The organism is Photorhabdus khanii NC19 (assembly GCF_000517265.1).
Lineage (GTDB): Bacteria > Pseudomonadota > Gammaproteobacteria > Enterobacterales > Enterobacteriaceae > Photorhabdus > Photorhabdus khanii.
Genome location: NZ_AYSJ01000002.1, coordinates 679,497 through 910,182 on the forward strand (window position 1 = coordinate 679,497; position 230,686 = coordinate 910,182).

Below are 230,686 nucleotides of genomic sequence, written 5' to 3' on the forward strand. Positions count from 1 at the left end.
AGTGTGAAGAAACGGGGACTAAAAAAGAGTGCAAGGCTTGTCTGGCTATTCCGGTGACAAATGAAAAGTATCGTAAGGTTAGCCGCTGGAGCGCCATCACGATTAACTATCAGCGATTTATTGCTAAAACTAAATATGACCCGGCCACACAAATGATCCAGGAATTTCAGTGCCTGAAAGTGACCTTTGATGGCTGGCGACCAGCGTATTGCCTGTTTCTGGAAGCCAAGGCGCGGTATGACCAGTTTTTTGATAGTGAGGGTAAACCTAAAAGTTGGTGGAAAGGGATGAAAGCAGGAAGAAAACAAGGCGCTCGACAACAAGCTGTATGTGACGTATTAGATAATACGCCCCATGTGGAATGGCATTTTTTACAGCCGATAAGTTGTGCTTATTTTAAGACACTATTTATTGAACATAAAAACATCAGTGTTCACTATACCCACTGCTCCGATTTGATGGCAACAGTTTAGTCCGAGGTAAATATGGCGATAATTCGTATAGAAATCAATGTACGTTATGAACAACAGGAAACCATTACCGTAAATACAGCGTTAATGGATTTATTTCGTATCACACGACAAGCTGATATTTTTTTCGGGCGAAAAAAAACGTGGTATTTAACTGGCTACTCACGAAAAGAAGCACTAAAACACATTGTATTTGATGAACAAGGGCCAACAGAAAAGATGGTGAGTTATTTTGAAAAATCTTATAAAAAAGATTTTCCATTGCTTATTGAAGATATGTGGGATGGCGAAGAAGATAACCTATCTAGTGGTATTAGCTATAGTAAACAGTCAATAAAACGCCCTAATTGGGTTAGGTTAGAACTAAACTTAAAAATTGACAGCAGTCAGCTTGATGTTTCCCAGTTAATTGAACTTGTCAAATATTTGGTGACCAGCCGTGATCTTCCTTATATTCAGGTCGAAACCAACGAATATACATTACGGAATAAACAGGTTTTCCCTGATCGTCTCAGTGTTGGCTGGATGCTTTACCAGCCCCGTATTATTGATAAATCCTATCTGCCTATGGCGGAAGGTGTGCTTCCTGTGTATCAAAATAATGAACAAACCGGCACCTTGATTATCACCAAAAAAGGCATTTTTGATGGAAGAAATCAGGACGATATTGATAAATCCAATGATGTCGAAATACAGTTGGTTAACCTAGGATTATTGCCGTTAATTACCGAAGTTTAATGGGGAATGATGTTATTTACCAATCGAAAAACGATGGAGAACGTTAATGTCAAAAGCGGTTATTCTGCTGGGTGATACGACAGATCATGGCGGTAAGATGGTTACTGCCATAGTCCAATATCTTTATCAGGGTATTCCTGCCGCGGGAAAAGGTGACTTAGCGAAAATGGCTTGCTTCGTAAAATGACAGTGAGAAAGCATTTGAATATCAGTCGGTTTGGATAATATTCTTTTGTGTGCTGATTTGTTTTCAATTTCCTGCTAATGTTTAATGGACTTCGATTAAACGCGATTCATTTTCCTTCTGAAAAGCACGTTTATTGAGTTAAATCTGCCTTTTATATAAAAGGTTTAATCTTTCTATTCGCGTTTTTAAATGGTTATGGCAGGTGAGATAAATTTAAAATCAGCGTAGGATAGTATTGCCGATAAACGAATTAAATATGGTTGTGAATAGGCTGTTTTTAGTCACTCTGTATCTTTTCAAATTTCGGGTATTAATGCCTGTTTTTTTTAACCTTTAATTGATGGATAGCTGAGTTAATCTGTAGTGGTCAATGGTATTAAAATCAAAGCCTATTTTTTTAATGGTTTTTAACCCTGTTAAATGCGTTGGTTCTTTTTTCGTTATACGGTTAACCTTGTCACTTTGTTAATCAATTTAAAACCCGTTTTCCCTGATGTTTTCTCTTCTAATATCAGTATAACATTGAATCTTTTGCCCGCTTTAAAAAATCCTTAATCACGATTTTTTTGCCTTTGATGGTAGATTCACATAATAAGTGCAACATCGTTAATCTGGATAAGGCATTTCAGCACTTTTTTAATCCGATTTACCCATGATTTTTGAAATCAATGGAGCTGACGTCCAATGGGACGGGCTCCATGATAAACAAACACCGTTAAACTGAAAATTTAAATCACTTTATGCGGACCGAAGCATTCATAGTGAATATATTGCTTATTAATTGCCATATTTAATAGTTGTTTTGCTACATATTGCATAAAGGGCACCGGGCCGCAGAAATAGTAATGCATTCCTTCTGTTTTCAGTGCGTTATTCAGTACCGCCAGATCCATAAAACCTTTATGTTGATAATGAATGCCTTGCTGATCTTCATCTCTTGGTTCGCGGTACCAGATTGTGCTGCTAAGATTCGGCATTGCCTGAGCAATAGCGGTCACTTCATTGGTAAACGCATGATGGCCACCGTGTTCTGCCGCATGTAACCAATTAATCTGGCTGTTGTGATGTTGCTGGTGGAGTTGATGCAGCATACTCATCATAGGTGTCAAGCCGACACCGGCAGAAATCAGAGTAACTGGCGTTTCTGGCTGAATATCAAGGAAGAAATCCCCGCGTGGAGCGGCCAGCCAGACGGTATCGCCTTCTTGCATCTTATCATGCATATGGTTGGAAACCGTTCCTTGTGGCTCACGTTTGATAGCAATCCGGTAGCTGGAACCGTTTGGGGCCGCTGTCAGTGAATACTGGCGAATTTCTCGGTTATCAAAGCTGTCATCTTCCAGATAAATGCTTAGATACTGGCCGGGTTTGTAATCCATCACCTTCCCGCCATCTTGTGGCACAAATTCAAAGCTACAAATCACATCACTTTTTATCTGTTTCCGGTTGATACGGAATGGGCGTAAACCACGCCAACCGCCATCGACTGATTCGTCATGATGATAAATCTGCTCTTCACGGTTGATAAAAACATCAGCCAGAACACCATACGCTTTTCCCCAGGCGTCCAGCACTTCATTTCCCGGCTGGAACATTTCATTTAACGTTGCCAGCAAGTGAGTTCCGACAATTTGATAATGCTTTGGTTGAATGTTCAGACTGGCGTGTTTATGCGCGATTTTTTCAACTGCCGGCAACAATACTGTCAAATTATCAATATTGGCCGCATAGGCGCAGATAGCATTGAACAGGGCTTCACGCTGATCGCCATTGAGTTGATTACTCATATTAAAAATATCTTTCAGCTCAGGATTATGTTTGAACATCCGCTCGTAGAAATGGGCGGTTAGTTTTGGGCCAGTGGCAGAAAGCAGTGGAATAGTTGATTTGACAGTTGCAATGATTTGACTATCCAGCATGGTGAAGCTCCTGAATTTCTTTCAAGTGATTATGAAAGTTATAACATGTAATTTAAATACAACTTATAATTTTTTGAGGATCTTGTAAATATAAAATGTGGTCTTTATGGTGAAAAAATATTCTTGATAGATATTTACACTAAGGCAGGAGCCGACTGAGGTTACAAATTCTGACAATGAGGTAAAATACAGGAAGTTTTCGTTATGCCTGTAAAGAACCCGTGCCTTGCTTTAATTGGTGTGCAATCGTTTGCGTAAAATATTTTGTCAAGACTATCTCAATCCGTGAAAAGGGTTTACACTGTGTGCCATTCTGCCCTTTGGGGTGTTGTTTGAAGAGAAGTTAGCTGAGTCTGGAGAACCCAATGTTAAAGCGTGAAATGAATATTGCTAATTATGATCCCGAACTATGGCAGGCGATGGAGCAAGAAGTTGTTCGTCAGGAAGAACACATCGAGTTAATTGCCTCTGAAAACTATACCAGCCCAAGAGTTATGCAGGCACAAGGCTCTCAACTCACTAACAAATATGCCGAAGGTTATCCGGGTAAACGCTACTACGGCGGTTGTGAATATGTCGATGTTGTTGAGCAGCTGGCGATTGATCGTGCTAAAGCGTTATTCGGTGCTGATTATGCCAACGTTCAGCCACACTCGGGTTCTCAGGCGAATGCGGCGGTTTATATGGCTTTGCTGCAACCGGGTGATACCGTGCTGGGGATGAATCTGGCACATGGCGGTCATTTGACTCATGGCTCTCCGGTAAACTTCTCTGGTAAGTTATATAACATCGTACCTTACGGTATTGATGAAAGCGGTAAAATTGATTACGACGATATCGCGGCACAAGCTCAAAAACACCAGCCAAAAATGATTATTGGCGGTTTTTCAGCTTACTCCGGCGTTGTTGATTGGGCAAAAATGCGTGAAATTGCAGACAGCATTGGTGCTTATTTGTTCGTTGATATGGCACACGTTGCTGGCCTGATTGCTGCAGGCGTTTATCCTAACCCAGTGCCTCATGCTCACATCGTGACGACTACCACGCATAAAACACTGGCGGGCCCACGTGGTGGTTTGATCTTGGCGAAAGGTGGTGACGAGGAGCTGTATAAAAAACTGAACTCTTCCGTATTCCCTGGTTGCCAGGGTGGACCTCTGATGCATGTTATTGCCGGTAAAGCGGTTGCGCTGAAAGAAGCAATGGAACCGGAATTCAAAGCATATCAACATCAGGTTGCTGATAATGCTAAAGCCATGGTTGAAGTCTTCCTGAAACGTGGCTACAAAGTGGTTTCTGGTGGCACTGAGAACCACTTGTTCCTGCTGGATCTGGTTGATAAAAACATCACTGGTAAAGAGGCTGATGCTGCGCTGGGCCGTGCCAACATCACGGTAAATAAAAACAGCGTGCCAAATGATCCGAAGAGCCCATTTGTGACTTCCGGTGTGCGTGTTGGTACACCGGCGATTACCCGCCGTGGTTTCAAACAAGCTGAAGCTTGTGAATTGGCTGGCTGGATGTGCGATGTATTAGACAACATCAATGATGAAGCGATCATTGAAGCGATTAAACAAAAAGTTCTGGCTATTTGCGCAAAATATCCGGTTTACGCATAAATTATAATTTTAATAAGTCATTACAAAAACCTGCTCCGGCTGACATTGTTTGCTTAAGCGAGATATTAAAGGAATGACGGATGGATTTTCCGCAGGAATGTCCATCTCAGAATAGTCCTTGATATCTTAATTTCTTAAGCTAATCAGGTTAGTTTTGAGCGGGTTTTTTGCACTTTTAACCAGGGAGGATTAATGGTTATTCAGTCGACACGTTGGCTGGCGTTAGATTATTTCACGTATTTCTTTTCTTACGGGATATTTTTGCCTTTCTGGGCAGTCTGGCTCCAGGGTGAGGGAATAAAACCCGATATGATGGGGATTTTATTGGGTGCGGGCTTGGTTTCCCGTTTCCTGGGGAGTTTATTAATCACGCCTACCGTTAAAAATCCCGCAAAACTTATTTTCGCGCTGCGTGTATTAGCATTGCTGACCTTGATTTCTGTTATCGGGTTTACATTGGGAAATCATTGGGCATGGCTGCTATTCATTATGATTGGTTTCAACCTGTTTTTTTCGCCGATGATGCCATTAAGTGATGCATTGGCGGGAACATGGCAGAAACAATTTCCCTTTGATTACGGCAAAATACGCGTCTGGGGTTCAATTGCCTTTATTATCAGCTCGGCGCTGACCGGGGAATTGATCTCTGTCTGGGGACATCAGGTCATTCTAGTCACTATACTGTTCAGTGTTTTGTCAACGCTGTTGGCGACATTGCTTAAACCCGCCATCATGCCTGTTGGTGAAGTCAAGTCAGCTAAAGTTGATGTTGTGTCATTTAAACAGTTATTGTCTGAAAAATCGGTATGCCGGTTCCTGCTATGCGTGGCTTTATTGCAGGGTGCTCACGCGGGATATTACAGCTTCAGTGCGATTTACTGGGAAAAGGCAGGCTATTCTGCTGCGGTAGTCGGTTATCTCTGGTCGTTGGGAGTGGTGGCTGAGGTTATTATTTTTACGCTGAGCAATAAATTATTCCGGCGCTGGAATGCCCGTAATCTTCTGTTGCTTTCCGCTATATGTGGGGTTGTCCGTTGGGGATTAATGGGCTCATTCACGACATTACCGGTGTTGATTATCATTCAAATCTTGCATTGTGGGACGTTCACTGTCTGCCATTTGGCAGCAATGCGTTTTATCAGCGCGAGAAAGGAAGGGGAAATTGTTCGTTTGCAGGCGGCTTATTCTGCATTGGCGATGGGGGGCGGTATCGCTGTTATGACGGTAGTTGCAGGATTTATGTATGATTATCTGCACAGCGGCATTTTCTGGATAATGGTCTTAGTTGCTTTTCCTGCTATTTTCCTGCGACCACAGGTTAAAGCTCATCATTATTAACAATATGAATTCAGTTTCTTATGATATTTTTGTAAGAAACTGGATGCTTCTAATAATAATATTTTCATGAGATATCATGTCGAATAAATTAACAATAAAAGATATTGCACGTCTGGCTAATGTCAGTAAATCAACCGTCTCGCGGGTATTAAATAACGAAAATAGCGTCAGTCCACAAGTACGTGAAAGAGTTGAAGCGATTATTGATCAAAATAACTTTATTCCCTCTAAATCAGCGAGAGCGATGCGAGTGAAAAGTGACAAAATTATTGCTTTAATTGTGTCACGGTTGGGATCTTTTTCGGAAAATTTATCAATAAGTACGATGTTGCCGCTGTTTTATCAGCATGGTTATGACCCCATTATCATGGAAAGTGATTTTGATCCCCAGCTTTTACAGGAACATCTGCGTCAGTTGGCATTACGTCATGCAGATGGTGTTATTTTGTTTGGTTTCACCGGATTGCCAGAAGAATCCCTTTTGCCCTGGCGTGACAAAATAGTGGTATTTGCGCGCGAATATACTGATTTTGCTTCTGTATGCTATGACGATGTTGGTGCTGTTCGTCTATTGATGAATGAACTCTATCAGCGAGGTCACAGAGAGATCAGTTTTCTTGGTGTACGCGATTGTGATACCACGACAGGTTTTCGTCGCCATCAATCCTATCTGAGTTGTTGTGAACAGAAGGCGTTACACCCGCTTTCCGTTCAATGTGATTTAAACTATCAGAGTGGGTTTCAGCATGTCGACAAGGTATTAAGAAAGGAGACGACGGCCTTAATCTGTGCAACTGATAGCCTGGCATTAGGTGCATATAAGTATTTACAACAAAATAATCGGGAAGATATACAAATAGGCAGTATTGGTAATACGCCTTTGCTGAACTTTTTGTACCCTGACACGCTTTCTGTGGATTTAGGTTATGGTGAAGCGGGTAAATATGCAGCTGGTCAATTAATAGCTCAAATAAATCAGCGATACCCCAAACAGCAAGTAATCATTTCGAGTAAGTTGGCTTAAAAATAAGAATATTGTTGTTTCAATGTGATCGTTAACGCATTTTTGGGAACGTTCCCATGACAAGCATAACTAAATGATATTAGGATGAAATTATCTTACTAAGCATGGCATAGTAACTGATACTAACTTATGATGACTGGCTATTATGAAAAATAAAATAAATTATAAAGACATAGAAAAACTAATTACATTAATCGGTGGTTGTAAAAATATAGCCAGTGTAACGCATTGTATTACCCGGTTGAGATTTTCTTTGGTTGAACCGACGGAAGCCCGGCCGGATGAAATAAAAAATCTGCCGATGGTTAAAGGCTGTTTTACCAATGCAGGGCAGTTCCAGGTAGTGATAGGCACGAATGTGGGTGATTATTATCAGGTTTTAAATAGCTATCTTGATAAAACTGAATTAAATAAAGAAGATATAAAACAGGCTGAGAAAAAAAATATGAAATGGCAAGAGCGTGTCATTTCTCAATTTGCAGAAATCTTTTTTCCTCTCCTGCCGGCATTAATTAGTGGCGGTCTTATTCTGGGCTTCCGTAATATTATTGGTGATATTCCTTTTAGTGACGGTAAAACTTTAGCTCAAATATATCCTGTCTGGAAAACAATATATGATTTTTTATGGCTGTTAGGAGAGGCAATATTCTTCTATCTGCCGGTGGGTATTTGCTGGTCTGCGGTCAGAACAATGGGTGGAACCCCGATATTAGGTATTATATTGGGAATAACCTTGGTATCTCCGCAACTTATGAATGCTTATCAATTAGGGCAACAGATCCCTGATATATGGAATTTTGGCCTGTTCACGATTGGAAAAGTGGGTTATCAGGCGCAGGTTATTCCGTCACTTTTGGCGGGTATTACGTTGGGGTGGATTGAAATTCAATTAAAGAAGGTGGTTCCTAGTTATCTTTATTTGGTGGTTGTTCCGGTAGTTTCGTTAATATTGGCAACCTTTTTAGCACATAGTCTTATTGGGCCGTTTGGCCGGTTAATTGGAGATGGAGTCGCCTGGGTTGTTAAGGCGTTGATGACGGGAAGTTTTGCGCCTGTCGGTGCGGCTTTATTTGGATTCTTTTATGCGCCTTTGGTTATCACGGGTATACATCAAACTACATTAGCTATCGATATGCAGATGGTTCAAAGTATCGGTGGGACACCGATATGGCCGATTATTGCTCTATCCAATATTGCTCAGGGGTCAGCGGTTGTGGGCATTATTTTGGTCAGCAAAAAGCATAATGAGCGTGAGTTATCTGTACCCGCCGCCATCTCCGCCTATTTAGGCGTCACTGAACCGGCAATGTATGGGATTAACATCAAATATCGATTCCCTATGCTCTGTGCCATGATTGGTTCAGGTTTGGCCGGGTTGATTTGTGGGTTAAGTGGTGTGTTGGCAAACGGTATTGGTGTTGGTGGCTTACCCGGTATCCTTTCGATCAAACCGCAATTTTGGGCAATCTACGTATTAGCCATGCTCGTAGCTGTCATTGTTCCGTTGATACTGACTACGGTTGTTTATCGAAAGAAGAGTATGAGCGGTATGTTAGCTGTTGAATAATTCTGTTAAATCTTCATCTGAGTAACAGATATAAAAGTAACCATTTGGTTATTCAATTCAGAAATATATTGATAAGGCGTTTTCGATGGACAAAATCATTCCGTGGTGGTTACAAGGTGTTATCTATCAGATATATCCTAAGAGTTTCCAGGATACTACCGGTAGCGGAACAGGTGATCTCAACGGTATTACTTACCGGCTTGATTATCTGAAAAAACTGGGTGTGGACGCTATCTGGGTGACGCCTTTTTACTGCTCACCGCAGGTAGATAACGGTTATGATGTTGCTGATTATTGTGCGATTGATCCGGCTTACGGCTCAATGGATGATTTTAAGCGTTTGGTTGATGAAGCACATCAACGTGATATCCGTGTGATTGTGGATATCGTTTTCAACCACACCTCTACTCAACACTCATGGTTCAGGCAGGCACAGGATATTAATAGCCCTTACCGGCAATATTACATCTGGCGGGATGGAGTGCCTGGAACACCCCCTAATAATTGGTTGTCAAAATTTGGTGGGGGTGCCTGGGAGTGGCATGAAGCGAGTCAACAATATTATTTACATTTGTTTGCTGTTGAGCAGGCAGATCTCAACTGGGAGCATGAACCCGTACGGGCCGAGCTGAAAAAGATTTGTGAATTCTGGGCTGATCTTGGTGTTGATGGTTTCCGTTTGGATGTTATCAATCTGGTTTCTAAGCAGCAGGATTTTCCAGAAGCAACGCAGGGTGATGGGCGTCAATTCTATACCGATGGTCCCCGTATTCATGAATTTCTGCAAGAAATAAACAGAGAAGTCTTCCAGCCGGCGGGAGTGATGACGGTAGGGGAAATGTCTTCTACTTCACTGGAAAATTGTCAGCGCTATTCTTCATTAGAGGGTGAAGAGCTGTCGATGGTTTTTGCTTTTCACCACTTGAAAGTCGATTACCCCAATGGCGAAAAATGGGTTACAGCACCGCCTGATTTTATTGAATTGAAAAAAATCTTTGCTAAGTGGCAACAAGGCATGCATCAACGGGCGTGGAATGCGCTGTTCTGGTGTAATCACGATCAACCGCGTATTGTTTCACGTTTTGGTGGTGAAGGTGTCTGGCGGGTTCCATCCGCTAAAATGCTGGCAATGGTGCTGCACGGTATGCAGGGAACCCCTTATATCTATCAAGGGGAAGAATTGGGGATGACTAACCCTGATTTTTCCCAAATTGAAGATTACCGGGACATAGAAAGTTTAAATATTTACCGGGAGAAGATTGAGCAAGGCAATGATAAGGAAAAAATCTTATCGGTTTTAGCGAAAAAATCCCGCGACAATGGGAGAACGCCGATGCAATGGGATACGACTTCCAATGCCGGATTTACTCAGGGAGAACCTTGGATAGCACTGAATAGTGATTATCAGGAAGTGAACGCGCAAAATGCTATCAAGGATGAGGATTCCGTTTTCCATTGTTATGCGCGCTTAATAAAACTGCGTAAGGAATATCCGGTATTGACCTATGGCAGCTATGAAGATTTGTTGCCATCTCACTCTTCGCTTTGGTGTTATGTGCGCCGTTGGGAAAACCAAACGTTGCTGGTTATCGCCAATCTCAGTGCGGAAGTGCAGGAATGGTCGCTGGACGCTTCTTTATCCGATTGTTCATGGGTTAAGTTAATGGGGAACTATCCTGAACATCAATCGCCTGCAAAAAATAGACAATTACAACCTTATGAAGCCGTTTATTGGTTAGCAAAATAATTCAGGTCTAAAATGGCAACAAAAAAGTTCATCAGTGACTTTTTTGTTGCCAGGTAGAATTGCCGGGCGGAGGATATATTGCATTATTACGGTTTGCCTATTATCACCCAGTAATTCCAGTTTAAGGGTTAATTTGAGTTAACGCTTCAATGACTCTGATAATTCATCACGCATTTCGGCCAGAATATCTTTAACAACGCGTGGGTTACCCGCAACAAGATTACCGGAATGAATGTAATTATGACCGCCAATGAAATCAGTGATGATACCGCCAGATTCACGGACTAACAGTTCTCCACCCATGAAATCCCATGGCTTCAGGCCAATTTCAAAATAACCATCAACACGGCCAGCTGCAACATAAGCCAGATCCAGCGCGGCTGAACCTGTACGACGGAAATCAGCGCAACGAACAAATAATTTGCCTAATGTGTTGATAAAAACAGTGGAATGCTGTTTTGCTTTGAATGGGAAACCTGTCGCCAGAACAGTGCCATCCAGATCGCGGGCATTGGTGCCACGCAGACGGTAGCCATTCAACTGAGCACCCTGACCACGGGCTGTGGAGAAAAGTTCGTTACGCATTGGATCATAAACAACAGCAACTTCAGTACGGCCTTTGATGCGTACTGCAATAGAAACGGCGAAGTGGGGGAGGCGTTTGATAAAGTTAGTGGTGCCATCCAGTGGATCGATTACCCATTGAATATCATCATCTTCACCTGGCAATTCGCCACTCTCTTCAGTAATGATTGAGTGTTTAGGATAAGATTTGCGGATAACGTCGATAATGAGCGCTTCTGCGGCTTTGTCAACGTTGGTAACAAAGTCGTTACTGCCTTTTTGGCTAGCTTCAACCGCATCGGGAGTTTCATAATTTTTGGCAATCAGGTTGCCGGCTTTACGCGCCGCACGTATGGCGATGGTCAGCATCGGATGCATGGGATATCTTCCACCAGGATGTTAAAGAACGGATAATTAATCGGCGCGCAGTATAGCAGTAGTTCGGAAAAATGACTAACGCTGTGTTAAGATATTTGGCTCTTATAACTAATCCAGAAGTTATCATGTTAGAAAATATCCGCATTATCCTGGTTGAAACTTCCCATACCGGGAATATGGGGTCAACCGCCCGGGCAATGAAAACCATGGGATTAACAAACCTTTATCTGGTTAATCCACTGGTTCAGCCAGATTCCCATGCGATTGCGCTTTCTGCTGGTGCCAGCGATGTTATTGGTAATGCGACTATTGTTGATAGTTTGGATAAAGCTCTGGCTGGCTGTGAACTGGTGATTGGCACCAGCGCCCGTTCAAGAACCCTCTCATGGCCGATGGTCGAACCCCGTGAATGTGGCGAGCGCAGTGTTCAGGAAGCTCAACATGCGCCGGTGGCAATTATTTTCGGGCGTGAGCGTGTAGGGCTGACGAATGAAGAATTGCAGAAGTGTCATTATCATCTGAATATCCCGACTAACCCAGAATATAGTTCGTTAAATCTGGCTATGGCTGTCCAGCTTGTCAGTTATGAAATTCGTATGGCATATCTGGCATGTCAGGATAAACCTGAGCAGAAAACAGATGAGACTGAATATCCATTAGTTGATGATATGGAACGTTTTTATCATCATCTTGAACGTGTATTATATGATTCTGGTTTCATCAGGAAAGCCCACCCTGGTCAAATAATGAATAAGTTAAGACGGCTTTTCACCCGTGCCCGACCTGAAACGCAGGAGCTGAATATTCTGCGTGGTATCCTGACCTCCATTGAGAAATGGGCGAAAAAATAGTTGAGTAAATTACTTGGTTAAATAGTTGACTAAAATACTCAGGAATGACACAATTTCGTCATATTTCACCACGGGGTAATCATTTATGAGATTGACATCTAAAGGGCGTTATGCAGTAACTGCCATGCTTGATGTGGCGTTACACTCACAAGAAGGTCCGGTACCACTGGCCGACATTTCTGAACGTCAGGGTATTTCCCTCTCTTATCTTGAGCAGTTATTCTCTCGCTTGCGCAAAAATGGTCTGGTTTCAAGTGTCCGTGGTCCGGGTGGCGGTTATTTACTGGGCAGAGATGCCGGGGAAATTGTTGTCTCCGAAGTTATTTTCGCTGTTGATGAATCGGTAGACGCGACGCGTTGCCAGGGCAGAGAAGGGTGTCAGGGCGGTGATCGCTGTCTGACTCATACTTTATGGCGCGATTTAAGTGATCGTATTACCGGTTTCCTGAGTAGCATCAGTTTAGAAGAATTAGTTAATAACCAGGAAGTATTAGACGTTGCTGACCGCCAGGATAACGATAAGCGCCGCGCACCTCACGGCAGAGCACAAGAAACAATTAATGTTAATCTGCGCGCATAAGCAGAACTTGTGATGAATTGAAGTATTAGAAGGGAGCATGTGAGCAATGAAATTACCAATTTATTTAGACTACTCAGCAACAACACCGGTTGATCCGCGTGTTGCTGAAAAGATGATGCATTATCTGACCATGGACGGGGTATTTGGTAACCCAGCGTCCCGTTCTCACCGTTTTGGCTGGCAGGCTGAAGAAGCGGTTGATATTGCCCGTAATCAGATTGCTGATTTAGTGGGTGCCGATCCACGTGAGATTGTTTTCACTTCCGGCGCAACGGAATCTGACAATCTTGCTATTAAAGGTGCTGCTAATTTTTATCAGAAAAAGGGCAAGCATATCATCACCAGCAAAACCGAACATAAAGCGGTTCTGGATACTTGCCGTCAGTTAGAGCGTGAAGGGTTTGAAGTCACTTATCTGGCACCTCAGAGCAATGGACTGATTGATTTAAACGATCTGGAAGCCGCAGTGCGTGATGACACTATGCTGATTTCTATCATGCATGTTAACAATGAAATTGGTGTGGTGCAGGATATCGCTGCAATCGGTGAAATGTGTCGTAGCCGCGGTATCATTTTCCATGTTGATGCGACTCAGAGCGTAGGTAAATTACCTATCGACCTAGCCAAACTGAAAGTCGATCTGATGTCTTTCTCTGCGCATAAAATTTATGGGCCGATGGGGATTGGCGCGTTGTATGTTCGCCGCAAACCACGCATTCGTATTGAAGCTCAACAGCATGGTGGCGGTCATGAACGTGGTATGCGTTCCGGTACTTTGCCGGTTCACCAGATTGTCGGTATGGGTGAAGCTTACCGCATTGCCAAACAGGAAATGGACAATGAATCTCAGCGTCTGCGTGGCCTGCGTTTACGCCTGTGGCAGGGTATCAAAGATATCGAAGAAGTCTTCCTTAATGGCGACTTGGAACATGGCGCACCACACATTCTGAATGTCAGCTTCAATTATGTTGAAGGCGAATCACTGATAATGTCATTAAAAGATCTGGCGGTTTCCTCTGGTTCTGCCTGTACTTCTGCCAGCCTGGAACCCTCCTACGTATTGCGTGCGCTAGGTATGAATGACGAACTGGCTCACAGTTCTATCCGTTTCTCTTTAGGGCGCTTTACCACGGAAGAAGAGATCGACTACGCCATTGAACTGATTCACAAATCTATTGGCCGCCTGCGTGAACTCTCTCCACTGTGGGAAATGTTCAAACAAGGTGTGGATCTCAACAGTATCGAATGGTCTCATCACTAATCAGACGGTTTCAGGAGTAATAACATCATGGCTTACAGCGAAAAAGTAATTGATCACTATGAAAATCCACGTAACGTCGGTTCTTTCGATAATGAAGATCCAACAGTTGGCAGCGGCATGGTCGGTGCCCCTGCCTGTGGTGACGTCATGAAACTGCAAATCAAAGTCAATAATGAAGGCATTATTGAAGATGCGCGTTTCAAAACTTACGGTTGTGGTTCTGCAATCGCGTCCAGCTCTTTAGTCACTGAGTGGATGAAAGGCAAATCTTTGGAGCAGGCAGAATCGATTAAAAATACTGAAATTGCAGATGAGTTAGAACTGCCACCGGTGAAGATTCACTGTTCTATTCTGGCAGAAGATGCCATTAAAGCGGCCATTGCGGATTACAAAAGTAAGCGCCAGGGCAAGTAATTGCCCTTGATAATAAGAAAATAGAAAATAAATTTGGTGGATGCTGGCTGTTATATACCAACCAGTATCCGCCTTTGCTGGTTTTAAAAAGTGAGGTTGTTGTATGTCAATTTCCCTTACAGAAAGTGCTGCACAACGCGTTTCGTCATTCCTGGGCCACCGTGGAAAAGGCGTTGGCTTACGTCTTGGTGTCAGAACATCAGGCTGCTCAGGTATGGCATATTTGCTTGAATTTGCCGATGTGATTAACGAAGACGATACCGTGTTTGAAGAGAAGGGCGTCAAAGTTATTATAGACGGCAAGAGCATGGTCTATCTCGACGGTACAGAACTGGATTTTGTTAAAGAGGGCCTTAACGAAGGCTTTAAATTCAACAACCCGAATGTTTCCAGCGAATGTGGTTGTGGAGAAAGTTTTAACGTTTAATTCCGTTTTTCGGCCAAATCCAGAGTAAATTTAGATTATGGACTATTTCACTTTATTCGGGCTGCCGGCTCGTTATGTTATTGACCGTGAACAGCTGACACACTGCTATCAGGAATTGCAGCGTCAGTTTCACCCTGATCGCTTTGCTAATCAGCCAGAGCGTGAAAAAACGCTGGCATTGCAGCAGGCAGCGACTATCAATGACGGCTATCAGATGCTCAAACATCCACTGAAACGCGCTGAATATATGCTTTCTCTGCATGGTTTTGATTTAGCCAATGAGCAGCACACCATGAATGACCACACTTTCCTGATGGAACAGCTCATGTTGCGGGAAGAGTTGGAATTTATTGAAAGTAAAGCGAATGCAGAAGCGGCACTGGCTGATTTCGCTGAACGTCTGAACGGGATGATTAAAACCCGCAGTCAGCAAATGGAACAACAATTGAATGACCAGCAGTGGGAGCAGGCAGCCGATACCGTTCGTAAATTGCGTTTTCTGGATAAATTGCAGCAGCAGGTTGAACAACTGGAAGAACGTTTACTGGACGACTTTTAAGGAAAGCGTATATGGCTTTATTACAAATCAGCGAGCCGGGTTTATCCGCTGTACCACATCAACGTCGTTTAGCGGCCGGCATTGATTTAGGCACGACGCATTCATTAGTTGCCACTGTTCGCAGTGGGCAAGCGGAAACACTGATGGATAGCGAAAACCGTTACCTGCTTCCTTCCGTTGTCCACTACCATGAAAATGGTATTGAAATTGGCTGGCTAGCCCGTCAACAGGCGGCGCATGATCCGGCTAATACCATCAGTTCTGTGAAGCGCATGATGGGGCGTTCTCTGGCGGATATTCAGCAACGTTACCCAAATCTGCCTTATCAATTTCAGGCGAGTGAAAACGGTTTGCCGTTAATCAATACGGCGACGGGGTTGGTCGATCCTATTCAGGTTTCTTCTGAAATTCTTAAATTGCTGGCACAGCGTGCAGAAGAAACACTGGATGGTAAGCTTGATGGGGTTGTGATCACCGTTCCAGCCTACTTTGATGATGCCCAGCGTCAGGGAACCAAAGACGCGGCGCGTTTAGCCGGATTACATGTTCTGCGCCTGCTTAATGAACCCACTGCCGCTGCGATTGCCTACGGGTTGGATTCTGGTCAGGAAGGGGTTATCGCGGTTTATGATTTAGGGGGCGGTACCTTTGACGTTTCCATTCTCCGGTTAAGCCGAGGTGTCTTTGAAGTACTGGCAACCGGCGGTGACACCGCGCTTGGTGGGGATGATTTCGATGCGATACTGGCTGACTGGATCCGTGAACAGGCGGGTATTGGCAATCGTGATAACCATAGTCTGCAACGCCAGCTATTGGACGTGTCCGCCGAGGTGAAAATCACCTTGAGTGATGTTGATGTTGCAGAGATAAACATAGCCGGCTGGCAGGGAAAAATCACCCGTTCCGAATTTGAAGCATTGATTACCCCGTTGGTAAAACGGACTTTGCTGGCAAGCCGTCGGGCGTTGAAAGATGCCGAAGTCTCTGCGGACGAGGTTTTACAGGTGGTTATGGTGGGTGGCTCAACCCGTGTACCGTTGGTTCGTCACATGGTTGGCGAATTTTTCGCCCGTAAGCCACTGACATCCATTGATCCTGATAAAGTTGTTGCTGTCGGTGCATCAATTCAGGCAGATATTTTGGTGGGTAACAAACCAGATAGCGACATGCTGCTGTTGGATGTTATTCCGCTGTCACTTGGGCTGGAAACGATGGGGGGACTGGTTGAAAAAGTCATCCCACGCAATACAACCATTCCGGCTGCGAGAGCGCAGGAGTTCACGACCTTCAAAGACGGCCAGAGTGCGATGAGTATGCATGTGGTACAAGGGGAAAGGGAATTGGTGAGTGATTGCCGTTCACTGGCCCGTTTTACCCTGCGTGGCATTCCTCCGTTACCGGCAGGTGGCGCTCATATCCGGGTCACATTCCAAGTGGATGCTGATGGCTTGTTGAGCGTGAGCGCGTTGGAAAAATCCACTGGTGTAGAAGCGTCTATTCAGGTGAAACCGTCCTATGGTTTGTCTGATGAAGAAATCGCCCGCATGATAAAAGATTCTATGGCGAATGCTCAGGAAGATATCACTGTGCGCAAACTGGCAGAACAAAAAGTAGAAGCGGCGCGGGTACTGGAAAGTGTCACCAGTGCGTTAGAAAAAGATGCCGATCTGCTGAATGAACAAGAACACGCGGCGATTGATACTGCCGTAGAAACACTGATAAAAAGCGTTCAGGGGAGTGATCCTGAAGTGATTGAGAACGCAATTAAACAACTGGATAAGCAAACGCAGGAATTCGCTGCACGCCGGATGGATTCATCTGTTCGTCGGGCGTTGGCGGGCCATTCTGTGGACGAGATTTAATTATGCCGAAAATTATATTTTTACCTCATAACGATCTTTGCCCTGATGGTGCAGTTCTGGAAGCCAAAGAAGGGGAATCCATTCTGAACGTTGCATTGCGCAATGGGATTGAGATTGAGCATGCCTGTGAAAAATCCTGTGCTTGCACCACTTGCCACTGTATCGTTCGTGAAGGTTTCGATTCACTGGAAGAGAGCTCAGAACTGGAAGACGACATGCTGGATAAAGCCTGGGGACTTGAACCGGAAAGTCGTCTGAGTTGTCAGGCCAGAGTCTCGGACGAAGACTTGGTCATCGAAATTCCAAAATACACCATTAACCATGCCCGTGAGCACTGATTGGCAGGAGAAATATCAATGAGCCTGAAATGGTCTGATAGCCGTGAAATCGGTGAAGCGCTGTTTGACAAATTTCCTGATTTGGATCCAAAAACAGTTCGCTTTACTGATATGCATCAATGGATTTGTGACCTGGATGATTTTGAGGATGCGCCTGAAAAATCCAATGAAAAAGTTCTGGAAGCGATTCTTTTGGTCTGGCTGGATGAGTTTGAGTAACAAATAGCATTAATTTGTTATTTATCTGTCACAGTTTTAAGGTAGTCTGAGCGTTAATGAAAAACTGGCTTTAGCCAGTTTTTTTATAGGTTTGATATCTGGCAGACGAATAATTATATGGGTGGAAGTCTGAATAAAATCCTGGCTGCCATCAAGCGGTGAATAATAAGAGGTGAGAAAAGAATGACTAAACAAATCATGCCAATAACACTGTCTTATGAGCCAGCAGCAGCTTGCTGGGGTGAAAAAGCGCTGATTAGTTCGAGTGAGCAAGGGATGACGATTCATCTGACGGGTAAAGGCAAATTGGGTGCGGTTCAACGAGCCGGACGTAAAATTGATGGTCAGGGAATTCGTCATGTAGCTCTGGTTGGTGAAGGCTGGGATTTAGAAAAAAGTTGGGCATTTTGGCAAGGTTTCCGTGCACCAAAAGGCAGCCGTTCTATTGAATGGCCTCAATTGCCTGCGGCTGAAAAACAAGAACTGGAAAGCAGAATTAAAATTATTGATTGGGTGCGTGACACCATCAATATGTCAGCGGAAGAGCTTGGGCCGGAACAATTGGCAAAGCGTGCTATTGACTTGATGTGTGGTGTTGCTGGTGAAGCGGTAAATTATCGCATTACTAAAGGAGAAGATTTACGTGAACAGGGTTATGCGGGTATTCATACTGTTGGTCGCGGTTCTTCCCGTGATCCGATATTGTTGGCGCTGGATTACAACCCGACTGACAACCCACACGCGCCGATATTCGCCTGTTTGGTGGGTAAAGGCATCACATTTGACACCGGCGGCTACAGCCTGAAACAATCTTCTTTTATGGACTCCATGAAATCAGATATGGGTGGAGCGGCAACGCTGGCGGGTGCGCTGGCGTTGGCCATCAGCCGAGGCCTGAAACAGCGCGTTAAACTGTTCCTCTGCATTGCGGATAACATGGTCAGTGGTAACGCTTTTAAACTGGGTGATATTATCCGTTACCGTAATGGTAAATCTGTTGAAGTTATGAACACCGATGCGGAAGGTCGTTTAGTGCTGGCTGATGGTTTAATTGATGCCAGCAGAGAGAAGGCGAAGTTAATCATTGATGCAGCGACCCTGACAGGCGCAGCGAAAACGGCTGTGGGTAATGATTATCACTGTGTATTCAGCTTTGATGATAAATTGGCGGCGGATCTGTTGGCCGCATCAGAATCTGAAAATGAATTGTTCTGGCGTCTGCCATTGGCTGAATTTCATCGTAGCCAACTGCCATCGAATTTTGCTGAGTTGAACAATGTCGCGGCACCATCACATACTGCCGGTGCCAGTACTGCGGCGGCTTTCCTGTCTCACTTTGTGGAAGAATACCAAAAGGGCTGGGTTCATATTGACTGCTCTGCGACTTACCGTAAATCTGCGGTAGAACATTGGTCGGCTGGCGCAACGGGTTATGGCGTTCGTTCGATTGCTAATTTATTGTTGGCAAAAACGAAATAAATCCATTTTATATAAAAAAACTGATTGGAGATTTTTATGAGTTCATTAAGTGAGTTAGTTTCGGTTGAAGTTGATGTGCCAAGTGGCAGTGCGATAACACTCAGCCAGCCGGAAGAATATCCTTCGCAGCTCATTGAAGCTCTGGTTAGTTTATTCAGTCAGCGTAAACCTGTTCGCCGTGCTTTTATCATTCAAGCTCATGATAAAAATGTGGATGAGAAGCCCAATTTATTAATTGGGCTGGAAATGAATGGCACGGAGAATGAGATTGAACAGCTAATTCAAGAAGCTGGCGGCATTGCCTGCGAATACACATCTGAAGAAGAACCTATTGACTTCTGCCTGGTTGATGAAAAGGAGCGTGGGATCAGCCATTATTTGATTCAGCATACGCAACCATTTTATCAGCGTAAATTAGGCAGTTGGTTACGGGGGAATATTCCGGTAATGAATAAGTGATTGTTTTAATAATGGTGCAGTTTTTTATATATTGAATTAAGAGATAGATTATTACTTTAATGTGAATCTACCAGCCAGAAATAATAACTAACCCTGCTGGGCAGGGTTGGTTAAATCAAAAGATTGTCTGAGCTGGTTTTTCATTGATTCATGATATCGTTTTCAAATTTGTTACAGGGGGTAAATAGAATTTTCCATCTATAATGTAGTGCCGATATATATCTACTATATTTATATGATTTTCTCCATAAATCCACTGAAAATGTAGAACCCAATCAGAAGTCTTATAGTTAGAAGGCGTATTTATGTATTCTGGTATACCAATATGGTAGTGCCACAAGTTGTTTTCGTAAGCATATCTAGAGTTCTTATCTGTTTTTTCTAACCCACTCCATGAATGGCTGATTTTACCTTCATATTTATTGAAAGTATCCGGTGTAACTAATCCATTTTCTTCATAACGATCAATAAAATCCAAAATTTTATCTTGTTGGTCTTTTGGAAACTGTTTAAATTCTTTTGCAAATACAATAGAAAAAGACCATGTATATATACAATCCATTTCGACAAACCTTTCCAATTGTCTATCCTATTAGGGCTATTTTATTTGCCGTTCTTTGTAGTAAAGAGCGAACATTAGGCAGTATTCTGACAAAAGCGATAACTTTTGAACGCATTTTAGTGCGGCCTGAAAGGCGAGCGAAGCGAATCTACTCCTCACGTACTGTGTGTACGTTCCAGGTTCTGTGTACTATCTGTGTTCACTATTCATTCGCAAGAACGGTCTACAATAATTACGACTACTGGGATAGGCATCTAAGATGCATGTTGCAAAATAAATTTACGTTTTTCTTCGCGGGACATACTTCTTGGAGCTTGTATTCGTTCTGAAGCTAAAACCATTTCAACACGATTTTTGTCGATGACAACGATTGCCATCATTTCACGATCTTTAATTTTTTCTTGGATATGCACTATATTACTCATAGTCTTAATAACCTCCTGCAAACCTGAGATAGTGTCATGTTTAAGCCTTTTGATCGTTGCCTGAGAACGTGATGGGATGTTACATAAAATATCCTCGAACAGCTCATCGGCAAATTGAATGCTTTCTTTAATTGTAGATATCGTAGAGTTCGAGTTTGAAATAAGCGAATGAGAAAGAACAACATCTTCACCACAGTTAATCTTGTTAAGAGTTTCAGCTATGGCTTTGTCAAGTTCTTCGCACTGGTGAGTTAAGGCATAAAGATGCTCACGAATGCTGGCATCCAGCGCTGCCACGGATTTTTTGGGAAACGTCCGTGCGCCACCTGTTGAACCCCATTCCTCTATCATTCGAGCTAATGGCGCTGATGTTTGAAATGCCTGAGCTTGCGTTGATATAAGCATTGGAACTAATGCAAGCCCAACTACTGTTGTGGTTGTATTTTTCATGCATCTTCTCCACGGTCATGTGTAGCCTAAAAATACTATCAGTAAAAGGTTCACTATGTACGTATTTCTTATCACAAATCTTGCTTCAAATATAATGATATTTAAATGTAACTATTTATAAGTGTTAGTCATATTTATATAGCCAGTTGAGGGAGCTTTTAGCTCTTATGTATGATATTACTTTCTTGATTGAAGTTTATCTACAAGATAGATATAAATATTTTCATAATTTACCTTTGGTTTAAATAGAATCTCTTACTTGTCCGCAGAAAGATAATGTATTGTTATTGTAACAAATATATTAATATTAATTCAATAATGGATGAATGGAAATTGGCGTGTTTAATTAATGGTTTCGTGTAACGATAATCAATATAATTATATTTTAAAATTATTTTTAATAATAATTCTCAATGTTATATCTGATAAATGCCTTATATTTTTACTCTATAGTACAGATAAGAATGAGTTGTTCAATTGGTGATCGAATTTAAAACGATATTTAAATCTAATGAGTTTATAGAAGGTTTAGATATTGTATTTTTATATTCTTAATTAATGTGGGAAGGTTTGTTTCCATTGATGAATAGTAGATTTATTTCTTTCACTAAAATATATTGAATAATTTTCTGCTGGATTTTATTTGCTAAATAGTATACTTGTTTTTTATCTGTAACTATATGTTGTACAGCAAGATATAATAATTGTATGTTAATATTGCAAGACAATAAATATGAAGGGGAGATAATCATTTCATGTTGAAAAATTAACTTGTGGCGGAGCGGAGATAATTTGTGATCTGCTTATAAGAATGTGACGATATAATGGCTTTTCATTATTTTATTGATGTGCATCAATGCTATTGTTACCCGTATCGTTTAATAGATACATTACTTCAACAAAACTAATGGATATGCCATGTCATTAAAAATAACTGTGCTCCTTGAAAATAAAACATCTGACTCATATTTGATAGCTAAACCTGGTTTGAGTCTTTTACTTGAGGATGGTGAAGAGAAGATAATTTTTGATACTGGTCCAGATGGCAGCTATCTTGAGAATGCGAACAGGATGGGAATATCTGTTGATGATATATCCAGGATTGTTATCTCTCATGGCCATTCAGACCATATAGGTGGTGTTAATTATTTCCCCCATAACGCTAAATTAATATGTCACCCCGATGCATTAAATGAGAAGTATTATGGTGTTATGTTTAAAAATATTGCCTTAAAATTTAAAAAAACATCGGGTAAAATTAATAAAAGAATTAAAAAGAAAGTCTTTTTTCGTTTAACAAAATCGCATATGAAAATAAGTGAACGATTTGTTTTTTCAGGTGAAATAGCAAGTGAACATCGGAAATCCTGTGGCTTAGTCAGAAGAAGTTCCTGGGCTAATGATTATATACTTGATGACAGTGCACTAATTTGGAAGAGTGATAATGGGCTTGTAATTATCATTGGCTGTGGTCATTCGGGTATTTGTGAAATAATTAATCACGCTAAAATGATTACAGGCGTGGATAAAGTATGCGCAGTAATAGGTGGGTTGCATTTGAAGAGAGCATTACCGACAGAGTTATTGAAGATAAGAGAATTTTTTTTAAAAGAAAATATAAAAGAAGTCTATGGATGTCATTGTACTGGTAGCTGGGGAAGGCTTTGGTTGCCAAATGTTAAGCAACTGAAAACAGGACAGGTGTTATTAGTAGAGTAATGTGGTGAAAGGTATGCAGAAAATGGATTTTCATTAGGTTTATAGTAACGATTGGTTAATATTTTTATTACAGAGTTTATTTGTATTTTCTATTGCATTTTTTTATTATAGAGGATCTTATTTATATTTTATAAAAATAATTTAAATAATGGGAGTTTAACGTGAGTAATTATTGCCACTTTTAGTAAGAAAGTGGCATCATATGTCAATGTATTTTACGTTTTATGTTGTAAACGTATTTTTATATATTTTATGTTGTCTGGAGTTATGTTTGGATTATTTTCTGATGATTTTTCTAAATGTTTTTATATTGTTGCTAGCAATGGCGCTTGCATTTAATTTCTTATTTTTTATTTAATGTTATGAATAACTTATTGATTGGAATGAGTTATTTCTTGGTATTATTGTGAATGTAATGATTAATATGGAAAAATAGTTTGTTATATGTTGGGTGAAATTGTATTATCATAATGATTTTAATGTTTCTTGCTGTTTTAATTCTTGAGGTTATTAATCCGTAAATTATATAAATAATAGTAATGGATTATGAGTAAGTTATCGATATTATTTTGTTTAAATTTCCATTTGTGTACTTTGTTAGAAAACTAATATAATATTTAAGCTGGATGTGTTTAATCTAATAATGATATTTATATCCGGTACGATAACTCCCATTTTTTCTTTATTCAACTTATCTTAATCGTCTGTTTTAGGTTGTTATATTTTTCGTAAATTATCGGAGAGGATAATTTAATAATGGATTATATCTAATAACTTGGCAAAACAGTATGCAAGTTTTAATAAGATATATAGAGTTCTTAATCAGAGATTGAATCAATGAATTTAGATTTATTTATCATTTTTATGATATTTAATTCGTCAAAATAAGGCGTTATTATATAAACTTAATGTCTGTACGTTGTCTTACTAGTATTAGAGTAGAGGTGGTACTCAGTTGCTCATATTTTCTTGATTTAAATTTAATATATTGATTTATAAAACTATTTATTAAATCCTATCACCGATTGGTTGGGATAAGGCAGGGGTTATAGTCATGGATCAAAGTCAATTCTGGCGGTGGCCGGAAAGAAAAAAGCGTTATTTTGCAGTGATGTTAGCGTTTTTGCTGATGCTTGCTGGTTGTGACCAGTCTGACAGCACTGATAATAATAAAGCAGCTCAATCGCAGTCCACAGAAATTCAAAGCGAAAAAGCACCTCAACAGTCAAATATTCCAACAAAATCAGTAAAACAGAAAGATGCGGCATCACTGGCCGAACTGGCAAAACGTTATGCCGGTAAAGAGGTGACAATTTTGGATGCCTCGGAAGTGCAGCTTGATGGTGCCAGCGCGATGGTGGTGACATTTTCTGTTCCCTTAGATCCGAATCAGAATTTTGCTCAAAATGTCCGTTTGGTGGATGTAAAACAGGGCAAGCTTGATGGTGCGTGGGAACTGTCAGATAACATGATGGCGCTTCGCCTGCGCCATCTGCCGCCATCCCGTAAACTGCAACTGACCGTAGATAAAGGCGTTAAAGGCATCAATGAGCGTCAGCTTGAAACGGCGTATGAGAAAACCCTGACAACCGAGACGATTTCTCCGTCTGTTGGTTTTGCCAGCAAGGGCTCTTTGTTGCCAAGTAAAGTAGCTGAAGGTTTGCCAGTGTTAGCACTTAATGTGAATAGTATTGATGTTAACTTTTTCCGGATAAAAGAGACGGCATTACCCTCTTTTATCGCACAGTGGCAATATCGCAATAATCTGAACTCCTGGGAGTCTGAAGATATTCTTAAAGATGCGGAATTGGTTTATACCGGTCGTTTTGATCTTAATCCAACGTTAAATACTCGCGAAAAATTATTGTTGCCATTAAATAACATTAAAGTATTGCAGCAAGACGGTGTTTATATGGCGGTGATGCAACAGGCGGGTAAATACGTCTCTACTAATCCGGCGACAATGTTCACGTTAAGCGACATTGGGGTTTCTATGCACAGCTATTTGGATAAAATGGATGTGTTTACCCAATCGCTGGAACAAGGCAACAGCCTGAAAGGGGTGGAAGTTCGTCTGTTGGATGAGAAGGGGCAGTTATTGTCAAAAACAACGACAGACGCTGATGGACACGCGAGCCTGGAGAAAAATGCGAAAGCTAAATTATTGCTCGCTACCCGTCATAACCAAACCAGTATGATTGATTTGGTATCACCGGCGCTGGATCTGTCTGAGTTTGATATCGCGGGTCCACAAGGATACAGCAAACTGTTTTTTGTTTTCGGGCCTCGTGATCTCTATCGCCCCGGTGAGACGCTGATTGTGAATGGGCTATTGCGTGATGGTGACGGTCGGGCAATTAAAAGCCAGCCGGTTAAAGTTGATGTATTAAAAACAGATGGTCAGGTTGTCCGTAGTTTTGTCTGGCAACCTGAAAATGGGTTGTATCAGTATCGCTACACTATTCCTCAGTCAGCGGCTACCGGACTCTGGTCGCTACGTTTTGATCTGGGCGATAACAAACCCCGTTATTACAAGTTCAATGTAGAAGATTTTATGCCGGAGCGGATGGCGCTGGAAATTAGCAGTGAAACGCAACCGGTGATGAAAAACCACAGTGTCGATTTCGACATCAAAGGCCGTTACCTGTATGGTGCTCCCGCTGCGGATAATCGTCTGCAGGGGCAGTTATTCCTGCGTCCAAACCGTGATGCGGTAGCAAAATTGCCGGGTTATGAGTTTGGTGCTGCCACTGAAGAAAATCTCAGTCGTACATTGGACGAATTTGATTTGACTTTGAACAGTAGCGGTGAAGCCGCATTGAATGTCAGCGCAGACAACTGGAATTCAGTTTCTTCGCCGGTAAAAGTGATTGTTCAGGCCAGTCTGCTTGAATCTGGCGGCCGCCCGGTGACACGTCGGGTTGAACAGGCGGTTTGGCCGGCAGAAAAACTGGTTGGTATTCGTCCGCTGTTTAATCAGAAAACGGTTTATGACTATCGTACTGGTCGTGACCAAAGCCGCTACAATGTGGATGAAAATTCATTGGCTGAATTTGAGCTGGTTTATGCAGATGCCAATGGCAAAAAATATGCCGCTAAAGATCTAACCGTCCGTTTGGTTTATGAACGCCATGATTACTATTGGCGTTGGTCGGATGGTGAAGGCTGGCAGTCAGGCTATGACCAGAAAGATTTGGTGATGGCGGATGAACATATCCAGATTGCGCAGGATGGTACCGCAAAAGTCAGTTTCCCGGTTGATTGGGGATCGTATCGTATTGAGGTTATCAATCCAGAGAATCAATTGGTTAGCAGTGTTAATTTCTGGGCAGGTTATTCATGGCAGGATAATACCGGTGGTACCGGTGCCGTTCGTCCTGATCAGGTAAAATTGTCTCTGGATAAACCGGCTTATCGGGTGGGTGAGAAAGTAAAACTGCATATGGCCGCACCACAGGCAGGTAAGGGTTATCTGTTGGTGGAGTCCAGTGAAGGGCCGCTTTGGTGGCAGGAGATTGATGTACCAGAACAAGGTCTGGATGTGGAGGTTCCGGTTAATAAAGAGTGGTGCCGTCATGACCTTTATCTGACGGCGGTGGTTATTCGTCCCGGTGATAAATCCCGCCAGGCAACACCCAAACGTGCAATTGGTGTGTTACATCTGCCGTTGGCGGATGAAAACCGTAAACTGGATCTGACGTTATCCGCGCCGGAAAAAATGCGTCCGAATCAAAACCTGACAGTTAACGTCAAGGTTACACCACAGCAAGGGCAGAAATTGCCTAGACAGGTTAATGTGCTGCTTTCTGCGGTAGATACTGGAGTACTCAATGTCACTAACTTCAAAACCCCGGATCCCTATGAGGCTTTCTTTGGCCGTAAACGCTATAGCGTCGATCAATATGATGTGTATGGTCAGTTGATTGAAGGTGAAGGTCGTCTGGCAAATCTGCGTTTTGGTGGTTCTGGTGATGAAGATGCCCCTGCCCGTGGTGGTAGAAAACCATTAACTGAAGTGCAGATTATTGCTGAACAGGCACAGCCGGTGACATTAAATGAAAATGGGGAAGGGGAGATTGTTCTGCCGATTCCTGATTTCAATGGTGAACTGAGGCTGATGGCTCAGGCGTGGAGTGAAGATGAGTTTGGTCATGGTGAAAGTAAAATTGTCATTGCCGCACCGGTGATTACACAGATGGCGTTACCTCGCTTTATGGCGGGGGGTGATCATTCATTGTTATCGTTGGATCTGACCAATTTAACCGAACAGACGCAAAACTTGACCTTAAACTTTACGGCTAATGGGCTAATTAAATTAGAGGATGCGGCCAGCAAGGCAATAACCTTGGAAAAAGGTAAACGTACAACAGTGGAAATTCCTGTCATGGCTGACCATGGCTTTGGTCAGGGAGAAGTTTCCCTGACGATTAATGGCCTGAATTTGCCGGGTGAAGTTCTGAAACAGTATCAAAATAGCTGGAAGATTGGTGTGCGTCCGGCACAGCCAGCGGAAACCAGGCTGTTTGCTGAGGTTATCCGTCAAGGAGAAAATTGGCAGTTGCCGTTAGATGCCATATCGGGTTTAGCGCCAGCAACGCTCGAAGGCCAGTTGTTACTGACCAGTCGTCCGCCGTTACAGATTTCACGCTATATCCGTGAACTGTACGCCTATCCGTATGGCTGCCTTGAGCAGACTATCAGCGGACTTTATCCGTCGCTTTATTCAAATGAAGCGGAGCTGAAAAAACTGGGTATCAAAACCGACAGTGATAGCAAACGCCGGGCCAGTATTGATGAGGGTATTATTCACTTGCTCAGTATGCAGCGTCATGACGGGAGTTTTGCCTTGTGGGACCGAACCGGTGATGAAGAATATTGGCTGACGGCTTATGCTACAGATTTTTTGTTCCGTGCGAGCCAGCGAGGTTATAGCGTACCCAAGGAAGTGCTGAATTCTGCCAATACCCGTTTGCTGCGTTATTTACAGGATAAGAATGTTATTAACTATCGCTACAGCCAGAATCAGGAAGCCATGCGGTTCTCGACTCAGGCTTATGCCGGTCTGGTGCTTGCCATCCAGCAGAAAGCGTCGTTGGGGGCTTTAAGACAAATTTATGAGCGTCGTACTCAGGCTGGAAATGGTTTGTCGCTGGTACAACTAGGGGTTGCACTGAAGCTGATGGGTGATAACACCAGAGCGGATGAAGCTGTCCGCTTGGGGATCAATAAAAACCGTAATAATGATGTCGGATTGGGGGATTATGGCAGTTCCATTCGAGACAATGCATTGATTGTCGCGCTATTGACTGAAAACAATATGTTGCCAAAAGATCGTGATGAGAAATTACTGGCTTTGTCTGATGAGTTGACATCCCGTAACTATTTCTCAACTCAGGAGAGTAATTCACTCTATTTGGCCGGGCGTTTCTTTATAGATACCTCAGAACAGCCGTGGGAAGCGGGGGTTAATCAGCAGGTTCCACCGTTGAGTCGTGACAAGTCATTGAATCAATTGATGAATGCGGAACAGATTCTGCAAGGTGTTGATATCAGCAACCGTGGCGATAGCACTCTCTATTCTCGCCTGAATGTGGTGGGTTACCCGCTGCATTCACCAAAATCCTACTCAAATGTGCTGAACATTCAGCGTAGCTATCTGGATATGCAGGGTCATCCCGTTTCTATTGACCGTCTAAAAAGTGGCGAAATGGTGGTCGTGAAGCTGGTGGTCAGCTCAGATAAATCAGTACCGGATGCGCTGATTGTTGATTTACTGCCTGCCGGTCTGGAAGTGGAAAATCAGAATCTGGCTAACAGCAGTGCCAGTTTGAGTGACAGTGCCGCGAATCTCCAAGAGCTGATTGGTGATATGCAACAGGCGACTATTCGTCATACTGAATATCGTGATGACCGGTATGTGGCCGCAGTCGCGGTTGATTCCAATCAGCCAGTGACATTGCTCTATCTGGCCCGTGCAGTGACGCCGGGTGTCTACGCTATTCCCGCACCTCAGGTTGAATCTATGTATGTGCCTTACTGGCGTGCGGTAGGCTCTGCACCTGAAAAACTGGAAGTTGTCCGCTAAACCTAGTCAGCCCTTATGCTCAGGCGTAAGGGATGATTGCTCGTCAGGTATTCTTGCATGAAAAAAACGCATCACCTTATTTGGCTGATTGTGCTGTTTCTGATCCCGGCTGGTTTATGGCTGGCAGATAAAATTTGGCCTCTGCCACTGCGTGAAGTCAAAATGGCGCGTATTGTCGTAGGTGAAGATGGGACTCCGCTTTGGCGTTTTGCCGATGATGAGGGAATTTGGCGCTACCCGGTGAGGTTGGATCAAGTGTCACCGGAATATATTCAGGCATTGCTGACGTATGAAGATCGCTGGTTCTATAAGCATCCGGGGGTTAACCCGCTTTCTCTTGTCAGGGCTGCATGGCAGGACATTCGGGCCGGTAAAATTTTATCTGGTGGCAGTACGCTTTCAATGCAGGTGGCCCGGTTGATTGATCCGCATTCACGTACTTTGGGCGGTAAGTTGAAACAGATTTGGCGCACTTTACAGCTTGAATGGCACTATTCCAAAGATGAAATTCTCGAAATGTATCTCAACCGTGCACCGTTTGGTGGCACATTACAAGGCGTCGGAGCGGCGAGTTGGGCTTATCTGGGCAAACCGCCATCAGAACTCTCTGCGGGCGAAGCGGCTTTGCTGGCTATTTTGCCACAGGCCCCTAGCCGTTTAAGGCCGGACCGTTACCCTGAACGGGCACAAGCTGCCCGTGACAAGGTTATGCAACGGTTGGCGAAGTATAAAATCTGGCCGGAAGACAAAGTGGCTGATATTCGGCAAGAGATGTTATGGCTGGCTCCCCGGCAAGTGCCACAACTTGCCCCGCTTCTTGCCAGACGAATGGCTAAAGGTCACCGTCAGGAAATCATCAAAACAACCATTGATGCAGGATTACAGCGCCAGCTTGAGGATATGGCGGTGAATTGGAAGTATCAGTTACCGGAAAAAACCTCTGTTGGGGTGTTGGTGGTTGATCATACTGATATGGCGGTGAAAGCCTATATCGGCTCGCTGGATTTTCGGGATGACAGCCGTTTTGGTCATGTGGACATGATAAATTCGTGGCGTTCGCCAGGATCAACGTTGAAGCCTTTTTTGTACGCAATGGCATTAGATGATGGGTTGATTCATGGGGAATCACTGTTACAGGATGTGCCTCGCCGTTTTGATTATTACCGTCCGGGAAATTTTGACAGTGGCTTTAATGGGCCGGTCAGTGTCAGTGAAGCATTGGTTCGTTCCTTGAATTTACCTGCGGTGCAACTACTCGAAGTCTATGGTGCCAAGCGGTTTACCGCCAATCTGCGTAATGTGGGAACAGTATTGCGTTTTCCTCCCGGCAGTGAGCCTAATTTATCATTGATTCTTGGTGGAACGGCAACCCGGATGGATCAGTTGGTGGCGGCTTACTCCGCGTTTGCCCGTCAGGGGAAGGTTTCCCCCCTGAGATTTACACCGCAGCAGAAATTGCGTGACAGGCAACTGTTTTCCCCGGGCGCTGCGTGGATAGTCAGACGGATTATGGCTGGAGAAGGTCTCCCGCAACCTGATGATATATTGCCGGCACAAGTACCACTGGCCTGGAAAACGGGTACCAGCTATGGCTACCGCGATGCCTGGGCTATTGGCTTAAATGCCCGCTATACCATCGGTGTCTGGGTTGGCAGGCCGGACGGAACGCCGGTTACCGGGCAGTTCGGTTATGCCACGGCGGTTCCGATAATGAATCAGGTTAATAACCTGTTGCTGGCAAATATGCGAAATGGCGCTCAACGGATCCCCTCTGATCCACGTCCGGCAAATGTGAGTCAGGCAATCATTTGTTGGCCGGGAGGTCAGAGTCTGCCAAAGGGAGACAGTAATTGTCGCCAGCGTCGTCTGAGTTGGATTCTGGATAACACCATTCCGCCTACGTTGCCTTCTGTGGGGCAAGAAGGTATTTCTGGCATCAATGAACAGGTATGGCTGGATAAACAGGGTTTGCGTGTTGCGCCTGATTGCCCTGATGCTCAACCAAAAAATATCGCTTTATGGCCGATTAGCCTGGAATCATGGTTACCGGCGGAAGAACGGCGGGTGCAGCGTTTGCCATCGGTTAACCCTCAGTGTCCACCGCTGAAATCAGATGAAGCTCCGCTGTTGATCGTCGGCATTCATAACGGAGATGTATTGAAACGGCTTCCCGGTCTTGGCAGCCTTGATTTGCGTATTACAACGCAAGGCGGTAGTGGTGGGCAACAATGGTGGTTTCTCAATGGAGAACAGATGATGACCACAGAAAATAATCAAGGGCTTGTACAGACATTGACTCAACCGGGGAAATATCAGCTTAGTGTTTTGGATTTGGGGGGACAGGTTGATTCTGTTAATTTTACCTTGAAGTAAACGATTCAGGTAAAAGTGTGATTTGTACGAAAAAATGGTGATTTTCGCTAAGAAAAATTTAATAGAATGTTATTTTTTCTGTAGGCAACTGCCATTCGGGTCCCTATAATCAACGCCTCTTTTATCCCCGCTAGGGTTGCGGGATAAGTATTAGCCGGTTAACTTATCGGGATAAAAAATTAAAATTATCAGTTGCTTAAAAAAGAACCAAGAGGTTATCCATGACGGTTGAACGTACTTTTTCGATTATTAAACCTAATGCAGTGAAGAAGAATGCTATCGGGTCTATTTATGCCCGTTTTGAAAGCGCTGGGTTTAACATTATTGCCGCCAAAATGCTTCACCTGACCCGTGAACAGGCTGAAGGTTTCTATGCAGAGCACAAAGGCCGTCCTTTCTTTGATGGTCTGGTGGAATTTATGACTTCTGGTCCAATCGTAGTTCAGGTATTGGAAGGCGAGAATGCAGTACAACGTCACCGAGACTTGATGGGTGCAACCAATCCTGATAACGCATTAGCAGGTACTCTGCGTGCTGATTACGCAGACAGTTTTACTGAAAACGCGGTTCACGGTTCTGATGCTGTTGAATCTGCAAACCGTGAAATTGCGTATTTCTTCACAGAAGATGAAATTTGCCCACGTAATTGATTTGTCGTTACCCGTAGCATCATTGCATTAAAGTTTGTACAATGCCGCGCCCCGTTGTTAACTCAGCGGGGCGCTTATTATTTGTCACTAGGCTAAACTGATAGTGATACCCGAATTGAAACTTCGTGCGTTGAATTCATCAACGCAGAGCCGAAAGTGTAACAACGAGGCGATATAAAAAAATGTCCCAATCAAATACTGCGGCACAATTTGCTGCTTCTGTCGTGTCTGAAACTCCAGAAAAAAAAGGCGGGAAAATTAACCTGCTTGATCTGAATCGCAAACAAATGCGCCAGTTCTTCACCGATATGGGGGAAAAACCCTTCCGTGCCGATCAGGTGATGAAATGGATGTATCATTACTGCTATGACAATTTTGAGCAGATGACGGATATTAACAAAACCCTGCGGGCGAAATTGCAGCAAGTTGCTGAGATCTGTGCGCCCGAGGTAGCAGAGGAACAACGTTCAGCCGATGGCACGATTAAATGGGCTATCACTGTTGGCGATCAGCAAGTTGAAACGGTTTATATTCCGGAAGATGATCGGGCTACGTTGTGTGTCTCTTCTCAGGTAGGTTGTGCACTGGAATGTAAATTCTGTTCTACCGCTCAACAAGGGTTTAATCGTAATTTGCGGGTTTCTGAAATTATTGGTCAGGTTTGGCGTGCGGCGAAAATAATTGGCTCACTGAAATCCAGTGGTCGCCGCCCGATTACCAACGTGGTTATGATGGGAATGGGTGAACCTCTGCTCAACCTGAATAACGTGGTTCCTGCGATGGAAATCATGATGGATGATTTTGGTTTCGGCTTGTCTAAGCGCCGTGTGACGCTATCCACATCCGGTGTGGTGCCTGCGCTGGATAAACTTGGCGATATGATTGATGTCGCTTTGGCTATTTCCCTGCATGCACCGACAGATGATGTGCGTGATGATATCGTTCCTATCAACCGCAAATATAATATTGAGCAGTTTCTTGCGGGAGTGCGCCGTTATTTGACGAAATCGAATGCGAACCAGGGGCGTGTGACAGTGGAATATGTCATGCTTGATCATATTAACGATAGTGTAGAACAGGCGCATCAATTGGCTGAATGTCTGAAAGACACACCCAGTAAGATTAATCTGATCCCGTGGAATCCGTTTCCGGGCGCGCCATATGGCCGCAGTTCCAACAGCCGGATCGACCGTTTTTCTAAGGTGCTGATGGGATATGGTTTCACAACTATTGTCCGCAAGACTCGTGGTGATGATATTGATGCCGCATGTGGTCAGCTTGCGGGCGATGTGATTGATCGTACAAAACGGACACTGAAAAAACGTCAGGCAGGTGAACCTATCCAGGTAAGAACAGTCTGAATGTTGCTATGTTTTGTCATGCAGTAACTGAAATTATTGCGACAATTGCGTATCCTTAATTAAGTGGGGATGGAATGATAAGGAAATCGTTATCGGGAATGATTGTTGCTGCCGTATTATTGGCAGGATGTTCCAATCAACCGGCAAACGGAAATAAACAGCGAACAGTTGCGGCAGAAACCCGGATTCAACTGGGAATGGCCTATCTGGCTGAAGGTCATTTACCTGCCGCCAGATACCACTTTGATAAGGTATTATTGGCACAGCCAAACCATTATCAGGCTCAATTAGGTATGGCGTTGTATGAGCAATATTCCGGCCAGCCGGAAGCTGCCCGTCAGCGTTACAAAATGGCGATGCAGTATGCGCCAGGAAATGATACGGTATTGTATTATTACAGCGTTTTTCTCTGTGAGCAGGGGCAGTATGAAGAAGCCAAAATTCTGTTAACCGGGAATAATGCTGACAGGCGTATTTGTTATCAGTGATTTGCCGCTAGTAAAATAGCAAATCTATTTCGCCGCGCAGGCCATTGTATAATGTAAGGATTATCGCAAGGAGCCAGCGCGAAGTTTTTCACAACTTGGACAGTACCGCGTCTTCTTGCTAATGAATACTGAAACGACTCCAGAACAAGCTCATTTGACAGCAGGTCAGCTCCTGCGTCAGGCTCGTGAACAGCACGGGCTAACTCAACAGACGGTGGCTGATCGTCTGTGTCTGAAACTTTCCACTATCCGTGATATTGAAGAGGACAATATACCGGCCAATATGGTACCCACTTTCCTGCGTGGTTATGTTCGTTCTTATGCTAAATTGGTACAAATTCCAGAGGCGGAAATTCTGACGATTCTGGATAAGCATACCCCGGCAAAAACCGCGAAGGTTTCACCAATGCAGAGTTTTTCATTGGGTAAGAAACGTAAAAAACGTGAAAGTTGGTTGATGTGGATTACGTGGCTAATTATTCTGGTAGTGATTAGTCTGACGGGAGCATGGTGGTGGCAAAATCACATAGCTCAACAGAAAGAATTGATTTCGATGGCTGATCAGTCTGCGGTACAGATTGCCCAGAAGAAAGCCAAGGCAGCGGGTTTATCCACGGAAAGTAACGATCAGGCGACACAGTTGCAGGCTAGTGAGCAGCCATTATCTGCCGCTTCAACCGAAAATTCGGTGAAAGCGAATAATGCTGATAACAATCGCGGGGAAACGTCTCCGCCTGTAGCATCAGCTCAACATCAGGCGGTGGAACCACCTGAAACTCAGCCACAAACTGTTCCATTACCCGTTAACCGGGGTACAGCTCAAACACCGAATGTGTCTGAAAATAGTTCAACGGCAGTGGCTGACAGTAATAAACTGGTGATGAATTTCAAAGCATCTTGTTGGTTACAGGTTGCTGATGCGAATGGAAAGATGCTGTTTAGCGGAACTAAAAAGAAAGGTGACAGTCTGAGTCTCTCCGGTTCATTACCTTATAAATTAACTATCGGTGCCCCTGCTGTAGTGGATGTACAGTTCCGGGGGCAAGTTGTCGATTTAAGCCGCTTTATTAAAGAGCATCGTATTGCGCGTCTTAAAGTACCGGGAACACAATAAATGCCTTTGGCAGTTACGGCATCGTTGTCATGTTATAAGTAAGCACATGGAAGTATGGGAGAAACACCAGTATGCATAATGAATCGCCGATAAAAAGACGCAAATCTACGCGTATTTATGTAGGGAATGTGCCAGTCGGGGATGGCGCGCCCATTGCGGTGCAGTCAATGACAAACACACGCACTACAGATGTGGAAGCTACTGTTCAACAGATTAAATCGCTTGAGCGTGTTGGGGTTGATATTGTCCGTGTATCAATACCAACGATGGACGCGGCAGAAGCGTTTAAATTGATTAAGCAGCAGGCTAATGTTCCTTTGGTTGCCGATATCCATTTTGATTACCGTATCGCGCTTAAAGTTGCAGAGTATGGGGTCGATTGTCTGCGCATTAACCCTGGTAATATCGGTAATGAAGCGCGTATCCGTGAGGTTGTGGCGGCTGCCCGCGACAAAAATATTCCAATCCGTATTGGTGTGAATGGCGGATCACTGGAAAAGGACATTCAGGAAAAATATGGCGAGCCAACCCCGGAAGCACTGTTGGAATCTGCTATGCGCCATGTGAATATTCTTGAAAGACTTAATTTCGACCAGTTTAAAATCAGCGTAAAAGCGTCAGATGTATTTCTGGCGGTTGGCGCTTACCGTTTATTGGCCCGGGAGATTGATCAGCCATTACATCTTGGTATCACAGAAGCCGGTGGCGCTCGTGCCGGTTCTGTAAAATCAGCGATTGGCTTGGGTATTCTTCTGTCAGAAGGTATTGGTGATACCCTGCGTATTTCTTTGGCTGCCGATCCTGTCGAAGAAGTTAAAGTGGGTTTTGATATTCTGAAATCACTGCGTATTCGTTCCCGTGGTATTAACTTTATCGCCTGTCCAACCTGTTCTCGTCAGGAATTTGATGTTATTGGCACCGTTAATGCTTTGGAACAACGCCTGGAAGATTTACTCACCCCGATGGATATTTCAATCATTGGTTGTGTGGTTAACGGGCCGGGTGAGGCGGAGGTTTCTACTCTGGGTGTTACTGGTGCCAGAACAAAAAGTGGTTTTTATGAAGACGGAGTGCGGCAGAAAGAGCGCCTCGACAATACTGATATGATCGATCAACTTGAGGCTAAGATCCGCGCTAAGGCATCAATGCTGGATGAAAATAAGCGTATCGACATAAGTCAACTGGATAAATAATATACCTGACACTGGTTCATCGTTGTGATGAGCCAGTGTTGTTTTAGTTTGCTAATTGAAGCTCGTCCGTATTCGCTTCTATAATCAACATCATTTTTGAATTATTAACAGAGATAAGACGTGGCAAAAAATATCCAAGCTATTCGTGGCATGAACGACTACTTGCCCGCAGACACTGCCATTTGGCAGCGTATTGAAAGCACTTTGAAACGCGTGTTGGCGGGTTATGGTTATAGCGAGATCCGCACACCGATTGTAGAGCAGACCCCGTTATTCAAACGGGCTATCGGGGAAGTGACTGATGTGGTCGAAAAGGAAATGTACACCTTTGATGATCGCAATGGTGAAAGTTTGACCCTGCGTCCTGAAAATACCGCAGGTTGTGTGCGTGCAGGTATTGAACATGGTCTGCTGTACAATCAGGAACAGCGCGTATGGTATTTCGGGCCCATGTTCCGTTATGAGCGTCCACAAAAAGGCCGTTACCGCCAATTCTACCAGTTAGGGGCTGAAGTCTTTGGTCTTCAGGGGCCTGATATTGATGCTGAACTTATTTTATTGACTGCCCGCTGGTGGCGTGAGCTTGGTATTTCTGAACATGTGACGCTTGAACTGAACTCGATTGGTTCATTGGCCGCGCGGGCCAGTTACCGCGAAGCGCTGGTTGCTTTCCTTGAGCAGCATAAAGATAAGCTGGACGAAGATTGCAAACGTCGTATGTACAGCAATCCATTGCGTGTTTTGGATTCAAAAAATCCTGAGGTTCAGCAACTTCTTAATGATGCGCCGGAACTGTTTGATTATCTTGATGCCGAATCAAAGGAACATTTTGACGGCCTGCGTGCGCTTCTTGATGCGGCTGGTATCAAATACCGGATTAACCAGCGTCTGGTTCGTGGTCTGGATTACTATAACCGCACGGTATTTGAATGGGTGACAACGGCTCTGGGGGCTCAGGGGACTGTCTGTGCCGGTGGCCGGTACGATGGACTGGTTGAGCAACTGGGGGGGCGTTCTACTCCTGCTGTGGGTTTTGCTATGGGAGTGGAACGTCTGGTTCTGTTGGTGCAGGAAATGAACCCGGCATTTGTGGCGGAGCTATCAGTGGCGGAGGTTTATCTTGCTTCCTTCGGTGAAGGCAGTCAGCAGGCAGCGTTGATTCTGGCCGAACAGATACGTGACGTTTTGCCACAATTGCGCTTGGTGACTAACCACGGGGGAGGGAACTTTAAGAAGCAATTGGGGCGTGCAGATAAACAAGGCGCTAAAATTGCGCTGATCTTGGGTGAAGATGAAGTCCGTTCTGGTCAGGCTGCGATTAAAGATTTACGTACAGGCGAACAACAAACGTTGCCGCAAAGCGAAATTGCAGCTCGTTTGGCTGAATTGTTAGGTTAAGGAGAGACTCCGTGGAAGTCTATACCAATGAAAACGAACAAGTTGACGCGATCCGACGCTTTTTTGTCGATAATGGCAAAGCGTTGGTTTTCGGGCTGGTACTGGGTGCTGGCGCGCTGATTGGCTGGCGTTATTGGCAATCTCATCAGACAAATCAATTGCAGGGCAGTGCGGAAGCTTTTGAACAGGTAAATCATGGATTAATTTCCGGTGCAAAAGAGAATCATGCCGCCGCTGAGAAGTTTGCTGCTGAAACTAACAATAGTTATGGCGTGATGGCTCATATGCATTTGGCTCAACTGGCTGTTGAAAAGAATGAGCTAGCCAGAGCGGATCAATTTTTATCTGCGGCTGTTAGTCAGACAAAAAATGAAGATTTGCAGGCTCTGGCTAATATTCGTTTAGCCAGGGTTCAATTGGCGGAAGATAAGGCGGATGCTGCATTGAAAACACTGGAACAGGTGAAAGGTTCCGGTTGGGTTGCTGTGGCAGAGGATATCCGCGGCGATGCGCTGTTGAAAAAAGGTGATATTGCGGGTGCCCGTGCAGCTTATACCAAAGGTCTGGGATCAGATTCACCGCAGGCGATCAAATCGATGTTAAATCTTAAATTGAATAATTTATCCAGCTAAGGGGATCCTTTCAATGCAGTTGCGTAAAACACTCTTGGTTGGTCTGGTGGCTTCTGTTCTGTTAGCGGGTTGTTCAAGTGAGCAGGACACAGTAACGATGTCACCGTTGCCACAGGTTGAGAATCAATTTAGCCCAAGTGTTATCTGGGATAAATCTGTAGGTGATGGTGTTGGTCATTATTACTCTCACTTGACACCAACCTGGCAGGGTTCTGTCGTCTATGTCGCTGATCGTCATGGCATCGTTAAGGCGCTGGACATTGATAGCGGCAAAGAGATATGGTCGGTAAATCTAGCTGAAAAAGCCGGTCTTCTCTCTTCCCGTATCCCTGCGTTGCTTTCTGGCGGCCTGACCGTTGCTGGGAATCATTTATATGTTGGCACTGAACGTGCCAAAGTCATCGCGCTAAATACCGAAGACGGCCAGATTACCTGGGAATCTGAAGTTGCTGGAGAAGCGTTGTCGCGTCCGGTAGTGAGTGATGGCCTGGTATTGATTCATACCAGCAACGGCATGTTGCAGGCATTGAATGAGTCAGATGGAAAAGCACAGTGGTCCGTTAATATGGATACCCCATCATTATCGTTGCGTGGTGAATCAGCTCCGGCTGTGGCTTACGGTGCCGCGATCGTGGGGGGCGATAATGGTCGTGTCAACGCAGTGCTGATTTCTCAGGGGCAACTGATTTGGCAGCAACGTATTTCTCAGGTAACCAGTTCGACAGAAATCGGTCGTCTTAATGATGTTGATACAACACCGGTTATTTCTGAAGGCGTAATCTATGCGATAGCCTATAACGGTAATCTGGTGGCGCTTGACATGCGTTCAGGCCAGATCCTCTGGAAACGCGATTTGGGTTCAGTGAACGAGATGGTTGTTTCCGGTGATCGTATTTACATTGTTGATCAAAACGATCGAGTTATGAGTCTGCGTCAAAGTGATGGTGTAACGCTGTGGACTCAGACAAAATTACAACACCGCAATTTGACGGCACCTGAAATGTATAATGGCTATCTGGTTGTTGGTGATAGTGAAGGCTATTTGCATTGGCTGAATATGGATGATGGTAAGTTTGTTGCTCAACATAAAGTTGATAGCTCCGGCTTAATGAGCCGTCCGGTTGTTGCCGGTGATAAGCTGATGGTACAGGCGAAAGACGGTACAGTTTACCTGTTTACCCGTTGAGTATTTCTTACTGTCTGTTTACCGGAAATAGAGAGTAAAGAGTTGTTATAATCCTACGGCTCCTGAAAAGAACAGGGGCCGTTTCGTCTTTTTAGTGTTTTGTTGCAGCTAACGATGAGTAGCAAAATACTGATTTCAAATTTAGTCATGAGGCATTAACAAATGACACCTGTCGTCGCTCTGGTAGGGCGCCCAAATGTGGGTAAGTCCACGTTATTTAACCGTTTAACCCGTACAAGAGATGCGCTGGTAGCGGATTTTCCAGGTCTGACCCGCGATCGCAAATATGGTCGGGCCGAAGTCGAAGGACAGGAATTTATCATCATTGATACCGGTGGTATTGATGGTACAGAAGATGGTGTTGAAACTCATATGGCGGCACAATCTTTGATGGCAATTGAAGAAGCCGATATTGTTCTGTTTATGGTAGATGCCCGTGCCGGGCTGATGCCGGCAGACCACGCTATAGCAAAACACCTGCGCAGTCGCGAAAAAGCCACTTTTTTGGTGGCGAATAAAATCGATGGTATTGATATTGATACATCCGTAGCTGAATTTTATTCGCTCGGATTGGGTGATATATATTCCATCGCTGCTTCTCATGGTCGTGGTGTCACCCAACTTATTGAACGGGCATTGCTGCCTTTCTCCGGTAAAGGCGAAGAAGAAGAGGTTGAGCTGACTGAGGAAGAAGCCAACGCAGCTTATTGGGCTGCGCAGGAACAGAATGAAGTTGAAATGGCGGAAGAAGAGGAAGATGATTTTGATCCACTAACTCTGCCATTAAAATTAGCCATTGTCGGCAGGCCGAACGTCGGTAAATCTACCTTGACGAACCGTATCTTAGGTGAAAAAAGAGTTGTGGTTTATGACATGCCGGGTACTACCCGTGACAGTATTTATATTCCTATGGAGCGTGATGGCCGCGAATATATCCTGATTGATACTGCGGGTGTGCGTAAGCGGGGTAAGGTTACTGAGACGGTTGAAAAATTCTCAGTCATCAAAACCCTTCAGGCAATTGAAGATGCTAACGTTGTATTACTGGTGATCGATGCTCGTGAAGGCATTTCCGATCAGGATTTGTCGCTATTGGGCTTTATTCTTAATAGTGGGCGCTCATTGGTTATTGCGGTCAATAAATGGGATGGCATGTCACAGGAAGATAAAGAGCAAGTGAAAGAAATGCTTGATTATCGTCTTGGTTTTGTTGACTTTGCCAGAGTGCATTTTATCTCTGCTTTACATGGCAGTGGCGTGGGTAACCTGTTTGACTCGATTCTTGAGGCTTATGACTGCGCGACTCGTCGGGTAAATACTGCACTGTTAACTCGTATCATGCGTATGGCTGAAGAAGATCATCAACCGCCGATGATCCGCGGGCGCAGGGTAAAAATGAAATATGCACATGCTGGTGGCTATAACCCACCTATTGTTGTGATCCACGGTAATCAGGTCGCTGATTTGCCTGATGCTTATAAGCGTTATCTGATGAACTATTTCCGTCGGTCCTTGAAAGTGATGGGGACACCCATCCGGATTCAGTTTAAAGAAGGGACCAACCCCTTTGCTGATAAACGTAATACTTTGACGCCAAATCAGATGCGTAAACGTAAGCGTCTGATGTCTCATTTGAAAAAGCGTTAATTCTAATAAAGAAAGGGGGTGGTGATTAACCACCCTTTTTGCTGGCATCCCATATTTGAGTAATTATTTCTGGCGCGTCTAATTCTGGAAATGTGAAGTGATATTCTTCATTTCCCGTGATGATGCAGAGCAGATAATAATGTTGGTCAGGGTATGGTGATGGTGACATAGAATCAGAAAAATTCCGCTCTATAGCCTGAACAAATAGTTGTTTCTGGTGGGAAGACAGTGATTTTAAATTCACTGTTTTATCTTGGCTAAGACCAGGTGTAGCAGCAAATCCTCCTTGCAGGGAAATTGTGATCTTACTATCAGTTATGGATTCGGTGATTTTATTGTTCATGATATACCAGGTTTACACGGTTATTTTTCAGGTTTCTACAGTATAGCGTGAAATTCGGCGTTAACAATTTCAGCATCTTTCATTAGCTATCTTTTTTTATTAATAGGGGTTGCCAGGTTAAGTATTACAAATAATAGAATATCGCTGGTATTAAACCAGCGATATGTTTATAGATTACACTTTAGTTTCTTCCTTATCTTTTCCTTCATCTTTTCCCTTGTCTTTTCCTTTATCTTCGTCCTTCACTTCCACTTTAATGCCCACTTCTTGCCAACTGTCTATAGTGGCTTTTTCAACATCCTCATCAAATAAATCACGAGCATGTTTAACTGTTAACTTGGCGAAGGATAAGAAGGTAGTATCGCGTGCAAGATCTTTATCCAGCAATGTGTTGTACCATATCTTTCCTGCTTTTTCCCAGGCATATCCGCCTAATTTTATCGCGAGATTATAAAACGCTTTATTAGGAATACCTGAGTTAACATGAACACCACCATTATCTCTATAAATCGGATAGTCTTTAAAATCATCCATATGACCAGGTTGAGGATCTTTACCAAGAAGAGGATCATCATATGCCTTTCCGGGTTCTTTCATTGAACGAATCCCTACACCTTTAATACCTTTAGCCAGTAATTCTTCCCCTACAACCCAGCTTGCTTCATCAGCTTTCTGTTTTAGATAATGTTGCCTTACCAGCGAGCCAAAGACATCGGCAATTGATTCATTCAATGCGCCGGACTGGAAGAAATAGATCAAATCTGCTGTTTTTTCGATAACACCATGAGATAATTCATGGCCAATTACATCGATAGATGTGGTGAAATTATTGAAAACCTTACCGTCACCATCACCAAACACCATTTGTCCTCTACCCCAATACGCATTCATGTATTCTTTGCCGTAATGCACGGTGGCAATCAATTTCATTCCTTTATCATCTAATGAATTGCGATTAAAAACTTCTTTGTAGAAATTGTAAGTTGCTTCCAGATATTTATATGCGTTATCAACGGCTACGTCGCCATTATCTGGGTCACCTTCATCTCGTACTAAAGTTCCAGGTAATTTGGTTCCATTTTTTGCATCGTAAATACTACGATGTAGAGTATCGCTAACAACTTTATCATCAGTATTATCAATAGAGTCTGATGTTTTAATAACACTATCCAACATTAAACTCTGGGTATGATTTAATGTCATTAATACGTTATCTCTTTCACTTTCACTGTTATTCTTATAAATATTTTGAAGAATGTACGGTGGTATTAAACCTTTGTAGTTATTGTTTTGTATTTGCATAAAATATCTCCTGGAATAAATTATTAGTTATTAATTAGATGTACTCTTTAGGTACATTTTCATATTAAACACGTTTCCATCGGATAGTCATCAGGGCCAACATGCTTCTTTTATGTTAAAGGATTGTTAATAAATTGTTGTGTCATTTGTGCGAGGGATTTCTGTATTGGTCGTATTAAAAATATAAATAGTTAGGAATAATTGTTTATAATATTCCTAACATGATAAAAAATCATATCCAATTTTTTACTGGCAAAAAGTCAGTATATAAAGCAGCTTCCGCAGATCCTGGTTCAGGGTGATAGTCATATTCCCAGCGTGCTAATGGTGGCATGGACATTAAGATAGACTCTGTTCGCCCGCCACTTTGTAATCCAAATAGGGTTCCCCTGTCCCAAACCAGGTTAAATTCAACATAACGACCACGGCGATATAATTGAAATTGCCGTTCACGTTCACTCCATAATATGTTTTTCCTTTTTTCAACAATAGGCAGATAAGCAGAAATAAAACCTTTACCTATATCCTGAGTAAAGTGAAAACAATGTTCAAAATCAGGAGTATTTAAATCATCATAAAATAAGCCGCCAATTCCACGAGCTTCATTACGATGTTTAATATAGAAATACTCATCACACCATTTTTTATATTTTTGGTAGAGATTTTCTCCATATGGTTGACATATATTTTTGGCGGTAGTGTGCCAGTGAATAGCGTCTTCCTCAAAACCATAATAAGGTGTTAAATCAAAACCTCCACCGAACCACCATACTGGCGCTTCACCTTCTTTTTCCGCAATAAAAAACCGGACATTAGCATGGCTGGTTGGGATATAGGGATTTAAAGGATGAATAACCAGAGAGACCCCCATGGCTTGATAATTACGGCCGGCCAATTCAGGGCGATGGGCTGTTGCTGATGAGGGAAGCATGGTGCCTGATACATGGGAAAAATTAGCGCCGGCTTGTTCGAATATCGCACCTTCTTTCATAATTCGGCTGCGGCCACCACCGCCATCTTTCCGTTGCCAGCATTGTTCAATAAATTTCCCTTTGCCATCTGTCTGTTCCAGTTGTTGGCAAATTTCATTCTGTAATGAAAGGAAAAAAGATTTAATTTTATTGATGTTTGGTGTATTCATGATTCTTTTCTCAATAATGCAGTGATTGCTATATTATACCTATTGGTGATAGAGAACACATTTTCGTATTGATTCCGCTGCTAAAGCGAAGATAATGTGAAATGGTTATTTCAATAAAAACAGGTTGGTTAGGAATGGAAATTCGGGTATTTCGACAAGATGATTTTGAAGCAGTGATCACCTTATGGGAGCGCTGCGATTTACTTAATCCTGGTGTTGATCCTGAAATGGATATTGAGCGTAAGCTGACCCATGATCCTGACCTGTTTTTAGTCGCGGAAGTGGCGGGTGAAGTGGTTGGGACTGTTATGGGTGGTTATGATGGTCACCGTGGTTCGGCTTATTATTTGGGGGTTCATCCTGAATTCCGGGGACGGGGAATTGCGAATGCATTAATTTCACGGTTGGAAAAGAAGCTGATTGCCCGTGGTTGTCCGAAAATAATTTTTATTGTGCCTGAGGATAATGATGCCACTCTTTATATGTGCGAAAAGTTGGAATACGAAGATTGCCATCAGGAGAGTGTTATTTTCAGCAAGCGTCTGATTATTGATCAGGAATATTAAGTAGAAATGTGGCTGAATGAATCTCATTCAGCCAAAAATCATTAATTCAATTTAGTTACTTTTTTCACATCAACTGTCACGGAACTCCACTCTTTATCGACTTCACCTTCAAGGCGGACTTTATCCTGAGGTGTTATTGTTTGGCCATTCCAGTATTTATGATCAATTTCGACTTCAATAACGCCTGTGTTATCACGGAGTATGAAGTGATCACCACGAATACGGGATTCGATATTTCCCTCTAGCACGACCCAACTGTCATCCCACATATTTTTAACTTGTTCAGTGGTCGAAATTCTTACATTGTTATCGATAAAACCACCTTGTGGTGCTGTCTGGGTTTGGTGCTGGGTAGCATTTGGACCAGAAAAACCGCCAGATTGCATATGTGTGGTTTGAGCTGTTAATGGTGCACTGAATAAAGTAATCAGGGCAACGGTTGCAAGTGTTTTTTTCATCATATTGATCTCATTATGGTGACTTATTTTTAGAAAAACAGTATACAGCCAAGGGATATTTAATCAATGTGATATTCACTCATGGTTAATAATTTAAACTGTTCTCTGAAACTAACAATCGTGGTGTGATGTCTCAGTAGCCATCTCTGTATTTAATCAAAAGGAGCCAGTTATGCAGGAGTTTTCTTTAGCTAACATTTTGTCAGGATTACGTTTTGCCACAATAGGTTGTTCATTGTTACTGACCGGTTGTGCGGGCTCATCGGGTTTTTCATGGTCGAGTTTGTCGCCTTTTAGCTGGTTTGGTAGTTCGTTAAAAATCTCAGCTCAAGGGGTTGGGGAAATAAATAGTCTGACAGCAATGAATAAGGACGCGATAGATAAAGGGTTAGATGGGAAGTACCACTTACGCAGCGGTATGGAAACGAAAAATGGTCAGTTAATGACGGTATTTCAAGCGATGGAGGGTGATCAACTGAAAATAGAACTTTTTGGTCAGGCAGATGGAAAAGTCAGCCGTATCGATGTGTTGGATAAAGATATTGAAACCGTCTGGGGGACAAAGATTGGTACACCATTCTCGGCGCTGTATAACCGGGCATTTGATGCTTGCCGAAATGCGGTAAGTGAAACAGAGAAGAGGGCAGTTATCTGCGTATCTCCGCAGAGCAAGAATGTCAGTTATCTGTTTACAGGCAACTGGAATGGCCCGGAAGGTTTGATTCCTTCTGATGATGCTTTGAAAAACTGGAAAGTGGAACGTATCGTTTGGAAACGGTGAAAAGCCGTTTCTGAGTGAAAGCACAAACTGAGTCAGTTTGGTGAATTTGATGTGTTTATTGCGGAGCCATAGCCGGTCCGCATTTTTCAATTAAAAATCTTATTACTCCTGCCAGCTTATTGCGTTTCATACTTTCTAATTGCAATTCGGTATATTAAACAGCGATAGTTATCTACCCTGTTATAAATAAACTGGATACATTAGTCACCGGAGCGTTATTTGATGAAATAACGGATAAGGTGAGAAATGAAAAAGTATTCAGTAAACAATAAAATACTAAACGGACTGGTAGCAGTAACTTTATTGGGCAGCAGTAATGCCTTTGCTGTAGAGTTGTTAAACAGCTCTTATGACGTTGCGCGTGAGCTATTTTCTGCCCTTAATCCTGAATTTGAAAAACAGTGGAATGAGCAGCATCCACAGGACAAATTGATAATCAAACAATCTCATTCAGGCTCCTCCAAACAAGCGCTGGCAATTCTTCAGGGATTGCGGGCTGATGTGGTGACTTACAATCAGGTGACGGATGTGCAAATTTTGCATGATCGTGGCGATCTGATACCTGCTGATTGGCAGAGTCGTCTGCCAAATAGCAGCTCACCTTACTATTCCACCATGGCATTTCTGGTGCGTAAAGGTAATCCCAAAAATATTCGTAACTGGCATGACTTAGTACGTAAAGATGTCAAATTAGTCTTCCCAAACCCTAAAACTTCCGGTAATGGCCGTTACACCTATCTGGCTGCCTGGGGAGCGATTCAACAGGAAAATGACGGGGATCAGGGTAAAACCCGTGAATGGATGAAACGTTTCCTGAAAAATGTCACCGTGTTTGATACCGGAGGTCGCGGTGCAACGACTTCATTTATTGAACGTGGTTTGGGTGATGTGCTAATAAGTTTTGAATCTGAAGTAAGCAACATCCGTAAACAATATGGTGACGACAAATATGAAGTGATTGTCCCGTCAATAGGTATTCTGGCGGAATTCCCTGTTGCCTGGGTTGATAAGAATATTGTGAGAAACGGCACTGAGGAAGCGGCGAAAGCTTATCTGAATTATCTCTATAGTCCACAGGCACAGCAGATCATCACTGGCTTTAATTATCGTGTCAGCGATAAAAAAGTGATGGATCAGCAAAAAGCGCGTTTTCCAGAAACGAAATTATTCCGGCTGGAAGATCAGTTTGGTGGTTGGCCACAAGTGATGAAAACTCACTTCAATACTGGCGGCACACTGGATCAATTGCTGGCGGAAGGGCATAAGTAATGTTTGCGGTATCCAGTAAGCGAGTCTTGCCTGGCTTTGGGCTGAGTTTAGGTAGCAGTTTGTTCTATACCTGCTTGATTTTATTATTGCCCCTGAGTGCATTGGTTGTGCAGCTTTCCAGTATGACCTGGGAACAGTATTGGCAGGTTATTGCTAATCCCCAGGTCGTGGCGGCTTACAAAGTGACATTGCTGGCGGCAGCGGTTGCCAGTTTGTTCAATGCGGTGTTTGGTATGCTGATGGCATGGGTCTTAACCCGTTATCGTTTCCCAGGCCGTAGCTTACTGGATGGCTTGATGGATCTCCCTTTTGCGTTGCCTACTGCGGTAGCTGGGTTGACACTAGCAACGCTGTTCTCTGCTACAGGTTGGTATGGTTCGCTTCTTGGGTACTTTGATGTGAAAGTGGTGAATACCTGGCTCGGTATTGCGGTGGCGATGGCGTTTACCAGTCTGCCATTTGTGGTGCGAACTATTCAGCCGGTACTTGAAGAGTTGGGGCCGGAGTATGAGGAAGCGGCTCAGACATTAGGTGCCAGCCGCTGGCAAACTTTCTGGCGTGTAATCATGCCGGAATTATCTCCGGCTTTAATTGCCGGCGCCGCACTCTCTTTTACCCGCAGCCTAGGGGAGTTTGGTGCAGTGATCTTTATTGCAGGTAACATCGCATGGCAGACAGAAGTGGTATCGCTGATGATTTTCATCCGCTTGCAGGAGTTTGATTATCCGGCTGCCAGTGCCATTGCATCGGTTATATTGGCGGTATCCCTGATATTACTGTTTAGCATTAATACTCTGCAAAGCCGTTTTGGTAAGCGGATTGGAGGGCATTAATGGCTGAACTGTCTCAATTTTCTATTGCACAACGACCGCCTGTAAATTGGGGAAAATGGGGGCTTATCACGATAGGAGTCCTGTTTTCAGTCTTGCTGTTAGTGATCCCCATTGTGTGGATATTTATGACCGCCTTTTCTAAAGGGGTTGGGGTAGTCACGCAGAATCTGTTAGATCCTGACATGCTGCATGCTATTTGGTTAACGCTACTGATTGCATTGATCACCGTTCCGGTAAACCTGATCTTTGGCGTGATGATTGCCTGGTTGGTGACGCGTTTTCAGTTTCCTGGACGGCAATGTTTGCTGACGTTGATCGATATCCCGTTTGCTGTGTCGCCGGTCGTGGCGGGTTTGCTCTATCTGCTGTTTTATGGTTCGAATGGTTGGGCAGGAAGTTTGCTGGAACCCTATGATATTCAACTGATGTTTTCCTGGCCGGGCATGGTATTGGTCACAGTGTTTGTGACTTGCCCGTTTGTTGTTCGGGAACTGGTGCCGATGATGCTTAGTCAGGGAAGCCAGGAAGATGAAGCGGCAATATTGTTGGGGGCATCTGGTTGGAAAATGTTTTGGCGGGTGACATTACCCAATATCCGCTGGGCGTTATTATATGGTGTGGTTTTGACCAATGCCCGGGCAATTGGTGAATTTGGTGCTGTGTCAGTGGTATCCGGTGCGATTCGTGGTGAAACTTATACATTGCCGTTGCAGGTTGAATTATTGCATCAAGATTACAACACCGTAGGGGCATTTACTGCGGCGGCATTGCTGGCATTGATGGCAATTATCACATTGGTTGTTAAAAGTGCTTTGCAGTGGCGGTTAAGTCGCCAGCATAGTTAAGGTGGGAGCACAATATGAGTATTGAAATTAACAATATCAGTAAATATTTTGGTCGGACTCAGGTTCTGAGCGATATCACTCTGAATATTTTTTCCGGAGAAATGGTCGCTTTGCTTGGCCCGTCAGGCTCCGGTAAAACAACCTTGTTAAGGATTATTGCTGGTCTGGAACAACAGACTGCGGGGAAGCTGAGTTTCCACGGGCAGGATGTGAGTCGTATGCATGCTAAAGATCGTCAGGTTGGATTTGTCTTTCAGCATTATGCGTTATTCCGGCATATGACCGTATTCGATAACGTTGCTTTCGGATTGACCGTGTTGCCACGGCGTAGGCGTCCTGATACAGCGGCTATTCGCCGTAAAGTTATGGAATTGTTGGAAATGGTGCAATTGACACATCTTGCTGAACGCTATCCATCACAGCTTTCGGGTGGACAAAAACAGCGGGTAGCGCTGGCGAGGGCGTTGGCTGTTGAACCACAAATTCTGTTACTGGATGAGCCATTTGGTGCACTGGATGCTCAGGTAAGGATGGAACTACGCCGCTGGTTACGCAGGCTGCATGAAGAACTGAAATTTACCAGTGTCTTTGTGACTCATGATCAGGAAGAAGCTATGGAAGTGGCTGATCGGGTTGTTGTTATGAGCCAGGGGAATATTGAACAGGTAGGTACGCCACAAGAGGTATGGCGTTATCCGGCCAGCCGTTTTGTGATGGAATTTCTTGGTGAGGTTAACCATCTTCGTGGTGAGATTAAGGGATCCCAGCTTTTGATTGGCGGGCAGCATCTGCCTCTTAAGGTGACACCAATTCATCAGGGGAAGGTTGATGTATTCCTGCGCCCATGGGAAGTCATGATAAATTCGCAACCTACACCATCTAGTCCACTGCCTGTACAGGTGACTGAGGTCAGTCCTCGCGGGCATTTCTGGCAGCTTTCCGTCCAGCCTCTGGGCTGGCATCAGGAGCCGGTTGCTATTGTTTGGTTCGATGAAACGTCAGTACCGATAAGAGGCAGCCGTTATTTTATTGGTGGTACTGAAGCCCGTTTATATGCGGGTGATAAGCAATTGCAAACCCTTAGTTTAGCCCAGACAGCCTGACAATGATTTAAATTTTGGTTGGTACCAATTTGCTCATCTCCTTACCGTCTGGAGATGGGCATTTTTTATTTAAAGTCTTGCGATATATTTCTGAATATGGTTATTTCGCTGTTCTATTAAATAAAAATAGGTAATAGCTGTGACAAGCTTGGAACATTTTATAGGCAACACTCCGCTGGTAAAACTACAACGAATGACCGATAAGCTGGGTGTGGAAATATGGGTAAAACTTGAAGGTAATAATCCGGCAGGCTCAATAAAAGACAGGACAGCGCTGTCAATGATTCAGCAGTCTGAATTGCGGGGTGAAATTTTTCCAGGTGACGTATTGATTGAAGCCACCAGCGGAAATACAGGTATTGCGTTGGCAATGATTGCGGCAGTAAAAGGTTATCACCTTAAATTACTGATGCCTGATAATATGAGCCTTGAACGTCAGGCTTCTATGCGCGCTTATGGTGCGGAGCTTATTTTGGTGAGTAAAAACGTGGGCATGGAAGGCGCACGTGATTTAGCTCAACAAATGGAGCGTAATGGTGAAGGTAAAGTTCTTGATCAATTCAATAACCCAGATAACCCCTTAGCTCACTTTACTACTACAGGGCCGGAAATTTGGCAGCAAACACAAGGACGTATTACGCATTTCGTTTCCAGTATGGGAACCACGGGGACAATTACGGGTGTCAGCCGCTATTTAAAAAGCCAGGATAACCGTGTTCAGGTGATTGGTTTACAACCAGCAGAGAACAGCCATATTCCCGGTATTCGCCGTTGGTCGCCGGCTTATTTGCCCGGCATTTTTCGACAAGAGCTGGTGGATCAAGTGTTGGATATAACGCAGGAAGAAGCTGAAGAGACTATGCGTTTGTTAGCTCACAAAGAAGGAATTTTTTGTGGAGTCAGTTCTGGCGGCGCTGTTGCCGGTGCATTAAAGGTTGCGGCACAGAGTCCGGGTTCTGTCATTGTTGCGATTATTTGTGACCGGGGTGACAGATATCTTTCTACTGGCGTATTTAACAAAACTGCGGAATTCTCCTACCTAAATTCTCATTGAGAGTGAAGCGAATTTTTAGGATTAGGGGAGATGGATAGCTAACAGCCCATAGGGCTGTTAGCGGTCTGTAATAAAGGGGGATTTGGCTTGTAGACACCATGAAAATTATGGCTACTTTTTAATACGCATAATGGGTGTTTCACCAACAGTGACAGAACCACTCAGTTTGGACAATTCTTTAATTTCATCCATGTTGGAAATAACAACAGGTGTCAGGGTTGATTTCGCTCTTTCTTCAAGGAGTTTAAGATCAAACTCCAAAACTAAATCACCTTTCTGTACACGCTGACCTTCTTCAGCGATGCGCTTAAAACCTTCTCCTTTAAGCTCAACCGTATCAATACCAAAGTGGACAAATAGCTCAATGCCGTTGTCCGATTCGATAGAAAACGCATGGTTGGTTTCAAATATTTTACCGATCGTCCCATCAACTGGTGCAACTATCTTACTGCCGGCAGGTTTTATAGCGATACCATCGCCGACAATTTTCTCGGCGAAAACAACATCTGGAACATCTTCAATATTGACAATCTCACCAGATAACGGTGCGACTATTTCAATAGTGCCGCTGTTTTTTTTATCATCTGAAACTAGAGATTTCAGTTTATCAAACAGACCCATGAATCTTCTCCTAATTGTTTATACTGGACCGCGTTTTAACCGATATTGTTAGCAAAGTGTTTTTTCTTTGATAAATGTATCAACCAATTCTATCAACCCCTGAGCGGTAGACTGAGTAAGGGCTTGCTCAGCCAGCGCTTTTGCATCTTCGTAACGCGTATTACGAATGATTTTCTTGATGCGGGGAATAGAAATCGCACTCATACTAAACTCATCCAGCCCCATACCTAATAACAACAGTGTAGCACGTTCATCACCTGCAAGCTCGCCACACATCCCCGTCCATTTACCTTCAGCGTGTGAAGCGTCAATGGTTTGCTTAATCAGGCTCAATACTGCTGGTAGCATCGGGTTATAAAGATGAGAAATCAATTCGTTACCGCGGTCTACAGCAAGAGTATACTGAGTTAGATCGTTTGTCCCAATACTGAAAAAATCAACTTCTTTTGCCAGGTGACGGGCAATGACTGCTGAAGCGGGTGTTTCCACCATCACACCCACTTCAATTGCTTCATCGAATTTTTTACTTTCTTCACGAAGTTGACCTTTCAGCAATTCAAGTTCTGCTTTCAGCTGTAGTACTTCTTCTACAGAAATAATCATTGGAAACATAATACGTAATTTACCGAAAGCAGACGCACGTAAAATAGCACGTAACTGAGAATGTAAGATCTCTTTTCGATCAAGGCAAATACGAATTGCACGCCAACCAAGGAATGGATTCTCTTCTTTCGGTAGATTCATATAGGGCAGATTTTTATCACCGCCGATATCCATCGTACGTATAATAACCGCTTGGCTGCCCATTGCTTCGGCAACGGCTTTATAAGCTTGGAATTGTTCTTCCTCTGTTGGCAGCGCGTCACGATCCATAAATAGAAATTCTGTACGGTATAAACCGACACCTTCGGCACCATTGCGCTCAGCACCAGTAACATCACGGACGGTACCGATATTGGCACAGACTTCAACCTGATGACCATCAAGAGTTATTGCAGGCAGATCTTTCAGTTTCGCAAGTTCAGCTTTTTCTGCCAGATATTCGTTTTTGGCTTTTTTTAGCTGTTCAATTTTTGTATCAGATGGATTGATATAAATATGGTTATTTACCGCGTCCAGGATCAGGTAATCACCATTTTGGATTGCTGCTGTCGAATTGATGGTACCGACGATCGCTGGAAGTTCAAGAGAACGGGCCATGATTGAGGTATGGGAGGTACGGCCACCTAAATCAGTAATGAAACCAAGAACTTTTTCCAGATTGAGTTGCGCAGTTTCAGATGGGGTTAAATCATTGGCGACCAAAATAACTTCTTCTGAAATCGAGCCAAGATCGACAATCGGCATACCCAGAATGTTTTTCAACAAGCGTTTACCGATATCACGTACGTCTGTGGCACGTTCTTTCAGGTATTCGTCATCCAGCTCTTCAAGGGCTTGGGCCTGAGTTTCAATCACGGAATAAACCGCAGCATCTGCGGCTTTGAAATCGTTTTTGATTAACGAAATAATTTCTTGCTCAAGTTCTTCATCTTCCAACAGCATGATATGCCCTTCGAAGATTTCCGCTTTTTCTTCGCCGAGGTTTTTTGCCGCTATATTTTTGATGATTTCTAACTGAGATGAGGCTTTTTCACGACCTTGTTTGAAATGGGAAATTTCCTGTTCGACTTGTTCTTGACTGATTTTTTTCTGATTGATAATAATTGGGTCTTCTTTCAGTAATAATGCTTTACCGAAAGCGATGCCTGGTGATACTAATATGCCTGAAATCATGATGTTACCTAACTACTAATAATTATTCTTTAAAGAGCCAGCCCGCAGATGGTTTGCTGTTTTAGGAAATGCATTTAAACTGACATCCCCGGATAAAACTTTATCCGGGGATGAGGAACGGCTAAGTGAATATCAGTTTATTCACAATCTCTGAATCTTGACTGGCGTTGTGGTCAATGGAAGATTATTCCAGTTCTGCCATCAATTTAACCAGATGTTCAATCGCTTTTTGCTCATCTTCGCCTTCAGCAGAGATGGTCACAACAGTGCCTTGAGTGAGTCCTAACGTTTGTAGCTTAAACAAGCTTTTCGCACTGGCCGTTTTGCCACCGGAAGTCAGTGTAATGTCGGAGGAGAAACTTTTTGCTTCTTTAACAAACTGTGCAGCGGGACGGGTGTGTAGGCCATTTGGCGCAGTAATAGTGACTTCTTGCTGGAACATGACGTTTCCTCAATAACTTAGATTTTTGCTATGTAAGTTAAAAAATTGTAGTAAACAAATCTTAACTTGAGTATTCATTAACTGCCTATCCCAATAGGGCGATTTTATTTGCCTAAAGTGCGAGCCCGGCAATGTTTTGACAAAAGCGATAAATAGCTTTTGAACGCCCTTTAGTTTTGTCCGAAGGAGGAGAGAAACGAATCACTCCTTACGTACTATACGTTACTATGCGTACGCTCCGGACTATGCGCGCTGTTCGTGTTCACTATTCTTTCACAAGAACGGCCTGCATCAATTGCGTCTACTGGGATAGACTATAAGATTGATAATGTAATAAAAGATTTTATCGATTATCAAAAAAATTATTCTTTTCGATGCTTCTGATTGATAGTTTGAAGTAAAGATAGATCACAGGACTACTTAACTGAAACTACTACTTCTGTTAATTAATTTCGAGCATCGAAATAATTATTATTGGTTAAATACTAAACCCATTGTAAGAAATCATCTAGTAAAGTGTAAAAGTTTGATCTACTACACAGAAAAAGCACCATTTAGGTGCTTTTTTATCAATAAAACTAAGTAAGTTACTTAAATACTTTTATTCATCAGATAAGTCAGTAAACAATGCGCTGCTCAGATAGCGTTCACCTGATGAAGCCAGAATGACGACGATATTTTTATCTTTATACTCCGGTTCCTGAGAGAGTTTTACTGCGGCTGCAACGGTAGCACCGGAGGAGATACCCGCCAGAATGCCTTCTTTTATCATGATTTCACGAGCGGTTCTAATTGCCTCGTCATTACTGATTTTGAATACGCGATCAACCAGTTTCAGATCAAGGTTATCTGGAATAAAACCGGCACCAATGCCTTGAATCTTATGTGGGCCGGGCTTCACTTCTTCACCGGCCAGAGTCTGGCTGATTACCGGCGAGTCTTCGGGTTCTACTGCAACCGCAGTGATGTTTTTACCTTTGGTGTTTTTCAGGTAGCGGGTAACGCCTGTTAGTGTGCCGCCAGTACCTACGCCGGTAACAAATGCGTCTACTTCACCATCGGTATCTTCCCAGATTTCCGGACCAGTGGTTTTTTCGTGGATTTCCGGGTTTGCCGGATTGCTGAACTGTTGCAGGATAATATAGCGATCGGGGTCACTGGCCTGAATCTCATTGGCTTTCTCAATGGCTCCTTTCATCCCTTTAGCGCCTTCAGTTAGCACTAGATTTGCTCCCAGTACCTTCAGCAGCTTGCGACGCTCAATACTCATCGTTTCTGGCATAGTCAGCGTTAATTTATAGCCACGGGATGCTGCAACGTAAGCAAGCGCAATCCCGGTATTACCACTGGTTGGTTCTACCAACTCTTTTCCTGGCTGTAGGATACCGCGTTTTTCAGCATCCCAAATCATGTTAGAACCAATACGGCATTTTACACTAAAGCTTGGGTTACGGGACTCTACTTTCGCCAGAATACGTCCATTGCCAAAGTGTTTTAAGCGAATTAACGGGGTACGACCAATCGTTAAAGAATTGTCTTCATAAATTTTACTCATACTCGTCTTTCAACTCCCTTTAGTGATATCTGGTCAACGATACGCCAACAATCAGGTTATGGAAATATAGTTTGAATATATTCTTATCGTCTTAAAGAATAACATTTGACTGCATTTATTTTATAATACGCAACCCGTGTTGATCCCGATAGCGATCTACCCACATTGCAGTAGCCGCGCATACTGCGATAGGCATAATCACCAAATTGACAATAGGTATCATTGTCAAAATACTCACTAATGCACCAAATTGCAGATTATTCATTTTGTTTTGACGAAGGGCACTACGCATTGTTGGAAAACTGACTTTATGGTTATCAAATGGATAATCACAGTATTGAATCGACAGCATCCAGGCACTGAAAATAAACCAGAGCACAGGTGCGACAGTTTGCCCGATAACAGGAATAAAATAGAGAAGCAGTAAAACCAGGGCGCGTGGAATATAGTAGAGCAGTTTTACCAATTCTCGTTTCAGAATGCGTGGAACATCTTTTACCAGTTCCATAACTCCGGTATCCGGCGCAGAGGTTCCCGTTAAATCAGCTTCCAGTTTTTCCGCCAGTAATCCATTGAACGGAGCTGCTATGAAGTTCGCTATCGTGCTGAATAAATAAGTAAAAATCAGCAAAACAGACATCACTGCCAGTGGCCATAGAATGTAACTGAGCCATTGCATCCAATCCGGTACTTTGTTCAGTATCGAGGGGATCCAGTTTTCCAGTTGTTGGTAGAGCCACCAAAATGAACCACCAAGTAACAAAATATTTGCCAATAAAGGCAATAGAACAAATCTTTTAATACCTGGTCGAGTAATTAATCTGCAACCTTGCACCAAATACTGAAAGCCGCTCAAATTTTTTGGTGATTTTGTCAAATTAAGCATACTTCCTATTCTCTCCTGTATGATTGAAACGCTATCATATAGGTAGGATTTTCGACTGACTAGTCTTGTTCTGTATAAAAAAAAAGCAAAAAATGCTTATCAGGCATATTTATGATAAGAAAAGTGTGTATAAGCTTGCACTTGTGTTATTTGACAAATACAGTTAATACAGAAAATGTTCCGCCGTGGTGGCATATTAATTAAACAACAGAGATAGCAATGATGCAGGATTTGCGTCTGATATTAATCATTGTTGGTGCGATAGCAATAATAGCTTTGCTGTTACATGGGTTGTGGACCAGCCGTAAAGAGCGTTCTTCGCTTTTTCGTGATCGCCCAGTTAAACGTCATAAACATGATCGTCAAGAGAGTTTCGTCGATGACAGTGATGATGAAGCGTTTGACAATCAACAAAAGCCTTACACCCATGAGCAGGTAAAACCTCATCAGGAATATAAAGCTGAGCCGGTTATTGAGCGCCGTCAGCCAAAGTTGACTGAAATGGATGTTGCTACGTCTGAAGAAAGCAATGATCCGTTGCTGACTGGGCATCAGCCTGAGACTACAACCCGAAAAGCAGTAACAGAAATAGAAGAGCAGGAGCCTCAGCTTGGCCTGTTTGAATCTGAAGGACGGGATGAGCCTGAGAAAAATAGACCTCAGACGGAAGAAAAGTCTCAGGATATGGCAAAAGAGGGGGATGGTGAGCAGGAAGTGCAGGCCAAAGCAGCAAAAGAAATCGTTTTGGTTCTTCATGTGGCAGCACATCACGGTCAGGCATTGAATGGTGAGCTCTTGCTGCAAAGTATCCTGCAATCTGGCTTCCAATTTGGAGAAATGCAGATTTTCCACCGTCATCTGAATCCATCAGGCAGCGGTCCGGTGTTATTCAGCCTTGCCAATATGGTGAAACCGGGTTCATTTAACCCTGAAACAATGGCTGATTTTACCACTCCAGGGGTTTCCATGTTTATGATGGTACCTTCTTACGGAGAAGCTAATCAGAATTTTAAGCTGATGTTGCAGGCGGCTCAGCGCATTGCTTCTGATGTTGGGGGAGTGGTGCTTGATGATGAGCGTAAGATGCTGACACCGCAAAAAATCGAATTGTATAAAGCACGCATTCGCAGCACACTTGATGTTCAGGTATAATCAACTTATCGAATGTTCAAGCCTCCGCCAGCCGGGGGCTTTTTATCGCTGGTTATAAGTCATGAAATCAACTGCTCAACAAATAGAAAATCTCAGAATAACACTGCGTCATCATGAATATCTGTATCACGTCATGGATGCACCAGAGATCTCTGATGCAGAATATGATCGGTTAATGCAGGAATTAAAGGCTCTTGAGGAACAATACCCGGAGCTGATTACATCTGATTCACCGACACAGCGGGTTGGCGCTGCTCCTCTGGCTGCTTTTGAACAAGTCCGCCATGAAATTCCAATGCTATCACTGGATAACGTATTTGATGAAGAGAGTTATTTGGCGTTTGATAAGCGAGTGCGTGACCGCCTGAAAGATAATCAGGATTTAGTGGTGTGTTGTGAGCTGAAACTGGATGGTCTGGCTGTTAGTCTGTTGTATGAAAATGGTGAACTGGTACAGGCGGCGACCCGTGGTGATGGTACAACAGGGGAAAACATTACATCAAATGTACGGACTATCTACGCAATTCCACTGCGCCTGACCGGAGATAATATTCCAACCCGTGTTGAAATTCGTGGTGAAGTTTTTATACCCCAAAAAGGATTTGAGAAGCTGAATGAGGAAGCACGCCGCACCGGCGCAAAAGTATTTGCTAATCCTCGTAATGCAGCGGCTGGCTCTCTGCGTCAGCTCGATCCTCGTATTACGGCTAAACGGCCATTGGCGTTCTTCTGTTATGGTGTTGGTGTATTGGAAGGAGGGGAATTACCGATCAGTCACTACGAGCGATTGATACAGTTTAAGCAATGGGGATTGCCGGTCAGCGATAAAATTAAAGTTTGTACTGATAGTCAACAGGTTATTGATTTTTACCACGATATTGAAAACCAGCGTTCAATATTGGGGTTTGATATTGATGGTGTTGTTATCAAAGTGAATTCGCTGGAATTACAGAAAACGTTAGGTTTTGTCGCCCGTGCGCCACGCTGGGCAACAGCATTCAAATTTCCTGCTCAGGAGCAAATGACGATTGTCCGTGATGTCGAATTTCAGGTCGGCCGTACTGGTGCTATCACACCGGTAGCACGTTTGGAGCCGGTGCAGGTCTCGGGTGTGACTGTGAGTAATGCGACATTGCACAATGCGGATGAGATTGAACGTTTAGGTTTGCGTATTGGCGATACTGTTATTATCCGCCGTGCTGGTGATGTTATTCCAAAGGTCGTGGGTGTTGTGGAGGACAGAAGGCCACAGGACAGTGATGAAGTTGTTTTTCCTGAACATTGTCCGGTATGTGGGGCGGATGTCGAGCGGATTGAAGGGGAGGCTGTAGCCCGTTGTACTGGTGGTTTGGTCTGTGGCGCTCAACGTAAAGAAGCACTGAGACACTTTGTTTCCCGGCGGGCGATGGATGTTGACGGTATGGGAGAAAAGATTATCGATCAACTGGTGGATAAAGAGTATGTCGAAACCCCGGCGGATCTTTTCAGGCTTACTGCGGGTAAATTGACCGGGCTTGATCGTATGGGGCCGAAATCTGCGCAAAATGTGGTAGATGCGTTGGAAAAAGCGAAAAAAACCACATTTGCTCGTTTCCTCTATGCGTTGGGTATCCGTGAAGTTGGGGAAGCGACCGCCGCTAATTTGGCCGCTCACTTTGGCTGCCTGGATAAATTACGTGCCGCTGATGAAGAAGCTCTGAAAGAGGTCCAGGATGTTGGTGAAGTAGTGGCAAAACACGTGGTTAACTTCTTCAATGAACCTCATAATCAAAAAGTTATCGATGACCTGATTGATAATACCGGTATCAACTGGGAACTAATTGTCGTAACAAAGGCTGAGAAGGTTGACAGCCCATTCGCAGGTAAAACAATTGTGCTTACTGGCTCATTGCATCAGTTATCCCGAGATGAAGCCAAAGATAAACTTGTTGCACTTGGGGCAAAAGTGACTGGCAGCGTTTCTAAGAAAACAGATTTGGTGATTGCTGGTGAAGCAGCCGGTTCGAAATTGGCTAAAGCTAATGAGTTAAATATTCCAGTGATTGATGAAGAAGAAATGATCCGTTTATTGGGTGAATAACTTTTTGTTTGTATTCTGTCTACTGATTATTGAGAGGTTTTCTCAATAATCGGTGATATTTGATAATGTATTTTCGCATCTGACATTATACGATTCAGCTGAAAATGTGATTAATCTCACTAAATAAAAATTTAGAGTAAGAATTATTTCAATCTAATGTAATATCTATCCTATTAATCGCCTTTTATTACATAGAATGCATTTTATAAACTAGCTTTCTGTTGTGTTTGGAGTGTGATATGTCTCAAATCCTGCATTTCCTTTTAGCTCTGATTGTTATTGGCGGCCTTGCTATTTTGGCGAGCAGTAACCGTAAAGGTATTCGTCCTCGTTATATTATTCAGTTGCTTGTTATTGAACTTGTCCTTGCGTGGTTTTTCTTGAATTCAGGTATTGGTCAGGAATTTGTCATGGGATTTGCGGGTTTGTTTGAGCATTTACTGAAATTTGCGGGTGAAGGGACGGAATTCATTTTTGGCGGCATGATGGGTGCAAAACTGGCATTCTTCTTTCTGAATGTATTGTGTCCGATTATCTTTATTTCCGCACTGATTGGTATTTTGCAGCATATCAAAGTATTGCCAATCGTCATCCGTGTGATTGGTACTCTGTTGTCTAAGGTCAACGGCATGGGGAAATTGGAATCATTCAATGCAGTAAGTTCTCTGATACTGGGTCAGTCTGAAAACTTTATCGCTTATAAAGATGTGCTGGGAAAAATGTCTGAGCGTCGAATGTACACGATGGCTGCAACTGCAATGTCAACGGTTTCCATGTCAATCGTTGGTGCTTACATGACCATTTTGGTGCCTAAATATGTTGTGGCGGCATTGGTGCTCAATATGTTCAGTACCTTTATCATCCTGTCATTGATTAATCCGTATTCTGTTGACAGCGAAGAAGATATTCAGATGAGCAATCTTCACGAAGGTCAAAGTTTCTTCGAAATGTTGGGTGAATATATTCTGGCTGGTTTTAAAGTCGCACTGATTGTTGCCGCCATGTTGATTGGTTTCATTGCCCTGATTGCCGCTATTAACGCGCTGTTTAGCATGATTTTTGATATGAGCTTCCAAGAGATGCTAGGGTATGTGTTCTATCCATTTGCTTGGATAATTGGAATTCCTGCTGATGAAGCGTTGCGGGTTGGTAGCATCATGGCAACCAAATTGGTTTCTAACGAATTTGTTGCGATGCATAGCTTGCAATCAATTGCGACAGAATTTTCTCCGCGTTCACAGGGTATTTTGTCGGTATTCCTGGTTTCTTTTGCTAATTTCTCTTCAATTGGAATTGTTGCCGGAGCAATTAAGGGCTTGAATGAAAACCAGGGTAACGTCGTTTCCCGCTTTGGCTTGAAGCTACTGTTTGGTTCAACCCTTGTCAGCTTCTTGTCTGCGGCTATTGCAGGTTTGGTGCTGTAAAAAGATAAAGTGTTATAGTGGAATATTGCATCATGGATGATGCAGATTTCTTCTTTCCTTTCGCATATATTTCCCTTACCCCGTAAACTGGAGTTATCTTTTTTAATCAATGTAAATTATGGAAAAAGAAAATCTGATAGAAATTGCTAATACTGTTATGCCATTCGGTAAATACAAGGGGCGTATGCTGATTGACTTACCAGAAGAGTATTTATTGTGGTTCGCTCGTAAAGGCGAATTTCCACAAGGTAAATTAGGCGTCCTGATGGAGATGACTTTAGCAATAAAAATAGAAGGATTGGATTCATTGGTAAAACCATTGAAGAAGAATTAGCAAGGATAGTTTTTTTATGCAAAAAGGTGGTTATTAAGATGGATAAATAAAAGGGCCTGAAAGCGTGGCTTTCAGGCCCTGATAATTTTGGTGGAGCTAAGCGGGATCGAACCGCTGACCTCTTGCATGCCATGCAAGCGCTCTCCCAGCTGAGCTATAGCCCCACGAGTGTGGTCTTTCTAATTTTAGTGCCAAATACTTTATTCTGGTAATAAGTATTTGGTGGAGCTAAGCGGGATCGAACCGCTGACCTCTTGCATGCCATGCAAGCGCTCTCCCAGCTGAGCTATAGCCCCAATCAAAATTAATGGAACGGGGCGCATAATATGAAACCCTGCAAATACTGTCAACGGCTAACTTATCATTCTCAGAGCAAGCGTTGAAAAAGTCATCACTTTTGTGGTGGGACGACAAAATAAAGGCTGAACAACGGGTTGAAATGAGATAGAACGCGTTTAAGGAAGTGACAAGGTTGTATTAATTAAATGAGATTTTTTTGAAAATAGAAGGCACCACACTGAATCGGTGATGCCTTTGTTGCATTAATTACTGCTGAGTTTCACGTTGAACAATAAATTCCAGAGCCTGATTAATACGGGCCAGAGTACGGGTTTGCCCGATAGCATGAATAGTCACATCCACACCTGGAGATTGGCCTGCTCCAGTAGCAGCCACACGCAGTGGCATACCGACTTTACCCATACCAACTTCCAGCTCATCAGCTGTAGATTGAATAGCATGATGAACATTTTCAGGTGTCCAGTCAGTAACTGCCGCCAGTTTTGTACCAACAACTTCAAGAGGTTGACGGGCAACTGGACGCAAATGTTTCTTCGCCGCATCTGCATCAAACTCAGCAAAATCTTCATAGAAGTAGCGGCAGGACTCGGCCATTTCTTTCAGGGTCTTGCAGCGTTCACCCAGCAATTTAATCAGATCAACTAATTGTGGCCCATTACGGGTATCAATGCCTTGCTGCTCAATGTGCCATGCCAAATGAACGGCAACTTTCTCTGGGGGCAGGGTATTAATATAGTGATGGTTCAGCCATTGTAGTTTTTCCGTATTGAATGCACTGGCAGATTTATTGATAGCATCCAGGCTGAAGAATTCAGTCATCTCTTCAATACTGAAAATTTCCTGATCACCGTGTGACCAACCCAGACGAACCAGATAATTCAGCAAAGCTTCCGGCAGATAGCCATCATCGCGGTATTGCATAACACTCACTGCCCCGTGACGTTTAGACAGTTTTTTACCATCATCACCCAGGATCATCGAAACGTGTGCATATTCTGGAACTGGAGCACCCAGTGCTTTCAGAATATTAATTTGACGTGGTGTATTATTGATATGGTCTTCACCGCGAATGACATGGGTGATTTCCATATCCCAGTCATCAATGACAACACAGAAGTTATAGGTTGGAGAACCATCGGTACGGCGGATAATCAGATCATCAAGTTCCTGATTACTGAATTCAATTGGGCCACGGATACTATCATTAAAAATAACAGAACCTTCTTGTGGATTGCGGAAACGGACGACATGGGGTTGATCTGGATTATGCTGACATTGATTATCACGGCAATGGCCGTTATAACGAGGCTTCTCGCCATTCGCCATCTGAGTTTCACGCAATTCTTCCAGACGTGCTTTAGAACAATAGCAATGATAAGCAGTCCCTTGTTCCAGCATTTGATCAATAGCCTGGTTATAGCGATCAAAACGTTTAGTCTGATAATAAGGACCTTCATCCCAATTCAGATTTAACCAGTTCATACCGTCCATAATGGCATCAATGGCTTCCTGAGTTGAGCGTTCAAGGTCAGTATCTTCGATACGCAATACAAATTCGCCTTTGTTATGGCGGCTATATAACCAGGAATAAAGTGCGGTACGTGCACCGCCAACATGGAGATAGCCAGTTGGACTTGGTGCAAAACGGGTTTTAATTTTACTCATTGGGGATTGCCTTAATTACGTTTCACTTTTCAATGAACGTTATTGGTGATTTAAAGTAATAAAAGTGGGGGTTATTTTATCACTGGACTTTAATTCCTCAATGCTGTTAGCGGGATGTTGTTGAGAAAAGTCAGCCTATCTGCTTAAACTGAACCCTGAGTGATGATAATTATCTCACCTTTGTTTAATTTTGAGACGAACGATATTTTTCCCTAGAAAAAGCGTTGACTCATCCTGAACTATCCCTATAATGCGACTCCATCACGACGGGGCGATTAGCTCAGTTGGTAGAGCATCTCCCTTACAAGGAGGGGGTCATCAGTTCGAATCTGGTATCGCCCACCACTCGTTGTGATAAAAATGAATTTATGATTGGGCGATTAGCTCAGTTGGTAGAGCATCTCCCTTACAAGGAGGGGGTCATCAGTTCGAATCTGGTATCGCCCACCAATCATAAATTCAGTGGTTTAAGGCAGTAATAGTCATTATGAAGTGGGCGATTAGCTCAGTTGGTAGAGCATCTCCCTTACAAGGAGGGGGTCATCAGTTCGAATCTGGTATCGCCCACCACTTCATTAGATTGTTTCAGCAGTATCACACCTTTTTGGTATGGGTCGTTAGCTCAGTCGGTAGAGCAGTTGACTTTTAATCAATTGGTCGCAGGTTCGAATCCTGCACGACCCACCATTCCAAAAGACGTAGTTAGAGTAGTTCTCCTATAGATGGGTCGTTAGCTCAGTCGGTAGAGCAGTTGACTTTTAATCAATTGGTCGCAGGTTCGAATCCTGCACGACCCACCATCTTGAAAGACATAATTCGTATAATTCCCCATAGAGAGATCATCATTAGATCAGTCGGTAGAGCAGTTAGCTTTTAATTCATTAGTTGCAGGTTCTGGCCTGGCAAATCATCTTGAATATGTGATATCCCGGTTGTGCAAGTCATATTCGTGTCCAAACTACCTATACCAATAATGTCAGATGGGATAAGCTTTACGTAATTGTTGTATTAGCTAATTATTAGGATATAAAAATGAATCTCTACGGACTCGTGGCTGATATTGGTGGTACGAATGCCAGATTAGCACTTTGTAATTTGAAAGATGGGGCTATTGACCAGATTAAAACATATAGTGCAAAACAATACGCTGGGTTGGAGTCTATTATCAGCCACTATTTGGCGGAGCAAAAAGTAATAATAACTTATGCTTGTATCGCTATTGCCTGTCCGATAAATGGTGATTGGGTGGAAATGACCAACCACCAATGGGCATTTTCTATTAGTGAGCTGAAACAGGCGCTTGGGCTAGAAAAGTTAGATGTTATTAATGACTTCACTGCCGTATCTATGGCTATCCCTATGCTGACAGAGGAACATAAAGTTCAATTGGGAGGGGGAGCAGCGGTTGAAGATAAACCCATTGTTGTTTATGGGGCTGGAACCGGCCTTGGTGTGGCTCATTTGATAAAAGCAGGCAAGCAATGGATAAGTTTACCTGGTGAAGGAGGTCATGTAGATTTTGCGGCAAATAGTGAAGAACAAGATGCAATATTAGCTGTTTTACGTCGTAAACTGGGGCATGTTTCGGTAGAAAGAATCTTGTCCGGTAGTGGATTAGTGAATCTCTATCAAGCCATTGCAATTTTGGATCATAGCCAGCCGGAAGAGTTAGAACCCGAAATAGTGACACAACGAGCATTGGATGAAAGTTGTCAATATTGCCATCGTGCCCTGATACTATTTTGTGAAATTATGGGGCGATTTGGCGGGAATTTAGCTTTAAATATGGGAGCTTTTGGTGGTGTGTATATCGCTGGTGGTATAGTGCCGCGGTTTTTTGATTTCTTTAAGCAATCGAATTTCATTTATGGATTTGAGGATAAAGGGCGTTTTAAAACATTAGTACAACAGATTCCTGTTTATTTGATTACTCATCCGCAACCTGGATTATTAGGTTCAGGGACATATTTACGGCAACAACTCTCATTGATTGATTAAGCTATAAAGACAGATATATACATATTGAAACTAGTGATTGTATATATCTGACTAAAATCTCTGAAAATATAAATATATTTGAATTACATATGCGAAGTTATATTTAAGATATTGTTTTTATTAATATTTTTTCATAAGTATTGTTTGGTGGTGGTAAATGTATTGATTTATTGCAATGCTATTAGGAATCTGGAGATGTATTTAAAATGAATAATTGTATGTGACCAACTGGAAACAATATTTCATATTGAAAAATATATTAAATTAAATTTTTGTTTATGGATGTAATATTTTTTTAATAATTAGATTTTCAATGAAGAGATATTTTTATAATAAATTAATAAAGTTTTTTATTTGTTTATTTATTGGGTTTTGTTTTGTAAATTAATAAATTATAATCATTGATTGTATGGTTTATTTTAAGCTATTAATTATAAAAATATGTTAATAACCTGAATATTAAATTGTATTTTATTTATTATAAATAGAATTTCATAATACCGATACAGTTGGTCTATTCGATTGATATCTGAAAAGGGCCACTCTGACGTCTGATGAACTGCTTTGTACTATGCATACCACAACCCTTGTTGTGTAAGGCGTTGGCAAGGTGTATCACTATTTTGAAAAGTTATTTATAAAAATATTAATTCATATATGAAAAAATTACTGATTTATTTATATACCACTGTAACATCGACTTGTACTTTAGGGATAATTAGAAATTGCATATGATTATAGATTCTGCAAATAGAGCTTCTATTAACATGAGTTGGTTACATTTTATACGAGTGTTGTTATACTGTTTTCATGGAATATTGTGTTTGGAATGTATACCAAGAACATAAGGCTGTTAGCCTATCTTATTATTTATAAAGGAAAAGTCAGGCTGTATGAAAGTTGGTGAGGTGTTGTTCTGGCGTCCCCTGCAGGGATCGAACCTGCAATTAGCCCTTAGGAGGGGCTTGTTATATCCATTTAACTAAGGGGACAATATCCGCATTATAACTGTTTTTCTTTCCTAAGATAAGGCGTTATGAACTGTTTGCCTATTTAGCAACCACTCAATTTGAGTACCATTCAAGTTGAATTGTCAGTAATATTTATTTATTGATGATCATCGGTGGGTAATACATAAATTGATTTGCCGGATCTAAGAAGTTATTACTTGGAGAAATGTATGACGTATCGTTTGGGCGGAATCGCTCTTACAGCCGCATTACTGGTGGGATGTGCCAGTTCATCTAATACTGTTGAGCAGGGGCGTTCAGATCCTCTGGAAGGTTTTAACCGTACAATGTTCAGTTTTAATTATGATGTTCTTGATCCTTATATTCTACGTCCGGTTGCGGTAGTGTGGCACGATTATGTACCCATGCCTGCTCGAAATGGTTTGGGTAATTTTCTAAGTAATCTCGAAGAGCCGGCTAGCATGGTAAACAGTTTCTTACGTGGTAACCCATATCAGGGAATGAAACATTTTAATCGTTTTTTCCTGAATACCATTTTTGGGATGGGCGGGTTGATTGATGTCGCAACTATGGCAAACCCTAAACTGGCAAAAGAAGAGTCAAAACGCTTTGGTAGTACTCTGGGCTATTATGATGTGGGGTATGGTCCTTATGCCGTATTGCCGGGCTATGGCAGTTTCACTCTACGTGATGAAGGGGGAAATTGGGCTGATGTGACTTACCCAATGCTAAGTTATCTGAATATCTGGATGTCAGCCGGTAAATGGGTATTTGAAGGTATTGAAACGCGTGCTCGTTTACTGGATTCTGATGGTTTGTTGAAGAATTCATCAGATCCATACCTGATGATGCGCGAGGCTTATTTCCAGAGCCATGATTTTATGGCAAGTGACGGTAAACTGGAAGCCACGAAAAATCCAAATGCTGAAGCATTACAGGATGAGTTGGACAGTATTGATTGATAGTTACTTCTGGTTTAGCTCTATGAATGAAAAAGGATAGCAGCGAGGCTATCCTTTTTTAGGCACTACATATTATCAGAATGCGTAGTTGAAGTTCACACCATATAACCAGGCAGAACCTTTCGCATCAAATTCATACGGCTTATTGGTGTCAGATGATGTTTCAGACAACTTCTCTTTAACAGTGACTTTCTGACCATGCATATAAGAAACGCCTACGTCAACAGACATGTCTTTGTTAAATGCGTAAGTTGCGCCAGCACTCAACCAGAAACGGTCCTGATCAGGAATAGAGATAGAACGGTTTTCAGCAGGAATCGGGCTGTCATCAAAGGCGATGCCAGTACGGAATGTCCAATTGTCATCGTGATAATAAGTTGTTCCTAAAGCAATCCGGTAGGCATCTTTAAAACCTTCATGTTTACTGAACAGGACTGAACCGTCTTTATTTCTGGTGCCTTTTAGCTCACTAAACTCACTCCAGCCTGTATATGCCAGGCTATAGTGGATAGCCCATTTAGGTGCTACGCGGTTGTAACCGGAAATCTCCCAGATATCTGGCAAATTGAGATCCAATCTACCACTAATAGTTTTACCACCGGTGGCAGGTAATTGCGCAATTTTTCCTATCCTAGGAGGTATATCGTTTTTATAGTCACCGTCTTTAAATTTGACTTTAACTTTAGAGCGGTAAGTCAGGCTGTAGCGGTTATTTTCATCCACTTCGTACATGATGCCTGCGTTCCAACCATAGCCCCAATCTTTGCCTGACAGATTAGCAACTTCATCAGTTGGTTTTATTAGGCCGTTCAGTTTATTTGACAGAATACCCGCATGGCGGACGATTTTGGCATCAGCATAAACGGCGTTCAGTCCTAAACCAAAGCTGAAGTTATCGTTCAGTCGATAAGCACCGCTCAGGTTGAAGTTCAATGTTGTCAGATCAGTTTTACCGCCGATAGGGCCTGCTGCATAGTTGTTACTAAAATCAGTAGCCAGACCAAAGTTAGTGGTGACAGAAGTACCAACAAACCATTGATCATCAATTGGCATAATAAAATGCAGATTAGGTATCCACGCGGTAGGCGCAATGTTTTTAGCGTTGGTACTTTTACCTATCATTGGCGATTTACCGGTAATATCAACATCTGGGTTGATATAGACTGCACCAATAGAAAACGATGGGCGATCAAACAGAGTCATTGCTGCTGGGTTACGGCTGCCTACAGTTGCGTTATCTGCAACAACGCCTTCCCCGGAAAAGGCCCGGCCCAAAGCCGAAGTAGAAAATTCGTTTAACTGGAAACCAGCAGCGCCAGCGTTGGATGAAATTATAGCCACTGCAACCGCTAATGCTGAACGGGTGAACAGGTTTTTCTGGTTCATGACCAAAACCCTCTTGTTTATTATTTAACTATGCCACTTATCTTAGCAAGGAGCGCAGGATTGTAGAGTCGGTTTGTCTTGATGACAAATCAGACCAATCGTGAAGTATAGGTCTGATAACAGTTGGTGTTGCAAGAATGTTTTTAAAATATGATCAAATTGATATCAAAAACGCGACTCAGTTAACAAAAAAATGATTTTTGATGTTAATAAAAACGTTTAACAATGAAATTCTGAGATCAAATTTCAGCAGGATAAGTTACTTATAAAGAGTAAGTTCTGGTTTTCCGCTATTTTGATAAATAGCGGGGTATTTTGTTGAATTCCTCCTTATTGTTATTTCTTTTTTACCGCTTGCGAACATGCTCTAAGAAGCATTGAAATTATTTAGCTATTAAATAAATTAAAGTTGCGCTTCCTCTCATTTTTAGTTTATTCAGGTTTGCTATTTATAAACATTACGCTAACAATGATCTATCAGGTCAGACCTGTCCAGGTCGGTTAAAAATTTTTTTCAGTAATTTGATTGAGTTAACGATAATCTTTCAGGAGCCCCGTTATGAGTCGTCCTTTAACAAAAGTGACACAGCAAGGTGATCGTATCGCTATTGTCAGCGGGCTACGTATCCCATTTGCTAAACAGGCAACATCGTATCACGGCATACCGGCTGTGGATTTGGGTAAATCAGTCGTCAGCGAATTGGTGGCCAGGAGTGGTTTACCCCCTGAAAAGATTGATCAACTGGTGTTTGGACAAGTGGTGCAAATGCCTGAAGCGCCGAATATTGCCCGTGAAATCGTTCTTGGTGCTGGATTGAGTGTGAATACTGATGCTTACAGTGTATCCCGTGCATGTGCGACTAGCTTTCAGGCGATTGCCAATGTGGCTGAAAGCATTATGGCCGGTACGGTGAATATCGGAATTGCGGGTGGAGCGGACTCCTCTTCTGTTTTGCCCATTGGGGTGACTAAATCCTTGGCCCGTACTCTTGTGGATATGAATAAAGCGAAAGCTTTATCACAGCGTCTTAAGTTATTTAGCCGCCTTAAATTTCGTGATTTATTGCCTGTATCTCCGGCGGTAGCGGAATATTCCACAGGTCTGCGTATGGGAGATACCGCAGAACAAATGGCGAAGACTTACCGTATCAGCCGGGAAGATCAGGATGCATTGGCACATCGATCCCATATTCTGGCAGCAAAAGCCTGGGAACAGGGATTGTTGGTTGATGAAGTCATGACGGCTCATTTCCCGCCATACCGTGAAGCATTGCTTGAAGATAATAATATTCGTACAAATTCTGTATTAACTTCCTATGCGAAGCTGCGTCCGGCATTTGACCGCAAGTACGGCACTGTCACTGCCGCAAACAGTACACCGCTGACAGATGGCGCAGCGGCAGTCATATTGATGCGTGAATTTGTGGCAAAAGAGTTGGGAATGAAACCGCTTGGTTATCTGCGTAGCTATGCATTCTCAGCAATTGATGTTTGGCAGGATATGTTACTGGGGCCGTCATACGCGACGCCAATAGCGCTCGATCGTGCAGGTATTACGCTGAAAGATCTGACTTTAATTGATATGCATGAAGCCTTTGCTGCTCAGACACTGGCAAACCTGAAAATGTTTGCCAGTGATGAATTTGCCCGTAATAAATTAGGGCGTGCTCAAGCAATTGGTGAAGTCGACATGGATAAATTTAATGTCTTGGGTGGTTCAATTGCTTATGGGCACCCATTTGCAGCAACAGGGGCTCGTATGGTGACGCAGGTATTGAATGAGTTGCGTCGTCGTGGCGGCGGATTGGGGTTAACGACTGCTTGTGCTGCTGGCGGGTTGGGCACAGCTATGGTATTGGAGGTGGAATAATGACTCAGTCTCAGCATGACGCTGCAACCATCACTGCGGATGCAAAACAGACAGCTTCTGTTTTCAGTTTTGATATAAGGCCGGACAAGATCGGTGTTATTACTATTGATGTTCCGGGAGAAAAGGTAAATACGCTGAAAGCAGAATTTGTTGATCAATTTCTGCATGTTTTCAAACAAGCTCAGCAATCTTCCGGTCTTAAAGGGTTAATTTTGATTTCCGGTAAGCCGGATACTTTTATTGCCGGTGCTGATATCTCCATGATTGCCGGGTGTAAAACCAAAGAAGAGGCACAAGATCTGGCTGAAAAGGGTCAGAAATTGTTTTCTCAAATAGCCAATTATCCTTTGCCTGTTGTAGCGGCGATTCATGGCGCTTGTTTAGGGGGCGGTCTGGAACTGGCGCTTGCATGTCATTGGCGTATTTGTTCACTGGATGATAAAACCCGTCTTGGATTACCTGAAGTTCAACTTGGGTTATTACCGGGTTCAGGTGGTACTCAGCGGTTGCCAAGATTAATTGGTGTCAGTTCAGCTCTGGATATCATTCTGACAGGCAAGCAATTACGGTCGAAACAGGCATTGCGGCTCGGTGTGGTGGATGACGCGGTGCCGTTGGATATTTTGCTGGAAGTCGCTGTTGAAAAAGTTAAAAAAGGCATTCCGGTGCGTAAATCTTTGCCATGGCAACAGCGATTGTTAGTTGGGCCGGTGGGAAGATATTTTTTGTTTAATATCGTTCGTAAAAAGACGTTGGCGAAAACGCGTGGGCACTATCCGGCTCCTGAGCGAATTATTGCTGTTGTCAAAGAAGGTCTTGAGAAAGGTATGACCCAAGGTTTACGGGCCGAGGCAACGGCATTCGGTGAATTAGCAATGACACGGGAATCTGCCGCTTTACGTAATCTGTTTTTTGCTGCAACTTCCCTGAAAAATGAAACCGGTTCATCAGAGAAACCAGCGAGAATCGAACGGGTTGGTATATTAGGTGGTGGTTTGATGGGCGGGGGAATTGCAAATGTAACAACCATCCGTGGCAAACTACCGGTGCGTATCAAAGATATTAATGAAAAGGGCATTAGTCAGGTACTAAAGTACACGTGGGATTTATTGTCTAAACGGGTGAAGCAAAAACGATTACGCCCGGCAGAGCGTGCTCAACAAATGATGCTGATTTCAGGAACGACGGATTATCGCGGTTTCGAACAGACAGATATTGTTGTTGAGGCGGTATTTGAGGATTTGTCACTGAAACAGCAAATGGTGGCGGAAATTGAAGCGAATACTAAACCAGAAACCGTATTTGCATCCAATACTTCTTCACTGCCTATCCATCAGATTGCAGAAAAAGCTCAACGACCAGAGCAGGTTATTGGTCTGCATTATTTTAGCCCAGTGGATAAAATGCCTTTGGTGGAAGTTATTCCACACAAAGGAACCAGTGAAAAAACGATTGCTACTGCGGTTGCTCTGGCAAAGAAACAGGGTAAAACCGCTATCGTGGTCGGTGATAAAGCAGGGTTTTATGTGAACCGGATCCTTGTTCCTTATATCAGTGAAGCCGCGAATTGCCTGGTAGAAGGAGAACCGATTGATCACATAGATAAGGCATTGGTTAATTTTGGTTTTCCGGTCGGGCCGATCAATTTATTAGATGAAGTTGGCATTGATGTTGGCACCAAAATTATGCCGATTCTGGTAGAGCAGCTAGGGCCGCGTTTTGCTGCACCTGAATCTCTTGATGCGGTACTGAAAGATGGCCGTAAGGGCAGGAAAAATGGCCGTGGCTTCTATTTGTATACATCAGAGGTCAGAAAATTCTGGCAGTTTGGTAAGCGAAGCAAAAAGGTTGATAGCTCAGTTTATACTTTGCTGAATATTACACCTGAGTCGCGTATGATCTCCTCAGAAATTGCTCAGCGTTGTGTGATGTTGATGCTTAATGAAGCCGTTCGTTGCCTGGATGAAGGGATTATCAGAAGCCCGCGTGATGGTGATATTGGTGCGGTATTTGGCATTGGTTTTCCACCATTTTTTGGTGGCCCATTCCGCTATATCGATAGTCTGGGTTGTGCCAGAGTGGTGGAGATTTTACGCAGGCTGGAAAGTCAGCATGGAGATAGATTTGTCCCTTGTGATCACTTAGTAAAAATGGCTGAACAGAATAAAAATTTCTATCCGTAGTAACCTATTATTATATTTATGAAAAAATTGATTCCGGTGTTTCTGAGGTGCCGGAATCATCTTTAGTCTTTTTGAAGAAAAAAGATCTCTTTTAATTTCAAGCAATACCCATTGGGCTGTTGTTCAATCATTTTATTTGTTTTTGTTTTGAGTAGAATGCCTGCTGCCATACCTGAAATGTCTTTGTGATAATAATTTTTATTGTATAACTCAGGTTAGATTACTGATATTTATTATCAGCAAGATAACTGCGCTAACTCATTCATACGGTGGATTATGCAAGTTTTTATTATGCGTCATGGCGACGCAGCTTTGGATGCAATCAGCGACGCAGCCCGGCAACTCACTCCTCGTGGTTGTAATGAATCACAAGAAATGGCTCGTTGGTTGGCACAACAGGAGCCTCAGATTGGTCTTGTATTGGTGAGTCCTTATATTCGCGCTGAGCAGACGTTACAGATTGTTCGCAAATCCTTATCATTACCGGATGGTGAAGACGTATTGCCAGGATTAACGCCATCAGGTGATGCGGCTACGGTTAGCAGTTATCTACAGGTTCTTGCTGAACAAGGATATAACGCTGTTTTGGTTGTCTCCCACTTACCGTTAGTCGGCTATTTGGTTGCTGAATTATGTCCGGCAGAAACACCACCGATGTTTGCAACGTCTGCAATCACATGTGTGGATTTAGACAACCAAACTGGCAAAGGAACTCTTATCTGGCAGGTCAGTCCGTCACAATTGGCAGCAAAGGCCTGATAATTCAGCGATATATGAGATCATCAAGTTCGACAAGTATCAATAATGAGGCGTTGCCACCCCATTCTTTCGGTGCTTGATGGAAGGCGATGATATCTGGGTGCTGGGCCAGCCATAGCGGGGTTTGCTGTTTGAGAATGTGTTTCCCGTGGCCGTGCATGACGCAGGCACAATAGACATGTTCCCGGCGGCAAGCCGCGATCAATGCTCCAATTTCCTGCTTGGCTTGCATTTGAGTGAGTCCGTGTAAATCAAGAAACAGTTCTGGTGAATAGTCACCTCGGCGTAGTTTTTTCAGTTCATAATGGCTTGCACCTTCCCTTACGTAACGGGTAGGGCCTTCTGTATCAAGGTTGGGCTGAAATTCATCAGAAAAATAGTAGCTTGCATCAATTTGCTCTTGCTGTATTCGCTCAGGGGCAATATGGCTGGTCTTTTTTCTTTCGGGAGGATGTAAGACGGTATCCTGATTCATGCGTTTGGTGCCTGCTACCGATTCTTTAAACAAGCTAATCTCTTCCTCGTTCAGGGAATATTTATTCTTCATCATTGCTCAGTTAATCAAACTATTTTGTGACAAGTGTACTGCATCTTTTTAACGATTGAACCTGATTATATTAAATGAAACCTGATTTTACTTGGTTTGTGGCCTAAAAATGCTGATAAGAAAGTGTATCCGGGTAGTCAGCAAAATAATTTGACAATTATTGTTGGTTGGAAAATAAATGTATATACAACTAATAGCCTGACTGATCAGGTACTGATGAATACAGGATGCTAATCATGGCAATAGAACTGCGTGATACTGATGTCATCTGGCGTAATGCAAGATTGGCAACAATGGACCCTTCTATCAATGCAGCTTACGGATTATTAAAAGAACATGATCTTCTGGTGCGTAATGACAAGATTTTAGCGATTTTGCCCACAGCAACATTACAGACAAGCCGCTGTCAGGTAATTGATGCCCAACAACGTCTGATTACCCCAGGTTTAATCGATTGCCACACCCACTTGGTTTTTGGTGGTAACCGGGCTTATGAATGGGAACAGCGTTTAAACGGTATGTCTTATGCTGAACTCAGTGCTCAGGGTGGGGGGATCAATGCGACAGTTTCTGCGACTCGAACCAGCTCTCTTGAGCAACTTGAACACCCTGCACAGCAGCGTCTTGCTGCATTTATGGCCGAAGGCGTAACGACTATTGAGATTAAATCGGGTTATGGATTAAATCTGGAAAACGAAGAAAAGCTGTTGCAGGTCGCACAAAACCTGGCGCAGCATAATCCGATAGAAATTAGCCCGACATTGCTTGCCGCTCATACTTGCCCGCCTGAATATAAGCATAATCCTGATGCCTATATAAATCTGATTTGTGAAGTCATCCTGCCGCAGCTTTGGAAGAAAAAGCTGTTCGAAGCCGTAGATGTTTTTTGTGAAAGCGTGGGGTTTAATCTGGCACAAACCGAACGGCTCTTTCAGGAGGCTGAACGCTGGAATATTCCAGTAAAAGGACATGTGGAACAACTGTCCAATTTAGGCGGGAGTGAACTAGTCGCCCGTTATCATGGCCTTTCCGTTGATCACATTGAATATCTGGATCAGGCGGGAGTAGAGGCTCTCAGCCGTAGTGGTACGGTAGCTGTTCTGCTCCCTGGTGCTTTCTACTTTTTGCAGGAAACACAACGTCCACCTATCGATTTATTACGGCAATTTAATGTACCGATAGCAATATCTACGGATTTTAATCCTGGAACCAGCCCGTTTGCTTCCCTGCGTATGGCGATGAATATGGCATGTGTCCAATTTGGATTAACTCCGGAAGAGGCGTGGTTAGGTGTAACCCGACATGCAGCTCGTGCATTAGGCCGGGAAAAGCATCACGGACAGTTGCGCGCAGGTGCTTACGCCGATTTTATTGTCTGGGATGCAGAAAATCTCGTTGATATTTTCTATGAATTTGGCTGTAACCCATTGAATATTCGGGTATTTCGTGGAGCTATTACACATTCCAGCATACAGCAGATAAGGAACAGCAAATGAATTTATGGCACGCGACTTCACCGACTATTTGGCAAGGACGAAATGATTTGTCAGAAGCGGATAATGCACTACGGCTTTTTCAAACAGTTAAATTGTCCCCGTATTTTACGCCGGAAGAATTTCCTCACGCTATTGCGCTGTTAGGGTTTGAATGTGATGAAGGGGTAAAACTCAATCAGGGTAGGCCAGGTGCCAATCAAGGTCCTGATTATTTGCGTAAAGCATTGGCCAATATGGCCAGCCATAAAGGGCATGACAGATTGGTGGACTTGGGAAGTATTCGCGCTAATCCCAATCAATTGAGTGAGGCTCAACAAGCCCTGGCTGATGCAATTACCCAATGCCAGCATCAGAATGTGCGTACCCTAGTGTTGGGTGGTGGGCATGAAACCGCTTTTGCCCATGGTGTTGGAATTTATGATGCTTTCCCACATCAACGCATAGGTATTATTAACTTCGATGCTCATCTCGACTTACGGCGATCGCCGCAGCCGACTTCCGGCACACCCTTTCGTCAGCTTGCTGAATATTGTCAACAACACCAACGCCAGTTTCACTACACTTGTGTTGGCGCAAGTTTGGCGTCTAATACCCAGGCATTGGTAGATGAAGCCAACCGCTTAAACGTTACGATTATCTGGGATAATCAATGTAACGAAACCATGCTAGACAAAGTGCAGCGGCAGATACAAGATACACTCCAACAAGTTGATTTGATTTATATGACAATCGATCTCGATGTATTGCCTGCTTATCAGATGCCGGCAGTCTCTGCGCCGGCGGCACTGGGGCTACCATTGGAGTGTCTTTTGCAATTGATTCAACCAATCTGCCAGAGTGGTAAATTACAGGCGGCTGATTTGGTTGAACTCAATCCAACATTTGATATTCAAGGAATCGGAGGAAAGGCAGCAGCACGCCTTGCTTGGCAATTAGCACATTGGTGGTATTGATTATCTAAAATAACAATATTATTGTGCGGTTTTATTTGGCAAAAATAGCCTGATAAAGTGAATATAATTAATCGCTTAGCATTTTTATAGCAGCAAGGAATTTATTGTGACGACACACTTATCAGGACCATTTGCCAAACCTGTCCCTCTGTATGCCAAAGTGAAACAGTCCATCATCGAAAAAATCTATACCGGTGAATGGAAATCAAATGATCGTGTTCCATCAGAAGCTGAGTTAGTTAAACAGTTTAACTGTAGCCGTATGACTGCCAACCGTGCGTTACGTGAGTTGACCGCTGAAGGGTTATTAGTGCGGCTACAAGGGGTGGGATCGTTTGTCGCTGAACCGAAAGGACAATCCGCACTGTTCGAAATTCACAGCATTGCTGATGAGATCTCAGCCCGTTCTCATCAGCATCGTTGTAAAATAATCAAGTTATCAGAGCTGAATGCTGACGTAAAACAGGCTGTTGAATTGGATATTATCGCGGGTACGCCGATTTACCAGTCGATTATTATCCATTATGAAAACGATATCCCTGTTCAGATAGAAGATCGTTACGTCAATGCTCAAGCGGTTCCCGATTATTTGCAACAAGACTTCACAAAACTTACGCCACACGATTATTTGTCAATCATTGCACCGTTAACGGAAGGTGAACACATCGTGGAAGCCATTGCCGGCGATCCCCGATCCTGCAAGTTACTGCAAATTGAATCGGGTACCCCTTGTTTATTAATCAGCCGCCGAACCTGGTCGACTCATTACACCGTTTCCAGTGCTAGGCTGTTATTTCCCGGAAATCGGTATAAATTGAAAGGGCGTTTCAGCTCATAGTCACTGTTTTTAAAAGAAAACTATTGTATCAATTTATCCTTGATAGAGAGTTAAACCTATCGACGTATTTGTATCGCGGTTTCGGGTGATTTCCTTACTGACAACGGATTGTTTTTTGGAAGCTCTGTCAGATAATGCACAGTATGGGCAATTTCCAAATTTGCTGTGACGCCTCTCAGAAGAGCACCATTCATATCAAAAACATGTCATATTTTCATATATATGCACATTTCCTGATAATACATTTTGTACTTTGATTCTAAACTGGGTCGCACTTAGACAAGATCTTTCCCTACGTAAACTATATTTTTGTAAAATTAATGTAAATAATTTGTGATTATAAACACAAAAATAACAAAAACATTACTCCTTGATAATCAGAAAGAAATAATGTTAACAAATTGATTTATAAGAAAATAAAGATAATAAGTTCATAAATATATTATTTTGGCTAACGATTTGGTCTATTGAATAGACATGTATATACAACTATACATTTAACAAATATCCAAAGAGCAAAAGGAGTCAGACCGTGACCGCCCAGAATAATAAATTTCGTAATGTCGATATCCGGGCACCCAGAGGGACGCAACTTACAGCCAAAAGCTGGTTAACCGAAGCGCCTCTGCGCATGTTAATGAATAATCTTGATCCAGAAGTTGCTGAAAACTCGCATGAACTGGTGGTATATGGGGGCATTGGTCGGGCTGCCCGAAACTGGGAATGTTATGACAAGATTGTTGAAACACTGAAAAAACTGGAAGACGACGAAACGTTGTTAATCCAATCGGGTAAACCGGTTGGGGTGTTTAAAACGCATAAAAATTCACCACGGGTACTGATTGCGAATTCGAATCTGATACCGCATTGGGCCACCTGGGAACATTTTAACGAGTTGGATGCGAAAGGATTGGCTATGTACGGTCAGATGACTGCCGGTAGCTGGATCTACATTGGTAGCCAGGGGATTGTTCAAGGCACCTATGAAACGTTCGTGGAAGCTGGTCGTCAGCATTACAACGATAATTTACAGGGGCGTTGGGTGTTAACCGCCGGTTTAGGTGGTATGGGGGGAGCGCAACCGCTGGCTGCAACATTGGCCGGAGCATGTTCTCTGAATATTGAATGTCAGCAAAGCAGGATCGATTTCCGCCTGCGTACTCGTTATATCGATGAACAAGCTAAGGATCTGGACGACGCACTGGCCCGGATCGAAAAATACACTCAGGAAGGTAAAGCCATCTCTATCGCACTGTGCGGTAACGCTGCTGAAATTTTGCCGGAATTAGTTCGTCGTGGTGTGCGCCCGGATTTTGTCACTGATCAGACAAGCGCACATGATCCTCTCAACGGTTATCTGCCGAAAAACTGGAGCTGGGAAGAATATCGCCAGCGGGTGATTTCAGAACCGGCGGATGTTATCCAGGCAGCGAAATCTTCAATGGCGGAGCATGTCAAGGCGATGTTGTCTTTTCAGAAACAGGGAATTCCTGTTTTTGATTACGGCAACAATATTCGCCAAATGGCGTATGAAGTTGGTGTAGAAAATGCCTTTGATTTCCCTGGTTTTGTTCCTGCCTATATTCGTCCGTTATTTTGCCGTGGTATCGGGCCTTTCCGTTGGGTAGCACTTTCTGGCGATCCACAGGATATCTACAAAACTGACGCCAAAGTTAAAGAATTGCTCCCTGATGATACACATTTACATCGCTGGTTGGATATGGCCAGAGAACGCATCAGTTTTCAGGGATTACCTGCCCGTATCTGCTGGGTTGGTTTAGGCGAACGCGCCAAACTGGGGTTAGCTTTTAACGAAATGGTACGCAGCGGTGAGCTTTCTGCGCCGATTGTTATTGGGCGTGATCATCTGGATTCCGGTTCTGTCGCCAGCCCGAACCGGGAAACAGAATCCATGTGTGATGGTTCTGACGCCGTTTCGGACTGGCCGTTGTTGAATGCCTTACTTAACACCGCCAGCGGCGCGACCTGGGTTTCTCTGCATCATGGCGGCGGCGTCGGAATGGGCTTCTCACAACATGCAGGTATGGTGATCGTTTGTGATGGAACTGATGAAGCCGCAGAACGTATAGCCAGGGTGCTGCATAACGATCCGGCTACCGGAGTTATGCGTCATGCCGATGCCGGTTATGAAATTGCTATTCATTGTGCTAAAGAGCACGGATTAGATTTGCCTATGATCAATACAAAATAAGGAACATTATGAAACAGTTAACTCTCTACCCAGGCAAATTGACCCTTGATGAACTGCGTCAGGTTTATCTGCAACCCATAAAAATAACGCTGGATAGCCAGATTTTTCCGGCTATTGAACACAGCGTGGCATGTGTTAATGCTATTCTTGCTGAAAAACGCATCGCGTATGGAATTAATACCGGATTCGGACTATTAGCCAGTACCCGGATTGAGGAAAATAATTTAGAAAAACTGCAACATTCGCTTGTCGTGTCTCATGCCGCCGGAATAGGTGAAGCGCTGGACGATAACATGACCCGGTTGATCATGGTATTGAAAATCAACAGCCTCTCCCGTGGTTACTCAGGCATTCGTCTGGAAGTCATTCAGGCGTTGGTCGCTTTAGTTAATGCGGAAGTTTATCCCTGTATTCCTTGTAAAGGATCTGTCGGCGCATCAGGTGATTTAGCACCGTTGGCACATATGAGTCTGTTATTACTTGGGGAAGGGCAGGCGCGTTATCAGGGTGAATGGTTGTCAGCCAAAGACGCTCTGGCAAAAGCCAATTTACAACCTATCACATTGGCGGCCAAAGAGGGTTTAGCGTTGCTTAATGGAACTCAAGTCTCCACCGCTTTTGCGTTGCGTGGATTATTTGAGGCAGAAGATTTGTTGGCGGCAGCTATAGTTTGCGGCTCTTTGTCCGTAGAAGCGGCGTTGGGTTCTCGCAAACCATTTGATGCCCGCGTGCATGAGGTTCGTGGGCAACAGGGGCAGATTGACGTAGCTGCATTGTATCGTCATGTATTGGAAGAGAGCAGTGAACTATCAGATTCCCATATGGATTGTCCAAAGGTACAAGATCCTTACTCATTACGTTGTCAGCCACAAGTCATGGGAGCTTGCCTGACTCAGCTCCGTCATGCTGCCGATGTTATTCTGACGGAAGCTAATGCTGTATCTGATAATCCATTGGTATTTGCTGAACAGGGTGAGGTGATTTCAGGTGGTAATTTCCATGCTGAACCCGTTGCAATGGCGTCTGACAACCTGGCTCTGGCATTAGCGGAAATCGGTGCATTGTCAGAACGACGTATTGCGTTGTTGATGGATTCACATATGTCACAGCTTCCGCCTTTCCTGGTTGAGAACGGTGGTGTGAATTCCGGTTTTATGATTGCACAAGTAACGGCAGCGGCTCTTGCCAGTGAAAATAAAGCGTTAGCCCATCCCGCGAGTGTTGACAGTTTACCGACTTCGGCCAATCAGGAAGATCACGTATCAATGGCTCCGGCTGCCGGGCGTCGTTTGTGGGAGATGGCAGAAAATACCCGGGGTATTCTGGCAATTGAATGGTTATCCGCCTGTCAGGGAATAGACTTCCGAAATGGCCTGAAAAGCAGTCCGATTTTGGAAAAAGCGCGTCATATTTTGCGGGAAAAGGTAGATTATTACGATCAGGATCGTTTTTTTGCGCCAGATATTGCTGCTGCGGTACAACTATTGGTTGAGCAACACCTTTCCTCACTACTTCCTGCTGGACAGATATTACAGACTAAAAATAACCGTTAAATAAACCGAGGGCCGGCTTCTGTCCGGCCTGATCGTTGCAGTTATCTTTCATAAAACCCGATAATAAAAGATAAGAGGGTAAATCATGCAAGCCACATTACACCTAGAACGAGGACTCAACGCTCGCCATATTCGGTTTATGGCGTTGGGTTCTGCGATTGGCACCGGTCTTTTTTATGGTTCTGCTGAAGCAATAAAAATGGCAGGTCCGGCGGTATTATTAGCTTATTTAGTGGGCGGTGCCGCTGTCTTTATGGTTATGCGCGCTCTGGGAGAAATGGCGGTCCACGAACCGGACGCCGGTTCTTTTGCCAGTTACGCCCATCAATATTTAGGCCCGTTACCGGGGTTTATTACGGGTTGGACTTACACTTTCGAAATGATAATAGTCTGTCTGGCTGATGTAACGGCTTTCGGTATTTATATGGGGCTATGGTATCCGGAAGTGCCGCGTTGGATATGGGTACTCAGTATTATTTTCATTATTGGCGCGCTGAATCTTTGTAAAGTCAAAGTATTTGGCGAAATGGAGTTCTGGCTGTCAATTCTGAAAGTTGCGGCGATCAGTGCCATGATTATTGCTGGGGCTGGCATTATTCTGTTTGGTTTCAGCGGCCATTTTCAGGCGACAGGCGTTCAAAATCTGTGGCAACACGGCGGATTTATGCCTAATGGATTTGGCGGCATCATTGAGTCTCTGGCAGTCGTTATGTTTGCTTTCGGTGGTATTGAAATCATTGGTATAACATCCAGTGAAGCTAAAAATCCGGCGAAAATGATCCCGCAAGCAATCAACTCTATCCCGGTCCGTATCCTGCTATTTTATGTACTGACTATTTTTGTATTAATGGCAATTTACCCCTGGAGCAGCATCGGTCAGGAGGGCAGTCCATTTGTCGCTATATTTCAGGGATTGGGAATTAATTCGGCGGCGAATATACTGAATATTATCGTGATCACGGCGGCAATTTCGGCTATTAACAGCGATATTTTTGGTGCGGGTCGGATGATGTATGGTATGGCGGAGAAAGGACTAGCGCATAAAAAATTTATGAAACTAAGCCGCAACGGCGTGCCTTGGGTGACCATCATGGTGATGACATTGGCATTGCTGTGTGCTGTTGTCCTTAATTACTTACTCCCTAAACAGGTGTTTGTCATCATTGCTTCGATTGCCACTTTTGCCACGGTATGGGTCTGGTTAATGATTTTGCTTTCTCAGTTTGCTATGCGCAGAAAGATCTCACCGGAAGAAGCACAAAAATTAAAATTTCCAGTACCGATGTGGCCTGTTGCACCGATTCTGACTATCGTGTTTATGATATTTATTATTGCTGTTCTGAGTTACTTCCCAGCGACACGAATTGCGTTTTATGTAGGAGGCGTATGGATCCTGCTGTTAACTGCGGCCTATTATTTATGGATACGGAACAACATAACCTCCGTTAGCCCCGATCTGCCAATAGAACGTCATATTAAATAATATAGAGAAACCGTTTTGTCAGCCGGTTGAATAAGACGGTTTCCGCAGAAAATTGGTCAAAAATCTGCAATAAAACATCAGCGCCATCCTTTTATTGTAATTAGCCTGACATGAAAGCTGATTTGTCTCAGTGATCGTGGCAAACTAACAGGTCAATGAATTTACGGGGTTGGAGGGGCTTTTGGACAAGGTTTTTATCGATGAGGCAGTGGCTGAATTATATACCATTCAGGATATGTTGCGCTGGTCTGTCAGCCGGTTTAATGCGGCGAATATTTATTACGGACACGGTACAGATAATCCTTGGGATGAAGCTCTGCAGCTGGTTCTTCCATCGCTGTTTCTGCCACTGGATATTCCACAGGAAATGATGACGGCACGGCTGACATCAACTGAACGTCATCGTATTGTCGAACGGGTTCTTCGCCGTATTAATGATCGTATTCCTGTTGCTTATTTGACTAACAGAGCGTGGTTCTGTGGTCATGAATTTTATGTTGATGAACGGGTTCTGGTTCCACGCTCACCGATTGGTGAACTGATTAATAATGAATTTTCAGGACTGATCTCTGATGAACCAGCCAATATCCTTGATCTCTGTACAGGTAGCGGTTGTATTGCCATCGCCTGTGCATATGCTTTCCCGGAAGCGGAGATAGATGCGGTGGATATTTCCGCTGATGTATTGGCAGTGACTGAACAAAATATTCAGAATCACAACCTTGAGCATCGGGTAATTCCTATTCGTTCCGATCTGTTCCGCGATATGCCACCTGTTAAGTACGATCTTATCGTCACTAATCCGCCTTATGTCGATGCTGAGGACATGAGTGACTTGCCAGAAGAGTTCCGCCGTGAGCCTGAGTTGGGGCTGGCTGCGGGTTCCGATGGTTTAAAACTGGCACGCCGCATTCTTGCAACCGCTCCCGATTTTCTGACAGAACAGGGTGTGTTGATTTGTGAAGTTGGCAACAGCATGGTGCATTTGATTGAACAATATCCTGATGTGCCATTTACCTGGCTGGAATTTGAATATGGCGGAGACGGTGTATTTATGATGACACGTCAACAGCTTATCGAACATCACGAGCATTTTCGTTTATTTAAAGACTGATAGTGGGGTGGGTTGTCGCTGCGGTCATTAATACAGAACTTGCAGAGTTAAATATAGAGCTAAATAAAAGAACAATTAACAGGAAGGAACTGGGATGGCTGGAAATAGTATCGGGCAGTTTTTCCGGGTCACCACCTTTGGTGAATCTCACGGTTTGGCGTTGGGATGCATCGTCGATGGTGTGCCGCCGGGTATCACAATCACAGAAGCGGATTTGCAAATTGATTTAGACAGGCGCCGTCCGGGAACGTCCCGTTATACAACGCAGCGCCGTGAGCCGGATCAGGTTCGCATTCTTTCCGGTGTATTTGAAGGGGTAACGACCGGTACCAGTATCGGTTTACTGATTGAAAATACTGATCAACGTTCTCAAGATTACAGTGTGATCAAAGACGTGTTCCGTCCAGGACATGCTGATTACACTTATGAACAGAAATATGGTATCCGCGACTATCGTGGTGGTGGCCGTTCTTCTGCCCGTGAAACGGCAATGCGCGTTGCGGCAGGTGCGATAGCGAAAAAGTATTTGCTGGATAAGTATGGTATTCGTGTCCGTGCCTGTTTGAGTCAGATGGGTAATATCCATTGCGAATTAAAAGATTGGGAACAGGTGGAACAAAACCCATTTTTCAGCCCTGATGAAACCAAACTTGAACAACTTGATGCCCTGATGCGTGAGCTGAAAAAAGCGGGTGATTCTATTGGCGCGAAAGTGACGGTTGTGGCAGAAAATGTGCCAGCCGGATTGGGAGAACCCGTTTTCGACCGCCTTGATGCTGATATCGCTCATGCGCTGATGAGTATTAACGCAGTAAAAGGAGTTGAAATTGGTGAAGGTTTTGGCGTTATTAATCTGCGTGGCAGCGAAAACCGGGATGAAATTACGGCTCAGGGTTTCACCAGTAATCATGCGGGGGGAATTCTGGGGGGGATCAGCAGCAGCCAGCCAATTGTTGCTCATATTGCGTTGAAACCCACTTCCAGCATCATGGTGCCGGGTAAAACGATTAACCGTCAGGGTGAAGAGGTTGAAATGGTAACCCGTGGTCGCCATGATCCTTGTGTTGGTATCCGGGCGGTACCGATTGCAGAAGCCATGATGGCTATTGTTCTGATGGATCACCTGTTACGCCAGAGAGCACAGTGCGCGGATGTTGAATCCAGTCTTCCGCGTTGGTGATTAGGCTGATGAAGCTAGCCTTGAAATCCCGGATATTGAAATGGGTAGCTGGATACGGATAAGCGGTTTCTTTTGATGGGATAAAATATGGATTGGTTATTATCAGGGGCGGAAATTTATGGTCTGCTCTTTCTGGTTGCGATAATCGCTGGATTTATCGACTCGATTTCTGGCGGTGGCGGTTTACTGACCATCCCTGCGTTACTGTCAGTCGGCGTCTCGCCTGTGCAGGCGCTGGCGACAAACAAATTGCAGGCAGTGGGGGGGTCTTTCTCTGCCAGCCTCTATTTTGTCCGTTATGGTGCGGTTGATCTCAAGTCTCAGCGCTTTGCCATACTGATGACATTGCTTGGTTCAATGGCGGGAGCGATGATTGTCCAGTTTATCAAACCCGATTTTCTCCGCCAGCTATTACCGGTTCTGGTTATCGTTATTGGCCTTTACTTCTTGTTGACTCCAACGATAGGCAAGGAAGATTGCCATCGTCGTCTGGCTCCAGTGGCATTCGCCTGTCTTATCGGGGGTGGATTGGGTTTATACGATGGCGTATTTGGTCCCGGTGTTGGCTCATTTTATGCGTTAGCTTATGTTACCCTGTGCGGCTATAACCTGGCGAAATCCACCGCTCATGCGAAAGTACTGAACTTTGCTTCTAACATGGGGTCACTGGTGCTGTTTATCCTTGGTGGTCAGGTTTTGTGGATATTGGGTCTTGTTATGCTGGCAGGGCAGGTAATCGGTGCACGGCTGGGCGCACGTTTGGTTTTAACACATGGTCAAAAACTTATTCGCCCTATGATCGTGACTATCTCTTTTTTGATGAGTATTAAATTATTGAATGATAATCACGGAGATACGATCCGTACCTGGCTGGCGTTTTATTTCTGATTCAGGATTTTGTTTTTAATTCATGACAATGCATAACTATCAACAACTTATAGATATTTTTAATCGCTGTTTTGGTGATGAATACAATACACGTCTGGTAAAAGGTGATAACGAACCTATTTACTTGCCGGCAGATGAAGACATTCCTTATAACCAGATTGTATTTGCTCATGGCTTCTATGCCAGTGCGTTACATGAGATTGCCCATTGGTGCATTGCGGGTAAAGAGCGTCGGAAACGGGTGGATTTTGGCTATTGGTATTGCCCTGATGGGCGTGATGCACAGACGCAAAGTGAATTTGAGAAAGTAGAAATTAAGCCTCAGGCGCTTGATTGGATATTTTGTACCGCTGCGGGTTTTCCGTTCAATATCAGTTGTGACAACCTTGAAGGGGATTTTGAACCTGATAGGCTGGCTTTTCAGCGTAAAGTTCATGCTCAAATCATGAACTATTTAGCGCAGGGAATACCGGTAAGAGCGGAGTGCTTTATTCAGGGACTACAATCGTTCTACAATACGCCCCCATTGAAAGCGGAACATTTTCCTTACCCGGAAGATATATTCGCAGATTGAAATTGAATTTAAGGAAAGATGATGCTCGCTGAATTTGAAACGCGTATTCTGGCGCAAATTGATGATATGGTAGATCATGCCAGTGATGATGAATTATTTGCTGGTGGCTATCTCCGCGGGCATCTCACTTTGGCGGTGGCAGAATTGGAACAGGAAGGTGCTCATACCGCTGAACAGCTTCATGATCGTGTTGAAGAAAGTATCCAAAATGCGATTAAAGCAGGAGAATTGGCACCACCGGATCAGATTCTGGTTCTCCATACCTGGCAGCGCCTGCTGGATAATGCTAAAACTCAATGAATTGATTAAAGCAATAGGAAAAACGAACAGTTGTTGGGCTGGTAGGAATTGTCATCGGATATGTAATCAATAATCGCCAACAAATCAGCCCTGGCTGTTTCCTTCCATTCAAGAACGAGCACGAAGTTTCCTGTTAATCAATTCCTGAGCGGTACAATTCCTTATGGTTTTTCGGTTTTAACTTCGCGGCCTTTCAGTAGCTTTCTGATCCAAAAACGGTTTGGATGAAGGGCTGCCAGTGTTTCATTATCCAGTGGCAATGGTTCATCAAAGATTTGCCCTGCAAGGATTTCTGCACTGAGTGGGGCAGAGCATAACCCACGGGAACCTAATGCTCCAATAACAAACAGATTGGAATAACAGGAGGCATCTGCGACAGGGTTCCCTGTGCGGATTTTTTCTGATAGATCCTGATAATTTGCCATTATTTCATTGAGATTCGGCACATTTCCCACCATTGGCATATGGTCGCGAATAACACAGCGAATACCTTGGCGAGATTTTCCGGCAGAAATATCAACCTGATTTACCCATCCGGCATCAGGTAAACATTTTAGTAATCGATCACGATTCTCTTGTTGCTCTGTTTCAGAATATTCGTTATCAAGCCGATGGCGCTGATAACTGGCCCCGATACAGTGGTACTGATTGGTTGGATTAGCAGGTGTCAAATAGCCATCATAGCAAAGCACATTGTTCAATTTACTTAGCTCTGTTGTGGTTGGAATATGACTGACTTGACCACGAACGGCAGTAACCGGCAATTTTTCGGTTTGTTTAAACTGGGGCAGATGATGACCGTTGGCAATCACGACCGTTTTATGATGCGTGTTTAATCGTTGCCCTTGATGCATCAAATGCAGTTGCCAACCATTTTCGCTATGGTCAAGAGTGGTAATTTCATGATTGAAGAAACAGAGCATCCCTTGCTGTTGTGCTAATTCTGTTGCCGCTCTGGTCAATTCGGCCGGGCATAGCCACCCGCCTTGTGGATAGTGAATACCGTGGTGATTAATATCCAGTCCACATTCTTCACTCAATTGGTGGCGGTTCATACCAATAGCGATTTCATCCGGCCATTCTGTTGCCAGAATTTTTTCAATTTTCCTACGGCTTTTTTCATCATAAGCAAGTTGACTGACACCACACCATTGATGGTCAAAATGAATTCCCTGAGCTGATAGCTGATCATACTGACGGCGGGCAAAAGTAAATGCAGATGTAAAGAATTTTTCGAGCCCATTACTATTACCGTTAAGTAGCGGGTAGAGCGCTCCCTGACGATTACCGGATGCACCTTGTGCCGGAAATTCATCCTGACAATAAAGCGTAACTTGCGCGCCACGACTCAGTAGTGCAAGAGCGGTGAGAATACCGGCAATACCACCGCCGATAATCGCGATATCATTTGTGTGGCTTGCCGCTGGACGGGCAAACCACGGTGTGGGCAACGATTGAGATTTCTGTGTTGCCAGAACCCCGGTCAGCATTTCTCTTTTGCGACCAAATCCTTTTACTTTACTGACAGTAAAACCCGCTTGTTGTAAACCACGACGGACGATACCGGCAGAAGTGAAGGTGGCAAAAGTTCCTTCTGGGCGGGCAAATTGCGCCATTGCGGCAAACAGTTGTTCACTCCACATTTGTGGGTTTTTTGCAGGCGCGAAGCCATCTAAAAACCAGGCATCTATTTTACCGTAAAGGCTGGAATCCATTGTTGGCAACAGATCATTGACGTCACCAAACCATAAATCCAGTGTGACCGTTCCATTTGCCATAATTAGTCGGTGGCAGCCTGCCAACGGTTGAGGCCATTGCTGGCAGAGCTGTTGCGAAAAAATGCCAAGCTCAGGCCAGCGTTGATGGGCTGCCCGTAAGTCACAGGTTTTCAGTGGGTATTTCTCGAAACTAATGAAATGCAGACGTTTCAACGGGGCATCAGGATTTTGTTGCCGAAATGCATCAAATGATTGCCATAGTGTCAAAAAATTTAAGCCTGTTCCGAAGCCAGTTTCTGCTATGACACAGTTGGTACGGGAATGAGTGCGGAATCGTTGGGGAAAGTGGTTACCGTTAAGGAACACATAACGGGTTTCTTCCAGCCCATCCTGATTTGAAAAATAAACGTCGTCGAATTGAGCTGAAACCGGAGTACCCTGATCATTCCAACTCAGGGTTGCGGTACAGATGGCAGAGTTTTTCACGGTAATGCCTGCAATGTTACTGATAATCACGTGATTTTAGCGATGTTAAGCTTGATGTGCCACCTGACAGGAGAAGAATTGCCAGTAAAACAGTATCAGTAAAGATAAAAAGCGAATATGATTAATGTTGAAATGTAAAACACAATATACCATGATGATTAAACTTAATAAAACCAGGTGTTAAAAGTAGTGAAAATAACGGTTAAAACCTTATTATATTGATTGAAACCAGAGGTTAAAAAATGGCTTTTAATAATAGTTTAAAACCTGCCCATCATAAAATTCGGGATGGGATCCCACTTTGTGTTTACTCAACTATATTTAATTTATTTATCAGCGATTCTACACTCTGTTTATTTTACATTTAATTATCCTTCCATGACTATTTAAAATAACGAAAACAGAGATATTAAAGCTTTTATATAAAAAACGGAGGCGGATTTAACTATGAGTGCAGCTTTTTAAAATGACATTAATCAAAGTTCATTAACTACCAACATGAAATTGAAAACAAATCAATGAGAAAAAGAATATTGTCTGAAAAATTGCACCTTAATCAGTTAGTATCCAACTTTTGGGGTGCAGTTCAACAACGCGGGCTTTAAGTTTATAAGGGAATATAAAATTCACACAGCTTTTTAAATTCCTTTGATTGTGTTTCCTTTAAGTGTGAGGAAATCATATCAATCATTGATATTACTTTTCGCTTGGCGGCTGCTTTATCACCGTTTTTGCGATTGACTTCTTCAATATAAGATGAGCATAACTTACAAAATTCAGCTACTCTTTTTTTACGGATATTTGAATCCTTATCGATAAAATCGTAATGGTGGTGATTATTAGCCTGCTTTAGGTAATCTGAATTTGGTATAGGTACTCGTATGAATGTTTTTTCTGAATTTAATCCAGAAATATCCTTATTGTGTCTCTTGTATATAGACTCCAATAACCGCTGATTTTTGCTGGATATAATCATAATTAGCCCATAAAGTGTGATGAATGCTCCAATTAGGATATGGTTCTGTTGTGACAAAACCAGTCTAATATTGTTAATTTTGTTGCCGTATTGTGATGAAATATTTATATCCATATTAAAAGCCACTAATATCCATACAATACCAATGCTTAATAGAAGATAACCCAGTCCTCTCATTATTAACCCCCATAAAGTTAGTGGGTAGAAGTGCTCTAACTCACTTAGGTCTTACAATGAATCGACCATTTTTGTATGATATAATTACAATCATTTTATGTGTGAATAATGACTTTATTACTAATAAAGTCAGAAAATTTTCTATTTTAAAACGTTTGTTACTGTAAGTTTGGAGAATTTAAGTAATTCTCTTAGTAAGATAACATAAGGTTCGTATCTTTTCATAAAAATTCTATTCATGGTTATAGCGGCTATTATTAAACTCGTTTCTAATTATAAGAAAACGTAATAAAAATAATAGACATAGTTGTCTCTATATAAATTAAACTTTTAATCATTGATTTAGATACTTGATAAATTCAGGTGTTTTGCGTTGAGAGTCTGAAATTTATTGTCATCCATTGCTATCTGAATAGTTTCTGCCACGTTCTATGTAGGTTAGTTGTTGTTTTGACCAGAAAATATATTGGGATCTTTCGATGGATGAATTTTTCTTCGTAATTTTATCCTGATCGGACTTGTTCGGCGTACAAGTGTACGCTAAAGTGCTGTTAGATTGATAGAGATCCGGCAGAATAAACATATTTAATGAGGTATTTAATGAAGCGTGCAGTGATCACTGGATTGGGTATTGTCTCCAGCATTGGTAATAACCAGAAAGAAGTACAGGCATCTCTGAAAGAAGGCCGCTCCGGGATAACTTTTTCCGAAGAATTCAAAGAGATGAAAATGAGAAGTCACGTCTGGGGTAATGTAAAACTGGATACTACAGGGTTAATAGACCGAAAAATTCAGCGTTTCATGAGTGATGCTTCTGTTTATGCTTATCTGGCGATGGATGAAGCAATTAAAGATTCTGGCCTGACTGATGATCAGGTTTCTAATATTCGTAGTGGATTAGTTGTGGGTTCCGGTGGCGGTTCTCCACATAGCCAGGTGGCTGCCGCTGATGGTATGCGTTCTCGTGGTTTGCGTGGTGTGGGGCCTTATATGGTGACCCGTGCAATGGCTTCCGGTGTGTCAGCTTGCCTTGCAACCCCTTTTAAAATCAAAGGGGTAAACTACTCTATCAGTTCTGCTTGTTCTACCTCGGCTCATTGTATTGGTCATGCGGCTGAACTTATTCAGTTGGGAAAACAGGATGTTGTTTTTGCCGGCGGTGGTGAAGAGCTATGCTGGGAAATGAGTTGTGAATTTGATGCAATGGGTGCACTTTCAACGAAATATAACGAAACGCCTGAACAAGCTTCCCGTACTTATGATAAAAACCGTGATGGTTTTGTTATTGCCGGCGGTGGCGGTATCGTTGTTGTTGAAGAATTGGAGCATGCATTAGCACGCGGCGCACACATATACGCTGAAATTGTTGGGTATGGTGCAACATCTGATGGTGCAGATATGGTGGTTCCATCCGGTGAAGGGGCAGTTCGTTGCATGCATATGGCGTTGCAAGGTGTGAAAGGTTCTATTGACTATGTGAATACGCATGGTACTTCCACTCCGGCGGGGGATTTGAAAGAGTTAGAGGCTATCAGGGAAGTATTTGGTGATACAACACCTGCAATTTCTGCAACAAAAGCGATGACAGGCCATTCACTGGGTGCAGCCGGTGTACATGAAGCGATTTATAGCCTGCTGATGTTAGAACATAGTTTTATTGCACCGAGTATTAATATTGAAGATCTTGATGATAAAGCGGCGGGCATGAATATCATTACGAAACCTACCGAACAAAAGTTGAATACAGTAATGTCCAACAGCTTTGGTTTTGGTGGTACGAATGCTTCCTTGGTAATGAGCAAGTATTTGGGGTAATTCTCCTTATCAGGTTTGGACGGTGCTCAGACAAAAGCAATAACTTTTGGCGCATCTTAGGCGACCAGGGTGAGCGAAACGAGTCAACCTCGTGTACCAACAAGTACACTCCTGTTTCTGTGCACTGTCCGTATCGCCATTATTCTATTTCTTGAGCCTACTAATCACATACTCGGAAGAGAGTCCTTCAGAATATATGGGGTTGGAAAAGATTTAATTTTAAAATTTACCTACTTAAATAAGCAAGACAATAGAAATATTTTTATTGTATCGGCAATTGTTAATGATATTAATGCTCGGTATCATTTAGTGATTATTTAACGGTGAATCGAGAGTTTTAAATTATGGATTCGGTGAAAATTAAAGGCTCACAAAAGTTAATGTAATTTGAAGTGTGGTTTTATCTTTTCAGTAACAAAAACCCATAATTTTTCGATGATAATTATGGGCTTTTGTTTATTAGGCTTTAGTTTCAGTAACCATTTGCTGAATACGACGTTTACGGATGATGCGTAATAGTGGAGGAATAATCAGAACCAATACAGCCAATATCAATAAACTCTGAGCAATCGTGCTGTTCCACAGAATACCAAATTCTCCATTACTAATGGAAAGTGCGCGACGTAAGTTTTGTTCCAACATCTCTCCTAATACGAAACCGAGAATTAATGGCGACATGGGGAAATTCATTTTCCTTAGAATATAACCAAAAACGCCTAGACCTATCATCAACAGAAGATCGAATGTAGTACTGTGTACAGCATATACACCAACGGCCGAAACGGTAGCAATGGCAGGGACAAGGAACCATAACGGAATAGTTAACATTCGGGTGAACAGACCTATCATTGGGATATTCATGATGAGCAGGATAACGTTGGCAATCAGCAATGCTGCAATTAGTCCCCAAACAATATCCGGTTGCTCAGTAAACATTCCCGGACCCGGCGTAATGTTATAGAGCGTTAATGCACCCATCATAACGGCAGTAGTGCCTGAACCTGGAACTCCCAATGTTAGCATTGGAATAAAGGAGCCACAGGCCGAAGCGTTGTTAGCCGCTTCCGGTGCCGCAACGCCACGAATATCACCTTTACCAAATGAATCGCTATTTCCACTGATCTTTTTCTCGGTCATATAGGTAATTGCGCTGGCAATTGTTGCCCCTGCACCTGGCAAAATACCGACAAAGAAACCGATAAAAGATGACCTGATCGTTGGCATGGCGCATTCAGCCGCTTCCTTGCGGTTAAACAACAAACGGCCTGTTTTGCGGATAATAGTTTGGCCGGTTGATGTATTCTCTAGCATCAGCAGAATTTCGCTGACAGAGAACAGTCCTATTACTACAACGATAAACTGAATACCATCTGACAGATGAACGTTGTCGAAAGTAAAACGGTAAACCCCGGTGTTGGCGTCTACTCCGACAGTTGCCAGACCCAATCCTATCAGTGCCGCTAATAGTGATTTCAGCGGATTCTGACTCATCATGCTACCCAGACAGGCAATAGCAAAAACCATTAGTGCAAAATATTCAGCAGGGCCGAAAGCCAATGACCACTGCGCCAGTAATGGAGCAAACAAAATAATGCCGAAAATTGACAGCAAAGAACCACAGAAAGAACTGACCGCGGAAATAGATAACGCCACACCCGCCCGCCCTTGTTTAGCCATCGGATAACCATCCAATGCGGTCATAATGGCGGCGGCATCGCCGGGAACATTCAGCAGAATCGACGATATACGCCCACCATATTCACAGCCGATATAAACAGTTGCTAATAAGATCAGAGCCGATTCAGCAGGCAGTTTTAACGCGAAAGCCAGTGGCAGCAGAATAGCGACACCATTAATTGGCCCAAGCCCCGGTAACAGGCCAACAATCGTACCGACAAAACAGCCAATTAAAGCAATAATCAGATTTTGCGGCACCATTGCAACTTCAAAACCCTGACTGAGATACATCCAGGTTTCCATAAGATTCTCCGTCAGTTGAGCCAGTTGCCGAGAGGCAGGGTTACATCGAGTAAGCGGTCAAAGGCGAAGTAGAGCGTGACGCCAAGGAACACCCCGGAAATGATTGCGGCAGGCAGTGTCGCGTTAAATAACAGAGCGACACCGAATGTCAGCAGAGCGGTAGCCAGAGGAAAACCCAGCCATTCAAATGCCCAGCCATAAATAACCAAAGAGACAATCAGTATCATCAGGCGACGAATAACCGATGCGTCAGGCCAGTTGTTCTGTTCTGGTTTTTTGAAGAGCAGCAATAAAGCACAGAGAGCCATCAAAGACAGAATAATCATCGGAAAAGGTCTGGGCCCCAGGGGTTCATAAGTGTATTCACTTTGGATCCCCCAACCAATAACCATACCGATGGTACAGAGTACTAACCAGACAGCCGCGAAGATACGATCGCTCATGATAATTGCCCTGTTATTTGGCTAAGCCGAAAGCTTTGGCTTGTTCACGATACTGTTCAACCTGTTTTTTCACATAGCTGTCCAGTTCCTTGCCGGTCATATTGAATTCGAACAATCCACGGATATCACGCTGCTTTTTAAAAGCATCTGTTTGTTGTAATTTATTAAAAGTATCAACCCACCACTGATACGCTTCATCGGAGACTTTTGGTCCCATGTAAAATCCGCGGATAATCGGCCATACCAGGTCATAGCCTTGCTCTTTGGCGGTAGGGATATTGGCTAAATCACCTTCCAGCCGTTTATCGGCATAAACAGCCAAAACACGGATTTTGTCTCCATTCAGGTAAGGCACCATCTCGCTCAGATCGCCGGAGACAGCCTGAATATGATTACCCAGCAGAGCAGTGACCGGTTCACCACCTCCCTCAAAAGCGACGTAACGCATTTTGTGAGGATCAATACCAACCTCTTTTGCCAGCAGTGCTGTTTTCATCCAGTCTTGACTGCCGATAGAAGCGCCGGCACCAAACACAATGCTGGTGGGGTTATCTTTGAAAGCATTCATCAAATCATTCAAGGTTTTATAAGGAGAATCAGCACGGACAGCAATCATGCCAAAATCAGTGCCAACACTTGCCAGCCAGCGAACATCATTAACGTTGTAGCGGCCAAATTTTCCTTGAGACAAATTGAGCAAAGAGCCACCGGAAAAGGCAACGATAGTTCCCGCTTCAGCAGGCCGCTGTGCCACGATAGCGTTGTAAGCGACAGCACCAACACCGCCGGGCATAAAGGTGACACGTATAGGTTTACTGATCTCTTTCGTATCCAGTAACGAAACCTGTACCAGCTTGCAAGTCAGATCAAACCCGCCACCCGGTTTTGCCGGGGCAATACATTCAGTTCTGCTAGGGGCATCGGCAGCAAAAACACTGCTTGCGCTAAATAGTAAAACGGTTGCTGCTAATGTTTTGATTATTATAGTTTTCATTTAGTTGTTCCATTGATACCCGTGTAAGATATAGCCACCATAAAACAGGTCTGGTTGACTTAATTGATAATAACAAAACCTTTCATTTACCTTTCATTAACAAGAAAAGTTGTTGATATGTGATTTCAATCGCTTAATTTGCGTAGCGTTTCGCATTAATGAGTTAATAAATGGCGACAGACTTTCTTTTTTGTTTTGGTTTGTTGTAAGTTTCTCGTGGTGCTGATGTTGCTTTGTTTGGTGTTAGGCTGCTCAAAGAGAAATTGTTCGAAGGTGGTGTGGTTTTTGGTAAAAATAGCCGTAACTTGCGCCTAATGTGGATGAAGATATAAAGCAAAAATCCTAATCGAAACAGCCGCATTATAGGCGGCTGTTTAATGGCTTTACATCTTCATACTTAATTTAATTGATTGCTAGGAGCGCATAATTTCATCGATGTTAAGTGGTGCTGGATTTTGTCGGCAGCAAGGGCATGTCACGTAAGCTATTCCAGGGACACTATTTGAGTCAACTTGAGATTGGAAGAATTGCTTTAAACATTCCGTGTGCATTGGATGGCTTTCGGGGCTGCCGTGATTACAACTGAGTTGGTAAAAGGGCTTGTCGTTATTTTCTAAACAAATGGTACATTCTTGTGTTTCATCTGGCTCAATGTGTGGCATGTGACTTCTCCTATATGAGGGATTATTTCGCTTTTCTGGCTTAAATAGCGTTTCAAAACAGTAGATCACTCGAAAGGAACTTAATCTGGTTTTTGCGATCTGAATAATCGCAAAAAATCACAAATCACTCGTTGGACTGAGTTATGTTAATTATAGCACCTATATTCTGGAATGAATGGCGCTGAACGGTAAATAAAATGGGTTAAGTAAGATAGATTCTAAATGTCCGACTATTTTTCAGAATATTACAAGCAGTAATATAAATTGGGAAAATAGTTATGTTTGGTAGATTCACATAATAAGTGCAACATCGTTAATCTGGAAGTAAACATGTTCGTATTCCCTTAAATAATTCATTCGGTGTTTTCCCACCCCGTGTTTTCCGGGGGCGATTATTTAATCGGTTTACCACAAAATTTATTTCCTGATCAGAGATTTCATTAAAATCGGTTCCCTTTGGAAAGTATTGTCTGATTAACCCATTGATATTCTCATTGATCCCTCTTTCCCAAGGCGAATAAGGGTGAGCAAAGTAAATTTGGGTTTCTAATTTTTCACTGATGATTTCATGATCTGCGAACTCCAGACCGTTATCGAACGTGATGGTCTTAACCTTTTGTTTTAACGGAAATAATACTTTCACTGCCGCTTTCGCGACTTCTGAAGCTCGCTTGCTATCAAGTTTAACGATAATTGTATACAGCGTCTTGCGGTCAACCAATGTTAATAAGACACTTTTTTTTCCTTTCCCTATTATCGTATCTCCTTCCCAGTCGCCAATACGTTCTTTTTTATCAACAATTTCCGGGCGTTCATCAATACTGACCCGATTTTTAATTTTGCCTCTTCTTTCATAGCTACCATAACGNTTACGATAGGGTTTTCTGGCNATTCGCAGATGTTGCCATAAATCACCCCCCTCTATTTTATCTTTATAAATCAGTCTATAAATTGTCTCATGATGCAAAGATATCCCTTTATGTTGCTTTAAATAATCAGCCACCTGTTCAGGACTTAAGTCTTTCCAAATTAACCGTTTTATCCATTTTTTTACTTCCGGCGTTATTTTCACGGCTTTCTTAGCAAAATGACGACGAGCCAATACCTTCAAATGAGCCTGTTCAGGGCAGTATGTCTGGACTTCTTGATTTCTCTTCAATTCTCTGCTGATGGTCGACGGGCTTCGCTTAAGTGACTCAGCAATGAAACGCTGTGAAAAACCCGCTTTTTTTAAACTGGAAATCTGATATCTTTCTGTCTCGGTCAGTTGTGTATAGGCCATAGTGCATTTTCCTGTGGCGGGAAAGGTGCCTACTATAGCAACTGACCGCCTTTCTGAAAAATTGCACTTATTAGTCGAATCCGCCTTTGTAATTATATTAATCGATTAGATATTTAAAATATGCGCTTATTATTAGTGGAAGACCACCCTGAATTATTGCATTGGCTGCAAAAAGCACTGAGTAGTGCAGGGTTTGCTGTAGATGTTGCCAGTGATGGCATCGTTGCCGATCAATTATTGCAGACAGAAAATTATGCATTGTTGATTCTGGATGTTTCTTTGCCAAGGTTGGATGGCCTTTCTCTGTTAGTTCGTTTGCGTAAGCGGGGACAAAATCTGCCGGTATTATTATTGACGGCTAAGGCTGATGTTTCTGATCGGGTCAAAGGGCTTAATTCTGGCGCTGATGATTATTTGACTAAACCTTTTGATTTACAGGAATTAGAAGCGCGTATCCGGGCATTACTTCGGCGTAGTGCAAATATTTCTCAGGAGACTCCGACATTTGGCTCCCTGGTTTATCAGGATGAAGGTTATTTTATTTTGGGCGATGAGCCACTGGCTTTGACACCGCGGGAACTCTCTGTTTTGACAACACTGTTCCATCGTCGGGGAAGGCCGGTTTCTAAACAACAGCTCTTTGAACAAGTATTTGCACTGTCAGATGAGGCGAATCCACAAAGTATTGAACTTTATGTACATCGGGTTCGGAAAAAACTATCAGGTAGCAGTGTAGGGATCAGTACATTACGGGGATTAGGTTATCGTCTGGAGTGCCAGAACGGATGAAATTATTCAAAGTGCCGAAGTCACTGTTTCATCAGTTACTCTTGTTTTTTGGCGTTCCGCTGTTTTTGTTAGGCGGTCTATCTGTTTATACCCATTATTTCAGTGCAAAAAATGCGGCTACATTGGCTTATGATCGTACTTTACTGGCATCAGCCCGAACCGTGGCAGAACGGTTGACAGTTAAGAATAAGCAGTTAATTGTTGATGTGCCTTATGTGGTTCTGGATAGTTTTGAGCGAAATATGAATGATCGGCTGTTCTATCAGGTGTTATCTCCTGAAGGGAAAACAATTTCTGGTTATGACGATTTGCCATTGATACCTGAATATACACCGCGTTCCAATTTATACACTGCGTTGGTCTATTTTTATGATGCGGAATATCATGGGCAGCCTATTCGGGTTGCTGCATTTTATCAGCCGATCAATGAAGGTGGAATGATGGGAATGGCGTTAATACTGGTTGCTGAAACAGTGGCTTCCCGTCATTACCTTGCGCAACAATTATTAATATCTTCTTTGCTGAGTCAGGGAGCCGTTGTCGGGCTGACGCTGATTCTGGCTTATTTTCTGTTGAAACAATTACTCAAACCACTACATAAACTTTCTGGTGTCATGGTTCGTCGCCCCGCTAATGATCTGACTCCGTTACCGGATATGTTGCCGTGGTCAGAACTTTCTCCGTTATTACATGCACTTAACCGCTATATAGAGCGGCTGAAACTGATGGTTAGCCGACAGAAAAGATTCAGTGCGGATGCTTCTCATCAACTCAGAACACCATTAACGGTATTGAAAACCCAGGTGGCGGTCGCACTTGCCAGCCAAGCTCCCGAACAATGGAAAGAGAGCTTGCGGGCTATTGATAGTACGTTGGAAAATACGATTTCTCTGACAGACCGTTTATTACAACTCTCTCGTTTAAAAGCGCATGAAAAGGAAGCGGTTCAAGATTATAAGCCGGTCAATTTAGTCGAATTGTTGCAACAGGCATGTTTTTCTCGTTTGCAACAGGCTGAAAGTAAATATATTGATTTGGGTTATGAAGGAGAAAATACTCAGTGGATAAAAGGCGAACCTGTATTACTGACAGAAATGTGCGCCAACTTATTAGACAATGCAATTAAATATACGCCGGAGGGCGGAATGGTGACTTCCAGAATTATTCTCAGCCCTTGTAAGACATATTGTTATTTGGAAGTGGATGACAGTGGGCCGGGGATTGCTGAAGAAGAAGTCAATTTGTCACTGATGGCTTTTAATCGTCTTGATAATGCTGCGGGGCATGAAGGGGCAGGGCTGGGATTAGCTCTGGTAAAAGACATTAGTCTTTATCATGGTACTCATCCACAATTACTGCCCAGTGAAACACTGGGCGGCTTATTAGTAAGAATTCCTTTCAGGCTTTCTGATGATTAGTTTTCTGCGGTTTTTCTGTTTTACGGCCAAAAAGAGGAGCACGTAATTGTTGTGCCAGTACGACACCTAATAGTGTTATGCCGCCACCGATCAGATGGTAACTGTGAATTTTTTCGTGCAGAACCAGAATAGCGATAATCGTTGTAAATATTGGCGTCAAATTCATAAATATGGCAGTAGTATTAGCACCAAGTTTTATGACACCTTGTATCCATAAATAAGGGGCAAGGATAGAGGCGGGAATACCGGCGAATAAGACTAACGAGATATTGTTGGCATTCAATTGAACATCGTCGGTCAACAAGAAATTTGGCAGTAATAACAGGACACCAAAAGTAATCTGCACATACAGGGATTGCCAGTTTGGCAATGGAATAGACCAGTGTTTGGTTAATACGCCATAGAGTGCGTAGGAGGTGGAAGCAATCAACATCATTAATTCACCGCGGCCTAAACCGTGTTGCAACAATGACATGGGATCACCGGTACTGACTAACCAGACTAAACCAAACAGCGATAGCACAGTACCAAGAGCAATACCAACAGTGGGGACAACACGTAAAACAAATATACTGATGACAACAGTCAAAAGAGGAATCAATGAGCTAAAAATTCCCATAAATGTTGCACTGATACTGTGTGCAGCGTAATAGGCCAGGCTTTGGTAAAGTACCATACCAAGTGCACCAAGAATTAATAACTTCCACCAATATTGACAGATTGTTTTCCATTGGCGAATAACAGGCAGCACAACAAAGGGAGTTAATGCGAGAAAGGCCAGGAACCAGCGATAAAAAGAGATTGCAGCTGGATCAATTGCTGTAGCGGAGGCTTTACTCACCACGGCATTAATTGACCAAATCAGGACTGCCAGAAGCGGGAAAATCATATTCATATAGATGAGTCGCATTGAGATAAAAATGAGTGTTTAGTCTAATGGTGTCTGATTTATTATATATAACGATAATCAGACAATGGATAAGGCAATTGAGACAATATGGCAGAAAAACTTCATATCCCTGTAAAGTATATGGATATTCCGGCGAGTATTTCTTTTCGTAGCGAATTATTCAGTGCGGACACCGAGTGTTTACGTCATACCCATCCATTCGGGCAACTTATTTATGTCGTCTGTGGTGTAATGGCAATGAATGCTGGGGGACAACATTTCTTAGCGCCGACGCAATTCTGTGTCTGGATACCGGAAGGAATAGAGCATTCGGGATATAGTAGAAAATCCATGAGATTCAGGGCAATAGATATCTCTCCTGAGTGGGGGAAATTATTGCCGGATGCTCCTTGTATTATTCGTCTTAGCTCAATATTCAATACGATTATGGCTGATTGTTTTGAACGTAAATTAAAAATACCGGAAACAGAACAGGATTTACGGCTGGCTCAAGTGCTGATTGATCAACTCATTCAGTCTCCTGTTCAGCATACCTATCTGCCTTTATCTAAAGATAAACTTTTAGCACCGATATTACAGGAACTTGAACGCAATCCGGCTGATAATACGTCATTGGCACAATGGGCAAAACAGCGTTATACCTCAGAACGTACTTTGTCACGGCGTTGCCGGCAAGAATTAGGCATATCATTTAGTGAGTGGCGGCAACGGCTGCGGTTTATCCATGCTATTTCTTTGCTGGAACAAGGGAAAACCGTTAATGAAGTCGCGTTTGATGTAGGTTACAGCTCATCTTCTGCTTTTATTGCGATGTTTCAGCAACTGGCGGGTACGACACCGGAGCGTTTCAGAAAAGGCTAACAATAAAAGAAACCGTCGTGATGGGTTTTATTACGATTAAATGGCAAAATAGCCGGCTACGTCCGTTTTATGCCACAGGATGGAATGAAGTGAAGATTCTGGTTGATGAAAATATGCCTTATGCTGAACAACTGTTTCAGCAATTAGGGGATGTACACGCTATTTCTGGGCGCCCGGTGCCGGAAGGAGCACTGGATGACGCGGATGCGTTTATGGTTCGCTCGGTGACTCAAGTTAATGAAGAATTGCTGAAAGGCAGCACGGTAAAATTTATCGGTACGGCAACCGCGGGTACGGACCATGTGGATCAACAGTGGTTATCTCAGGCGGGAATCGGGTTTTCTGCTGCGCCGGGATGCAATGCCATTGCTGTGGTTGAATATGTTTTCTCCGCATTAATGTTACTGGCTGAACGTGACAATTTTGAACTCAAAGATAAAGTTGTGGGGATCATTGGTGTCGGTAATGTCGGTGGCCGGCTGGCAGAGCGGTTATCTACCCTTGGTATACGGACACTCTTATGTGATCCGCCAAGAGCTGAAAGAGGTGATGCCGGTGAATTTTGGCCATTGGAGAAACTGGTCAAAGAGGCGGATATTCTGACATTCCATACGCCACTGAGTAAATCAGGCCCATATAAAACACTTCATCTGGCGGGTACTGAATTATTGTCGGCTTTGCCGGATAACCGCATATTGATTAACGCCAGCCGGGGTGAAGTTGTTGATAATCAGGCCCTGCTTGCCGAGTTGACGCGTGGTAAAAAACTCAGTGTTGTGCTGGATGTTTGGGAACCAGAACCTGATTTATCCCTGCCATTGCTGGAATTAGTCGATATAGGTACTCCGCATATCGCGGGTTATACCCTCGAAGGTAAGGCACGCGGCACTACACAGGTATTTGAGGCTTATTGTGGATTCCTTGATCAACCCCGTAAAGTTGCCTTATCTGAGCTGTTGCCTGAGCCTGATTTCAGCCGGGTCACTCTGCATGGAAATGTGACTCAAAGCACATTAAAGCGATTGATACATTTAGTGTATGATGTGCGCCGCGATGATACCCCGTTACGGCAGGTTGCCGGTCAGAAAGGGCAATTCGATCTTCTGCGCAAAAACTATCTGGAACGTCGGGAATGGTCATCCCTAACTGTATGTTGTGATAACAGAGAGAGTGCTGAGTTGTTAGCCGCTCTTGGTTTCAGTACAGAACTGATTTAATTCGTGCAGAAATATGCCTGCATATCAGAAAGATAAGGTGGAGAAAACCAACATGTCGGAAGGATGGAATATTGCCCTGTTGGGTGCGACAGGCGCGGTAGGTGAAGCGATACTGGCGTTATTACAGGAGCGTCAGTTTCCCGTTGGTGAACTGTATCCTCTTGCCAGTGAACATAGTGCCGGTGAAAACCTGCGTTTTAATGGTAAAAGTTTAATTGTCCGTGATGTTGCTGATTTTGACTGGTCACAGGTGCAACTCGCTTTTTTTGTGGCCGGAACAGAAGCTACGGCACAGTATGCTGAACAAGCGGCAGAAGCAGGTTGTCTGGTGCTCGATAGCAGCGGATTATTTGCTATGGAGCCGGATGTTCCCCTGGTTGTCCCGGGTGTGAATCCTCATGCGTTGGCGGATTATCGTAACCGTAATATTGTCGCCTTGGCAGATTGCATGACCAGTCAGGTGCTGACAGCAATTAAACCGTTGGTTGACGCCGCAGGAATTGCACGCTTACATTTGACTAATTTGCTCTCTGCCTCCATTCACGGCAAAGCGGCGGTTGATGAATTAGCCGGTCAGAGCGCTCGTTTACTTAACGGTATCCCACCCGAGCCAGGTCGTTTTAGCAAGCAATTGGCATTTAATCTTTTACCGTTGCTGGCAGATGCCGAAGGCTCGGTGCGTGAAGAGCGCTGTCTTGTGGATCAGATACGCAAAATTTTACAGGATGAGGGGCTGCCGATTTCAGTCAGTTGCGTTCAGTCTTCGGTTTTTTATGGTAATGCTCAGGTAGTCCATTTGGAAACATTGCGCCCGGTTGGTGTGGAAGAAGCCCGTGAAGAGTTAGAGCGGATGGTTGATATTCATGTTTCTGATGAAGGCGATTATCCGACTCCGGTGACAGACGCATCTGGTAATGATTTGTTGAGTATTGGCTGTCTGCGTAATGATTATGGTATGCCGGAAGTATTACAATTCTGGTCTGTAGCCGACAATATTCGGTTTGGTGGTGCGCTGATGGCGGTTGAGACTGCGGAAAAACTGATTCAGGAGCAATTTTACTGATGTTTGGTACAGAACAAACAGCATCTGTGCCAGGTTCAAAAATGAAAATTGCATTGGGCATTGAGTACGATGGCAGCCGGTATTATGGTTGGCAGCGCCAGCAGGAAGTGAAAAGTGTTCAGGGGTGTCTTGAGGAAGCGTTATCAAAAGTCGCTAATGAACCCATATCGGTATTTTGTGCCGGCCGGACCGATGCTGGAGTACATGCAACAGGGCAAGTCGTTCATTTTGAAACGTCTGTGCAGCGCAAGGATGCGGCGTGGACAATGGGAGTGAACGCACATTTACCACCGGATATTGCTGTTCGTTGGGTAAAAACCGTGAATGAGGATTTCCATGCCCGTTTCAGCGCGACTGCCCGGCGGTATCGTTATATTATTTTTAATCATCGTTATCGTCCGGCAGTACTGGCCTGTGGCGTGACACATTTTCATTATCCATTGGATGAAAAGCGGATGCATCAGGCCGCGCAGTGTTTGTTGGGGGAAAATGATTTTACCTCTTTCCGTGCGGTTCAATGCCAATCCAAAACACCCTGGCGTAATGTGATGCATATTAATGTCAACCGTTACGGGTATTACGTCGTAATAGATATTAAAGCCAACGCTTTTGTGCATCATATGGTGCGTAATATTGTCGGTAGCCTGATGGAAATTGGTTGTGGGAATCAGGATATTAACTGGATGGCTCAATTGCTTGCGGTAAAAGACCGGACAAAAGCCGCTGCGACGGCCAAAGCGGCAGGATTATATCTGGTTGCCGTTGATTATCCAGCGCAGTTTGGTTTGCCGGGATCGGTTATGGGGCCTCTGTTTCTGGCAGATGATCTGATTTAACATTTTGGTTGCCGACAAGGATGTTTTGGTATAACGGGGAATATTATGGAATTTCTGACTCATTTCGTTGATTTTACTAAATTTATTATTGATTTTATTCTCCATATTGACATGCACTTAGCGGAACTTGTCGCACAATATGGTCATTGGATATATGGCATTCTGTTCCTGATTCTGTTTTGTGAAACAGGGTTGGTGGTGACTCCATTTCTGCCGGGAGATTCGCTTTTATTTGTTGCGGGTGCTTTAGCGGCGTTGGATTCCAATGATCTGAATGTGCATATCATGGTGATATTGATGATTATTGCGGCTATTATTGGCGATGCGGTGAACTATGCTATTGGCCGTGTCTTTGGCGAAAGATTATTTACCAATCCGGATTCGAAAATTTTCCGCCGGAGTTATCTGGATAAAACACATGAGTTTTATGAAAAACATGGTGGGAAAGCCATTATTTTAGCGCGATTTGTACCCATTATCAGAACATTTGCACCATTCGTTGCAGGCATGGGGAAAATGTCTTATCGTCATTTTGCTGCTTATAACGTGATTGGCGCACTGGTTTGGGTACTGTTATTCACCTATGCTGGTTATATATTCGGTGATATGTCAATGGTACAACAGAATTTGAAACTGTTGATTGTTGCTATCATCTTTATCTCAATCCTGCCTGGAGTGATTGAAATCTGGCGTCACCGCCGTGCGGCGATGAAACAGAAAACCAATAACCCGTAACAGGTTTGAGCAGTTTTTTATCCACACTGTAATAGCATTGTGGTTTAATGGCACACATAACAAAACTGGCATAAGCCAGATTCAGACGGAAAGATCATTCAATGAGCTGGATTGAAAAAATTCTTAATAAAAGCAACATTACCCAAACTCGTAAGGCGAATATCCCTGAAGGGGTTTGGACTAAATGTGATAGTTGCAGTCAGGTGCTCTACCGTGCTGAGTTAGAGCGCAATCTTGAGGTTTGCCCTAAATGTGATCATCACATGCGTATTTCAGCGCGTACCCGGTTGGAGACTCTTCTTGATGAAGGGACAAAAACTGAATTAGGGGCGGAATTAGAGCCAAAAGATATTCTGAAATTCCGCGATTCTAAAAAGTATAAAGACCGTATATCGGCAGCACAAAAGCAAACTGAAGAGAAAGACGCACTGATCGTGATGAAAGGCACGTTGAGTGGTATGCCGGTTGTTGTTGCTGCTTTTGAATTTGCGTTTATGGGTGGTTCAATGGCTTCTGTTGTTGGTGCCCGTTTTGTTCGTGCGGTGGAACAGGCACTGGAAGACAATTGCCCTCTGATCTGTTTTTCTTCCAGTGGTGGTGCCCGTATGCAAGAAGCGCTGATGTCACTGATGCAGATGGCGAAAACCAGTGCTGCTTTGGCAAAAATGCAGGAGCGTGGTTTGCCTTACATCTCTGTGATGACTGATCCGACAATGGGCGGTGTTTCAGCGAGTCTGGCAATGTTGGGTGATATCAATATTGCTGAACCGAAGGCATTGATTGGCTTTGCCGGGCCACGTGTTATTGAGCAGACAGTACGTGAGAAATTGCCGCCAGGTTTCCAGCGCAGTGAGTTTTTGTTGGAAAAGGGGGCGATTGACATGATTGTTCGTCGTCCTGAAATACGAGACACACTTGCCAGTTTGCTTGCTAAACTGACTCATCAGCCGCAACCCGGTACTAAACCCATTGTTGCTGAATTTGTGGCAGAACCCGCTGATGTTGATGCGAATATTCAAATAAGTACTAATAAAGAAGATGTCTGACACTTTGCAAATTCCTCAAGCCACGTCGTCACTGACGACGTGGCTTTCCTATCTTGAAAAACTGCATACTAAAGCCATTGATATGGGGCTTGAACGTGTGGGTAAACTTGCCCGAACCTTGGAATTGGTTAATCCCGCGCCTAAGGTGATAACCGTATCCGGTACTAATGGTAAAGGTACCACTTGTTGCACTATCGAAGCTGTTCTGTTGGCGGCTGGGTTGAGAGTGGGCGTTTACAGCTCACCGCATCTTGTACGTTATACCGAAAGAGTCCGTATTCAGGGTAAAGAGTTACCTGAACAGGCGTTCTGTCGTGTATTTGCGGATATTGAATCCCGTCGTGGTGATATTTCACTGACTCATTTTGAATATGGCACATTAGCGGCTCTGCAACTGTTTAAAGAAGCTTGTCTGGATGTCGTCATCTTAGAAGTCGGCTTAGGTGGACGGCTGGATGCGACTAATATTGTGGATGCCGATATTGCAGCCGTTACCAGTATTGCACTCGATCATATTGATTGGTTGGGGGCTGATCGCGAACATATTGGTCGTGAGAAAGCGGGTATTTTCCGCAAAGATCGTTTTGCCGTAGTTGGTGAGCCGGATATGCCATCTTCTATTGCAGAAGTCGCCGATGAATTGGGGGCCAAGTTGTTCCGCTGTGGTATTGACTGGCGATTTTCTCAACAGGAGAAAGATTGGCACTGGCAATCTGATGATAGGCTATTTAGTAATCTGCCTTTGCCAAATGTTCCTTTGATGAATGCTGCAACCGCAATGGGTGTTATTTGTTGCCTGTTACGACAAGGGGATAAAGTCAGTCAGGCTATTAATGAAAATGCCATCCATCAGGGGTTGCAAAATGCGCAGTTGCCTGGGCGTTTCCAAATAGTTCATGAAAAGCCGTTGTTAATTCTGGATGTGGCGCATAACCCACACGCAGCCGCTTATCTGGTGCAGAAATTAGCCCTGTTGCCCCGTCAACCGGGCAGCAAAATTCTGGGTGTAGTGGGTATGCTTGGTGATAAAGATATTGCCGGCACACTGGCTTGCCTGTCACAGCAAATTAATGAGTGGTATTGTGCTCCGTTGACTGAACCGCGTGGCGCAGATGCACAGGCACTGGCTCAACATCTTGAACAACCACGGGTATTTACTGATGTGGAAAATGCCTGGTATCAGGCAATGGCAGACGCTGATGAACAGGATATTGTTGTCGTTTGTGGTTCATTCCACACAGTAGCGTATGTCATGGAGGCTCTGGACAGGGAGAAGCGAAGTGGCAAGTAAATTTCAAAATCGTTTGGTCGGTACAATTGTATTGGTAGCACTGGGTGTTATTGTGTTGCCTGCATTGTTGGACGGCAACAAGAAATATAACGAAGATAAGTTTGCATCAATTCCCTTGGTTCCTAAGCCTGGGGATGAGCAAGAAATTGAATCTATTCCTCCCCTTAATTCGCCAATATTATCCATGCCTCTGGAAGATGAGACAGAGGCATTGCTGCCGGAAACTCTGGAGCAGCCGGAAATACCATTGGTGACAATTCCACCGTCGCCTGCACCGATAGCGCCTCCTGCTGTTCAGCCAGAAGTTAAGCCTCAACCACAGATTAAACCTGAACAAAAACCGGACGTTAAGCAGCCGGTCCCGGCTAAACCAGAGATTAAACCAGAACCGAAACATGAAGTTAAACCGGTTGAAAAAGCACCGCAAGGGCAAGCTTATATCGTACAACTGGGTGCTTTGAAAAATGCAGGAAAGGTGGATGAAATTGTTGCCAGGCTGCGTTTGTCGGGTTATCAGGTCTATACAGTACCTTCATCTCCGGTGCACGGGCAGTTAACCAGAATATATGTCGGCCCGAATGCGTCTAAACAGCAACTCGATTCGGCGTTATCAGAACTGAAAAATCTGACAGGATTACAAGGTCAGGTAAGAAGTTATAGACCGTAATAAAGCTGACGGTGCCTATGTGACGAATAGGATAATTGTGATGAAATTAAGTAATAAATATTAAGTGACCGCGGCGATAATGAGTTTCCTATATCGCCGCTAATTATTTTCAGTGGAATAGGAAATCTGCTACGCAAACGTTTTCGTTTTCTGTTAAAATGCGCCTGAAACGGATGCCGGGGCGTCTATTTTGGAATTAAAATATGGTTTGGATTGATTACGTTATTATTGCCATTATTGGTTTCTCGGCATTAGTTAGCCTGATTCGTGGGTTTATTCGTGAGGCGTTGTCACTGGTCACCTGGGGATGTGCTTTCTTTGTGGCAAGCCACTTCTACTCTTACTTAGCGGTCTATTTTACCCGTTTTGAAGATGAACTGGTGCGTAACGGAATCGCTATTGCGCTTCTGTTTATTGCGACGTTGATTGTCGGTTCTGTGGTGAACTATGTGATAGGTTCTCTTGTGCAACGGACTGGATTGTCGGGTACTGATCGGGTACTGGGAGTCTGCTTTGGGGCATTGCGTGGTGTGCTGATTGTCGCTGCTATTCTGTTTTTTCTGGATACATTCACACCATTGTCTCAAAGTGATGACTGGAAGCAGTCACAATTGATCCCACAGTTCAGTCATATCATCAGGTGGTTCTTTGACTACCTGCAAAATGCGTCAAGTTTCCTGCCGGAGAAATATACCTCTCCGCTTGGCTGATGAGGAAAAACTACATGTGCGGTATTGTTGGTATCGTCGGTTTTACACCGGTTAACCAGTCGATTTATGATGCGTTGACGGTGCTTCAGCACCGTGGGCAAGATGCTGCTGGCATTGCTACTATTGATGGTAACAATGGGTTTCGTTTACGCAAAGCCAATGGTTTAGTGAGAGATGTGTTTGAAACCCGGCATATGCTGCGTTTACAGGGAACGATTGGGATTGGTCATGTTCGCTATCCGACTGCGGGCAGCTCCAGTGCATCGGAAGCCCAGCCGTTTTATGTGAACTCTCCATTTGGTATTACATTGACACACAATGGTAATTTGACGAATGCGCATGAATTAAAAAGAATGTTGTTTGAAAATGCCCGTCGCCATGTGAATACCACGTCAGATTCCGAGATTTTGCTCAATATTTTTGCTAATGAATTGGATCGTTTCCAGTATTATCCGTTGGAGCCTGACAATATTTTTGCCGCGGTAGCGGCAATGCATAAACAGGTTCGTGGTGCTTATGCCTGTATTGCGATGATTATCGGTCATGGGTTAGTTGCTTTCCGTGATCCACATGGTATACGTCCGTTGGTGTTAGGCAAGCGTACTTTGAATGATGGCAGTAATGAATATATGGTCGCTTCTGAAAGTGTTGCATTGGATACCCTGGGTTTTGAATTCCTGCGGGATGTTGCATCGGGTGAAGCGGTTTATATCACTGAGAAAGGCCAGTTATTTACCTGCCAGTGCGCTGAAAATCCTTCTCTGACCCCCTGTTTGTTTGAATTTGTCTATTTTGCCCGTCCAGACTCTTTTATTGATAAGATTTCGGTTTATAACGCCCGTGTGCGGATGGGGCATAAGCTGGGGACGAAAATTGCCCGTGAATGGGAAGACCTGCATATTGATGTGGTTATTCCTATTCCTGAAACTTCCTGCGATATTGCGCTGGAAATTGCCCGTATACTGGGTAAACCCTACCGTCAGGGGTTTGTGAAAAACCGTTATGTTGGTCGGACATTTATTATGCCGGGTCAACAGGAGCGCCGGAAATCAGTCCGCCGTAAACTGAATGCTAATCGTGCGGAATTCCGCGATAAAAATGTGCTGCTGGTGGATGATTCTATTGTTCGTGGTACAACATCAGAACAAATTGTTGAAATGGCCCGTGAAGCGGGAGCGAAGAGGGTTTATTTTGCTTCTGCGGCCCCGGAAGTGCGTTTCCCGAATGTTTATGGCATTGATATGCCAAATGCAAATGAATTGATCGCTCATGGACGTGAAGTTGATGAAATTCGCCAGCTCATTGGTGCAGATGCGTTGATATTCCAGGATTTAACGGATCTGATTGATGCCGTTCGTGAAGAAAACCCGGATATTGAAGAGTTTGAATGTTCAGTATTCAATGGCATTTATGTTACCAAAGACATTGACCAGACTTATCTCTATTATCTGGAAAATTTACGTAAAGACGATGAAATGACATTGAATAATCAGAACGAAATTGAAAATCTGGATATCTATAATGAAGGTTGATGCCCTTCGGATTTAAATTGCTGTCCAGTGTCAGCACGAGGAAAAAATGAAAAGATTGATCGTGGGGCTTACGGGAGCAAGCGGGGCTATTTATGGCGTCAGGCTGCTGCAAGTTTTACAGCCAGTTGAGGGCGTAGAAACACATCTGGTCATCAGTCAGTCCGCTCGCCAGACACTGGCGCTTGAAACAGATTATAGTTTACGGGATGTGCAGGCGCTGTCTGATGTCGTGTATGACAACAGAGATATAGCCGCTGCTATCTCTTCCGGTTCGTTCAAAACTTCGGGTATGGTCGTTTTGCCATGTTCAATGAAAACCCTTTCAGGTATTGTTCACAGCTATACCGATGGATTAGTGACCAGAGCGGCCGATGTTGTATTGAAAGAAGGCCGTAAGTTGGTGCTTGGTGTGAGAGAAACGCCATTACATTTGGGGCATCTCAGGTTGATGACTCAGGCGGCAGAAATAGGGGCGGTGATTATGCCGCCAGTGCCTGCATTTTATCATCGGCCTGAACAGATTCAGGATATTATTGACCAGACGGTTAATCGGGTGCTCGATCAGTTTGATATCGAGCTACCTCATGATCTGTTTACCCGTTGGCAAGGCGCTAAAGGTGTTGAGATTTAGTGTGTAGCAGGTCTTCAAAAGCTTCCTTTAGCTGAAAATAGCGGAAGCCAAAACCAGCTTGTTCCAGTTTATGCGGTATTGCCTGCTGTCCTCCCAGGACCAATGCCGCAGCTTCTCCCATGAGTAATTTCAGCACAAAAGCAGGTATGCGGATAATTGCAGGGCGGTTCAATACTTCTCCGAGTGTTGCGGCAAACTGATCATTATGCACCGGATAAGGGGCGGTGATATTAAAAGGACCACTCAAACCGGGCGTCCTCAACAGGTAATAGATACCATTTACCATATCATCAATATGGATCCAGGGCAGATACTGCTTTCCGCTACCCATAGGGCCACCAAGCCCAAGACGGAAAAGCGGTAACATTTTTTTCAGTGCTCCACCGTTTTTTGCCAATACAACGCCGGTACGCAAAAGACAAACACGGGTTTTATCACTGGCAGCTTGTAATGCAAGTTGTTCCCATCGTTTGCAGAGTTGATGAGTAAATTCATCATTGGGTGGCTCATGTTCTGTCACAACTGCTTGATTCTGATCGCCGTAATAGCCCACCGCAGAGCCGGAAATAAAGACTTCTGGTGGTGTCTGACTGGCATTAATTAACTTGCTGAGTTGTTCTGTCAATGTCCAGCGGCTCTGGCACAGCTTTTCTTTTTGCGCGGAAGTCCAAGGTTTATTTGCTATGGGTTCGCCAGCAAGATTAATAACGGCATCAAAATCATTGAGGTCCGTTTTATCTTTCAGAGTGGTCCAGCATTCAGCTTGTTTACTGAACAGAGAATACACTTTTTGTGGTGAGCGGCTCAGAATGGTGATGGAATGGGATAGGGAAAGAAGCTGGAAAACCAGACGGCTACCAATCAAGCCTGTTCCTCCGGTGATTAAAATACGCATATGCCACTCCTATAACTTAAGTTTATATAGAAACTATAGCAGGGATATCAAAGCTGATGATTTAAAATACAGTCATCTGTTAGCCGGATTAAGTTTTGCGGGGAAATAGTTACCCCGCAGACAGGTATCAAGCTTTACTGTAGGCTATTTGGGTAGCGTAGCGTTGGCTAATCGTATCAAACCATTTTTGCACTGCTGGATAATCGCTCAGATCAATGTTTTGACGCTCATAGGCACGAACCCACGGATAAGTTGAGATATCAGCGATACTGTATTCCTGACCACCCAGATAGGATGTTTTTTCCAATTGAGTATTCAGAACTTTATATAAGCGTTGTGTTTCTTCTTGATAACGATTAATCGCGTAAGGGACTTTCTCAGGCGCAAAGTGACTAAAATGGTGATTTTGTCCCAGCATTGGGCCAAAGCCGCCAATTTGCCAAAACAGCCATTGCAGGCTTTGAATACGTTCACGCATATCTTTGCTGAGTAACTTACCCGTTTTCTCTGCCAGATAAGTCAAAATGGCGCCAGATTCAAAAATGGCAACAGGTTTGCCACCATCGGTGGGTTGTTGATCAACAATAGCTGGAATTTTATTGTTAGGAGAAATTGCAAGAAATTCAGGTTTAAATTGATCTCCAGCACCAATATCAATTCGGTAAATGTTGTAAGGAAGGCCAGTCTCTTCAAGAAAGAGCGTGATTTTGTGACCATTTGGCGTTGGGGCATAATACAGGTCGATCATAGAACCTCCAGTGGAACATAAAATTGCATTACATATTATATTACCTTAGATCTATTTAAGAACATCTAATTCAGACTCTTGATAATTCCCGCACTGGCTGACGATCATCTGTATTTCCGGGGGTGAGTTTAACCGATAACAACTCCCCCGGTCATGAATCATCAGATGAAGTGGCAAAAAAGAATGGTTATCTGGAATTCGTTCTTATACTGCCATTTGCGTTAACAACTGCCCGACTTCCACCGTACAGATCTTTCTTGAAAGTAGAGTAATCTGTGCGGACATCCTCACGATTTTCTAATTCTGCCAATATTTCCTGGCTGGATATGCTAAATCCCTTGGCATGTATAGGAGAAGAGAAAGGTTCGGTATAGAGATTCAATCCCCATTGAGACTCTAAACCGTGGTTAGCCGCCCCTAAATTAACTTCGATCATAGAATGGTGATTATCATCAACCAGATAACCTGTTGCCAGCCATCGGGTTAGCTCTTTCATTTCCCGCTCCCCTCGCTGAATTGACTGCTCCGGTGATTCCCCGTTAGCAGGAGTACCTAAAGAAAGATCATTTTTCAGTCCCGTGCCCAATAACCTGGCCGCAGTAATAAAACGATCCGTGGTGCCTGAAGGTGCAGCGACAGTTGGCAAATTGTGTAAGGCTGTATCCTTAGAAAATCCTGTATTTTCTTTCACATTCCAGACAGCAAAACCATTACCACGTTGTACTATAATGTTTTCCTTCGCTAATTCTTGATGTGCTTTGATGGGGCCTGATTGACCAAACTGATAGTCAGTTCTGTCCAGTCGGTTGCGGGGGTTTAAACGAGCAAATTCCAACTCCCGATTGGTCAGACGATTATCGGCTTCAAGTGAAGCGGCAGATGACCAGACACTATCCTTATCAGGAGCGGGTGTTCTGAAATCATTCTGGACTTTTGTCAGGCTATTGCCAGCCAGAGCAGGATTACTTGTAACTTCTTTGCCTTTTTCCTGTTTTGTCACCTGATATAATTCGGGGTTTTCAGAGGCATTAAATTTATTTTCATTTTTAAAAGTGTAGAGAGCCAACTGATCAGGTAAGGGATTTTCTTTAGTGGAACCTCGGGCAGGTGCAAAGTTTTTACTTTCCAGGTAGCCAATATCAATTATATCCTTGAGTTCTGATTTCAATTCAGGTGATGAATAGATTTTCTCCAGAGTATCCCGGAAATAAGCTGAGTTAGTCAGATCATAGTAAGCAGTGGCTTTCTCCCTCAATGTCAGAGGTTCTGTATTTGCCCTATCAGACCTCACACCGCTTTGTTGTGCTTCGCTCATGATTCGGGTAAATCCACCCGCACCAAGCTGACCTAAGATACTGAATCCGGGTTTATCTCCGGTATAGGCATTAAGCATTTTAGTGATTGCGGTTAATTCATTACCCTCCACCCGAACGAAAAGTTTTACCAAGTTAGATAAGAGAGAATCAACCGTTTTATGGGCGGCAGTACTTTCGCTGGCTAAACGGGAAATGTTAGCTTCAATTTGTTTGTTGGTTACGACGGATTTTTCATTCCATTGTGTGATAACAGAGGTTGGTGCGGTAAGTGGATTATCAATGGTATTATTTAGCAACGGTTCACAACAGTGACAAGTTTTATCTGTTGAAGCCGCTTGAGACAACTCATTATGATTAATATCAATCCTGGTGTTAGCGCTCTGTATTGAAAGATTCGACATACTTTCTCTCCATTATTTTATTTTTTTCTTCTGTGAGTTTTTTGAATTTATTCTCTAAAAAAACATATCAAACTAAAATATCGTGGGTTGATGCTGAAGTGGTGTGTTTAATTTCGGGAAGAGGCAGTTCAGCTCTTATTTTTTGCAGATTTCCCAAAATATTGACCAAATCAATAGAATCGATTCGTGTTATATCCTGAAGTAAGCAGAGACGAATAGTTCGCGTTGGCTGATGTAATGCGAGCCATGCTCCTCCAAGTATATTGATATTACTGTTTAATGAGAGCCAAAATTCCGCATCATTCTCAACAAATGAAGTGACTGTATGATGGAAAGTAAGCATAGATCCCGTTGAGTCTACCTCTATCCACCAGGGGCCATAATCACCAATATTCAATTGCGCTGCGCCGGTAGAAAGATTCAACATAATGTTAGTCTGAGCGGCAAAATCTGCACATAATTTCTCTAATTTGGACATCAACAAATCTCATAAAAATAATTGAGTACGACTAAAATATTGTCCAAATTATGTGGTCGAAGCACAGGATCGTCTATCAAAAACAGACGATAATATTGTAAAAATTAATCAGAAAAATTGGTTCTGCTGCGTTAATGAAATAATACCGTCGTTTATGAAGAATCGGAGCGGGATAAGGTGGCGTGGTCAACCTTATCACCGCGTTAGGCTATGCTTGCCCCAAATCCTCGTAGATTGAGTGAATAGGCCTGGTATTGAGAGAACCAATAAACTGCATGTTTTTTTATTCTTTTGAATAATGTTTAAATGAGAATATATTCTAAATAATTGATATGATATTTATATCAATAATAAGTTTATAGTATATTACCATTAAGTTTTTATTTTTATTTTAAGTGAATGGAATGTTTTTATTATTTGGTTCATTTAAATAAAATTTAACGATTCATCATGACAGTTAGAGTGATAAATGTTTTTACATGTTATTCAATGTGTTATTTTTTTCTTATTATGGAAATAAATTTTTGTTAAGTAAATTAATGCTTGGATTTTTATTTTTTAGGCTTAATGCTTATTAAGTAAAGTAATTAAATAAATTAGATTTTTCCTGTTTTCTTATTTTTTGCCCTGTGGTTTTTCATAATTATATTCATTTGGCATTTATTGAATTTTATTATGATATTACGCTTGAGAGAATGAATTTTCTCTCCCACTATTATTAATGTATCGAACTGATAATAAGCGTTGTATTACTTTCTCAGCATAAAAAAGGAAAATAATAATTATGAGCGAATTATGCCCACGAGACTCTATTGATGGTCAAAAAATTATGGAACATTGGGTGGAGTTCCAACTTGTTGATGAACAAGGTAATCCATTAGTTAATATGCCTTATCGCCTGATAAGCCAGGGGGAGCCGCGAGATGAACGTAAAGGAGTAACTAATGATCAAGGATTGCTTAGGGAAGAAAGTTTGTCGCCGGATCCAGTAACGTTGTATATCAGCGCTCAACCATTAGCCGATGAAATGGAACAGCGCCCATTACGGGAAAAACGCGATGTCAATACATCGGTAGTTAAATCGAAAACCAAAGCAGAAGGTCATCAATATCGTTATGTGACCATCGGTCAGATAAGTGATGGCTTACCTGTGATTGATAAATGGAAAGAGGATAAACCGCCACACTATCATTTCCCAGACCCGGTACCGAAAGGTTTTGGCATTCCCTCAATAAACTGCCGGTATGTTCTGGAAGTGTGTCCGTTCAGAGCCTGGGTATTATTGTTACATCATCAGCTTGATTACTCCTTGGTGAATGCGTATAACCTGGCGTTAATGGGAGTGCTGTCATATTCTAATAATAATGTTGATGTAGCCGGTTCTATCACCCATTTTTTTAACCAGCAGATGCTGGATATATCCCAATTACCCAATAAAATAGAAAAAATAGCGCGTTCTCCGATTGTATATGATGTGCCATTTCGTGAACGTTATACTGATGTTGTATTTATTGATTCAAAAGCGAGTGAAAACCCATTAGGAGACACTGAGCTATTTTATGCATCTAATCAACAAGACATTATTGTCAGTTGGCGGGGAACGGCCAGTATAGATAATGCCATCACTGATATTATGTACCAGCCATTGAAACTGGGCTGTGGTCAAGGCGGCGTATGTAGTGGTTTTGTCGAGAATGGTAAAGTCCATAAGGGGTTTTGGGAAGCATTTAATCTTATTGGCAAATTAAAAGTTCCCGGTTCTGATAAAAGTATGTCTGATAAAATTATTGATTTGGCTAAAAACCGAAACTTATTTGTTTGTGGGCATAGTTTAGGTGGTGCTCTGGGGTTGTTACACAGCGCGCAACTGAAAAAATATCATCCTTGTTTGTACAGTTATGGGATGCCGCGGACATTAACCCGCAGTGCGGTACAAGAACTGGAAGATATTACGCATTACCGCCATCTGAATGAAAACGATTTGGTTCCCTCTGCGCCCCCGGAAAAAGACCTGGATAACTGGCTTTATGATTATTGGGGGCCTCTGGGCTATTTATTCAGCACTATTGAATTGTTAGGTTTGACAAAAGGTGATGAAGTTTTCTTGCATCATGGAAAAATAGTTCACTTTTATAAAGCTAATCTGATTATTGAAGCTTTAAAAAAGAGTGATTCAAATAACTTTATACAGCTTAGTGATATATTACCTGTCGACGTAAAATTATATTTAATCCCATCACTGAATCATGAAACGGAAGATAAGATGAAGGAGATATTAGAGGTTCAGAAAGAATTTTTTAAACGTATAAGCGAAGCAGATAGGGCTAAATGGTTTCCACGTAATGACAACCCGAAGTTAAAAGATGCCTTGAGTCTGCCTGATCACCGTATGTTTAAATATATTCATTACATTGGTGATCGAATTGCAGAGTTAGTTGAACCGAGGAAATATCATTTTTATCGGGATAAGGAACGATTCTTTGAAAGAACAATGGCGGAAAGATCTGATGTTGTTCCTGATATTCGGCAACGTAATACCCTGTTTTTACATATGGACGACCAGTTAACACAAGCGCTTATTTATACTAAACAAAATAAATGGGGTAATTTGGCTTTAAAACGCTATACGGATAATTTTGTACTGATTGGAGAGGATTGGATGTGATAAATATGAGAAAATGCTTGTTAGTAACATTAGTATCTGGTTTACGTAAGTATTAAGCCATATAAGGTACTGAGATTAAACGGATCCATATGAATATACCGAAGGTGACTATAATTAACGGAAAAGGTGAATGGGTTGAGTACCCCGATGGGTGAATTGATATTAATAGCCAAATGATAGATCACTGTAAAATAATGCTGGCATAATGAGGGGCATAAATGAATTAGCCCCTCTTTTCTGGTTTTTGAAGTTGATAAGGTGCAGGTAATCAACCCCGTTATCACTGCTGGTAAGAATTTGATCGCATTACGGTTTATCAGGTGCCCTATTTTGGGTTCAGTCAAAGGGTTGCATGAAGCGTCCGAAACGAATAACTTCGTAGAGCCGCTATCAATTTGGTGATTTTGAATAGGTTAACCATTCTATAGACTTGCAATTTCTTGCTAATAAAAAAGGTTTTTTAAAGATGGAACAAGAGAATACAGAGGGTGTTGAGTGGATCGATATTGTCAATGAAGACAATGAAGTCATTGCTCAGGCTACACGTCAGCAGATGCGCGCCCAGTGTTTACGGCACCGTGCCACTTATATCGTAGTTCATAATGGTATGGGAAAAATTCTGGTTCAGCATCGTACAGAAACTAAAGATTTTTATCCGGGAAAATTGGATGCGACCGCAGGAGGCGTTGCGCTGGCGGGTGAAAATATGTTGGATGCAGCCCGGCGCGAAGCAGAAGAAGAATTGGGTATCGCAGGCGTTCCTTTTGCCGAGCACGGTAGTTTTTATTATGAGGAACAGAATTGCCGTATCTATGGCGCATTATTCAGTTGCATCAGTCATGGCCCATTTGCTTTACAGGAAGCGGAAATTGATGATGTATGCTGGCTGACACCGGCAGAAATCACCGCGCGTTGCGACGAATTCACCCCCGATTCGTTGAAAGCACTTTCTCTGTGGTTGACGCGTAATAATGATTTCGATGCTGTTATTCTTAGCAATAAATTGATTGATTGAGTTATTACCACCAATAATGGTTCTATTTATAATATGAACTATTTGGTCATGCTTGCAGTGTTAGTGATATTCGGCCGTGCCCCTTAATAATATTGCCAATTATTGTTGAGGGACACGACCTGGTCAGAGGTTAGCCCCAGTTCCATATCTGCGATGTAACTTCGATTTCTGCGGTTATACTATCGCTGAGATTGATGATTACAATTCTATAGAAATAAATAGCATTAATCGGTGCTGTGAGTGTTTTAGTTTCTCCGGGGTAGACTTCAATATAGGTATATTGATTATAATCTCCGATTGGAGCAGCCCAGTAATTTACAGCTCTAATGGGTGCCAGGCTGTTGTTTTTATACTTATATGATAGGTGGTTTTATTTGCGAAATTTAACTTAACACTTTCTTTGGGTAGTTAAATATTGAAATTTATCAGTGATATAAAAGGAATGCGGTAAACGAATTTATCGTATTTTAATCTTCGTTCAGTGGTGATATTGGCAGGACTTCAATCTTGTCTTAATATAGTCAGGTATTACAGGATTAGTGAAATATTTTGGATGAGTGATTATTGAATTGCATTAATAGCATGTTTTAGTAAGTCGTTTTACAGGCAGTAGGAATTGACGATGTGTTCTGGCTGACACTGGAGGAAATTACTGTTCGTTTTGACGAATTTACACTTGATGTTCTAAAAGCACTTTTTCTGTGGCTGACGCGTAATGATGATTTCGATGAAGTCATTTTTAATCAAAAAATAGATTAATTTCGCTCTCTGTTTGAGTTGAATCGCTAAACTCCGAAAAGGTGGATCTCATTGTTTTTATTCTTAAATTCCTTTCTTATAACAGCAATGAATATTCCTCCTTTGAGTAAAAATTTTGTTTATACATAAGGGTTACAATGTAACAACAATATTTATTATTGGCGCTATGGTGACTAGTCACAATATATCCTATATATTGAATATATCCATATTGCTGTTATGAGAAGGTACACCATGACAACCAGAATGTATTCGTCCGCTAAGGTGAAGAAATCAATGGAAGTAGAAACATTGAGTGGATCTGAACTCATCGATCGTAAGATTGATAAAGATGCTGAATATTTAGTTATCAAACTGGATCGTAACATAGCTAGTACTTCTGAATACAGTAAAGCCTTATATGTTGCAGTAAACGCCGCAGTTGCGACGGTGAATTCTATTGCTATTTGTGACGATAAGGCAGATAACTCTGTCAGGAAACTATCATCTGAACATAAGCAGGATCGTGACACTCGTTTTTCAGCACGCCGAAAGGCTTTAAAGGAATCAATTCTATCAGATTCAATCTGGTTAACCTCAGTGGCTATTTCAGATGGGTATGGGTTTAAATCCAGCAATAAGAGTGCAGGGCCGAACAGATGGAAAAACAGTAATAAGATTTTTGCGATTACGATTGATGGTAAAGATTATTTTCCTCAATATGCCTTGAATGAAGATTTTAAGCCTCTTGATATTGTTAAGAAAATAATCACGTTATTTGGTGATAAAAAGACTTCTTGGGGATTAGCTGTTTGGTTTGGTTCAAATAATAGTTGGTTAGGTAATAAAAAACCCAAGGAAGTCCTGAGAACAATGCCAGAGCAAGTCCTTATTGCTGCTAGGGGAGAACTGGAAAGAGGTGTTCATGGTTAAGAAAAAAGATCATGAATTACAAGGAACTCTAGAATTTCCAGAAAGATTGAGTATAAGTAATTATTGTATCTGGAAAGCAGGAAAGCCTATTTATCGTCTTCACCATGAGGCACTTTCTGCTGTTCAGTTTAATCCTGGTTATGGCTCAGGGCGGTTTAATCCGATAAAAGCAACGGGGACATTGTATGGTGCTGGGGATTTTGGTACAGCTGCGATGGAAACACTTTTTCACGATGTTGGATCGCCTTCAGAGGGGCTGCCATTTGATTATGAGGGCCTTAACCAAAAAGTATACTCAGTTATTGAACCAGTCACAGATTTAGTTTTAGTTGAATTAAGTGCCAGAACATTAAGACGATGGGGGTTTACCAAATCACAGGTAATTGATTCTACAGCAGATAAATACCCTTTTACGCAACGGTTAGCTGCTAAAATCCATAACCAACACTTTGAAGCTCAGGGTTTACAGTGGTCTTCTAAGCAGGACGATGGAATAGCCGTCATGTTGTTCGAGGATCGTGTAAATAAAAATAGTTTATCCGTTATTATCGAGTCAAAATCTGTTTCTGAATCAGAAAGCGCTATGGAAGACATTGAAACTATTATTGATGATCTTGCTATGGTGCCAATAAATATAGGTGGTGGTGATCCTGATGATTAGTCAATTCGTTATATCAGTGTTAAATTATCGGGCTTTTAGATTGTTGACCATGACACTGACAGCTAATTTCGGTGGATAGGTTACCAGCAGGTGCACATGATCAGCTTCTTTTCTGGCACTGCCTTGAATGCGGTATTGAACATGATAGAGACATCAATGCCGCATTAAATATCAAACAGCAGGGCATAAACGCATTAAAAGCGGCGGGACTCGTCGTTTCTGCCCACTGAGGTTTGTGTCAGACTCGTCAAGAACGTGACAGGGTGGATGCGGTTATGTCCATTTCAACGCGGCATCATCGATAGGCTGTCCCAAAACTTGTTGATCTTTTTTGTAATCATGTGGAACCTGCCAGGTTGAGCTGCGTCCCTGACGAGGAAGAGAATCCCCTGCACGTTTTATATAACCGGATTTTAAAGCACCAAAAATATTTTCGTCTTCCAGCATTTCACCCGGTTGAGCATATGGTGTCACAACCGTCGCACCGCGACGCTCCATCTCGTTCAACAAACGGCAGATGTATTCCGCCGATAGATCAACTTTCAACGTCCAAGCGTTATTGATATAACCAAACAGACAGGCAAAATTGGGGATATTTTGTATCAACGTTCCCTTATAGAGCATTCGATCATGACTTTGTTGTTTTTGCCCATCAATAGAGAGTTCAATTCCACCAATAAAATGTAATTTCAGCCCGGTCGCTGTAACAATAATATCCGTAGGTAATTCTTTGCCGGATTGTAATAAGATACCGTTTTCAGTTATGCGTTCAATATGGTCAGTAACGATAGATGCTTTACCTTCTTTTAATACCTTAAATAGGTTACTACTGGGAATAAAACACAGACGTTCATCCCATGGCATATACTTTGGAGTAAAGTGCTTCATGTCAAAGTCTGGGCCGACACGTTTGCGAGCTGACGCCAGCAAAAACGATTTCAATAAGTTAGGTAAATGTCGACTCGTTTTATAAAGTAAACGGTACAGAAAGAGATTGCGATTTCTACTCAATGTGTAAATCCAGCGCTGGGGAATAATGCCTTTGCAGTATTCTGCTATCTTATCTCTTCCTGGTATTGAAAGAACATAACTCGGGGAGCGCTGTAACATCGTGATATGTTCAGTATCATTTGCCATAGCAGGAAGTAAAGTGACTGCTGTTGCGCCGCTACCAATGACAACAACCCGCTTGCCTTTATAATTCAATCCTTCAGGCCAGTGTTGAGGGTGAATTACCGGGCCTTTGAAATCGTCAATGCCGGGGAATTCAGGTAAATAAGGTTCATCATAGTTGTAATAACCTGTTGCAGCGACGAGAAAATCACAGGTGAATTGCCGGGTTTCACCACTGATTTCGTCAATCGCGGTAACGGTCCACTGGCGAGTCGCATTTGACCAGTCAGTCTGCGTGATTTTTATCCCAAACTGTATTTTCTTATCAATTTCATACTCTTTTGCTGTTGCATGGATATAACTTTTAATTGAAGGCCCATCTGCAAAAATACTGGTGTCTGTCCAAGGACGGAATTTATAGCCATAGCTCATCATATCTGAATCTGAGCGAATGCCCGGATAGCGAAATAAATCCCAGGTACCGCCTATTGTATGGCGACGATCTAAGATAATAAATTTCTTATCAGGACATTTCTTTGTTAAATGACATGCTACACCAATGCCAGCAATACCCGCGCCAATAATCAAAACATCATAATGGTTATTCATTGTTATCTCTCCCACAAGGTCATCTTTTGATGAGATCAATATCCCGCAGTCAAGTTATGTTATTTTTTATTCAGTGGGATTTCCACTGTTAGAAACAGTGATTATTTTGGTTGAAATAATCTAGGTTCATTTTACAATATCTTTCTGATGTTAGAAGCGTAAGTGATTTTCTTTTCGAAACGAATGAATTAATAAGAAGCGTTAATTAAGAGGTAGGAATAAATTGCTTGCCTGTTGATGGTGGGGCTCAAATTTTTGCCGGTATTGGGGTGTGCGTGGCTTCTCTTGGTTACGATTATAGTTCAATTAGTTATGGTGTTATGTTTTTTTAAATATAATTCCAGCCCTCCATTTGAACTTATCCGATAAAGATCAATAAAACAATCCAATAATTCATTATTAGCAATTGCAACACCGAATAAAGGCGTTGATGTATTAACAGGTTTGTTAATTTGGGTGCTAGAAGCCTTATCCGACAACGATAACCACCGAAAGGGCAGGGAGAACCCTGCCCCACGGTTAGCTTCTAACTTCGTAGTTCAGAAACGCCGCGAACTCCATGTTTGCTTGTTGAATGCGGATCTCACACAGTGAGTCGCGTACAAGCCAAGTAAACGCTAACAGTGTCAAACAGACCACTACCAGGCCATACAGCAACAGTTTTCGTGACATTTTCTTGCCCTTACGAAGTTAAGAGGCTAAGATTATGTTGTTCGGACATAACATTAAGCCTCAAATTGATTGAAAGATCATTTGGGGCTTTTTGCTGTCTGCAACTTACCGAGGCTTGAAGCAGACGGCTTCAAGCACCCGACCTAATTCTAACAGAAGAGCCGGATTTTTCGGCTTTTTTCTTTAATTCTGTGAGCGGGCTCATTGGAAGCGAAGTTATAATTCAACGATGTTGCACTTATTATGTGAATCTACCATTTCACTTCTGGCACCACACCAATAAAAGAGGTTTTCTTCCTTGGTTTGGGTATCAGGGGTTCAAACTCTTCAACACATTTCAGATAATGGAGTGTTTTTTTATGTGCATTGGCAGCTTTCTCATCGATATATGCTTCATAAATATAGAAGCGGGTAGGAATATTTTCATCCCGTAATACATCAAAACGTAAATTACCTTCTTCCTGGATTGAGCCAAGACGATTTAATAGAAGAACTCAATAAATATTAGAGAGAATTCTATTGAATTTATCCTGCTTATTTTTTTCACCCAAAAACAACTCATAGGCTTTGCTGGTATTTTCATTCTAGTGTATTTTGTCAGCAGGAAAACCTATTGATTGTTTATTTATTGTGGTTTAATAATGTTGGTTATCCACTGGAATCTATAATCAGCACCCACGGATTCAGGGTTTACAGTGATTTTTTAAACAAGATGGTGGAACGATGCACGTGTTGTTTGAGGATCGTATAAGTTAGAATTAACGAGTTTAGAGGTTAAAATGGTATTTTCATCAAAGCATCATAGTTGTTTAGAGGCAAAAATTAGAGAGTTAAATGAAATATCATCCAGGCTCAATTTACGATATCTTTCTGATGTTAGAAGCAAAAACGTTTTTTTTTCGGAATGAACTAATAAGAAAGGTTAATCACGAGGTAGGCTCAAATTGCTTGTCTGTTGATGGGGGTATTGAAATCATTCAAAGTGAAATAGATAATCTGAAGAAACAGGAATTTGACCTGCGAATAAACGATAGCCAGCAATATCTGATTGTTCAAAAAGAAAAAAATGGTGAAAGAATCAATTTATTTTTGAAACAAGTTGGTTTTGTTAGTGGTGGTTCTCAAATTTTTGCCGGTATTGGGGTGTGCGTGGCCTCCCTCGGTGCAGCTTGTGCGGGTTTTGGTGTTCCATTATTAGTGCAAGGAGGAAATAATGTTTATGAGAATGGGTATTACCTGTTATTAAGAAAAGAGGTTTCAGGTCCGGCAAGAGGTGTTTATTGTGATGTGGCTAAAACACTTGGTTATAGTGAAGCTGATGGTGATATGGTTTATGGCTATGTAGATCTGGGGTTGTCTGGGTACGGAATGGTAAGATCTATTGTGAGGCCTGGGACTTTTCGTCTATTTAGATATATTAAATCTGATTATATCAGAGGGTGGCAAGAGATGGGGAAAGTACCTTTGATTGCTGAAATTATCGGTGATGCTGTGACTGGTTTCAGTATTTATTCGATTTCTAATGGTGAAAAAAATGAATGATAATGTGACATTATCATATTATAATTTCTTTTTTGTTATTATTTATTACATAATGTCTATTTTCGTATTTATTATGCTTTTTAAGCTAAGAGGGTACGTAAGGGTCCATACTCAAGCAGTGCTTTTTACTATTTTCCTTATAGCTGTTGATACTGTTCAATATAATATTGCAGTAAATGGTGGGGTGCTGATGTATATATTTCCACATTATTTTAGTATTTACGATTACGATTCAATTTTTTATGGGGCTTTGTTTTTTTTAGTTATATATTCTTGTCTTTTACCTGTGAGTAAATCTTATTGTGATACATCTGATGCAGAGGAAGAAGAAAGTAAGAGTAATGGTGAAAAAAATGAATAATGATGTGACATTGTCATATTACAATATCTTTTTTGTTATTGTTTATTACACAATATCTTTTTTAGTATTTATTATACTTTTTAAGCTGAGAGGATACGTAAAGATTTATATTCAAGCAGTGTTTTTTTCTATTATTCTTTCAGTTTTTACTTTTATTCAATATACTATTTTAGTAAATGGTGGAGTGCTGATATATATATTTCCACGTTATTTTAGTATCTATAATTATGATTCAATTACTTATGGTGCTTTGTTCTTTTTTATTTCGTATTCCTGTCTGATGCCCGTGAGTAAGTTTTATCGTGAAGAAAAGGAAGAACAAAAAGAAGGTAAAAAGGATTGAGATTTACTTAGTGGTTTACAAAGTGCAGCCTATTTTCAAGTTGTAAAACCCCACCTCCTAAATAAGTGGGGATTTTATTAGGTATTAATATACCGTATCTTCCCATATACTATAACCACTCGTCCCTGCGATAACATGGCTCCATGTTATGCTTTTATATATTAATGATAATGTTTCTTGAGGTTGCTGATCATTATGTTCTAAAGAGTTAGGATGGAGGACACTGTATTCCAATATTTTAGCCCCGATGAGCTTTAATTTAAAATATAATTCCAGTCCTCCAATTGAACTTATCCGATAAAGATCAATAAAGCAATCCAATAATTCATTATTGGAAATTGCAACACCTAATAAAGGCGTTGATTTATCGACAGGCTTTTTAATTATCACCGGTTGATGATTGACATTTTTCTTACGCAACATTGAGTGGCTTAAACTGTAAACCAAAATTTCATCCTGATGATTCGCCTGGTATTTATTACCAATTGAGTCAAGTGACGAGCAACCAGCGGAAATTAATCCCTGATCCTTCCCTTTTATTGTTAAATAAATTAAGTCAGCCACAATATGTTTACTCCTGTGTCATTTGTATGAATGGTATATGTAAGAAAGTAGTTTGATTTTTAGCTTCATCTCTTTTTCTAACTTCCATCATGCTATCAAAAGGTCAAACGTAGGTATGTCTGCCTGTTTGGAAAGCACTTTGAAGTATTCTGATTTAGTATCTTCTAATGAGGAGAATGTTGATCAAGACTCTTTCCATTCCTCAAAAATAGCGTAATCTGAGTAAAAGTCAACCATTTGAATTAATTTATAGGCAATGATTCATTAGCGATATCGGTATTGCTAATATGATATTCAGTAATGTTGGCTTTGGTACTTGGATATTCTGTTAGGCGTTATTGCTCATTGATTTTACTGATCGGCAAGAAAAACGCAGGAATAGAATCCCCGGGTGGGATATCCCCTCCCGGGTTTTTCAGCAAATTATAAACAGCATTATCTTTTATCGTTATATTGATGTTATTTATTTTATTTCTGGCATCACACCAATAAAAGAGGTTTTCTTCCTTGGCTCAGATATCAGGGATGCAAGCTCTTCAACACATTTTAGATAATGAGGTGTTTTTTTATGTGCATTGGCAGCCTCTTCATCGACATACGCTTCATAAATATAAAAACGGGTAGGAATATTTTCATCCCGTAATACATCAAAGCGCAAATTACCTTCTTCCTGAATTGAACCCAGATGATTGAAGCGGAAAACTTCAAGAAACTTATCTAATTTGTCCTGTTTAACATTAATTTCAACCATAGTTACGTGCATCTCAATTCTCCTTACCCTTTTTCACTTAAAAACAGCTCATAAGCTTTACTGGCATTTTCATTCTGGTGTACGACCGCGTGAACGGCTTTCAACATAGCAACCGGTGCTTCGGATTGGAAAATATTGCGTCCCATATCGACACCCGCGGCGCCTTGATCAATTGCCTGATAACACATCTCCAGCGCCTCTTTTTCTGGCAGCTTTTTACCACCAGCGATCACAATAGGTACCGGGCATCCGCTGGCAATACGTTCAAAGCCAGTATCGACATAGTAAGTTTTGATAATTTGCGCGCCCATTTCGGCAGCAATGCGGGTCGCCAGAGAAAAATAACGTTGATCCCGAACCATATCCTTGCCAACGCCGGTGACTGCCATAGTTGGCATCCCGTTACGCATTCCCTGATCGACTAACTTGATAATATTTTTGATCGACTGATGCTCATGTTCAGAGCCGATATACACCTGAGCGGCTACCGCACAGACATTCAGGCGTAAAGCGTCTTCCATAGCGACAGCGACTGCTTCATTGGATAATTCCGTCAGAATCGAGTTGGCACCGGAAGCACGTAAAACCACCGGTTTATTGGTTGCGGGCGGAACCTGACTGCGAAGAATACCGCGGGTACACATCAATACATCAGTATGCGGAAACAACGGCGCAATATTGATATCAATGCGCTCAAGGCCAGTTGTTGGCCCCTGAAAGTAACCGTGGTCGAAAGCCAGCATAACCGTTCGATTGGTTTTGGGATTGAAAATACGTGATAGCCGTGATTGCATTCCCCAATCAAGTGCGCCGCAACCTTTCAGTTCAAATAAACTGTTCTTTTGCGGGACATCAAGACCAAAATCTTTACCATCTTTAATATCGTCTAAATCTGCCATTTTTCCTCTCCTAACTAGCTTACACTGGGCCAGCAACCCTTAATGGCGGAGATTGCCGGGCAGTAGAATTAGAAATCGTACTGATTGATATTGTCTTTGGTGAAAATCACCCGTTCAGGTAAAACAACAATACCGTTTCCTTTGGCTTCATAGCTGTAGCCTTGAATGCTGTTTGGTGCAACTGCGACGGTGCCAATATCAGGAATATCGAGTTTATCGCCGACATTTAAATCACCTTTCCTGAGTAATTCGTTGGCGACATGGATTGAAATCTTGCCTTGACTCACAACATCCCATAGCCCAAATTGTTTCACGGTGCCGCGTTCAAGATAGGGGCGCATGACATTGGGGGTACTGAAACCCACTATCGCAACATCTTGTCGTTTCAGATTTTCCGCAGCCTGTGCAGCCGCAGGTAGGGCGTTGGCATCCGGAGCAATAATTGCATCCAGATCACTCCAGGCGTTTAAAATCCCTTCTGCAGTTTGTAAGGATTTCGTGGCATCGTTATAACCAAACTGAGTGGTAACAATTTCCCAACCTGGGTGCTCTGCGGCAATTTTATCTTTGGCTTGTTTTACCCATTGGTTTTGGTCGGTGACTGTTGGGCTGGAGTAAAAAAACGCAACTTTGGCCTGCTCTTTTTTCACCTGATTAGCGGTCATATCAACCAGCATTCCGCCTAATTGATTTGGTGTTCCCTGATTGATATAGATAGAACGGCATTCCGGTGAAGTGTCTGAATCCCAGGTCAGGATTTTCACTCCCCGTTTCATTGCCCGTTTTAGTGCAGGGCACAAGCCTTCCGGTGAAACTGCAGACACCACAATAGCGTCATAGCCTTGGTTGACGAAATTATTGATAAGCTGGACCTGTCCGGCAACACTGGGCTCTGTTGGTCCATCATAGGTCACACTGACACCTAGTGTTTTTCCGGCGGCTACGGCTCCCTGACCTCCACTGGTAAAAAAGCCGACACCGACCAGTTTAGGGATAAAAGCGATTCTTTCAGCTGCATGTACCCAAGAGGTGCAAGCCAGACTTAATACACTGATCAGCGCCAGTTTTTTCAGGATTGGTGCTTTCATTACTTTCTCCTATTGTTGGGTTTCCGCATGACGTTACCTCTGTAGAGATCAGGAAGGTAATTTCTGATTTCGTCGGCGTTGCATCCAGCCACGGATTTGGTGACGATGTAAACTGATTGAACGGCCTACTACCGCAATAATCAGCAGTGCGCCGGAAAGGGCGCTGGATATCTGGTTCGGTATACCGATCATCTGTAACCCCTGTTGCAAATAACCGATTAACAGCATAGCCAGTGCTGTACCGATAATTGAGCCCGAACCGCCGTAAATATTGGCCCCACCTAATACGACGGCGGTGATTGCCGGCATCAGAAATGACGAACCAAGATCAGAACGCGCCGATCCAAAATAGGAAACCAGCACAATAGCGGCGATAGCGGCGGCGATACCAGTCAGGGAATAGATAAAATACAGGGTTCGGGCAACCGGAATGGCGGTATAGTAGGCAGCTTTGTTGTTTTGACCAATCAGAAAAATGTTGCGTCCACTGTGAGTACGATGCATGAAAAGCCAGAAAACCAGTACACAGATGATAAACATAGCTAATGGTACAGGCAGGCCTAATAAAGTCAGATTGGCGAAGTCAGTGAATGCCTGTGGAAAGCCGCCAATCCCTTCATAACCTGTAGCGCCGAAAATACCGGAAAGCAGAAGCGCACTGCCACCAAACAGGTACAGAGTACCGAGCGTAATAACCAGGGGGTTAACGCCGGTATATAAAATCAGCGCTGCATTGATTATGCCACACATTGCACCGACCATCAGCGTCAGGGGAATGGCTGCGGCCATCGGGATATCCGCCTGATTCATCACACCCAGCGATATTGCACACAGGCCAATTGTCGAACCGAATGAGATATCAATACCACCACTGACGATAACCATAGTCAGTGGCAGGGCAACAATGCCGATACAGATAAAATCACTGGTACTGAATAACAGTATATTGATATCCAACATGCGTGGGTTTGCTATACCAAATAACAAAATTTCCATAACCAGTAATACGGCTAAGGCGAATTCCCAGCCATAACGCTGACCGATATTCATTATGTCACCTGATTATTTTTGTCATTTTTGAGGAAACGGGCATATTTCTGCTGGCGGATATTCTTCTCAATCGCACAACGCAGGCGTCCGTCAAAAACCAGCACGGCCAGCAGAACAAATCCGGCAATAAAATCGTTCCACCAGGCAGGAAGTTTTAGCAGCACTAATCCGCTGTTTATCTGGGTCAGGAAAAATGCACCTAAAATAGCGCCAATCACCGAACCTGTCCCGCCGAGCAAACTAATACCGCCCAGCACACAAGCCGCGATAGCTTTCATTTCCAGCCCATTACCGGTTTGATTGGGGATAAAACCAATCTGGGAAGCAAAAACAATCCCGGCCAGAGCCGCCATAACACCGTTAACTGAAAAAGCGATAATCCGGATGCTGTTTGTACGGACACCAAGCTGGCGTGCGCCTTGCAGGTTGTCACCTGTTGCGTAAAAGCCACGGCCGAAAGCGGTTTTTGCCAGGATCCAGGCCATTGCCAGTACCAAAATCATTAACAACCAGCCGATGGGCGAGATATTCAGCCATAGCGGTGCGGAAAGACTTTTCAGTTCATCAGGCAGACCTTCAATCCATTTACCATCGGTGAGTAATAGCATGAATCCACGGTAAAGCCCCAGCGTGCCAAGGGTGGCAACAATGGCGGGAATTTTTAGCCAGGTGACCAACACGCCGTTAAACAACCCGGCACACATACCGAGCAGAAGAGTGAACAAACAGGAAACGGGCAAACTGAATCCCGCATTCAGTGACATCCCCATGATAACCGCGCATAAGCCGGTAATGGAGCCGACAGAAACATCAATATTGCGGGTCAGCATGACCAATGTTGCACCCATTGCAAGCAGGATAAGGATCTGCGCACTGCTGAAAATCAGGGTGACGGTTTGCAAACTAAAGTATTGCCGGTCGATAACGCCCAGTAAGCCAAACAGGGCAAGAATGGCGATTAATGCGGTTATTTCGCGGTTGTTCTGGATAAATTTCAACATGATGCCGCCTTATCTGTTTTTATGGTGGAGACAGCCTGCTGTGATTTATGTTCACCAAAGGCGATATGCATAATGGTATCGACATCTATTTGTTGTTTAGTCAACTCGCCATTGATTTCTCCCTGATGCATCACTAATACCCGATCTGCCATCTGAACCACCTCATCCAGATCGGATGAAATGAAAATAATCGCCACCTGTTGCTGGGCGATATTATGAATCAGTTGGTAAATATCGTTGCGTGCCGCGATATCCACGCCACGTGTGGGTTCATCAATAATAAGTACTGCGGGGTGAGCTTCGAGGCATTTAGCAATCAGAATCTTCTGCTGATTACCTCCGGACAGGGTTTTGACTGGCTGATTGATATGGCTAAATTTGATATTCAAAGCTTGACGATAGCGTTCAACGACGGTGGCGTCATAAGTAGGGTGTACCCAAAATGTACGGTTGTTATGGGTTAACGAGCAGATATTCCAGCTTAGGGATGAATCCGGAAATAACCCTGATGATTGTCGATCCTCTGGCAAATAGACTAACCCCTGTTTCAGACGCTGAACAGTTTTTAGCCTGGTAATTGGACACTGTTTTAATTTGATTTCGCCAGATAGCACAGGACGCAGGCCATAAAGTGTTTCGGCTAATTCTGTACGACCCGCACCGACAACACCGGCCAAACCCAAAATTTCGCCGGGTTTCACTGATAACGTGATATTGCGGAAACCTTCGCCATTCAGGTCAGTCACTGTCAATACAGGTAAATCAGATGAGGTCTTTTGCGGGTTATCGTTCAGCTCTGACCACCGCTTTTCTGTGTCGGTTAAGGGTTTATTTTTCGCTGCGGGTGTAATAGCCCGAATGATGTCATCCGTGGTGTAATCACAGGTTTTACCACTCAGCGCAATGCCACCGTCACGCATGACACTCACCTGATCCGCCAACTGGTGAATTTCAGGGATTTTGTGAGAAATAAAAATAATGCCGACGCTTTGCTGCTGTAGTTCACGGAGCTGGGTAAATAAGCGTTCGGTTTCCGCCGGTGTCAGGGAGGCAGTAGGTTCATCGAGAATTAAAACGTTTGAATTACGTATCAGGCCACGCATAACTTCTACCAGTTGCTGATCGGCAACATTGAGGCTGCCTGCATTGGCATTGAGATCTAATTGACAGCCAAGTAATTCCAGCAAATGTTTCATTCTGGCTTTATCTGCCTGATGCTTGGGCAAACGAAACAGGATATTTTCCTGTACAGACAAATTAGGAAACAGCAATGGTTCCTGTGGTATCAGATAAATACCAAGTTGATGTGCTTTGGTGGGATTGAGATGGCTAACATTATTGCCGTCAATCTTGATAGATCCTTTATCCGGTTGTTCTATACCGGCAATGATCTTCATCAGTGTTGATTTGCCTGCACCATTACCCCCTAACAGAGCATGTATCTGCCCTGGAAGCAGAGTAAAATCAATATGTTTTAGTACCATTACGCCGGAAAACTGCTTACTGATGCCACTGACTTCTAATAGCGGTGGTACTGCGGTGTTGTTATGTAACATCGCGGCATCCTCTTAATGCAGGTGCTGAGGCAAAAAAATGAACATTTATGTAAATAAAAAACAATTGTTCAACATGGTAGCTGTTAAATTATGATATTGGCACTATTTAGATCACATTTTGTGAAAAAATTAGATCTGCGCAATATTATGTTCAAATTTTTACGGTAAGACTCTGGCGTGTTATACGTTTTAATGGTTATCTGTTGAGTGCGGATAAAAGAAAGTGGTTATGTCGATAAAATCAGCGAAAGAAAAATCAGTTAAAGAGAAAAATGTGTCGTCCGAAGACACCTATCCGGGTAATAGCATGAGTGAAGAAGAGCTGCTTGCGCGTATTGCATGGTTTTACTATCACGATGGCCTGACACAGGGGGACATCGGCGATCTGTTGGGTTTGAGCCGGTTAAAAGTTTCCAGATTACTGGAAAAAGGGCGGCAGTCAGGTGTGATTCGGGTACAAATTAACTCCCGTTATGAGGGGTGTCTGGAACTGGAAGATACCCTGCAAAAACATTTCTCTTTGAAACAGGTGCGCGTTTTACCTGCACTGGCTGATATGAATCTTAATGCCAGATTGGGGGTTGGGGCGGCCCATTTGCTGATGGTGTTGATTGAACCACAGCAATTACTGGCAGTCGGGTTTGGTGAAACCACCATGTGCACATTGCAGCATTTAAGTGGTTTTATCTCATCACAACAAATCAGGCTAGTCACATTGTCCGGTGGGGTCGGTCCTTATATGACTGGCATCGGCCAGCTGGATGCCGCCTGTCCAATCAGTATTATCCCCACACCACTGCGTGCTTCGACTGCGCAGGTAGCCGAAACATTCCGTCAGGAGAGCAGCGTCCGTGATGTGCTGTTGGCAGCTTGCGCGGCTGATGTGGCTATCGTTGGTATCGGCGCAGTTAATCAGAAACAGCAGGCGACAATTATGCGTTCTGGCTATATCAGCGGTGGTGAACAACTGATGTTTGGCCGGAAAGGTGCGGTGGGCGATATCCTTGGTTATTTTATGCAAGCAGATGGTCAATTGGTGGAAAATATGCAGATTCATCAAGAGCTTATTGGTATCTCTATGCCGGAACTGAAAACGATTCCGACGGTTATCGGTGTTGCGGGAGGAGAGGACAAAGCGGAAGCCATTGTTGCTGCACTTAATGGTCAATATATCAATGCGCTGGTGACGGAAGAACAGACCGCCAGAGCGATGCTGAATTTGCTGCGCTGAATCCACATTCAATCTATCCGTGAATAAACAGAAAAAATTTGAGGTAAGGCTATAAGTTCAAAAAGTCATTAAATTGAGGATAGCATCATGAATCAACGCCGTAGTGTTAATCCATCGGGAAAATATCTGATGGCGCTTGATGCAGGAACAGGGAGCGTTCGTGCAGTAATATTTGATCTTGAAGGGAATCAGATAGCCGCAGGGCAGGCTGAATGGATACATCAGCCTGTACCTGATGTACCGGGTTCAATGGAGTTTGATTTAGTGAAGAACTGGCAACTGGCTTGCCAGTGTATCCGCCAGGCACTGAAAACGGCGGAATTGCCCGCCAGTGCTATCCAGGGGGTGGCGTCCTGCTCTATGCGGGAAGGGATTGTGCTTTATGACAGCAACGGTGAGCCGATCTGGGCCTGTGCTAATGTAGATGCGCGTTCCAGTCGTGAAGTGAGCGAGTTGAAAGCGCTGTATAACAATACTTTTGAATATGATGTTTATCAGTGTTCAGGGCAAACGTTAGCGCTGGGGGCGATGCCTCGTCTGTTATGGCTTGCGCATCACCGCCCGGATATTTACCGTCAGGCAGCCGCTTTAACGATGATCAGTGATTGGCTGGCAAATATGCTCAGTGGTGAATTGGCAGTCGATCCCTCTAATGCCGGTACCACAGGAATGCTGGATTTGGTGAGCCGTGACTGGCGTCCCAACCTGCTTGAGATGGCCGGTTTGCGTTCTGATATTCTTTCTCCGGTAAAAGAGACAGGCACCCTGTTAGGTTACATCACTGAAAAAGCTGCTTCTCAATGCGGGCTTAATATTGGAACACCGGTCATTATGGGTGGAGGTGATGTACAGCTCGGTTGTCTTGGCTTAGGGGTTGTCAAGCCTGCCCAAACCGCGGTTCTTGGTGGTACGTTTTGGCAGCAGGTTGTCAATTTACCAGAGCCGGTCACTGACCCGAATATGAATACCCGGATAAACCCGCATGTTATTCCCGGTATGGTTCAGGCGGAATCCATCAGTTTCTTTACCGGTTTGACAATGCGTTGGTTTAGGGATGCATTTTGCGCGGAAGAGAAATTATTGGCGGAGCGTCTTGGCGTTGATACATATAACTTACTGGAAGATATGGCCGCCAGAGTACCCGCCGGCGCTTATGGCGTCATGCCGATTTTTTCTGACGTGATGCGGTTTAAAGCCTGGTATCACGCGGCACCTTCTTTTATTAACCTTTCTATAGATCCTGAGAAATGCAATAAAGCGACATTATTCCGTGCATTGGAAGAAAATGCGGCGATTGTCTCGGCCTGTAATCTGGATCTGATTTCTGCATTTTCGGCTGTTAAACCGGATTCACTGGTATTTGCTGGCGGTGGTTCGAAAGGAAAATTGTGGAGCCAGATTTTATCTGATGTGACAGGGCTGCCGGTTCGGGTGCCGATGGTCAAAGAGTCTACCGCTTTGGGATGTGCTATTGCTGCTGGCGTGGGGGTTGGGCTTTATGATGCCATGAGCGCGACAGGGGAAAAACTGGTGCGTTGGCAACATGAATATCAGCCAAATCCTGAACATTATGAAGTGTATCAAAAGGCTAAAGAGAACTGGCAGGCGATATATGCCGATCAGTTAACTTTGGTCGATCATGGTTTGACAACTTCATTATGGAAGGCGCCGGGATTATAACTTGCAATGAGTTGATCTACCGTATTGCTGGGTGTGCTTGCGTCGATATGCGCTTTGTGCACCAAGTATTCTCTGATACCTGAAAATGTGTGATGTTGTGGTAATGGTTTGAGATAACGGTGAATTTTGTGTTCTTTGGGCACCCTCCAGATAGCTGGAAAAGTGTCGGCTATTCTTAAATTTTCTCCCATTGCTTAGAACAATTATCAGGGTTGAGGGGCCACGGGTCTATGCCCGGCGACTGTTGCTGACGAAATATATCTCCATCCCGGTCAATCAGCACATTGTTTTTCATCGGTCATCAAGGCTTACACAGTGAAGAACCGGTAAAAGGTATGACGGAGCTAGGACCGGTTCAATTTCATCTATTGGCGAATGCTAACGGTATGAAATCTGCTTTTCTCAAGAATCCAGAAGAACTTCCGAAAGTTTTGGAACAAGCATATCTTCTTAATGAACCATTTTTAATTGAGATCTCTGTTGTTTATGACTATAACCTATTAAAACATGTAGCTTGATTCGATTCATGATTTATAGACTTGATATTCTTATAGGGTAAATTTATATGAACGCAAGAACTGACTATTTTATTCAGTCCGCATTAGAGGTTTTTGCAGAGAATCTCCTCGGTATTGTGGAAACTGATTCATATCTCCGCCAACCTGATTATTCTTCTCGGTGTGTGAGGCATTTCTACGTGATTGTACCTGATAATTTCGTCACAGGTTGCATTGCATCACTAAGATACCTTCAGGCGGAGTTTTTTGAGTTTACCTTAAATTATCTTACTATTAGTGAGTTATCATATTATCCGCCTCATTGTATGTGGCAATTTACTAAAAATTCTTGGCTCTTACGGTCGGAAAAAATCAATGATGTGATATTCCCTAATATCAAAGGGAATCTTGATATATATAGACAAGCAGTCTTTAGTGTTGCTCATATTGCGCGTCTTTATTACCTCAGAAACTTGACGCCAAAGACTCACGTTTGGGGAGTACGCCAGCTTGGGTGGGCAATGCGTTACGCTGAATTGGGGCTATATCGTTTGCTCGAATCGACGGAACTATCCTGTATTCACAAAAATAGTGCGTATGCTTTGAAAGCACCAACAGAAGACCTTAATTGGTTGATCACTTGCAATACATCCTGGCAAAAGTTCGAAGAAGAACTTTTGTCCAATATTAATGTTTTTCGTGATTCAGCGGCACGGTTAAGTGGAATCGCGGAGTACTATTCGACATTATTGCAGCACTTGTACCCGGAGACACGTATTGTTCCAGCACATGGTAAAGTAGACGATCTTCTTTCATTACAACCCCTCATTGATCAAGTGATTATTCTCTTAAGGCAGTTTATTGGAGATAGATTATTAGCCTTTTATCTCCATGGTAGTGCTGCCCGAGGTGATATGCGAAGTGGTTCAGATATAGACTCTATTGCTATCGTGGATGAAGTTGATACGGTTGTTCTTGAAGCAATCCGCTCAACTCAATCTAGGTTTAAGGATTTATCCATCTCCGTATATAGCGCATCGAATGTTCACCAATATCCTAGTTTCAGAGCATATGCGCTCATTAATGGAACTAAGCGTGTTTATGGCAATCTCGCTTTAGAAATGAAACCATCATTGAAAAGCGATATATATGGTATTATTAACAACCTATTTACTATAAGGCAAATAGCTCGTGCTTATCTGGTTTCTGGTACATATGGACATCGGGCACATTATATGCTTGGACTGATGATGAAACTCACTGATCATGGTTGTTTGCGCCCTTTACAAACCCTAAAAAGTGGTTTCTATCCAACTAAAAAAACTCAGGTTTTGGAATACTACAGAGACAACGAAATTCTCACCGACATTATTAAATATACCCAAAACCTAAAAGAAGATGAGAACACGCTAAAGCAAAAATTGCTTATTGGAAGTCGAACTGAATTAGAAAGCTTATTTTATTCATTACTTGACGCATGTGAAATAGTGGCAGAGAAACTAAACATGGTACAAGTCGAGAAGTCAATTTGATAGACGGCATGACCCTAGTTCTCTCAGCTATAAATATTACGATGAGTAAGACATTAATTCGTATCTAAACATAGTCATTAGCTAGTGCAATAATTTAATTATTGTAATCCTATTTATACCAATGTGTCAGTTTAATGCACATATTTTATTAAGAGGAATGAAGCATGACGTCTAAAATATTGGAAAGATCAATTAACGAATTTTTTGAAGTACAACAATTATCAGACCAAACTATTCTCAAGCCAAATCGAAAAGTAAAGATGAAGATCCTAGATGAAGGTTTAATGCAAACAGCCATATGTAGAAGTAATGTAGGCCGAATCGATGAAAAAGAGTTGAAGCTTGAGTACCGAGGACATAATGTCCGAGATTTAGCAAATAACTATCCTTTTAGTGATGTTGTTTATCTTCTGATTACTTATTGTCTATTCTCACCGTGGCGTGTTTCTAAATGCCATTTCTAATGTTTTAGATTGGGATATACCAAAGCAACCGACGTTCTTATGGACATTACCAATGTTTCATTGTAATGGGTGGTGTTTTCCGTGGGCTATCACTGCTCGGGGAGGTACACACATTTGTATGCGCAAGAAGCGGTATGGTTCAGGCGGAATCCATCAGTTTCTTTCAATTCTTATCTTTCTGTTCGAGATATATCCGATAATCTTGTGGTAACATTTATCCTGAAAGACTTCTATTGATTGATGTTAATGTCTTTAATGTCAGATTTCTGGTTAGTTGATACAGTAATAAATTGAAAATAATAACGTCAATTATATTTTTCATAGTAATAATATGAGCATAAATAAAATTAACACAGAAAACATTAAAACAGTTTTCTTTACGATTGGTGATTCAAGATGAATAGCACTAAAACAATCAATATCCAAGATGTTATTAATAATCAAAAACTTTCGAAAGTGCAATGGCAAGTATTAATTCTCTGTTTCTTAGTTGTTGTTATTGATGGTTTTGACACTGTATTAATGGGATATATTGCACCGGCAGTGATAAATGATTTTAAAGTAGAAGGTGCTATTCTTGGTCCGACTATGAGCGCTGCCCTTTTTGGATTATCGTTGGGTTCGATTTTTTCTGGCCCACTTGCCGATCGGTTTGGTCGAAAGTCAGTGCTGACAACGTCAGTCACTGTTTTTGGCCTATTTAGTCTTGCCACAGCTTTAGCAGGTTCAATACAGACATTAACTATTTTGCGTTTTTTGACTGGGTTAGGTCTTGGTGCAGCAATGTCAAATGCAGTAACTCTAATGTCTGAATATGCACCAGAGCATCGGAGATCGTTGTTAATAAATATCGTTTTTTGTGGTTTTCCTCTTGGCGCAGCAGTAGGGGGGATAGTGTCTGCATGGATTATTCCACATTTTGGTTGGCAGGGAGTTCTAATTTTAGGGGGGATTTTGCCATTACTTCTATCTTTATTTCTCTTTTCTTTATTACCTGAGTCACTTAGGTATTTGGCTTTTAAAAGGGGGGCGGAAGGTAATATAAGGCGGATTTTGTCTAAAATGACCAACAATCCTTTAAATGATATAAACAAGTTTGCTTTTGATGAAGAAGAAATTATACATAAGTCGTCAGTCAAAGCGGTTTTATCCAATCGATTCTTACTTGGGACTAGCATGTTATGGACAACCTATTTCATGGGAGCATTGGTTTTTTATGTTCTGACAAGTTGGCTGCCGTTTTTAATGAACGATGTTGGTTTCAGTATTAGCATGGCGGCAACACTGACAGCGTTATTTCCTTTGGGGGGCGTAATAAGCGCTGTTTTTTCCGGTTGGTTAATGGATCGAATTAATCCTCATAAGGTAGTAGCAACTCATTATATATTAACGGGTATTTTGGTTTTCTTTATTGGTCAGGGAGAAAATATATTATTACTGAGTATTTTTATATTTCTTGCAGGGATAGCAATGAATGGTGCTCAGGCATCAATGGGGGCCATCTCCGCACAATTTTATCCGACTCATTGTCGGGCAACGGGTGTTGCCTGGATGTTAGGATTTGGAAGGTTCGGCGGGATTTGCGGTGCTTTATTTGGAGCAGAATTGATTAAGCTTGAATTAAATCATAGCAGTATTTTTGCAATTTTATCCATTCCCGCTATTTTAGCTGCTTTAGCATTGACATTTAAAGATGTGAGTTATAGAAGGCGTAAATAGATAACTTTATAAAGGGGTTATAAATATAACGGGTGGTTAATATATCCAGAAAAGCTAATGTTGATCAATTAAAATCTGACAACTTGAGGGAGGTGTTTGAATAAATAATCATCTATTTCTTGGTGATAATCGTGGGAGGATGGTAATGATATTTTTCTGTGGAGTCTGGATTGATATTAATGGTGTTTTTTTCTATTTAAAATAATGTGTTATGAATTGTTTTAACCTGATTTTGTATTGTTTTATAACTGATAATTTATGGATATTTATTTTTTAATAGGTTGAATTTATGGTTGAGATATTTTTTCATTATTGTAGTGGACAGGTTATGTCATAATGGATTATCAAAATAATTTTTTATAATTTATTTATCTTTTTTAAATTCTTAATTTGTTTTTAATAATTTCAATTAGAGACTAATAGACAGTGTATAAAATACAGTGTTGATTTGGCATTGATATATAATTAATCCAGTCAACTGTTCCATTTTTCATTATGTAATTCAGCATCAGCCAATAAAAATTGTAGCAAATTCGTAGAGCGTATCTAAAAAATAGGAATGAAAAAGGAATATCTTACTTTGGAGCATAAGATAGGCTATCTATTCCCTTGTCGGGAAAAATAGCGTCGAAAAATTATTAATTGGTAATTATTAACTGGGTTTTTGTATCCAGGATCTGAATATTTTTAATTGATTTCATACGTATCCGTTTTTATTTCGTGGGGAAAGAAATAAAAATAAAAAATAAATGGTAACTGTTGGAGATGACAGTTTTAAAATTTCTAATAGATTCATTGGGGTAATAGATGAAAGATAACATTGCTAACGTGGGAAATGTTCTTAGAACTGAACTTGTTTCTCAGACGTCAAAAAATATAACTAATGTAAGTGATAATTCACAACAGGCTCAGAATGTAAAGAATATCCTCCAGGTACTCACACCCAGTGAATTATTCTGGTATGAACGTCTTACTTCTTTGCAACCATTCCAGTTACCTTTCGAAACCGCCGGGGAGCAAGTGGAACCCAAGTGGGCAATAAGCGTTTGGTGCTCCCCGCTACCAGGAAATGGTGAAGAGGATCCATTACGGCTACTGTTGCAGGCATTTGCTATCTATCTTGCGCGTTTGACTCATCAAACCGAATTCCAAATTGGCTGGTGCGTAGATGAGGTCAAAGAGACTCCAAATATGTTGGCTGGTTTGGTGCCGGTGGTGCCTATGACCCTTGAAGTGGCGTTTGATAAGCCGTGGGGGGTAGTAGCTGACTGGATTGATGATGAACTGGCCCGTCTGGTGCAGCACCGTACGTTCAGTCGTGATCTACTCTCCTATTTTCCTGACTTGCAGGTTACTTCGGCGTTAACAACAAACCCGTTATGGCGGATAGCGGTCTCAGTGATAAAAAATAGCAAGTCGGGAGAGCAGGATGCATTGGGAGAATTACTGACCCTCCAGATCGATACACAGGGAGGTTTTCGCTGGATCTACGATGAAAATCGCCTGAGCACGGAAAATATTCAGCAGATGAGTGAACATTTACAGGTGCTGGCTTTGTCGAAAAAGATGGATGATGAAATTCCCGTCAGGCAACTGAATTTGTTGCCTGAGGCTGAACGTACCCTGTTACTGGAAACTTGGAACGCCACGAAAGCAACCTATCCCGACCAGTTGTGTATTCATCAGTTGATTGAACAACAGGTGGAGAAAGCTCCGGAGTCACCTGCACTGGTGTATGAAAATCAGACACTCAGCTATGGGGAATTGAATGCTTGTGCCAACCGGCTGGCGCATCAACTGATCGCGTTGGGTGTTAAACCGGATCAGCGGGTGGCGATTTGCATGGCAAGCTCACCGGCGCGGGTGGTGGGGTTGCTGGCGGTATTGAAAGCGGGGGGCGCTTATGTGCCGCTGGATCCTGCCTATTCGGGTGAACGTTTGTCTTATCTCCTGACCGATGCCGCGCCAGCTGTTGTGCTGGCCGATAGTACTGGGCGGGGAGCATTGGGTGGGGAGGCGCTTTCGGGGCTGACGGTATTGGACCCGAATACCTTGCCAGATCTGCCGGACAGTAACCCGCAGGTACCGGGATTAACGGCCCGGCATTTGGCGTATGTGATTTACACCTCTGGCTCGACTGGTATGCCAAAAGGGGTGATGGTGGAACATCGTGGTGTGATTAATCTGGCGTTAGCACAAATTACCCGGCTTGATATTCGTGTAACCAGCCGGATGTTGCAGTTTGCTTCCTTCAGCTTTGATGCCAGTGTTTGGGAAATCATGATAGCGCTGGGTGGGGGGGCAAGCTTAGTTATCCCGACCGACGCGGTTCGTCAGGATCTACGCCGTCTCTGGCATTATCTGGAAGAGCAGGCGGTGACGCACGCCTGTTTGACGCCTGCGTTGCTCCGGGAAGGGGCTGATTTGCCGGCGATAACGATAAAACCCACGTTGGTACTGGCGGGGGAAGCCGCCAGTACCACGTTGATTCAAGCACTGAGGGAGAAAGTGACGCTGTTCAATGCTTATGGCCCGACGGAAATCACTGTGTGTGCCACAACCTGGCGTTGCCCGTCAGACTATACGGATACCTTAGTTCCTATTGGCCGTCCGATGACCAACACGCGCATTTATCTACTGGACGTTTATGGTCAGCCTGTACCACTAGGTGTGATCGGTGAGCTTTATGTGGGGGGAGATGGGGTTGCCCGTGGTTATTTCAACCGCCCTGAGTTGACCGCTGAACGTTTCTTGGCTGATCCATTCAGCAATGAACCTGGAGCGCGCATGTATCGCACCGGGGATTTAGCCCGTTACCGACCAGACGGCAATTTGGAATTCTTGGGGCGTAACGACCAGCAGGTTAAAATCCGTGGTTTCCGGATTGAACCGGGGGAAATTGAGGCCCGGCTGGTGGAATACCCGGCGGTGCGTGAAGCGGTGGTGCTGGCGTTAGGGGAGGGACAGGACAAACAGCTGGTTGCCTATGTGCTGACCCATGAGAATGACGGATTGGCAGTCCGCCTGCGTGAACACCTGAGGGCGCGGTTGCCGGATTATATGGTGCCGGTGGCGTTTGTGAGTCTGGAGAAATTCCCTTTGACGCTGAATGGCAAACTGGATCGCCGGGCGTTGCCTGCGCCAGGGGTGGAAGCTTTCGCTCGTCAGGTTTATGTCGCGCCGCAAGGGGAGATGGAGATTGCTCTGGCGACCCTTTGGCGTGAGTTACTGGGTATTGAGCCCATTAGCCGACACGACAGCTTCTTTGCGCTGGGAGGCCATTCCCTGCTTGGCGTGCGGATGATTGAACGTCTGCATAGCCTGGGATTAACGCTGACTGCCCGTGACCTGTTCCAGTGCCCGATACTGTCAGAACTGGCGCAAATATTGCGGCCGCATCAGGTTGTGGGGGCGCTGCCGAATGTCATTACCTTAGCGACTACCGCATTGACGCCGGTGATGCTGCCGTTGATCGATCTGACTCAGTCTGAAATTGATCACATTATCGAACAAGTACCGGGTGGGATTGCGACTATTCAGGATATCTACGCGTTGTCGCCGCTACAGGACGGTATCCTGTTTCATCACCTGTTGGCTAGAGAGGGTGACCCCTATCTACTAACCTGTCGGATGGTTTTTGCTGATCGCGAGCTGTTGGACCGTTATCTGGCGGCGATGCAATACGTGGTTGATCGCCATGATATCTTACGGACTGCGTTTATCTGGCAAGGATTATCTGCACCGGCGCAGGTGGTGTGGCGTCAGGCGCTTTTATCGGTGACTGAATTGACACTTGATTTGGCGGATGGGCCGGTCGGTGAGCAGTTGGCTCACCGTTTTGATCCGCGTCAGTATCGCTTTGATCTGAACCAAGCGCCGTTGTTGCGTTTTGTGATCGCACCGGAAACGGATGGTCGCTGGCAGGTGCTGCAATTACTGCATCACCTAATTGGCGATCGTACCACGATGGAAGTGATGCACCGTGAAGTTTGGGCCTATCTTGCCGGACAGAGTGACAACTTACCGGTTCCGACGCCTTTCCGCAATCTGGTGGCTGAGGCCCGGTTGGGGGTGAGTCAGGCAGAGCATACCCGCTTCTTTACCGACATGCTGGCTGATGTGGATGAGCCAACGTTGCCGTTTGGGCTGATTGGGGTGCATTGTGATGGTTCGCAGATAACACAATCGTACCGGATGTTATCGCCGGTGTTAAACGACCGCCTTCGTCAGCAGGCAAAATGCTTGGGTGTTAGCTTGGCAACGCTGTGCCATTTGGCTTGGGCGCAGGTGCTGTCACGGACCAGCGGGCAGGAGAAAGTGGTGTTTGGTACCGTGCTGTTTGGACGGATGCAGGTCGGCGAGGGTGCAGACAGTGGCATGGGGTTATTTATTAATACCTTGCCGCTGCGGTTGGATATCGACGATACCCCGGTATGTGACAGTGTGCTGGCGGTGCAGAGTCGACTGGCCTGGCTGTTAGGGCATGAGCATGCTTCACTGGCGCAAGCCCAGAGGTGCAGTGGTGTACAGGGAGAGAGCCCACTCTTTAGTGCACTGTTGAACTACCGGCATAATGAGCAAGTGCTGGCTCCGGATAAGGTTATACAGGGGATTGAATTCCTGGACGAACAGGAACGCACTAACTATCCCTTTGTGCTATCGGTGGAGGACGGTGGCTCCACGTTGGGGCTGACTGCTCAGGCGGTGCAGCCGCTGGAACCGGAACGGGTATGCAGTTATATGCAGCAGGCGCTGGAGAGTCTGGTCGAAGCGCTGGAGCAGGCCCCGGGGACACCGGTACGAGCACTGAACATCCTGCCTGAAACGGAACGCACGCTGTTGCTGGAAACCTGGAACGCCACGGAAACCGCGTATCCTGAGCAGTTACGCATTCATCAGTTGTTTGAACAGCAGGTGGAGAAAACCCCGGAGACCGTCGCACTGATAGAAGGAGATCAAACGCTGAGTTATGCAGAGTTGAACACCTGCGCTAATCGGTTAGCCCGTCAACTGATCGAACAAGGTGTTTGCCCGAATGAGCATGTTGCGATGCTGTTAGCACGATCGACTGAACTGGTGGTAGCCCAGTTGGCTATCCTAAAGATGGGTGCTGTTTACGTCCCTGTCGATCTTAATATGCCGGACGAGCGGAAAAACTGGCTGATAAGCGATTGTTCAGCCAAATTGCTGCTCACTAATACGCGGGCTGATATCCCGGCTGACGTGATTGTTCCAGTGCTCTGCCTCTCTGATGAGACAGATAGGAGCAGAGAAGAAGATCGTTTCAATCTCAATTTACCTTGCCTCAGCTCCGGTGCGGCGTATGTCATGTATACCTCCGGTTCGACCGGTACACCCAAAGGGGTGGTTGTGCCTCACCGTGCTGTGGTCCGGTTAGTGATTAATAACGGTTATGCTGAAATCGAACGGGATGAGCGAGTTGCTTTTACGGCTAATCCAGCGTTTGATGCCAGCACGTTTGAAGTCTGGGCACCGTTGCTCAATGGCGGTACATTGGTGGTTATCGACCATGCCACGTTGTTGACACCACACGAGTTAGTGCGAGCTCTAAAAATGCATCACGTCACGGTTCTATGGCTGACTATCGGGCTGTTTAACCGGCTGGCGGCAGCATTGTCCCCGGTTCTTTCGCAGATTAAGGTGCTAATTTTCGGGGGAGATATCCCTGATCTGCATGTGATTGCCCAGGTGTTGGATCATCATCCGCCACAACAATTACTACAGGCTTACGGTCCGAGCGAGGGAACCACCTTTACTACGATGTATCCTATTGAAGTGCTACCGCAGGATGTGACCCGGATCCCGATTGGTCAGCCGATAGCGAATACCCGTGTTTATCTGCTGGATGCTGATGGTCAGCTGGTGCCGCTAGGCGTGATCGGTGAGATTTATGTGGGTGGAGATGGGGTTGCCGATGGTTATCTTAATCGTCCTGAGTTGACGGCTGAACGTTTCCTGGTGGATCCATTTAGTGATAAACCGGGTGCACGTATGTACCGGACTGGGGATTTAGCCCGCTATCTGTCGGACGGTAATCTGGAATTCCTTGGCCGTAACGACCAACAGGTAAAAATTCGCGGTTTCCGTATTGAACCGGGTGAAATTGAAGCCCGGTTGACCGCTTACCCTGAGGTGCGTGAAGCGGCTGTTCTGGCGTTGGGCGAAGGACAGGATAAACGTCTGGTCGCCTATGTAGTAGCGCCGGAGAATGATGGGTTGGCGGTTGGCCTGCGTACTTATCTGAGTGTCATTTTACCGGATTATATGGTGCCGGCGGCTTTTGTGCGCTTGGATGCCTTCCCGTTGACCTCTAACGGTAAGCTGGATCGTCGGGCGTTGCCGGCACCGGGGGAAGAAGCCTTTGCCCGTCAGGTTTATGAAGCACCGCAAGGGGAGATGGAAACGGTGCTGGCGGCGATTTGGCGTGAATTGCTGGGGGTTGAACAGATTAGCCGGCATGACAATTTCTTTGCGCTCGGTGGTCATTCGCTGTTGGGTATACGGTTGATGAACCGGATAGCGGCTTTTGGCATCGAGCTGCCATTGAGCACGTTGTTTGAAGCACCTGCTTTAACGGCCTTTGCTGAGGCAATGGGTGCCCGGTTTGATAAACAGAGCAGGCTATTGCCCGCTATTCTGCCGATATCCCGTGAGGGGAAATTGCCGCTGTCATTCTCTCAACAGCGTTTGTGGTTCCTGGCGCAGCTTGATGGCGTCAGTGATACCTATCATATTCCTGTGACCATACGCTTGCGTGGTCAAGTTGATATCGCTGCTTGGCAGCAGGCGCTGAATGCCTTGTTTGCCCGCCATGAAGCGTTACGTTCCGTATTTATGGTTGTCGACGGTCAGCCTCAGGTACGGCTATTGGCACCGGACAATGGATTACCTTTGTCACAACACGATCTGCGCGGGATCCCTGAGGCCGAAACGGTACTTGAACGCCTGAGTACAGAGGAAGTTTATACGCCGTTTGATCTCATGAGTGGCCCGTTGATCCGTGCTTTTCTTATCCGGCTCAGGGATGACGAATATCAGTTTTTGCTTACCCAGCATCACATTATTTCCGATGGCTGGTCGATCAATGTGCTGATCCGTGAATTCAGTACCCTCTATACAGCTTTCCTGGCAAAACAACCTGATCCATTGCCACCGCTGACGATTCAATATCCTGATTATGCCGCCTGGCAGCGCCAATGGCTGTCCGCCGAACATACCCAAATTCAATCCGACTATTGGCGCATGATGCTGGCTGATGCGCCGGTTCTGCTGGATTTACCCACTGACCGGCCACGACCGCCTGAGCAATCGTTTGTGGGGAATACCTTGGCGGTCAATTTGGATGCTGAGTTAACGAAAGCCCTTAAGCGCCTGAGTGAACAGCAGGGTGTCACATTATTCATGACGATTTTGTCAGCCTGGGCGGCGGTGTTGTCTCGTTTGTCCGGTCAGGATGATGTGGTTATTGGTACTCCGAGTGCAGGCCGCAGTTGTCGGGAAGTAGAGCCGCTTATCGGCTTTTTTGTTAATACGCTGGCGTTGCGCATTGACTTATCGGGCGAGCCGAATGTGGCTGAGTTGCTGATACGGGCGCGACAAGTCGCACTGATGGCACAGGAGCACCAGGATTTACCGTTTGAACAGGTGGTGGAAATCGTACAACCGCCGCGCCGACTGGCGCATACGCCGTTGTTCCAGGTGATGTTTGCCTGGCAGAACAATGAAAGATCTGAGTGGGAATTGCCGGGGGTGGCTGTGTCACCGGTCGATCAAACCTTTAATGTCATTAAGTTTGATCTGGAACTGAACTTGTCTGAAGAAGAGGGCAGGATTGTCGGTTATCTCGATTATTCAACTGCCCTGTTTGATCAATCGACAATCGAACGACACGCAGGATATCTGCACACGGTACTGCAAGCAATGGTCGCTAATGTTCAGCAGCGGATCGGGGAAATCGATATCCTGGCACCGGCAGAGCGTAGATTGTTGCTGGAAATCGGGAACGCGACAGAAACTGTGTTCCCTGACCCGTTGTGTATTCATCAGTTATTTGAGCAACAGGTGGAGATAACGCCGGATATGGTGGCGCTGATATATCAAGAGCAAACTTTCAGTTATGCCGAACTGAATGCCCGAACTAACCGGCTGGCGCATCAACTGATTGGGCTGGGGGTAGCACCGGACCAGCGGGTGGCGATTTGCGTGTCACGTTCCCCGGCAATGGTCGTCGGGATGTTGGCGGTGTTGAAAGCGAGTGGTGCCTATGTCCCGTTGGATACGGCTTATCCGGTTGAACGTCTCGCACATATCCTGAATGATGCTAAACCCGCGATGGTGTTGGTTGATGAAGCCGGACGGCGGGCGCTGGGTGAAGACCTGCTGGCCGGGTTGCTTGTCCTTGACCTGAATACCCGGTTTGACCAACCGGACAGCAACCCACAGGTACTTGGGTTGACGCCACAGCATCTGGCGTATGTGATTTACACCTCCGGTTCAACCGGGCAACCAAAAGGGGTGATGATAGAACATCAGGCGATTTATCAGCGCAGTTTAGGTTTTAATGAAACCTATGCAGTGACGGCGCAAGACCGGGTGCTGCAATTTTCCTCTTTTGCTTTCGATGCATCGGTCGAGGAATTTTTTTCGTCATTATCTCATGGCGCGACGTTGGTGATGCGCGATGATAGCTGGTTGGCTTCGGTACAAGAATTCATAGCCTTAATTCGGCAACATCGTATTACGGTGATGTCTCTGCCGACGCTGTTTTGGTCTGAATTGGCGGCATTACCGCTACCGGAGTGTCTCAGGTTAATCATTATGGGTGGCGAGGCGGTCAAAAAGAGCGCCATTCAGGCGTGGTTTGCCCAGAAAACCTATCGTCCCCGGTTGTTAAATACCTATGGCCCGACGGAAAATACCGTGATTGCCACCTGCAAGGCGCTATTATCGCCGGAGGACGCTGGTTCTATCGGTCGACCGGTGAAAAATACTTGCATTTACCTGCTGGACAGCGACGGCCAACCGGTGCCATTAGGCAGTATTGGCGAAATCTATATTGGCGGTGTGGGTGTTGCCCGGGGTTATCTTAACCGGCCAGAATTAACTGCGGAGCATTTCCTGGTCGATCCGTTCAGTAGCAACCCAGATGCGCGCATGTACCGAAGCGGGGATTTGGCCCGTTATCTGCCGGATGGCAATCTGGAATTTCTGGGCCGTAATGACCATCAGGTGAAAATCCGCGGTTTCCGCATTGAACCGGGGGAAATTGAGATCCGGCTGATGGAATATCCGACGGTGCAAGAGGCGGTGGTGCTGGCGTTAGGTGAGGGACAGGACAAACGACTGGTGGCTTATGTGGTGGCGGAAACAGATGACGAGCTGGTTAATGGCCTGCGTCGCCATCTAAGCGCTACGTTGCCTGACTACATGATACCGTCGGCCTTTGTGCGTTTGGATGCCTTGCCATCGACGCCGAATGGCAAATTGGATCGCCGGGCGCTGCCGGCACCGGGAGAGGAGGCTTTTGCTCGCCAGGTTTACGAAGCGCCGCAAGGGGAGATAGAAACGGCACTGGCGGCGATTTGGCGTGAATTGCTGGGGGTTGAGCAAATTAGCCGGCATGACAATTTCTTTGCCCTGGGCGGCCATTCGTTACTGGTGGTCCGGATGATTGAATCCCTGCGGCGTATTGGTTTGGGCGTCTCGGTACAAACACTATTCCAGCATCAGACCCTCCGTGTTTTGGCTCAGTCTCTGGATCAGCATCGTGAAATTCAGGTGCCTGAAAACCGTATTACACCGGACATGACGGTGTTGACGCCGGATTTACTGCCGCTGATTAACCTGACTCAATCTGACATTGATCTTATCGCTGGGCAAGTACCGGGTGGGATAGCCAATATTCAAGATATCTATGCGTTGTCGCCGTTACAGGAGGGGATTTTGTTCCATCACCTGCTGGCAAATGAAGGTGATCCGTATCTGTTAACCAGTCAAATGGCTTTTGCTGACCGGTCTCTGCTGGATCGTTATCTGGCAGCGGTTCAACAAGTTATTGATCGGCATGATATCTTGCGTACCGCGTTTATCTGGCGAGGATTATCCGTGCCGGCGCAGGTGGTTTGGCGTCACGCGACTTTGTCGGTGACTGAACTGATATTAGACCCGGTTGACGAACCGATCAGTGACCAACTAATCCGGCGTTTTGATCCGCGTCAGCATCGTATCGATCTGGGGCAGGCACCGTTGCTGCGTTTTGTAATTGCACAGGAGGGGGGCCGCTGGATCCTGCTGGAGCAACAACATCACCTGATAGGTGACCACACGACGCTGGAAGTGATGAACAGTGAAGTGCAGGCACATCTTACAGATCAGAAGGATAGTCTGCCTGCGCCGGTTCCTTTTCGCAATTTGGTGGCGCTGGCCCGGCTCGGTGTCAGTCAGGAAGAACACACCCGTTTCTTTACCAATATGTTAGCTGAGGTCGATGAACCGACACTGCCGTTCGGGTTGACAGAGGTACATCGTGATGATTTACAGATGGTGGAATTTCACCGGATGCTAACAACCGGGCTGAATGACCGTTTGCGTGGTCAGGCCCGGTGTTTGGGCGTGAGTCTGGCCGCCTTGTGTCATCTGGCTTGGGCGCAGGTACTGTCGCGTACCAGTGGTCAGGAGAAAGTGGTGTTTGGCACTGTGCTGTTTGGGCGTATGCAGGCGGGGGAGGGTGTTGACAGAGGCATGGGATTGTTTATCAATACGTTGCCGCTGCGGCTGGATATGGATGATACGCCGGTATGGGATAGTGTACAGGCCTCCCATACCCGGTTGGCGGGATTGCTGGCCCATGAACATGCTTCACTGGCGCTGGCTCAACGTTGCAGTGGGGTCGCCAGTGGGACACCGCTGTTCAATGCGCTGTTGAACTATCGGCATAATACGCTGCCGGTTACCTCGGATGAAATCATCAGCGGTATTGAATTTCTGGGCGGACAAGAGCGGACCAACTATCCGTTTTCTCTGTCAGTGGAAGATTTTGGTGACGCACTGGGGTTGACGGCTCAGGTGGTGCAGCCGCTTGATCCGGAACGGATATGTGGTTATATGCAGCGGACACTGGAGAGTTTAGTCGAGGCATTGGAACAGTCCCCGGAAACGCCGGTACGGCAGTTGGAAATTCTGCCAGAAACTGAACGCACATTGTTGCTGAAAACCTGGAATACCACTGAAATAGCGTATTCTGACGCGTTGTGTCTCAATCAGCTGTTTGAACAACAGGTGGAGAAAACGCCGGATGCCACGGCGTTAGAATATCAAGAACACCTTCTCAGTTATGCTGAATTGAATGCCCGTGCCAACCGGCTGGCCCATCAACTGATTACGCTGGGTGTCGCGCCGGATCAGCAGGTGGCGATTTGCGTGGCGCGTTCCCCGGCAATGGTCGTCGGGATGTTGGCGGTGCTGAAAGCAGGTGGAGCCTATATCCCGTTAGATACGGCCTATCCGGTTGAGCGTCTGGCGTATATTCTGAATGATGCTAAACCTGCGGTGGTGTTGGCGGATGAAGCCGGACGGGTGATGTTGGGTGAAGACGTGTTGGCGGGATTGCTTGTCCTTGACCCGAATACTCAGCCTGCCCAGCCGGACAACAACCCACAGAGACTTGGGTTGACGCCACAGCATCTGGCCTATGTCATCTATACCTCCGGCTCAACCGGGCAGCCGAAAGGGGTGATGGTGGAACATCAGGCGGTGTATCAGCGTTATCTTGGCTTTAATGAGGCTTATGTTGTTACGGCGCAAGACCGGGTGTTGCAATTCTCCTCTTTTGCTTTTGATGCATCGGTCGAAGAATGCTTCTCGTCATTATGTAATGGTGCCACGATGGTAATGCGGGATGATAGCTGGTTGGTTTCGATACAGGAATTTATTGCCTTAATCCGACAAAGCGGTATCACGATGATGTCTCTGCCGACCTTATTCTGGTCTGAACTGGCGGGCAGAGATCATGGATTAGCGTTGCCGAATTGTCTTCGACTGATCATCATTGGGGGGGAGACGGTTAAAAAGAACGCCGTTCAGGACTGGTTTACCCATGAAACCCACCTCCCTCGCCTGTTGAATAGTTATGGCCCGACTGAAACCACCGTGATGGTGACCTATAAGGATGTATTATCGCCGGAAGATAACCGCTCTATTGGCCGGCCGGCTAAAAATTCCTGCGTTTACCTGCTGGACTTATATGGTCAACCGGTGCCATTAGGTTGCATTGGCGAAATGTATATTGGTGGCGTTGGGGTGGCGCGCGGTTATCTTAACCGGCCTGAATTAAGCGCAGAACGTTTTGTGCCGGATCCCTTTAGCCCGATATCCGGGGCGAGGATGTATCGTTCCGGGGATTTGGCCCGTTACCTGCCGGATGGTGACCTGGAATTCCTGGGTCGTAATGACCATCAGGTAAAAATCCGCGGCTTCCGGATTGAACCGGGAGAAATTGAGACCCGGCTGATGGAATATCCGGCGGTGCAAGAGGCGGTGGTGCTGGCGTTGGGGGAGGGACAGGATAAACGCCTGGTGGCTTATGTGATGGCGGAAACGGATGATGAGTTGGTTAATAACCTGCGTCGCCACCTGAGCGCCATTTTGCCTGACTACATGGTACCGGCGGCCTTTGTACGTTTGGATGCCTTTCCATCAACGCCGAATGGCAAACTGGATCGCCGAGCGCTGCCGGCACCAGGGGAGGACGCTTTTGCCCGTCAGGTCTATGAAGTGCCGCAAGGCGAGATGGAAAGTGCGCTGGCAGCGGTTTGGCGGGAGTTGCTGGGGGTTGAACAAATTAGCCGGCATGATAATTTCTTTGCCCTTGGCGGCCATTCGTTGCTGATTGTCCGAATGATTGAATCCCTGCGGCGTATTGGCCTGGGCGTCTCGGTGCAAATGCTATTTCGACATCAGACACTCCGTGTTTTGGCTCAGTCTCTAACTCAACATCGTGAAATCCAGGTACCAAAAAACCGTATTACACCGGATATGACGGTGCTGACACCCGATCTGCTGCCGCTGATTAACCTGACCCAGACTGAGATTGATCTTATCGTCGGGCAAGTACCCGGCGGGATGACCAATATTCAAGATATCTATGCGTTGTCGCCGTTACAGGAGGGGATTTTGTTCCACCATCTGTTGACAAACAGAGGTGATCCGTATTTGTTGACTGGTCAAATGTCCTTTGCTGATCGGTCTCTGCTAGATCGTTATCTGGTGGCGGTTCAACAGGTGGTTGATCGCCATGACATCCTGCGTACCGCTTTTATCTGGCAAGGATTATCTGTGCCGACGCAAGTAGTCTGGCGTCAGGCAACTTTGTCGGTGACTGAATTGACATTAGACCCGGTTGACGGGCCGATCAGTAACCAACTAACCCAGCGTTTTGATCCGAGTCAGTGTCGTATGGATCTGGGGCAGGCACCGCTGCTGCGATTTATGATTGCACAGGAAGAAGGAGGACGTTGGATATTGCTGGAACAGCAGCATCACCTGATAGGTGACCACTCGACGATGGAAGTGATGGATCGTGAAGTTCAGGCGTATCTTGTTGGTCAGGAGGCAAATTTGCCTGCTCCGGCCCCTTTTCGCAATCTGGTGGCGCAGGCCCGGTTGGGGATGAGTCAGGCAGAGCATACTCGCTTCTTTACTGACATGTTAGCAGGGGTGGATGAACCGACACTATCATTCGGGTTGACGGAGGTGCACCAAGATGGCTCACAGGTGACGGAATCATATCGGATGTTGACATCTGAGCTGAATGACCGTTTACGTAATCAGGCCCGATGTTTAGGTGTCAGTTTAGCGTCGTTGTGTCATCTGGCTTGGGCACAGGTGTTATCGCGTACCAGTGGTCAGGAGAAAGTGGTGTTCGGCACTGTGCTGTTTGGGCGGATGCAGGCAGGCGAAGGGGCTGACAGTGGCATGGGGCTGTTTATTAATACCTTACCATTACGGTTGGATATGGATGAAACCCCGGTACGGGACAGCGTACAGGCCGCTCATACCCGGTTGGCGGGATTGTTGGTGCATGAACATGCCTCACTGGTGTTGGCTCAACGTTGCAGCGGAGTAGCCAGTGGGACGCCTCTGTTCAATGCGTTGTTGAATTACCGGCATAATACGCAGGTGGTCATCTCGGATGAACTCATCAGCGGTATTGAATTCCTCGATGCGCAGGAGCGGACCAACTATCCATTTGCCCTATCAGTGGAAGATTATGGTCACGCACTGGGGCTGACGGCTCAGGTGGTACAACCGTTTGAGCCAGGAATGATATGTGGGTACATGCAGCAGGCGCTGGAGAGTTTGGTAGAGGCATTGGAGCAGGCCCCGGAAACACCGGTACGGCAGTTGGAAATTCTGCCGGAAATGGAGCGTACATTGTTGCTGAAAACCTGGAATGCGACTGAAACCGCGTATCCTGATGCGTTGTGCATCCATCAGTTGTTTGAACAACAGGCAGAGAAAACCCCGGATGCGATGGCTTTGAGGTATAAAGAGCGAACGCTCAGTTATGCAGAACTGAATGCCCGTGCTAACCGGCTGGCACATCAACTGATTGCGTTGGGTGTGGTACGGGATCAACGGGTGGCGATTTGCGTGTCACGTTCACCGGCAATGGTGGTGGGTTTGTTGGCGGTATTGAAAGCGGGTGGGGCTTATGTGCCTCTGGATCCGGTTTATCCCGGTGAGCGTCTGGCGCATATTTTGATTGACGCTGCGCCGGCTATATTGTTGGCGGATGATATTGGGCGTACTGCGTTGGGGGGCGAGGGGCTGGCTACACTGACCGTGCTCGACCCGAATATACTGCCTGACCAGCCGGATAGTAACCCGCAGGTACCGACATTGACTTCACGGCATTTGGCGTATGTGATTTACACCTCCGGCTCCACCGGCATACCGAAAGGGGTGATGGTTGAACATCGTGGGTTGGTCAATCTGATTCTGGATAAAATTGCCCAATTTGGCATTGGTACTGATAGCCGGATATTGCAGTTTATCTCATTGGGATTTGATGCCAGCGTCCTGGAAATCATGATGGCCTTGACAGGTGGGGCGACTCTGGAAATCCCTGTAGATACTATCCGTCAGGATCCAAGCCGCCTCTGGCATTATCTGGAGGAACAGGCAATAACGCACGCCTGTTTGACACCTGCTTTACTCCGGGATGGTGCGGATTTGCCGGTGATGACGATAAGACCGACGTTGATATTGGGTGGTGAGGCCCCCAGTACCGCGTTGCTTCAGGCTTTGTGTGGTCGGGTAAATCTGTTCAATGATTATGGCCCGACGGAAATCACCATATGTGCGACTAGTTGGCGTTGCCCGTCAGATTATACGGGTGAGCTGAGCTCTATCGGCCGGCCGACGGCCAACACACGGCTTTATTTGTTGGATAAATATGGTCAGCCGGTGCCGTTAGGGGCGGTGGGGGAGTTGTATATTGGAGGGGCTGGGGTGGCGCGGGGTTATCTCAATCGCCCTGAATTAACCGCTGAACGTTTCCTGGTCGATCCATTCAGTGACAACCCTGATACCCGCATGTACCGAACCGGGGATTTGGCCCGTTACCGACCAGACGGTAATGTGGAATTCCTGGGCCGTAACGACCAACAGGTGAAAATTCGTGGTTTCCGGATTGAACCGGGAGAAATTGAGACCCGGCTGATGGAATACCCGGCAGTGCGTGAAGCCGTGGTGCTGGTGCAGAGTGAGGAGCAGGATAAACGCCTGGTGGCTTATGTGGTGGCCGATGTGGATGACAAGTTAATTCACTGTCTGCGCACTCATCTGAGTGCCATTTTACCGGATTACATGGTGCCGTCGGCCTTTGTGCGTCTGGATGCCTTCCCGTTAACGCCTAACGGCAAGCTGGATAGCCGGGCGCTGCCAGTGCCGGATGAGGCGTCTTTTGCCCGTCAGGTCTATGAAGCGCCGCAAGGGGAAAATGAGATTGCCCTTGCCGCCATCTGGCGTGAATTACTGGGGATTGAGCAGATAAGCCGGTATGACAATTTCTTTGCGCTGGGCGGTCATTCACTGCTGGCTGTTCGGATGATGAACCGTGTTGCGGCTTTCGGTGTTGAATTGTCGTTGAGCACGTTGTTTGCATTCCCCTCTTTGGCTGCCTTTGCTGACGTGATGAGTGAGCGGTTTGATGAACAGAGCAGGTTATTGCCCGCCATTATGCCGATATCCCGTGAAGGCAAATTGCCGTTGTCATTTGCGCAACAGCGTCTGTGGCTCCTAGCCCAGTTTGAGGGAGTTAGTGAGACTTATCATATCCCGATGGCATTCCGTTTACGTGGTCAGCTTAATGTAAGTGCCTGGCAGCAGGCGCTTGATGCTTTGTTTGCCCGTCATGAAGCGTTGCGCTCTGTTTTTGTTTCTGTTGACGGTCAGCCGCAGGTGGAATTATTACCGGTGGAATTGGGCTTACCGATGAAAAAATACGATCTGCGTGAAATACTCGACATGGATGAACAGCTTAAGCGTTTATGTGCGCAGGAAGCTGAGATGTCATTTGATCTTGCCCGCGGTCCCTTAATCCGTTCAGGTTTGGTACAACTGGCTAACGATGATTACGTTTTCTTGCTGACCCAGCATCACATTGTGTCAGACGGCTGGTCTACAGGCGTGTTGATAGGTGAGTTGAACGCGCTCTATACGGCTTTTCAGGCCGGGCAACCGGATCCATTGCCACCACTGGCGATTCAGTACCCTGATTACGCCGCTTGGCAACGTCAGTGGCTGTCGGCTGGACGTACTCAAATTCAATCCGACTATTGGCGTACCATGCTGGCTGATGTGCCGGTATTACTGGATTTGCCGACTGACCGACCTCGTCCGCCTAAGCAGATGTTTGTGGGTAATACCTTGTCGGTCAATCTGGATGCGGAGTTAACCCAAGCCCTTAAACACCTGAGTGAACAGCAGGGTGTCACGTTATTTATGACACTGTTGTCAGCTTGGGCGGTGGTCCTGTCGCGCCTGTCAGGTCAAAACGATGTGGTTATTGGTACACCAAGTGCCGGCCGCAATCGCCAGGAAGTGGAGCCACTGCTTGGCTTCTTTGTGAATACGCTGGTGTTGCGTATTGACTTATCGGGGACACCGAATGTGGCTGAGTTGCTGGCACGAGTGCGACATGCTGCGCTGATGGCACAGGAGCACCAGGATTTACCGTTTGAACAGATAGTAGAAATCGTGCAACCGCCACGCAGATTGGCGCATACTCCGCTGTTCCAGGTGATGTTTGCCTTGCAGAACAATGAACGTATTGAATGGAGATTGCCGGGGCTGGCAGTGTCACCGGTCGATCAAGATTTTGATGTCGTTAAGTTTGATCTGGAATGGAGCTGTCAGAGGAGGATGCAGGATTGTGGGTCATTGAGTTATGCTGCGGCCCTGTTTGACCAACAGACGATTGAGCGCTACGTGGGGTATCTGCACACGGTACTGCAAGCGATGGTGGCTCATCCTCAACAGTCAATTGGGGAAATCGATATTTTGGCCCCGGCAGAGCGCAGGCTATTGCTGGCAACCTGGAACGCCACGGAAACCCCCTATCCTGACCCGCTGTGTATTCATCAGTTATTTGAACAACAGGCCGAGAAAACACCGGATGCGACGGCACTGGTGTATGAAGACCAGACTTTCAGCTATGCCGAGCTGAATGCCCGTGCTAACCGGCTGGCGCATCAACTGATTGCGCTGGGCGTGGAGCCGGACCAGCGGGTGGCGATTTGCGTGGCGCGTTCACCGGCAATGGTGGTGGGATTGCTGGCGGTGCTGAAAGCGGGTGGGGCTTATGTGCCGCTGGATCCTGCCTATCCGGGTGAGCGTTTGNCCCATATCCTAAATGATGCGGCACCGGCGATAGTACTAGCGGATGAAACTGGGCGGACAGCATTAGGCGAGCTGGCACTGGCCGGGTTGACGGTACTTGACCCGAATGTTCAGCTTGATCAACCGGACAGCAACCTGCTGGCACTTGGGTTGACGCCACAGCATCTGGCCTATGTGATGTACACCTCCGGTTCAACCGGTCGACCGAAAGGGGTAATGGTGGAACATCAGGCGGTGTATCAGCGTTACCTCGGTTTTAATGATACTTACGCTGTTACGGAGCAAGACCGGGTGTTGCAATTTGCCTCTTTTGCTTTTGATGCGTCGGTTGAGGAATTTTTCTCGTCATTATCTAATGGCGCGACGTTGGTGATGCGCGATGATAGCTGGCTGGCTTCAGTACAAACATTTATTGCCTTAATCCGACAACATCGTATTACAGTGATGTCTCTGCCGACGCTATTTTGGTCTGAACTGGCAGCGTTACCGCTACCGGAGTGTCTCAGGTTAATCATTATGGGGGGTGAGGCAGTCAAAAAGAGCGCCATTCAGGCGTGGTTTACGCAGAAAGCCTATCGTCCACGGCTGTTAAATACCTATGGCCCAACGGAAAATACCGTGATTGCCACCTGTAAGGCGGTATTGTCGCCGGAAGATGACCGTTCTATCGGCCAGCCGGTTAAAAATGTTTGTATCTACCTGCTGGACCCCTATGGTCAACGGGTACCGTTAGGTTGCACTGGCGAGATGTATATTGGCGGCATCGGGGTAGCGCGCGGTTATCTTAACCGGCCGGAACTGAGCGCGGAGCGTTTTATGCCGGATCCCTTTAGTCCGGTATCTGGTGCTCGGATGTATCGTTCCGGTGACTTGGCTCGTTATCTGCCGGATGGCAATCTGGAATTCCTGGGCCGTAATGACCATCAGATTAAAATCCGCGGTTTCCGGATTGAACCGGGAGAAATTGAGACCCGGCTGATGGAATATCCGACGGTGCAAGAGGCGGTGGTGCTAGCGTTGGGCGAGGGACAGGATAAACGTTTGGTGGCTTATGTGGTGGCGGAAGTAGATGACGGGTTGGTTAATCGCCTGCGTAGCCACCTGAGTGCCATATTGCCTGACTATATGGTGCCGGCGGCGTTTGTGCGTTTGGATGCCTTTCCATCGACGCCCAATGGCAAACTGGATCGTGGGGCGCTACCAGCTCCGGGGGAGGAGGCTTTTGCCCGCCTGGTTTACGAAGCGCCACAAGGCGAGATGGAAACGGTGCTGGCAGCGATTTGGCGCGAGTTGCTAGGGGTTGAACAAATTAGCCGACATGACAATTTCTTTGCCTTGGGTGGTCACTCACTGCTCGCCATACGGATGATAAATCTTGCCACAGGTCGAGGCTTGATTTGCACATTGAGTACCTTGTTCCAATTCCCGGTGTTGGCTGAATTGTCAGCAAAAATCACCTTAGATTTGCTATCTCAGCCGAAAAGCAGCGCCATATCGGTGCGACTTGACGGAACAGGGTTGCCGTTGTTCTTTGTGCCCAGTGGGATGGGTGACTATTCCTATGTTTTTGGATTGGCCCGCCAAATTCAGTCAGGTTACCCGATTTATGCACTGCCTTGGTCATCCACCAATGAGTCGCCGATGTCGACGATGGAAGAGCAGGCAGCAAGAATGATCGGCTTGATGAAAGCGGTTCAACCGAAAGGCCCTTACCGGGTAGGGGGCTACTCTTCCGGAGGTATATTGGCTTATGCTATTGCTGAGAGGCTGTTACATACTGGTGAAAGGGTTAACTTCTTGGGGCTGATTGATACGCCGGCTCCTCACTATTTTGGGCAGCAGAAAGTACAACCTGGATACCAATTCTTTGCCGAATTAGCAAGACAGTTAGGGGAAGAATACACTGAGGAAATGGCATCGTTGTACCGGCGAATTGATGAGTTGAATTTGGTGCAATTGATTGAAGCGGCCCAAAAATTGGCATTATACCCGGCAAATTTGCGCGCTGATTTAATCGCAAAACGTTGGGAGCAGATAGCAAATTATGCGCAAATAGTCAGAGAATATAAGCCGCAAATATTAGCGATAACGTTACATCAGTTTTATGCAATGGAACCTTCCCCCGCTATTTCTTTTATGACGGATGAAGAGCCGGAATTGTTAAATATAGAACCATCGCTGGGTTGGGAGCAGATAATACCTGATGCTTTGCTTCAACTGATTGGGATACCGGGTAACCATTTTAGTGTATTAGAGGATAATGAACATAAAACGGCTTTAGCTCAGGCTCTGAATAGGGCGCTGGCAATCAGTTGTAATGGGGAGGCGCTATAATACTGATATATTAAGGAATATTGGATAATTTAACGTTGGTGTGATAATCCGGTATATCTTGTTTATACCGGATTTTTCATGAAAAATTATTTAACTGGTTTATGAGAAAGTTTATTCCCCCGGTTGAAAACGTTATTAAAGTTAGTTGTTTTTTTAAATATATTATCTGATTAACCTGAACTTTGCTTAAGAAGGAAATTAAAGTATCTGAGATACGAGCAACGTTTTTGTCAAAGAAAATTCAAGACATTTCAGTCCACTCGGTTTCTTGCTTAATATTCCTTCAATATAAAAGAAAGTATGCTACCATTCACCGATGAAGAGAAAAAAAACACCAACGCCACATGACGCTGTTTTTAAACAGTTTTTAAGTCATATTGATACCGCCAGAGACTTTTTGGAGATTCATTTGCCTGCGACATTACGGGCAGTTTGTGATCTGGATACACTGCGGTTGGAATCAGGGTCGTTTATTGAAGACAATCTGCGTGCGCATTATTCCGACATTTTGTATTCATTGAAAACGGCGCAGGGTGACGGTTACGTGTATTGCGTGATCGAACACCAGAGTTCCCCGGATAAGATGATGGCATTCCGGCTGATGCGATACAGTATTTCCGCAATGCAACGGCATCTGGAGCAGGGACATGAAAAATTGCCGCTGGTCATTCCGGTGTTGTTCTATCACGGGAAAATACAGCCGTATCCGTGGAGTACCCATTGGCTTGACTGCTTCGATGATCCGGCCCTGGCGAAGGAAATCTATTCCGGTGCATTCCCGCTGGTAGATGTGACGGTAATCCCGGATGATAGGATCCTGACGCATAAACGGGTTGCGTTACTGGAAATAGTGCAAAAGCATATCCGGCAGCGAGATATGGCGGAGTTACTGAAAGAACTGGTCATGCTGCTGACGTATGATTACTATACGGATGAACAGCTAAAAAGCATGTTAAACTACTTATTACAGGTGGGAGATACCGCCGATCCAGAGGGTTTTATCCGGCGACTGGCAGAACAGTCCCCGAGGTATGAGGAGGTACTGATGACAATAGCGCAGAAACTGGAGCAGAAAGCACGCAAGGAAGGACTCCAAGAAGGACTCCAAGAAGGATTGCATAAAGGCGAAAAACAAGGGGTCCTGAAAGTCGCGAGTGCGATGATGGATATTGGCATCGACCGTGAAACGATAATGAAAACCACCGGTCTGAGCCAGAACGAGCTTGAGCAAATACGTCACTAACTCGTGCTGAGAGCTCTTAATCAGCATTCAACGATTCGTGTTAAAAGAGGATCTTACGGGGACTGGCAGAACAGTCCCCGAAGTATGAGTATCGACCGTGAAACGGTGATGAAAATTATCGGACTGGGCTTGAATAAATGTCCGACAAACTTTTACGGGATATATAAGCATTAATAAATCCAATTATTTTTCTCATTTTTCACTGATAGCTTTATGATGGGCAGGTTTTAAACTGTTATTAAAAGTTATTTTTTACTTATGCTTTTAATCGGTATAAAGTTTTAGCTGTTGTTTTTACCGCTTTTAACGTCTGCTTTTTATTAAATTTAATCATCATGGTAGATTGTATTTTACGTTTAACTAACATTGATTATACTCACTTTTATCTTTATTGATGTTGTTTTACTGGTAATTCTGAGTGGTTTTTATAAATCTTTTATCTTCATAAATCAACCCGTAAATAGTCTGATGGTATAAAGATACCTTTTTATGTTTTTTCGTGTAACATCGTAAATAGTCGGATAATATTCTTTTTTTCGCTGATTTTTTAACTCTCTTTTAATGGCTAATGGACTTCGATTAAATATAATCAATATCCTTTTAAAAAATTTAACTTATGGTTAAATGCATTTTTTATATAAATATTTAATACCTCTGTTTTCGTGTTTTTAAATGGTCATGGCAGGCTAGGTAAATATAAAATAAGCGGAGGAGAGCATTTTTGGTAAATATATTAAACATAACAGGGAATAAGTTGTTTTTAGTCACTCAATACCTTTTAAAAATCTGGCATTAATGGGTACCTGTTTTTTTACCCTTAGTTAACTCATCACCGAAAAAGCAGCTTCCTGATCGCTAAAAAAGGGAAAACAAGTAAAAAGAGAGAGTGCACTATGTTTAAAAGATGACAAATTTATAAAAAGATTCTTATTCCGAGGGTTGTAGTTTTCAACTGGAGAGTGATATTGCTTAATCTCGTTTTTTATCGATTCCATTTCGCAATGGATTCCAAATAGGATACAGCCGGTTAATCAGTTATAACGACACTTATTCTATTATTGAGTGGTTTTACTGCCTGAATTTTTATCTGGTCGTTGAATGTTTTATCCAGCATTATTGCAGCTAATACAGCGGCCAAAGCACCCAAGGTTAAATGGCCTGAGTCCAGTGGGCTCTGGACTCAGGCATCATTAGCTGCTTAGTGTAGAGTTAGTTCAGGATCCGTTTTAACGTAACCAGAATGGCGGATCGTGTGGGCCTAAAGCATCGTATTGCTCAAGAGGGCGATTAATCTCATCAATGTAATATGGTGTATCAGTAAAACCAATTCTTACAGGGATATATTCATTAAGCTCTTGATAATAAATTTCAGTGCATTCTAATGCTTCAGAAAATGCACTAAAAAACCTTTTAAAAACAACTGATAGCGACTCTCCATTCAGATTTAATTTCGTATTATTTACATTCACTCCTAACGACATCCAATCAATATCTTTAGCTGATATCTGTGAAAATGACCTTTCTATGCTATCAAGATCTTTTTTGACATTTGATAGTTCCCCATATTTCAAAGAACGCCGATAGAGATTTTCTGTAACCCAAGGATATTTACTCCCTTTATTACGATGTTCCAATAACGTTACCACTAAATTGAAAAATCCATTTATATCAGATGCAGGGCCTATTTCAGCTAATGTCATAGCAGCATGTATACCAACATTTTTCATTCTGTTTTAAACCTAATGGATGATGAGCTTATAGCGCTATTTGATTTCTGCACTATACCTTGAACTATTTGCATTTTTTGCTTGGCAGTTATTGCTTGTCCCCTAACATCAATAACAACCTGTTGTTCCATTCCTGCGGGAAGGTTTTTCTGCCGCTCAATTACCTGTTTGGCAACATTATTAATCAGGCCATTTTTATTCGTTGCAATGTTATAGTTTTTCACTTCAACACTGCAAACATTGCCCTGACACCAGTCTGGGCGAACACTGCCTTTAGTGCCATAGGGGACTTCTTTACCCTCTTTAAAAGTCACTTGACCACTCCAGCCATCCCCTAAATCTTTCCCGACATCAATTTCTGATTTTCTGTGACCGGGGCGTGAGATTGATGTAATTTCATCACTGGCCTTATTGATAAGTGTAGAAGCTTCCCCAACGTTGCCTTTTTGTAAGGCTTTCTCTACCGCCTTGATAGTTTTCCCGGCGGCATCACCTGCACCGGGAATAATGGCCATCGCGGCGACCAGATAATCTAATGCGCTTTCAGCCTCGACAAAACCTTTAATATCCCCAATAACGGGCACGAAGTCAGTACCAACGCTGATAATTTCCCCGGCTTGTTTACACGCCTCCGGTGACTGCTGACAAAATGCTCTCTTTTTCTCCTCGTAAGCTTTGATTGTACCCCGTCTTTCTTTCTCTGCTGCGGACAGAAGGTGTGCCAGTGAATTATAGACAATAACGATTTCCCCAGCATGAGCACCACTGTTAGCGCCTTCTGCGCTATTGGTTGCGATTGCCCCGGCAACACCGCCGATAATTTTGCCACCCGCCTGAATGTTCATCGGGTCGCTGAAGGTTTTATCCAGCGTGATTGCTGCCAGTTCCGCTGCTAATTTTGACTATCAGATAATCTTTGTAAATATTCAATGCAGGACACATCAACATCCTTACCATAATTCACAGCTAAGTCGTTTAAATCTACTTTAGCATTATATTGTTCAGACAATATCTTCAAATAATAATTCTTTAACTCTTCAAAAAGGGATTTATTTTTCATTTAGGCAATCTCCTGCCTTCCGCTTTTGCACTTTTTGTCTTATCTTTGGGGCATCGAATTGGCAAATACAACCATATATAAGCATATGGTTATATTTAGATTATTTATTGTGTGTTTTCTACTGTAGTTTAATAAAACTGTTTGTTATTAAAATAGGCTCATCATATGATTCTAAGTCTTCACTTAACCACATTTCCCCATTCCTATCTAGATGAAATTTAATTAAAGCTCCAAATTCATCTAATGAAATAATAACATTAAGTTTATCATTAGGATTTAAATATTCCCATGAAATAAGTAAAGAATTGCAAAATAATATTGAATACTCTAAATGATTTTTATCCACATAGTCATCAATATGAAGTGAATTTACAAAACATTCAAACCCAACACAATCCTGAAAATGTTTTTTTGATGCAGAAGAGCTATAATTCATAAGTTTTTTAGAGAAAAAGCAATGTTCTTTTTCAATAAATCCACTGGAAATGATTGATTGTAATTCATCTGTAAGAACCAGATGATTCCCTTTTAACTCTTTCATTTTCTGTTTCATTTTTAAGTTAATTTTTAGCATCATTTTTCCCCTAAATATTGTTTCATACCTTTATCAATCGCATTTTTAAAGTTACTATCCTTTAATAACTCATTGACTTTTTTAGGCGCATCAGGAAATGTATTTGAAATAGAATCATAATAATATTTATTTCCTTGATTGTCCTGATAGTGTAATTGCCCTGCTCGTTGACCAGGATTTGGGTTTTCCACATCAATACGTTCTTTACCTACTCCTTTCCAAATTGTTTTACTTGGTACTTGAACTCCGTTTGCACCTATCATTTGACCATTTTTGTTTAACGTATAGTTATGTGAAGATTGTTGGCCTTTATTCTTCCCAACAATCGAAGCAACCGAAACCTTACTGCCAATAGCACCACCAATACCGGCAGATTCTACCGCTTCTTTGGCTATCAGTGCACCTTTTTCCCAGGCGGGTTAGCAAGTTATATGATTGTTTTAAACGTTAAGCAAATATCCCAGCTTTTGGTGAACTGCACCTTAAATCAGTTAGTGCCTAACCTTTGGGGGCAGTTCAGATGATCTAGGGGGAACTAAAACCAAAATTTAAAATATACAAGTTTTATGAATCAATAAGATCCTTTTTAGTTTCAATCAGAAGTTCAATAAATTCATCTAATGGAAACTTCAATTCAACTTGTTCAGATAATATTCTTAAATCGGGAAAAAACTCTACTTCAATATGTTCAATCCCCTTATCCTTATTAATTTGGCAAAGCATTTGATTTTTATATGATATCTCAACTGTTAATTCTTCATATTTATTATCACTGAAAAAATCAACATTAAAATCTGTATGCATAATTATTTATTCCTTTTCGGATCTAGAACACCTGAGAAAGATCCATCTGCATTGTAGCGAACACCTCTTCCATCAGGTAGTCGATATTCAACACCACCACGGGATAACTCTGTTTTGACAGTATCTGGATTTAGTAATACTTCATTAACAAATTTATTTGCTGTCGCATTTTTTTTGGCCACATTTCCTTTTAGTGGTTCAAATGTTCCACCTTGTCGACCTGCGTGCTTTTCCCATGCCCTAGCAGCCTCAGATAGACCTTGTGGATTCATTGGTTTGTTGGCAGAACTTACTAAGTCCTTAATAGTAAATTTATTTCCTTGATTTACTACACTCGTCCCCTTTCCGGTTCTAGGTTTCCCCTCTGTACCCTCATTCGGCTGATAAGGTTGTTTATTCTTCCCAACAATCGAAGCAACCGAAGCTTTACCAACTGCACCACCAATACCGGCAGATTCTACCGCCTCTTTGACTATTAATGCACCTTTTTCCCAGGCGGGCAGCGAGTTATACAACAGCCCTAAATCGTTCTGGTTTTCTGTGGTCACAAACTGGCTGAGACGATGGGCATCTTCCTCTGATAAGCCAAACATCCATCTCAGGCCACTAACGGCATCGGCTGTTTTTATTCCACTTTCCATTTCAGCCTGATAGGTCAGTGTGCATAATCCGCCGTTTCCTGCACAGTCAGACAACATTTCTGCCCGTTGCGCAGCGCTCAGTATTCCGTATATGTTCCAGATGGCTTCGGTAGAGGCTCCTTGCTTATTTGCCTCTTGAAGTTCTCTGGTCAGATTGTAAACACTCATGGAATGCAGGTGATTGAAGAGGATCACGATTTCACCGGGATTAGCACCACTGTNAGCGCCTTCTGCGCTATTAGTCGCAATCGCGCCTGCAACACCACCGATAATCTTGCCACCGGTTNGAANGTGCATCGGNTCCCTGAAGGNTTTATCCAGCGTGATNGCTGCCNGTTCCGCTGCTAATGCACCTGCCGCGGCCCCTTTTGCATTACCGCCACCCTTCTCTGCCGCCAGAGTGGAGACAGCANCGTGGGTAATCCCTTTACCCGGCACACCGAGAACCTGGCCGNTATTGCCAATCNGATTGGCCCCTTCCGCATTAATCTGGCTGCCAATATTAGACAGCAGGGGCTGTGGTGAAATTGTNTTTAAAGCTGCCNCNATTAATCGNTGNCCCCAGACTGGNNCCNATAATGGACTGGACCGCNACCCGCTGAGCCACTTTGCTCCAGTCNCCGTTGCTCAAGNAANGTAATTTTGCCNTTAACAGATNCAGATTTGGGCCATTCGCCNCANTATCCCCTCCCATCNCGTNATCCAAACCCGTCAGTGNACGACCCATTGCCATGGACNNGAAAATTTNATTTAACGGTATCNCTGCTTCCCATCGCTNTTAAGGTTTTGGACAAGACACCCTGATTATCCACCAANAGNGACTGCCGCCTGAGAGGCCAGAGCCGCCATGCCGGAAGCTGTCGCACCGTAAGCCATGGAGCCCACGGTAGCGGCAGTACTGGCGGTAGCCCCCGCTGCCGTCGCCGCTGAACCTGCCGTGCCTGCGGCTGATCCGGCCACCGAAGCCGTTATGCCTGCGCCTGCCGTCACGGTGGCGACAGCAATCGCGATAACCGCCGAAACCACCGGGTTCAGGTGCTGGCTTTTATAATCCCAGCTGTCATACGCATCTTTAACTAAGTTCCATTGCACATCCTGACGTTCATTGAGTCCTTTCAGCCAGGCGGTTTCCGGGGTATTACCGAAGACGGAGACGGCATTTTGTAATGACTGACCATTTTTAGCTTTAATGTCCGCGCTGACACCGTTGGCGGTCTCTACAGTGAGTTTTCCACCGAGATGAATAGCCGGAAGCACCCAGGNATTTTCGGTGTAACCTTTATCTGTCTGCTTGATGTAGAACCCTTTGGAATGGGTAATCGTTTGCGCAAAGGTGCTGTTGTTTACCGCCTTAAAATTAACCTGACCGTGCGTACTGGTCAGTTTGGCATGTTGATGGGTGGCGATTTTGCTGGCTTCATAGGTGCTGTCATCCCGGCTTAACAGGTTAATATCGCCGCCGGCGGTAAATTCAGTGACTTTGTTGGTGACGTCATGACGAGTGCGGGTGGTGGTTTTCTTCTTGCCATACCACCGGCGTTTGTCTCGGTTTTCTCATAGTGACTGGATTCTTCCATCGCCTGAGCGTACAGATAGCCGCCTTGTGCCGCGATATCCATGGCTCCTTTGGCCGCCAGTTGAGTGGCCTGGAAAAGAATGTTGCCGTTTGAGATAACGGTCAGCACACCGCCGCTGGTCAGTTCAGTGCCTTGTTGAGTCACTGATCCGGTGAATTCCCTGCCACTTTCCCGGGAGGTGTGATTTTGCACCGATTCAAAACGCATATTGCCGCCGGAGGAAAGCGTGACATCACCCCCGGAAGTCAATTTGGCACCGGCGGTGGTGAGGGTGCCATTTGCTGCTATCGTCAGTTTTTTATCACCCCGGATTTGGGCAATAATATGCCGGTCATCTTTGTTGTTATCATTTACCTGATTAATGGCAGAATAAGCCAGGGAAGGGAATGTGATATTTCTTCCTGCGGATAATAATGTATTACCGTTTGCCTGTATCTGAACGGCTTTCCCATTAATATCACCACCACTGATCAGGCTGATATTATTCTTTGCTGTGATCCGGCTGCCTGATTCTAATGAACGTGAAGGCGGAATATAATTACCCGATAAAAAAATGCCTTCCAGTTTACGAAAAACTAAGGCTCGGGAACCGAGTTCAATATGCTTTGCCGCACTTAAATAAACATCTTTTCCGGCTGAGATGAAAGCCCCCTGAGCAACGAAATCACCTCCCGCATGAATCATCAATGACGTTGAGGCATGTAAAACGCCGGTCATTGGCAACAGGAAATGAATATTTCCCTTTTCCTGTTCAGGCAGAATAGCATTCAGCAGATCCGTATCCCATTTGTCCGGAGGCATAGGACCCGTTTGTCGAGGGGAGAGCTGTACCGTGTTTTCTATCCCAATATCATGATTAGCTGTCAGAGAAATATCCGTACTCGGGGTTAAACAGGTATTTTGTAAAAGGAGATTTTTACCTGCCTGGATTGTTAAACTGCCATTAGCACTTAATGTACTTATTCTACGGGTATTATCGGCATTAAAATAACCGGGTTTGTCACTGCTCTGAAACCGAATATCGCCATGACGGCTAATAAGGGTAATATCTTTCCCTTTTACTTCACTTTGCAACGCATTAATATGGTTGATGGCTGTCATCGATAAATTATTTGATGACAGCAGTGCGGCATCATGAAGATTAATCTCTTTTTCAGCGATAATGTTTAATTCATTAATTGCCTTTATTTTATCAGTGATATTGATTTGCCCGGCATGGAGAATAATCTTCTCAGCGGATACTGTTTCCGGTCGTTCTTTGACATTAACTTCTGAGACAGTTTTAATATCATAAGGAAGAGCGGTATTAATGTTGATACTGTCTTTGAAATCAGCAACCAGGCTCCCTTTCGCGATGATGCTTGCGGGTTCAATGACATCGTCTTCGTCATTCCAGGTCTGAGTTTCGCCTGATTTTTTGTAAGGATAGACCGTCGGGACGGGTTCAAGTTTAAGATCATAAATAATAAAATGATTGAGTGAGCTTTTTCTTTGGCTTTCATTAATAAACTTATTTCCAGCGAGAAAAATATCTTTTCCAGCTTCAATTTTACTTATCTGATTGGATAAATTATCACTGTTAATGTAAGTATTTCCTCCTGAGAGGATAAGACCGGGCAGAGAATTTTCTAATACCCAACTTTTCATTCGGGTATTATTTAAATACGCTTTTTCTGTTCCGTTATCCTCAAAACCAAGACGACTAAAATAAACAGGTCCAAACCATTTATCAGGAAGGGGTGTCAACTCTGCGGTGATCGTATAGGGATTGCCAAAGATACTGACATCACTGAGAACGGTCATATCTCTGTCTGTAAAATCGGGGGTTATCTGTTTATTGTTAATAACAAAGATGTTACGGGTATTATTCAGCTCTTTTGTCCTGACAACCAAATCCCCTTTTACGGTTTTTATCGTTGCCGATCTGTTTTCGACTAACTGACCTTTATTCCCCTGCGCATCTTTCTGTATCCACAGATTATCGTTGGCTTGCAGTAAGGCTTTATCACCGGTATTACGCACGGTGTCACCGAATACCCGCATATCCCGACCGGCGGTCACACTACCTTTATTCTCCAATGTGGTGTTTGCCAGGGTCATATCCCGGCCTGCTTGCACGTTAATATTCGGCGCAATATAAGTTTCTTTGCTAATAATATTTAAGTCGGTTTTAGCCTTGGTATTTCCTAATTCAATTTTGCCATTAACGTTTAAAGTAATATCACGCTGGTCGCTAACCACATCTTTCAGATTAACCCCAACGCCATCTTCAGTGGCGACCAGCCGGATTTTATTGGCATACATACCGCCCAACGCTTTGGTATCAATGGCTAATTGCGGTTTAGCACCTTCTCCGGCAATGGATTTAATTGTGTCGTCTTTTAAACTGATGCGGTTGGTGCCCTGCGTCAGAGAGAGATTATTGGCCTGAATTTTCCCGTTCAACTCCGTGGCCCGGCTGATGATATCGACATAATCTGTCGCCTTGCCATCCAGCCCTTTGCCACCAAGGGTGATCTGGCCTTGTTTAACTTCCAATGCTTCCAGCGCACCCTGTTTGTCAAACTGGGGTTTCCCGGTGGTCAGGGTTGCGCTGGAAGTATTGATAAAACCACAGCCATCACAGGTAATGCCGTTGGGGTTGGCAATCATCACATTGGCTTTATTGCCGACAATTTCCAACTGGCCTTGCAGCTCAGAGCGCCCGTTACCGGTGACTTCATTAATAATCAGTTCCGCCGCGTTGCCTTGCAGGTTAGGGTTGGCGTTCAGTTGCCCGACCAGCTGTGATTGCGCCGTTTGAGTGGCGTTATTGAGTACGGCGCCCTGAGTGGCAACGTTAAACTCTTGATAGGTGTTATGGGATATTCCCGCGCCATTCGGAGTCGCAATATTGACCACCGGCACATTACCCTGATGTTGTACCTGTGTGCGGTCATTATCCGGCGTTATCCCGGCGGCGATAGCCGGATGCAGCGGCTGGATTGCGGTCAGGTAAATTAAAAGATAACTCGTGGCCCTGACCAACGGGTTGCTGCGCTTATCCATCGTACTCTCTCTTTTCTTAAGTTAATTGGGCTTCGTTGATAAAACGGTAATCTTTCCATAGGAAATATTGATAATTTAATAGTGTCATAATTGAACTATTCTAATGCGTGATTAATTATCTGTCTGAATTGATGGTGTGAAATGTGATCAATGTTGGGTTATTTAATCCTGACAATGGGGAATGAGATATATTAAATGCTAGAAAGTGGTGATAAAGCTGGAGATGTTAAATGGGGGACGGAACGATGGCGTTGGCAATGAATTGTGAAGCGAAGGCGGTGTGATATCAGTGATATTGCAGGAATAGCAAGCGATTATCGACGGCGATTGGCGGCTATTATTATTAAATTAAATGTATTAATAATGGCCGGATATTTCTTCCCAAGTAAAATGAAGGTAAAGAACCTGCCAATTTGCGTTAATTGTTAAACCGATAACAAGCGTGGCGGGTGTTGCTCTCTTTATTGAAAAGCAAGTTATCTCTATTTTATAGAATTCTTATATTTTTATAATTATTATCACCATTTAGGGGGCTGTAAAGATAAATATATCTTTTTATCTGAGCCTCAACATGGTCAATATTCTGTAAAATATCACGAATAATATCCTTATTAATCCATTGCTTCTGACTATTTCTATCACGTCTTATCCTGCATTACAGAATTTATTCTCATTCGCATTAAACGCATTTCTTTTTTTCTACTTCTTCTACTAAGTACTTAACCTATTATGCTGTGAATATAAAAATGACTTTAACGGTATGAAATATTCATAACTAATTGAAAAATAATAAAATAGATAAATCTCTATCACTTTATAAAAATAAAAGCAATATTTTCTTGAAAAAAATGACATATCGTTTGGTTTATGTTTATATATTGTGTGTTTTTTATATGATACGTTGGTTTTTATGACTGATTATCTTTGTGCAAAAAGTGCTATAGGATAAAAAATGTCTTGATTTTATATAAAACTGTTTAGAAAATCACCATTTCCCAGGAAATGGCCTGCTCTGGTAAATTCATTTATTTATTGGCACGGGCATTGTCGGTTTTCTCTTATTTGCTGCCCGGTTAACTGCCTGCTCTGAAATATCTGAATCCGGTTTTTTGTTTCTGAATTGCGTTATGGCATAACCATCATGCCATTCATTCTATCTGTATTGTTTAAGGAGTTGCTTGTGGCACAGAGTTTTCAAAACGAAATTCCCAAAGCGCGCATTAATATCGGTAAAAAAACCATGGAAGAAGTGGCTGCGATTAAAAACATCGGTACCTACTTTGATCGCGCTGAATACACCGAGTGACAAGCGTTCCGCGACAGCGATGATGCCGGCTATATCTATATCCAGGTTTCTCAGATGCTGAAAGCCAAGGGGTAACAACGTGAAAATTGATCGTCCGTTATGGGTGACATGGACCATAGCGAAACAGACCACCCGTTTTCAGTGTGGGGTTGGGCTGACTGGATGAGAGCGGCAAAGTGCAAGCGATAAACTGGACAACGTGAAGGTGGTAAAAGTGGCACCGCTGATGCATGACATCAAAGCCCTTGCTAAAAAGAAACACAACCATCTGAAACGCGTTGAGTTCCGCTATGAAAATCATAAAAACATTATATATCATTACCTTATGGGCCTCGGTACACGGTTATGGGCGGTAGCGTACCTCTAAATTTTATTAATTCAATCTTAACCAAAAAGGAAAATAAAATGAAATCTGAAATATTAGCAAATATGCAGACCCGTTGCGTTGGGCGTTATCTGATTGATATTCCCTTATCATTTGAAAACATCATCAATACTGGGATATTTATTGGTGATGTAAGAATAGAAACCAAGCGTTTGCATTTATCCACATTTGAACAGTGGATACAAATAAGGGAGCAGAAATTAAGGGTGACCAGAACTGCCGATCCGAAAGATCTGCCCTTTTTAAAAAAGGTTCATCATCTCCAGGGGAGCTTATACGGTGTTATTTTTGACAGAAATAACAATGTCAGTGAACCTGGCTTCACCCGAGTATTAGAAGCCCATTTATATGATAATGGTGTGGCTTTTGTTATAAAGATGAAATTTACAGAAATTTCAGATGACAAATACAGTTATTCAAGAAATATTTATATAAAATCTGGAATGGACGAAAGCCAATATAAAATGCTTTCTCAAACCTTGGACAAAATGCAAAGGCTTCTTTCCAGAATCAGTGGCAGAAAGGATAGAGAAATTCCGACAATGGCAGGGATCTGTATCCCTGATGGTTTTATTGCCAGTCATGATAATGATGATGAGAAAGTGAATATGACTTTTGCCTATCAGGGAGATGAGAATGATCATTTCACATTCGGTATTGAAATAATTAATGACCTTAAAGAAGATACTCTGCTTGAACGTATTGGTGAAGTTGAAAGGGATTGGTTCATTAATTGTGGCAGGGTAATAAGAAACGGGGAAAGAGAAATAAACGGCATTCATGGGGAAGAGTTATTAGCCTTAGGTCTGCAACCTTTTGATAGTAATCCTCGGTATCGATTTGATTTTATTATAAATGATATGGTGGTGGATGAAGAAAAAGTTTGTGTTGGTATTATGTTAATGAATTACCAGTTACCTTCGCCGCCATATACCGAAGATGAACTGATCACGTTTTGGGATGCAATAACGAAAACCTTTCGTAAAAGACCGGGTGCTTGCGGATAGCGATAAATGTAATTAAATACAGAATATCATTATATCTATCATTATTTTTAAGATGGTGGAGCTAATTAGTGCGAAAAAGTATTTTCGTTAATTCAATGAGCTATAAGGAATTTATTTTTATTATGAACAATATTGTGACTAACGCTTTGCAGTTGCCTGCCTGGTATCCGCAAGCTTTCTCTCATTTGGGGGCAGAGGAGTATGCCATTGTATGCCAAATCTGGCAGCGTGAACCTGTGCTGCGTGAACTGGCGGCTGAACTTGATAAATATCATCCACCGAAGGAAATGCGTTGCACTCCCAGTGGAAATCATGAAGTCAGGTTCATGAGACTGATGGAGTCTACACATCCGGATCACTATTGTCGTTTCTGTCAGTCTCACCACTCTTACTATTCCGGCACACCATTTCATCAACTTGATCATAGTCAGCATGCCCGTTTATACGCGGTTTTGGTAACGCTCTGGGGCTGTTGGCATATTGAAGAGGCGATTTGGATAAGTGGTTGTTATTATAGGAAATCCTGGAGGGGCTACTGCCAGCGGTTGAAGTCGGTTCTGATGCTGATTGGTAAACGTCCGGTGACACTGTATCCCCGTTATTTGCTGGGTTTCATGCCGGGCCAGCAAGGAGTAGATTGCCCGGCATGCCGGTCATCACGATTAAGCTACGCTGAGGAGATGCCTGCGGGCAACCCAATGATTCACTGTGAAGCGTGCCAGCATCAATTTGTGCTCTATCCGGAAATTCCCAAGGGTATTGATCCATTTGCAGAGAAAAGGCCGGATGATAGGGTACCGGTGCCGGATTGGTTCCAGCGGTTATTTGCGCATACCACGCAAGCGCAATACCAGCATTTAAGGTCTGTCTGGCAAAGAGAGCCGGTACTGCGGGTGCTGGCTGATCGTCTGGATGAACAGAATCCGCTCTTGGGCGGGGTATATGAGTGTCCCTGGTGTGGGAATCGGCGTTTGACAACCTACGTTAGGGAGCATCACCATGATGAATATTATTGCCGGGCCTGTGATAAGACGTTTTCTGCCAGTGCTGGCTCGATATTTTATCGGTTGCAGGAGAAATATTACTATCGCCTGTATTCCGTGTTGGTCATGTTGTGGACACAGTGGCGACCTACGAAAGCTTTGGCAATAGGTAAACTGCGAAAATTGGAGGTATTTAACTACTATCGTAAACGGCTACAGCCGCTGTTTGATGAGCTGGGCGATCAGCTTATTACACCGTATCCCCGGTATATGTTAGGATTTAAGCCTGGAAAGCAGGGGGTTTGCTGCATTCATTGCCAGTCTTTAAATTTGGATATCGTGGGAGTAGTCACCACCCCGAATAATCCCAAGATTAGTTGTCTGGATTGTGGCAGTAAGTTTAGGTTGCATGTTTGGCGCTGGCAGTTTTTACCCGATACACCCTAATATGCCATTTGATCCCTTTTACCAAAATGGAGTCGATATATTGTTTCAGCGGTAGCCTTATTAATCAATCAAGGCTGCCGCAGTTATTATCGGTAATTGAAAATTATGTTAATAGTTTGATAATCCGATTTTTAAGTTAATAAAAATTTTTCTGGTACATAATGATGAAAGTTATTAGCCAGACAGTATTCTTCTAATTGTTTGCTGGAATTAATACCTATCTTGCTATATATCCGGGATATATATGTTTTAACAGTATGATGAGCAATATTCAATCTTTGTCCAATCTGTTTTCTGGTGTATTTTTGTAAAAAGAAGAAAATAATATCCCACTCGCTTTGAGTAAAAAGATCTGTTGGTGGTTGGAGTATAATGGATGAGGGTAGTTTTTTATGATATTGATGTAATTGGGTTAATGAATACTCTTTGGCTTCCCATGCATGGAAAAGGATCCCGATACTTTCGTTTTCATCACTATATAGTGGATATTTTTCGCAAAAATAAGACGACAGAAATGTATCTTTTCTATACTGGTGTGTTTCAAGTGAACATACTCTTTGTCCTCTTGTTATTACATTTTTATCATGATCCATGAATTCCTTGGCAAACTCAGCGCCATTCCAGGGGATTTCAGCGTCAAAACATCCTTCGTAATCAAATGAGTCTGGAAGATTTTGAATATGTTTAAATGCCAGGTTGCCATAAGTCCAGCATGAATTCTGATCTTTTATTCCCCAAGGCTCATTACTTTGCTGTGTTGTGTTAATGATTTGAGGTGAGACAATTAGCTTATTGGTTTTGCTCATGATTAAGTCCTATAATATCATATCGAAATCTTCAGGAAGGTTGAATAGTTGATAAAAAGCAGGATTGGCATAAATAAATCTTGATTGCAGATCTTTGGCTCCCCAAGGTTTATCATTTCTCTCCCACTTTTGAGTTAATTGTGGTGTGATATTGCTGGGATTTTTTCTTATATTTGACATAGTTACTCATAAATCTTTATTTAAATTATTATCTAAAATTTTTGTTTGTCGATTACGCTTCAAGTGAACCTATCTATAATAGAAGAAAATAACTTTCTCGTCAAAAAACGTATGTTTATTAATTGATTTTTTACTATTTAATAATGTAATTTTAAATTTAAATGAATATAACTATAAATATTATTTATACGGAAATTGTTTTGAGTTTTTATTGAGTAAATAGCCCGAGGCTGTTGCTGTGCTCTCTTCTACACCTGATATTGGACATATTTTAGTGAGAAAGTATATGTTATCAACGATAAATAAGTGTAGATTATACCTAGAATTATCAGCATCCTCGTTATTGTCAATTGATGAATAATTATTTTCCCTAATGCTTAATAGCTGTTTTGCTAAACTATTTTATTTACTCTTATCTGTAATAAAGAGCAAATCTGGGCAGTGTTTTGAGAAAAGTGGTAATTTTTAAATACATTTTTAATGTGGATAGAAGGGTGAGTGAAGCGAATCACCCCTCATATGCTACATGTATGTTCCTGTGTGCTGCCCGTGTTTACTCTTCATTATAAGAACGGCCTGCAACAATGACGTCTATTAGGATAGACTCTAAGTTTCATTGTCAAGAGTCATTTGATAATACGATTTCTAAGACAATAAAAATCTCTCTGGTACATAATGATGAAAATTATTCGCCAGACAGTATTCTTCTAATTGTTGACTGGAATTAATACCTATCTTGCTATATATCCGGGATATATATGTTTTAACAGTATGATGAGCAATATTCAATCTCTGTCCAATCTGTTTTCTGGTGTATTTTTGTAAAAAGAAAAAAATGATATCCCATTCACGTTGAGTAAAAAGATCCGTTGGTGGTTGGAGTATAATGGATGAGGGTAAATTTTTATGATATTGATGTAACTGGGTCAATGAATACTCTTTAGCTTTCCATCCATGGAAAAGGATCCCGACACATTCTCTTTCATCATTATATAATGGGAGTTTTTCTTGAAAATAGGATGATAGAATTTTATTTTTCCCATATATATGTGTTTCAATGGAACATATTCTTTCTTCTTTTGCCATTACAGTTTTATCATGATTTATGAATTCTTTTGAAAATTCAGCTCCATTCCAAGGGATTTCATTGTCATAAAGCCCTTCATAATCAAATGAATCTGAAAGGTTTTGTAGGCGTTTAAATGCCGTATTACCATGAATAAAGCATGAAGAACTATCTTTTATTCCCCATGGTTCATTGCTTAATTCCATTGTGTTGATGATTTGAGGTGATATCGCATAGTTCTTCTTCATAAAAACTCCTTTATAATTTTGGACTTAAAGAAACATGCTGCTTTCTGGGTGCACAAATCTTTCTGGCACATAGAGATCATAATCATTGAGGCGACAATATTCCTCCAATTGATAACAGGAATTAACGCCAATCTTTTTATATATCCGAGCCATATGGGTTTCAACTGTGCGATAGGAGATATCTAGCATCTTGCCCATTTGTTTACTGGTATATTTGTGCAAGGAGAGGAAGATAATATCCCATTCCCGTTGAGTAAAAAGATTCGTTGGTGGTTGGAACAGAATAGAAGCTGGGAGTTTACCATGGTATAAACGGGTTAATGAGAAATCTTGGGCTTTCCATAAGTGATATATAATCCCCATACAATCACCATTTTCATGGTAAAGGGGGGATTTTTCACAGAAATAAGACGAAAATGATTTTATTTCACCCCAAATATGTGTTTCGAGAGAAACATATGATTTTTCTTCTTGCATTACCTTTTGATCATGATGAATATATTCCTTTGCAAATTCAGCGCCATTCCAAGGAAGCTCATCATCATAAAGACCTTCAAAATCAAATGATTTTTGGAAATTTTTGAGAGACTTTAATGCTTGATTGCCATAAATAAAGCATGAGTTTTGATCTTTGATTCCCCAAGGATCATTACTTTGTTGTATTGTATTAATGATTTGAGATGAAATAATTAGATTGTTGGTCTTGCTCATAATTAACTCCTATTGTACAGTTAATGATTAATGGTTTAAATTTATAATTCCCTATTGGCAATATCTTATGAATGAATTTTTTTCGCAGAATTACCATAAATAAAGCATGAAGAACTATCTTTCACTTCCCTCGGTTCATTGCTTAATTCCATTGTATTGATAATCTGAGTTGATATTTCATAGCTCTTCATAAAAACTCCGTGATAGTTTGAAATTTAAAGAAACATGCTACTTTCTGGGTGCACAAATCTTTCTGGCACATAGAGATCATAATCATTGAGGCGACAATATTCCTCCAATTGATAACAGGAATTAACGCCAATTTTTCTGTATATCCGAGCTATATGGGTTTCAACTGTGCGATAGGAGATATCTAACATCTTGCCCATTTGTTTACTGGTATACTTTTGCAAGGAGAGGAAAATAATATCCCATTCCCGTTGAGTAAATAAGTCAGTTGGTGGTTGGAACAGAATAGATGCTGGGAGTTTACCGTGATATAAACGGGTTAATGAGAAATCTTGGGCTTCCCACCCACGAAAAAGAATTCCTATGCATTCTTTTTCATCATTATATAGTGGATATTTTTCGCAAAAATAAGATGACAAAAATTTATTTTTTCCATACCTATGTGTTTCAAGTGAACATACCCTTTGTCCTTTTGTCATTACGCTTTTATCATGATTTACGTGTTCTTTTGCAAACTCTGCTCCAGCCCAAGGGAGCTCGTCGTCAAAACACCCTTCATAATTAAATGAATTTGGAAGATTTTGAAGATACTTAACTGACTGGTTACCATAAATCCAGCATGAGTTCTGATCTTTGATCCCCCAGGGCTCATTACTTTGCTGCATTGTATTAATGACTTGAGGTGAAATAATTAGCTTATTAGTTTTACTCATAATTAAATCCTATTGTATAGTTAATGGGCAATCGTTTAAATTTATAATTCCCTATTGGTAATACATTATGAATGAATTTTTTTCGCAGAATTGCCGTAAATAAAGAATGAAGAACTATCTTTCACTCCCCTCGGTTCATTGCTTATTTCCGTTGTGTTGATAATTTGAGGTGATATTGTATAGTTCTTCTTCATAAAAACTCCTTTATAATTTAGGATTTAAACAAACATTCTGCTTTCTGGATGCACAAATCTTTCTGGTACATAGATATCATAATCATTGAGGCGGCAATAATCCTCCAATTGATAACAGGAATTAACGCCAATCTTTTTGTATATCCGAGCCATATGGGTTTCAACTGTGCGATAGGAGATATCTAGCATCTTGCCCATTTGTTTACTGGTATACTTTTGCAAGGAGAGGAAAATAATATCCCATTCCCGTTGAGTAAACAAATCAGTCGGTGGTTGGAATAGAATAGTTGCTGGGAGTTTACCATGATAGAAACGGGTTAATGAGAAATCCTGGGCTTTCCATGTATGGAAAAGGACTCCGACACATTCGTTTTCATCATTATATAATGGAAATTTTTCTTGAAAATAAGATGATAGAATTTTTTCTTTCCCGAAGACATGTGTTTCAAGTGAACATATCCTTGCTTCTTTTGTTATTACGGTTTTATCATGGATAATGAATTCTTTTGCAAATCCAGCTCCGTCCCAAGGAATTTCATCGTCAAAAAGCCCCTCGTAATCAAATGAATCTGAAAGATTTTGAAGATGTCTAAATGCCATATTGCCATAAATAAAGCATGAATTTTTATCTTTTATCCCCCAAGGTTCATTACTTTGCTGCATTGTATTAATAACTTGAGGTGAAATAATTAGCTTATCAGTTTTGCTCATAATTAAGTCCTATTGCACAGTTAATGGCTAGTGGTTTAAATTTATAACTCCCTGCTACCAATAGTGAAAAATCTTTCAGGAACATAAAGGTGATAGTTATTTTTCTTGCAGAAATCTTCTAATTCCATATGGAGTGGTAAATTGAATTTCTGATAAATCGACTGAATATGATTAATAACATCTTCTGTACTGATCATTAATTCTTTACTGATGCTTTCTTCATCTTGTGAACGCAGAGTCAGAAAAATAATCTCCCACTCAGTCTGCGTCAGTATGTTATTAGGTGGTATAAATTGCAGGGTTGACGGCGATGTTTTTTCATAATAGGAAGAAACAGAAAAATCTTGGGTTTTGTACATATGTAAAATAATCCCCATGCAATCACCCTTTTCATCACAAAGGGGATATTTGTCACAAAGATAGGTTTGTTTAACTTTATGTTCTCCAAGCAGATGGGTTTCCAGTGAAGTGACCCGTTGCATAGTTTGAATCGCTTTTTGATCCTGACGGTAGAATTCTTCTGCACATTCGGCGATAGGTAAGGGTAATTCACCGGCAGAAAGCCCTATAATATCGAAATCTTCAGGAAGGTTAAGTAGTTGATAGAAAGCAGAATTAGCATAAATAAATCTTGATTGCAGATCTTTAGCTGCCCAAGGCTCATTACTTCTGTCCCACATTTGAGTTAATTGTGGTGTGATATTACTGGGGTTTTTTCTGATGTTTGACATAACAGCTCCTAAATCTTTATTTAAGTTATTATTTGAAACTTTTGTTTGCCGATTACGCTTCAAGTGGGCCGTTATATAATAGAAGATAATAACTTTCTCGTCAAAAATCGTATATTTATTAATTGATTTTTTACTATTTAACAATGTGATTTTAAATCAATAAAAATATAACTATATTTATTATTTTATACGAAAATTGTTTTATGGCTTGTTGAAGAAATAGCACGAGGCTGTGGTTGTACTCGCTGTTGCGCCTGATATCTGGCGTCTTTTAGCGATAAAGCGTGTGTTATCAAAGGTAGATATAAGTGCAGATTGTGTCCGAAGTCATTCGTAGCCTCTTCAGTTGTTAATGGATAAATAATTATTTGTCCTAATGCTTGATAGCTATTTTACTAAGCTGTTTCATTTACTCTTATTTGTAATAAAGAGCAATTATTAACCGTGTTCTGAGGAAGACGATAGTTTTTGAACACATTTCTAGTGTAACCCGAAGAGCAGGATAAGCAAATTACGCCTCTTGTATTAAGTGTATATTTAGGGTTTTAAACACTATCTGTTTTTACTGTTTATTTAAAAGCATGTTTTGCAGCAATTATTTTTATTGAAATAAGTAGTAAATACTTAATGGTGAGGCTAATATAAGAATTGCAATATGTACACCAATTGGTTGTGATAACTCAGTATGCGTCATGTTATGCAATTAAATGATCACTTTAAGCGGTTCATTGAAGTATTTATTACGATACCAATTCGTGTAAGAATAATTAAACTTCTGTACCTGGATGTAATATTTCAAACAACAATCATCTCTCTTTCTATATCGGAGAATTTGCTGTGCTTTGCGGGGTTTGATGTCTTAGCACAGCTATTTTTTTAGTATTCCGCACCAGTGCGGGCCCAGGGGAAAAGCTGTAACAACATAAAAACATTGGTCTGATAAATAGGAAGCGGATATGAGCATAGTACCTTGCATAACCAAACTGAGGAAGGAAGCAGGAATGATCGAAAGACACGATTGGCATAAAGCAGATATTATTGCGGCGCTGAAAAAACGAGGAACATCGTTGGCGGCAGTTTCGAGAGAAGCAGGGCTTGCGTCATCTACTTTATCAAATGTTTTACACCGTCCATGGCCCAAGGGAGAGCGGATTATTGCGACCATTTTAAATTGTGAGCCATCTGAAATATGGCCAAGTAGATATTTTAAGTAAATTATTATTCGTAAAAATTTACTTGAACTTTTCATAACAGAGTTAATGAGAAGGGAATTCAATGTCTGAGGTACGAGCAGAATTTTTAACAAATGACAGTTCTCTTTGTACATCAGGCATGATTTTGATAAACAGGTGTTTCTACATATTGAATAAAGTTCGGTGGTATTTTGCAAAGATGAAAATTTATTTCTCTTTAAACAAAGAATACAGTCGAATTAAGTGCGGTCGGGTAACATGCTGCACTTATCCGACTCTTCGCCATTATTGGGTACTGATATAATATTGTATTTTTATTTTACGGTGTTAACTGAGTTAAACCGGCGATCGCCTTTTCAAGATACTGACGATGGCAACCTAAAATCATTAAACATAAACACGATACAAAAAATTTCGTGATATATGTCACGTTTTTAAGATTGATCGGATATTAATCAATCGAACAAACAAGACACAGTCAATTTTTTGTTATATTTTACCGATGAGATATTAAACAGATAAAACTACGCATTATTTGTCGTGACTCTCTCTTTGGTAACCGATGGCATAGCAGCCCAGGTTACCTGTTCAATGCAGGTTATCAACAAGACTATCAGCAACAGACTGCTAGCAGCCTCATTGGCTTAATGTTTTTCCCCAAGGGGGTCTCTTTAACCCCTTGATGATTATGACTACACGCAAAAAACCGCCGGACCGAGGGTCTGTGCGTTGAATATCCTCATGAAAAATAAGGGGGCGTGATGTCATTGCAGAAAAATCAACCCAGGCCATCTGGTGCCAAACACCTTGCCGACCGGCTAAAAACGCAAAGTGCCAGCGGCTTACAATTTACCCTCACTGCCGGTGGATTACCGCCTGAAACCTTTGTCGTCGCCGGCTTTTCACTGAATGAAGCTTTCTCCACCCCCTTTAAGCTGGCGGTCAGTTTAGCCAGTGCCGACCCGGCCATTGATTTCGCCGCGGTCCTCGATAGCAGCGCTACCTTGTCCATCCTGCGTGCAGGCAAAATCGAGCGTACCGTCACCGGCATGGTCGCCAGCTTTGTTCAGGGCAATACCGGGAAACATCAAACCCGCTACGAGATGACTCTCTATCCCGATATGTGGCGCACCACCCTGCGCCAGAATTCACGGATTTTTCAGCGGCAGGATATCAAAACCATTCTCACCACCCTGCTCAAAGAGAGCGGCGTCCGGGATGTGATATTCCGCCTGCGTTACTCACACCCGGAACGGGAATTCTGCGTTCAGTACCGGGAAACCGATTTTGATTTTCTGCAACGGCTGACCGCCGAAGAGGGCATTTTTTACTTCTTTGAGTTCAACGAGAATAAAAACACCCTGGTGTTTGCCGACGTTGCGGGTGCCCTCGGCGAAGGCCCGCTATTGCCTTACCACCCCGATGAGGCAACTCAGGCCCAGCAATTATGCGTCACCACCCTGACCCGGCAGGCTCAGGTGCGCCCGGCCACCGTGGAGTTGAAAGATTACACCTTCAAAAATCCGGTCTGGGCTGCTGAGTTTCGGCATCATATGCGGGAAAAAAACCTCCAGCACACCGGCTATGAACACTTTGACTTCCCCGGTCGCTTTAAAGACGAACAGCACGGTGCCGATTTTACCCGCTATCGGCTGGAAGCCCTGCGCAATAATGCCCTGACCGGCTATGGTGAAAGTAACGACGCCGCTATGCAGCCGGGCGTGCTGTTCACCCTGGTCAACCATCCCCGTGATGACCTCAACCAACTCTGGCAGTTGATCCGTGTCTCTCATACCGGCCACCAGCCACAAGCGCTGGATCAGGCCACCGGGGATACCGGCACCATCATGAGCAACCAGTTCACTTTTATCCCATATCACCAAAACTGGCGTCCAATGCCACAATCCAAACCGGTTATAGATGGCCCACAGATAGCCAAAGTGGTTGGCCCGGCCGGGGAAGAGATCTTCTGTGATAAATACGGTCGTATCCGGCTGCAATTTCTGTGGGACCGTTACGGTCAGAGTGATGACAACAGCTCGTGCTGGATACGGGTAACACAACCGTGGGCCGGTCAGGGCTGGGGCATGCTGGCGATCCCGCGTGTCGGTCAGGAGGTGGTGGTGGACTTTCTCAACGGCGACCCGGACCAGCCGATTGTCACCGGGCGCACCTATCATGCCAATAACATCCCGCCGGGAACCTTACCGGGCAGCAAAACCCAGATGGCCCTGCGCTCAAAAACGCACAAGGGCGAAGGTTACAACGAACTGCGCTTTGAGGATGCCAAAGGCAGCGAAGCCCTGTCGCTGCACGCTCAACGGGATATGCATACCCGGGTGAAACATCGCCAGACACTCACCGTGGAAGCCGCCGACCGTGAGATTACCGTGACGGCCGGTGATGAAAACACCGTCATTAAACAAGGTAACCTCAAGGAAACCATCTGCCAGCTGCGCAGCACCGAAGCCAATCAGGTCCAGGTCAGGGCCAAAGCCGGTAAAGCCGGCGACGGCACTCAACTCTATGAAGCCGGTGACAATATCACGCTGACGGTCGGCGCGGGAAAAATCGTGATGACCCAGGAGAGCATCAAACTCTTCTTCGGCGGCGAGGCCAACAGTATTGAAATCAATGCCAGCGGCGTCATTGTGCTGGGCAGCAACATCAATATGAACAAGTAACCCGGCCCCTCAACACCTTAAGATGATCAGGACCCCACCATGACCCAGGAAACCCGCTTCATCCCGTTTCACTTCAATGCCGGCACAGTGAAGGTGCCCCACGACTGGCAGGATGTCAGCCTGTTAGTCCTCAGCAGCGACGGGGATCACCACGGCAGCAGCTTCACCCTGTCCCGCGATACCCTGCCCTGGGGACTCGATTTTACCCAGTTTGCTGAACGGGAAATCCACTCACTCGGCCAGACACTGAAAAACTATCAGGCCATCGCTCAGGAAACCGGCGAGCTGAACGGCATCACCACCGTCACCTCAGAGTTCACCTGGACTTCGCCCCAGGGCCCGCTGCATCAACTGATGCTGCTGCTGCATCAGCCGGAACAGAAATTAATCCTGACCACCAAATGGCCGGGACCAAAACGCCGGCCCAGCGTGAACAGATGAAGGCCATGATGACCTCATTTCAACCTCGTCCCCACGACAGTGAATAACAGCCGGGAGTGAGTCACCATGAGTTTATTGATGATGGCCTGGCTGGGGGCCGGGGCCGCGCAACGCGCCCACCCCACCGGTGCCGACAGGCAGGGCAACACCCCGCCACAAACCGAAAGCACGTCGTCTGCCGATACCGTGCTCAACTATCTGGAAGGTGAGGATTTTCAATACCATTCGCTGGCGGTGGCGGGCATCTACACCGTCTCTATCGGGGGGGCGCCCGCGTTACTCCCGCTGACCGCCGGGGTGGCGGCCGGAAAACTGGGCGCTCACATTGGCAATGAAGTCGGCACGACGGTGACCCACGGGATTATGTCCTTACTCGGCCAGCATACCATTGCCACCGAAGGCCATGCACCCGCCCGGAAAGGGGATGTAATCGCCCATCAGAACAAAAGCGCCGCATTGTGGGGCGCGCTGGGCGGGGTTTTGCTGGGGGCACTGGCCGCCGTCGCCATCGGGGCGTTAACGGTGGCGACCGGGGGGCTGGCGTTAGCAGTAGCCGCCGGTGCCGCCGCGGGACTCGTCGGGGGCTATGTTGGCGGGCTGATGAGCGGCGTGGGGGCGGCACTCGGGCAGTACGGCGCCAATAAGGGCACGATTACCGGGGGCTCACCGAATGTCTTCTTTGCCGGCCAGCCGGTGGCCCGTCAGGGGGATGAAATTGTGTGCAGCGACCACCCCGGCCCGCTGGTGATTGCTGAAGGGGCGAAAACCGTGTTTGCCAACGGCAAACCGATTGCCCGCTTAGGCCACCGCACCACCTGTGACGCCAATATCAACAGTGGCGCCGCCTCCATTGCCGTGACCCCCGAAACCGGTAATGCCCTGATTATCCTGACAGAAAGCAACAAAGACCTGCGCTGGCTGGTTGCCATTGCCGGCGCGCTCCCGCTCCCGCTGGGCAGAAAAGGCCACGCCGGGAAAGTGAAATCGGGGGCAGAGCCCACCCCCTCGGTGAAAAAAACCGGCAAGGCCACCGAGACGACGCCCAGCGCCAGTGACCCGGTGGATGTGGCGACCGGCGACTTCTTACAAATCTGGCCGGTGCTCGCCCTGCCGGGGCTGTTGCCGCTGGCACTGAACCGGGTGTATCGCTCGACCGCGCACTTTTCCGGTCTGTTCGGCCCCAAATGGGCGGACGACTGGTCACAACACCTGAGACGGGACGGTGAAGAAACCCATTTCACCGACGCGGAAGGCGTGATTTACACCTTCCACACCCCGGATGAAAACGTTTTCTCGGTCAACCTGTATGCCGGTCATTATCTGCTGTACGGGCAACTGAGCGGGGAACTGCACCTGTTTAACCGCCGCACGCAGCACATCCTGAGTTTTGCTCAGAGACAGGGTGATAAACGCTGCCTGTCCACCATAGCAGACCGCAACGGCAACCGGACCGTGTTTCGTTACGATGAGACCGGGCGTCTGGCGGATATCGTCCATGCCGACAGCGCTGAACTGGTGCTGCACTATGAACATCAGCAACTGACCGCCATTGACTGGCGGCATCAGGGGCAGTGCCAGCGGCTGGTGACGTGTCGCTACGATAGTCAGGGTTACCTGGCGGAATGTGAGTCGTTTCAGTTTAACCACCTGTGGCATGAATACAGCCCGCCGGGCTACATGACCCGCTGGCATGACACCGATAAAACCGATGTGGCCCTGCATTATGACCATCGGGGCCGGATAACGGCGCTCACCACCCCGCAAGGCTACTGGCAGGACCGTTTTGACTATGATGATGCCCACCGGGCGACCACCTATTTTGATGCCGAAGGCGGGTGTACCCGCTACGAATATAACGCTGACGGGCTGGTGACCCGGGAAGTTAACCCGCTCGGCCATGAAACCCTGACCCAATGGGACTTTGGCCACAAAATAGCGGAAACCGACCCGCTGGGCCGGACCACCACCTGTGAATACAGCCCGTACGGGGAACTGATGCTGTTCACGGCCCCGACGGGAGACAGCACCGTTTACCACTACGATGAATACGGTCAGCTAACCCGGCTCACACAACCGGATGGAAAACGCTGGCGATTTCACTATAACGACCGGGGTAATCTGGATGCGGTCACTGACCCGCAGGGCCGGCTGGAAGAGTCCCGGTACGGGGAGCACGGTGAAATCCTGCGCCATGTCCTGCCGGATGGCCGCCGCTGGCATTACCACTATGAACAGCAGCAATTAAGTGAAGTGATTGCCCCGAACGGTGACGCCACCCAACTGGCTGCCGACGGACTGGGCCGCCTCCTGAGCGTCACCGATGCCCTGAATCAGCAGACCCGCTATCACCACAGTGCCTTTCATGCCAGCCCGATGGGCAGTGTCAGTGAAATTCACTTACCCGACGGGGTTCGCCAGACGATTGATTATGACCGTGAACGGCGCGTGTCAGCGGTGACCGATGGTGCCGGGCGCACCACCCGGTATACCTATGATGCCTTTGACCTGTTGAGCGGCGTCACCCGCCCGGATGGCACCACACTCACCTTTGCCTACGACAAACTGACCCGCCTGACCGCGGTGACTAACGCCACCGGCGAGACTTACCGTTACACCCGTGACCTGGCCGGGCGGATTATCAGCGAAACCGATTTTACCGGGCGCACGATTCAGTATCAGTACGATAACGCCGGACGCCGCATTACTGCCCGTTACCCGAACAGGCAATTATTACGCTGGTGTTACACCCCGGAAAACCGCCTCACCCGGCAGGAAGTCTGGCAGGAAGACGATGCACAGTGTCAACGGGTCTCGGTCACGGAATATGACTATAACGCCACCGGCCAGCTTATCCGCGCCACCAACCCGGATGCGGTGGTGGCATTTGAATACGATGGATCTGGCAACCTGACAGCCGAGACGATTAACGGCCGGACCGTGCGCCACCAGTGGGATACCCTGAGTGGCTTACCTGTTTGCCGTCAGGCGGACACCCTGCCGGACCTGCACTGGGACTATGGGCCACTCGGTCAGGTCACCCGTTTTGGGTTGGCTGGTCACGCACCGCTGCATATTCACTATGACGGCCTGGGACAGGAAACCGTGCGCAGCAGTGACGCCGGTTTTATTCAGGCGCAATATCACACCCCAACCGGGCTGCTGGCCCATCAGGCCGCCGGGCGCAGCTCTGCGCTGTTCAGACAGGTGTTGCAGGAAGCCGACCCGCAGCATCCGCCGTTCGGCAGTGAAGTAAACCGTCACTGGTACTACACACAGGCGCACACTGTTGAGTGTATAAAAGACAGCCGCTGGGAGGAAACCCGTTACGGGTATAACGCCAACGACCAGGTGGTGGCGGCCATCTTTAGCGGCACTTACCGGGCACGGGAAGAGCAGTTCATTTATGACGCTAACCAGAATATCGGTCACTACCAGCGGATACCGGAAGAGCTGGGGGAGCCGGTCCGTCAGGAATACCAGGAATATCAGGCCGGGCAGATGGCCCGTCGGGGAGATAATGCGTTCAGTTATGATGAAAATGGCCGGCGGGTGGAAAAAACCGTGCATAAATACGGTTACCGGTCAAGGACGTTCTGTTACCACTGGGATGCGCATAACCAGCTGACGGAATTTATCACCCCGGAAGGGACCCGCTGGCGTTATCGCTATGATGCCTTTGGCCGGCGTATCAGTAAACGCAAGGAAGTGGACAGCACGCTGGAAGCCACTAACCTGAAACGGTGGCTTGACGGGCTGCCGGACCTGGAACCGAAACCGACAGCGATTATCGGTTACGATTACCTGTGGAGTGGTGACCAGCTGATAGAAGAGACGCCGGTGTATGCCGACGGCACGGTGGGATATGAGCAGAGTATTCACTGGCTGTATGAGCCGGGAAAACTGACTCCCTCGGCGCGTTATGAACAGGGGCAGCTGCATTATGTGGTCAGTGACCATCAGGGAACGGTGCGGGAAATATGCACAGAAGAAGGAAAAGTGGCGTGGGCGGGCAGGCTGTTCACCTGGGGTGAACCGGAGTTCTGGACCGTCTCAGCCCGGAAAGAGGAAACCGTCAGCTGCAATCTTCGGTTTTGTGGGCAATATGAAGATGAAGAAAGTGGTTTATTTTATAATCGGTTCCGGTATTATTCGCCGGAGACTGGGCAGTATCTCTCGCCTGACCCTTTGGGGTTAGCGGGAGGTGTTAATCCTTACGGTTATGTGTCTAATCCGGTGAGTTTTGTTGATCCGTTTGGGTTATCTAAGTGTCCTTCTATAGTTGAAAGTGCTAGAGCACGTCAGGCACGAATGTTAGAAGATGATGTTGGATATAACATAAGCCCTAAAAGTTGGGATCAATATCCTTCAATAGGAAGAGATGGTACTTTTATCACTGATAAAAAAGGTGCTCTTAAATATTTTGAAAGAGTACAAAGCGGGGAAACGACTATTTCTAAGTCTACTGTTGCAAGAATAGAACGAGATATGGGGTTAAATCTGGGATCCCTAAAAGATGGATTTAATATTCGGAAAATTGAAGGTATAACTAATATGCAACCCCGTAGTCCTCTGAGTGGTAATGATTATTTTCTTGGGCCTGGTCAGCATTTGCCGGGAGGAGCACCTGAAATGGTCATAAACTCAGTACCTACTTCAACTCCAGTCATGTTGAGAGTAAATGTGTTATGAATAAAATGCCAGATAACTCCATTATTGTTGTAGATATGGCAGGAAATACCTTGAGACTCAGAGTTTCTGGGGATAAATTAGTTAATAAAATGAAGTTATTATGCTTTTCTTTGTCAGATGAGTTTATGGAGTTATCCATAGATAATGAAGATGATAAGCTAAAAATAATCAAAACGTTAATTAATGAAGATGCTCTCTTTCTATACGGGAATGGTTGGTATCCATCAGAAGTAATGGAATATTATAAAGAGAAAGGAATTAAACTAGAAAAATATAAAATCATATATTGGACTGATCAGAAAAATTATTATATAGAAGAGAGATAATTAATATTTATGATAAATGAATTGACAGCCGGAAAGATACCTGTAATCTTCCGGCCTGTTTAATAAAAGTGAGTTATACCATAACCGTTTTCGGTATTATGGGCTGAAAACTGAGCAGTACTTGACTCCCGATCCTATTGGGCTGGAAGGGGGTCTGAACCTGTATGCTTACGTTCATAATCCGGTGTCGTGGATTGACCCGCTGGGGTTGGTGGGGTGTCCGGGGGCTAAACCAAACTATCAGGGAGTCAGTCGAAAAGATGCTCTCAGGGCAGCTAAAAGAGATGCTGAGATACCGATGAATCAGCATCCAGATAAAATTAGCCATGTAAAAATGACAGATATGAATGGACGAAATATCTTGGATTCTAATCATAAACCAATTGAAACTCGGGAATATCATTTCACTAAGCCTGATAATTATAAAATTGTAATACAGGAGCATTCAGCCGGACATATATATGGTCCTCCAGGAATACCTGGAAATCAGGGAGCTCACTTTAATGTAAGATCATTTGATCCAAAAGATGGTAATGCTGCAAGAAATGGTAAAGTTCCAGGTACATCTGAACATTATGAATTTCCAAGGAGGCTATAATTATGTGGTTCGATAATGCTATACATAAAGAGAAGATTAAGTTCATGTTTAATAATGAATTTTCCCTTGATTGCGTTGAGCTGGAAAATTTTCTTTTTTATACATATTCTTCATTAAGAGTTGTTTTTCATAATAAAAACATACCAAAAATTTTTCCTAATAAATGGATTAATAACGAATTTAATTCATTAACTCTAGTATTAGATTTCGGTAATATTATTCATTTTGAATGTAAAGGGAATAATCTTGGTTTTGAATGCTCACCAATTATTGAGTCTATAGAAGGCAAAACTTCTTTAATTATAATAAATAATGATTTTTATCTTCATTGTATCTCTGAGTTTTTGACAATTGATGATATCACTCCTTATTTAGATCAACGTTGGATTAAATAATAAATAAAGCCGGAAAGATCCCCGAAATTTTCCGGCTCTGTTCTGCTTGACTCTCAATGAAGGGCAGAATCTGGCCTGCAATCATCGGTTCTGCGGGCAATATGAAGGTGAAGAAAGTGGTTTATTTTATAATCGGTTTAGGTATTATTCGCCGGAGACCGGGCAGTACCTGTTGCCTGATCCTTTGGGGTTAGCGGGAGGCGTTAATCCTTATGGTTATGTGTCTAATCCGGTGAGTTTTGTTGATCCGTTCGGGTTGGTGGGTTGTTCGGGGGCTAAACCGAATCCACAATCTAAACCTGATTTTTATGTTGGGCCTGCGGGACCAAGTGTAACGATGCCTTCTACAGCGTACCGATATATGAATAGTGAAAGTCCATATGCTGCTCAAACGATAGCAAGTAAATCTGCACCGTTAAGTTATTTCGGCTATACGAAATATAAAACCGGTCATGAAGCCAGAGATGCTTATCAAATATTTTATGAAAAAGGTAATCCAGACTCTTGGAGTAACGCGAGATTGCGCGGTGAATTTGATACGCTGCAACTTTATAAAAACGGTGTTCCCCAGGTGAAAGTTCCTCTTGCTAGTGGAGGCAAAGGACCTAGCTACGAGTTATTTACCAGTGCATATCCACAATATGGTAAAGGAGGGGCATTACAATTATTACCTGTTGAAAAAGGGTATTCTGTTAGCTTTGATAAAATAAGAATTATTCCGGAGTAATTTTATGACAAATGATGAATTAAGAAAGAACCTTAAGTATCTTATCGACAAGTATATTCTTAGTGATGAGGACAAAAAAGAGTTGTATGTTTACCTTTCAAGAGAAGATATTCCAGTTAAAGGTATACTTGCAGATTTTAATAAATATAAGATAAGAACAGTTGATCAAGCTGATGGAGATCTGATCAAAGATATTTATTTCCATTATTGTTAACTAAAATAAGCCAGAAGATTTTTCGTGATCTTCCGGCTCTTTTACACTTTATTGTGGTGTATATCTGCAATTGACTAAGAAGCATAGGAATGTAAGCATCCGGTAATTAACGCTTGCATCTACTTTCGATTCTGTGGGCAGTATAAAGATGAAGAAAGTGGTTTATTTTATAATCGGTTTAGGTATTATTCGCCGGAGACTGGGCAGTACCTGTCGCCTGATCCTTTGGGGTTAGCGGGAGGCGTTAATCCTTATGGTTATGTGCCTAATCCGGTGAGTTTTGTTGATCCGTTGGGGTTGGCGGCAAGTCCGGGGGCTGCACCTAAATATGAATATGATATGGTAAACAATCCAGGGCCATTAGCTCAGACGCTCAATCCTCGTCACGCACCTGCTGCTAACTTTGCCGGAGGTAAATACAATTCCAAAATATTAAACGAAGATCTTATCCTATATCGAGGGGGAAATGGAGGAGGCAAACGTAATGCTCTAGGTCAATGGTTTACTGAATCACCACCGATATCTGTTGCTCATGTAAGGATAGATGCGGCAGTGAAACCGCAATGGTTTAATGAGGTTGGTGTGTTAACAGGAAAATCTCCTATAAACGCCGTGTATAAAGTAAAAATACCTAAAGGAACCACTATTTTTGAAGGACCAGTAGGCTACCAAGGAGGTGTGTATTTAGGGGGACAGGGTAAACTGCAAATATTTGTTAAAGAACCTTGGAATATAAAAGGAATTTCAGTATTAGAAGATTGGCCACTGAGGTGATGTATGAACTTTATTGAGAAAGCTGAAAAATTACTAATTCTTTTCACTTCATTACGGAAAATCATGTACAACGATGGTGAAAAAAATTGGATAAGAGGAATAGAAAACATTATCGCTTTATTAACACCTCCAGATTATGGCGGAATAGAAAATGCAGAAATTGCTATTAAAGAAGTTGACTATACATATAGCTCTATGTTGAGGGGTAACGGTAGCTTCTCTGACTATTTTATTTGGCGAGATGATTTTGATGAACGAGTTAAAGCTAATGAGGAATTTGATAGAATCAAAAATGAAATCGGGGATATGTTGTATTAATTAAAATATTTTGGCCCGCATTAAGCCGGAAAGCTCCCCATGATCTTCCTGCTTTTTTACACTTTATCGTGGTGTATCGCAGTTGACCAAGGTGTGCTGGAACATAAGCACCGGTAATTAACTCTTGCTTCTACTATTCGATTTCCCTTTTGCGGGCAGTATGAAGATGAAGAAAGTGGTTTATTTTATAATCGGTTCCGGTATTATTCGCCGGAGACCGGGCAGTACCTGTCGCCTGATCCTTTGGGGTTAGCGGGAGGCGTTAATCCTTACGGTTACGTGCCTAATCCGGTGAGTTTTGTTGATCCATTGGGGTTAGTAGCTTGTCCGGTAATAAAACAGCGTGTTCTGGATAATATTGCAGCGAGTAAAGCAGCCAGAGAATCATCAAGTTTTGGTAAAAATATAGTTCAAACTCCATATGGCCCAGCTATTCAATCTAATGCTGCAACTGCGTTAGCGGCAAGAGGTAAAGTTGAGAATGGAGCTACGCTTTATCGCATAGGAGCAACGGGTAGAAGTGAGGCTGTTGGAGCACAATTTTGGGCACTGGAACATCCATATAATCCAGGTTATGCAAATAAATATGGAATACCTCAAGAAAACATTACTAGGAGCAACTTTATTATGACAGGAGAATTAAAACCCGGAGCTAATTTTATTACTCGTTCTGCTCCTAGTATTGGGAAGAATTTAGGGGGAGGTATTGAAGTTGTAGTACCGCCAAATGCTGTTAATATAAAAACATTTAGTATATTTTAAATATGAAATATGATATTTACGCACAATCAAAAATATTAGCTATCTTGATGAAAGATAACGGAATGTTGAATATATCTCAAGACATTACCAGTTCTATTGAATATAGTTCAACCGCTACCGAAATCTTAATGAAAATTAGATTTATTTTGAAAAAAATAGATATGAATGACAAAAGATTTAGTGTTGATGAAATTAATTTAATTAAAGAAATTTTAAATGAGATAAATAAGAACTTGAAGTAATTTGTCTATTAAATAAGGTCGGAAAATCCAAAAGATCTTTCGGCCTTCTGTGGGCAGTATGAAGATGAAGAAAGTGGTTTATTTTATAAAAATGATAGTTAATTGTATTTAATCTAAAATCATTAATCGCAAATTGAAAAGAAATCACATGTAAAAGAATATTATCCGAATAGATAGGTATTAAAGAGTTTTCTCACCGGTTATTTAACAGAATCAATAAAGATAAAATGAATATGATCGGCGTTCATTAAACGTAATCCAATGATGATTAAACTTAACAAAAAATCAGAGGTAAAAAGGGTAAAAAACAGTTAAAAATTTATACCGATTAAAACCATCAGTTAAAAAATAACTTTTAATAATCATTTAAATCCTGTCCATCATAAAACACAAGGCGTGATTGACTTTGTTTACCTTGTTATGTTTAATTTATTTATCCGAAACTCTATATTCTATTTGTTTTACATTTACCTAATCTACCATAATCATTTAAAATCCAGAATGTTGGCGTATTAAAGCTTTTATATCAAGGACAGATTTAATTCAATAAAGGCCACTTTTTAGAAGGAACAGTTAATTACATTTAATCGAAAATCATTAACCTTCTAATCGCAAGTTGAAAAGAATCCACACGTAAAAGAATACTCTCCGAATAAATGGGTATTAAAGCGCTTTCTCACCAATTATTTAACAGCATCAGTAAAGATAAAGTGAATATAATCCGCGTTCATTAAACGCAATCCAATGATGATTAAACTTAATAAAAATCCGATATTAAAAATGGTTAAACCTTTATACCGATTAAAACCATCAGTTAAAAAAATGACTTTTAATAACCATTTAAATCCTACCCATAATAAAACACAAGGCATGATTGACTTTGTTTACCCTGTTCTATTTGATTTATTTATCCGCGATTTTATACTCTATTTATTTTACATTTACCTTATCTGCCTAATCATTTAAAAGGCGCGAATGCCGAAAATATTAAATTTTTTATATCAAAGTAGATTTAACCCAATAAATGCAACTTTTCAGAGTACAGTTGATGGTATTTAATCGAAAATTATTAATCATTACGAGCGCATTCGCGGCTGATATTGATCTGGGCACAAAAGAATACAGCCGGATAAGCGCGGTTTGGTGATATATTGCGCTACTTATCCGGCTTTTTGCCATTATCTCGCCATTATCGGATGCCGATATAATATTGTATTTTTATTTTACGGTGTTAATTGAATTAAACCGGTGATCACCTTTTCAAGATACTGACGAGGGCAACCTAAATTTATCCGGATAAACCCTTTTCCCCTATCACCAAAATTCCGTCCCATTGAAACGGCTATTTTCGCTTTCTGTAACAATGCCGACTGGAGAGCATCGTCATCCAGACCTAAAGCGCGACAATCTAACCAAGCCAGGTATGTGCCTTCGGCTTTGGTCATTCGGCACCAAGGGACAGTATGCGCGATTGCTTGCTCCAACCAGCGGCGGTTCTCTGCCAGGTGATGTTGTAGCTCGTCAAACCATAGACTTCCATGTTGATATGCTGCTGTGGCCGCAGTCATCGATAGTGAGTTAAATACATCTAATCCGTGGGCGTTTAATCGATCATTAAAGGCACGCCGAAGGTCGGGATCTGGAATGAGAAAGTTCGATATGCGAAGTGATGAGAGTCCAAATGTTTTACTTGCTGAGGTGGCGGCAATGATGTTGCTATGCCATTCGTTCCCCAGATGCAGTACCGAGGTGAATGTTTTCCCAGGTAAAATCAAATCAGCCCAAATTTCATCAGAAATTACCGTGACACCGTACTTTTTACAGAGCGTCAATAGCCGGGCCAACTCGTCGCGATCCCAGCATCGGCCAGTAGGATTGTGTGGGTTACATAACAGGAGCAAAGGCGGTCTGTGTTGCTCCAACATCTGCTCTAAATGATCATAGTCAATTTGATAACCGTCCGGATTTTCAAGGAGGGGATTTTCAACCACCACCCTGTCGTTCATGGTGATGATTTTGGCGAATGAGCCATAGTAGGGTCCTTGTATCACGACGCCTTCACCCGGTTTACTCAGCATCTGGATCAGTAAAGCCAGCCCAGGTATGACACCTTCTATTGACGTGAACCAATCCCGGCATAAGGTCAACTGATGACGTTTTGAAAACCAGTCTATTGCTGCCTGGTAATAGTTATCGTCGCGTTCGCTATAACCGAAAATGCCGTGGTTGACTCGAGTGTGTAGCGCTTGCTGGATTTTTTCCGAACATTGGAAATCGAAATCAGAAATCCACATTGGCAGAAGATCAGTTTGGTTCAATTGCAGGTAACGATCTAAAAAGTCCCATTTAACAGAGCCCGTATTGTGGCGATCGATGATTTGATTGAAATCATGCGGTTTCATGTTGGCTTTCCTTATTCTTCAGGGAATGTTCCGGTGCGACTCTTGCAATACCGAAACCAGTAAAGCCATAAATGAGTGCAAAAAAGACGGCGGCGTAGCACTGGATAGCCCAGGGCAGCAGCTCAAGCGTACTGACACCCAGAGTCGTCGCCATGTAAATGCCTGCGGCAGTCCATGGGATGAGTGGCTCAATGACGGTACAGGCATCTTCTATTGTCCGTGACAGATTTTTATTATCCAGGCCCATGCGGCGATAGGCACCTTTAAAGAGTTCTGCCGGGATGAGGAGAGCCAGTTTTCCGTCACAGGTGGCACCGGTCACAAGGATGGTTGTGGCTACGGTTGCCGCTATAAGTTGCCCGGTTGTGTGAACAGCTTGCAGAAGCCGGTTAATGATGAGGGTCAGGGCACCTGTGAGCGCCAAAGTACCGGCAAACGAGAAGGCACAAAATACCAGCAGGATGGTGCTCATCATTGAGAACATGCCACCGCGATTGAGCAGACGTGGGACGTCGCTAACGACTCCAGTGATGTTGTGCCCCTGCTCAGAGAACATTGAGAGATTGAAGCCATCTATCAACGCATTAAGGCCTTGTTTAAGTGTAAATCCCTGAAGACCTATGCCGATCGCAATAGCCAATGCACATGCGGCCAACATAACGGGTATCACCGGACGTTTTGTTATTGCACCCCACAAAACCAGTATCGGTGGCAAAATCAGTAATAAATTGAAGTGATACAGGCTTTCAAGAGATTGAATGATGTCTGTGACTTTTTCAGGTGTTGCTACGCTACCTACCGAGCCTGTGTGACCAGCGATAAGATAGACAATCGCCGCTAAAATAAAGCTTGGGATAGTGGTATACATCAGGTGTTGAATATGGCTGTAGAGATCGGTGTCGGTGACGATGGCAGCGAAGTTAGTTGAGTCAGATAGCGGTGAAATTTTATCGCCGAAATATGCACCTGAAACAACCGCACCTGCGGCGGCAGCCAAAGGCACATCAAGACCTGTCGCTACCCCCATCAGGGCAACACCAACCGTTCCGGTTGCCCCCCACGATGTGCCGGTGCAGATTGAGATAACGCTCGTGATAAAGAAGGCGGTAATGAGTATATATTGCGGGTTAATCAGTTTTAACCCCCAGTAAACCATGTAAGGTATGGTTCCGCTGATCATCCAGGTTCCGATAAGTCCCCCGACGCAAATCAGTATTATGATCACCGGCATTGCTTTGGTTAGCTTTGCCACAATGGAATCAATAATGTCATTCCAGCGATAGCCTTGCCAATACGCTAAGGCCGCCGCTATTCCTGCTGATATGAGTAATAAGGATTCAATGCGCAGTCCCAGTTGACCATAGCCAATAATCAGAAGTAAGAGCATTGCTATGATCGGCAATATAGCGAGTCCCAGATTAAGCTTCTTTTTGTCGTCCATTTAAAATCCCTGCTCCGGATATGTTATTGAGACAGAATAATAAAGTTGTTTCGAATGGAATGTGAGAGATGTGACTTGTCCATGTAATCGGTTTCATGAGGTGTGAAAATGCGATCTGTGTATCGTTTTTTACGCTTGTTTTGTCTGTGATGCTTTTCTTTATCCTATGGAAAAAACGGAATCTCTGATCACGAGTTCGGCTGAGAACATATTCATTTGTGGGGCGGGTTCTTCCTGGGCATTGAGTTGTAACGCCAGATTCGCCGCCCGTCGTGCCATCCTCTCTATTGGGTAGTGTACAGTCGTTAAAGAGGGGTAGAGATATCGTGCCGGAACAATATCATCAAACCCAATAATCGACAGTTGTTCCGGTAAGTTGATTTTCCGTTGATGCAGGGCTCGCATTATGCCGGCAGCCATAACATCGTTGAATGTCACTGCGGCAGTAAAGTTGATGCCGCTGTTCAAGAGCTTTTCTGCTGCCAGTTCTCCGCCTTTTTCGTCAAATGGAGCGCTGATAACCCAATTGCCAGGTACGGTGATACCCGCATGAGTCATTGCAGAATAATATCCCTCCAGGCGGAGTTTTCTATCATCAATAGGCAGGTCTGTCGTTACATAGGCGATTTTTCGATGACCATTTTGGATAAGGTAGTGAGTAGCAGCCTGCGAAGCGCTAACATTATCTAACCAGATGCATCGGTTGGCGATTGCAGGGAAATATCGATTAATCATGACTAAGGCTGGCGTATGCGCTGCATAACGCAATATGTCTGTATCACTCATTCGAGTGGTATGTGCCACTATCGCTTCGCACCCTTGATTGATTAAAAAATCTAAGGCGGATTTCTCGAGTTCAGCCTGATGCCCACCACTGCAAACCATCAGTTTTACCCCTTTCTTGCGGGCAATTTCTTCAACTCCACGTGCTAAACGGGAAAAAAAAGGATCAGCCAGGTTACCGGTGAGTAAGCCCAACATATCCCCGCATCTTTTTGCCAGGGCAAGCGCAGCAGGATTTCGGTGGTAGTTGAATTCCCGCATGGCTTTTTCGACACGTTCACGAGTACCCGGTTCGACGTAAGCTGTGTTATTGATGACTCGGCTTACGGTGGCCACGGATACTCCAGCTTGATGTGCTACGTCTTTCATTGTAGCCATATTCCTTTCCTCAGTAGTTTATGTGATCAATGACAAATGTGACGTGGAGGGATCATAGCCTAATTTATTCAGATTATCATGAAAGGATTGATATACGTCATTGCAAGCAAGTAACATGAATCGGACTTATTTGAATAATCTTTGATGAATGGTTTAGTCATAATTGGCATGTATTGAACACGACCCGTTCTCCCTGTCACTTAATCAGGGAAAGCTGATTAAATGGCAGGGTGTGTAGGGGGGCAGGCATTATCTTTTATAGCAAAAAATGGCCTGTAGCTTGAAAGTATTTGGGGGGAACATAGAGATCATAATTATTTTCTTTGCAAAATAACCTCAATTCAGTCATTGATCCAATGGATAATTTATCATAGATGATTTTAAAATATTTTTCTAAGCTACGGCATGAAACCTTGATTTCATTGGCGATAAATTTATTGCTGACGCCACGGCAGAATAGAAAAATGATTATCCACTCTTTCGCCGTCAAGATATTATTAGGCAGCTTAGGTCTAACAGAGGCAGATGAGTCATTTTTAATGTAATTGTATAGCGAAAAATGATTTATGTCTTTCATATGACCAATTATCCCCATGCATTGATTATTTTCATCCATTAATGGGTATTTGTCACAAAAATAGTATTTAAGTTTTGGACCATTATCGGGCAGATAAATCCCAATAGATGATACTTTTTGCATAGACTGTAAAACCTTACGGTCATGTTCTTCAAAAAGGTGAGCAAAATTACTAAACGGTGTAGATAATTCTTTATTATTATATCCTATAACATTAAAATTTTCAGGTAATTTGTTTACTTTAATAAACACTGGATTTGCATATATGAAACGGAATTCTTTATCTTTTACAAACCATGATTCATGACTTTTATCCCACATATTTGTTAACTGAGGGGTAATTTGACTCATATGTGACCTTAAAAAATTTGAATATAAATAAAAAAACATTCCAGTAATGAACAAAGACAGTAATTCGTTCTAGAGTGAGCTATCCCATAATCAGAAGTCATCGCATTGCTATGATTGTCAGTATGTCTGGTGCCAGATTAGTCATCCATTTTATTTAACATCCAGTTTCACATGGGTTATTGCAATAAGATAATGAATTTGTTTCGAATGGAATGTGATGAGTGTTACTTATTCATGTAATCGGTTTCATGAGGTATAAAAATGTGACTTATGCATCAATTTTTTATCTTGTTTTATGTATGAAGTTCTTTTCTGTTCTATCATTTTTCTCTCTTTCCAAGACAGAGTTCGGATCAGGCTTGAAGCAACAACTGACGACTTCGTTAAGCCTATGAAAATATCTAATTATTCAATGAACAAGCCCCAGTCACATAGTTATCTATGCTCCTGGGGATGCGTTCACTTGCCGCCGCGCTGCAACTTGAAATCTATTGGGTGTATAACAATGTAAATAGTTTGTCCTTATTAATTTGATTTATGAAAAATTATTTAATAATTTAAATAAAAACAATAAATTATGTGTTCTTTGCGTTATGGTTTAATGTTGTTTTTATTGTCTTATTTGCGTTCTTAGCATCAATGTGGGGATATGGGGCAATATATGGGGGGTAAATAGACTTTCTTGTGTGTAAATATTGATTTTGAGTTTTTGCTCTATATTATTTTATTCTGCTTATTCATTTGATCGTATTTATAGATATATAAGCTCATTATGTCTTTGAGCTTAATGTTTTTTTATATAATGTATGGTCTTTGTGAATAAATTTCTTCTTGGGAGAGAATTATGTTTAAAAAATTCGAATAAATCATCGATGATGTCAGTTATAACAACAGCGTCTTTTCTCTTTATTCCATTGATTAAAAAAGAATAGTTTGAGAAATGGAGTAATAGCTGAAAACAGCAATCAATCTCAAGTAGAACAAATTATATTAAAAAAGATCTGATTGATTGTTGTCATTGTTTTTTGCCGTGGAAAGGTCAAAGGGTTTGTATCGTCCACGGGAAATTAGCTTCTCAAAACAACTGTTATCTCTGCCAGATGCAGTGGTTTTTTTATTTAACCTCAACTAAATTAAAGGATTGTTTATGGGGAAATCATCAAATCGCAGTACAGAATATTTCTTTACTGGGAAATATTACGATGATGATGATAGTAATAATATTGTTGCTATTGGAGTGGCGGGAACTGTTTATGCTAAAGGAGGAGATGATCATATTACCCTAGGCTCACTTGGGGCAACAATCTATGCCGATTCTGGCAACAAGATAGTCGATGGTGGCACCGGATATTTAAAAATCGTGGATATTGAAGGTAATCTGGCGGTACAGGGTGCCGCAGGTTACGCAGGTATTGATAAAAGTGGTGATGGTAGTATTTCATTTACGGGTGCGGCAGGTGGCGTTTTTATGGATCACCGGGGTGGTCACGGTGACCTGAATTTCTCCGGTGTTGCGGCTTATAACGGCCTGACCCGTAAAGGGCAATCCGGTAATGTGATTTTTAACGGTGTCGGCGGTTATAACGAATTATGGCACGAAACTAACCAGGGTAATTTAAGCTTTGCCGGAGCCGGTGCCGGCAATAAAATTGACCGCACCTGGTATGATCACTATGAGAAAAGTCACGGTGATGTGGAGTTTGATGGTGGAGGGGCGGCAAATAGCATCAGTTCGCGGGTTGAAAGCGGTGATATTAATTTCAGTGGTGCAGGTGCTGATAACCACATTATACGTAAAGGTCGGGAGGGCAATATTATCTTGCATGGTGCAGGGGCATCAAACCGCATTGAACGCCTGCGCCAAAATAGAGATAAATATGAACAGACCCACGGTAATATCGAATTTGCCGGTGTGGGTGGTTATAACCAAATTTATTCTGATATCGCCCATGGTAATATCAATTTCACCGGTGCCGGTGCTTACAATGAAATATCGAGAATAGGCGAATATAACGGTTCCCGTGATGATGCTCTGGAATATGCTAAAGCCGAAGAGATCGTATTAACTTCGGCGATAATGGGAGGAAGTCAGATTCAGCAATCCCAGTCAGTCATCGGTATTAAATCAACGACTGAATCTGATACTTATCTCTTTGCGTTTGCCGACGAAATATCCACTAAGGTTAGCAAAGTTCAGCTCCGAAACGATCCTGAAACGGGTAAACTCAGTTATTACGTGACCTCCTGGTATAAACAGGGCAATCACCTTGAAAATCTTGCTGTGGAAGATATTTCTTCAAGTAATGGATTTATCGATATAGGCACCAATGATGGCTACCGCCTCTTCAATTTAATCTTTGAACATCATCAACCCGTTATTATTCGGCATACCGTTGAGGAAGATTTGCAGGAAAATTATTGGGTAACTTATGCGGGTGGAACTACCGCCAAAGCAGAAGATGTCACACTGATTGATGCCAAAATGCATGGGCGGGCAATCCATTCTGATGGTTCGATATTGGATGTTTCAGCGGTGAAATCGAACTGTCAACCGAACACTTATGTTTATGCCAAATATGTTGAGTCATACACCAAAGTGGTGAAGGTTGAGTTGAAAAATGATCCTCACACCGGTGCACTGCAATATTTTGCCAGTGCGTGGTACAAAACCGGCGATCATACCGATGATCTGGCTAATGAAGATTTTTCACTCTCAAGCGGTTATAGCCCGATGGAGCCTGGGGGATATTCACTCACTAAGTTGCAATATAAAGTTAATGCGGTGCGCCGTGTCTCTGAGCATTTAGAACATACAGAAGAATATCGTCACCAGGAATTGGTGAAATCACCCACAGACATCGGTGACAGCACCGGTGACATTAATTTCAGCGGTGTGGGTGGCGGGAACGTTATTAAATCCAGTGTGATACATGGCAATGTTTATTTTGCGGGCGAGGGTGGCGCTAACGTCATTGTGAAAAGTGGTGAAGAGGGCAATCTGACATTTCGGGGCGCGGGCTTGGCAAACGTCCTTGTTCATCAAAGCCGGCATGGAGAAATGGACGTTGATGCCGGTGGTGCAGCAAATGTGCTGGTTCGGATCGGTGACGGGCGGTATCTGGCTCATCTTCTGGCGATTGGCAATATCTCGATCCATCAAGGTAATGGTGACAGCCGGGTTATTATGCTGGGAGGTTACAACACCCATACCCAAATAGGTGATGGAAGCGCGAATTGGTTAGGGGCCGGCGGTTTTAACGTCATGACCCAGAAAGGTAAAGGGAAAGTCTCCTCGGTATTGGTGGGGGGCGCCAATGTATTGACCAAGCTCGCGGCGGGTTATCTGGTTTCCGGTATGCTCGGCGGTGCCAACATTATCACCCATATCTCTGGTGATAATGAAATATCAGATACCACAGCCATTGCGTTGGGCGGCACCAATATTCTGGCCAAAAAAGGCAGAGGTGATGCTGTTGCGGTGATGGGCGGTGGTGCGAACGTTCTTACCCACATTGGTAACGGTAGTACGACGGGTGTGATGTTGGGTGGTGCCAATATTCTGACCAAGGTAGGAGATGGTGATACTACCGGCATTATGTTCGGTATTGGTAATGTGTTTACCCATATTGGTGACTATCAGACACTGGGTGTGATGGGGGCTGCGGGCAATATCTTCACTAAAATTGGGGGAGGAACCGCGATTGCAGCCATGATGGGTGCAGGCAATATTTTTACTCATGTTGGCAAAGGTGATGCTTGGGCGCTGATGGGTGGGTTGGGTAATGTCTTTACCAAAGTGGGGGATGGCAATGCGCTGGCATTGATGATAGCCGCTGGTAATGTGTTTACCCATATTGGTGATGGAATGAGCGTTGCCCTGATGTTGGCAAGAGCTAATATCGCAACCAAAGTGGGTAATGGCACGACTCTGGCAGCGATGATTGGTGATGTCAATGTTATGACGCATATAGGTGATGGCTCAACCTTTGCGGCGCTGATCGGGCAAGGCAACATCCTGACGAAAGTTGGTCATGGGCTGACCATCGGCTTGATGGTTGGTGAAGCGAATATCTACACACATGATGGGGAAGGAGCAAGTATTGGTTTGTTTGCTGGTGAGTTGAATGTGATGACCAGGGTGGGTGATGGCACAACATTGGCCGCAATGTTTGGTAAAGCGAACATTATGACCCATTACGGTGATGGTTTAACCGGCGTGCTGGCATTGGGTGAGGCCAATATTGTTACCAAAGTGGGTGATGATTTTATGGGGGTTGTGGCCGCGGCTAAGGCTAATGTTGTCACTCACGAGGGCGACTCGACAACGGCTGGCATACTGCTTGGCAAGGGCAATATTCTGACGAAAGTGGGTGATGGCACGACGGTTGGTTTATTGATCTCCGATGTGGGGAATATCATGACCCATGTAGGTAATGGCAAAACGGTTGGTTTCGCCAAAGGCAACGCGAATATTATCACTAAAATGGGTAGGGGGACGGGGGTTAACGCTGTTTGGGGTGAAGCCAATATCCTGACTCAAGTAGGAGATGGCGAGCGTTACAACTTTGCTAAAGGTAAAGTGAATATCATTACTAAAATCGGTGATAAACGGGAAGTCACGGTGGTTCAGGGGAATAGTCATATTATCACCCATGTTGGTAACGGTGATGATTACACGGGAGCCTGGGGCAACGCGAATGTCATTACCAAGGTCGGCAATGGGTGTAATGTGGTGCTTGCCAAAGGTGATGGCACCGTGGTGACCCAGGTGGGTGAGGGTGATAGCTTTAATGCTTTATGGAGTAAAGGCAATATCGTCACCAAAGTGGGTGATGGCATGCAGGTGACGGCGGCAAAAGGCAAAGCCAATATTACAACCATCGTAGGTAATGGTTTAAGTGTGACGGTGACGCATGGCGATCTTAACGTGAATACCAAAGTCGGTGAGGGGGTTTCGGTTAACGCAGTGTGGGGCGAATATAACGTTAATACCAAAGTTGGCAATGGTCTTAATGCTGCGGTCATGAAAGGTAAAGGCAATGCCAATATCCATATTGGTGATGGTCTGGGTATCAATGCCTCTTATGCCCGCAATAACGTGGCGATTAAGGTGGGTAATGGCGATTTCTACAGCTTTGCTGTCGCGGAAAGCAATACGTCAAGCCACAATCTCTCTTTGCTGTTTAAAAGTATTAAACAGACCGTGTTAAATGTAGAGGCAAGTCATGCGATCAACTATCTGGTCCACGGTAATGAGGCCAGCACGTCTGGGACGAATAAAGGCAGGGGCGCGATTAACTTAGTGGAAGTTTCTGCCATTGATGGCTTCCAGATGGATGAAATTGATGAAGTTCGTTCAGATCTGAGCAGAGAATTGAGAGGCACGATAACTCAGGTTGAGACGCCTGATACCGAGGTTATCCAGAATGCCTTGCATGTCGGAGATCATGTCGATTTAGCTCAGAATGGAGTATCACCCCAAGTTGATGCGGTTACCCACCATGCGAAACAAGATAAAGCTGCGCAAAATGCGTTAAGCGATAAAGAAAAAGTTGAAGTTGATCGTCAGAGACTTGAACAAGAAAGAGACAAGCAGCATAAAGCGATTTTGGAATCGCAGTCCCAACTGGAATCAATCGATCAAAACGCGCTGAATACTAATGGGCAAGTACAACGTGACGCAGTCAATGAAGAGTCACGGGCTGTCACAAAGGAACTGTTTGCCGTGACTCAAGGCCTGAACTTGCTTAATGGCTATGCGGATTATGACGGCAAATCAGGTGATGAGTGGCGTAATCGGTTTGCTGTTGGCTATTTGAACAGTACTCAGAGTAAATTAAATGAAGCCAGGTTCATTGCCCAGAAAAAATTAGGTGATGCACAGCGGCATTTGACTGATAACCGACAAGAAGTCAAAAAAGCCATCGGGCAATCAAAGGCTGGTTTGGTAAAAAGCCACCAGAATATTGAGAACGCAGATGACAATATTGTCAAAGCGCGGGTAAACGCGAAATTCAGACAGAAAGAAGCAGGGTTACAGCTTCAGCGGGCAAAAGCAGCCGAGGGTGACGCCTATGCCGCGTATGAAAAAGCCAAAAAACGGGGTGAAAGTGATAGTACAGCGGCAGTAGATAAGGCTATTCAGGCGCGGGTTGATGCGAAAGGCGTAAAGCAGGCTGATAACGCCAAACCAGAGCGTATCGGGGCGACGGGCAGTGGCTTATCTGGGGAAGCTTATAGATTAACCGGTATGGTAGAGCCGAAGCGCCGTATCAATCCGGCGTTAAACACGGAAGCCGGTGGTAGGATCAACGAAGGACTGACAGAAGAGGATCTGGCCGCATTGAATAATGCACAACAAGCGATCAATCGGCTACAAATCAACACGGGTAAACGCTCAACAAATACCGGTGCTTCGATCATTTCAATGTTTACTGAAACATCATCCGATAGCATTGTGGCACCAACCTCAAATGGGTCAAGGGAACTCATCAGAAAAGCACCGGTGATTGCGGGAATCAATCTGCAAGGGTTGGGGCAAACTTCTGTGGAAGCTAAGAGTCAATCCCGGTCTTATGTGCTGAAAGTGTTTGAGCCTTTCTTATTGAGTGAGGGAAACAAAGGGTTTATTGATTCTACCAAGAGAAATTTTGGTCAAATACGTGTCGATAATCCGAGTAAGGCGCTGGTGGCAGTGCGTGAGGCTTTCAATAAAACGGCTGAACAGCTTGATGAACCACATGTGTTGCAGCTGGAAGCTGCTCTGGCTCACTGGCAACAGCATGATCCCAAAGAATTCACCCAACGCAGTCAGCTGGTGAAAAGCCTGCGTTTTGAGATGGGGGAGCTGGTTGCTCATCTTCAGGCCAAGAGAGCCGAATCCGCGGGGATCCTTGGGATGACTCTGGCACCTGAGCAGGTTGCACAGTTTGAACAGCAAGTCTCATTTGATGGGATCGGGCGCGTGGTGGGTTTGAAAGGGAATATCGCGCAAAGCGAAATTGACCGTCTCACTGATTTGCAAATCAAGCCATTGACTCAGATTAACTCTGTTGCAGCGCGGGAAGCGCCAAAGACTGAAGGTGAAAGTATCATTATTTTCGTCAGCCGATTGGAACAGGCGGCTATCCCAGAAGGCATGCCTCTGGTTGAACGAGCCAGAAATCTTTGGCTTACCGGACAAGTGACACAACAGGAAGCCATCAAATTCTTTGAGGATGCGGCCACCCAGTTGCAGGCACATCCCGAATTGCACTCTCTGGCTCAACAGTTATTGGCCGATGCTCACAAGGAAAAGGCGACCGGACAATATATTGACAACCTGTTTGGTCGCCATTTTGATTCTGAACTGGCTTATGAATGGGTGAAAACGGCACCGTTGGAGGCCAGAGACACGGCTGAACAGACAGGCCAGTTTTTGGTGCAGGAGTTTGAACAGTGGATAAGTGGCTATTATCCGGATGAGGTTGTGCGTGACCAGCACATTGCAGCTAAAATGCGACTTTTTGCCAGGGCTATCAATCAGGATTTCCGCCCCTGGTTTAGCCGGGTACCTGAATTAACCACATTTCTGGACGAGCCGACTTTTATCAACTTCAAGACGATGATGACGAAGGTCGATGACGGTTATGCTGTGATTAAAGTGCCGTTTCTGGCGGTAAAAATGGCTATCACCCCCGGAATGGGGATGGATCGTGCGGTCTGGAAGATTGAAGGGGATCGTTTCTATGAGGATGTTATCACCAAAGCTCGTTCGACCCGTTCCCAACTGACTACCGGGGCTGATGTCACGTACAAAGTTGAAATAACGGAAAAACAGACCAACGATTATGGTACGGCGCTGCCCTACCAGCCTGCGAATGACAAGCATGATGATTTCCTGTACGGCAGAAAGGTCGCAGCCGGGCGTATTCTGGTCCCCGGAGGGGAAACTGAGTTTGAGCGTAATGCGTTAGCCCAAGGGCACTCTGTCGTGACCGGTGCGTCTGGTTCGACCAATATCATGGTTCACCTCAATAATTATATTGCCAGTAAGCAGCCTGACTTCCCGACAGGGCAGAGTTATCTCAATACCCTGGCATTTCTGGTATTTGATGGTGGTCATTCCATCAACGAAAGTCTGGCTGTTTACAAGGCGTTACAGGCAACAGGTGATGAACGTGAGCGGGTATTGAACCGCTACACTGCCAATTATCGGGATCTGTTCGATATTGCCGGAGAGGAAGGTAAGGCATGGGTAAGTCCGGCATTGGATAACGCTTTTAAAGAAACTCAGGAATTTTATGAAAAGCATGTTCTGGCGAAACCGCAAAACCATCCTGCGGCGACAGAGTTAGATCCGCTATCCGGCAACAATAAGGGGTCAGAGCCTGCGATTACCGACGATACCCGTTATCAGGATAAACCCCTTGATACCTGGCAAACGGAGAAGGTGACGCGACAAACTGATGGCCGTGAAACTCGCTTTGATGGTCAGATTATTATTCAGATGGAGGATGATCCGGTAGCCGCTAAAGCCGCGGCTAATCTGGCCGGTAAACACCCGGATTCCAGCGTGGTGGTTCAACTTGATTCCACTGGCAAATATCGTGTTGTTTATGGTGACCTGTCTAAATTATCTGAAAAATTACAATTACGCTGGCAGATTGTCGGTCATGGACGTGATACCTCGGATAAAAATAACATTCATCTGAGTGGCTACAGTGCCGATGAACTGGCGACGAAACTGAATCAGTTTCATCAAAACGCTAAACTGGGCGAAAAAGTAATCAGAAAGCCTGAGCATATCAGCATTGTGGCTTGTTCTTTGATCAGTGATGACAAGCAGGATGGTTTTGCCCGTCGCTTTATTACAGCGTTGGACAAGCAAGGTATTCACAGTGATGTTTCAGCTCGCCGTAGCGAAGTGGCGGTTGATGCAACGGGCCGTAAATTCACCCGTGACCAAAATAACCAATGGGTTAACAACCTGCCTGATAACAAAATCGTATTCAGATGGAATGAACAAGGTGAACTGGTGACCAGCACGGAAAGGGTGATTCGAGGGGTTGCCGAAAGTGATATCAACCTCTCCAGGGTCGGTCATACCGGGGCTGACACGGTGACTAAAGGGGCGATTGCGGATAATTCTGATATTTTCGTTAAGCCAGAGAAGCGTAAAAATATTAACACAAACGATCAATCGAATAATCAGCTCAGTTACTCCGGCAACATTCAGGTGAATGTCGGTGAGGGAGAATTTACCGCGCTCAACTGGGGGACGTCGAATGTGGGCATCAAAGTGGGGACCGGTGGCTTTAAGTCGCTGGCTTTCGGTGACAATAATGTGATGGTTCACGTTGGTGATGGTGACAGCAAACAGAGTTTTGATATCGGCGGTTACCAAGCGCTTGAAGGGGCGCAGATGTTTATCGGTAATCGTAATGTGAGCTTCAACCAAGGCCGCAGTAATGACCTGATTGTGATGGTGGATAAATCGATTCCGACGCCACCACTGGTTAACCCGTTTGATGGTCCTGCGCGCATTGCTGGTGTACTGCAAGGTATTACCCGCTCCGGTGAAGAGCAGGATTGGTTAGCGGCGCAAGATCAGCAGTGGACAATCGCCGGTGCGAGGAAATATGTTCAGGATATGTCTGGTTTAGACCAAACCAGCAGCGTGGAATACAACACGCTGGTTGAGCTGGATTCGCAACATGAGCGTAGCAGCCGGGGCTTGCAGTATGATGCCGAATTAACACTGAACAAGACGTTTAATCAGTGGCTAGGTGAAAATAGCAATAGCTCTGATATGGGCAAAATGAGCCGTGTGGATAAATTCCGTCAGGCCAATCAGAAGCTGGCTTTTAACTTTGCCGTAGGTGGTCAGGGGGCGGATATCCAGGTGACAACCGGTAACTGGAACTTTATGTTCGGTGACCATATTCAGTCGATTCTGGATACTAACCTGGGTTCGTTGTTTGGCCTGATGACCCAGCAATACTCGGCAACCGGTATGGCGAAAACCACCTTTACTTATAATCCACAGGATTTGCCGCGTCAGCTTAAGAATAAGCTGGTTGGCCGGTTGGCGAGTATCAGAGCAGAGACCACCTTAGGGGATATCTTTGGGGTGAATTACACCGCGAAGGGTCAAGTTGTTTCCCGCACCGGCGAGCCTGTTGATGGTGAGTCTATTTTGCAAGAGATGCTGGAGGTGATTGGGGAATTTAGCGGTGATCAACTGCAAACTTTCACTCATCCAGAGAGGTTGCTTGATAGTTTGGAAGCGGGCATCGATATGGGAGAAGAGGGCGTCAGGTCATTTGCGGAAAGTCATGGTCTGAAAGAAAAAGCGCCTGATGAAAATCAGGAACAAGGATCTTCGGTGAGCATCAACGGAGCGAATGTTCAGAACAATGACAAACCAGAACGGGCATTTGGCTTTAATTCGCTGAATTTACCTAATTTGTTTGCAACGATGTTCAGCGAAGATAAGCAAACAGAAATGAAATTATTAATCACTGATTTGAAAAAAAATCTGACGACTGATTTGCTTAATATGGAGCAGAAAACGTTTGATTTCTTGCGTAACGGCGGTCATCTGCAAGGTGATGGCGATATTCATGTATCGTTGGGGAATTATAATTTTAACTGGGGTGGTGACGGTAAAGATCTCGGTGCTTATCTGGGCGATAACAACAATTTCTGGGGAGGACGTGGTGATGATGTTTATTACTCGCAGGGAACTTCCAATATCTTTGCTGGTGGTGAAGGCGATGATCTGGGCGTCCTGATGGGGCGTGAAAACTGGATGTTTGGCGGTAATGGTGATGATACCGCAGTGGTGGCCGGACGTATTAACCATGTTTTTATGGGGGAAGGGAATGACCAGACGTTTGTCTTTGGTGAGGGCGGCTTTATTGATGCCGGCAACGGACAGGATTACGTTGTTACCTCCGGCAATTATAACCGGGTGGATGCCGGGGAAGGGCAGGATTACGTGGTGACCATCGGCAATAACAACCGGGTTGACCTGGGTGAAGGCAATGACTTTGCCAGGGTGTTTGGTAATGACAACCGGGTCGACGGTTATTTCGGCAATGATACGGTTAAACTGATGGGTTACCATGCGGTAATCAACGGTGGAGAAGGTGATGATCACCTGATAGCGGCGGCTATTTCGAAGTTCAGTCAGTTTGATGGCGGTGAAGGTCAGGATCTGCTGGTATTAGGCGGTTATCAGAACAGCTTCCAGGGTGGCACGGGTGCAGACAGCTTTGTGGTTAGCACAGCGGTGATTGATAACCGGGTTAGCGATATTAGCGCAGAAGATATGATCCTGTTTAACGGTGTTGATTGGCAAAACCTGTGGTTCCAGCGCAGCGGATACGATTTGGTGTTGTCGGTAAATCGTCCTGCTCAGGATAAAACCGCGCAGGGTATATTTGAATCGGTGGGGTCAGTCACTTTTCATGATTACTTTAATGGTCATCGCGCCAAATTAGTGGCTCAAATGGGTAATAAAGATGCATCAGGAGAGCGTGAATTTACGGCATTATCAGATAATGCGGTTGATTCCTTGATCCAGGCTATGAGCAGTTTTTCCCCGACAGCGGGGGATAATGGTTTCATTGAGAATCTGGATAGTAAGGCGAAGATCGCTATTGCAATGGCGTGGACAGATACCACCATCGGCAAGGGGAAGTTTGCCTGATTAACGCTTTATAATAAAAGTAAAAGATAAGAAAAAAGTTGTAATAAGAATAAAAGTGGCTCACAGAATAGGTGGGCCATTGTTTGAAGTGGCAGTTGTTATTTCTGCTGCTCAATCCGCTTGGTTTCTTGCTTAATATTCCTTCAATATAAAAGAAAGTATGCTACCATTCACCGATGAAGAGAAAAAATACACCAACGCCACATGACGCTGTTTTTAAACAGTTTTTAGGTCATATTGATACTGCCAGGGACTTTTTGGAGATCCATTTGCCTGCAACATTACGGGCAGTTTGTGATCTGGATACACTGCGGTTGGAATCAGGGTCGTTTATTGAAGATAATCTGCGTGCGCATTATTCTGATATCCTGTATTCGTTAAAAACAGCGCAGGGTGACGGATACGTATATTGCGTGATTGAGCATCAGAGTTCCCCGGACAAGATGATGGCATTCCGGCTGATGCGATACGGTATTTCCGCAATGCAACGGCATCTGGAGCAGGGACATGAAAAATTGCCGCTAGTTATTCCGGTGTTGTTCTATCACGGGAAAATAAAGCCGTATCCGTGGAGTACCAATTGGCTCGATTGCTTTGATGATCCGGCCCTGGCGAAGGAAATCTATTCCGGCGCATTCCCGCTGGTAGATGTGACGGTAATTTCGGATGATGAAATCCTGACGCACAAACGGGTTGCGCTACTGGAAATGGTGCAAAAGCATATCCGGCAGCGTGATATGGCGGAGTTACTGCAAGAGCTGGTTATGCTGCTGACGTATGATTACTATACGGATGAACAGCTAAAAAGCATGTTAAACTACTTATTACAGGCGGGAGATACCGCCGATCCAGAGGGTTTTATCCGGCGACTGGCAGAACAGTCCCCGAGGTATGAGGAGGTACTGATGACAATAGCGCAGAAACTGGAGCAGAAAGGGCGTCAGGAAGGGCGTCAGGAAGGGCGTCAGGAAGGGCGTCAGGAAGGGCGTCAGGAAGGACGTCAGGAAGGGTGCCAAGAGGCAACTCTAAAAATCGCGCATGCATTGCTGAACAGCGGAATCGATCGTGAAACGATAATGAAAACCACCGGGTTGAGCCAGAACGAACTTGAGCAAATGCGTCACTAACTTGTGCTGAGAGCTCTTAATCAGCATTCAATTATTAGTGTTAAAAGAGGATCTTACGGGGACTGTCAAAACAGTCCCCCGAAGTATGAGGAGGTACTGATGACAATAGCGCAGAAACTGGAGCAAAAAGGGTATCAGAAAGGGTTTCTTGAAGGGTACCAGAAAGGATTTATTGAAGGATGGCAGAAAGGATTCCAAGAAGGATTGCAGAAAGCCGAAGAACGAAGGGTACTGAAAATCGCGAGTGCGATGATAGATATTGGCATCGACCGTGAAACGATAATGAAAGCCACCGGATTGAACCAGAGTGAGCTTGAACAAATGTCCCATTAATGCTGATACCTTATCGGCGTATAAGAAAACTGGCTCACAGAATGTGGGCTATTTTATTTGAAAATAACATTGTTATTATCAAGTGTGGTTAATTTCAATAGTTTATTATTTTATTATTTTATTATTTTATTATTTTATTATTTTATCTCTTTATTTTAAAGGGATAAGTTAAGTCTTTATATATTTTCACATTGATAATATTAATGACTTAACTAATTAATTTTTTATTTAAATAAGTTTTGAATAAAAAACAAGCTGCAATTGATTTAATTTACGCTTTATTAACTTATTCCCATTAATGATGATAATGTTGGGTATTAGGCAATGTGTAGGGGGATAAGAAGACTTTTTTTATGTGAATATTGCTTTTAAATTTATGCTCTATATTATTTCGCTCGATTTATTCACCTAATTAATCAAAGAATGACTTAAAAGAACTTATAGACACATAAACTCAGAATTCCGCTGAGTTTGATTTTTTGTTTATTGTATTTTGCTTTCATTAATAAACTTCTATTAGGTAAGAGCATGCCTGAAATATTTATATAAATTATCTTAGATATCAATAACAACCAAGATGTTTTCTCTTTATGTATTTTGCTGATCTGAAAAAGAAATAAGCTAAAGGATTGCCTATGGGTAAATCATTAAATAGTAGTACACAGTATTTTTTCACCGGAAACTATTCCGCTGATGATAATAATAATGATATTAATGCTATTGGATTTGGTGGTTATATTTATGCTCGTGGTGGGAATGATCATATTACTCTCGGTTCGATTGCGGCGAAGGTATATACCGGTACCGGACATGACACCGTGGTTGGTGGGGCTGCATATTTAGAAATAGAAGATTCCAATGGCGATCTGTCAGTAACCGGTGGCGCGGGTTACGCAAATATTGATAAGAGTGGGGATGGTGATATTGCATTTTCGGGTGCTGCCGGAGCTGTTTCCATGGAACATTCAGGTGACCATGGTAATCTGGATTTTGCAGGTATTGCTGCTTATAACAGTTTGGAGCGTAAAGGTTTAACCGGTGATATAGACTTTAATGGTGCAGGTGGTTACAACAAATTATGGCACGAAACAGACAGAGGTAATTTGGATTTTGCCGGAGCGGGTGCGGGTAATAACATCGACCGTACTTGGTTTAAATCCTATCAAGGGTCTCAAGGTGATGTGATATTTCATGGTGCAGGCGCAGCAAATCGCATCAGCTCGCGGATAGAACGTGGTGATATCATTTTTAATGGTGCCGGTGTTGATAATCACATTGTACGTAAGGGTAAAGAGGGAAATATTATTTTACGTGGCGCAGGCGCATCAAACCGAATTGAACGTCTGTATCAAAGTGAAGACAAATACCAGCAAACTCATGGTGATATTACTTTTGAAGGGATTGGTGGTGACAATAAAATCTATTCTAATGTTGCTCATGGCAATATCAATTTTTCCGGTACCGGTGCTTATAATGAAATCACCAGATCAGATATAACCGCAAATAGAATTTATCATAATGAGGGAATCGGTGGGGCATTAGAATATGCCTTGGCTGAGGAGATCGTATTGACAACGGCGATGATGGGCGGTGATTTTCTCCGGGAGCTTCAGCCAGTGACGGGGGTTAAATCAACCACAGAGCCAAATACTTATCTGTTTGCATTTACCGATAATCGGTACACGCATGTCAGCAAAATTCAACTGCAAAATGATCCTGTCACCGGTAAGCTCAATTATTACGCCAGTTCCTGGTATAAAATAGGTAATCATCTTGAAAATCTCGCATCGCAAAATATTTATTCACTCAATGGATTTGTCGATATTAATGTTAACGGTGCTTACCGTCTTTTCAATTTAACGGTTGAACATCAGAAGCCAATGACTGTTCAGGGCGTCGAAGAAAATGTACTGGAAAATGAGTGGGTAACTTATATTGTCGGCACATCGGTCAATGTGGAGGATATCACGCTCTCTGATGCCAAAATGGGTGGACACGCCATCTTTTCCGACAGCCAGAAAGTGGATGTTTCCGCGGTTAAATGGAACCGTCAACCTAATACTTATGTGTATGCCACATATATAGAATCATACACCAAAGTCGTGCTGGTTGAATTAGCGGATGATCCTGAAACAGGTTCACTGCAATATCTTGCCAAAGCGTGGTACAAAGCGGGTGATCATACCGGTGATTTGGCTAATGAAGATTTTTCTCCTGCAAATGGATACAGCCCTATAAAAGCAGGTGGGTGTACCTTAAGCGAGCTGCAATATCAGTTTGATACGGTATACCGCATTTCTGAGCAATTAGAACGTACTGAAGAATTTGAACAACCGGATATCAATGAGAGTTCGGGCGACATTAATTTCATCGGTGTCGGGGGTGGAAACATGATTGAATCCAGTGTCACTCGCGGCAATGTTAATTTTGAGGGCGGAGGTGCGGCTAACGTCATTATAAAAAGTGGCGAACAGGGCGATTTGACGTTTTATGGTGCGGGTTTAGCCAACGTTATTGTTCACCAAAGCCAGAGTGGCACAATGGATGTTAACGTAGGAGGCGCTGCTAACGTACTGGTGCGGATCGGTGATGGCCTGTACCTGGCGCATCTTTTGGCGGTTGGCAATATTTCGATCCACAAAGGCAATGGCGACAGCCAGGTGGTGATGCAAGGTGGTTACAATACGCACACGCAAATAGGTCATGGTCACGCTAACTGGTTAGCGACGGGGGGTTTTAACGTCATGACTCAAAAAGGCATCGGGAATATCTCTTCGGTGCTGTCAGGAGGGGCCAATGTGCTGACCAGATTGGGTGCCGGTGATCTGGTTTCGGGTATGTTCGGTGGCGCTAACATTATCACGCATATCAGTGATGATGGTGATAGGTCAGACACCACAGCGATTGCACTGGGTGGCGCGAATGTGCTTACTAAGAAAGGTCAGGGTAATGTATTGGCGCTGATGGGCGGTGGCGCAAACGTATTGACTCATATTGGTGACGGTAACACGACGGGCGTCATGCTGGGAGGCGCCAATATTCTGACGAAAGTCGGCAACGGTGATGTGCTTGGCATCATGTTTGGTTTAAGCAACGTGCTTACCCAAGTTGGTGACGGTCAGATACTGGGCGTAATGGCAGCGGCCGGCAATATTTTTACTAAAGTCGGCAATGGAACGGCGATTGCGGCCATGATTGGAGCAGGCAATCTCTTCACCCATGTTGGCAACGGTGACGCCTGGGCGTTGATGGGCGGTTTGGGTAATATTTTCACCAAAGTGGGGGATGGCAATGCGCTGGCGCTGATGGCAGCGGTCGGCAATGTGTTTACCCATATTGGCGACGGTGCCAGCGTTGCCCTGATGCTGGCAAAAGGCAATATTGCCACCAAAGTGGGTAACGGCATGGTTTTGTCAGCGATGATGGGTAAAGCTAATATCTTTACCCATGTGGGGGATGGCGATACTTTTGCTGTCATAATCGGCGGTGCCAATGTGCTGACAAAAGTCGGTGATGATCTGACAACCACTGTGATGTTGGGTAAGGCCAATATCTATTCGCATGTGGGTAAAGGCACCAGTATTGGCTTGTTTGCCGGTGAACTGAATGTCATGACCAAAGTTGGCGATGGTGCAACGCTGGCGGCAATGTTTGGTCAAGCCAATATCATGACTCATGCAGGTAAAGGTTTAACCGGTGTTTTGGCCCAAGGTGAAGCGAATATCGTGACCAAAGTGGGTGATGATTTTATGGGCGTAGTGGCGGCTGGCAAAGCTAACGTGATGACTCATGTAGGTAATTCGGCAACTGCGGCTGTACTTTGTGGCCGGGGCAATATTCTGACCAAAGTAGGTGAAGGGACAATGGTCGGCTTGCTCAGTTCCGATGCAGGTAATGTGATGACCCATATTGGTAATGGAACTACCGTCGGTTTTGCCAAAGGCAAGGCCAATTTCATCACCAAAATAGGTGATGGAACCAGTGTTAACGCTGCTTGGGGTGAAGCCAATATCCTGACTCATGTCGGTGATGGCGACCGTGACAACTTCGCTAAAGGTCAAGAAAATATCATTACTAAAGTTGGTAATGGGCAAGAAGTCACTGTGGTTCAGGGCGATGCCAATGTTATCACCCATGTCGGTGATGGAGATGACTATACCGGAGCCTGGGGCGAAGCGAATGTTATCACTAAGGTCGGCGCTGGACGTAATGTAGTGCTTGCCAAAGGTGATGTTAATATTGCGACCCACATTGGTCAGGGTGACAGTTTTAACGTTTTGTGGAGTGATAAAAATATCGTCACCAAAGTGGGTGATGGCCGGCAGGTGATAGTGGCTAAAGGCCGAACTAACATTACGACCACTGTCGGGAATGGTTTAAATGTCGCGGTAACGCAGGGTGACCTTAACGTCAATACCAGAGTTGGAGATGGTGTTTCGGTTAACATGGCGTGGGGTAACCACAATATCAATACCAAAGTTGGCAATGGTCTCAATGTCGCGGTCATGAAAGGAGAAAACAACGCCAATATTCAGATCGGTGATGGTTTGGCGTTCCATGCCGCTTATGCACGTAATAATGTGGCGATTAAAATTGGTAATGGTGATTTCTACAGCCTTTCCGTAAACAACCTTGCAGACAACAAATTCTCTCTCCTGTTTGGCAATATCAAACAGACTGCCTTAGGTGTGGGTGGCAGTCAGGCGATTAACTATTTGGTTCACGGTAGTGAATCAAACACATCCGGCACTCGTAGAGGCCGGGGGGCGATTAATTTAGCGGAAGTTTCTGCCATTAATGGCTTCAAAATGGAGCAAGTTGAGCCGATAAGTTCGGACTTAAACCATCATCTTAGTGCTTCAGTGACAGATATCGACACGCCAGACACTGACCAGATTGAAAGCATTTTGAATCGAAAAATCAAATCCATATCGAACAAAAATAAAAATCTGATTATCAACGGTGATTTTGAACAAGAGCACTTAGGATGGCAGTCAACCAATGGTATTGAAGCCTATAACCCCGCGGGCAATTATGGTCTTGATAATGACTGGCATGGTGAGCGAGTCAGTGAACTTGATGTTGTAGGTAACACGACCCTCTATCAAGATCTGCAAGACTTGTACCAGGGCGAAATTATTATCTTGAGTTTCGACTTTGCAGGACGTTTGGACATGTCTGCTGGTGATGGCATGGAGGTCTTCTGGAACGGTGAACGTGTATTTTCGACGTTGGGTGATCAAACAGAATGGCAAACCCAGACGCTGAGATTAATGGCAAAAGAGGGCGATAACCGGGTTGAATTTAAAGGGACAGGCGATGATGACGGGCTGGGCTACGTTCTGGATAACGTGGTTGCAGAAGCTGAGATGTCATTGATTGTCAACGGTGACTTTGAGCAGGGGGATTATGGCTGGCAGTCAACTCATGGTATTGAGGCATATAGCCCCGCAAGTGCTTATGGTCTTGATAATTCAGATCATGGGGAACGGGTCAGCGAACTTGATACTCATGCCAACACCACGATTTATCAGGATCTGCAAAATTTGTATGAAGGGGAGGTTATTTCCCTGAGTTTTGATTTTGCCAATCGTCCCAATGCTTATCTCACGAACAATGGCATGAAGGTTTTTTGGAATAATGAAGAGGTATTCTCAACGGCTGGAGATATCACTAAATGGCAACATGAAGCGCTGGAATTGATCGCCCAAAAAGGCAGAAACCGCATTGAGTTTAGAGGTACCGGCTTAAATGATGGGGTGGGTTATGTTTTGGATAATATTGTTGCTAAATCTGAAAGTTCACTACAAGCCAATGCCATTACCGAATATGTGAAACAGGATAAAGCGGCGCAAAATGCATTAAATGATAAAGAGAAAGCGGAAAGTGCTCGTCAACTGTTGGAACAAGAAAAAGATAAACAGCGGGCAGTAACGGCAAAATTACAATCCCAACTGGCGCTAACCGATCAAAACGCGCTGGGGGCGAATGGTCAGGCACCGCGTGACGCAGTGAAAGAAGAAGCTCAAGCGGTGACGGATGAGCTGATTTCCATGGTTGACGGTTTGGATGCGCTTGATAGTTACGCCAACTACGATGGTACATCAGGTGACATGTGGCGCAATCGTTTCGCTGGTGGTTTGTTAAACAGCGTTAAAAATAAATTAAATCAAGCAAGTTCTGTTTCTCAACAACAATTAGATAATACACAGCAAGTTATTATCACTAACCAACACGAAGTCAAAAAAGCGGTTGCAATATCAGAAGCTGGCGCAGTGAAAAGTGAACAGCATTGTGTCGGCTCAATGCAAGATACCGTAAATGCACAAATAAAAGCGGAATGGAAAAAGGCAGAGGCGCTTTCACAACAATGGCAGGCCGGAAAAGCGAAAGATGACGCTAATACCACCTATCAGAGTGCTGAACGTCGTGGCAAGCGTGACATTACAGCAGCGGAAAATAAAGCGTCTCAGGCAAAAGAGGATGCGAAAGGAGCGCAGCAGAGTGGTCATGCTAAACCCGAACGTGTGGGAGCATATGGCAGTGGTTTGTCTGGAGAGGGGTATAAGCTAAAGGATAATGTAGAAATCGGCAGCCGGATCAACCCTGAAACTGTTGTATCCGCAGATGGACGGTTTAGTCAGGGATTGGGCAAAGAAAATCTGCAAGCGCTGGGTAATACTGAACACGTGGGTAACCGTCTACAGTTCAATAACGGGATTCAATATTTGGTGAATACGCCAGATACCGTGTTGACGGATCATTCTGCTGCTCAACATTATAATGCTGCCAAAGGGGACATACTGCAAAAAATTGATAACAAAATCTTTGATGTCAGAGCACGTGGAAAAGAGCTGAGGGATCATTCATTTTATTTTAGCCAGAGTAGCAACTTGCTGGAAAAACTCGGGAAAATCATTCCCGAAATTGGCAGTGTACGCCTGACCAAGGGAGACACGGCTGAGTCTAAAAAACTCATGCAAGGATTATGTTTTGCCCTGTCTGCCCGTTACTTGATTGAAGAGCGGGTACATGGTTTAGGGGGTGGCAAAGCTTATATGATGTGGCTGAAAGATGCCATTAAAGCGTACAACGATACATCAATTAATAAGAGAACAGATATTGGCTCCATTGAATCCGCTTTGTTGAACCAATATCGTCGCCAAAATATTGGCCCGGCGATTGAAGATATATTATCAATACAGCACAGCCAGTCGATGGATAGCTCCACGGTTGCTGCACATAGAGCAGCCAATGCCGCGTATGGTGGCAAGTTAAAAGCCAATGGGCTGACCGGGCCGAACATCAATAATGCGTTGAATTATGAGGCTGAAGGTTATGAATTTGTCATGGATAAACTGCGTAATGTGAGTAAATCGACTTACATGACATTTATGTCTGAAGATCACGCAATGTCAGTGGTGGTACACAAAAACGGAGTTCAAACAGTTTGGTCATTCTATGATCCTAACTATGGGGCAAAATCGTTTGCCAACTTTGATGACTTCCGCCGTTTTATGGATTCTTTCCATAAAGGATACCTCACGAAATATAAATTTCAGGCGAGTGAACAGAAGGATCAAAGTTTCTATGTTCAATTCAATAAATTTGAAGAAAGCCGCATTGCGAAATACGACGGTTTCTGGAAAAGGGCGCGTGATGGTGAACAGGATTACGTACTGCGCGCATTAAAAGAGCAAGGCCGGAATTTTACCCTGGGTTCAGGTGCGACCGGGCGAGTGGTTGATTACGGTGAAGATCATATAACGTTAGAAGTGACGACTAAACAGGGTCGGAAAGTCTTGGTTGAAGTTGAAGGCAACAACATTAAGCAAGCTGTCAACTTTGTGCAGTTGAATGTCGGTAAAGTCTTTACTTATCCGACGGTAAATAGACTGACACTTAAAACGCCGATCCCTGCGCTGGAAAGCTTGTCATCAAATGATGTTATCGAAAATAAAAATGTTGAGTCTTGGGAACGCATCACGGTTACACCTCAAACCGATGGTCGTGAAACGCGTTTTGATGGTCAGATTATTATTCAGACAGAAAATGATCCGGTCGTTGCTAAAGCTGCGGCCAATCTGGCAGGTAAGCATCCGGATTCCAGCGTTGTTGTTCAGCTTGATTCTGACGGTCAGTACCGGGTTGTCTATGGTGATCCGGCTAAATTATCGGGCAAATTACGCTGGCAGATTGCCGGTCATGGTCGTGATGAATCAGAACAGAATAACAGTCGTTTGAGTGGTTACAGTGCCGATGAGCTGGCGGTAAAACTCAAACAGTTCAGTCAATATTTTGGTCAGATGGATAAACCCAGCCACATCAGTATCGTAGGTTGTTCGTTGATAAGTGATGACAAGCGGGACGGTTTTACCCGCCGTTTTATTAACGCGTTGGACAAGCAAGGGATTCGCAGTGATGTCTCGGCTCGCCGTAGCGAAGTCGCGGTTGATGCAACAGGCCGTAAATTTACCCGTGACGAAAATAACCAATGGGTTAACAACCTGTCTGATAACAAAATCATATTCCGGTGGGGTGATCAGGGTGAACTGACGACCAGTACAGAGCGGGTCGTGCGTGGTATTGAGGAGAGTGACATCAACCTCTCCCTTGTGGGGATAGCCAACGCAGATGAGTCAGCCAAAGGGACGATTGCAAAGAATGCGAATATTTTCACCGCGCCGGAGAAGCGCAGGATCAGGATGAATAGTCATTCCGGTGATAAATCAAACCGCCATCAATGGCGTTATTCCGGCAATATTCAGATCAATGTGGGAGAGGGGGAATTTACCGCGATTAATTGGGGAACATCGAACGTTGGCATCAAAGTGGGTGCCGGTGGCGTTAAATCACTGACTTTTGGTGACAACAACCTGATAGTTCATATCGGTAATGGTGAGAGTAAACACAGCTTTAATATTGACGGCTATCAGGCGCTTGAAGGGGCGCAGATATTTATCGGTAATCATAACGTGAGCTTCAACATGGGCCGCAGTAACGACCTGATTGTGATGATGGATAAATCCATTCCAACGCCGCCACTGATCAATCCGTTTGATGGCGCTGCGCATATTGCGGACGTACTGCAAGGCATTGCCCGTTCTGATGAAGGGCAGATGTGGTTAGTTGCGCAAAATGAACAATGGACATTGGCTGGTGCGAAAAAGTTTATTCAGGATATGTCCGGTTTGGATCAAACCAGCAGCGTGGATTATCACACCCTGATTGGTCTGGATTCCCAAAATGAACGTAGCAGCCGTGCGCTGAAAAACGATATCGAATTAACACTGAATAAAAAATACAACGCGTGGTTGAGCAACAATGGGAATCGTGCTGACACCAGTAACATGAGTCGTGCGGATCAATTCCGTCAGGCTAATGAAACGCTGGCATTCAACTTTGCGGTTGGTGGTCAGGGCGCGGATATTCAGGTGACAATGGGTAACTGGAACGTGATATTTGGCGACAACATCCAATCGATTTTGGATACCAACCTGGGATCGCTGTTTGGTCTGATGACCCAGGAGATTACGGCAACCGGTCTAGTAAAGACGACCTTCACCTATAATCCGCACGACTTGCCGCGTCAGCTTAAGAACAGAGTGCTTGGTCGATTGTCGGGGGTTGGGGCAGACACCACCTTTGCAGATATCTTTGGCGTCGATTACACCGCAGAGGGGCGTATAGTCTCCCGCACAGGCGAACCGGTTGATGGTGTCGCTATTTTGCAAGAGATGATTGAAATCATTGGAGAATTCAGTGGTGAACCACTGAAAGTTTTTGCTGATCCTGATAAATGGTTTGCAGATTTGCAATCTGGCATTGATATGGGGGCGGATGGGGTGAAGTCATTTGCGGAGAGTCATGGCTTAAAACAGCAAGAAATTAAGGAAGAAAGTCCGGTACTGCCAGATAATATTGAAAAAGTGCAAATCAACCGGCCAACGACTGACACTAGCAACCCGGAGCGGACATTGGGTTTTAACGCGTTGAACCTGCCTAACCTGTTTGCGACGATATTCAGTCAAGATAAACAAACAGAAATGAAATCGTTAGTCACCAATCTGAAAGAGAACCTGACGGCAGACTTGCTTAATATGGAAGAGAAAACGTTCGATTTTCTGCGTAACAGCGGCCATTTGCAAGGAGACGGTGATATTCATATGTCGCTGGGCAACAGCAACTTCAACTGGGGTGGTGATGGTAAAGATCTGGGTGCTTATCTGGGCGATAACAACAACTTTTGGGGTGGCCGCGGTGATGACGTGTTCTATTCTATGGGGATATCCAACATCTATGCCGGGGGAGAAGGTAACGATCTGGGCATCCTGATGGGACGTGAAAACATGATGTTTGGTGGTGCGGGTGATGATACCGCGGTGATGGCCGGACGTATTAACCATGTGTTCATGGGGGAAGGTAATGATCAGGCATTTATCTTTGGTGAAGAAGGTTTTATTGATGCCGGTAGCGGGCAGGATTACGTCATCACTTCCGGTAACGACAATCGGGTGGATACCGGGGAAGATCGGGATTATGCGGTGACCATCGGTAATAACAATCAAGTTGACCTGAATGAAGGTGATGATTTTGCCAGAGTGTTTGGTAATGACAACCGAATTGATGGCGGCATCGGTAACGATGTCATTAAGCTGATGGGCTACCATGCGGTGATCGATGGAGGAGAAGGTGATGATCACCTGATAGCGGCGGCAATATCGAAGTTCAGTCAGTTTGACGGTGGTGAGGGGCAGGATCTACTGGTGCTGGGTGGTTATCAGAACAGCTTCCAGGGTGGAGCAGATGTAGACAGCTTTGTGGTCAGCACAGAGGTGATTGATAATCACGTTAGCGATATCAACGCTGAAGATATGATTGTCTTGAACGGCATTAACTGGCAAAACCTGTGGTTCCAGCGCAGCGGATATGATCTGGTGTTATCAGTGAACCGTCATACTCAGGACAACAGTGCTCAGGGCATATTTGAATCAGTAGGTTCAGTCACCTTTAACGATTACTTTAATGGTCATCGTGCCAAACTGGTGACGCAGATGGGTAATAAGGATCTGTCGGGAGAGCGTGAATTTCTCACACTTTCAAACAATGCGGTTGATTCTTTGATCCAAGCCATGAGCGGTTTTGCCCCGACAGCGGGGGATAATGGTTTTATTGAGAATCTGGATAGTAAGGCGAAAGTCGCTATTACGACGGCGTGGGCAGATACCATGATTGGCAGGAAGAGATTTGCCTGATTAATTCTTTATAAGCTGATTAACCTGAGGTTTGCTTAAGAAGGGAACTCAGTGCCTGAGGCACGATCAAAGTTTTTGTCAAAGAAAACAAAATCGTGGAGATCCTCAGGCATGTCTAATTTAGAAGAACTTTACTGCGGCGTCGATGACTTTTGCCAACAATTTATTCCTTTATGTGCTTCTGGGGTTATCAATGATTGCGGTGAACTTTTGGCGGTTAAGTTGACCTCAGAAAATAAGGATGATCGTCATCCCGTCAAAGCGCGGGTTAACAGGATGTATGGATGGCGATAAAGGGTATTTGTCACAGGCCTTGTGCGATGAGCTGAAAGCAGAAGAAATAACATTAATCACCTATTTAAAACAAAGTACCAGATAAAAAAACAGCACTTTGTCAATAATCTGAAGAAAGCCCGCTTTGCGGACTTTCTTCCTTAAAGGTGGAAAGCTATGCGCTTACCTGTTGGAAGAGTCACATCAAGGCTTAATTCACCGCCCAATGCTTTCACATAGCGCTTAAGTGTTGATAGCCTTGGATCATTGTCAGCTTGTTCCATACGAGCAACGGAAGGCTGTTTGACCCCCATAACAGCGGCCAATTCTGTTTGTGAAATTTTTAGCTCATCGCGCAGTTGGCTAAGAGCGATCTGGATACTGGCTTCTTCAACCCGTTCCGCGATTCTTGCCTGCATTTCAGGACTTTCTTTAGCCAATAGTTCTCTGTAAGTAGCCATGATTATTTCTCCAGTTTTGCAAGATGTTTACGGTACTCGGAATCAGCCAGCCGAATCATATCCTTATAGAAGCGTTTCTCATTTAATCCCGTTTTATCGCCAGCACACAAAATAATTGCGCGGCGAGTAGGATCAAATGCAAAAAACGCTCTGATAGGATTACCAGCATGTTGTACACGCAGTTCCTTCATGTTAGAGAAATCAGAACCACTCAATGTATCAACATATGATCTGCCAAGATTTGGGCCGAACTTTTCCAATACACCCATAGCTTCATAGACTGACTCCCTTAGAGCATCTTCCTGAGCCAGGAATCACTCATCAAAGCACTCTGTCGTTATGACTTCCCACATATCGATTCCATAGCCTATTTGTTATAATCAAAAATATAACGTATTCACTATAATTTCAACCGTGGCTGCACGATTTTATATGAATGAGAACATAAAAAACTGTGGGGCACTTATGTTGCAATAGCTTCTGTAAAATAGTTATCTGTTTCTTCACTTAATTTTATCCCGGATACCAATGCAAATCTCCACCAGTCCTTTGTTCTTAATCATAGTTGTAATCTTTTCATCTGAAAGGTCAGCGTAATGTTTTGCCAGCTCCCTGAATCCAGCCAGTTCGCGATCATCAATGTTCGCCATATTCCTACCAGAAACATAAACAAATAATTGGCGAATTATTGCTTCTCTTGAAGGCTGACATTGTTTTTACAATAGTAAGCAGGCTCAATTGAATCAAAAAGACATTTTTATTCCTAACGGGAAACCCGTCAACAGCGAAGTACAATCGATTGGGAAAAATAGTAATACCATTATTCCCGATATTTAATGAAGGGTTAGCTGTTAATGAAACATCTAAACAGATGATGTAATTAGTTATCATGATAGATTGTGATAAGTATATTTTTTAATTAAAAATTAATGTGTTATATGCTTTTCATGATGGTTGATGGGGATATAAATGAATTTGAGACTGTTTTATATATCGTGGATTATTTTTCTGAGAAAATGGACTATTGCCATCCATTTTATACTTTATTAGATTGGAGATAATTGAATCTGCACTCAGTTTGTAATGCTTTATTACAGTTTTTAACACTTTATTACAAATTTATTTTTTTAAAATGAAAATTTTTCTTGCCATTTTGTGATTGTTTAATGATTATTAAATAGGCTACATTATAGGGTCTGTCTGAAAGAAATTTCATATCCTGTTCCCCTTATTCACGGGGATTAATTGATTGGGATTCATATCTGTATTCCTGTCGTTCAACTCACTATTACTCACTGCATAAGCTGCGATGTTTGTCTGTGATAGTAGGATTTTTACGGGTTTATTTCTTGGGTAAAGAAATAAATTATTTTAATTCCTAAGCATGGGCGCTTTTCTGGTGATGAAGGTTATTTATCACTGGCCGGAACAAACCTTGTGGGATTTTCAGCACAGGAAGTTTGGGTCGAGTGCTTATATGTAAGGTTAAAAGAAAGAAGCCAAACCAATGGGTATATCAGATCCGCTTCTAGGTTTAGATTGTAAGAAGTATTTGAGACACTGGGTGGAATTTCAGTTGGTGGATGAACAGGGAAAGCCGCTGGTCAACCAGCCTTATCGCCTGATCAGTCGCGGAACCCCGGGTTATGTGCGTCAGGGGGCAACCGATGGTTTCGGGGTACTCAGGGAAGAAGACCTGACAGCTTTTCCGGTGACCTTGTATATCCACGCTCAATCGTTAGCGGATGAAATGGAACAGCGCCCGTTGCGGGAAATACGCGGTGAAGCGGCGTCGGTGGTGAAGCTAAAAGCGGAAGGCTATCAATATCGCTATGTGACTATCGGGCAGATCAGTGATGGTTTGCCGGAGATTGCGGGGTGGGATCCCGAAGATATTCCACCTCCCCACCATTTCCCGAACCCGGAGCCAAAAGGCTATGAAGTTCATCCGTTAAATCGACGATATGTACTGGAAGTATGTCCGTTTCGGGCCTGGGTTTTGCAGTTACATCATCAAAAAGAGTATTCCATCGTTAATGCGTATAACCAATGTTTGATGAGTGTGCTGGCTTATGCCGATGGTGATATCAATGAGGAAGGTTCTGTTAAACATTTTTTTAACCGGCAAATGGTGGATGTCTCAACGTTGCCCTATAAAGTGGAAGAGTTGTCGGCAACGCCTGTGGTCTACGATGTGCCGTTCAGTGAACGTTATACCCAGGTGGAGTTTGTTGACTCATCAAATATTGATGGGGTACGAGGTGATACCCAACTGTTTTATGTGGCCAGTCAAAATGATGTGATTGTCAGTTGGCGAGGTACAGCCAGTAAGGAGGATATCCTGACGGATGCTACGTACCAGCCTTTGGGGTTAGGTTGCGATGAAAAAGCGTTGTGCAGCGGGTTTATTCACAGTGGCAAAGTGCATGCAGGATTCTGGGAGGCTTTTAGTTTGGTTGGTAAGTTAAGAGTTCCCAGTGATACAACTCAAGAAGTATTTCCCGATATTATCAGGCTGGTTAAAAATAAACGGTTATTTGTCTGTGGTCACAGTTTGGGTGGTGCACTGGCATTACTGCATTGCGCGCAACTGAAAGAATATGATCCGTGTTTTTATAGCTACGGAATGCCGCGAGTGTTAACAGTTAGTGCGGTACGGGAACTGGCAGATATCACCCATTACCGCCATGTGAATGAAGATGATCCTATCCCCTCTTTACCGCCGGAAAAAAATCTGGATAACTGGCTGTATGATTGCTGGGGACCACTAGGCTATTTGTTTAGCCCTGTTGAATTGCTGGATTTTACCAGCAGTGGTGAAATTTTCTTGCATCACGGAAAAATAGTACACTTTTGTAAAATTAATCTGGTCATTGAATGGTTGGAAGAACGTAACCCCAGTAATCATGTTCGGCTGAGGACCACCTTACCCACCAAAACAAAACTGTATTTAATTCCGTCATTAAACCGTGAAACGGAAAATAATCTGAAGGATGCCGGGGAGATTCAGAAGGGATTTTTTAAACAGATAAGCGATACGGATAAGGCTAAATGGTTTCCGTCGAATGAGAACCCGACCGTAAAGGATGCTCTGGGTTTTCCTGATCATAGTTCTCTGAAATATGCCCATTATATTGGTGCACGACTTGCAGAACTGGTTGCACCGGATAAATACCATTTTTTCCGGGATCAGGAACAATTATTTGAAAAAACGTTGGATGAACGGACTGATATTGTTGCAGGTATTCGGCAACGCGATGCATTATTTTTACAGATGGATCATCAGTTGATACAAGCACTGATCTGCACTCAACAAGATAAACAAGGGGCGTTAGCCTTAACACGCTATACGGATAACGCTGTAGGAATTGAGGAAGATTTATCATGATAAATATCAGGCAATACTTATCGCTCTTGTCGGTTATTTTAATATCTGGTTGTGCAGACCCGGATGCACCACTTTCTCCCCCCAAAGATAATCTGTGGATCACAGTTGAAGGGGTAGCACCGAAATATACACAACCGTATGTATCCGCTGTGTATATCTCAAAAGATTGTCTTAAATATCGGCTACATGCTGACATGTCGCCTTTTAAGGTACCAACCTATAACGGGCTTCGTTTGAAGGTCAAAGCCAATCCGCAAACAGGTTACTTTCAAGCCAAATTACCTTTTAATGGTGGGGGACGATGCAAATGGAAAATTGACCGAGCCTTTGTGTCGGTCAGTTATACCGATGTCCGTCATCTAGTAAAAGATGCTATCCCGTATTCAGGAACAGGTTTAACTGCCTTTATCAACGACGCAGTTCAGACGAATATTAGTGAAATCGCTGCCTTAAATACCATTGATTTCAGCCCGGTTATTTATCCTGTTTTGGACTTAGTAGAGGGATTCCCGAAACGTATATTTTTACAAGGTGAAGTATCAAAAATGCGCTCCTTTCGACTGACATTAACTCCAGGAGCGGAATGGAAAATTACCTTTAAGCCTAAGCTGGATGAAACCAAAATGGCGAAGGTTACTGTGACTAACGGGGAAGGTGAGTGGGTTGAATATCCTGGAGGTAAGATTGATAACGGTACTCAAGAAGTCGATTTTCGGTACATGTATAAGAACATGAAGTAACGCTATCCGGATAGTGCGATAGGAATTGAGGAAGATTTATCATGATAAATATCAAGCAATACTTATCGTTCTTGTCAGTTATTTTAATAATATCAGGTTGTGCTGACACAAATCCGTATATATCGACCTGCATTAAGTTACATTCCCTTGATTGGAAATAATGAGCACCCGGTGGTTAGAGACAATAAACCTCCTCCACCAGATAAACGTGACTTAGATTTAAGCTAATGATTATAGGGTTGGTTTGAGATGATAAAGTTTTGCAATATTATTATAGCGATTATTGTATTTTCCTCTCTTTTTACTGCCATGATGCAAGTATTGACGCTTAATGATTATATTTTTAGTGTTTATTTGGCGTGGTGGACTATTCCAGCAAAAGTGGCTACTGTTATTGTATCTATTTACGTCTTTGCTCTAATTTTTAAGTTTTTACCATTTATTCTTGTTATTTTTACATTCAGTCTGATTCTGGCTGTAGATGTATGGGATTGGTCATTATGGATTTCGATTCTTGTATTTATTTGGCCCGTTATTGTTTTCTTTTTTTATTGTGCAATTAATAAAAGCCTAAAATATAATACAAGTGATCTATTCGGGGGTATTAATGATGATGGAAAAAATTAAATACGGAGCATTTCTCTTTTTTTCAGTGATTAATCAGTTGAGGGTAAAAAAACAGATATCCCATTAATGCCGGATTTTTAAAAGGTACAGCATGACTAAAAACGACCTATTCACTGTCATGTTTAATGCATTTATCGGTGATTCTATCCCTAGGTTATGGGACCTTTACCTAGCCTGCCATGACCATTTAAAAACACAAAAACAGAGATATTAAATATACCTAGCCGGACATAACCATGTAAAAACACGAAAAAGGACATTAAAGCATTTAATAAAATCCATTAACCATTAAAAAATAAAAATAATACAAGAAAAAGATAGAGAAAACAAAAAGTCTGACAGGATTTAAATCCTGAAAAAATGATTGATTATCCGAAAGACATAAAGGGGTATCTTTAAATCATCAGGTTATTTACTGGCTGATTTATGAGGATAAAATAAATTGTGGTGACTTATGAAAACCTTTTAAAACTGTCAGTAAACCTTATCATAAACGATATGATTATGTAGAAAAAGAGGAAAAATTAAAAACAGCGTCAGTAAAGATGAAAAGCGGGTGTGATTAACATTCGTTAAACGTAAAACACGATGTGCCATGATGATTAAACTTAATGAAAAGCAGGCGTTAAAAGGGGTAAAGCAATCGTTAAAACTTTAGGCTTATCTGGCATTTACTACGAACATTTTAATGATTAACTATTTGTATATCAGGGAAAATATAGTTGGTAAGGATACATACATTATTGACTGGATATATTCTGGGTTTTTCGAAAGATATTTTGTAAATATAGGATATTATGATCAGGGTATTAAATATTAAATTTTTATTCCTGTTTTATATATATATTGATTTTTGACTTTAATCATATTTTTAATATGAAATTTAAAGTATGATAAGACTTTTTAGGGTAATTATTGTATTAAGATGGGTTTTTAGTATCTTTTGATTGATTTCATTGTGTTTGTTAATTAATTGCTTAAGCTGTTTATTATTTACCTATTGAATATATTAATAATCTATATGATGATTTTAGGCTGTTTTAAATTTTCCAGAGATATATCTGATGGGTATATAACATCTTCATTTAATCTAAGTGAGATCCTTAACTGTGAAAGGCTTGTGCTCAAGCTATAATGGGTTTTAGCCGAGGAGATGACCCCTTCTTTTAGCAATGATTGTGATGGAAGGTCAAGGCGTCTTAATGTAGATGTTCACTGATATTTACAAGCTAAACGGTATAGGACTTTAATTTCGCTTGCATCATGCGATGATAAATATCGTTTAATATCCGATAATTCATATCAAAGAAGGGCTCTCTTTTAATATGTTGCTTAATGATTAATACTCTATTGCATAAATTCTGATCTTAGCTATATTATAATAAAATAATATATGGTTAGATTGATTTTAATTTAAAATTGTTTCTTTATGGAGTTAAAGATAATTAACTTTAACATTAATTATAGTAATTTATTTTTATAAAACAACATGTTGTTAAATTGATTTTAGCTTGAACTTATATTTTAAAGTAATTAAATATACAGGATATCTTTTCAAATGTTTAAAAGTTGGATTTGGTGTGGTGATTTATTTGCTATTTGTTTGAAGAGGAAGTCTTATTTTGTAATAAGTTACCGAAGTAA

At 43.7% G+C, this 230,686-nt stretch carries 167 protein-coding genes, 8 tRNA genes and 16 pseudogenes; 125 read left to right on the forward strand and 66 right to left on the reverse strand.

What is annotated here, in order from left to right; translation table 11 throughout:
- From PTE_RS03095 to PTE_RS25565, 3 genes are all read left to right on the forward strand, one after another.
- Positions 1–473 (forward strand): Tox-REase-5 domain-containing protein (locus PTE_RS03095; RefSeq protein ID WP_051477114.1); only part of this gene is annotated, 473 nt, incomplete at its 5' end.
- 12 nt (positions 474–485) lie between these two features.
- Positions 486–1,208 carry an Imm52 family immunity protein gene (locus PTE_RS03100; RefSeq protein WP_036843118.1) on the forward strand — a complete coding sequence of 241 codons (723 nt, stop codon included), beginning with the start codon at positions 486–488 and terminating at the stop codon, positions 1,206–1,208.
- A gap of 46 nt (positions 1,209–1,254) precedes the next feature.
- Positions 1,255–1,395, forward strand: coding sequence for a PAAR domain-containing protein (locus PTE_RS25565; RefSeq protein ID WP_165577071.1), 141 nt, complete (start codon positions 1,255–1,257; stop codon positions 1,393–1,395).
- Between the two features lie 728 nt (positions 1,396–2,123).
- On the opposite strand, the pseudogene hmpA reads toward PTE_RS25565, so the two are convergent.
- Positions 2,124–3,317 (reverse strand): annotated as a pseudogene (gene hmpA / locus PTE_RS03105) (NO-inducible flavohemoprotein); the annotation flags it as partial.
- A 362-nt stretch (positions 3,318–3,679) separates the two neighbouring features.
- On the opposite strand from hmpA, the gene glyA reads away from it, so the two are divergent.
- From glyA to treC, 5 genes are all read left to right on the forward strand, one after another.
- Positions 3,680–4,933 carry a serine hydroxymethyltransferase gene (glyA, locus tag PTE_RS03110; protein ID WP_036843122.1) on the forward strand — a complete coding sequence of 418 codons (1,254 nt, stop codon included), beginning with the start codon at positions 3,680–3,682 and terminating at the stop codon, positions 4,931–4,933.
- Positions 4,934–5,125: 192 nt separating this feature from the next.
- On the forward strand, positions 5,126–6,271 hold the full coding sequence (locus PTE_RS03115) for a 3-phenylpropionate MFS transporter (protein ID WP_036843123.1): 1,146 nt from the start codon (positions 5,126–5,128) through the stop codon (positions 6,269–6,271).
- A gap of 76 nt (positions 6,272–6,347) precedes the next feature.
- A complete protein-coding gene (treR, locus tag PTE_RS03120; RefSeq protein ID WP_036843125.1) occupies positions 6,348–7,295 on the forward strand; it encodes a trehalose operon repressor TreR in 948 nt (315 codons plus the stop codon).
- Between the two features lie 145 nt (positions 7,296–7,440).
- Positions 7,441–8,862: a PTS trehalose transporter subunit IIBC gene (treB, locus tag PTE_RS03125; RefSeq protein ID WP_036843127.1), complete on the forward strand. Its 1,422-nt coding sequence runs from the start codon at positions 7,441–7,443 to the stop codon at positions 8,860–8,862.
- A gap of 85 nt (positions 8,863–8,947) precedes the next feature.
- Entirely contained in the window at positions 8,948–10,609 is a 1,662-nt protein-coding gene (gene treC / locus PTE_RS03130; protein WP_036843129.1) for an alpha,alpha-phosphotrehalase, read from the forward strand.
- A gap of 138 nt (positions 10,610–10,747) precedes the next feature.
- Here treC and suhB read toward each other — a convergent pair whose 3' ends face one another.
- Complete coding sequence (suhB, locus tag PTE_RS03135; protein WP_036843130.1) at positions 10,748–11,551, reverse strand: inositol-1-monophosphatase; 804 nt, start codon at positions 11,549–11,551, stop codon at positions 10,748–10,750.
- Between the two features lie 125 nt (positions 11,552–11,676).
- Between suhB and trmJ the strand changes: the two genes are divergently transcribed.
- The 11 genes and pseudogenes from trmJ to PTE_RS03190 form a co-directional block, all read left to right on the forward strand.
- Positions 11,677–12,402 carry a tRNA (cytosine(32)/uridine(32)-2'-O)-methyltransferase TrmJ gene (gene trmJ, locus PTE_RS03140; RefSeq protein WP_036843131.1) on the forward strand — a complete coding sequence of 242 codons (726 nt, stop codon included), beginning with the start codon at positions 11,677–11,679 and terminating at the stop codon, positions 12,400–12,402.
- A gap of 85 nt (positions 12,403–12,487) precedes the next feature.
- A complete protein-coding gene (gene iscR, locus PTE_RS03145) occupies positions 12,488–12,982 on the forward strand; it encodes a Fe-S cluster assembly transcriptional regulator IscR (protein ID WP_021323908.1) in 495 nt (164 codons plus the stop codon).
- 46 nt (positions 12,983–13,028) lie between these two features.
- A complete protein-coding gene (locus PTE_RS03150; RefSeq protein WP_036843132.1) occupies positions 13,029–14,243 on the forward strand; it encodes an IscS subfamily cysteine desulfurase in 1,215 nt (404 codons plus the stop codon).
- A gap of 27 nt (positions 14,244–14,270) precedes the next feature.
- Positions 14,271–14,657 (forward strand): Fe-S cluster assembly scaffold IscU, encoded by a 387-nt coding sequence (iscU, locus tag PTE_RS03155; RefSeq protein WP_036843133.1) that lies wholly within the window; start codon positions 14,271–14,273, stop codon positions 14,655–14,657.
- A gap of 103 nt (positions 14,658–14,760) precedes the next feature.
- Positions 14,761–15,084 (forward strand): iron-sulfur cluster assembly protein IscA, encoded by a 324-nt coding sequence (iscA, locus tag PTE_RS03160; RefSeq protein ID WP_036843135.1) that lies wholly within the window; start codon positions 14,761–14,763, stop codon positions 15,082–15,084.
- A 37-nt stretch (positions 15,085–15,121) separates the two neighbouring features.
- Positions 15,122–15,643, forward strand: a complete 522-nt coding sequence (gene hscB / locus PTE_RS03165; RefSeq protein WP_036843136.1) for a co-chaperone HscB — start codon at positions 15,122–15,124, stop codon at positions 15,641–15,643.
- Between the two features lie 11 nt (positions 15,644–15,654).
- Positions 15,655–17,505 (forward strand): Fe-S protein assembly chaperone HscA, encoded by a 1,851-nt coding sequence (gene hscA, locus PTE_RS03170; RefSeq protein WP_036843138.1) that lies wholly within the window; start codon positions 15,655–15,657, stop codon positions 17,503–17,505.
- A gap of 2 nt (positions 17,506–17,507) precedes the next feature.
- Positions 17,508–17,843: an ISC system 2Fe-2S type ferredoxin gene (gene fdx / locus PTE_RS03175; RefSeq protein ID WP_036843140.1), complete on the forward strand. Its 336-nt coding sequence runs from the start codon at positions 17,508–17,510 to the stop codon at positions 17,841–17,843.
- Between the two features lie 18 nt (positions 17,844–17,861).
- On the forward strand, positions 17,862–18,062 hold the full coding sequence (gene iscX, locus PTE_RS03180; protein ID WP_036843142.1) for a Fe-S cluster assembly protein IscX: 201 nt from the start codon (positions 17,862–17,864) through the stop codon (positions 18,060–18,062).
- Positions 18,063–18,245: 183 nt separating this feature from the next.
- Complete coding sequence (pepB, locus tag PTE_RS03185) at positions 18,246–19,541, forward strand: aminopeptidase PepB (RefSeq protein ID WP_036843144.1); 1,296 nt, start codon at positions 18,246–18,248, stop codon at positions 19,539–19,541.
- A 66-nt stretch (positions 19,542–19,607) separates the two neighbouring features.
- Positions 19,608–20,000: pseudogene (locus PTE_RS03190) on the forward strand (enhanced serine sensitivity protein SseB C-terminal domain-containing protein); the annotation flags it as partial.
- Between the two features lie 148 nt (positions 20,001–20,148).
- On the opposite strand, the gene PTE_RS03195 reads toward PTE_RS03190, so the two are convergent.
- Together PTE_RS03195 and PTE_RS03200 are read right to left on the reverse strand one after the other, a co-directional pair.
- A complete protein-coding gene (locus PTE_RS03195) occupies positions 20,149–20,580 on the reverse strand; it encodes a hypothetical protein (RefSeq protein WP_198539178.1) in 432 nt (143 codons plus the stop codon).
- Between the two features lie 236 nt (positions 20,581–20,816).
- The gene (locus PTE_RS03200) at positions 20,817–21,437 is read right to left on the reverse strand and encodes a hypothetical protein (protein WP_036843147.1); all 621 of its coding nucleotides are present in this window, start codon (positions 21,435–21,437) and stop codon (positions 20,817–20,819) included.
- A gap of 918 nt (positions 21,438–22,355) precedes the next feature.
- Here PTE_RS03200 and PTE_RS03205 point away from each other — a divergent pair.
- From PTE_RS03205 to der, 12 genes are all read left to right on the forward strand, one after another.
- Positions 22,356–23,156 (forward strand): MBL fold metallo-hydrolase, encoded by an 801-nt coding sequence (locus tag PTE_RS03205; RefSeq protein WP_036843148.1) that lies wholly within the window; start codon positions 22,356–22,358, stop codon positions 23,154–23,156.
- A 1,054-nt stretch (positions 23,157–24,210) separates the two neighbouring features.
- Positions 24,211–29,241 carry an alpha-2-macroglobulin family protein gene (locus PTE_RS03210; RefSeq protein WP_036843150.1) on the forward strand — a complete coding sequence of 1,677 codons (5,031 nt, stop codon included), beginning with the start codon at positions 24,211–24,213 and terminating at the stop codon, positions 29,239–29,241.
- Between the two features lie 57 nt (positions 29,242–29,298).
- Positions 29,299–31,614: a peptidoglycan glycosyltransferase PbpC gene (pbpC, locus tag PTE_RS03215; RefSeq protein ID WP_036843152.1), complete on the forward strand. Its 2,316-nt coding sequence runs from the start codon at positions 29,299–29,301 to the stop codon at positions 31,612–31,614.
- Between the two features lie 221 nt (positions 31,615–31,835).
- Positions 31,836–32,264, forward strand: a complete 429-nt coding sequence (ndk, locus tag PTE_RS03220; RefSeq protein ID WP_036843153.1) for a nucleoside-diphosphate kinase — start codon at positions 31,836–31,838, stop codon at positions 32,262–32,264.
- 182 nt (positions 32,265–32,446) lie between these two features.
- Positions 32,447–33,625 carry a dual-specificity RNA methyltransferase RlmN gene (gene rlmN, locus PTE_RS03225; protein ID WP_036843154.1) on the forward strand — a complete coding sequence of 393 codons (1,179 nt, stop codon included), beginning with the start codon at positions 32,447–32,449 and terminating at the stop codon, positions 33,623–33,625.
- Between the two features lie 74 nt (positions 33,626–33,699).
- Complete coding sequence (locus PTE_RS03230; protein ID WP_036843155.1) at positions 33,700–34,113, forward strand: tetratricopeptide repeat protein; 414 nt, start codon at positions 33,700–33,702, stop codon at positions 34,111–34,113.
- A gap of 121 nt (positions 34,114–34,234) precedes the next feature.
- Positions 34,235–35,227 (forward strand): cytoskeleton protein RodZ, encoded by a 993-nt coding sequence (gene rodZ, locus PTE_RS03235; protein WP_036843156.1) that lies wholly within the window; start codon positions 34,235–34,237, stop codon positions 35,225–35,227.
- Positions 35,228–35,298: 71 nt separating this feature from the next.
- Entirely contained in the window at positions 35,299–36,420 is a 1,122-nt protein-coding gene (gene ispG / locus PTE_RS03240) for a flavodoxin-dependent (E)-4-hydroxy-3-methylbut-2-enyl-diphosphate synthase (RefSeq protein WP_036843157.1), read from the forward strand.
- A 120-nt stretch (positions 36,421–36,540) separates the two neighbouring features.
- Positions 36,541–37,818 carry a histidine--tRNA ligase gene (gene hisS / locus PTE_RS03245; protein WP_036843160.1) on the forward strand — a complete coding sequence of 426 codons (1,278 nt, stop codon included), beginning with the start codon at positions 36,541–36,543 and terminating at the stop codon, positions 37,816–37,818.
- Between the two features lie 11 nt (positions 37,819–37,829).
- Positions 37,830–38,450, forward strand: coding sequence for a YfgM family protein (locus PTE_RS03250; protein ID WP_036843162.1), 621 nt, complete (start codon positions 37,830–37,832; stop codon positions 38,448–38,450).
- A gap of 13 nt (positions 38,451–38,463) precedes the next feature.
- A complete protein-coding gene (bamB, locus tag PTE_RS03255; protein WP_036843164.1) occupies positions 38,464–39,636 on the forward strand; it encodes an outer membrane protein assembly factor BamB in 1,173 nt (390 codons plus the stop codon).
- A 162-nt stretch (positions 39,637–39,798) separates the two neighbouring features.
- Entirely contained in the window at positions 39,799–41,283 is a 1,485-nt protein-coding gene (gene der, locus PTE_RS03260) for a ribosome biogenesis GTPase Der (RefSeq protein ID WP_036843165.1), read from the forward strand.
- A gap of 25 nt (positions 41,284–41,308) precedes the next feature.
- Here der and PTE_RS03265 read toward each other — a convergent pair whose 3' ends face one another.
- The 3 genes from PTE_RS03265 to hemF form a co-directional block, all read right to left on the reverse strand.
- Complete coding sequence (locus PTE_RS03265) at positions 41,309–41,626, reverse strand: protealysin inhibitor emfourin (protein WP_036843166.1); 318 nt, start codon at positions 41,624–41,626, stop codon at positions 41,309–41,311.
- Between the two features lie 174 nt (positions 41,627–41,800).
- Positions 41,801–42,928: a metalloprotease PrtS gene (prtS, locus tag PTE_RS03270; RefSeq protein WP_036843167.1), complete on the reverse strand. Its 1,128-nt coding sequence runs from the start codon at positions 42,926–42,928 to the stop codon at positions 41,801–41,803.
- 232 nt (positions 42,929–43,160) lie between these two features.
- On the reverse strand, positions 43,161–44,069 hold the full coding sequence (gene hemF, locus PTE_RS03275; RefSeq protein WP_036843168.1) for an oxygen-dependent coproporphyrinogen oxidase: 909 nt from the start codon (positions 44,067–44,069) through the stop codon (positions 43,161–43,163).
- Positions 44,070–44,203: 134 nt separating this feature from the next.
- Between hemF and PTE_RS03280 the strand changes: the two genes are divergently transcribed.
- Positions 44,204–44,635, forward strand: a complete 432-nt coding sequence (locus PTE_RS03280) for a GNAT family acetyltransferase (RefSeq protein WP_036843169.1) — start codon at positions 44,204–44,206, stop codon at positions 44,633–44,635.
- 41 nt (positions 44,636–44,676) lie between these two features.
- Here the strand turns inward: PTE_RS03280 and PTE_RS03285 are convergent, their stop codons facing one another.
- The gene (locus PTE_RS03285; RefSeq protein ID WP_036843531.1) at positions 44,677–45,093 is read right to left on the reverse strand and encodes a YgiW/YdeI family stress tolerance OB fold protein; all 417 of its coding nucleotides are present in this window, start codon (positions 45,091–45,093) and stop codon (positions 44,677–44,679) included.
- 172 nt (positions 45,094–45,265) lie between these two features.
- Here PTE_RS03285 and PTE_RS03290 point away from each other — a divergent pair, with 172 nt between their 5' ends.
- From PTE_RS03290 to cysM, 6 genes are all read left to right on the forward strand, one after another.
- Entirely contained in the window at positions 45,266–45,874 is a 609-nt protein-coding gene (locus PTE_RS03290; RefSeq protein WP_036843170.1) for an RpoE-regulated lipoprotein, read from the forward strand.
- A gap of 246 nt (positions 45,875–46,120) precedes the next feature.
- On the forward strand, positions 46,121–47,143 hold the full coding sequence (locus PTE_RS03295) for a sulfate ABC transporter substrate-binding protein (RefSeq protein WP_036843171.1): 1,023 nt from the start codon (positions 46,121–46,123) through the stop codon (positions 47,141–47,143).
- On the forward strand, positions 47,143–47,976 hold the full coding sequence (cysT, locus tag PTE_RS03300; protein ID WP_036843172.1) for a sulfate/thiosulfate ABC transporter permease CysT: 834 nt from the start codon (positions 47,143–47,145) through the stop codon (positions 47,974–47,976). Before PTE_RS03295 ends, cysT begins: the two co-directional genes overlap by 1 nt.
- The gene (gene cysW, locus PTE_RS03305) at positions 47,976–48,821 is read left to right on the forward strand and encodes a sulfate/thiosulfate ABC transporter permease CysW (RefSeq protein WP_036843173.1); all 846 of its coding nucleotides are present in this window, start codon (positions 47,976–47,978) and stop codon (positions 48,819–48,821) included. Before cysT ends, cysW begins: the two co-directional genes overlap by 1 nt.
- A gap of 14 nt (positions 48,822–48,835) precedes the next feature.
- Positions 48,836–49,924: a sulfate/thiosulfate ABC transporter ATP-binding protein CysA gene (gene cysA / locus PTE_RS03310; RefSeq protein ID WP_036843174.1), complete on the forward strand. Its 1,089-nt coding sequence runs from the start codon at positions 48,836–48,838 to the stop codon at positions 49,922–49,924.
- Between the two features lie 139 nt (positions 49,925–50,063).
- Positions 50,064–50,978 carry a cysteine synthase CysM gene (gene cysM / locus PTE_RS03315; RefSeq protein ID WP_036843175.1) on the forward strand — a complete coding sequence of 305 codons (915 nt, stop codon included), beginning with the start codon at positions 50,064–50,066 and terminating at the stop codon, positions 50,976–50,978.
- A gap of 111 nt (positions 50,979–51,089) precedes the next feature.
- Here cysM and crr read toward each other — a convergent pair whose 3' ends face one another.
- From crr to cysZ, 5 genes are all read right to left on the reverse strand, one after another.
- Positions 51,090–51,599 carry a PTS glucose transporter subunit IIA gene (gene crr, locus PTE_RS03320; protein WP_036843177.1) on the reverse strand — a complete coding sequence of 170 codons (510 nt, stop codon included), beginning with the start codon at positions 51,597–51,599 and terminating at the stop codon, positions 51,090–51,092.
- A gap of 48 nt (positions 51,600–51,647) precedes the next feature.
- A complete protein-coding gene (ptsI, locus tag PTE_RS03325) occupies positions 51,648–53,375 on the reverse strand; it encodes a phosphoenolpyruvate-protein phosphotransferase PtsI (protein WP_036843178.1) in 1,728 nt (575 codons plus the stop codon).
- Positions 53,376–53,559: 184 nt separating this feature from the next.
- A complete protein-coding gene (gene ptsH, locus PTE_RS03330) occupies positions 53,560–53,817 on the reverse strand; it encodes a phosphocarrier protein Hpr (protein WP_021323875.1) in 258 nt (85 codons plus the stop codon).
- 601 nt (positions 53,818–54,418) lie between these two features.
- Entirely contained in the window at positions 54,419–55,372 is a 954-nt protein-coding gene (cysK, locus tag PTE_RS03335; protein WP_036843180.1) for a cysteine synthase A, read from the reverse strand.
- A 115-nt stretch (positions 55,373–55,487) separates the two neighbouring features.
- Positions 55,488–56,258, reverse strand: coding sequence for a sulfate transporter CysZ (gene cysZ, locus PTE_RS03340; protein ID WP_036843182.1), 771 nt, complete (start codon positions 56,256–56,258; stop codon positions 55,488–55,490).
- 219 nt (positions 56,259–56,477) lie between these two features.
- Between cysZ and zipA the strand changes: the two genes are divergently transcribed.
- The 4 genes from zipA (at position 56,478) to PTE_RS03360 (ending at position 61,248) form a co-directional block, all read left to right on the forward strand.
- The gene (zipA, locus tag PTE_RS03345) at positions 56,478–57,410 is read left to right on the forward strand and encodes a cell division protein ZipA (protein WP_036843184.1); all 933 of its coding nucleotides are present in this window, start codon (positions 56,478–56,480) and stop codon (positions 57,408–57,410) included.
- Between the two features lie 61 nt (positions 57,411–57,471).
- Entirely contained in the window at positions 57,472–59,490 is a 2,019-nt protein-coding gene (ligA, locus tag PTE_RS03350) for an NAD-dependent DNA ligase LigA (RefSeq protein WP_036843185.1), read from the forward strand.
- Positions 59,491–59,729: 239 nt separating this feature from the next.
- Positions 59,730–60,914: a NupC/NupG family nucleoside CNT transporter gene (locus PTE_RS03355; protein WP_036843186.1), complete on the forward strand. Its 1,185-nt coding sequence runs from the start codon at positions 59,730–59,732 to the stop codon at positions 60,912–60,914.
- 118 nt (positions 60,915–61,032) lie between these two features.
- Positions 61,033–61,248 (forward strand): DUF3820 family protein, encoded by a 216-nt coding sequence (locus tag PTE_RS03360; RefSeq protein WP_036843187.1) that lies wholly within the window; start codon positions 61,033–61,035, stop codon positions 61,246–61,248.
- Between the two features lie 88 nt (positions 61,249–61,336).
- Here the strand turns inward: PTE_RS03360 and PTE_RS03365 are convergent.
- From PTE_RS03365 to gltX, 3 genes are all read right to left on the reverse strand, one after another.
- A tRNA-Ala gene (locus PTE_RS03365) sits at positions 61,337–61,412 on the reverse strand.
- 56 nt (positions 61,413–61,468) lie between these two features.
- A tRNA-Ala gene (locus PTE_RS03370) sits at positions 61,469–61,544 on the reverse strand.
- Positions 61,545–61,794: 250 nt separating this feature from the next.
- The gene (gene gltX, locus PTE_RS03375) at positions 61,795–63,213 is read right to left on the reverse strand and encodes a glutamate--tRNA ligase (protein WP_036843189.1); all 1,419 of its coding nucleotides are present in this window, start codon (positions 63,211–63,213) and stop codon (positions 61,795–61,797) included.
- 269 nt (positions 63,214–63,482) lie between these two features.
- On the opposite strand from gltX, the gene PTE_RS03380 reads away from it, so the two are divergent.
- The 6 genes from PTE_RS03380 (at position 63,483) to glk (ending at position 65,211) form a co-directional block, all read left to right on the forward strand.
- Positions 63,483–63,558: transfer RNA gene (locus tag PTE_RS03380), tRNA-Val, on the forward strand.
- A gap of 29 nt (positions 63,559–63,587) precedes the next feature.
- Positions 63,588–63,663: transfer RNA gene (locus PTE_RS03385), tRNA-Val, on the forward strand.
- A 44-nt stretch (positions 63,664–63,707) separates the two neighbouring features.
- A tRNA-Val gene (locus tag PTE_RS03390) sits at positions 63,708–63,783 on the forward strand.
- Between the two features lie 41 nt (positions 63,784–63,824).
- Positions 63,825–63,900, forward strand: a tRNA-Lys gene (locus PTE_RS03395).
- A gap of 37 nt (positions 63,901–63,937) precedes the next feature.
- Positions 63,938–64,013: transfer RNA gene (locus PTE_RS03400), tRNA-Lys, on the forward strand.
- A gap of 232 nt (positions 64,014–64,245) precedes the next feature.
- The gene (glk, locus tag PTE_RS03405) at positions 64,246–65,211 is read left to right on the forward strand and encodes a glucokinase (protein ID WP_036843190.1); all 966 of its coding nucleotides are present in this window, start codon (positions 64,246–64,248) and stop codon (positions 65,209–65,211) included.
- Between the two features lie 917 nt (positions 65,212–66,128).
- Here glk and PTE_RS03410 read toward each other — a convergent pair.
- Positions 66,129–66,203, reverse strand: a tRNA-Arg gene (locus PTE_RS03410).
- A gap of 188 nt (positions 66,204–66,391) precedes the next feature.
- Here PTE_RS03410 and mlaA point away from each other — a divergent pair.
- Positions 66,392–67,144 (forward strand): phospholipid-binding lipoprotein MlaA, encoded by a 753-nt coding sequence (gene mlaA, locus PTE_RS03415; protein WP_036843192.1) that lies wholly within the window; start codon positions 66,392–66,394, stop codon positions 67,142–67,144.
- Positions 67,145–67,219: 75 nt separating this feature from the next.
- Here mlaA and fadL read toward each other — a convergent pair whose 3' ends face one another.
- Positions 67,220–68,530, reverse strand: coding sequence for a long-chain fatty acid transporter FadL (fadL, locus tag PTE_RS03420; protein ID WP_036843193.1), 1,311 nt, complete (start codon positions 68,528–68,530; stop codon positions 67,220–67,222).
- Between the two features lie 559 nt (positions 68,531–69,089).
- Here fadL and fadI point away from each other — a divergent pair.
- The 3 genes from fadI (at position 69,090) to sixA (ending at position 73,342) form a co-directional block, all read left to right on the forward strand.
- Positions 69,090–70,400 carry an acetyl-CoA C-acyltransferase FadI gene (gene fadI / locus PTE_RS03425; protein WP_036843195.1) on the forward strand — a complete coding sequence of 437 codons (1,311 nt, stop codon included), beginning with the start codon at positions 69,090–69,092 and terminating at the stop codon, positions 70,398–70,400.
- Positions 70,400–72,583, forward strand: coding sequence for a fatty acid oxidation complex subunit alpha FadJ (fadJ, locus tag PTE_RS03430; RefSeq protein ID WP_051477116.1), 2,184 nt, complete (start codon positions 70,400–70,402; stop codon positions 72,581–72,583). Before fadI ends, fadJ begins: the two co-directional genes overlap by 1 nt.
- A gap of 276 nt (positions 72,584–72,859) precedes the next feature.
- Positions 72,860–73,342, forward strand: coding sequence for a phosphohistidine phosphatase SixA (gene sixA, locus PTE_RS03435; RefSeq protein WP_036843196.1), 483 nt, complete (start codon positions 72,860–72,862; stop codon positions 73,340–73,342).
- A 4-nt stretch (positions 73,343–73,346) separates the two neighbouring features.
- Here the strand turns inward: sixA and smrB are convergent, their stop codons facing one another.
- Complete coding sequence (smrB, locus tag PTE_RS03440) at positions 73,347–73,889, reverse strand: endonuclease SmrB (RefSeq protein ID WP_036843197.1); 543 nt, start codon at positions 73,887–73,889, stop codon at positions 73,347–73,349.
- Between the two features lie 236 nt (positions 73,890–74,125).
- Between smrB and hutI the strand changes: the two genes are divergently transcribed.
- From hutI to PTE_RS03495, 11 genes are all read left to right on the forward strand, one after another.
- Complete coding sequence (gene hutI / locus PTE_RS03445) at positions 74,126–75,385, forward strand: imidazolonepropionase (RefSeq protein ID WP_036843198.1); 1,260 nt, start codon at positions 74,126–74,128, stop codon at positions 75,383–75,385.
- Positions 75,382–76,338 (forward strand): formimidoylglutamase, encoded by a 957-nt coding sequence (gene hutG / locus PTE_RS03450; protein ID WP_036843200.1) that lies wholly within the window; start codon positions 75,382–75,384, stop codon positions 76,336–76,338. Before hutI ends, hutG begins: the two co-directional genes overlap by 4 nt.
- 106 nt (positions 76,339–76,444) lie before the next feature.
- Complete coding sequence (hutC, locus tag PTE_RS03455; protein WP_036843201.1) at positions 76,445–77,176, forward strand: histidine utilization transcriptional repressor HutC; 732 nt, start codon at positions 76,445–76,447, stop codon at positions 77,174–77,176.
- A 532-nt stretch (positions 77,177–77,708) separates the two neighbouring features.
- Positions 77,709–79,388, forward strand: coding sequence for a urocanate hydratase (hutU, locus tag PTE_RS03460; protein ID WP_036843203.1), 1,680 nt, complete (start codon positions 77,709–77,711; stop codon positions 79,386–79,388).
- 8 nt (positions 79,389–79,396) lie between these two features.
- Positions 79,397–80,941, forward strand: coding sequence for a histidine ammonia-lyase (gene hutH / locus PTE_RS03465; RefSeq protein ID WP_036843205.1), 1,545 nt, complete (start codon positions 79,397–79,399; stop codon positions 80,939–80,941).
- An 85-nt stretch (positions 80,942–81,026) separates the two neighbouring features.
- On the forward strand, positions 81,027–82,424 hold the full coding sequence (locus PTE_RS03470) for an amino acid permease (protein ID WP_036843207.1): 1,398 nt from the start codon (positions 81,027–81,029) through the stop codon (positions 82,422–82,424).
- A gap of 181 nt (positions 82,425–82,605) precedes the next feature.
- On the forward strand, positions 82,606–83,538 hold the full coding sequence (gene prmB, locus PTE_RS03475) for a 50S ribosomal protein L3 N(5)-glutamine methyltransferase (protein WP_036843208.1): 933 nt from the start codon (positions 82,606–82,608) through the stop codon (positions 83,536–83,538).
- Between the two features lie 94 nt (positions 83,539–83,632).
- Positions 83,633–84,718: a chorismate synthase gene (aroC, locus tag PTE_RS03480; RefSeq protein WP_036843209.1), complete on the forward strand. Its 1,086-nt coding sequence runs from the start codon at positions 83,633–83,635 to the stop codon at positions 84,716–84,718.
- Positions 84,719–84,805: 87 nt separating this feature from the next.
- The gene (locus PTE_RS03485; RefSeq protein ID WP_036843210.1) at positions 84,806–85,606 is read left to right on the forward strand and encodes a sulfite exporter TauE/SafE family protein; all 801 of its coding nucleotides are present in this window, start codon (positions 84,806–84,808) and stop codon (positions 85,604–85,606) included.
- Between the two features lie 22 nt (positions 85,607–85,628).
- Positions 85,629–86,180: an elongation factor P hydroxylase gene (locus PTE_RS03490; RefSeq protein WP_036843211.1), complete on the forward strand. Its 552-nt coding sequence runs from the start codon at positions 85,629–85,631 to the stop codon at positions 86,178–86,180.
- Positions 86,181–86,201: 21 nt separating this feature from the next.
- Positions 86,202–86,480: a YfcL family protein gene (locus tag PTE_RS03495; protein WP_036838273.1), complete on the forward strand. Its 279-nt coding sequence runs from the start codon at positions 86,202–86,204 to the stop codon at positions 86,478–86,480.
- A gap of 161 nt (positions 86,481–86,641) precedes the next feature.
- On the opposite strand, the gene mnmC is transcribed toward PTE_RS03495, so the two are convergent.
- Both mnmC and PTE_RS22635 read right to left on the reverse strand, forming a co-directional pair.
- A complete protein-coding gene (gene mnmC, locus PTE_RS03500; protein WP_036843535.1) occupies positions 86,642–88,684 on the reverse strand; it encodes a bifunctional tRNA (5-methylaminomethyl-2-thiouridine)(34)-methyltransferase MnmC2/FAD-dependent 5-carboxymethylaminomethyl-2-thiouridine(34) oxidoreductase MnmC1 in 2,043 nt (680 codons plus the stop codon).
- Positions 88,685–89,291: 607 nt separating this feature from the next.
- On the reverse strand, positions 89,292–89,837 hold the full coding sequence (locus PTE_RS22635; RefSeq protein WP_051477120.1) for a hypothetical protein: 546 nt from the start codon (positions 89,835–89,837) through the stop codon (positions 89,292–89,294).
- Between the two features lie 600 nt (positions 89,838–90,437).
- Between PTE_RS22635 and fabB the strand changes: the two genes are divergently transcribed.
- Entirely contained in the window at positions 90,438–91,652 is a 1,215-nt protein-coding gene (gene fabB, locus PTE_RS03510; RefSeq protein WP_036843212.1) for a beta-ketoacyl-ACP synthase I, read from the forward strand.
- Between the two features lie 459 nt (positions 91,653–92,111).
- Here the strand turns inward: fabB and PTE_RS03515 are convergent, their stop codons facing one another.
- The 4 genes from PTE_RS03515 to PTE_RS03530 all read right to left on the reverse strand — a co-directional run bounded on the left by PTE_RS03515 (position 92,112) and on the right by PTE_RS03530 (position 97,013).
- The gene (locus tag PTE_RS03515) at positions 92,112–93,632 is read right to left on the reverse strand and encodes a tripartite tricarboxylate transporter permease (protein ID WP_036843213.1); all 1,521 of its coding nucleotides are present in this window, start codon (positions 93,630–93,632) and stop codon (positions 92,112–92,114) included.
- A gap of 11 nt (positions 93,633–93,643) precedes the next feature.
- Complete coding sequence (locus PTE_RS03520) at positions 93,644–94,075, reverse strand: tripartite tricarboxylate transporter TctB family protein (RefSeq protein ID WP_036843214.1); 432 nt, start codon at positions 94,073–94,075, stop codon at positions 93,644–93,646.
- Between the two features lie 13 nt (positions 94,076–94,088).
- Entirely contained in the window at positions 94,089–95,069 is a 981-nt protein-coding gene (locus PTE_RS03525) for a Bug family tripartite tricarboxylate transporter substrate binding protein (RefSeq protein ID WP_036843215.1), read from the reverse strand.
- A 975-nt stretch (positions 95,070–96,044) separates the two neighbouring features.
- Positions 96,045–97,013: an IS30 family transposase gene (locus tag PTE_RS03530; protein WP_036843217.1), complete on the reverse strand. Its 969-nt coding sequence runs from the start codon at positions 97,011–97,013 to the stop codon at positions 96,045–96,047.
- Between the two features lie 120 nt (positions 97,014–97,133).
- Between PTE_RS03530 and tctD the strand changes: the two genes are divergently transcribed.
- Positions 97,134–97,802 carry a transcriptional regulator TctD gene (gene tctD / locus PTE_RS03535; RefSeq protein ID WP_036843218.1) on the forward strand — a complete coding sequence of 223 codons (669 nt, stop codon included), beginning with the start codon at positions 97,134–97,136 and terminating at the stop codon, positions 97,800–97,802.
- Positions 97,799–99,220, forward strand: a complete 1,422-nt coding sequence (locus PTE_RS03540; RefSeq protein ID WP_036843219.1) for a sensor histidine kinase — start codon at positions 97,799–97,801, stop codon at positions 99,218–99,220. Before tctD ends, PTE_RS03540 begins: the two co-directional genes overlap by 4 nt.
- Here PTE_RS03540 and PTE_RS03545 read toward each other — a convergent pair.
- Complete coding sequence (locus PTE_RS03545; protein ID WP_036843220.1) at positions 99,201–100,115, reverse strand: DMT family transporter; 915 nt, start codon at positions 100,113–100,115, stop codon at positions 99,201–99,203. The genes PTE_RS03540 and PTE_RS03545 overlap by 20 nt on opposite strands.
- A gap of 102 nt (positions 100,116–100,217) precedes the next feature.
- Here PTE_RS03545 and PTE_RS03550 point away from each other — a divergent pair, with 102 nt between their 5' ends.
- From PTE_RS03550 to PTE_RS03600, 11 genes are all read left to right on the forward strand, one after another.
- Positions 100,218–100,991 carry a helix-turn-helix domain-containing protein gene (locus PTE_RS03550; RefSeq protein WP_036843222.1) on the forward strand — a complete coding sequence of 258 codons (774 nt, stop codon included), beginning with the start codon at positions 100,218–100,220 and terminating at the stop codon, positions 100,989–100,991.
- 89 nt (positions 100,992–101,080) lie between these two features.
- Positions 101,081–102,208: a 4-phosphoerythronate dehydrogenase PdxB gene (gene pdxB / locus PTE_RS03555; protein ID WP_036843538.1), complete on the forward strand. Its 1,128-nt coding sequence runs from the start codon at positions 101,081–101,083 to the stop codon at positions 102,206–102,208.
- Positions 102,209–102,260: 52 nt separating this feature from the next.
- A complete protein-coding gene (locus PTE_RS03560; RefSeq protein WP_036843223.1) occupies positions 102,261–103,271 on the forward strand; it encodes an aspartate-semialdehyde dehydrogenase in 1,011 nt (336 codons plus the stop codon).
- Positions 103,272–103,312: 41 nt separating this feature from the next.
- The gene (gene truA, locus PTE_RS03565) at positions 103,313–104,107 is read left to right on the forward strand and encodes a tRNA pseudouridine(38-40) synthase TruA (RefSeq protein WP_036843539.1); all 795 of its coding nucleotides are present in this window, start codon (positions 103,313–103,315) and stop codon (positions 104,105–104,107) included.
- 45 nt (positions 104,108–104,152) lie between these two features.
- Positions 104,153–104,842, forward strand: a complete 690-nt coding sequence (locus PTE_RS03570) for a DedA family protein (RefSeq protein WP_036843225.1) — start codon at positions 104,153–104,155, stop codon at positions 104,840–104,842.
- Positions 104,843–104,943: 101 nt separating this feature from the next.
- A complete protein-coding gene (accD, locus tag PTE_RS03575) occupies positions 104,944–105,888 on the forward strand; it encodes an acetyl-CoA carboxylase, carboxyltransferase subunit beta (protein ID WP_036843227.1) in 945 nt (314 codons plus the stop codon).
- Positions 105,881–107,179 (forward strand): bifunctional tetrahydrofolate synthase/dihydrofolate synthase, encoded by a 1,299-nt coding sequence (gene folC / locus PTE_RS03580; protein WP_036843229.1) that lies wholly within the window; start codon positions 105,881–105,883, stop codon positions 107,177–107,179. The genes accD and folC overlap by 8 nt, the downstream gene beginning before the upstream one ends.
- Positions 107,169–107,846 (forward strand): cell division protein DedD, encoded by a 678-nt coding sequence (gene dedD / locus PTE_RS03585; RefSeq protein ID WP_036843231.1) that lies wholly within the window; start codon positions 107,169–107,171, stop codon positions 107,844–107,846. Before folC ends, dedD begins: the two co-directional genes overlap by 11 nt.
- A 203-nt stretch (positions 107,847–108,049) precedes the next feature.
- A complete protein-coding gene (gene cvpA, locus PTE_RS03590) occupies positions 108,050–108,556 on the forward strand; it encodes a colicin V production protein (RefSeq protein WP_023044970.1) in 507 nt (168 codons plus the stop codon).
- A gap of 14 nt (positions 108,557–108,570) precedes the next feature.
- On the forward strand, positions 108,571–110,088 hold the full coding sequence (gene purF / locus PTE_RS03595) for an amidophosphoribosyltransferase (RefSeq protein ID WP_036843232.1): 1,518 nt from the start codon (positions 108,571–108,573) through the stop codon (positions 110,086–110,088).
- Positions 110,089–110,134: 46 nt separating this feature from the next.
- Positions 110,135–110,719: a UbiX family flavin prenyltransferase gene (locus PTE_RS03600; protein ID WP_036843233.1), complete on the forward strand. Its 585-nt coding sequence runs from the start codon at positions 110,135–110,137 to the stop codon at positions 110,717–110,719.
- On the opposite strand, the gene PTE_RS03605 is transcribed toward PTE_RS03600, so the two are convergent.
- From PTE_RS03605 to PTE_RS03620, 5 genes and pseudogenes are all read right to left on the reverse strand, one after another.
- Positions 110,700–111,614: a TIGR01777 family oxidoreductase gene (locus PTE_RS03605; protein WP_036843235.1), complete on the reverse strand. Its 915-nt coding sequence runs from the start codon at positions 111,612–111,614 to the stop codon at positions 110,700–110,702. The genes PTE_RS03600 and PTE_RS03605 overlap by 20 nt on opposite strands.
- A gap of 127 nt (positions 111,615–111,741) precedes the next feature.
- Positions 111,742–112,362, reverse strand: a complete 621-nt coding sequence (locus PTE_RS03610; RefSeq protein WP_036843237.1) for a glutathione binding-like protein — start codon at positions 112,360–112,362, stop codon at positions 111,742–111,744.
- An 82-nt stretch (positions 112,363–112,444) separates the two neighbouring features.
- Positions 112,445–112,533, reverse strand: a pseudogene (locus PTE_RS27120) (transposase); the annotation flags it as partial.
- A gap of 16 nt (positions 112,534–112,549) precedes the next feature.
- A complete protein-coding gene (locus PTE_RS03615) occupies positions 112,550–114,079 on the reverse strand; it encodes a hypothetical protein (RefSeq protein ID WP_051477124.1) in 1,530 nt (509 codons plus the stop codon).
- 67 nt (positions 114,080–114,146) lie between these two features.
- Positions 114,147–114,557: a type III secretion system chaperone gene (locus PTE_RS03620; RefSeq protein WP_036843238.1), complete on the reverse strand. Its 411-nt coding sequence runs from the start codon at positions 114,555–114,557 to the stop codon at positions 114,147–114,149.
- 784 nt (positions 114,558–115,341) lie between these two features.
- Here PTE_RS03620 and PTE_RS03625 point away from each other — a divergent pair.
- The 5 genes and pseudogenes from PTE_RS03625 to PTE_RS03640 all read left to right on the forward strand — a co-directional run bounded on the left by PTE_RS03625 (position 115,342) and on the right by PTE_RS03640 (position 120,569).
- Positions 115,342–117,222, forward strand: a complete 1,881-nt coding sequence (locus tag PTE_RS03625; protein WP_036843239.1) for a lipase family protein — start codon at positions 115,342–115,344, stop codon at positions 117,220–117,222.
- Between the two features lie 466 nt (positions 117,223–117,688).
- Entirely contained in the window at positions 117,689–118,237 is a 549-nt protein-coding gene (gene yfcD / locus PTE_RS03630) for an NUDIX hydrolase YfcD (RefSeq protein ID WP_036843240.1), read from the forward strand.
- Between the two features lie 618 nt (positions 118,238–118,855).
- Positions 118,856–118,996: pseudogene (locus PTE_RS24815) on the forward strand (NUDIX hydrolase YfcD); the annotation flags it as partial.
- Between the two features lie 276 nt (positions 118,997–119,272).
- On the forward strand, positions 119,273–119,908 hold the full coding sequence (locus PTE_RS03635) for a hypothetical protein (protein WP_051477126.1): 636 nt from the start codon (positions 119,273–119,275) through the stop codon (positions 119,906–119,908).
- The gene (locus PTE_RS03640) at positions 119,901–120,569 is read left to right on the forward strand and encodes an RES family NAD+ phosphorylase (RefSeq protein WP_036843243.1); all 669 of its coding nucleotides are present in this window, start codon (positions 119,901–119,903) and stop codon (positions 120,567–120,569) included. Before PTE_RS03635 ends, PTE_RS03640 begins: the two co-directional genes overlap by 8 nt.
- Positions 120,570–120,599: 30 nt before the next feature.
- Here the strand turns inward: PTE_RS03640 and PTE_RS23235 are convergent.
- A pseudogene (locus PTE_RS23235) lies at positions 120,600–120,677 on the reverse strand (transposase); the annotation flags it as partial.
- Between the two features lie 5 nt (positions 120,678–120,682).
- Between PTE_RS23235 and PTE_RS24820 the strand changes: the two are divergent.
- Positions 120,683–120,799 (forward strand): annotated as a pseudogene (locus PTE_RS24820) (zinc ribbon domain-containing protein); the annotation flags it as partial.
- A 43-nt stretch (positions 120,800–120,842) separates the two neighbouring features.
- On the opposite strand, the gene PTE_RS03645 reads toward PTE_RS24820, so the two are convergent.
- The 3 genes and pseudogenes from PTE_RS03645 to PTE_RS23250 form a co-directional block, all read right to left on the reverse strand.
- Complete coding sequence (locus PTE_RS03645; RefSeq protein ID WP_036843244.1) at positions 120,843–122,291, reverse strand: flavin-containing monooxygenase; 1,449 nt, start codon at positions 122,289–122,291, stop codon at positions 120,843–120,845.
- Between the two features lie 519 nt (positions 122,292–122,810).
- Entirely contained in the window at positions 122,811–122,963 is a 153-nt protein-coding gene (locus PTE_RS23245) for a Hok/Gef family protein (protein WP_070974790.1), read from the reverse strand.
- 251 nt (positions 122,964–123,214) lie between these two features.
- Positions 123,215–123,457 (reverse strand): annotated as a pseudogene (locus PTE_RS23250) (antibiotic biosynthesis monooxygenase); the annotation flags it as partial.
- Positions 123,458–123,797: 340 nt separating this feature from the next.
- Here PTE_RS23250 and PTE_RS03655 point away from each other — a divergent pair.
- The 3 genes from PTE_RS03655 to PTE_RS03665 are packed head-to-tail and all read left to right on the forward strand — an operon-like array spanning position 123,798 to position 125,209.
- Entirely contained in the window at positions 123,798–124,505 is a 708-nt protein-coding gene (locus PTE_RS03655; RefSeq protein ID WP_245218985.1) for a DUF4225 domain-containing protein, read from the forward strand.
- Positions 124,498–124,866 (forward strand): hypothetical protein, encoded by a 369-nt coding sequence (locus tag PTE_RS03660; RefSeq protein ID WP_036843246.1) that lies wholly within the window; start codon positions 124,498–124,500, stop codon positions 124,864–124,866. The genes PTE_RS03655 and PTE_RS03660 overlap by 8 nt, the downstream gene beginning before the upstream one ends.
- Positions 124,859–125,209, forward strand: coding sequence for a hypothetical protein (locus PTE_RS03665; protein WP_036843247.1), 351 nt, complete (start codon positions 124,859–124,861; stop codon positions 125,207–125,209). The genes PTE_RS03660 and PTE_RS03665 overlap by 8 nt, the downstream gene beginning before the upstream one ends.
- An 84-nt stretch (positions 125,210–125,293) precedes the next feature.
- Here the strand turns inward: PTE_RS03665 and PTE_RS03670 are convergent, their stop codons facing one another.
- From PTE_RS03670 to lsrA, 7 genes are all read right to left on the reverse strand, one after another.
- Positions 125,294–125,773 (reverse strand): Hcp family type VI secretion system effector, encoded by a 480-nt coding sequence (locus tag PTE_RS03670; protein WP_036843248.1) that lies wholly within the window; start codon positions 125,771–125,773, stop codon positions 125,294–125,296.
- Between the two features lie 463 nt (positions 125,774–126,236).
- Complete coding sequence (gene lsrG, locus PTE_RS03675; protein ID WP_036843249.1) at positions 126,237–126,536, reverse strand: (4S)-4-hydroxy-5-phosphonooxypentane-2,3-dione isomerase; 300 nt, start codon at positions 126,534–126,536, stop codon at positions 126,237–126,239.
- Between the two features lie 11 nt (positions 126,537–126,547).
- On the reverse strand, positions 126,548–127,423 hold the full coding sequence (gene lsrF, locus PTE_RS03680) for a 3-hydroxy-5-phosphonooxypentane-2,4-dione thiolase (RefSeq protein WP_036843251.1): 876 nt from the start codon (positions 127,421–127,423) through the stop codon (positions 126,548–126,550).
- A 68-nt stretch (positions 127,424–127,491) separates the two neighbouring features.
- The gene (gene lsrB, locus PTE_RS24825) at positions 127,492–128,511 is read right to left on the reverse strand and encodes an autoinducer 2 ABC transporter substrate-binding protein LsrB (RefSeq protein ID WP_036843253.1); all 1,020 of its coding nucleotides are present in this window, start codon (positions 128,509–128,511) and stop codon (positions 127,492–127,494) included.
- Positions 128,512–128,559: 48 nt separating this feature from the next.
- The gene (lsrD, locus tag PTE_RS24830) at positions 128,560–129,561 is read right to left on the reverse strand and encodes an autoinducer 2 ABC transporter permease LsrD (protein ID WP_036843255.1); all 1,002 of its coding nucleotides are present in this window, start codon (positions 129,559–129,561) and stop codon (positions 128,560–128,562) included.
- Positions 129,561–130,562, reverse strand: a complete 1,002-nt coding sequence (lsrC, locus tag PTE_RS03695; protein ID WP_036843257.1) for an autoinducer 2 ABC transporter permease LsrC — start codon at positions 130,560–130,562, stop codon at positions 129,561–129,563. The genes lsrD and lsrC overlap by 1 nt, the downstream gene beginning before the upstream one ends.
- Positions 130,556–132,118: an autoinducer 2 ABC transporter ATP-binding protein LsrA gene (gene lsrA / locus PTE_RS03700; protein ID WP_036843258.1), complete on the reverse strand. Its 1,563-nt coding sequence runs from the start codon at positions 132,116–132,118 to the stop codon at positions 130,556–130,558. The genes lsrC and lsrA overlap by 7 nt, the downstream gene beginning before the upstream one ends.
- Before the next feature lie 229 nt (positions 132,119–132,347).
- Here lsrA and lsrR point away from each other — a divergent pair, with 229 nt between their 5' ends.
- From lsrR to PTE_RS03740, 9 genes are all read left to right on the forward strand, one after another.
- Positions 132,348–133,349: a transcriptional regulator LsrR gene (gene lsrR / locus PTE_RS03705; RefSeq protein WP_152962307.1), complete on the forward strand. Its 1,002-nt coding sequence runs from the start codon at positions 132,348–132,350 to the stop codon at positions 133,347–133,349.
- A gap of 87 nt (positions 133,350–133,436) precedes the next feature.
- The gene (lsrK, locus tag PTE_RS03710; protein ID WP_036843261.1) at positions 133,437–135,029 is read left to right on the forward strand and encodes an autoinducer-2 kinase; all 1,593 of its coding nucleotides are present in this window, start codon (positions 133,437–133,439) and stop codon (positions 135,027–135,029) included.
- Between the two features lie 335 nt (positions 135,030–135,364).
- On the forward strand, positions 135,365–135,547 hold the full coding sequence (locus PTE_RS03715) for a thiamine pyrophosphate-dependent enzyme (RefSeq protein ID WP_036843263.1): 183 nt from the start codon (positions 135,365–135,367) through the stop codon (positions 135,545–135,547).
- A 47-nt stretch (positions 135,548–135,594) separates the two neighbouring features.
- Positions 135,595–137,058 carry a nucleotidyltransferase domain-containing protein gene (locus PTE_RS03720; RefSeq protein WP_036843264.1) on the forward strand — a complete coding sequence of 488 codons (1,464 nt, stop codon included), beginning with the start codon at positions 135,595–135,597 and terminating at the stop codon, positions 137,056–137,058.
- 164 nt (positions 137,059–137,222) lie between these two features.
- Complete coding sequence (locus PTE_RS03725; RefSeq protein WP_036843265.1) at positions 137,223–137,522, forward strand: citrate/2-methylcitrate synthase; 300 nt, start codon at positions 137,223–137,225, stop codon at positions 137,520–137,522.
- Positions 137,500–137,733 carry a hypothetical protein gene (locus tag PTE_RS26920; RefSeq protein WP_081738137.1) on the forward strand — a complete coding sequence of 78 codons (234 nt, stop codon included), beginning with the start codon at positions 137,500–137,502 and terminating at the stop codon, positions 137,731–137,733. Before PTE_RS03725 ends, PTE_RS26920 begins: the two co-directional genes overlap by 23 nt.
- A 185-nt stretch (positions 137,734–137,918) precedes the next feature.
- On the forward strand, positions 137,919–139,241 hold the full coding sequence (locus PTE_RS03730; RefSeq protein WP_036843266.1) for an MFS transporter: 1,323 nt from the start codon (positions 137,919–137,921) through the stop codon (positions 139,239–139,241).
- A gap of 807 nt (positions 139,242–140,048) precedes the next feature.
- Positions 140,049–159,497, forward strand: coding sequence for a non-ribosomal peptide synthetase (locus tag PTE_RS03735; RefSeq protein WP_071992926.1), 19,449 nt, complete (start codon positions 140,049–140,051; stop codon positions 159,495–159,497).
- 316 nt (positions 159,498–159,813) lie between these two features.
- Complete coding sequence (locus PTE_RS03740) at positions 159,814–160,740, forward strand: Rpn family recombination-promoting nuclease/putative transposase (protein WP_036843267.1); 927 nt, start codon at positions 159,814–159,816, stop codon at positions 160,738–160,740.
- Between the two features lie 1,226 nt (positions 160,741–161,966).
- Here the strand turns inward: PTE_RS03740 and PTE_RS03745 are convergent.
- The 8 genes and pseudogenes from PTE_RS03745 to PTE_RS27415 all read right to left on the reverse strand — a co-directional run bounded on the left by PTE_RS03745 (position 161,967) and on the right by PTE_RS27415 (position 166,279).
- Positions 161,967–162,467, reverse strand: coding sequence for an Imm70 family immunity protein (locus PTE_RS03745; protein WP_036843269.1), 501 nt, complete (start codon positions 162,465–162,467; stop codon positions 161,967–161,969).
- Entirely contained in the window at positions 162,464–163,312 is an 849-nt protein-coding gene (locus PTE_RS03750; RefSeq protein WP_110742759.1) for a hypothetical protein, read from the reverse strand. Before PTE_RS03750 ends, PTE_RS03745 begins: the two co-directional genes overlap by 4 nt.
- Positions 163,313–163,359: 47 nt before the next feature.
- Positions 163,360–163,527, reverse strand: a complete 168-nt coding sequence (locus PTE_RS25570) for a hypothetical protein (protein WP_152961582.1) — start codon at positions 163,525–163,527, stop codon at positions 163,360–163,362.
- A gap of 118 nt (positions 163,528–163,645) precedes the next feature.
- On the reverse strand, positions 163,646–164,104 hold the full coding sequence (locus PTE_RS03755) for a hypothetical protein (protein WP_131601404.1): 459 nt from the start codon (positions 164,102–164,104) through the stop codon (positions 163,646–163,648).
- A complete protein-coding gene (locus PTE_RS03760; RefSeq protein WP_051477129.1) occupies positions 164,101–164,364 on the reverse strand; it encodes a hypothetical protein in 264 nt (87 codons plus the stop codon). The genes PTE_RS03755 and PTE_RS03760 overlap by 4 nt, the downstream gene beginning before the upstream one ends.
- A gap of 301 nt (positions 164,365–164,665) precedes the next feature.
- Positions 164,666–164,905, reverse strand: a complete 240-nt coding sequence (locus tag PTE_RS03765) for a hypothetical protein (RefSeq protein ID WP_036843271.1) — start codon at positions 164,903–164,905, stop codon at positions 164,666–164,668.
- Between the two features lie 1,049 nt (positions 164,906–165,954).
- Positions 165,955–166,095, reverse strand: a pseudogene (locus tag PTE_RS26925) (DUF637 domain-containing protein); the annotation flags it as partial.
- Positions 166,049–166,279, reverse strand: a pseudogene (locus tag PTE_RS27415) (DUF637 domain-containing protein). The pseudogenes PTE_RS27415 and PTE_RS26925, both read right to left, overlap by 47 nt.
- Before the next feature lie 578 nt (positions 166,280–166,857).
- Between PTE_RS27415 and PTE_RS26785 the strand changes: the two are divergent.
- Entirely contained in the window at positions 166,858–166,989 is a 132-nt protein-coding gene (locus PTE_RS26785) for a hypothetical protein (RefSeq protein ID WP_280739715.1), read from the forward strand.
- Here the strand turns inward: PTE_RS26785 and PTE_RS26215 are convergent.
- Positions 166,986–170,171 carry a two-partner secretion domain-containing protein gene (locus tag PTE_RS26215; protein ID WP_051477136.1) on the reverse strand — a complete coding sequence of 1,062 codons (3,186 nt, stop codon included), beginning with the start codon at positions 170,169–170,171 and terminating at the stop codon, positions 166,986–166,988. The genes PTE_RS26785 and PTE_RS26215 overlap by 4 nt on opposite strands.
- A 1,180-nt stretch (positions 170,172–171,351) precedes the next feature.
- Between PTE_RS26215 and PTE_RS26790 the strand changes: the two genes are divergently transcribed.
- From PTE_RS26790 to PTE_RS03780, 4 genes and pseudogenes are all read left to right on the forward strand, one after another.
- On the forward strand, positions 171,352–171,477 hold the full coding sequence (locus tag PTE_RS26790; RefSeq protein ID WP_274534084.1) for a hypothetical protein: 126 nt from the start codon (positions 171,352–171,354) through the stop codon (positions 171,475–171,477).
- Between the two features lie 190 nt (positions 171,478–171,667).
- Positions 171,668–171,772, forward strand: a pseudogene (locus PTE_RS26220) (type VI secretion system tube protein Hcp); the annotation flags it as partial.
- A gap of 110 nt (positions 171,773–171,882) precedes the next feature.
- Positions 171,883–172,869: a T6SS immunity protein Tli4 family protein gene (locus tag PTE_RS03775; protein ID WP_036843272.1), complete on the forward strand. Its 987-nt coding sequence runs from the start codon at positions 171,883–171,885 to the stop codon at positions 172,867–172,869.
- A gap of 122 nt (positions 172,870–172,991) precedes the next feature.
- Positions 172,992–174,299 carry a hypothetical protein gene (locus PTE_RS03780; protein WP_036843547.1) on the forward strand — a complete coding sequence of 436 codons (1,308 nt, stop codon included), beginning with the start codon at positions 172,992–172,994 and terminating at the stop codon, positions 174,297–174,299.
- A gap of 131 nt (positions 174,300–174,430) precedes the next feature.
- On the opposite strand, the gene PTE_RS03785 is transcribed toward PTE_RS03780, so the two are convergent.
- The 7 genes from PTE_RS03785 to PTE_RS03810 all read right to left on the reverse strand — a co-directional run bounded on the left by PTE_RS03785 (position 174,431) and on the right by PTE_RS03810 (position 179,848).
- Positions 174,431–175,105, reverse strand: coding sequence for a LuxR C-terminal-related transcriptional regulator (locus PTE_RS03785; RefSeq protein WP_036843273.1), 675 nt, complete (start codon positions 175,103–175,105; stop codon positions 174,431–174,433).
- A 9-nt stretch (positions 175,106–175,114) separates the two neighbouring features.
- Positions 175,115–175,285 (reverse strand): hypothetical protein, encoded by a 171-nt coding sequence (locus tag PTE_RS24840; protein WP_339366705.1) that lies wholly within the window; start codon positions 175,283–175,285, stop codon positions 175,115–175,117.
- Positions 175,286–175,930: 645 nt separating this feature from the next.
- On the reverse strand, positions 175,931–176,599 hold the full coding sequence (locus PTE_RS03790) for a LuxR C-terminal-related transcriptional regulator (protein ID WP_036843274.1): 669 nt from the start codon (positions 176,597–176,599) through the stop codon (positions 175,931–175,933).
- A 24-nt stretch (positions 176,600–176,623) separates the two neighbouring features.
- Positions 176,624–177,310: a helix-turn-helix transcriptional regulator gene (locus tag PTE_RS03795; RefSeq protein WP_036843276.1), complete on the reverse strand. Its 687-nt coding sequence runs from the start codon at positions 177,308–177,310 to the stop codon at positions 176,624–176,626.
- A 215-nt stretch (positions 177,311–177,525) separates the two neighbouring features.
- Positions 177,526–178,212 carry a helix-turn-helix transcriptional regulator gene (locus tag PTE_RS03800; RefSeq protein ID WP_036843277.1) on the reverse strand — a complete coding sequence of 229 codons (687 nt, stop codon included), beginning with the start codon at positions 178,210–178,212 and terminating at the stop codon, positions 177,526–177,528.
- Positions 178,213–178,430: 218 nt separating this feature from the next.
- Positions 178,431–179,117 carry a helix-turn-helix transcriptional regulator gene (locus PTE_RS03805; RefSeq protein WP_036843278.1) on the reverse strand — a complete coding sequence of 229 codons (687 nt, stop codon included), beginning with the start codon at positions 179,115–179,117 and terminating at the stop codon, positions 178,431–178,433.
- Between the two features lie 41 nt (positions 179,118–179,158).
- Positions 179,159–179,848: a PAS domain-containing protein gene (locus PTE_RS03810; RefSeq protein ID WP_036843279.1), complete on the reverse strand. Its 690-nt coding sequence runs from the start codon at positions 179,846–179,848 to the stop codon at positions 179,159–179,161.
- A gap of 1,001 nt (positions 179,849–180,849) precedes the next feature.
- Here PTE_RS03810 and PTE_RS03815 point away from each other — a divergent pair.
- From PTE_RS03815 to PTE_RS27425, 5 genes and pseudogenes are all read left to right on the forward strand, one after another.
- Positions 180,850–181,062 (forward strand): helix-turn-helix domain-containing protein, encoded by a 213-nt coding sequence (locus PTE_RS03815; RefSeq protein WP_021326462.1) that lies wholly within the window; start codon positions 180,850–180,852, stop codon positions 181,060–181,062.
- A 740-nt stretch (positions 181,063–181,802) separates the two neighbouring features.
- Positions 181,803–183,725, forward strand: coding sequence for a type VI secretion system Vgr family protein (locus PTE_RS03820; protein WP_051477138.1), 1,923 nt, complete (start codon positions 181,803–181,805; stop codon positions 183,723–183,725).
- A 39-nt stretch (positions 183,726–183,764) separates the two neighbouring features.
- Positions 183,765–184,166, forward strand: coding sequence for a DcrB-related protein (locus tag PTE_RS03825; protein ID WP_245218986.1), 402 nt, complete (start codon positions 183,765–183,767; stop codon positions 184,164–184,166).
- 458 nt (positions 184,167–184,624) lie between these two features.
- On the forward strand, positions 184,625–184,810 hold the full coding sequence (locus PTE_RS27420; RefSeq protein WP_245218993.1) for a hypothetical protein: 186 nt from the start codon (positions 184,625–184,627) through the stop codon (positions 184,808–184,810).
- Positions 184,767–184,937 (forward strand): annotated as a pseudogene (locus PTE_RS27425) (PAAR domain-containing protein); the annotation flags it as partial. The gene PTE_RS27420 and the pseudogene PTE_RS27425, both read left to right, overlap by 44 nt.
- Here the strand turns inward: PTE_RS27425 and PTE_RS27430 are convergent.
- Positions 184,868–185,095, reverse strand: coding sequence for a hypothetical protein (locus PTE_RS27430; protein WP_245218994.1), 228 nt, complete (start codon positions 185,093–185,095; stop codon positions 184,868–184,870). The pseudogene PTE_RS27425 and the gene PTE_RS27430 overlap by 70 nt on opposite strands.
- 130 nt (positions 185,096–185,225) lie before the next feature.
- Here PTE_RS27430 and PTE_RS03830 point away from each other — a divergent pair, with 130 nt between their 5' ends.
- The 12 genes and pseudogenes from PTE_RS03830 to PTE_RS03875 all read left to right on the forward strand — a co-directional run bounded on the left by PTE_RS03830 (position 185,226) and on the right by PTE_RS03875 (position 193,211).
- Entirely contained in the window at positions 185,226–188,855 is a 3,630-nt protein-coding gene (locus tag PTE_RS03830) for an RHS repeat-associated core domain-containing protein (protein WP_245218989.1), read from the forward strand.
- Positions 188,852–189,181, forward strand: a complete 330-nt coding sequence (locus tag PTE_RS03835; RefSeq protein ID WP_036843280.1) for a hypothetical protein — start codon at positions 188,852–188,854, stop codon at positions 189,179–189,181. Before PTE_RS03830 ends, PTE_RS03835 begins: the two co-directional genes overlap by 4 nt.
- Positions 189,182–189,245: 64 nt before the next feature.
- Positions 189,246–189,405, forward strand: a pseudogene (locus PTE_RS27125) (RHS repeat-associated core domain-containing protein); the annotation flags it as partial.
- A complete protein-coding gene (locus PTE_RS26240; protein WP_422615310.1) occupies positions 189,393–189,779 on the forward strand; it encodes an HNH/endonuclease VII fold putative polymorphic toxin in 387 nt (128 codons plus the stop codon). The pseudogene PTE_RS27125 and the gene PTE_RS26240, both read left to right, overlap by 13 nt.
- A 2-nt stretch (positions 189,780–189,781) precedes the next feature.
- Positions 189,782–190,174 carry an Imm50 family immunity protein gene (locus PTE_RS03845; RefSeq protein WP_036843283.1) on the forward strand — a complete coding sequence of 131 codons (393 nt, stop codon included), beginning with the start codon at positions 189,782–189,784 and terminating at the stop codon, positions 190,172–190,174.
- Positions 190,175–190,250: 76 nt separating this feature from the next.
- Positions 190,251–190,901: pseudogene (locus PTE_RS25930) on the forward strand (RHS repeat-associated core domain-containing protein); the annotation flags it as partial.
- 4 nt (positions 190,902–190,905) lie between these two features.
- Entirely contained in the window at positions 190,906–191,115 is a 210-nt protein-coding gene (locus PTE_RS03855) for a hypothetical protein (RefSeq protein WP_036843285.1), read from the forward strand.
- 126 nt (positions 191,116–191,241) lie between these two features.
- Positions 191,242–191,427: pseudogene (locus PTE_RS27130) on the forward strand (RHS repeat-associated core domain-containing protein); the annotation flags it as partial.
- A complete protein-coding gene (locus PTE_RS03860) occupies positions 191,413–191,889 on the forward strand; it encodes a hypothetical protein (protein ID WP_422615311.1) in 477 nt (158 codons plus the stop codon). The pseudogene PTE_RS27130 and the gene PTE_RS03860, both read left to right, overlap by 15 nt.
- 3 nt (positions 191,890–191,892) lie before the next feature.
- The gene (locus tag PTE_RS03865; RefSeq protein ID WP_036843287.1) at positions 191,893–192,207 is read left to right on the forward strand and encodes a hypothetical protein; all 315 of its coding nucleotides are present in this window, start codon (positions 191,893–191,895) and stop codon (positions 192,205–192,207) included.
- Between the two features lie 147 nt (positions 192,208–192,354).
- Positions 192,355–192,540: pseudogene (locus PTE_RS27135) on the forward strand (RHS repeat-associated core domain-containing protein); the annotation flags it as partial.
- A gap of 431 nt (positions 192,541–192,971) precedes the next feature.
- A complete protein-coding gene (locus tag PTE_RS03875; RefSeq protein ID WP_036843288.1) occupies positions 192,972–193,211 on the forward strand; it encodes a hypothetical protein in 240 nt (79 codons plus the stop codon).
- Positions 193,212–194,434: 1,223 nt separating this feature from the next.
- Here the strand turns inward: PTE_RS03875 and PTE_RS03885 are convergent.
- From PTE_RS03885 to PTE_RS03900, 4 genes are all read right to left on the reverse strand, one after another.
- Entirely contained in the window at positions 194,435–195,613 is a 1,179-nt protein-coding gene (locus tag PTE_RS03885; protein ID WP_036843292.1) for a MalY/PatB family protein, read from the reverse strand.
- The gene (gene nhaC / locus PTE_RS03890) at positions 195,600–197,054 is read right to left on the reverse strand and encodes a Na+/H+ antiporter NhaC (RefSeq protein ID WP_036843293.1); all 1,455 of its coding nucleotides are present in this window, start codon (positions 197,052–197,054) and stop codon (positions 195,600–195,602) included. Before nhaC ends, PTE_RS03885 begins: the two co-directional genes overlap by 14 nt.
- 159 nt (positions 197,055–197,213) lie before the next feature.
- Complete coding sequence (locus tag PTE_RS03895) at positions 197,214–198,215, reverse strand: LacI family DNA-binding transcriptional regulator (protein ID WP_036843295.1); 1,002 nt, start codon at positions 198,213–198,215, stop codon at positions 197,214–197,216.
- Positions 198,216–198,471: 256 nt separating this feature from the next.
- The gene (locus PTE_RS03900) at positions 198,472–199,143 is read right to left on the reverse strand and encodes a helix-turn-helix transcriptional regulator (protein WP_036843296.1); all 672 of its coding nucleotides are present in this window, start codon (positions 199,141–199,143) and stop codon (positions 198,472–198,474) included.
- Between the two features lie 1,147 nt (positions 199,144–200,290).
- Here PTE_RS03900 and rtxA (PTE_RS03905) point away from each other — a divergent pair.
- The 5 genes and pseudogenes from rtxA (PTE_RS03905) to PTE_RS27140 all read left to right on the forward strand — a co-directional run.
- A complete protein-coding gene (gene rtxA / locus PTE_RS03905) occupies positions 200,291–210,838 on the forward strand; it encodes an MARTX multifunctional-autoprocessing repeats-in-toxin holotoxin RtxA (protein ID WP_036843298.1) in 10,548 nt (3,515 codons plus the stop codon).
- 176 nt (positions 210,839–211,014) lie between these two features.
- Entirely contained in the window at positions 211,015–211,965 is a 951-nt protein-coding gene (locus PTE_RS03910; protein ID WP_036843299.1) for an Rpn family recombination-promoting nuclease/putative transposase, read from the forward strand.
- A gap of 99 nt (positions 211,966–212,064) precedes the next feature.
- Positions 212,065–212,298: an RpnC/YadD family protein gene (locus PTE_RS03915; RefSeq protein ID WP_036843300.1), complete on the forward strand. Its 234-nt coding sequence runs from the start codon at positions 212,065–212,067 to the stop codon at positions 212,296–212,298.
- 635 nt (positions 212,299–212,933) lie between these two features.
- Positions 212,934–223,553, forward strand: coding sequence for an MARTX multifunctional-autoprocessing repeats-in-toxin holotoxin RtxA (gene rtxA / locus PTE_RS24315; protein WP_036843301.1), 10,620 nt, complete (start codon positions 212,934–212,936; stop codon positions 223,551–223,553).
- A 186-nt stretch (positions 223,554–223,739) separates the two neighbouring features.
- Positions 223,740–223,929 (forward strand): annotated as a pseudogene (locus PTE_RS27140) (transposase); the annotation flags it as partial.
- Positions 223,930–223,987: 58 nt separating this feature from the next.
- On the opposite strand, the gene PTE_RS03930 reads toward PTE_RS27140, so the two are convergent.
- The 3 genes from PTE_RS03930 to PTE_RS23335 form a co-directional block, all read right to left on the reverse strand.
- The gene (locus PTE_RS03930) at positions 223,988–224,287 is read right to left on the reverse strand and encodes a helix-turn-helix domain-containing protein (RefSeq protein WP_036843306.1); all 300 of its coding nucleotides are present in this window, start codon (positions 224,285–224,287) and stop codon (positions 223,988–223,990) included.
- 2 nt (positions 224,288–224,289) lie between these two features.
- A complete protein-coding gene (locus tag PTE_RS03935; RefSeq protein ID WP_241826128.1) occupies positions 224,290–224,598 on the reverse strand; it encodes a type II toxin-antitoxin system RelE/ParE family toxin in 309 nt (102 codons plus the stop codon).
- A gap of 192 nt (positions 224,599–224,790) precedes the next feature.
- Positions 224,791–224,976 (reverse strand): type II toxin-antitoxin system RelE/ParE family toxin, encoded by a 186-nt coding sequence (locus PTE_RS23335; RefSeq protein ID WP_036843307.1) that lies wholly within the window; start codon positions 224,974–224,976, stop codon positions 224,791–224,793.
- Between the two features lie 818 nt (positions 224,977–225,794).
- On the opposite strand from PTE_RS23335, the gene PTE_RS03945 reads away from it, so the two are divergent.
- From PTE_RS03945 to PTE_RS03955, 3 genes are all read left to right on the forward strand, one after another.
- On the forward strand, positions 225,795–227,675 hold the full coding sequence (locus PTE_RS03945) for a lipase family protein (protein WP_036843309.1): 1,881 nt from the start codon (positions 225,795–225,797) through the stop codon (positions 227,673–227,675).
- Positions 227,672–228,415, forward strand: coding sequence for a hypothetical protein (locus PTE_RS03950; protein WP_036843310.1), 744 nt, complete (start codon positions 227,672–227,674; stop codon positions 228,413–228,415). The genes PTE_RS03945 and PTE_RS03950 overlap by 4 nt, the downstream gene beginning before the upstream one ends.
- A 249-nt stretch (positions 228,416–228,664) precedes the next feature.
- Positions 228,665–229,042, forward strand: coding sequence for a hypothetical protein (locus PTE_RS03955; RefSeq protein ID WP_051477142.1), 378 nt, complete (start codon positions 228,665–228,667; stop codon positions 229,040–229,042).
- Positions 229,043–230,686 lie beyond the last annotated feature (1,644 nt).

Coding starts and splice junctions, on each gene's coding strand:
- PTE_RS03100 (WP_036843118.1), top strand. CDS start 486: ATGGCGATAATTCGTATAGAAATCAATGTACGTTATGAACAACAGGAA.
- PTE_RS25565 (WP_165577071.1), top strand. CDS start 1,255: ATGTCAAAAGCGGTTATTCTGCTGGGTGATACGACAGATCATGGCGGT.
- glyA (WP_036843122.1), top strand. CDS start 3,680: ATGTTAAAGCGTGAAATGAATATTGCTAATTATGATCCCGAACTATGG.
- PTE_RS03115 (WP_036843123.1), top strand. CDS start 5,126: ATGGTTATTCAGTCGACACGTTGGCTGGCGTTAGATTATTTCACGTAT.
- treR (WP_036843125.1), top strand. CDS start 6,348: ATGTCGAATAAATTAACAATAAAAGATATTGCACGTCTGGCTAATGTC.
- treB (WP_036843127.1), top strand. CDS start 7,441: ATGAAAAATAAAATAAATTATAAAGACATAGAAAAACTAATTACATTA.
- treC (WP_036843129.1), top strand. CDS start 8,948: ATGGACAAAATCATTCCGTGGTGGTTACAAGGTGTTATCTATCAGATA.
- suhB (WP_036843130.1), bottom strand. CDS start 11,551: ATGCATCCGATGCTGACCATCGCCATACGTGCGGCGCGTAAAGCCGGC.
- trmJ (WP_036843131.1), top strand. CDS start 11,677: ATGTTAGAAAATATCCGCATTATCCTGGTTGAAACTTCCCATACCGGG.
- iscR (WP_021323908.1), top strand. CDS start 12,488: ATGAGATTGACATCTAAAGGGCGTTATGCAGTAACTGCCATGCTTGAT.
- PTE_RS03150 (WP_036843132.1), top strand. CDS start 13,029: ATGAAATTACCAATTTATTTAGACTACTCAGCAACAACACCGGTTGAT.
- iscU (WP_036843133.1), top strand. CDS start 14,271: ATGGCTTACAGCGAAAAAGTAATTGATCACTATGAAAATCCACGTAAC.
- iscA (WP_036843135.1), top strand. CDS start 14,761: ATGTCAATTTCCCTTACAGAAAGTGCTGCACAACGCGTTTCGTCATTC.
- hscB (WP_036843136.1), top strand. CDS start 15,122: ATGGACTATTTCACTTTATTCGGGCTGCCGGCTCGTTATGTTATTGAC.
- hscA (WP_036843138.1), top strand. CDS start 15,655: ATGGCTTTATTACAAATCAGCGAGCCGGGTTTATCCGCTGTACCACAT.
- fdx (WP_036843140.1), top strand. CDS start 17,508: ATGCCGAAAATTATATTTTTACCTCATAACGATCTTTGCCCTGATGGT.
- iscX (WP_036843142.1), top strand. CDS start 17,862: ATGAGCCTGAAATGGTCTGATAGCCGTGAAATCGGTGAAGCGCTGTTT.
- pepB (WP_036843144.1), top strand. CDS start 18,246: ATGACTAAACAAATCATGCCAATAACACTGTCTTATGAGCCAGCAGCA.
- PTE_RS03200 (WP_036843147.1), bottom strand. CDS start 21,437: ATGAAAAATACAACCACAACAGTAGTTGGGCTTGCATTAGTTCCAATG.
- PTE_RS03205 (WP_036843148.1), top strand. CDS start 22,356: ATGTCATTAAAAATAACTGTGCTCCTTGAAAATAAAACATCTGACTCA.
- PTE_RS03210 (WP_036843150.1), top strand. CDS start 24,211: ATGGATCAAAGTCAATTCTGGCGGTGGCCGGAAAGAAAAAAGCGTTAT.
- pbpC (WP_036843152.1), top strand. CDS start 29,299: ATGAAAAAAACGCATCACCTTATTTGGCTGATTGTGCTGTTTCTGATC.
- ndk (WP_036843153.1), top strand. CDS start 31,836: ATGACGGTTGAACGTACTTTTTCGATTATTAAACCTAATGCAGTGAAG.
- rlmN (WP_036843154.1), top strand. CDS start 32,447: ATGTCCCAATCAAATACTGCGGCACAATTTGCTGCTTCTGTCGTGTCT.
- PTE_RS03230 (WP_036843155.1), top strand. CDS start 33,700: ATGATAAGGAAATCGTTATCGGGAATGATTGTTGCTGCCGTATTATTG.
- rodZ (WP_036843156.1), top strand. CDS start 34,235: ATGAATACTGAAACGACTCCAGAACAAGCTCATTTGACAGCAGGTCAG.
- ispG (WP_036843157.1), top strand. CDS start 35,299: ATGCATAATGAATCGCCGATAAAAAGACGCAAATCTACGCGTATTTAT.
- bamB (WP_036843164.1), top strand. CDS start 38,464: ATGCAGTTGCGTAAAACACTCTTGGTTGGTCTGGTGGCTTCTGTTCTG.
- der (WP_036843165.1), top strand. CDS start 39,799: ATGACACCTGTCGTCGCTCTGGTAGGGCGCCCAAATGTGGGTAAGTCC.
- PTE_RS03265 (WP_036843166.1), bottom strand. CDS start 41,626: ATGAACAATAAAATCACCGAATCCATAACTGATAGTAAGATCACAATT.
- prtS (WP_036843167.1), bottom strand. CDS start 42,928: ATGCAAATACAAAACAATAACTACAAAGGTTTAATACCACCGTACATT.
- hemF (WP_036843168.1), bottom strand. CDS start 44,069: ATGAATACACCAAACATCAATAAAATTAAATCTTTTTTCCTTTCATTA.
- PTE_RS03280 (WP_036843169.1), top strand. CDS start 44,204: ATGGAAATTCGGGTATTTCGACAAGATGATTTTGAAGCAGTGATCACC.
- PTE_RS03285 (WP_036843531.1), bottom strand. CDS start 45,093: ATGAAAAAAACACTTGCAACCGTTGCCCTGATTACTTTATTCAGTGCA.
- PTE_RS03290 (WP_036843170.1), top strand. CDS start 45,266: ATGCAGGAGTTTTCTTTAGCTAACATTTTGTCAGGATTACGTTTTGCC.
- PTE_RS03295 (WP_036843171.1), top strand. CDS start 46,121: ATGAAAAAGTATTCAGTAAACAATAAAATACTAAACGGACTGGTAGCA.
- cysT (WP_036843172.1), top strand. CDS start 47,143: ATGTTTGCGGTATCCAGTAAGCGAGTCTTGCCTGGCTTTGGGCTGAGT.
- cysW (WP_036843173.1), top strand. CDS start 47,976: ATGGCTGAACTGTCTCAATTTTCTATTGCACAACGACCGCCTGTAAAT.
- cysA (WP_036843174.1), top strand. CDS start 48,836: ATGAGTATTGAAATTAACAATATCAGTAAATATTTTGGTCGGACTCAG.
- crr (WP_036843177.1), bottom strand. CDS start 51,599: ATGGGTCTGTTTGATAAACTGAAATCTCTAGTTTCAGATGATAAAAAA.
- ptsI (WP_036843178.1), bottom strand. CDS start 53,375: ATGATTTCAGGCATATTAGTATCACCAGGCATCGCTTTCGGTAAAGCA.
- ptsH (WP_021323875.1), bottom strand. CDS start 53,817: ATGTTCCAGCAAGAAGTCACTATTACTGCGCCAAATGGCCTACACACC.
- cysK (WP_036843180.1), bottom strand. CDS start 55,372: ATGAGTAAAATTTATGAAGACAATTCTTTAACGATTGGTCGTACCCCG.
- cysZ (WP_036843182.1), bottom strand. CDS start 56,258: ATGCTTAATTTGACAAAATCACCAAAAAATTTGAGCGGCTTTCAGTAT.
- zipA (WP_036843184.1), top strand. CDS start 56,478: ATGATGCAGGATTTGCGTCTGATATTAATCATTGTTGGTGCGATAGCA.
- ligA (WP_036843185.1), top strand. CDS start 57,472: ATGAAATCAACTGCTCAACAAATAGAAAATCTCAGAATAACACTGCGT.
- PTE_RS03355 (WP_036843186.1), top strand. CDS start 59,730: ATGTCTCAAATCCTGCATTTCCTTTTAGCTCTGATTGTTATTGGCGGC.
- PTE_RS03360 (WP_036843187.1), top strand. CDS start 61,033: ATGGAAAAAGAAAATCTGATAGAAATTGCTAATACTGTTATGCCATTC.
- gltX (WP_036843189.1), bottom strand. CDS start 63,213: ATGAGTAAAATTAAAACCCGTTTTGCACCAAGTCCAACTGGCTATCTC.
- glk (WP_036843190.1), top strand. CDS start 64,246: ATGAATCTCTACGGACTCGTGGCTGATATTGGTGGTACGAATGCCAGA.
- mlaA (WP_036843192.1), top strand. CDS start 66,392: ATGACGTATCGTTTGGGCGGAATCGCTCTTACAGCCGCATTACTGGTG.
- fadL (WP_036843193.1), bottom strand. CDS start 68,530: ATGAACCAGAAAAACCTGTTCACCCGTTCAGCATTAGCGGTTGCAGTG.
- fadI (WP_036843195.1), top strand. CDS start 69,090: ATGAGTCGTCCTTTAACAAAAGTGACACAGCAAGGTGATCGTATCGCT.
- fadJ (WP_051477116.1), top strand. CDS start 70,400: ATGACTCAGTCTCAGCATGACGCTGCAACCATCACTGCGGATGCAAAA.
- sixA (WP_036843196.1), top strand. CDS start 72,860: ATGCAAGTTTTTATTATGCGTCATGGCGACGCAGCTTTGGATGCAATC.
- smrB (WP_036843197.1), bottom strand. CDS start 73,889: ATGAAGAATAAATATTCCCTGAACGAGGAAGAGATTAGCTTGTTTAAA.
- hutI (WP_036843198.1), top strand. CDS start 74,126: ATGGCAATAGAACTGCGTGATACTGATGTCATCTGGCGTAATGCAAGA.
- hutG (WP_036843200.1), top strand. CDS start 75,382: ATGAATTTATGGCACGCGACTTCACCGACTATTTGGCAAGGACGAAAT.
- hutH (WP_036843205.1), top strand. CDS start 79,397: ATGAAACAGTTAACTCTCTACCCAGGCAAATTGACCCTTGATGAACTG.
- PTE_RS03470 (WP_036843207.1), top strand. CDS start 81,027: ATGCAAGCCACATTACACCTAGAACGAGGACTCAACGCTCGCCATATT.
- aroC (WP_036843209.1), top strand. CDS start 83,633: ATGGCTGGAAATAGTATCGGGCAGTTTTTCCGGGTCACCACCTTTGGT.
- PTE_RS03485 (WP_036843210.1), top strand. CDS start 84,806: ATGGATTGGTTATTATCAGGGGCGGAAATTTATGGTCTGCTCTTTCTG.
- PTE_RS03490 (WP_036843211.1), top strand. CDS start 85,629: ATGACAATGCATAACTATCAACAACTTATAGATATTTTTAATCGCTGT.
- PTE_RS03495 (WP_036838273.1), top strand. CDS start 86,202: ATGCTCGCTGAATTTGAAACGCGTATTCTGGCGCAAATTGATGATATG.
- PTE_RS22635 (WP_051477120.1), bottom strand. CDS start 89,837: ATGAGAGGACTGGGTTATCTTCTATTAAGCATTGGTATTGTATGGATA.
- fabB (WP_036843212.1), top strand. CDS start 90,438: ATGAAGCGTGCAGTGATCACTGGATTGGGTATTGTCTCCAGCATTGGT.
- PTE_RS03515 (WP_036843213.1), bottom strand. CDS start 93,632: ATGGAAACCTGGATGTATCTCAGTCAGGGTTTTGAAGTTGCAATGGTG.
- PTE_RS03520 (WP_036843214.1), bottom strand. CDS start 94,075: ATGAGCGATCGTATCTTCGCGGCTGTCTGGTTAGTACTCTGTACCATC.
- PTE_RS03525 (WP_036843215.1), bottom strand. CDS start 95,069: ATGAAAACTATAATAATCAAAACATTAGCAGCAACCGTTTTACTATTT.
- tctD (WP_036843218.1), top strand. CDS start 97,134: ATGCGCTTATTATTAGTGGAAGACCACCCTGAATTATTGCATTGGCTG.
- PTE_RS03540 (WP_036843219.1), top strand. CDS start 97,799: ATGAAATTATTCAAAGTGCCGAAGTCACTGTTTCATCAGTTACTCTTG.
- PTE_RS03545 (WP_036843220.1), bottom strand. CDS start 100,115: ATGAATATGATTTTCCCGCTTCTGGCAGTCCTGATTTGGTCAATTAAT.
- PTE_RS03550 (WP_036843222.1), top strand. CDS start 100,218: ATGGCAGAAAAACTTCATATCCCTGTAAAGTATATGGATATTCCGGCG.
- PTE_RS03560 (WP_036843223.1), top strand. CDS start 102,261: ATGTCGGAAGGATGGAATATTGCCCTGTTGGGTGCGACAGGCGCGGTA.
- truA (WP_036843539.1), top strand. CDS start 103,313: ATGAAAATTGCATTGGGCATTGAGTACGATGGCAGCCGGTATTATGGT.
- PTE_RS03570 (WP_036843225.1), top strand. CDS start 104,153: ATGGAATTTCTGACTCATTTCGTTGATTTTACTAAATTTATTATTGAT.
- accD (WP_036843227.1), top strand. CDS start 104,944: ATGAGCTGGATTGAAAAAATTCTTAATAAAAGCAACATTACCCAAACT.
- folC (WP_036843229.1), top strand. CDS start 105,881: ATGTCTGACACTTTGCAAATTCCTCAAGCCACGTCGTCACTGACGACG.
- cvpA (WP_023044970.1), top strand. CDS start 108,050: ATGGTTTGGATTGATTACGTTATTATTGCCATTATTGGTTTCTCGGCA.
- purF (WP_036843232.1), top strand. CDS start 108,571: ATGTGCGGTATTGTTGGTATCGTCGGTTTTACACCGGTTAACCAGTCG.
- PTE_RS03600 (WP_036843233.1), top strand. CDS start 110,135: ATGAAAAGATTGATCGTGGGGCTTACGGGAGCAAGCGGGGCTATTTAT.
- PTE_RS03605 (WP_036843235.1), bottom strand. CDS start 111,614: ATGCGTATTTTAATCACCGGAGGAACAGGCTTGATTGGTAGCCGTCTG.
- PTE_RS03610 (WP_036843237.1), bottom strand. CDS start 112,362: ATGATCGACCTGTATTATGCCCCAACGCCAAATGGTCACAAAATCACG.
- PTE_RS03615 (WP_051477124.1), bottom strand. CDS start 114,079: ATGTCGAATCTTTCAATACAGAGCGCTAACACCAGGATTGATATTAAT.
- PTE_RS03620 (WP_036843238.1), bottom strand. CDS start 114,557: ATGTCCAAATTAGAGAAATTATGTGCAGATTTTGCCGCTCAGACTAAC.
- PTE_RS03625 (WP_036843239.1), top strand. CDS start 115,342: ATGAGCGAATTATGCCCACGAGACTCTATTGATGGTCAAAAAATTATG.
- yfcD (WP_036843240.1), top strand. CDS start 117,689: ATGGAACAAGAGAATACAGAGGGTGTTGAGTGGATCGATATTGTCAAT.
- PTE_RS03635 (WP_051477126.1), top strand. CDS start 119,273: ATGGAAGTAGAAACATTGAGTGGATCTGAACTCATCGATCGTAAGATT.
- PTE_RS03640 (WP_036843243.1), top strand. CDS start 119,901: ATGGTTAAGAAAAAAGATCATGAATTACAAGGAACTCTAGAATTTCCA.
- PTE_RS03645 (WP_036843244.1), bottom strand. CDS start 122,291: ATGAATAACCATTATGATGTTTTGATTATTGGCGCGGGTATTGCTGGC.
- PTE_RS23245 (WP_070974790.1), bottom strand. CDS start 122,963: ATGTCACGAAAACTGTTGCTGTATGGCCTGGTAGTGGTCTGTTTGACA.
- PTE_RS03655 (WP_245218985.1), top strand. CDS start 123,798: ATGAAATATCATCCAGGCTCAATTTACGATATCTTTCTGATGTTAGAA.
- PTE_RS03660 (WP_036843246.1), top strand. CDS start 124,498: ATGAATGATAATGTGACATTATCATATTATAATTTCTTTTTTGTTATT.
- PTE_RS03665 (WP_036843247.1), top strand. CDS start 124,859: ATGAATAATGATGTGACATTGTCATATTACAATATCTTTTTTGTTATT.
- lsrG (WP_036843249.1), bottom strand. CDS start 126,536: ATGCACGTAACTATGGTTGAAATTAATGTTAAACAGGACAAATTAGAT.
- lsrF (WP_036843251.1), bottom strand. CDS start 127,423: ATGGCAGATTTAGACGATATTAAAGATGGTAAAGATTTTGGTCTTGAT.
- lsrB (WP_036843253.1), bottom strand. CDS start 128,511: ATGAAAGCACCAATCCTGAAAAAACTGGCGCTGATCAGTGTATTAAGT.
- lsrD (WP_036843255.1), bottom strand. CDS start 129,561: ATGAATATCGGTCAGCGTTATGGCTGGGAATTCGCCTTAGCCGTATTA.
- lsrC (WP_036843257.1), bottom strand. CDS start 130,562: ATGTTGAAATTTATCCAGAACAACCGCGAAATAACCGCATTAATCGCC.
- lsrA (WP_036843258.1), bottom strand. CDS start 132,118: ATGTTACATAACAACACCGCAGTACCACCGCTATTAGAAGTCAGTGGC.
- lsrR (WP_152962307.1), top strand. CDS start 132,348: ATGTCGATAAAATCAGCGAAAGAAAAATCAGTTAAAGAGAAAAATGTG.
- lsrK (WP_036843261.1), top strand. CDS start 133,437: ATGAATCAACGCCGTAGTGTTAATCCATCGGGAAAATATCTGATGGCG.
- PTE_RS03715 (WP_036843263.1), top strand. CDS start 135,365: ATGACGGAGCTAGGACCGGTTCAATTTCATCTATTGGCGAATGCTAAC.
- PTE_RS03720 (WP_036843264.1), top strand. CDS start 135,595: ATGAACGCAAGAACTGACTATTTTATTCAGTCCGCATTAGAGGTTTTT.
- PTE_RS03725 (WP_036843265.1), top strand. CDS start 137,223: ATGACGTCTAAAATATTGGAAAGATCAATTAACGAATTTTTTGAAGTA.
- PTE_RS03730 (WP_036843266.1), top strand. CDS start 137,919: ATGAATAGCACTAAAACAATCAATATCCAAGATGTTATTAATAATCAA.
- PTE_RS03740 (WP_036843267.1), top strand. CDS start 159,814: ATGAAGAGAAAAAAAACACCAACGCCACATGACGCTGTTTTTAAACAG.
- PTE_RS03745 (WP_036843269.1), bottom strand. CDS start 162,467: ATGAAAAATGTTGGTATACATGCTGCTATGACATTAGCTGAAATAGGC.
- PTE_RS03750 (WP_110742759.1), bottom strand. CDS start 163,312: ATGAACATTCAGGCGGGTGGCAAAATTATCGGCGGTGTTGCCGGGGCA.
- PTE_RS25570 (WP_152961582.1), bottom strand. CDS start 163,527: ATGAAAAATAAATCCCTTTTTGAAGAGTTAAAGAATTATTATTTGAAG.
- PTE_RS03755 (WP_131601404.1), bottom strand. CDS start 164,104: ATGATGCTAAAAATTAACTTAAAAATGAAACAGAAAATGAAAGAGTTA.
- PTE_RS03760 (WP_051477129.1), bottom strand. CDS start 164,364: ATGATAGGTGCAAACGGAGTTCAAGTACCAAGTAAAACAATTTGGAAA.
- PTE_RS03765 (WP_036843271.1), bottom strand. CDS start 164,905: ATGCATACAGATTTTAATGTTGATTTTTTCAGTGATAATAAATATGAA.
- PTE_RS26785 (WP_280739715.1), top strand. CDS start 166,858: ATGGGTAATCGTTTGCGCAAAGGTGCTGTTGTTTACCGCCTTAAAATT.
- PTE_RS26215 (WP_051477136.1), bottom strand. CDS start 170,171: ATGGATAAGCGCAGCAACCCGTTGGTCAGGGCCACGAGTTATCTTTTA.
- PTE_RS03775 (WP_036843272.1), top strand. CDS start 171,883: ATGAAATCTGAAATATTAGCAAATATGCAGACCCGTTGCGTTGGGCGT.
- PTE_RS03780 (WP_036843547.1), top strand. CDS start 172,992: ATGAACAATATTGTGACTAACGCTTTGCAGTTGCCTGCCTGGTATCCG.
- PTE_RS03785 (WP_036843273.1), bottom strand. CDS start 175,105: ATGAGCAAAACCAATAAGCTAATTGTCTCACCTCAAATCATTAACACA.
- PTE_RS24840 (WP_339366705.1), bottom strand. CDS start 175,285: ATGTCAAATATAAGAAAAAATCCCAGCAATATCACACCACAATTAACT.
- PTE_RS03790 (WP_036843274.1), bottom strand. CDS start 176,599: ATGAAGAAGAACTATGCGATATCACCTCAAATCATCAACACAATGGAA.
- PTE_RS03795 (WP_036843276.1), bottom strand. CDS start 177,310: ATGAGCAAGACCAACAATCTAATTATTTCATCTCAAATCATTAATACA.
- PTE_RS03800 (WP_036843277.1), bottom strand. CDS start 178,212: ATGAGTAAAACTAATAAGCTAATTATTTCACCTCAAGTCATTAATACA.
- PTE_RS03805 (WP_036843278.1), bottom strand. CDS start 179,117: ATGAGCAAAACTGATAAGCTAATTATTTCACCTCAAGTTATTAATACA.
- PTE_RS03810 (WP_036843279.1), bottom strand. CDS start 179,848: ATGTCAAACATCAGAAAAAACCCCAGTAATATCACACCACAATTAACT.
- PTE_RS03815 (WP_021326462.1), top strand. CDS start 180,850: ATGATCGAAAGACACGATTGGCATAAAGCAGATATTATTGCGGCGCTG.
- PTE_RS03820 (WP_051477138.1), top strand. CDS start 181,803: ATGTCATTGCAGAAAAATCAACCCAGGCCATCTGGTGCCAAACACCTT.
- PTE_RS03825 (WP_245218986.1), top strand. CDS start 183,765: ATGACCCAGGAAACCCGCTTCATCCCGTTTCACTTCAATGCCGGCACA.
- PTE_RS27430 (WP_245218994.1), bottom strand. CDS start 185,095: ATGGCAACCAGCCAGCGCAGGTCTTTGTTGCTTTCTGTCAGGATAATC.
- PTE_RS03835 (WP_036843280.1), top strand. CDS start 188,852: ATGAATAAAATGCCAGATAACTCCATTATTGTTGTAGATATGGCAGGA.
- PTE_RS03845 (WP_036843283.1), top strand. CDS start 189,782: ATGTGGTTCGATAATGCTATACATAAAGAGAAGATTAAGTTCATGTTT.
- PTE_RS03855 (WP_036843285.1), top strand. CDS start 190,906: ATGACAAATGATGAATTAAGAAAGAACCTTAAGTATCTTATCGACAAG.
- PTE_RS03865 (WP_036843287.1), top strand. CDS start 191,893: ATGAACTTTATTGAGAAAGCTGAAAAATTACTAATTCTTTTCACTTCA.
- PTE_RS03875 (WP_036843288.1), top strand. CDS start 192,972: ATGAAATATGATATTTACGCACAATCAAAAATATTAGCTATCTTGATG.
- PTE_RS03885 (WP_036843292.1), bottom strand. CDS start 195,613: ATGAAACCGCATGATTTCAATCAAATCATCGATCGCCACAATACGGGC.
- nhaC (WP_036843293.1), bottom strand. CDS start 197,054: ATGGACGACAAAAAGAAGCTTAATCTGGGACTCGCTATATTGCCGATC.
- PTE_RS03895 (WP_036843295.1), bottom strand. CDS start 198,215: ATGGCTACAATGAAAGACGTAGCACATCAAGCTGGAGTATCCGTGGCC.
- PTE_RS03900 (WP_036843296.1), bottom strand. CDS start 199,143: ATGAGTCAAATTACCCCTCAGTTAACAAATATGTGGGATAAAAGTCAT.
- rtxA (WP_036843298.1), top strand. CDS start 200,291: ATGGGGAAATCATCAAATCGCAGTACAGAATATTTCTTTACTGGGAAA.
- PTE_RS03910 (WP_036843299.1), top strand. CDS start 211,015: ATGAAGAGAAAAAATACACCAACGCCACATGACGCTGTTTTTAAACAG.
- PTE_RS03915 (WP_036843300.1), top strand. CDS start 212,065: ATGACAATAGCGCAGAAACTGGAGCAAAAAGGGTATCAGAAAGGGTTT.
- rtxA (WP_036843301.1), top strand. CDS start 212,934: ATGGGTAAATCATTAAATAGTAGTACACAGTATTTTTTCACCGGAAAC.
- PTE_RS03930 (WP_036843306.1), bottom strand. CDS start 224,287: ATGGCTACTTACAGAGAACTATTGGCTAAAGAAAGTCCTGAAATGCAG.
- PTE_RS03945 (WP_036843309.1), top strand. CDS start 225,795: ATGGGTATATCAGATCCGCTTCTAGGTTTAGATTGTAAGAAGTATTTG.
- PTE_RS03950 (WP_036843310.1), top strand. CDS start 227,672: ATGATAAATATCAGGCAATACTTATCGCTCTTGTCGGTTATTTTAATA.
- PTE_RS03955 (WP_051477142.1), top strand. CDS start 228,665: ATGATAAAGTTTTGCAATATTATTATAGCGATTATTGTATTTTCCTCT.